The sequence below is a fragment of the Pseudomonas cavernae genome (assembly GCF_003595175.1).
In the GTDB taxonomy this organism is placed as follows: Bacteria; Pseudomonadota; Gammaproteobacteria; order Pseudomonadales; family Pseudomonadaceae; genus Aquipseudomonas; species Aquipseudomonas cavernae.
On record NZ_CP032419.1, the window covers coordinates 3,015,874 to 3,243,514 of the forward strand.

Here is a 227,641-nt window from a genome sequence, read left to right on the forward strand (position 1 = left end):
CCCGGCGGCGAGAAACCCGCCCTCGGCTGCCCATAGGCTTTTGCCTGGCTGACCCACGCCCCGCAGGTCGAAACCTTTGCCAGACCAGGCGAAACGGTAGTCGCCGAGGACAAACTCGCGCGGCAACGCCAAGGCGGGCGGCACCACCAGCGAGCTCCACACCGGGCGCTCGCGCCAGTTCTGCCAGACCTGCCAGCCCGCCACACAGGCAGCCCCCAGCACGGCCAGCGCGACCAGTCCCTTTCCCCAACGCCCCATGCTTTCTCCTTAATCTCGCGAGCTAGAGCCATTTTTAACGCCATATGGCCGACGCGCAGCAGATCGTAAACAGGCTCTTATCTGTTCACAACGCGCCCACTCGTATGCTTGGCGCCCATTGGCAAGCTGCTTAAGCTGCGCGTCTTGCTTTTCTGGAGTTCGTCCATGCCGGTCTGGATACAAACCGCCGTTCTGCTCAGCCTTTCCAACATCTTCATGACCTTCGCCTGGTACGGCCACCTGAAGACCATGAACAGCAAGCCCTGGGTCATCGCCGCGCTGGTCAGCTGGGGCATTGCCCTGTTCGAGTACCTGATCATGGTGCCGGCCAACCGCATCGGCTATTCCGAGCTATCGGTCGGCCAGCTGAAAATCATGCAGGAAGTCATCACCCTCGCCGTGTTCGTGCCCTTCAGCGTGCTGTTCATGCAGCAGCCGCTGCGGCTCGACTACTTGTGGGCGGGCCTGTGCCTGCTCGGCGCGGTGTATTTTATCTTCCGCGCCTGAACCGGCCAGGGACCAGGCGCGTCGGTCGTTGCGACCGAGCGCGCCAGACTCGGCGTGATCATTTAGCCGTATTAAGCCGGGCAATCAGGCTCGAGGTATCCCAACGGCCGCCGCCCATGGCCTGCACGTCGGCATAGAACTGGTCGACCAGCGCCGTCACCGGCAATTGCGCGCCATTGCGCCGCGCTTCTTCGAGGATGATGGCGAAGTCCTTGCGCATCCAGTCGACGGCGAAACCGAAGTCGAACTTACCTTCCAGCATGCTCTGATGGCGGTGGTCCAGCTGCCAGGACTGCGCCGCCCCCTGACTGATCACCGCCATCGCCGTCTGCGCATCCAACCCCGCCGCCTGAGCGAAGTGCAGGGCCTCGGCCAAGGCCTGGAGCAGGCCGCCGACGCAAATCTGGTTGACCATCTTGGTCAGTTGGCCGCTGCCCGCCGGGCCCATCAGGGTGACCTGCTTGGCGTAGCTCTCGATCACCGGCACGGCGCGGTCGAAGAACACCTGCTCACCGCCGACCATCACAGTCAACATGCCGTTCTCGGCCCCGGCCTGACCGCCGGACACCGGCGCGTCGAGAAAACCCACCTCGCGCTCGGCCGCCAGTAGCGCCAGCAGCCGGGCGAGGTCGGCCGAGGCGGTGGTGTGATCGACCAGCACACTGCCGGGCGCCATGCCGGCCAACACGCCCTGCTCGCCGAACACCACGCTGCGCAAGTCGTCATCGTTGCCCACGCAGGTCATCACGAACTCGGCCCCCTGCGCCGCCTCGCGCGGAGTGGCGGCCGCCTCGCCGCCAAACTCATCGCCCCACAGCTCCACCTTGACCGGCGAGCGGTTGTACACGCACACCTCATGCCCTTCGCAGGCCAGATGACCGGCCATGTGGAAGCCCATGGTGCCGAGCCCGATAAATGCCACCTTAGCCATCGCCGTACTCCTTCTCTTCGCTTTGCCGACAGCCTAGCATGCGGTTTGCCGAGTCCAACAAGCGCTTCCATACTGGCCACAGAACCTGTTTCGGATCTCGCGAGCTAGAGCGAGACAAGGCAAAAACAGCCGAGGAAGCGCAGTTTACGAGTTGTAAATGAGCATTCCGAGGCTGTTTTTAACGCCGTATCGCCGACGCGCAGCAGATCCGAGACAGGTTCTCAGCGCCGGGAGGGCCTATGGGACATTGGTTAGTGATCGACCTGGAAGCCACCACCGAAGAGGGTGGCTGGCCGGTGACCGAGATGGAAATCATCGAGATCGGCGCCAGCCTGGTCAGTGCCGAGGGCCGCGAACTGGATCATTTCCAGCGTTTCGTGCGGCCGCTGCGGCGCCCCTGCCTGACCAGCTTCTGCCGCGAGCTCACCCATATCAGCCAGGCCAACGTCGATGCCGCGGCGCCGCTCGCCAGCATCTGGCCGCTGTTCGAGCGCTGGCTGGCCGCACACCTGCCGCGCTTGGCCGGCTGGGCCAGTTGGGGCGAATACGACCGCCGACAACTGGAACAGGAGTGGCAGCGCCATGGTCTGTCCAGCGTGCTGGCGCAGCTGCCGCATCTCAACCTCAAGCAGCGCTTCGCCGAAGTGCGCCAACTCGCCCGCCCGGTGGGTCTGCACAGCGCCCTGCAGTTGGCCGGTTTCAGTTTCCACGGCCAGCAGCACCGCGCCCTCGAAGACGCGCGCAATACCGCCCGGCTGCTGCCGCTGATCCTGCCGGCATAAAGCGGATGACGGGCTGAAACGCCTTGGGCATACTGACCGGCCTTTTTTCAGCCCCTCCCGAGGATTTCCGCATGTTCAAGGTTAACGAGTACTTCGACGGCACCGTCAAATCCATCGCCTTCGACATGGCCGCCGGCCCGGCCACCGTCGGCGTCATGGCTGCTGGCGAATACGAATTCGGCACCAGCCAGCTGGAAGTGATGCACGTGATCGCCGGCGCTCTGACCGTCAAACTGCCAGGCAGCGACAACTGGGCGACCTTCGAAGCGGGCAGCAACTTCACCGTACCGGCCAACAGCAAATTCCAGCTGAAAGTCGCGGTCGATACCGCTTACCTTTGCGAATACCGCTGAGTCGACCAGGCCTAAAAAAACCGGCCTGATGGCCGGTTTTTTTATTGCCGCCGTTTGCCACCCACCCCGGACTACCTCATGTCGCGTTCACCCAACTCCTCCTCCGTCCTGCTGCCGATCGGCCTGCTGCTGGTGGCCATGGCCTCGATCCAGGGTGGGGCTGCCCTGGCCAAGGGCCTGTTCCCGCTGATCGGCGCCGAAGGCACCACGGCGCTGCGACTGGGGCTGGCGGCGATCATCCTGACCCTGATCATGCACCCCTGGCGCGCGCGCCTGAGCGCGAGTTCCGCCCGCTCGCTGCTCGGCTACGGCGCCGCGCTCGGCGGCATGAACCTGATGTTCTATATGTCGCTGCGCAGCGTGCCGCTAGGCATCGCCGTGGCTTTGGAGTTCACCGGCCCGCTGACGCTGGCGCTGCTGTCGTCGCGACGCCTGCTGGACTTCATCTGGATCGCCCTGGCCGTGCTCGGCCTGTGGCTGCTGCTACCGAACGAACAGGCGCATGCGCCGATCGATCCGCTGGGCATGGCCTATGCCCTCGGTGCTGGGGTGTGTTGGGCGCTATACATCGTCTTCGGCCAGAAGGCCGGCGCCGAGCATGGCGGCCAGACCGTGGCGCTGGGCACCATAGTCGCCGCCCTGCTGGTGTTCCCGATCGGCCTGGCGCATGCCGGCAGCGCACTGTTTTCCTGGTCGCTACTGCCGGTCGCGCTGGGGGTCGCGGTGCTTTCTTCGGCTCTGCCCTACAGCCTGGAAATGGGTGCCCTGACCCGCCTGCCGGCGCGCACCTTCAGCACCCTGATGAGCATCGAGCCGGCCATCGCCGCGCTCTCCGGGCTGCTGTTCCTGCACGAACGGCTGAGCCTCCCGCAGTGGCTGGCGATCGGCGCCATCATCCTCGCCTCCACCGGCGCCGCGGCGACGGCCCGGGGCAAGGTGCCGCAGCCGCGGCCCGAGCCTTAGAACCTGTTTATGATCTGCTGCGCGTCGGCCGTACTGCGTTAAAAACCGGGCTCAGATGCTCATTGACAGCTGTAAACTCCGCTCTTCGCCCGCTTTTTGCCTTGTACGGCTCTAGCTCGCGAGATCGTAAACAGGTTCTTAAAACGCCATAGGGCGGATCACAGACCTCTGGTGGAAAACGCTACGCGGTTTTCCACCCTAGGCCTCGACGGCACCGAATTGCAGTTCGGCCAGGCGCCGATACAGCGCATTGCCGGCCACCAGTTGCGCATGGGTGCCGATCGCCACTAACCGGCCGTGGTCGATCACGGCGATGCGGTCGGCATTTTGCACGGTGGCCAGCCGGTGGGCGATCACCAAGGTGGTGCGCCCGGCCATCAGCAGCGGCAACGCCTGCTGGATCAGGTGTTCGCTTTCCGCATCCAGGGCGCTGGTGGCTTCGTCCAGCAGCAGGATCGGTGCGTCGACCAAGAGCGCCCGGGCAATCGCCAGACGCTGGCGTTGTCCGCCGGACAACCCCTGCCCGCTGTCACCGAGGTGGGTGCGATAGCCCTGCGGCATCTGCATGATGAACTCGTGGGCATGCGCCGCCCGCGCCGCGGCCTCGACTTCGGCCTGGGAAGCACTGGCCTTGCCATAGCGGATATTGTCCTCGACGCTGCCGAAGAACAGCGCCGGGTTCTGTGACACCAGAGCGAAGCAGCGGCGCAGGTCGCGCGGATCGAGGCGGGTCAGCGGCAGACCGTCGACCAGGATGCGCCCCGCCTGCGGATCGAAGAAGCGCAGCAGCAGGTCGAACAGCGTCGACTTGCCCGCTCCGGAAGGGCCGACCAGCGCCAGGGTCTCGCCGGGCTCGACGCTCAGGCTGAGGCCGTCGATGGCATAGCGCTCGGGCCGGGTCGGATAGGCGAAACGCAGGTGCTCCAGGACGATGCGGCCACTGACCTGCGCCGGCAGGCGCAGCACATCACCAAGCGGCGCGGTGATTTCATTGCGCGCCTGCAGCAGTTCGGCGATCCGCTCGGCCGCGCCGGCCGCGCGTTGCAATTCGCCGATCACCTCGCTGAGGGTGCCGAAGGCCATGCCGACGATCAGGCTGTAGAACACGAAGGCGGCCAGCTCGCCACCGGAAATCCGCCCACCGATCACATCCATGCCGCCGACCCAGAGCATCACCGCCACCGCGCCGAGCACCAGCACGATCACCACGGTGATCAGCCAGGCGCGCTGGGCGATGCGCCGGCGCGCGGTGTCGAACGCCAGTTCGACCGTGGCGGCGAAGCGCGTCTTGTCCTGTGCCTGGTGGTTGTAGGCCTGCACCGTCTTGATCTGGCCGAGCACTTCGCCGACGTAGCTGCCGACGTCCGCCACCCGGTCCTGGCTCTGCCGCGACAGGCTGCGCACACGGCGGCCGAAAATCAGGATCGGCGCGATCACCAGCGGCAGCGCGGCGATGACGATCGCCGACAGCTTGGGATTGGTGACGAACAACAGCACCACCCCGCCAACCAGCATCACCGCGTTGCGCAGCGCCATCGACAGCGACGAGCCGATCACCGACTGCAGCAGCGTGGTGTCGGCGGTCAGTCGCGACTGGATCTCGCTGCTGCGGTTGCTCTCGTAGAAGCCCGGATGCAGCTCGACCAGGTGATTGAACACGCGCATGCGGATGTCGGCGACGAAGCGCTCACCGAGCCACGACACCAGGTAGAAGCGCGTGAAGGTGCCCAGCGCCAACGCCAGCACCAGCAGCATGAACAGGCCGATCGACTGATTGAGCATGGCCGGCGACTGGGTGGCCAGGCCCTTGTCCACCAGCAACCTGATGCCCTGGCCCATGGACAGGGTGATGGCGGCGGTGAACAGCAGCGCCAACAGCGCGCCGGTCACCTGCCAGCGGTACGGCGCGATAAAGCGCCGGGTCATGTGCAGGGCGTTGCGCTGGCGATTGGAAAGGAAGAAGGGCATGGACGCTCCGCAACGACTTAGTGAGGGACAGTCTGCCCGGCGCGTGGTGCCTCCACCAGCCAGCCGATCAGACAGAGACTCAGACCCAACAGGTTGGTGCTGAGCGGATTGAAGGCCTGTATCAGCAACTCCGGAGCAAACCAGGCCACATCCAGCAACAGGCCAACGAGCAAGCCGGCAGTCAGCAGCAATGGCCAACGCTGCCAACGCACGACGCACAGCACGCCGGCCCAGCCCAGCTCAAGCACGCCGGCCAGTTGCGCGACCCGCTCCACCTCGGTCCAGCCATGGGCGGTGATCATCCGCACCTCGTCCGCACTGAGCCAGAGCAGCTTGGGCACCAGGCCGTGGCAGAGGAACAGTAGCGCGAGCGACAGGCGTACCAGCAGGGCAATCCGTCCAGCCTCCGGTTCACTCATGCAGGAAGCGCCCGGCATGATCGGCAGAGGGAATCAGGCAGGTAGCGTAGCGGCCGAACAAACGGTAACGGTTCAGGGCAATACGGTCGTAGCACCAATCCCTGAGCGGACGCGGGCACAGACGCAAGATCGTCAGAGCACGCCAGGGCCAAGGCAGCTGGGTGAGAATGCTCAGCACCGCATTGGAGCGCACGAACAGGCGGCCGTCCTCGACGTAGGCCATGGTGTCGAAACGGTCGGTGGGCAATCCAACCCACGCAAGGATTGCCTGACCTTCGGCCGACTGCACCGAGGCCAATTTGAAACGCTGCGCCCGGTCATGGCGGATGAGGAACTTCGCCCAGCCACTGCACAGACGGCAGACGCCGTCGAACAGCACCACCCGGTCGCCAGGGCGCAGACAGGCAGGCAGGTTTTCCAGGTTGGCCATCAAAATTCCCCGTCAGCCCATTCGGCTCGCTTCACACATCCCTACCCGCGACATCCCAACCAACGGGATACAGCAGCTCCTCCTTATACCCCGCCCATACCCGCACCGCATCGGGGAAGGCCGCATCCAGCGCCGGGTCGCCGCTGTCCACCAGCAGCGGGCGGCCTTCGAGGGTGCGCAGTTTGCGCTTAGTGGCGATCACCCGTAAGTGCTCGAGGCCGATGGCGCGCAGCACCCGCGGGCTGATCTGCTGGTTGCCACGGCCGAGGATGTGGCCCTGGCCGCCGATGGCGGTGACCAGCAGCCGGCTCGGATGACCGTCGACCAGGGCGAACAGCTGCGCCTCGGTGACGTCCGCTGCGATCAGCCGGCCGTTCTCGATCACGTCGACACCGAGCAGAGTGGTCTCCAGGCCCAGGCTACGGGCCAGACCATGCAGGGTCGAGCCGGGGCCAAGCACATAGCGCACGTCCGCCTCCCAGCTGTCCTCCAGCCAGGCGGCCAGCTCGCCGAGCACCAGCTCCTCGGACTCCATGCCCGCCTGCTTGACCTGCTGAACGAAGCCGCCCTCCTCCGGCACGGTCAGCTCACCGTACCAACGCGCGGCCACCTTACCCTCGCGCAGCGCGGCCTCGTCGAGATCGCGCACCTCACCACTGGCCAGACGCACCAGGCCGCCTTCGACCAGCCGGCGGGTCAGCTCGCCGGCCGCGCGCGGGCTGATGGCGTAGACCCCGGAGTGGATCTTCACCCCAGCCGGAATCCCCAGCACCGGCTGGCCTTCGCGCGCCGCCGCGCAGACATCGCGCGCGGTGCCGTCGCCACCGGCGAACAGGATCAGCGCCACGCCGGCGTCCTGCAGCAGGCCGATGGCGCGCTGGGTGTCCGCGGCGCTGGTCGTCGCGCCCGGCGCAGCACCGAGCAGGCGGTGGGCAAAGCCCATCTCGCCGAGCAAGTCGCCGCCCATCGCGCCGGGCAAGGTGAGGAACTCGATGCGCTCGGCCAATGGCCGCAGACACTCCAAGGCAATCCGCGTGCGCTGCGCGGCGCGCGGTTCGGCGCCGCGCGCCAGCGCCTCGGCAGCCACCCCGTCGCTGCCCTTGAGCGCCGCCGGGCCACCGAGCCCGGCCAATGGGTTAATGATCAGGCCCAGATGAAATCGCGTCATGCCTACCTCGTTGAACACGCCCCGCCCTGGGAGCCCATAATCCATAAGACCAAACAACCAGTCGCTGGCACAGAGCCTGCTTCGCTCTACTTCCGGCTGACCACAACCCGGGATGATGACGGATCTGCGCCATCATCGCTGCCCTCGATCGATGCGAGCCGCACCAATCCTGGGCAAATTCCACTGTCACCGCGCGTTCATCTATGCTTTCTAGACTGCACGCGTTACCGGAGAGAGGAGACTGGCCATGAGCAGAAACAGCAGCACATCCCAGCAACGCGTGATCCCACTCAAGCAGCAGAAGCCGATCGGCGGTGCGGTCATCGATGCCGAGGGGCGCGAAATCCCGATCACCGAGAAGATGATCCAGAAGGCCTGTCGCGAACTGGACAAGGCCTGGGTTTCGGCACCTAAGCACGACTGATGTTGCTCAGCCCTCTCCTGCCGGGAGAGGGCAAACCCCTCATACCAGTACCGCCCCCAGTGCCCGCACCAGTTGCGCCAGTTCCGGTGCCTCGCCGTTCAGGCGCACGCGCAGGCCATCGATTTCCCGGCGCAGCGGATAGTGCTTGCGCAAGGCGTCGAAAGCCGTGCGGCGCGCCGCCACGTCGCCTGTCAGGCTGCGGCGGAAGTCGGCATCGTCGCGGCGCGGGTCGTATACCGCGCGGCACAGCGTAGCCAGCGCCCAGGCCGGCGGCGTGCCGGCAGCCAGGTTCAGCTCGGGAAGCCAGGGCGCCGGCATCAGCTCGTCCAGCTGCACGCTCGCCGGCAAGCCGTTGACCGCACAGAACGCCTGGTAGATCTGCGCCGTGCCGCGCAACTTGCCGTCCAGGCTGTAGCCGGCGATATGCGGGGTCGCCAACCGGCACAACCGCGCCAGCTCGACGTCCACCTGCGGCTCGCCTTCCCAGACATCCAGCACCGCATCGAGATCCGCACGCCGCTCGAGCAGCTCGCGCAGCGCGGCGTTGTCCACCACCGCGCCGCGGCTGGCGTTGATCAGCCAGGTGCCGGGCTTGAGCCGGGCCAGGCGCTCGCCGTCGAGCAGATGGCGGGTGCCGGCATCCAGCGGCGTGTGCAGGCTGATCGCATCGCACTCGGCGAGGATGGTTTCGAGGCTGACGAAGTCGCCGCCCTCGGCGGCCTGGCGCGGCGGATCGCAGACCAGCACGCGCCAGCCGAGGCCACGCAACACCTCGACCAGCCGCCCGCCGACCTGGCCGGCGCCGACCACGCCGTAGCAGCGCCGGGACAGCTCGGCGCCATGCACCTCGGCCAGGGTCAGCAGGCTGCCGAGCACGTAGTCCACCACGCCGCGGGCGTTGCAGCCGGGCGCGCTGGCCCAGGCGATGCCGGCCTGCTGGAAGTAATCGAGGTCGAGATGGTCGGTGCCGATGGTGCAGGTGCCGACGAAGCGCACCGCGCTGCCCTGCAGCAGGGCGCGGTCGACCTGGGTCACCGAGCGCACCAGCAGCACCTCGGTGTCGGCCAGGGCGGTACGGTCGATGCCACGCCCCGGCAGACGGCGGATGTCGCCGAAGCCAGCGAAGAAGGCCTCGACCAGCGGGATATTTTCGTCGGCAAGAATTTGCATCGCAGGCTCCTAAACTCGGGCGGCCATTTTAGGGCAGTCGCGCCGGCCACGTCGCCCACTGCCGGCACACGGACTTTCCTGTCTCCTGCGTCAAGAAGTAGACTAGCCGCTCTTCTGCAAGTCCTGCCTGCCGCGCTTGCCGCGCGCATCTCAAGGCAGCACGAGTGCCCGGAACGCACTGCCGACATAGTGCCGCTCGAACCTGGATCAAACCGTGCCTGTCTCCGAACATCGCTTTATCCGTACCTTGCGCGAGCTGCGCACGCTGATGGCGCTCGCCACCCCGATCATGATCGCCCAGCTGGCGCACTCGGCCATGGGCTTCGTCGATGCCGTCATGGCCGGCCGCGTCAGCCCGCGCGACCTCGCCGCCGTGGCCCTGGGCAACTCGATCTGGGTGCCGGTGTTTCTGTTGATGACCGGCATCCTGCTGGCCACCACCGCCAAAGTCGCGCAACGCGTCGGCGCCGGCAACGTGGAGGAGATCGGCCCGCTGGTGCGCCAGGCCCTGTGGCTGGCGCTGGCGGTCGGCCTCGGCGCGGCGGCGCTGTTGGTGTTCGGCGCCGAGCCGGTGTTGCGGCTGATGGGCATCGATCCGGGGCTGGTCACCCCGAGCATGGGTTACCTGTACGGTATCGCCATGGGCTTTCCGGCAGTGGCGCTGTATCACGTGCTGCGCTGTTTCAGCGACGGCCTGGGCCGTACCCGGCCGAGCATGCTGATCGGCATTGGCGGCCTGCTGCTGAACATTCCCCTCAACTATGTGCTGATCTACGGCCACCTGGGCTTTCCGGCCCTAGGCGGAGTCGGCTGCGGCTGGGCCAGCGGCACGGTGATGTGGTTCATGTTCATCGGCATGCTTGGCTGGGTGCGCTGGGCGCCGGTGTATCAGCCATGCCGGCTGTTCAGCCACTTCGAGTGGCCGCAGTGGCAGCCGATCCAGCGCCTGCTCAGCATCGGCCTGCCGATCGGCATCGCGGTGTTCGCCGAGTCGAGCATCTTCGCGGTGATCGCCCTGCTGGTCGGCGGCCTCGGCGCCAATGTGGTCGCCGGCCACCAGATCGCGCTGAACTTCAGCTCGCTGGTGTTCATGATCCCCTACTCGCTGGGCATGGCCGTGACCGTGCGCATCGGCCAGAGCCTGGGCGCCGGCGAGCCGCGCACGGCGCGCTTCGCCGCCGGCGTGGGGATGGGCGCGGCGCTGGCCTACGCCTGTCTGTCGGCCAGCCTGATGCTGTGGCTGCGGCACGGCATCGCCGGCATCTACACGGCGGACCCGCAGGTGATCGCGGTGGCGGCGACGCTGATCGTGTATGCGGCGCTGTTCCAGTTCTCCGACGCCATCCAGGTCACCGCCGCCGGCGCGCTACGCGGCTATCAGGACACCCGCATCACCATGCTGCTGACCCTGTTCGCCTACTGGGGCATCGGCCTGCCGGTGGGTTATGCGCTCGGCCTGAGCGACTGGTTCGGCGCCCCGAGCGGGCCGAGCGGGCTATGGCAGGGGTTGGTGGTCGGCCTGACCTGCGCGGCGCTGATGCTCGCCATCCGTCTGGCGCGCAGCGCGAAGCGGCGTATCCGCTTGCAGCAGAGCGCCTGAAAGCGTCGGGCGCAGCGGACTCAACCGGACTTCTTGCGAATCCGATACAGCGCGTAGGTTGGGTTGAGGAGCGCAGCGACGAAGCCCAACGGGCGGCGGCACTCCCAACGCCGAAGCCAGGCCCTACCGCGCCGTTGGGCTTCGCTGCTCTCAGCGCCAACCTAGGGATCAGGCGTCGGCTTTCTTGCGAATCCAGTACAGGTAAGTGCCCGCCTGTTCCTGCTGCTCGATCAACTCGTGGCCGAGAAACATGCAGAACTTGGGGATGTCGCGACGGGTCGAGGGGTCGGTGGCGATCACCTTGAGCAGGCCGCCAGCCGCCAGGTCGCGCACCTTGTTGTGCAGCAGCATTACCGGCTCGGGGCAGTTGAGGCCGGTGGCATCGAGCACGGCGTCGGCGGTCAGGCTATCGGATGAGGACATGGGCAGGCTCCGGAAACAGGCGGCCATTGTCGCGCAAACTTGACCTCGAGGTCACCTTTGCCGGATGGGTTGCCGGGCCAGGCTTCCCTCAACTCTTGGTAAAGCGCTCCAGCAAGGGCTCCAAGGCTTGGTCGGCCTTGCCCTCGGCCGCCTGCAAGGCCTGTTGCCAGAGTGGCGCCAGAGCAGCCAGCTCGGCCTCGCGCTCGACACGGGCCAGCCATTGCATCAGGTCATGCCAGTCGCCCAGGGCCGACTGGGCGGCCTTCAGCGCCGCATAATCCGCGCCCGCAACCCCGGTCAGTTGCGGATAAGCGTCGCTGCCATAGCGCATGCGTTTGATCAGCAGGCGCAGACGGTGACGGTCGTGGGCCGGGTCGCGTAGCGCCTCAGCCAGTTGCCGCTGCTGGCGAGCCAGGGTTTTGCCCACGCGTTTGCGCGCGCCTTGCAGCAACTGCTCACGCTGGGCCTGCCGAAACAACTGCGGCCAGGCATCCAGCACCTGAAACAAACGGCGCAGCTCGGCACTGGCCAGCAAGGCGGCATAGCCATGCTCAAGCCCGGCCTGACGACTGGTCAGCAGGTCATGACGCCCCTGTCGCTGCAACTCGCCGAGCAGCACCTCGTCATCGCGCAGCGGCCCGCTCAATTTCCCGACCGCCTTGGCGGCGTTCTCCAAGGGCTCGACCGCCGGCACCTTGCGCAAGGGTCGTAGCAGACTGCGCAGTCTGCGCAAGGCGATGCGCAGGTCATGCAAAGCTTCGCTGTCGGTGCGCGCCGCCAGCCGCTCGCGGCAGGCATGCAGGGTGATGTCCAGGGTCAGCACCTGGGCGATCAGGTCATCGACGAATGCGGACATGCGGCCATCCTGGTTCAAGGTCTATGCAGCTTAGCCAAGCGGGCGCTCGCTTGTCACAGTGCGTGACTGCCGCTCAAGCGCGGGTCAGGCGCCACGGCAAGGCGCGGCGCAAGTGGCGCAGGTGGCGGCGCAGTTCGGCGCTCGGCAGGCTGCGGCCGGCATAGCGCTGCGCCTCGAACGCCTGGCCGAAGGCGCGGATCGCCACAGCCTGCGCCGGCAACAGCCGGCAGGCGCGCTCGGCGAAGTCGCGTGGGCCTTCACCGGCCGCACGTTGCAGGCCGTGGCGGGCGAGTAGCAGTTCGAACTGGCGATACAGGCGCTGCTGTACATCACGCTCGCGGCGCCACGGCTGGAACAGCCAGAGCGCCAGCAAACCGAGCATGGCACCGCCGCCGCCGACCATGACCAGCACCAGGTCGCGGCTGTCGACCCGGCCGAACCAGCCTTGCAGCAGCTGCAACTGTTGCTCGCCCTGATAGCCGAGCACCCAGCGTTGCCAGTCGTAATTGAGGTTATCCCAGCCCAGACGCAAGCGGTTCAGCCAGCCGATATTGCGGTAGCGCAGCGGCGACAGCGGCGAGCCCTCGAGAAAGCTCTGCTCGCCGGCGAGCGCCTGCTCCAGGCCTTGTTCGATACGCTCCGGCGCCACCTGGAAGGTCGGATCGACGCTGACCCAGCCCTGCCCGGCCAGCCAGTATTCGACCCAGGCGTGGGCATCGAACTGGCGCACCTGCAGATAGTTGCCGCTCTCGCTCAGCTCGCCGCCCTGGTAGCCGGCCACCACCCGCGCGGGAATGCCGGCGGCGCGCAGGACGAACACCATGGCCCCGGCGTAGTGGGCGCAGAAGCCGCTGCGGGTGTCGAACAGGAAACCGTCGATGCTGTCGACGCCCACTGGCGGCGGGCGCAGGGTGTAGCGAAACGGCTGGTCGTGGAACTGGCCGAGCAGTGCCTGCACCAGTGCCTGCGGTTGTGGATAGCGCTGGCGCAGCTGCTCGGCCCAGGCGCGGCTGCGTGGGTCGCCGTCGGCCGGCAACTGCAAGGCCCGGCGCAGGGTGGCCGGGCTGGCCTGCGGCTCGCGCAGCGCCTGCGGCCAGGAGCTCACCCGGTATTGCAGGGCGCGCTGCACCGGCTGGTTGCGCTGCAGACGGAAATCGCCCATCAGCCGAGTGTGCGGCAGATCGGTCTCGCCCACGTCGAGGGCGAACAGCCAGCGCTGGGCACTCGGCTGCATGATCACGCTGTAGCCGTAGGCCGGGCCGCGCCTGGCCCAGGCCGGGGCCGGAGCGAACTCGGCGCCGCTTGATTGCGACCAGCGTCGACCGTCGAAACGGTCGAGGGTCAAGGCCCGCCAATACAGCGCCGCGCGCGGCGGCAGCGGGCCGTCGAAACTGACGCGGAAGGCCAGTTCGGCGGACTGGCTGAGCTCGGCGATGTCCGCCGGCGCCATGCTCTCGGCCAGGCCGGTGACGCCCTGGTCCTTCGGCAGCGGCAGCGACCACAGCGGGCCCAGGCGCGGAAAGAACAGGAACAGCAGCAGCATCAGCGGCAACGCCTGCAGCAGCAGACCGGCGGCCAGGCGCAGGGTCGGCCAGGGGCGGCTGGCGAAGGCGCTCTGCTGCAGGCCGATCAATGCGGCGAGCAAGGCGATCACCGGCAGCAGGCTGAACAGCGCGGCGACTATGCCATCGTCGAACAGGTAGGAGGTCACCACGGCGAAGAAGCCGAGCAGGATCAGCACCAGCGCGTCGCGGCGCGTGCGCATCTCCACCAGTTTGAGGATGAAGGCGGCGATCAGCAGCACCACGCCGGCATCGAGGCCGATCAGGCTGCCGCGCGAGAGGAACACGCCGACGCCGGCGCCGAGCATCATCGCCACCTTGGCCCAGGCATTCGGGTAGCGCGCGCGCATGCGGAAGATCTGCACGCGCCAGGCGGCGCAGCCCAGCCACAGCGCGATGATCCACATCGGCAGATGGCCGAGGTGGGGAATGATCACCAGCGCCTGGGCGACCAGCAGCCAGGTCAGGCTGACCCGTGGGATCGGCTGCGCCGTGCTCACGCTTGCGTCCCGTGCAGCGCCAGGGCGCGCAGGCAGGCTTCGCGATGGCTGTCGCCGACTGCCGGGGCCAGGTTCACGCCGGGCAAACTGAGGGCGAACGGCTGCTGGCGCTCGGACAGTTGCAGCACCCAGTGGCACAACAGCGACAGGCGCTGCTCGACATCACCCTCGAGAGCGGCGAAGTCCAGCCACAGATCACGCCCGCTCAAGGCGGCGAAATCCTTGACCAGCAGGCCCTGGCCACGCGAGTAAGCCTTCCAGTGCAGACGCCGCTTGGAGTCGCCGGGCTGGTAGCTTTTCAGGCCCTGGAAGTCATCGGCGCCCTGCCCCAGTGTGCGCACGCCTTCGTCCTCGGGATCGTCAGCAGCACCGGCAGCCAGCGGCAACTCGCCCGCCAACGGCCGTGGATAGACCAGCAGCGCCTGATCCAGATCGACCCAGCTCCAGCTCACCAGAAGGCCCAGCGGAAAGCGGCTCTCCACCCGCAAGCGCCCGGGCCGCAGCCAGCCCCGCCGCAGCGCCGGCTGGCTCAGCTCGCACTCGCTGACGCTGCTCTGCGCCACGTCCAAGGCCTGCAACGGCGTCGGCGGCCAGCCGATGGCGACGGCCTGGTGGGCGCGTCCCGAGCTTTCCAGGCGCACGCGAAAGCGCGCCTGCTCGCCGACGAACACCGCCGCGCCGCCACCGGCGCTGAGGGTCAGGCCGGCCAGGTTGCGGTAGGTGTGCAGGATGGCGACGATGAATACCGCGCCGAGCAGGAAGGTCAGGCCGAAGGCCAGGTTGTTCTGGTAGTTGATCGCCGCCAGCAGCATCAGCAGCAGTGCCAAACCGAAGGCCGCGCCGACCCGGGTGGGGATGATGAAGATGCGTTTCTGCGTCAAACGCACGCTGGCCGAGCGCGGAATGCGCCGCGCCACCCAGCGCTGCCAGCGCGCCTGAATGGCGGCGATCAAAGCGCCGGCACCTCGCGCAGCAGCCACTGCACCAGCGCGCCGCCGCCATGCCCGGCCGGGTCCGCGCGCTCGCGCAGACGGTGGCCGACCACCGAAGGCAGCACCGCCTGCACATCTTCGGGAATCACATAATCGCGCTCGGCGAGAAAGGCCCAGGCCCGCGCCGCCGCCAGCAGCGCCAGGCTGGCGCGCGGCGACAGGCCCCAGGCGAACTGCGGCTGGCTGCGGGTGGCTTCCACCAGGCGCAGTACGTAATCCACCAGCGCATCGCTGGCGCGCACGCTCGGCACTTGCGCCTGCAGGGTGGCCAGTTCCTCGTGGCTGAGGATTGCTTCCAGCCTTGGCAGCAACTCGCGCCGTGCCTCGCCGAGCAGCAGCGCCTTCTCCGCCGCCTTGGCCGGGTAGCCGAGGGACAGGCGCATGAGGAAGCGATCGAGCTGCGACTCCGGCAGGGCGAAGGTGCCGCCCTGGCTCACCGGGTTCTGCGTGGCGATGACGAAGAACGACTCCGGCAGCGGCCGGGTCGCCCCTTCGATGGTCACCTGCCCCTCCTCCATGGCTTCAAGCAGCGCGCTCTGGCTCTTCGGCGTGGCGCGGTTGATCTCGTCGGCCAGCACCAGCTCGGCGAAGATCGGCCCGGGGTGGAAGACGAACTGGCCGCTGTCCTTGTCGAACACCGAAGTGCCGAGGATGTCGCCGGGCAGCAGGTCGGAGGTGAACTGGATGCGCTGGAAACTCAGGCCCAGCACCCGGGCCAGGGCGTGGCTGAGGGTAGTCTTGCCCATCCCCGGCAGGTCTTCGATCAGCAAATGGCCGCGCGCCAGCAGACAGGTCATGGCCAAACGCACCTGCGCCTCCTTGCCGAGCAGCACCTGATTGACCGCGTGCAGACAGGCATCCAGTTTCGTGTGCATGCATCACTCCTTGTTGATCTGAAACCCGATGCTACTGGCCCGCCGGCACGCGGCAAAGCGCCGGCAACCTTTGCTGACGAAAGCGGGACACGGTGCGCAAGACTTGTAAGAGCCTGTTTACGATCTCGCGAGCTAGAGTCAAACAAGGCGAAAACGGCTGAGGAAGCGGAGTTTACGAGTTGTAAATGAGCATTCCGAAGCCGTTTTCAACGCAGTTTGACCGACGCGCAGCAGATCGTAGACAGGCTCTAAGGTGGATGGCGCTTCATCCAGCCACCCTCGGTTCGGTGGAAAACGCTTCGCGGTTTTCCACCCTACGGACGCGTCATCGAAAAGCGATCGCGCGTGGTGCAGTAATTGCTGCCGCCCAGGCGGCCGACCAGATCGAGCTGCTGCGGGTCGATGCGGCCGTTGCCATCCAGCACTCGCTCATCGACATGCGCCAGCAGCACGCGGGCGAAGATCAGGTGGCAGTTGGGCGTCTCGCGCGGATAGGGTTGCACCTCCGCCACCACGCACTCGAAGGCCAGCGGCGCGCCGGCCACCCGCGGCACCTGCACGCGCTCGGCCGGCAGGCTGGCGATACCGCAGTGCGCGAACTCGCTGACGCCATGCGCCAGCAGCGCCGCCGAGGCGTTCATCGCCTCGGCCTGGGCGGCGGACACCAGCTGGATCACCAGCTCGCCGGTGTCTTGCACATTGCGCAGGGTGTCCTTGAGGCTGCCGTCGTCGCGCACGCCGACATTGACCATCAGGGTCGGTGGCTCGTCGCTGATGACCTGGAAGAAGCTGAACGGCGCCAGGTTGGCGATGCCCGTCTGCGAGCGGGTGGAGACCCAGGCGATGGGCCGTGGAGTCACGCTGGCGGCCAGCCAGCGGTAGGCCTCCAGCGGAGAAAGAGTGGTGAAATCGAGCTGCATCGGAACCTCTGTGCAGACGGGTGGGTAATCAACGCGCCGGGCTACACTAGCACCACTGTCCCTCAGGAGTGATTGCATGAAGCGTTTCCCCCTACTTGTCGCCGTCCTCGCCACCCTCGGCGGCTGTATGACCAACGAGCAGTTCATCGCCCAGAACCAGGAAGCAGCGATCAAGGCCACCACGGCGCGGGCTGCCTTCGAGCTCAACTGCCAGAGCGTGACGCCGAGCGTGCTCACCAGCAAGGTGGTTGAAACCCGCTTCGGCTGGGAACGTACCGAATACACCATCGGTGTGCGTGGCTGCGGCAAGCAGGCGGTGTACCTCACCTACTGCCTCAATCCGGACAACTGCAACGCCATCAGCGACAGCGCCCGGATACAGGGCCAGTGAACGATGCACCCCTCTCTTCGAGGGGCGCTTCTCATCAGCGCCCGGCGCGTGATTCACGAATGTAGAAGCGCGCCTTCTCGGATTTCTCCGTGCAGCCTTGGTAGCCCTCGAATTGCTGCTGGGTCTTGGCCGCGGTGAGCAACGACAACGCCTTGGAATAGCTGACGGTGCCGGCGAAACCTTCGGCCTTGGCCAGGTCCAGTTCCTTCCAGGCGCTATCCAGCTGATTGGCGCAACTGTCGCGGTACGCCGTTTTGCCGGCGCAGCCAACCAGCAGCAGAGCCATCACGGACAGGCAGATCAAGGCTTTCATCGATATTGCTCCTTGCAAGGGGAAATCATGGAAGTGGGAGTTTAGAGGACATCAGCGCCCGTCATGAGCACGCCCGGCACCGCCAGTAGGACGACAGATCGGCCGGAAAGTGCCCTCCGCGCCGAACGCATCGCCCATCTCAGGAGCACGCACGACGATTGGCAGGCAATTTTACCCGAGCCCGCCTTGGCGCATTGAGACAGCGCGCGTATGTTCGAACTATAGGCATTTCGGGGGGATTGACGATGAGCAAGCGAGTGGCTCTGGTTCTGGGATCGGGGGGTGCGCGCGGCTATGCGCATATCGGCGTGATCGCCGAACTGGAAGCCCGCGGCTATGACATCGCCTGTATCGCCGGCTGTTCGATGGGCTCGGTGATCGGCGGCATCTATGCCGCCGGCAAGCTGAACGAGTACCGCGCCTGGATCGAGAGCCTGGATTATCTCGACGTGTTGCGCCTGGTCGATGTCAGCTTCCGCCTCGGTGCCATCCGTGGCGAGAAGGTGTTCGGCCGCATCCGCGAGATTGTCGGCGAAATCAATATCGAAGACCTCAACATCCCCTACACCGCCGTCGCCACCGACCTCACCAACCAGCAGGAAATCTGGTTCCAGGAAGGTTGCCTGCATCAGGCCATGCGCGCCTCGGCGGCGATTCCCAGCCTGTTCACCCCTGTGGTGCAAGGCAACCGCATGCTGGTCGACGGCGGCATCCTCAACCCGCTGCCGATCGTGCCGGTGGTGTCCAGCCACTGCGACCTGATCATCGCCGTCAACCTCAACGCCACCAACCATCGGCAGTACCAATTGCCGACGATCGAACGACCGCCGGCCCTCAAGGGACGCTTCGATCAGCTGATGAACTCGTTGACCACGCGGCTGCCATCGTTCCTCGGCAAAAGCAACGGCAGTGAACAGGCGTTGGCGTTGCTGGTGCGTGAGCGCGAGATAAACCCGGCGCAACCCAATCCCTGGATTGACGAACCGGCCTCACCCCAGTCGCAACAACCGGTCGCCGCGCCGGAAAGCGAAGGGGCGCCGAAGTCCGCCGCGGGCTCGGTGGTGGTCAACACCATCGGCCCGGCCTCGCTGCTGGAGCTGATCAACCAGAGCTTCGAAGTGATGCAAACCTCGTTGGCGCAGTACAAGATCGCCGGCTATCCGCCCGATATCCTGATCAACGTACCGAAGCGCGCCTGCCGCTTCTTCGAGTTCTACAAGGCACCGGAACTGATCGAACTGGGTCGACAGATCGCCAGCGATACCCTGGACAAGTACGAGCAGGACGAGCGCTGAGCCATGCCCAGGCTGCCGACACGCAGCTCACCCGCAACCGCCAGACCGTTCTTCAGCATTCGCGCAGTCGATAACCGACCCCCGCCTCGGTGACGATAAAGCGCGGTGCGGCCGGGTCGTCAGCCAGCTTCTGCCGCAGATGGCCGACCACCACTCGCAGGTAGTGGCTGTCCTCGGCATGGGTCGGGCCCCAGATGTCCTTGAGCAACTGCTGCTGGGTCACCACCCGCCCCAGATGCCGCGCCAGTTGCGCCAGCACGGCGTATTCCTTGCGGGTCAGACTGACCTCGACACCATCCAGGCTCACCCGCCGATAGGCGAAATCGAGGCTCAGCGGACCGCTGCTGACCTGCGCCGGCGCCTGTTCGCCATTGCCGGCCTGGCGCAGCAACACGCGCACGCGGGCGAGGAACTCCTGGATGCTGAACGGCTTGGTCACGTAGTCGTTGGCGCCGCCGTCCAGGGCCAGGACCTTCTCGCCTTCGCTGGCGCGCACCGAGAGCACCAGTACCGGCACCGTCGACCATTCGCGCAGCTCGGCGAGCACGGCCTTGCCGTCCAGGTCCGGCAGGCCGAGGTCGAGCACCACCAGATCCGGCTTGGCCAGCGCCGCCTGCGCCAGCCCTTCCGTGCCATTGCCGGCCTCCAGCACCCTGTATTGCTGGGCGCTCAGGCTGATGCGCAGAAACTTGCGGATCTGCGGCTCGTCGTCGATGACCAGGATGGTCGGTTGGTTGCTCGTCATTTCTCTCGTTCGCTTAAGCGATTCCGATGGTTGCCACGCGTCTGGCAACCCTACTGCATGTGACATGGACGCGAAGCGTCCTGGGCTGCATTGAACGATCAAAGACTACGAGCTGCATGAACTGTAGGAGCGAATTCATTCGCGAAAGCAGGCCGACGGCCTGCCCTGCCGCTATCACTGGGCTGCTGCGCAGCCTCATCGCGAATGAATTCGCTCCTACAAGAATGTATGCCTTCAACCGATCACTCCTCTTCCAGTTGCGGCTGCGGGTGCAGCGGCAGGTGCAGGGTCAGGGTGGTGCCCTTGCCGTCCAGGCCGTCGCCGACCGTGACCCGGCCGCCGTGGGCGCCGACCATACCCTGGCAGATCGCCAGGCCCAGGCCGGTGCCCTGCCCGCCGCGGTCACCGCGCGCGGCGGTGTAGAACATGTCGAAGATCTTCGTCCGCTCGGCTTCGGGAATCCCCGGGCCCTGGTCGCTGACGGCGAAGCGCAGCTCGGCAGCGTCGGCCTCGACCGTCACCCGCAGGGTAGCCTGGGGCGGTGAGAAGCGTGCGGCATTCTCCAGCACGTTGATCAGCGCCTGCTCGATCAGCGCGGCATGCACGTAGAGCAGCGGCAACTCGTCCGGCACCCGGGTCTGCACCTGCAGCGGCGCCAGCACCGGGCGCAGGCGTTGCAGGGCGCTGGCGACTATGTCGACCGGCGCCACCCAGTCGCGCGCCAGCTTCAGCTCGCCATGGCCGAGACGGGTCATGTCCAGCAGGTTCTGGATGTAGCGGTCCAGGCGCTCGGCCTCGTCGCGGGTACCCTCCAGCAACTCGCGGCGGTCGGCCAGCGGGATCGCCTCGCCGAGCGCCAGCAGGCTGTCGATCGAGCCGCGCATGGCGGTCAGCGGCGTGCGCAGGTCGTGCGACACCGAGGCCAGCAAGGCGCTGCGCAGCTGTTCAGTCTCGCCGTGCAGGCGCGCGGCCTCCAGGTCCTCGGCCAGTTGCGCGCGGGCCAGCGCCTGGGCCAGCGGCTGGGCCAGCGCGGCCAGCAGACGCCGACGTTCGGCCGGCAACGGACGTTCGTCGCGCGGGCTGACGCCAAGCAGCGCCAGCGACCCTTCCTCACCAGACAGCGGCCACCACCACCAGCGCCCACCCGGCAAGGTGCCGGTGCCCAGCCCAGCCGGCTGGTCATGCTGCCAGGACCAGTCGGCGGCGGCGCGTTCCTGCTCGGCGAGCAGCCGCTGCACCCCGGCCTCGACCTTCCACAGGCCGTCCGCGCTGCGCGCCAGCAGGCACACCTCGACATCGCCCCACAGAGCGAACTGCTGCGCCGCCGCAGCCAGCACCGCCTGACGGTCGGTGGCGGCGGTGAGCTTGCGCGACAATTCGAGCAAGGCGGTGGTCTCGGCCTGGCTCTGGCGCAAGGCCTCCAGCTGGCGGTGCTGGCGCGCGGCCAGGTTGCCGGTGAGGCCGGCCATCAGCAGGAAGAACAACAGGGTCAGCACGTCTTCCTGGCGCTGGATGATCAGGGAAAAAATCGGTGGGATGAACAGGAAGTCGTAGGCCAGGAACGACAGCACCGCGCATACCAGCGCCGGGCCCAGGCTGCTGCGCACCGCCACCAGGAGCACGGCGGCGAGGAACACCAGGGAGATGTTCGGCAGCTCCAGCACGCGCGACACGCCCCAGGCCAGAGCGGTCGCGCCGAGAGCGGCGAGCGCGGCGAGCAGATAGTCCTGCAGCACCAGCGGCTGGCGGACTCCACGCGCCGCCGGCGTGCGGTCGGGGTCGGTGTCCAGCACGCTGATTTCCAGGCCCTCGCCAAAACGCAGCAGGCGTTCCGCCAGGCCGCGACCGAGCCAGCGGCGGCGCAGACGCTGGCGGCTACGGCCGACCAGCAGGACGCTGGCGCGGCGCTCGCCGGCATGTTCAATCAGGGTGCGCGCCACTTCCTCGGCGCGCAGGGTGACCACCTCGCCGCCGAGCCGCTCGGCCAGCTGCTGCGCCGCCTGCAGGCGCGCGCGGGCCTGGTCGTCGCGCGGCCCACCGGTGTCCACATGCACCAGCGACCAGGGCAAGTGCCGGCGCTCGGCGACCCGGCTGGCATGGCGCACCAGACGCTCGGCCTGGGCGTCGCCGTCCACCCCCACCAGCAGGCGCCCACGCACCGCCGGCGCCTCCTGACCGAGTTGGCGATAACGGCGGTTGAGATCGGCATCCACCCGCGCGGCGGCGGTCTGCATGGCCAGCTCGCGCAGCGCGGTGAGGTTGGTCTGCGAAAAGAACGCGTCGATGGCCGCGCGCGCCTGCTCGGGCACGTAGACCTTGCCGTCGCGCAGGCGCTCGAGCAGCTCGCGCGGCGGCAGGTCGATCAGGAGGATCTCGTCGGCCTCCTGCAGCACCCAGTCGGGTAGCGTTTCGCGCACCTGCACGCCGGTGATGTCGCGCACCTGGTCATTGAGTGCTTCGAGGTGCTGGACGTTGACCGTGGTGTAAACGTCGATGCGCGCGTCCAGCAACTCCTCCACATCCTGCCAGCGTTTGGCGTGGCGGCTGCCCGGCGCATTGGTGTGGGCCAATTCGTCGACCAGCACCAGTTTCGGTGGTTTGGCGAGGATGCCGTCGAGATCCATCTCGGTCATCTGCACGCCGCGGTATTCCAACTGGCGCAACGGCTGCTGCGGCAAGCCGGCGAGCAACGCCTCGGTTTCCGCGCGGCCGTGGGTTTCCACCACCCCGGCGCGCAGGTCGACGCCCTGGCGCAACTGCGCCTGCGCCGCCTGCAGCATGGCGAAGGTCTTGCCGACCCCCGGCGCCGCGCCGAGGAAGACTTTCAGCTGGCCACGCCCGGCCTTGGGCATATCGGCCAGCAGGGCATCGGCGCGGACGGCGTCACTCATGCAGTTCACTCATGCACTTTATGGATGGAGGCAATAGCGGGATTGTCGGCGAGGGCCAGGTTGAGCGCCAGCACATTGACCACCGCCGGGCCCACCAGCGGCGTCTCTGTGTTCTGCTGCACCAGGCGCTGCAGGCTGTCCGTGGTCATGCCGCGGGCGGCGGCGATGCGCGGAACCTGGTAGTCGGCCGCGGCCGGCGACAAGTGCGGATCGAGTCCGCTGCCGGAGGTAGTGACCAGCTCCATCGGCACCTTGCCCTGGCCTGCTTCGGCCAGGCGCTCGGCGTCCTTGCCGATGCGCTCGGCCAGCGCCGGGTTACTCGGCGCCAGGTTGCTGGCGCCGCTGGCCACGGTGGCGAAATTCGCCGCCGACGGCCGTGGCTGGAACCACTCCTCACCCTCGAAGTTCTGCGCCAGCAGCGCGCTGCCGCGCACCGTGCCCTGGCTGTCACGCACCAGGCTGCCGTTGGCCTGCGCGGGGAACGCCAGTTGGGCGACAGCGGTGACGGCGAGCGGATAGGCCACACCGGTAATCAGGGTCATCAGCGCCAGTAGGCTGATGGCTGGGCGAAGTTGCTTGAGCATGTTCGTTCTCCAAATTTTCAGGTTTGCACCGAATCAGTCCCCTCTCCCACTTGTGGGAGAGGGTTAGGGAGAGGGGCTTTTGCGTTGCCGATTGCCCTCTCCCCCGGTCCCTCTCCTGCTCTTCATAACAAAGCGTGGGAGAGGGGAGAAAAAAGCGCTACACCAAGCCCACCGCCACCAGCAGCAGGTCGATCAGCTTGATCCCGACAAAGGGCGCGAGGATGCCGCCCAGGCCGTAGATCAGCAGGTTGCGCCGCAGCAGACTGGCGGCATCCAGGGCCTGGATGCGCACCCCGCGCAGCGCCAGGGGGATCAGCGCGACGATGATCAGCGCGTTGAACACGATGGCCGAGAGGATCGCGCTCTGCGGGCTGTGCAGCTGCATGATGTTGAGCGCGCCGAGCTGCGGGTAAATGCTGGCGAACAGCGCCGGGAGGATGGCGAAGTATTTGGCCACGTCGTTGGCCACCGAGAAGGTGGTCAGCGCGCCGCGGGTCACCAGCAGTTCCTTGCCGACCTGCACCACATCGAGCAGCTTGGTCGGGTCGCTATCCAGGTCGACCAGGTTGGCCGCTTCGCGGGCGGCCTGGGTGCCGTCGTTCATCGCCATGCCAACGTCGGCCTGGGCCAGCGCCGGGGCGTCGTTGGCGCCGTCGCCGCACATGGCGACCATCTTGCCTTCGGCCTGCTCACTGCGGATGCGCTGCAGCTTCTTCTCCGGCGTGGCTTCGGCGATGAAGTCGTCGACACCGGCTTCGGCGGCGATGGCGGCAGCGGTCAGCGGGTTGTCGCCGGTGACCATCACGGTGCGGATGCCCATCTGCCGCAACTCGGCGAAACGCTCGCGGATGCCCGGTTTGACCACGTCCTTGAGGTGGATGGCGCCGAGCAGCTGACCATCGCCGGCCACCAGCAGCGGCGTGCCGCCACTCTGGGCGATCTTCTCGACCTCGCGGGCCAGGGTTGCCGGCATGCCGTCACGCGGCAGGCCGAGGAACAGCAGCACAGAGTCCACCGCACCTTTGCGGTAGATATGGCCGTTCCAGTTCACCCCGGACAGGCGGGTCTCGGCGCTGAACGGCACTACCTCAATTTCGCTGCGCGCCGGCTCGGCCATGGGATGCAGGCCACGCAGATATTCGACGATCGACTTGCCTTCTGCAGTGTCGTCGGCCAACGAGGCCAGCAGCGCGGCTTCCGCCAAGGCCTGGCTGGAAACCCCCGGCGCCTTGAACAGCGCGCTGCAACGGCGGTTGCCGAAGGTGATGGTGCCGGTCTTGTCCAGCAGCAGCACATGCACGTCGCCCGCCGCCTCCACCGCGCGGCCGGACTTGGCGATCACGTTGAGGCGCACCAGGCGATCCATGCCGGCGATGCCGATGGCCGACAGCAGGCCGCCGATGGTGGTCGGGATCAGGGTCACCAGCAGCGCCACCAGGTACACCAGCGGCAGTTCACCGCCGGCGAAGCGGGCGAACGGCTGCAGGGTGGCGACCACCAGCAGGAAGATCAGGCTCAGGCCGATCAAGAGGATGTCCAGCGCCACCTCGTTCGGCGTCTTCTGCCGCTTGGCGCCTTCGACCAGGGCGATCATCCGGTCCAGGGTCGATTCGCCGGGGTTGGCGGTGATCCGTACCCGCAGCCAGTCGGACACCACCCGGGTGTTGCCGGTGACTGCCGAACGATCGCCGCCGGACTCGCGGATCACCGGCGCCGATTCGCCGGTGATCGCCGCCTCGTTGACCGCGGCGATGCCTTCGATGACCTCGCCGTCGCCGGGGATCAGCTCGCCGGCCTCGACGCGCACGATATCGCCCTTGCGCAACTGGCTGGCGGCCACCGCCTGGTACTGATCGACACCGAGTTGGCGCCGAGCCATCAGCCCCTGGCCAGTGGCCTTGAGGCTGTCGGCGCGGGCCTTGCCACGGCCCTCGGCGAGTGCCTCGGCGAAGTTGGCGAACAGCACGGTGAACCACAGCCACAGGGCGATTTGCACCGCCAGGCCGGTGCTCACGGCAGGGTTGGGGATGAAGCACAGTACGGTGGTGACTATCGCCGTCAGCTCGACCACCAGCATCACCGGCGCACGCTGCAGTTGGCGCGGGTCGAGCTTGACGAAGGCCTGCAGCAACGCCGGCTGCCATAGCGCGGCGAAGCTGGTACGGGCCTGCGGTTTGGCGCTTTTCAGTTTCCGGGCTTGGGTTTCTACATTCGCGTTCATGGCCATCTCCTTAATGCGCCAGCATGGCTAGGTGTTCGGCAATCGGCCCGAGGGCCAGGGCCGGCAGGAAGGTCAGGCCGCCGACCAGCAGAATGGTCAGGGTCAGCAGGGTGACGAACAGCGGGCCATGAGTCGGGAAGCTGTTGCCGCCGACCGGTGCGCGCTTCTTCGCCGCCAGGCTGCCGGCGATGGCGAGGATCGGCAGGATGTAGCCGAAACGGCCGATCAGCATGGCCAGGCCGATCATCAGGTTGTGGTACGGCGTGTTGGAGCCGAAGCCACCGAAGGCCGAGCCGTTGTTCGCCGCACCCGAGGTGTAGTTGTAGAGAATCTGGCTGAAGCCGTGGGCTCCCGGGTTGCTCACCGAGGCCATCGGCCCAGGCAGGCTGGCCGCCAGAGCGCCGAGCACCAGCACGCCGACCGGCATCACCAGGAGAGTCGCGACCAGCAGGCGCACCTCGCGGGCTTCCAGTTTCTTACCGAGGTATTCCGGGGTACGGCCGATCATCAGGCCGGCGAGGAACACGGCGATGAGGACGAACAGCAGCATGCCGTACATCCCGGCGCCGACGCCGCCGAAGATCACCTCGCCGAGCATCATGTTGAACATCGGCACCAGCCCGCCGAGGGCGCTGAAGCTGTCGTGCATGGCATTGACCGAGCCGTTCGAGGCGGCCGTGGTGGTCACCGCCCAGAGCGCCGAGCCGGTCGTGCCGAAACGGCTCTCCTTGCCTTCCAGCGAGCCCACCTGCTCGATCGGCAACGCGGCCAGGGCCGGGTTCGGTTGGTACTCGGCATACAGGGTCACGCCCAAGCCGATCACGAAGATGATCAGCATGCTGGCCAGCAGTGCGCGGCTCTGGCGCAGGTCCTTGACGTAGTGGCCGAAGGTGAACACCAGCGCCGCCGGGATCAGGATGATCGAGGCCAGCTCGAACAGGTTGCTCCAGGCCGTCGGGTTCTCGAACGGGTGCGCCGAGTTGACGCCGAAGAAGCCGCCACCGTTGGTGCCGAGCTGCTTGATGGCGATCTGGCTGGCCGCCGGGCCGAGCGGAATGCTCTGGTCGGCGCCTTGCACGGTCAGGGCGTGGGCGTAGTCGAGGAAGGTCTGCGGCACGCCCTGCCACACCAGCAGCAGCGCCAGCAACAGGCACAGCGGCAGCAAGCCGTAGAGCGTCGCGCGGGTCAGATCGACCCAGAAGTTACCGAGGTTGTGGGTGGACTTGCGCGCGATGCCGCGGCACAGCACCACCAGCACGGCCAGACCGACCGCCGGACTGACGAAGTTCTGCACGGTGAGGCCGATCATCTGGCTGAAATAGCTGAGCGACGCTTCGCCGCTATAGGCCTGCCAGTTGGTGTTGGTGACGAAGCTCACCGCGGTGTTGAACGCCAGCGTCCACTCCAGCCCCGGCAGGTGCTGCGGATTGAGCGGCAGCTGGCCTTGCAGCAAGAGGATGGCGAACAGCAGCAGCAGGCTGGCAACGGTGAAGGCCAGTAAGGCCAACATGTAGGTTTTCCAGTCCTGCTCGCTTTGCTCATCCACCCCGGACAGGCGATAGCAGAAGCGCTCGACCGGCCCGAGCAGCGGGCTCAGCAGGGTCTTCTGCCCTTCCATGACGCGGAACAAATAGCGCCCGAGGAACGGCGCCGGGGCCAACACCAGGACGAAGAAGGCCAGGATCAGCCAATAGTCTTGAACTTGCATGGCGCCTCCTAGCTACGCTCGGCGCGTAGCAGCGCGACCAGCAAGTAAACGAACAGTCCCAAGGCCAAGGCCAGGGACACCCCATCGAGAATGCTCATGCGTAATGCTCCTTGATGCGGACTCTCCCGCTGTGGAGTCATTCTCGAAAGGAAGGGCGTAAAGGAACGAGTCCAGGGCCGGTGGCAAGGCATAAAGAAAGCGTAAAAAACCGCTTTAGGATGCGGCTACGCCAGCAGGCATACGGGCGCAAAAGAATGACCAGCAGCCGACCTACGCCGGCCTTGTTCAAACAGCTCAAGGGGCGGTCACACCGCGCGTTTGGGTGGTCAGATATTTGCTTGAGAGCGCCACCGGCCACCCCTTGGATGACCGGTCAGGCAGGGAAAGGTCTCAGAACCTGTCTACGATCTGCTGCGCGTCGGTCAAACTGCGTTGAAAACGGCTTCGGAATGCTCATTTACAACTCGTAAACTCCGCTTCCTCAGCCGTTTTCGCCTTGTTTGACTCTAGCTCGCGAGATCGTAAACAGGTTCTCAGGCCGACTTGTCGTGATCGCTCGGCTCAGCAGCCTGGGTCGGCGCCGCTGGCGATACCGGCTCATAGGCGATCCAGTCGCTCACCAGGCTGTAGGCGACCGCCAGCAGGGTCGGGCCGAGGAACAGGCCCATGAAGCCGAAGGCCAACAGGCCGCCGAACACGCCGAGCAGCACCACCACCAGCGGCAGGTTACCGCCGCGGCTGATCAGGTAAGGCTTGAGCACGTTATCCACGCCGCTGATGACGAACATGCCCCAGATGCCGAGGAACACCGCGTAGCCATAGTCGCCGTGCCAGACCAGCCAGGCAGTGGCCGGTACCCAGATCAGCGGCGGCCCCATGGGGATCAGGCTGAGGGCGAAGGTGAGGATGCCCAGCACCAGCGCCGCCGGCACGCCGGCGATCCAGAAGCCGATCAGGGCCAGCACGGCCTGGGCGGCCGCCGTGCCGATCACGCCATTGACCACGCGTTGCACGGTACCGGCCACCAGCTCCAGATAGTGGTCGGCGCGCTCACCGATCAGCCGGTGCAAGCCTTTGCGCACCAGGGTCGCCATGCGCGGACCATCGCGGTAGAAGAAGAACACCAGCACCAGGCTTAGCACCAACTCGACCAAGCCGCCGCCGATCTGTGCGCTGCGTGCCAGCAGCCAGTTGCCGACCTGGCCCATGTACGGTTTGACACTGGCGAAGATCGCCGCGCCCTGCTGGTCGATGGTGTACCACAGCTTGACCAGCCGCTCGCCCAGCAGCGGAATGCCTGCCAGCCATTGCGGCGGCGGCGGCAGGCCTTCGACCTGCAGATCCTTGACCAGATTGGTCGCATCGCGGATATGGTCGGCCAGGTTGACCCCCAGCAACACCAGCGGCACGGCCACCAGCAGCATCCAGCCGAAAGTCAGCAGCGCCGCGGCAGTCGTTGCCCGGCCGTGCAACAGGCGGGTCAGCAACGGCATCAGCGGCCAACTGGCGAACGCTAGCACCGCGGCCCAGAACAGCGCCGACCAGAACGGTGCCAGCACCCAGAGACTGGCGCCGAGTAGCGCCAACAGCAGAATCTGCACCAGCAACCGGTCGTTATTGGGCATGCCCAAGGCTCCATGCAAAGAGAATTCATCAGTGGTGAATCGAGGGCCGGCGGTGCAACTCTGCCGGCGGCCGGCCTCGCAGGCTGCAGCGAACGCGCCCTTCAGGACACTAGCTTAGCCCCGCGAGCCAGCGGAAAGCTCATCATCCCTGCTGCCGGCACTAGCGCAGCACGGTCAGGCGCAGGCCCGGCACCTCGCTCGGTTCCAGCTCCAGCCGCGCGGCACGTACCCGCTGCTGCACCAGGGCCTCGCGCCAGGCTTCGGCATGGGCGCCGGCCAGGCTGACCCGCAGGGTGCTGTCCATGTTCAGGCTACGCGCCAGCAGCTCGCTCCAGGCCGGCGGCGGTTCGCCGGTGAGTTTCGCCAGGCTCAGCTCACCGACGCTGCGCAACTGGCGCAACAGCGTGCCTGCGGTGGGCAGCAGCTCGCCTAGCGGACTGCTGACTTGCAGTTGCTCGACGTGCAGGTAGGCGCGGCGGTTGCCACGGGTGATGCCGTACAGCGCCAGCAGACTGTCCGCTGGCGGCGCGGCCTGGCGCAGCAGCAGGTAGTCCTGCTGGTCGTCCGGGCCATACAGCTTGGCATTGCCGAATACCGCGTTGGCCCACAGGCTGCTGGAGCCGCATTCGCGCCCTTCGCACCAATACAGCAGTTCGGCGCCCTGAGCCTGCAAGGCCTGGCGGGTGGCATTGAATGCCTCGTCGCCGAAGTGCTCGCTGGGCAACTGATAGGTCACCGCAGTCAGCTGCCCTTGCGCGGCGACTTGACCCTCATAGCGCAGCCGATTGCTGATCCGCCCGATCGCGCCTTGCGGATAGATGCGCTCCTGTTGGGCTACCTCACGGTAGTCGACGATTTCCGCCCGCGGAAACCGCGGCACGCCCGGGAGGTCATGGCTGCCGGGCAAATCGGCGGCGAACGCGCCGGCACTGCCAAGGACCAACCACAGCACCTGGCTCAAACGCTTCGCTGGCCTCATCGCATCAGCATCGACTGGGCGGACTGCACTACCTTGTCGCTCTCCTCCTGGCGCTTGGGCACCAGCAGGCCACGCTGCACCGCCGGGCGCGCCTCGATGGCGGCCAGCCAGCGCTGCAGATGCTCGAGGCCGTCGACCGACACCCCAGCCCAATCATACGAGCGTACCCAGGGGAAGGTGGCGATGTCGGCGATGCTGTAGTCGCCGGCCAGGTACTCCGCCTCGCCCAGGCGCCCGTTCAATACCTCGTAGAGGCGGCGGGTCTCGTGCTGGTAGCGGTCGATGGCGCCCTGCAACTTCTCCGGAAAATAGCGGAAGAACACGTTGGCCTGGCCCTGCATGGGGCCGACGCCGCCCATCTGGAACATCAGCCACTGGATCACTCGAGAGCGCCCCTTGACGTCCTGCGGCAGCAACTGCCCGGTCTTTTCCGCCAGGTAGATGAGGATGGCGCCAGATTCGAACACGGTAAAGTCATCGTTGCCACGATCGACGATGGCCGGGATGCGGCCGTTGGGGTTGATCTTGAGAAACGCGGGGCTTTTCTGTTGTTTCTTGTCGAAACTCAGGGCATGCACCTTATAGGGCAGCCCGAGCTCTTCGAGGGCGATGGAGATCTTGTGGCCGTTCGGGGTGGCGGCGGTGTACAGGTCGATCATGAGGCGCTCCGGAAACGATCAGGCTGGATCAATCCGTCCAGCCTTGCCGTTCGGCCGGGGCGCGTCAAGCCGGATGGAAGAAGCGATTGAAACAGTCTGCGACGACCTGGGCGCCCGCCTCGTCTTCCAGGTGCAGGTGATGGCGGCCGGGCAGCTCGGTGAGCTCGACGGGCAAATCCTTGAGCAGATCGATGGAGCCGGGAATCTTCGTCATCACGCCTTGGCTGGCCAGCACCAAGCTGACCGGGCAGGCGATGCGATGGACGAAGGCCAGTGCCTGCGGCAAGGTGAAACGCACCGGCGATGGCAGCATCAGGCGGCTGTCGGTACGCCAGATATAGCCGCCGGGCACCGGCATCACGCCGCGCTGGGCGAGCAGCTCCGAGGCTTCGCGGTTGACCGATACGGCGCCCTTCATGCGCGCCTCGATGGCCTTGTCGAAGCTGTCGTGGACGCGTTTGCGCTTGTTCTTCAGGGCCATCTGCGCCTCGAACGCCGCCGCCAGCTCCTCCGGCGTGGCCTCGGGCTTGGCGGTGTGCGGAATGATCGCGTCGATCAGGGCCAGACGCTCGACCCGGTGCGGCATGGTGCCGGCGATCAGGGTCGAGACGATCGCGCCCATCGAATGGCCGAGCAGCGAGAAGCGCTCCCAGCCGAACTGTTCGGCGACCTGGAGGATGTCGTAGACGTTCTCCCACACCGAATAGTGCGCACCCGGCGGACGGTGCTCGGAATGGCCGTGGCCGGCCAGGTCGACGGCGACGATGCGCAGCCCGTGCAGTTTCGGGACCAACCGGGCGAAGCTCATGAGGTTGTCCATCCAGCCGTGCACGGCGATCACCGGCAGACCGTCTGCCGGGCCGTAAATGTGCGCCGCCAGTTCGATATGCGGCAGGCTCAGGCGGACTTCTTCGACCTGCATGTTCATAGCGTTGCCTGCTTGGCGCCGCGCTGCTCCCAACGGCTGAACAGCTGTTGCAACAGCTCGGCGGTGTCTTGCGGGCGCTCCAGGGGAAACATGTGGCCGCCCGGCAGGCTCAGGTACTCGCCTTGCGGAACCTGGCGCACCAGGCGCGCATCCTGCTGACGCACCACCCGACTGCGATCGCCACGGACCATGGCCAACGGCACCTGCAGCTGTTGCGGGCGGCCCGGGTTGCTATGCGGCACGTTGCGATAGATGCTGATTTCCGTGGCCGGATCGAAGCGCAGGCGCAAGCCCGCCTCGGTCGCCTGCAGGCCATGCTGCACATAGGCATCCAGGCACTCCGGATCGAAGTGGCGGAACAGGGTCTTGTGGGCGAAGTACTCGCGCGCCTCGGCCGGATCGCTGAACAGCTCACGCCGCCCCAGGGTGCGGCCGGCCGGGGTGATGCGGTCGATGAAGCCGAAGCGCTTGGCGGTGCGGATCGCCAGTCGCACAGTCAGCGGCAGCATCGGTGAATCCAGCAGCACCACGCCGCGGTACAGCTCCGGGCGGCGCAAGGCGGCGCGGTAGTGCAGCACGCCGCCGAGCGAATGGCCGACGCCCCAGACCGGCTCGCCCATGGCTTCGAGGTGGTGAAGCAACTCGCTGACCAGCGCCTCCCAGTTATCCCCCACCGGGAAGCGCGGATCGTGGCCGTGCTGTTCCAGGTGCTGAACCCGATAGCGCGGCTCCAGGGCGGCGAACAATTTGCCATAGGTGGCCGAGGGGAAACCGTTGGCGTGAGCGAAGAAAACAGGTTGCGACATAGTCATGGTCTGGCTGGAACATTTCGAGGATTGTCCGGCAGGCGGCGCGCGGACGGCAATGACAAAGCGGTCAATGAATGCTGACACTGCGGCCAAAGATCATGACCGGCGCGATCCCGTTGCGCCGCGCCGGTCGGGCGATCAGGCCTTGGGCGGCTGTTCGCCCAAGGGCACGATGGCCATGGTCAGCCGCGAGATGCAGCTGGGCTTGCCATCCTCGCCGCTCAAGCGGATATCCCAGACGTGGGTGGTGCGCCCCAGATGCACCGGCCGCGCCACTGCTGTGACCCGCCCGCTACGCACACCGCGCAGGTGGTTAGCGTTCACCTCCAGGCCGACGCAGTAGAACTGGCTGCTATCGATGCACAGGAAACTGGCGGTGGAACCGAGGGTTTCCGCCAGCACCACCGAGGCACCACCGTGCAGCAGGCCGTAGGGCTGCTGGGTGCGCGGGTCGACCACCATGCTGGCGGTGAGCGACTCGTCATCGAACGCCTCGAAGCGAATATCCAACAGCTCGCCGATGGTATTGCGCAGGGTGCTCGTGAGCTTTTGCAGATCCGGGGTATTGCGCCACAAACTCATGGCCACTCCTTATTCGTGCCAGAGCACCGTCTCGCGACGGTCCAGCCAGTGTTGGAAATGCGCGCCATAGGCGCTCTCGACCACCGCACGTTTGATCTTCAGGGTCGGGGTGAGGAAGCCGTTTTCCACCGCCCAGGTCTCCTTGACCAGCACCAAGGTGAGCAGACGCTCGTGCTTGTCGAGCGCCTTGTTGACCTCGTCGAGCAGCGATCTGAGGCTGTTCTCCAGCTCGCCTCGCGAACTGCCGGCCGCCTCCTGCCGGCCCGCCTGGGACAACACGCAGAGCGCCATAGGCTGCGGCAGGCCATCACCAACCACGCAGACCTGCTCGATGTGCGGATACACCGCCAGACGATTCTCGATCGGTGCCGGGGCCACGTACTTGCCCTTGCTGGTCTTGAAGATCTCCTTGATCCGCCCGGTCAGGCGCAGATAGCCCTCGGCGTCCTGCTCGCCCTTGTCGCCAGTGTGCAGGTAACCATCCGCGGTGAGGGTTTCGGCGGTTTTTTCCGGGTCCTTGTAGTAGCCCTGCATGGTCGCACCGCTATGCACCAGCACCTCGCCTTCCTCGCTGATGCGCACCTCGACCCCCAGGCTGGGTTGGCCGATCCAGCCGGTTTTGTTCTTGCCTGGGCGGCACAGATGGGAATAGCCGCAGTTCTCGGTCATGCCGTAGACCTCGAGCACATCCAGGCCCATGCGCTGGTACCAGCGCAGCAGCGCCTCCGGCACCGGCGCGGCGCCACACAGGGCCATGCGCACGGCATCCAGGCCGAGGCCGGCGAGCACCTTGCGGCCGACCAGGCGGCCGAGCAGCGGCAGCTTGAGCAGAAAGTCGAGCCTGGCCGCCGGCATTTTCGCGTACACGCCCATCTGGAACTTGGTCCAGATGCGAGGCACACCGAACATCATGGTCGGCCGCGCACGCTTCAGATCTTCGAGGAAGGTGTCCAGGCTCTCGGCGAAGAACACCGCCTGCCCGCCATACAGCGAGCCCAGTTCGACGAACATGCGCTCGGCCACATGACACAGCGGCAGGTAGGAAATCAGGCGATCGTTCTCTTGGGTCTGGAACATCTCCAGACCGTTGCTGCCGGCGAAGCCGAAATTGCCGAAGTTGTGCATCACCCCTTTCGGCGTGCCGGTGGTGCCCGAGGTGTAGATGATGGTGGCGAGTTGCTCGGCATTACCGGTCGGGTTGTCGCGGATCGGCGTGCAGGCTTGCAGGTCGCTCCACTGAAAATCGAATTGGCCTTGCGGATGCAGTGGCAGCGCTACGGTCGGCACGCCAGCCGGCACACCGGGGGCCATCGCCGGCCAGTCGTCCAGCTTGCCAACAAAGGCTATTGCCGACTCGGAATGCTCGAGCACCTGGCGGGCGGAATCGGCGCTGAGGTTGGGATACAGCGGCACCGACACATGCCCGGCCATCCAGATCGCCAGATCGGCGATGATCCAGTGCGCGCAGTTCTTGGAAATGATGGCGATGCGACTGCCGGCCGGCAGTTCGCGGGCGCGCAGCCAGTTGGCCGCACGGCGTGCCTGCTCACCGACGTCGGACCAGCTCAGCTCCTCGAGCCGGCCACCGCCCAGCGGTTGAACCATGTAACGCGTATGCGGGTGTCGAGCCTCACGCTCGTAGAACACTTCCAGGGGCAAACGAACGGCATTAGCCACGACATCCTCCTTGTTCTTGTTTTGGAGACAGTCAACCAAGCACTTGCTCGGTCGAATATTCCATGCACAAACCCAAGGCGCAACCCGATAAATGTTTCGATGTGTAGTCGCAATTGCGTGACTGACGCGCTAGTGCGGATGCACCACGGCGAGCAACTCCATGCTGCCCGCGGCGTACATTTCGCCATCCAGTTCGGCCAGGCTGGCGGTCTGCATCGGCAACGGCTGCTGGCGATGGCCATGCAGCAATAAGCCGGCCAGATCGCCGACGAAGGGGTTGTGGCTGACCAGCAGCAATTCGCCGTCGACGTAGTTATCCAGCTGCCGCAACGCCTCGGCGGGCGAGCTGTCCGGGGTCAGCCAGGGCGCCGTGGTGATCGGCAGGCGCACGCCCAGCGCTTCGCGCACCAGTTCCGCGGTCTGCTGCGCCCGCACATAGGGGCTGGCCAGAATCGCCGTCAGCGGCCGCCCCTCCAGCTGCGCCGCGCTGAGCAGCACGTCCTTGCGCCCGCGCTTGGTCAGATGCCGCTCGGCATCGGTGCGCGCCTGGGGCTCGGCCTCGCCGTGGCGCAACAACCATAGCCTCATAGCTTGGGTTCTTCGTCACGCACCGGATGGGCGGCCGGCGGTACCGCGTGCGGTGCCTCGCCTTCCGGCGCGCGCGCGGCCGGCCAATCGGCGAAGGGCCAGGGCTTCTCTTCGCTGTTGAAGGTGCCGAAGCGACCGATCTGCGCCAGGTACTGGCTGAGGCTGTCGCCCAGGCTCAGCAGGCTGGCGTTCGGTGCGCCATAGAACAGGCGATAACCGAGTTGCAGCAGCACCACCGCGCCGAGCACCACTTCGGCCAACTGCCAGATGATGACGAAAATCAGCATCCACAGAATGCGCAACAGGATGGATTCGCGTTGCAGTTCATTGTCTTCGCTCATGCTGTCGTCCCTCTCCCTTCTATAAAAATGAAATCAAAATCCACTCGGCGAAATGAAGTCCACATCGGTCTTCGGCTCGCCGCGCATCAGCACTTCGACCACCTGGGTCAGCGTACGCCCCTCGAACAAAATGGCATGCAGACCCGCGACCAGCGGCATGTAGATCTGCAGCTCCTCGGCCTTGGCCTTGAGCACCTTGAGGGTGTTCACCCCCTCGGCCACTTCGCCCAGGCGCGTCACCGCCTCGTCCAGGCTCAGGCCCTCGCCGAGGGCGAAGCCGACCTGGTAGTTGCGGCTTTTCGGCGACGAACAGGTGACGATCAGATCGCCGACTCCGGCCAGGCCGAGGAAAGTCATCGGATTGGCGCCAAGCTTGACCGCAAAGCGGGTCATCTCCGCCAGCGCGCGGGTGATCAGCATGCTCTTGGTGTTCTCGCCCATGCCGAGGGCGGCGGCCATGCCGGCGATGATGGCGTAGACGTTCTTCAGCGCGCCGCCCAACTCCACGCCGAAACGGTCGCCGCTGGCGTAGACGCGGAAGGTGCGGCCATGCAGGACCGCCTGCACGCGCTGGCACAGCGCCTCGTCCTCGCTGGCGACTACGGTCGCGGTCAGCGCATGTTCGGCAATCTCCTTGGCTAGGTTAGGCCCGGACAGCACGCCGACATGGGCCTGCGGCGCCACTTCCTCGAGGATCTGGCTCATCAGTTTGAAGCTCTGCGCTTCGATGCCCTTGGTCAGGCTGATCAGCTGCTTGCCCGCCAACTGCGCGGCGTAGGGCTGCAGCGCCGCGCGCAAGGCACTGGAGGGGATGACCACGAAAATCAGCTCGCAGGCCGCCAAGGTCGCGTCCAGGTCGACGACCGCGGTGACCCTCGGGTGAATCTTCACGCCTTTCAGATAGCGGGGATTCTCGCGGTTGACCCGGATCGCTTCGGCCTGTTCGGGATCACGCATCCACTGCAGCACCTGCTGGCCGTTTTCTGCCAGCAGGTTCGCGATCGCGGTGCCGAAGCTGCCGCCGCCAAGGACGGCAATGGGTTGCTGCTCTGTCATAAGAAATCCGTTGTGGGCCATCCAAATGGCGGTTGCCGGCATTATACGGCGCGCCCGCCGGGCAACCAGTATTTGCCACCGCGTTACAGAAGAGCCTGATTGTTCGGCATAATTCGAGCAAAACTGCGCTGTACCTGGGGCAAGCCTAGCCGATACCCTCGACACACCGTCGCAACCTGCTCGCTGTATATCCTGCAGCCTGGAACTAGAGTTTTAGCATGCGTTCACTTCCCAAGGACGAGCCCGCACGAGGCCCATGGCTGCGCCCGCTCCGGCCCTGCGCGCCCATGCGAGCGCCCGCCCCATGAACCTGCGCCGCGGCTGGGACATCCATACCCGTACGCAGCTGATCAGCCTGGGCCCGGCGCTGCTGCTGACCCTGCTACTGACCGGCTTCTTCACCTTCGCGCGCCTGCAAGACCTGCGTCAGGAGCTCAACCACACCGGCCAACTGATCGCCAACCAGCTGGCTCCGGCCACCGAGTACGGGGTGATCAGCGGCAACTTGCTGGTGCTGCGCAACCTGCTCAAAGCCACCCTGGATACGCCTCACGTGCGTTTTCTCGAGGTGCGCGACCGCGACGACCGCATTCTGGTGTACATCGAGCAGCCCAACAGCGGCGGCCAGGCCTCGACTCAGGTGGAAGTGTTCCACGCCCCCATCCGCCTGCAGCGCATCGCGCTGCCCAGCAAGCTGCTGCAGCGCAGCCACGAGCGCCTCAACCGTTTCGGCGACGACTACCTCGGCCGCGTGGTCGTTGGCATGTCCAACGACGCCTTCAGCAGCCGCCAGCAGGAAATCCTGCTGAAAGCCACGGTGCTGGCGGTACTCGCCCTGCTGCTGACCTTTCTGATCGCCAGGCGTCTGGCCCGCGGGCTGTCGCGGCCGCTCAGCGCCATGGGCAAGACCGTGGAAGCGATCCAGGCCGGCCACTACGACAATCGCCTGCCGGCCAGCGGCGAGGGCGAACTGGGTGATCTGGCCCGCCATATCAATAACCTCGCCAGCGCCCTGGGTCACGCCAGCCGCGAGCAGCAGCAAGCCATGGAGCAGCTGATCAACGCCCGCGAGGAAGCCGAGCAGGCCAACAGCGCCAAGTCCGAATTCCTGGCGATGATGAGCCATGAGTTGCGCACCCCGATGAATGGCGTGCTGGGCATGCTGCAACTGTTGGAAACCACCGAAATGACCCAGGAGCAGGCGGAATACGCGGCACTGGCGGCCGAGTCCAGCGAACACCTGCTCAAGGTGATCAATGACATCCTCGACTTTTCACGGATCGAGCGCGGCGCCCTGGAGTTGGAGCAGATTCCCTTCAACCTGCTGGAGCTGCTGCAAAGCTCGGTGCAGGTGTTCCAGCACAGCGCCCAGCAGCGTGGTCTGCAGCTGCAACTGGAGGCCCAGGCCGGCTTGGAACAGCTCGAGGTCCAGGGCGATCCCACGCGGATCCGGCAGATCCTGGTCAACCTGCTCGGCAACGCGCTGAAATTCACCGAAGACGGCGGCATCCGCATCGAAACCCACTGGCAGCCACTGGACCATGAAGTGCTGTGGTTCAGTTGCGCGGTGCATGACAGTGGCATCGGCATCTCGCCCGAGCGTCTGGAACGCATGTTCGACGCCTTCCAGCAAGCCGACAGCTCGATCTCGCGGCGCTACGGCGGCACCGGGCTCGGCCTGCCCATCGCCCGCACCCTGGCCGAGCGCATGGGCGGGCGCCTGAGTGCGGAAAGCCATGAAGGTCAAGGCTCGGTGTTCACCCTGGAAATCCCCCTGCCGTTTCGTACCCAGAGCAGCGCGGAGCTATCCAGCCTGCCCGTCACTCACCCCACCAGCGCCGGCCAGGATGTCCTGCTGGTGGAAGACAACCCGGTCAATCAAACCGTGATCGAGGCCATGCTGCGCAGCCTCGGCTATCGGGTCAGCCTGGTGAGCGACGGCGCCGAAGCCGTACACAGCGCCAGCCGTCAGCAATTCGCCGCGATCCTGATGGACTGCCGCCTGCCGGTCATGGATGGCTACGAGGCAACCCGGCAGATCCGCGAACTGAACGGCCACGCCGACGTGCCGATCATCGCCCTCACCGCCAATGCCCTGCAGGGCGACCGCGAGGCCTGCCTACAGGTGGGGATGAACGACTATCTGGCCAAACCCTTCAAACGCTCCGAGCTGCAGCGCATCCTGCAGCGCTGGCTGCCCCCGACCTAAGATGAGTGGCCGCTCGTCGACAGCCTTGCTAGTTTGCCCCTGCGCTGGCCTGCTACCCTGCCGGGCCCTGCCATGCTGTACAACAGTGGTTGGCGCACTGTGACTTTCACCACAACGCAACAGTCTATGACTAGGCTGCCAGCAGACACTCAATGGTGCGCGGGCGGCCTGGAGGATTTGCCTAACCCTGTCTAGCAGGGAATATCGAGGAGTTCGCATGACCAAACAAAACGCCTTCACCCGGGAAGATCTGTTGCGCTGCAGCCGCGGCGAACTATTCGGCCCAGGAAATGCGCAACTGCCCGCCCCCAATATGCTGATGGTGGATCGCATCACCCATATCAGCGAAGTCGGCGGCAAGTATGGCAAAGGTGAGTTGGTCGCCGAACTGGATATCAACCCCGACCTGTGGTTCTTCGCCTGCCACTTCGAGGGTGACCCGGTGATGCCGGGCTGCCTCGGCCTCGACGCCATGTGGCAACTGGTCGGTTTCTATCTGGGCTGGCAGGGCAACCCCGGCCGCGGCCGCGCGCTGGGCTCCGGCGAAGTGAAGTTCTTCGGCCAGGTGCTGCCAACCGCGAAGAAAATTACCTATAACATCCATATCAAGCGCACCATTAGTCGCTCGCTGATCCTCGGAATCGCCGATGGCAGCGTGAGCGTCGATGGCCGCGAGATCTACAGCGCCGAAGGCCTGCGCGTCGGCCTGTTCACTTCCACTGACAATTTCTAAGGGTTACCCGCATGCGTCGCGTCGTGATTACCGGTCTGGGCATCGTTTCCTGCTTGGGCAATGACAAAGACACCGTCTCCGCCAACCTGCGCGCCGGGCGTGCTGGTATCCGTTTCAATCAGTCTTATGCCGATATGGGCCTGCGCAGCCAAGTGTCCGGCTCGGTCGACCTGAATCTGGAAGAGCTGATCGACCGCAAGGTCTTCCGCTTCATGGGCGACGCTGCGGCCTTCGCCTACCTGTCGATGGAACAAGCGATCAAGGACTCCGGCCTCAGCCCTGAGCAGGTTTCCAACCCGCGTACCGGCCTGATCGCCGGCTCTGGCGGTGCCTCCACCATCAACCAGATGGAAGCCATCGACACCCTGCGCGACAAAGGCGTCAAGCGCATCGGCCCATACCGCGTGACCCGCACCATGGGCAGCACGGTGTCGGCCTGCCTAGCCACGCCGTTCCAGATCAAGGGCGTGAACTTCTCCATCTCCTCCGCCTGCGCCACCAGCGCGCATTGCATCGGCCAGGCCATGGAACAGATCCAGCTGGGCAAGCAGGACGTGGTGTTCGCCGGCGGCGGCGAAGAAGAACATTGGAGCCAAAGCTGCCTGTTCGACGCCATGGGCGCCCTCTCCACCCAGTACAACGAAACCCCGGAAAAGGCCTCGCGCGCCTACGACGCCAAGCGTGACGGCTTCGTCATCGCCGGCGGTGGCGGCATGGTGGTGGTGGAAGAACTGGAGCATGCGCTCAAGCGCGGCGCCAAGATCTACGCGGAAATCGTCGGCTACGGCGCGACTTCCGACGGCTACGACATGGTCGCCCCGAGCGGCGAAGGCGCGATCCGCTGCATGCAGCAGGCGCTGTCGACCGTCAGCGAGCCGATCGACTACCTGAATACCCACGGCACCTCCACCCCGGTCGGCGACGTCGCCGAGATCCGTGGCGTACGTGAAGTGTTCGGCGACAAGGCCCCGGCGATCAGCTCGACCAAGAGCCTGTCCGGTCACTCCCTGGGCGCCGCCGGCGTGCAGGAAGCGATCTACTGCCTGTTGATGATGGAAGGCAAGTTCATCGCCGGCTCGGCCAACATCGACGAGCTGGACCCGGAAGTCGCCGACCTGCCGATTCAGCGCACGACGGTCGAAAACGCCAAGATCGACACCGTGATGAGCAACAGCTTCGGCTTCGGCGGCACCAACGCCACCCTGGTCATGAAGCGCTGGACCGGCAAGTAAGCCGATCCTGAAAACAAAAAGGGCGCCCGAGGCGCCCTTTTTCGTTTCCCGGCCTCAGGCCGCCGGTTCATCTTTCAGCAGCGACTTGCGGCGCCGGCTGAAGCGCGGTACCAGCATCGGCACCTCGCGGCGGTAGTCGGCATATTCCGGATGCTCGGCTTGCAGATCGCCTTCCTCCAGCTGAATGGCGGAGAGGATGTAGGTCGTGAGCAGCAGCGCGAACAGCGCATGGGTCATGGTCATATCCGGCGTCGCCCAGAAGGCGATGAACCAGCCGACGTACAGCGGATGACGCACGATCCGGTAGACCACCGGAGTCTTGAACGCCAGCGACTGATAAGGCCGCCCGCGCAGTTGCAACCACACCTGGCGCAGACCGAACAGATCGAAATGGTTGATCAGGAAAGTGCTGTACAGCACCAGCCCCCAACCGAAGGCGAACACCCCATACAACAGTCCGCGACCAATGGGGTTTTCCACCGTCCAGAACACGCCACCGATCGGCTGCCAGTAGGTGCACAACAGTATCAGCGCCAGGCTGGAAAACAGCACGTAGGTGCTGCGTTCGGCCTCAACAGGCACCCACTGGGTCCACCAGTGCTTGAACGCCGGCCGCGCCATCAGGCTGTGCTGCACGGCGAACACCGCCAACAGCAGGAGGTCGATGGCCAACGCCGTCCCCGACGGCAGCCGCGGCTGGCCATCGATGGTGGTCGGCACGAACGGCAGGTTGCCGACAAAGGCGATGAGATAGAGGAAGGTCGCGAAAAAGATCGCGTAACTGACCACTCCATAGATGAAGATAGAAATGCGCTTGAACATGTTCGGCTCCTCGGCAAGCAGGCGACCGTAAATCCCGGCCCGGCCGGCACCTATGCGATTCAGGCTGAGTAAAGGGGGCAAGAGGCTGAGCTCGGCTCTGGCAGGCCGCGGATCGCGCTCAGCGGCTCGGGGATGAAGCGACCCACCTGCGGGGTTCGGCGTTCGATCAGATAGCGTTTCATGTTCGGTACCTGCCATTGGCTCTGGGTATTCGGCGCAGTGCTCTGCGGTCAGGGGCAGGTTATGGCGGGTCTGTATCGCAGTTATGTCTGGCGGCGCGCAGATTGTTTCGCTTCGGTATCAGCTGCCGCCATTGGCAGGTACTGGCGCAGCAGAAGGTGCAACTGCGCCTGATCCAGCGGCTTGCGCAGCAGTGCCTTGAGCCCTTCCGCCTGGACCTGGCTCTCGCTGAGCTGATCGCTGAAGCCGCTGTAGAGCACGATCGGCAGGTCCGCCCGCAACGCCAGCAGGCGCCGCGCCAACTGCAGGCCGGTCAGCCGCGGCATGCTCTGATCGAGAATCACCAGGTCCCAGGCGTACGGATCGGCGCAGAGCACCGCGCAGGCCTGCTCGGCATCGCTGAAACACCGCACCTGCACACCCCAGTCGCTCAGGCGATCGGCCATGAACTCGGCCACCATCGGCTCGTCGTCGACCACCGCCACCCGTCCCTGCAACTGCCCCTGCTGCACCGTTGGATTCGGCTCGATGGGATTGGCCGGACAGGGCGTGTCCTGCGCCAGCGCCGGCAGGAAGATCTGGAAGGTGCTGCCCTCGCCTGCCCGCGAGTCGACCAGAATGTGTCCGGCATACTCGTGGACGATGCCATGCACCATCGACAGGCCCATGCCGCTGCCCTGGCCGCTGGCCTTGGTCGAGAAGAACGGCTCGAACATGTGTTCGCACACCTGCGGCGCGATGCCGGGGCCGCTGTCGCTCACGCTGAGCGCCAGGTGCAGCCCGGAAAATGGCTGCCGACACGAGGCGCAGACACTCCGCTGCAGCGTTTGCAGACTCAGCCCCACCCGCAGGCGACCGACCCCGGACATGGCATCGCGGGCATTGATGCACAGGTTCATCAGCACCTGCTCCAACTGAACCGGGTCGACCAGCACCGGTGGCAGGTCGGCCGCCAGCCGGGTTTCGATCTCCACACTGGAGGGCAGACTGGCCTCCACCAGCTTGATGAAGTCGTCGATCCGCTCGGCCAGATTCACGGTCCGCGGCTGGCCGCGACTGCCGCGACTGAAGGTGAGCATCTGCTGGATCAGGTCGCGGGCTCTCTCGGCGGAGCGCTGCACGTGAACCAGGTAGCGGCTCAGGCGTGCATCCGGCAACTGTTCGGCCAGCTCCTCGGCCATCACCGTATAACCGAGCATGCCGGTGAGCAGGTTGTTGAAGTCGTGGGCGATGCCGCCGGCGAGATGACCGATCGCCTCCATCCGCTGCGCCTGACGCAGCTGCTGGGCCAGCTCCGCACGCTGCGCCTCGGCCTCCTTGAGTTCGGTAATGTCGCGCAGATAGCCGATGAAGAGCGGCCCCTGCGCGCCCTCCACCACCGTCATCGCCAGCTCGGCGGGAAACTCCTGGCCATCGGCCCGGCGCACCTCGATCTCCACGCGCCGGCCGAACAGCGGCCCGTCCCGGCTCTCCAGATAGCGCTGCAAGCCACGCTGGTAGACGGCCAGATAACGCTCGGGAACGATCAGTTCGGCCAGCAGGCGCCCGACTGCCTGCTCGCGCGCGTAGCCGAAACAGCGCTCGGCCGCCGGGTTGAACGCCAGCACCCGGCCCTCGCCATCGACGCTGATGATGCAGTCCAGCGCCGTACTGAAGATCGCCCGGTATTGCTGCTCGCTGGCCCGCAGCGCCTGCTCCGCCTGCTTGCGCTGGGTGATCTCGCGGGTGATGGCGAGAATCCGCTCGACCCCGCCGATGGTCGCGCGCTTGAGCATCACCTCATCCCAATGCAGGCTGCCGTCGCGGTTGCGCCGGTGCCATTCGAAACGCTGCAACTCGCCATCCCGCGCACGCGCCAACCAGCCGGCGGCATCCTCGCCGGTGTAGGGACGATAGCCGGCGCTGAAATCGTCGATGGTCAGCCCGAGCATCTCCGCGTAGCTGTAGCCATAGGCCTGGCAAGCTTTGGGGTTGGCGTCCACCAGCACGCCACTGTCCAGATCGTGGACGAAGATGGCATCCTCGGAACTGTCGAAGATCGCCCGATAGCTGGCTTCCGCGTCGCAGCTCTGGATTTCCGCCGCCGCACGCACGGAAAACACTTTCAGCAGAGCTTCGGTCAGTTCTGGCGAAGCCAGCGTGCCGCGACTGGAGACCGAGATCAGACCGATCACATGGCCGTCGGTGGCAAACAGTGGATAACCGGCATAGCTCTGCAAGCCGAACTTACGCAGGAAGCCATCCTCCGGGAAACGCTTCTGCGCGTCCTGGCCGACAAAATGGAAGCCCTTGCTGACCACCCACTCACAGGGGGTGCCTTCCAATTCGTAGATGACGTTATCGTGCGGCTGGCCGTTGAAATACAGGCCGACGGTCTCGAGCTGGTGCATATTGGTGTCGCGCAGACGGGCGACCGCGGCGATATCGGCATTCAGTGCGTGGGCCAAATAGCGGACGATCTCGGCGAACACCTCCGCCCCACTGGCGGCGGAAATGCCCAAAGCGATATGCCGCAGTGCCTCCTCCTGGCGCTTGCGCGAGCTGATGTCGGTGGACATGCCGCATACTGCGATGACCCGACCGGCGCTGTCGAACAACGGGAACTTGGTCGACAGATAGGTGCGGATCTCGCCATCCAGCTCCACCTGTTCCTCGAATTCCAGCGCTTGGCCGAGCTCGGCGACGCGCCGATCATTGGCCCGCAGCGTATCGGCCACCGCCGGCGGGAACAGCTCGTGATCGGTATGCCCGAGCACCTGGGCGGCGCGCATGCCAAACAGCGTCTCGAAGGCCTGGTTGACCAGCCGCAGGCGACCGTCGAGATCCTTTACATAGATCACCGCGCTGCTGTTATCGACGATCTGCCGCAGCTGGTGCTCGACCGAGCTGGCAGCAATGGCCTTGGGCATAGGCTGATTCACGCTGAAGCCTCCGCGGGAACGGGGAACCAAAGCTGAGTATAGAGGCGCGCCTCCCGCGCCCGACGGCGCGGCAACCGGGCTGAAACAATTGAAACAAAAGTGCGCTTCAGCCCCGCGAATCGGGCACAAACATATAACCCACCCCGCGCACGGTGCGGATCAGCTGCGGCTTGTCCGGGTCCGTCTCGAGCTTGCGGCGCAGGCGGGCGATGCGGATGTCGATGGAACGGTCGAAGGGGTTCCAGTCGCGCTGCTGGGTGAGATTGAGCAATTGATCGCGCGACAACGGCCGGTTCGGCCGCTGTACGAACACCGACAGCAGCTCGAACTCCATGGCGGTCAGCGGGATTTCCGCGCCGGCGGCATCGAAGAGCAGGTGACGCTGCAGATCGAGACGACAGTCCCCCACCGCCAGCCGAGGTTCGGCCTCGACGCCCGGGTCGGCCGCCACTGGGCTGCGCGAGTAGCGGCGCAACACCGTCTTCAGCCGGGCCAGCAGTTCACGGGGGTCGAAGGGCTTGGCCAAATAATCGTCCGCGCCCACCTCCAGGCCGACGATGCGGTCCAACGGCGTGCCGGCACCGGAAATCATGATCACCGGCAAGTCATGGTGCTCGCGCAGAAAGCGCGCCAGGCTGAGACCATCCTCGCCCGGCAGGCCGACATCCAGCAGCACCACATCCGGCAGTTGCTGCGCCAGATGGGCACGCATCCCCTGGCTGTCAGCCGCCACGGACACCTGATAACCATGGCCGCCCAGATAATCCTGCAGCAACTGCCGCACCTCGACGTCGTCATCGACGGCCAGGACCCTGATCGGCGCAGACATGCCGCCACCCTCTTCATTTCCTCGGTTCAGGGACTATAGCTGGCAGACCCTGCGGCTAGTTTGCAGTTGGTCGGTGGCGAAAAAAGAAACGGCGCCCCAGGGCGCCGTTTCTGTCGTTTGCAGGTTCAGCGCGAGGCCTTGCGCCGCAACGCCGCCGGGCTGAAGTTCGAGTCATCCGGCGCCGGTTTGCTGAAGTCCGCCGTGGTTGGCTCCTGGTTATCCAGCCACTGCACGCTGTAACGTCGCGCCTGCAGGTCGTGGAAGGTGTCCAGCGCGGTCCACACGGTCGGCAGCTCGTAGAAATTCTTCAGGTAGGCCATCGACACCCGCCACAGCTCGCCACGGCCATCGAACTGGTCGACCACCGCCGCGCCCCAACTGTCCTCGTCGAGAAACAGGGTGCGCTTGGAATAGATGTGCCGCGCGCCGGGCTTGAGCTTGCCCTCCACCACCCAGACCCGGTGCAGCTCGTAACGGGTGTACTTGGGGTTGATGTGGCCGGGGGTCAGCAGGTCGTCGTATTTCACCTCGGGGCTGGTGAGCCGGTAGTTGTTGTAGGGGATGTAGAGCTCCTTCTTGCCCTGCAACGTCCAGTCGTAGCGGTCCGGCGCACCGTTGTACATGTCGGTATCGTCGGAGGTGCGCAGGCCGTCGGAATCTTCGATCGGCGTGTCATAGGCCAGCGTCGGCGCACGCCGCACGCGGCGCTGCCCGGGGTTGTAGGCCCAGGCCTGGCGCGGCTCCTGGACCTGATCGAGCATCTCCTGCACCAGCGCGCCATTGCCGGCCAGGCGCGCCGGCGCGGTGGTGAAGGTCAGGTAGTAGAACAGCGTGTTGTTCAGCGTGGCGTAGCTGCCCTTGGGGTCGTAGAAGCGGAACAGCGCCTCGTCCTGCGAGGTCACCAGCGAGTAGGCGCCGTTGCGCTGCACGCCGGCCTGGCCCGAACGCCGCACCACGTAGGTGCCGCGGTAGCGGGTGATGTGGTTCCACACCGCTTCCAGCCCATTCTGCGGGATCGGGAAGGGAATGCCGCCGTAGGCGTCGGCGATGCCGTTGCCTTCGTTGAGCAGCTTGGCCGCGGTGGCATTCTTGAAGGTGTTGTCATACACCCATTGCGGCGCGGAGCCCGAACGATGGCTCTGATACACCGGGATCTGGAAACTTTCAGGATAGGCGTTGAACAACGCGATCTGACCCGCCGTCAGGTTGGCCTTGTACTGCTCCAGGTTGGCCTTGGTGATGGTGAACAGCGGCTGATCGGCGGCGAACGGATCGGGGTGATGCTGTCCCGAGCCTTGGTAGTTCGCCGGTGGCTGGCTGATGCCGCCGTCCCAGGCCGGGATGGTGCCGGCGGCATTGCCGGCCTTCTCGGCACCGAACGGGGTCAGCGTGGTTTTCAGCGTGACGGCCTGCGGCGCCGAAACGGCTGCCAGGCTGTCAGTCGTCCCGGCCGCCAGCAGGAGGGCGGCGACGAGCAGTGAGCTTTTCTTCAACATGCTGCGATTCTCCATGATCGGGTGGAGCCCGGCCTGATGCGCATGGCCGGGCCCTCGGACATCAGAACGAATACTTGGCGGTCAGCGAGGCGTTGTCGCGGTCGCGTGTGCTGTTGTTCTTACCGGCGCCGTAGTACTCGGTGTACTGCAGCCCCACCTCGAAGCTGTTCAGGTAGCTGGCGTCGATGCCCAGGGTGTGCGCCTTGCGGCCTTCGATGAAGTTGCCGGTGCGGTCCGAATTGCCTTGGAAATCGTCCTGAAACACCACGTAGGGCGACAACTTGATCCCGGCAAAGACATCGTTCCAGCTGCCGGACAACAGCAAGGTGTAGCCATAGCTGTCGCGGCTGATCTGGTCGCTGTCGCCGTTCTGCGGATCGGCATAGGCCTTGTCGGCGGCGCTGGCGAACTTGCGCACCGAACCATCGAAGGCGGTGTATTCCAGGCTGCTGCCACGGATGTGCTGGGAAGCGATCTCCGCCACCCCGAACAACGAGTCGAAGCTCAGCAGCGGACCGAAGTTGTAGATGGTCGACAGCGAGACGTTGAAGGTCTCCGCCCGCTCATAGTTCTCGAACAGCCCGGCGCGGCACAGCTGCTTGCCGGCAACCGCGGCACAGGCCTGATCGCCGGGCACGCTGCCGTCGGCGAGATTGGTCAAGCCGAATACGCCCTGGGTCAGCAGGTCGCCAAGCAGGTCGTCGGTGGCGGAAATGCTGATCGGCGCATTCGGCCGGTAGGCGATCTCACCGGACACCGAGGCGTCGCCCAGAGTGGTATTGAAGCTGAAGCCGTACATGCGGATATCTTCGACGTAATCGCGGCGCGCCTGGGCGTTGCTGGCGACGTCGAGAATGGCGACGCCGGGCACGGCTTGCGGCGGCAAGAAGGCGCCCAGCGTTGCCAGGTCCACGCCATCATAGCCTCGCAGGTCGACTGCCACCTGCGGTTCCTTGGCGTGGTAATTGACGAAGTAGGCGCCGAATTCGGTGGAGTTCAACGACTCGGCGACATAGCGGAAGGCCACGCCGAACTGGCCGCTGTCGTCCGCCTCGATATCCGGGCCGATATTGGCCACCTTGAAAGTGCCGGTGGCCGGATCGAGGAAGGCATTCGGACCGAACGGCCCATTGCCGACCAGGCCGAACTGAGCCACCTGGGAATAGGCCGCCAGGATGGGCGCCAGAGTGGGTTCGGTGGTATAGGCCGTATTGCCGCCGTCGGCGAACAGATCGGTTTCGGAGAAATAGGTGCCGACCGGGTCGAGGCGGGTTTCCTGCCACTTCCACTGGTAGAAGGTTTCCATCGACAGGTTGTCGCTCAGGCCGAAGTTGAAGCTCAGCGCCTCCACCGGCACCAGCACTTCCTTCAGTTCCGAACCCGGCAGGTGGAACTTGGCGGCATCCAGCGGGTTGATGGTACTGACCCCGCCGCGATAGAACACCCCTTCGCCCCAGTTGATCACCTGCTTGCCGACCTTGGCGCTCAGCGGCTGCTCACCGACATCCCAATTGCCATACAGGTAAGCATCCAGCAGCTCGGCCTTGCGTCCGGCGATGTGGCGGGTGTCCTCGGTGAAATGGTCGTCCTGCGGGAAGGACTGGCTCGGCCGCACCACACCGTCGGTGGTGTTGTAGTAGTCATTGCGCTTGTCCATGATCTGCGTGTCGTAATACGCCGTGCCACGCATGAACAGGCCGTAATTCTCGTACTTGGCCGACAGGTCGGAGGTGGCCTTGTAGACCTCGGAGACCAGGCCGGTATCGAAGTTGCGATTGCCGTCATCGGTGTTGATGTCGTCGATGTTGTCCTCGTCCCGCCCCTGCACCCGCCACATGGCACCGTAGGACAGGGTGGTATCCAGCGAGCCGCTGATCTGGTTGTCGGCGACACTGAACTCCGCCGCCTGCACCGCGCTGGCGATCAGCAAGGGCAATAAACCCAGCATCGCGCCAGCCTGCCAGGGTCGATACATCAGCTTGGAAAAGCACGCTTGCATCTTCATGACAACGCTCCTTCTACGGCCAAGACTTAGTGACCGGCGTTTGCCACCGGCCTGTTGTTATTGGTCTCTCGGCTGCTGGTCCGAACCGGGCAATATGCCGGCTGGACTCATGCAGAAACTCCCTGCTCCCCCGAGCGTTTGTCGCGCTCTGGCTCACTGAGCTTTTCCAGCTAAATTGGTACGATAGTGCACGGAAGGTAACAAAGTGTTGCCCGCCTGCCAACCTCCGCGCCGGCAAATTTTCGTCGGCCCCGGACACGGAAACGGCGCCCAATGGCGCCGCTTTCCATACCCACGTATTGGATCGAGAAGCGCGCCACCATCAGGCACGCTGGCACATCCGTGATGTCGCCGTTAATGCTGGAAAACAAAAAACCCTGGCACCTTGCGGTGACCAGGGTTTGTATTTGCCGCCTGACTCAGCGGCTGGAGCCGAGCTTGCCTTGCTCGTCGGAGAAGACGATCTCTACCCGGCGGTTCTGCGCACGTCCGCGGTTGGAGGCATTGTCCGCCACCGGGAAATCCTGACCGAAACCTTCGACCTGGATACGCTTGCCTTCCACGCCCAGATCGATCAAGGCATCGGCCACCGCCTGTGCGCGGACGCGCGACAGATCGAGGTTGTCCTGCTTGCTGCCGCTGCTGTCGGTATAGCCCTCGATGCGCACGATCCGCCGCGGATTGAGCTGAAGGAACTGCACCAGCTTGAGCACGGTACGGTTGGCCGAAGGATTCAACTCGGTATGCCCGGCATCGAACAGCACATCGCCCAGGGTCATCACCAGTCCGCGATCGGTCTCGGTGGTGGCCAGGCTGACGATCTGTTCCTCCAGCCATTTGCCCTGCTGCTGCACGCTGAGCATCTTCGCCTCCCGCAGCGCCAGCTGCAGGCGTTCACGCTCCAGCTCGAGCTTGGCCACACGCTCCTGATTCAGCATCAGCTCACTGTGCTGCGCGGCGATCTCGCTGTAACGCTGGCTCAAATAAGCATAGTGAATGACATCATCGGCACTGCCCCAATAACTGGACAAGCGATCGGCCCGCGCCAGCGATTCGCCGGCCCGGATCACATCCTTGGGCGCACTGCGCAAGACATCGGGATCTTCCTTGACCTTCTGGAAGCTGGCCTGCGCCGCTTCCAGAACCTGATCACTGTTCTGCTGACTGGCACAGCCCCCCAGCAAGGCCAGAGCCAAGAGCAAACCGCCACTGCACTTGTTATTCAGTCTCACTGCAGATCCCTCAACTGCTTGCGCAGACGCGTGATCCGCAAGTTCAACTCTGTCAGCTGTTCCTGACTCTTCTGGGTCAGCACCCGCGCCTCGGCCAGGCGGGCATCCAGCTCGGCCTGCTCGGCAAAGACCCGCGCGCGCTTGTAATCCTCTTCATTCATGTTCTTCTGCGCCCGCGCGAGCTTCTGCTCGGCCAGTTGCATTTCTGCAACCTGCTCGGTTGCGCCAATCGCCTTGGCTTGCGCCACTGCCTGCTCGGTCAGGCGCATCTGCTCATTCGGTGCAGGATCATTAGCACAACCCGCCAGCGCCGCGAAGGCCAGGCCGATCGCCGATATGCGTCTATTGCTCACGAAACTCTTCCTACTGATTCGGGGCTGCTGCCGGTTGCAATTGCTGACTCTTCCAGCGCTCAAGATTGCGCTGCAGCAAGGTTTCCGGCACGCCGGCGGCGGTCAATTCTGTCATCTTTTTCGCCAACTGTCCGCGCAGCCAGGCGTCATTGCAGGCCGAATTATGCGACAAGGTCAGGTGCAGACCTTCGCTGGAAAGCGGCGGCTCGAGCGCCTCGATATCGGCCAGCAAGCCCAGGGTGTCGGCCAGTGCCAGGCCTGGGTAACGCTCATAGAGGACATAATCGGTGCGCCCGAGCAATAGCTGCTGGAATGCCTGCGTCAGGCTCGGCGCCGACTCGAGGGTCAGATTGTCTTTAGCGAAGGCATCGAACTGGTGGTCAAGGCTGTTATTCACTAGGGTACCGCCGCTGCGGCCACGCAGATCATCCCGGCCGGCATAGGGAAAACCCTGCCCCTTGCGCACCCAGACCACACTCTGGGTGGTAAAAAAGGCCGGATGCACGTAGTCCATGCTTTCCAAGCGCGGCAAGGTCAGAGAGGCGCCGGCCAGCAGATCAACACGACCTGTGCGCACCTCGTCCTGCGCACGCGACCATGGGCCGGTGTAGATCACCTCGATCTTCAGCCCCAGGTCTTGGCCAATTTGCTCCAGCAAGTCGGCATTGGCACCAATCAGTTGCTTTGGATTTTGTGGATCACGCCAGAGATACGGCGGATATTCTGGATTTCCCGTCGCCACCAAGCGCTCGCACTTGCCAGCCGCCGCAGCCCAGCCTGGCAGCAAAGCCAACCCGAGCCAGACAAGCAAAAACCTCAGGAAGGTGTGATCACGCATCGCCTAGCTCGCTGCTGAGTGGTTGAAGAGTTGAAGGGTTGAAGGGTTGAACGGAATATCCGTTCGCAAGCATGGGCCTTCGTGCTAGTTTTACGGCACCCATAATAACTATTAGCGCTAAGGGCATGACCATGAAAAAACTGCTTCTCAGTTTGGTTTTGATCTTCGCCACAGCTATCGCCGCACTGTACTTCTCCCCTGCCGCCCTGCTCGCCGGCATCCGCTTGGTCGACCGCGAGATGGCCGGTCTTACGGCCCAGCAAAAAGAGGTCGCGGATCTTAGCATTCACTACTACGAAGGTGGCCCGGCGGATGGGCAAACCATCCTGATGCTCCATGGCTTTGGCGCCAACAAAGACAACTGGCCTCGCTTTGCCAAGTATTTCACCGAGCGCTACCACGTCATCGCCGTCGACTTGCCCGGCTTTGGGGATAGCAGCAAACCCAATGCCAGTTACGACGTCGGCACCCAGGTTGAGCGCCTTGCGGCCTTTACCAAAGCCCTGGGCATCGACAAGTTCCATATCATCGGTAACTCCATGGGCGGCCAGATCAGCGCGCTCTATGCCGCACGCCATCCCGAGCAAATCCTGTCTGTCGCCTTGCTCGACAACGCCGGAGTCACCGCCCCAAAACCGAGCGAACTATTCGAGCGCCTGCAACGTGGCGAACCGAACCCACTGGTGGTCAGCAAACCGGAAGACTTCGACAAGTTGCTGAACTTCGTCTTCGTCGACCCGCCGCGACTGACTGAAGGTGTAAAACAGTATCTGGCCAACCTGGCCGTGCGCAGCAGTGGGCATAACGGCAAGATTTTCCAGCAGCTGATAGAGCGCTACATTCCTCTTGAACCCGAACTACCCAAGATCCAGGCCCCGACCCTGCTGTTGTGGGGCGATCAGGATCGCGTGCTGGATGTTTCCAGCATCGACGTAATGAAACCGCTGCTGAAGAAGCCAACGGTGGTGATCATGAAAGATTGCGGACACGCGCCCATGCTTGAGCGCCCGCAGGAAACCGCCGAGCACTATCAGGCCTTCCTCGATAGCGTGCAGAACCAGCCAGCCGGCCAATAACCGGCCCACAAAAAACCCGCTCGATGAGCGGGTTTCTTGTCTTACGCCTGCCGCTGGATCAGATCAGCTTTTCCAGCTCCGGCACGATCTCGAACAGATCGCCTACCAGGCCGTAATCGGCGACCTGGAAGATCGGCGCCTCTTCGTCCTTGTTGATCGCGACGATCACCTTGGAGTCCTTCATGCCCGCCAGGTGCTGGATCGCGCCGGAAATACCGACGGCGATGTACAGCTGCGGCGCGACGATCTTGCCAGTCTGGCCGACCTGCATGTCGTTCGGCACGAAGCCGGCGTCGACCGCGGCGCGCGAGGCACCGACGGCGGCGCCGAGCTTGTCGGCCAGGGCGTACAGGTACTTGAAGTTGTCACCGTTCTGCATGCCACGGCCGCCGGAAACGACGATCTTGGCGGCGGTCAGTTCCGGACGGTCGGACTTGGCCAGCTCTTCACCGACGAAGCTCGACTTGCCGGCATCGCCGCCGACGCTGACGCTTTCGATGGCAGCGCTGCCGCCTTCGGCGGCCACGGCATCGAAGCCGGTGCCGCGCACGGTGATCACTTTCACCGCCGCCGAGGACTGCACGGTGGCGATGGCGTTACCAGCATAGATCGGGCGCTGGAAGGTGTCGGCGCCGAGCACCGCAGTGATCTCGGAGATCTGGTCGACGTCCAGCTGCGCGGCGACGCGCGGCAGGATGTTCTTGCCATTGGCCGTGGCGCAGGCCAGCACGTGGCTGTAACCCTTGCCCAGCTCGGCCACCAGCGGCGCGACGTTTTCCGGCAGCTGGTGGGCGAACGCGGCCTGGTCGGCAACCAGCACCTTGCTGACGCCCGCGACTTTCGCCGCCGCTGCGGCGACCGCACCGACGCTGTGACCGGCCACCAGCACGTGGATCTCTCCGCCGATTTTCTGCGCCGCCGCCACGGTGTTCAGCGTGGCCGGCGCCAGGGCGGCATTCGTGTGTTCTGCAACAACCAAGATAGCCATTTAGATTACCTTCGCCTCGTTCTTCAGTTTGTCGACCAGTTCGGCCACCGACTTGACCTTGACGCCGGCGCTGCGCGCAGCCGGGGCTTCGACCTTGAGGGTCTTGACCGTCGAGGCGGTGGACACGCCGAGGGCGTCCGGGGTGACCACGTCCAGCGGCTTCTTCTTGGCCTTCATGATGTTCGGCAGCGAGGCGTAGCGCGGCTCGTTCAGGCGCAGGTCAGTGGTGACGATGGCCGGCAGAGCCAGGCTCACGGTTTGCAGGCCGCCGTCGATCTCACGGGTGACGTTGACCTTGTCGCCGGCCACTTCGACCTTGGAGGCGAAGGTGCCCTGGGCGTAACCGCTCAGCGCGGCGAGCATCTGCCCGGTCTGGTTGTTGTCGCTGTCGATCGCCTGCTTGCCGAGGATCACCAGCTGCGGCTGCTCTTTATCCACGACGGCTTTGAGCAGCTTGGCCACGGCCAGGGAGTTCAGCTCGTCGTTCGACTCGACCAGGATGGCACGGTCGGCGCCGAGCGCCAGGGCGGTGCGCAGTTGTTCCTGGGCGGCGTTGGGGCCGACGGAAACCACGACGATTTCGCTGGCGACACCCTTCTCTTTCAGGCGCACCGCTTCTTCCACGGCGATTTCGCAGAAGGGGTTCATCGACATTTTGACGTTGGCCAGGTCAACGCCGGAGTTGTCCGCCTTGACGCGGACCTTGACGTTGTAGTCAACCACTCGTTTGACAGCTACAAGAACCTTCATGGATTCCTCGTTACTCTCCGGTGAAATTAGAATGTCGCCAAGGCGAGCCTGGCAGGTGTTGCATGCCGGCCGGAATCGGCGGTCAGCCCATAGTATGGCGAGCGCAAAACCGCCCGTATCTTGACCGCATCCCCCCGCCCGGTCAATACAACCCAATAGCCGCTCATTACGCCGCGGGGCCTGATTCTAACAGGCCTTAACAGAATTCAAACAAACGTTTGTATTGGACCCTGCAAAGGCTGTGGATATAATGCCCTCAGCACCGCTCCAGGAAGGAGCCAAGCCTCCAAACATAAAATATCCAAGCCCTGAGTAGGAGATAGTCTGTGGAACGCGAATTTATGGAATTCGACGTCGTCATCGTCGGCGCCGGCCCTGCTGGCCTGTCCGCCGCCTGCCGACTCAAGCAGAAGGCCGCTGAAGCCGGTCAGGAGATCAGCGTCTGCGTGGTCGAAAAAGGTTCCGAAGTCGGCGCCCACATCCTCTCCGGCGCGGTGTTCGAGCCCCGCGCGCTCAACGAGCTGTTCCCCGACTGGAAAGAGCTCGGTGCGCCGCTGAACACCCCGGTGGTGCGCGACGACATCTACATGCTGAAAAACGCCGACAGCGCGATCAAGGTGCCGAATCTGTTCGTGCCCAAGACCATGCACAACGAAGGCAACTACATCATCTCCCTCGGCAACCTGTGCCGCTGGCTGGCGCAGCAGGCCGAGAACCTCGGCGTCGAGATCTACCCGGGCTTCGCCGCCCAGGAAGCGCTGATCGACGAGCACGGCGTGGTGCGCGGCATCCTCACCGGCGACCTCGGCGTCGACCGCGAAGGCAACCCGAAAGAGGGTTACTACACCCCAGGCATGGAGCTGCGCGGCAAGTACACGCTGTTCGCCGAAGGCTGCCGCGGCCATATCGGCAAGCAGCTGATCAAGCAGTTCAGCCTCGATTCCGAGGCCGACGCCCAGCACTATGGCATCGGCATCAAGGAAATCTGGGACATCGACCCGAGCAAGCACCAGCCGGGCCTGGTGGTGCACACCGCCGGCTGGCCGCTGGATTTCGTCGGCAAGGAAAATACTGGCGGCTCGTTCCTCTATCACCTGGAAAACAACCAGGTGGTGGTCGGTCTGATCGTCGACCTGTCCTACTCCAACCCGTTCCTCTCGCCGTTCGACGAGTTCCAGCGCTACAAGCATCACCCGGTGATCGCCCAGCACCTGGAAGGCGGCAAGCGCGTGGCCTACGGCGCGCGGGCGATCTGCAAGGGCGGCCTGAACTCGCTGCCGAAGATGGTGTTCAAGGGCGGCGCGCTGATCGGCTGCGACCTCGGCACCCTCAACTTCGCCAAGATCAAGGGCAGCCACACGGCGATGAAGTCCGGCATGCTCGCCGCCGAAGCGGTGGCCGACGCGCTGCTCGCCGAGGGTCAGGGCGGCGACGAACTGACGGCCTATGTCGACGGCTTCAAGGCCAGCTGGCTGTACGACGAGCTGTTCCGCAGCCGCAACTTCGGCGCGGCGATCCATAAATTCGGCGTGTTCGCCGGTGCGGCGTTCAACTACGTCGACCAGAACCTGTTCGGCGGCAAGATCCCGCTCACCCTGCACGACAACAAGCCGGACTACGCCTGCCTGAAGACCGCTGCCGAATCCCAGCGCATCGACTATCCGAAGCCGGACGGCAAGCTCAGCTTCGACAAGCTGAGCTCGGTATTCCTCTCCAACACCAACCATGAAGAGGAACAACCCTGCCACCTGAAGCTGACCGACCCGAACATCCCGATCGCCCTGAACCTGCCGCTGTACGACGAACCGGCGCAGCGCTACTGCCCGGCCGGCGTCTATGAAGTGGTCAGCAACGACGACGGCAGCAAGCGCTTCCAGATCAACGCGCAGAATTGCGTGCACTGCAAGACCTGCGACATCAAGGACCCGGCGCAGAACATCACCTGGGTCGCCCCGGAAGGCACCGGCGGGCCGAACTACCCCAACATGTAAGTCGGCCCAACATGTAAGCAAGAATAAAAAAGGCTCCCGAGGGAGCCTTTTTTATTTCAGTCGGGCTGCGGCCCGATGGGGAAGAACTGCCCATCGCTCCAGACTCCCAGCCAATTCTGGCCGTCGATTTCACGCGCTACCGCCAGCTCGACCAATTGGTAGAACACGTTGCGGTGGATCAACGCCTCAAGATTGCTGCGCACAAGCACATAAGGCGCCGGTTCCTGGGTTTGCGGATCCAATGCGACCCGGATCGGAAACGCCGAACCCGCCAGCACCTCATCCTCGACGTTAGTCACGAAGCGCAACAACTGCTCCTCACCCTCGCCTTCCACCTGCACGCTGATAGCAACAAAAGGCGCATCGTCGACCTTGATGCCGACTTTTTCCACCGGCGTGACCAAGAAGTAGTCATCGCCATCGCGACGAATGATGGTGGAGAACAAGCGCACCATCGGCTTGCGGCCAATTGGTGTACCCAGGTAATACCAGGTGCCATCCCGGGCGATACGCATGTCGATATCGCCGCAGAAATCCGGATTCCACAGATGCACGGGCGGCAGGCCTTTCTTCTCGGATTTGGGGATTTGCGCCAACAGATCGCCGGCCTTGCCTGGGTCACTCATCACACTCTCCTATTCGCTCAGCCCCAACAGGCGACGAGCATAATCCTGCAACGGCGGACCGAGCAGATCCTCCGGCTTGGTATCGTAAAACGTCAGAAAGCCGCCGCGATTGCGAATGCGCGCCGTATCCACCAGATAGCGGGTATTGGTTTCGATCAGCATCAACTGAATCACCCCGCGATCGACACCGAGGCGATCCAACGCCTCCTGATCCACCCACTCATCGCCCGTACCAATACGGTCATCGGCGCTGGCAAAGCGGCTGTACAACAAGTAGTGCGCTCCGGCGGCCCGCGCGTGGCTCATAGCCTCTTCCAACCCTAATGGATTACGGGCTCGCCGCACCATGGGAAAGTACTCGACGAAGCCATTGAAGGCCTCCTCAGCCACCACGTTAGGGCGTGGATAGGCACTGCCGGGCGGGACAAAATAACCCTGGCCGATATAGATGAAGGAGTCTGGCTGCAACCGCCAGGGACTGGCGCGTCGGGTATCGCCGTGGTCGAGAACACCTGCGTCACTCAGTTGATAGTGCGCACCATTGGCCAAATCGCTGACCTTCATGCAGCCGCCCAGGGCCAGTAGTGTCAGCAATAGAATCAAGCAGCGCATTGCAATCCTCCCACGCCGGCGACGGAAATCCGGCAGATGGAAGGACACTGCAGCTTCCGCGCCAGCTCTGGATACTCGAGCCAGTCTGTATTCCGCTGCGTTTTAGCCACCAATGATTTTCATCACCGTGACGCCACCGGAAAACGCCACTTCCTGCTTGTCCGCCAGAGCCTTGACCAACAGCCGCTGCAATGCTGGCAGCGCCTGATGCCGGGGTTTATCGAGCAAATCACCGATGTAATGCCGGTTGCTCGACGATAGACAGCCATGCAGCCAACCGGTCGAGGACAAGCGCAGCCGCGAGCAGGTCCGGCAAAATGGCACGCTCTCGTTGGCAATCACCCCGAAGAAACCCTTACCCGGAATCTCGTAGCGCAGGGCCGTGGCATCCAGCGGCGCCTCGGCCTGCACGTAGCTGTAGCGCTCGCCAATCCGCGCCAGCAGTTCCGGCATACCGACGAACTGCTGCAAAAAGGCATTGGGATCGCGAGCTAGATGCCCCATACGCATCAACTCGATGAAACGCAGCTCGAAGCCACGCTCCAGGCAGTATTCCAGCAGCGGCACCGCCTGAACGAGGTTCTGCCCGCGTAGCGGCACCATGTTGATCTTGATCTTCAGCCCGGCGGCCCGCGCCTGCTCCAGACCATCGAGGACGCTGGCCAGATCACCGCCACGAGCAATCTTGCGGAAATCCTCGGCATCGAGCGTATCGAGCGAGATATTCAGGCGCCGAATACCCGCTTCCAGCAGCAGGGGCAGCTTGCGGCTGAGTAACTGACCATTGCTGGTAAGACTGATATCGGCCAAACCCAATTGCCCGACGCCACGCAGCAAGGGTTCCAGTTTGGGACTGACCAATGGCTCGCCGCCGGTGATGCGCAGCCGCTCGATCCCGGCAGCCTCGATCAGATAGGTCACGCCGCGCACCATGGCCTCGGCAGACAGCTCATCCTGTGCCGCCACCAAGCGTTTGCCGTCCGGCACGCAGTAGGTGCAGGCGTAATTACAGGCGGCGGTCAGGCTAATCCGCAGATTGCGAAAACGTCTGCCCTGGCGGTCGACGATCATGGAAAACTCCGGCGGCTATTACTCCAGAGTATATCCCCGCCACCGCCAGCACCGCAGACAATAGAGCGTCTGAATGGCGCTCAAGTAGCCGAAGGATCACCATCGCGCTTACGCTTGTTGCCCATGCGTACGCCGATATCCATGAGGAACTGGAAGAAGCCCTCCTGGTCTTCCAGCACATTGCTCCAGAACGGCGAGTGATAGAGCGCCACAGCGCCATGCACCAAAGCCCAGGCCGCGCAGTAATGGAAGTAGGCTGGCACATCTTCCAGCTTGCCTTCGGCGATGCGCCCCTTGATCAGCAGCGTCAGGCGCTCGAAGTTGGAAGCGCGAATCTTGTGCAGCTCCTCGACCATCTCCGGCACTTGGCTACCCTTCACCACCTTCTCTTCCAGGCGGTCGAACAAGCGGTAGCGCTGCGGGTCGCGCATGCGGAACTCGAAATAGGCACGTGACAGCGCTTCCTTGTCGCGAGCGACATCCTCGGAATGAAACAAGGCGTTCAGGTCGCGCTCATAATCCAGCATCAGGCGCAGATAGATCTCCGCCTTGGACTTGAAATGCTTGTAGATGGTGCCTTTGCCAATACCTACGGCGTCGGCGATCATCTCGACCGTCACGCTGTCTTCCCCCTGCTCGAGGAAAAGCTTCAGCGCCGTATCGAGAATTTCCTGCTCGCGGCGGCGAAATTCACGAATCTTACGAGGTTCTTTCTGCATAAAGAGACTGCGGGGTCAAAAAAACGAAGGCGCGTATTATGCCTATTCAGCGCCAAATTGCACGGATCATCCGACCATGTATGCCTTTCAAGACGAGTTTACTCAGGCCCCTGGTCTGCGTTATTTGAATCACGCCGCCGTCGCCCCCTGGCCACGCCGCGCAGCGACAGCCGTCACACGATTCGCCGAGCAGAACGTGTTGATCGGTGCGCGCGACTATCCTGACTGGCTGATTCTCGAGCGCAATCTGCGCGACCGCCTGAAACGCCTGCTCAACGCGCCGAGCCGCGATGACATCGCCTTGGTGAAGAACACCTCGGAAGCCTTATCCTTCGTCGCCTTCGGCCTTGATTGGCACGCCGGCGACCAAGTCGTCATCAGCGATGAGGAATTCCCCTCCAACCGTATCGTCTGGGAAGCCCTCAAGCCACGGGGTGTCGAAGTCATCCAGGTCAATCTGACCGGCAGTGATCCAGAAGGCGCCCTGCTCGCCGCATGCGGCCCTCGCACCCGGCTGATGTCAATCAGCGCCGTGCAATACGCCAGCGGCCTGCGCCTCGACCTGGAACGTCTGGGTCAAGGCTGCCGCCAGCGCAGCGTATTGTTCTGCGTCGATGCTATCCAACAACTCGGCGCCCTGCCCTTCGACGTGCAGAGTTGCCAATGCGCCTTCGTCATGGCCGACGGCCACAAATGGATGCTCGGTCCCGAAGGATTGGGGGTGTTCTATTGCCGCAGCGACCTCCGCGAACGGTTGCAACTGCACGAATACGGCTGGCACATGATCGAGCACGCAGGTGACTACGACCGCAGCGACTGGCAACCGGCGCGCAGTGCCAAGCGCTTCGAATGCGGTAGCCCGAATATGCTGGGCGCCGTGGCACTGGAAGCCAGCCTGTCGCTGCTGGAAGAAATCGGCATGAGTGCTGTCGGCCAGGCCCTGCATGAACGAGTGCAATGGCTGCAGGATGGACTCGAACAACTGAAAGGCATCACGTTGCACAGCCCACGCAATCCGGCCAGGCGAGCAGGTATTCTGACTTTCAGTCTGGCGGGGTGGGACAATTCTGCGCTGTTTGGCAAGCTAAAAAGCGAGCAGGTGGTGTGTGCTCAGCGCGGTGGCGGTATCCGTTTCTCTCCGCACTTTTACACTGATGTTCGAGTAATCGAAGAAACGCTGGCCCTACTAACCCAGATGGCATCCAGATGAGCACTCAGTAGCGGTTCGGGTATTCCAAATCTGTTTAAAAAACGCACAGAAAGTAGCTGGACGATCGGTAATCTTCGCCAATACTCAAAGTACTGGCGTGTGGCATCTCCCCCCAAGTGCCCCGCCAGGCAAGGTACCGTGGACTGCGTACCTTGATTTACTCCTAATGGTCTTGACCCGGATTCATCCCCCAGAGTCCGGGTTTTTTTTATCCGCGATTTAGGTGGGCGAGCGGAAACAGCCGCTGGAAGTTGTCGGTGGTCTGCTCGGCCAATTCCTCGAAACGCACCCCACGCAACTCGGCCAGAAACTCCGCCACTTCACGCACGTATTGCGGCAGATTGGGCTTACCGCGGTGAGGAATGGGCGCCAGATAAGGCGAGTCGGTTTCCACCAGCAAGCGATCGGCTGGCACCTGACGGGCCACTTCACGCAAGGCATCGGCATTGCGGAAGGTCACGATACCGGACAGGGAGATATAGAAACCTATATCCAGCGCCGCCTTGGCCATCGCCCAGTCTTCGGTGAAACAGTGCAGCACGCCGGCCTGCGGTAACGCCGCTTCACGCAGCAGCGCCAAGGTATCGACACGCGCCTCACGGGTATGCACAACGACCGGCTTGCCGGTGATCCTGGCGGCCTCGAGGTGCAAACGGAAAGCCTCGCGCTGCAGGCCCGCCGCTTCCGGCTCGTAGTGATAGTCCAGGCCCGTCTCGCCGATCGCCACCACGCGCGGGTGCTCCAGCTCGCGCAGCAGCCAGTCCAGCGCCGGAGCAGCCCCCGGCTCAAGATCCAGCGGATGCACACCCACCGAGCAATCCACGTCCGGGTATTGCTCGGCCAGCGCCTTGACCGCGGCGGCATTGCCGGCGCTCACTCCGATGCAGAGGAAATGCCCGACGCCGCGTGCACGCGCGGCCTCCAGTGCAGCATCCAGCGAGCCGCCATGGGCGGCGAGATCGAGACGATCGAGGTGACAGTGGGAATCGACAAGCATAGGGGGCAACAACTATTACATCGTGTGGGTCGGGCGATCGGACGTCAGAGCGCCAGCCAGGTAGGTTTCGATCTTGTTGCGAGCCGTATTGTCGCCATCATTGAACTGCACCCCGACCCCTGCTGCACGGTTGCCCTGCGCACCTTTGGGGGTGATCCAAACCACCTTGCCGGCAACCGGGATCTTCTCCGGCTCATCCATCAGGTTGAGCAGCATGAACACTTCGTCGCCGAGCTTGTAGCTCTTGTTGGTGGGAATGAACAGACCACCATTCTTGATGAACGGCATGTAGGCGGCATAGAGCACGGACTTGTCCTTGATGGTCAGGGACAAGATTCCGTTACGCGGACCAAGATTCGGAGGCAGGCTCATGCGGCATTCCTAACTGACTGATGGGCCGATTCTAGCCTTGTCCAGGCAGGCTTGCCCACTGCACCAGCAAGGCTTCGAGAAGCAACACACGGTTGAGGTTGGCCTTGGCCAGCACTTTCTGCCGTTGTGCCAGCAGCCACTCCTGCAGTGCCAGTACCCTGCCCGGCGCAGCCTTATCGGCCAAGTACTGCACCACCTTGCGCATATCGGCAAGCCCCAGCCCGGCCTCATCACGCGTCATCTGATAGCGCAGGATCAACAGCGCCCAATCGCAGAACCAGTCGAACAGCAGCGGCAATGGCACAGCACTCCAGCTCTCGGCCAGTTGGCTGGGTGCCTGCTGCTGTTTGAGCAGCTTCTTCACCCCGTCCACTACCTGAGCACGCTGTTCACGGACACCCTGCTCGCGCAAGCGCACGGCGGTGAGCGGAGAACCAGCAGCCAGGGTCAGCAGCTCGCGGCATTCATCTTGGCTGCTTTCCGGCAACGCATGCGCCAGCCAGGCCAGACTCATGGCCTCGCCGGGCAGTGGGCAAGTCTGCTGCACACAGCGGCTTTTCACTGTCGGCAACACCCGGCTCGGCTGATGACTAATCAACAGCAACACGGTATCGCCCGAGGGCTCTTCGAGGCTCTTCAGCAAGGCATTGGCGGCATTCAGGTTCATCGCTTCGACTGGCTCGACCAGCACCACCTTGCGCCCGCCGAGTTGCGCGGTCTGTACCACGAAGCTGACTAGTTCGCGCACCTGATCGACCTTGATCGCCTTGTCGGCCTCTTCCGGCTCGAGGATAAAGTTGTCCGGATGGGTGCCGGCGGCCAGCAACAGGCACGCCTTGCATTGCCCGCAAGCCTCCAGACCAGCCGGGCTGCGGCACAACAGGCGGGCCATGAGGCGCTCGGCCAGTGCACGCTTGCCAATCCCTGCCGGCCCGTGCAGCAAATAGGCATGGGCATGCTGACTGCGCCCCGCCAGCTGCTGCCAGAGCGTATCTTGCCAAGGATAGGCTTCAGCCACGGGCCCGCTCCACGATCTGCGGCAACAAAGCGTCCAAGGCCTGCTGCACTTGCGCCAGCGGTTGCGCGGCATCGACCACGCGGTAGCGCTGCGGCACCGCGGCGGCACGGCGTAGATAAGTCTGACGCACTGCCTCAAAGAAGCCGCGACCTTCCTGCTCGAAACGATCCAGCCGCCCACGGGCTGCGGCCCGGGACAGGCCCACCTCTACCGGCAGATCAAAGACCAAGGTCAGGTCGGGGCGCAATGCGCCCTGGACGAAACATTCAAGCTCGGCAATCCGCGCCGCATCCAACCCGCGACCGCCGCCCTGGTAAGCATAAGTGGCATCGGTAAAACGATCGCAGAGCACCACCGCCCCTCGTGCCAATGCTGGCCGGATCACTGCAGCCAGATGTTGGGCACGCGCCGCGAACACCAGCAGCAGTTCGGTATCGGCCGCCATCGCTTCTTCGCTGGGCGTCAGCAAGAGTTCCCGAATCCGCTCGGCCAGGGGCGTGCCACCCGGCTCGCGGCTCAGCACCACTTCGAGGCCCTGCTCGTGCAGACGCTGGGCCAGATATTCGCGATTGGTGCTTTTACCGGCGCCTTCCGGGCCTTCGAGGGTAATAAACAGACCGGTCACTGGCTGTCCTTATTGGTTGCGGTCTCCGGAATCGGAGCCGGACTGGAACGGTAATCAGTGCGCCGCTTGAGCTGGTACTCCCGAACGGCACGATTGTGCGCTTCGAGATCGCCCGAAAAGACATGGCTGCCATCACCGCGGGCAACGAAATACAGACTCGTTCCCGCCTCGGGATGGAGCGCCGCATGAATGGCCTCGCGGCCAACCAGAGCGATGGGCGTTGGCGGCATTCCTGCAATTATGTAGGTGTTATAGGGCGTCGGCTCATGCAAATGTGCACGCGTCAGTTTGCCGTTGTAACGCTCGCCGAGGCCGTAGATCACAGTCGGATCGGTCTGCAGTAGCATGCCAAGCTTGAGGCGACGGACGAACACTCCGGCAATCTGCCCGCGCTCCGCCGGTACGCCGGTTTCCTTCTCGATCATCGAGGCCATGATCAAGGCTTGGTAGGGATTACGGTATGGCAAAGCGTCGGCGCGGGTCCGCCACTCCTCGTCGAGCACCTGCTCGAGTCGGGTGTAAGCTTGCTTGAGCAAGTCGAGATCACTTGTGCCCCGGACATAGCGGTAGGTATCGGGAAAGAAACGCCCTTCTGGATGGATACCCGGCTGACCTAGCCGCGCCATCAACTCGGCATCGCTCAGCGCTTCGAGGGTTTGCTTCAGCTTGCCCTGCTTGGCGAGCGCCGCGCGCACCTGGCGGAAATTCCAGCCCTCGACCAGAGTCAGGCTGTATTGCACCACCTCGCCGCGCCGCCACAGGCGGACCAAATCGATAGCCCGTTGCCCTGGAAGCATGCGGTATTCGCCGCTGTGTAGCGACTGGCCGCTCAGATTGAAACGCCAGTACAGGCGCAACCAGAAAGCATCGTGCAACACCCCCTCGCTCTCCAGGCGATTGAGCACACCTCCGGGTGTGGCTCCCGCCGGGACGTCGAGCAGCTGTTCCGCCTCGAGGTTCAACGGTTGATTGAGCGCGGAATGCTGCTGCCAGGCAACGAAAACCACCAGCAGTCCAAGCAGCAGGACGCAGCCTTCCAGTAACAGCAGTAGTTTGCGTATCACAAATCAGCAGTCCAGTAGATCGCGGGCAATGCTCTGGAGTTTACGGGTGACCGGGCCGACCGGCCAGTCATGATCCTGCAGCGCGCGCACCGGCCAGATGCCATACAGGCTGTTGCAGAGGAACAGCTCATCGGCGCCGGGCAGCTCGGCATAACCGATATCGCGCACGACCGTGACGATGCCTCGCAGCTGGGCTTGAGCCAGCAACTCGGCACGCATCACGCCAGCGACACCACAGCGCGCCAGCTCAGGCGTCAGCAGAACCCCGTCCTTGACCACGAACAGGTTGCTGTAGACGCCTTCAATGACACGTTCCGAGGTATCCAGCATCAGGCCCTCGGCATGCTCGGCATCATGCCATTCGGCACGCGCCAACACCTGTTCCAGCCGGTTCAAATGTTTCAATCCGGCCAGCAAGGGCTGCTCGGCCAAGCGCGTCTGACATGGAAACAGACGCACGCCCTGCTCAGCGTACGCCGCCGGATAGTCTGGCCACGGACTCGCCTGCAGGATACGCCGCGGTTGCGCCGCTACTGGCGGCGCATAGCCGCGCAAACCATCACCACGGGTCAGGATCAGCTTGGCAACGCCATCACCGAGCGCCACGCAAAAACGCAGGAGCTCGGAGCGAACCAGCCCGGGGTCGCACGCAAGCCCCAGACGTGCGCAGCCTTCGGCCAGTCGCTCCAGATGGCGCGCGAATAGCCGCGGCTGGCCATTCTTGACGGCGATGGTCTCGAACAACCCATCGCCGTAAGCGAGGCCACGGTCCTTAACGGAAAGTGCCGCAGCCGGGCTACCGTCGACCCAAACGAGCATCAGCCGGCAAACCGACTGAACACCAGCGAGCCGTTGGTGCCGCCAAAACCGAAGGAGTTGGAAAGCACGACGTCGATCGGCAGCTCTTTGGCCTGATGCGGCACGAAGTCCAGGTCGCAGCCTTCGTCTGGCTCATCCAGATTGATGGTCGGCGGCGCGACTTGGTCGCGAATCGCCAACACACTGAAGATCGCCTCCACCGCGCCAGCCGCGCCCAGCAGATGGCCAGTCATCGACTTGGTCGAACTGACCGCCAGCTTGTAGGCATGATCACCGAATACCGACTTGATCGCCGCCGCCTCAGCCAAATCGCCGGCCGGGGTCGAGGTGCCATGGGCATTGATGTACTGCACCTGTTCGACATTCAGCCCGGCATCGCGGATGGCATTGGCCATGCAGCGGGCAGCACCGGCACCATCTTCCGGTGGCGAAGTCATGTGATAGGCATCGCCACTCATACCGAAGCCAATCAGTTCGGCGTAGATGGTCGCACCGCGCGCTTTGGCGTGCTCGAGTTCCTCAAGCACCAAAGCACCGGCGCCATCGGAAAGAACGAAGCCGTCACGGCCCTTGTCCCACGGCCGGCTCGCCCGGGTCGGTTCGTCATTGCGCGTCGACAGCGCCCGCGCCGCCGCAAAACCGCCAATACCCAACCCGCAAGCCGCCATCTCGGCACCGCCTGCGATCATCACATCGGCTTCGCCATAAGCGATATTGCGCGCCGCCATGCCGATGCAATGCGTACCCGTCGTGCAGGCCGTGGCAATTGCGTAGTTGGGCCCCTGCAATCCCAGATGGATGGACATAAACCCGGAAATCATATTGATAATCGAGCCGGGCACAAAAAATGGCGAAAGGCGCCGCGGCCCTTGCTCGTGCAGCACTTTGCAGTTGTTCTCGATATTGGTCAGGCCGCCGATACCGGAGCCCATCGCCACACCAATTCGCTCGCGGTTAGCGTCGGTCACTTCCAGGCCCGAGTTACGTACAGCCTGGAAACTCGCCGCCATCCCATACTGGATGAACAGGTCGAGTTTGCGTGCTTCTTTGACCGACAAGTATTGCTCGACGTTGAAATCCTTTACCGAGCCGCCAAAACGGGTGGAATAGGCAGAAAGGTCCATATGTTCGATCAGACCAATGCCACTTCGGCCTGCCAGAATGCCCTGCCAGCTACTCGGCACATCGGTACCCAGCGGCGACAACATGCCCAGGCCGGTGACCACAACGCGTCTACGCGACACAGTAATCTCCTTTGTTCTATCTACTACCAATTGATTGCGCTTAAAGAAAAGCCGCACGCCCGGTGGGGGCAGTGCGGCTTTTCCGAGTCGGGAACCGACGATTACATGTTCTTACGCGTGCGCAGTAACGTAATCGATGGCTTCCTGAACAGTGGTGATCTTCTCAGCTTGCTCGTCCGGGATTTCGGTCTCGAACTCTTCTTCGAGAGCCATCACCAGCTCAACGGTGTCAAGAGAGTCGGCACCCAGGTCTTCGACGAAGGAAGCGCTGTTGGTTACTTCCTCTTCTTTGACGCCAAGTTGCTCAGCAACGATTTTCTTGACGCGTTCTTCGATGGTGCTCATACCTTGTTTTCACTCCTAATGGACAAATCCAGGCAGCTGGTCTGTGGGTAAGTGTATAGAAAGGGTTTTCCGCATTTCAAGCCAAATGCCTCGGACCTTCACCAACAGCCCAACCATCTGTCTATAAACCTGTTGCAGCTTTATAACGGATTTTAGACAGCAGCTATGACAGTTTTCTGAAGGCCGTGGTCACATTTAACTCATGTACATCCCGCCATTCACCGGAATAGTAGCTCCGGTTACATAAGCCGCGCCATCAGAGGCCAGGAAAGCAACCACCTTGGCGATCTCCTCGGCCTGCCCCAAGCGTCCGAGGGGGATCTGCGCCGCCAACGCTTCGCGCTGCGCTTCTGGCAATTCGCGGGTCATGTCGGTATCAATAAAACCTGGCGCCACCGAGTTCACGGTAATCGCACGCGAGCCGACCTCACGGGCCAAGGCCCGGCCGAAGCCTTCCAGACCGGCCTTGGCGGCAGCATAGTTGACCTGACCGGCATTGCCCATGGCACCGACCACCGAGCCGATATTGATGATTCGCCCCCAGCGCGCCTTGGTCATGCCGCGCAGCACGGCCTTAGACAGACGATAAAGACTGTTCAAATTGGTGTTGATGACATCATGCCATTCGTCATCCTTCATCCGCAGCATCAGATTGTCGCGGGTGATACCAGCATTGTTCACCAGAATCAGCGGCTGGCCGAGATGCTGCTGGATGTGCTCGAGAGTACTAGCCACCGACTCGTCACTGCTGACATCCAGAACCAGCCCAGCGCCCTCGAAGCCATTCGCTTTCAGTGTTTCGGCAATACGCTCAGCACCAGAGGCAGAGGTAGCGGTGCCGATCACCACAGCACCTTGACGCCCCAACTCCAGAGCAATGGCTTGACCAATACCGCGACTCGCACCGGTGACCAGTGCAACCTTACCTTGCAGGCTCATGCAGCTTCTCCTTGATTCAGGCCAGAGCCGCGCGAGCCGCGGCAAAAGCATCTGGGGTATCCAGGTTATAGGTATCGATGCCCTTCACGCAGCGCTTGTTCAGCCCTGACAGCACTTTACCCGGACCACACTCGACCAAACCGGTTACACCCTGCATCGACAGCTGGACCATCGACTCGACCCAGCGCACAGGGTTGTAGAGTTGCGCCAATAGATCGCGCTTAAGCACCTCAAGATCGGCCACCACTGTGGCGCTGACATTTTGCACCAACGGAATCTGCGGAGCCTGCCAGGCGATGGCAGCTACCGACTCGGCGAAACGCTCAGCGGCCGGACGCATCAGGTCACAATGGGATGGCACACTGACCGGCAACGGCATGGCACGTTTGGCGCCACGCGCCTTGCATGCCTCGATGGCGCGCTCGACGGCCGCCGCCGCCCCGGCGATCACCACCTGTCCCGGAGCATTGAAGTTGACCGCGCTGACTACTTCACCTTGCGCCGCTTCGGCGCAAGCAGCCCGCACATCATCATCTTCCAGACCGAGGATAGCCGCCATACCACCCTGACCAGCCGGTACCGCCTGCTGCATCAACTGACCACGACGCTCAACCAGCTTCACCGCATCGGCAAAACTGAAGCTACCAGCCGCGACCAAAGCCGAGTACTCACCGAGGCTATGCCCGACTACAAAAGCTGGCTGCGCGCCCCCCTCGGCCAACCACGCACGCCACAAGGCAATGGATGCCGCGAGAATCGCCGGCTGGGTTTTGTCGGTTTGATTGAGCTGCTCTTCGGGACCTTGTTGGGTCATCGCCCAAAGGTCATAGCCGAGCGCTTCAGAAGCCTCGGCGAAGGTATCCAGGATCAGCTTCCGCTGAGCACCATGCTCGGCGAGCATGCCCAGGGATTGCGAACCCTGGCCTGGGAAAACAAATGCGAAAGATGCAGACATTTAATGGAGTCCTTAAGGCCTGATCATCGGGAGAGAAATGCGCCCAGCCATGCCAAGCGCGGCAAAACTGAGAGTTGGATGATAAGCCGCCGAAGTCGGTCACATCTTACAGCAACAGATGCTCCAGCCGGTCATGCAGGCGCTGCGGCAAATCCTCACGCACCTCGCTCAGCGCTCGTCGGATAGCACTTTGAAACCCATCCGGCCCGGCGGAACCGTGGCTTTTCACCACAATGCCCTGCAAGCCAAGGAAACTAGCCCCATTATGCCGAGCGGGAGCTAGATCACCTTGCAACCGACGCAGCAAAGGCAATGCCAGCGAACCGACCAAGCGTGAACCCAGACTCTGCTTGAACAAAGCCTCCATGCGAGCAGAGATCATGGACGCCAACCCCTCGCTGGATTTCAGCAAGATATTGCCAACAAAGCCATCGCAGACAACGACATCGGCCTCACCACGATAAAGGCCGTCACCCTCGATATAACCGATGTAGTTCAGTCCTTTGGCTTGCTGCAACAGGCTAGCCGCCAACTTGACCTGCTGATTGCCCTTGATGTCTTCGGTGCCGACATTCAGCAAGGCTAGCCGCGGACTGCTGATACCCAGCGCTTCGGCAGCCACCACCCCCATCACCGCAAACTGATAGAGATGCTCGGCGCTGCAATCGACGTTAGCCCCCAGATCGAGCAAATGGCAGTGGCCACGAGAAGTCGGGATGGCCGCCACCATCGCCGGACGATCAATCCCTGGGAGAGTCTTCAGCACATAGCGCGACAGCGCCATCAACGCTCCAGTATTACCAGCGCTGACGCAAGCCTGGGCATTGCCACTGCGCAGCACTTCAAGAGCAACACGCATGGAGGAATCCGGCTTGCCGCGCAACACCTGAGCAGGACGCTCATCCATGGCCACCACTTCGCCGGCATGCTCAACACGCAGGCGCGAGCGATCCACGCCGGAATGACGGGCAATAAGACCTTCGAGGAGGGGGGCCTGACCAACCAGGACCAGATTTAACGAGGGGAACTCCACCAGCGAGGCGATGCTGGCCGGAACAATGCAGCGGGGACCGAAGTCCCCACCCATTGCATCAATCGCGATGATCGGAGCGGACAAGGATTACTCGTCAGCGCCCTTGTCGATCACTTTGCGACCACGGTAAACACCTTCCGGAGAAACGTGGTGACGCAGGTGTACTTCACCGGTGCTCTTCTCAACGGACAGAGCGCTGGCCTCGAGCGCATCGTGAGAACGACGCATGTCACGGGCAGAGCGGGATTTTTTGTTCTGCTGAACAGCCATAATCAATTAACTCCTAAACGTTTGGGTCACGCTTTAACTGTGCCAATACACTGAACGGGTTGGACCGCGATACCTCGTCCTCGCTCGACTGCGGCTCTTCAAGGCCCGCCGGCTGCTGGCAATCTTCCGGATCATGCGCTGGCACAATGGGCAAGGCGAGTAACAACTCATCCTCAACCAGCTCCAGCAAATCCAAGGGACCTTCGCCCAACTCCAGCACGTCATAGCCTTTCGGCACAGACTGGGTATTCGCACCTTCCTTCACCACGGCATAACTGCATTCGCTGTGGATCGGCAGAGCGACCAGTTCCAGACAACGCTGGCAAACCATCTTGACTTCGACGTCGATCGCGCTGTGGATAACCACTGCTTTTCGCTCGTCGCGCTCGAAGACGAACTTCGCACGCACGATACCGGCATCCCCGGCAAGCGGATCGCAGAGTCGCACAAAATCAGCCAATGGCATTTCACCCTCAAGGGTGGCGCCACGATCGGCTAACTTACGCGGATCAACGTGAGGTGGAATCGGCCCATTCAACATAGGCGCAGCATTTTAGGGAGGCACCCTGCCCCTGTCAAAGGAAATTCGGACCCGCTGACCACTTGCTCCATCCGCTAGAATCGCGTCTTTGACCATAAGGAGAACGCCATGCTGCCTTTGGTGCTCGCATCCAGCTCACCCTATCGCCGCGAACTGCTCGCGCGCCTGCGCCTGCCTTTCACCTGGAGCACTCCAGCCATCGATGAATCGCGCAAACCCGAGGAAGACGCCAGCGAACTGGTGCAGCGCCTCGCACGAGAGAAAGCCCAGACCCTGGCCACAACTTACAACCAGCACCTAATTATCGGTTCCGACCAAGTGGCGGTACTAGCCGGACAGATCCTTGGCAAACCGCACGACATAATGCGCGCCACCGCCCAACTACAAGCCGCCAGCGGCTCCAGCGTCCACTTCCTCACCGGCCTGGCACTACTCAACAGCACAAGCGGACGCTGCCAGGTCGACTGCGTATCGTTCACCGTACACTTTCGTGAGCTAGACGAGAACAGCATCAAGCGCTATCTGGAGGCCGAGCAACCCTTCGACTGCGCCGGCAGCTTTAAGGCAGAAGGACTGGGCGTCAGCCTGTTTCGCCGCACAGAAGGCACCGACGCCACCAGCCTCATAGGCCTGCCACTGATCCGCCTGGTCGACATGCTCCGGCAAGAAGGCGTGCAAATTCCCTGACACACCTATAAATGAAAGAGCCCAGCCGAAGCTGGGCTCATCAGAGACACAGCAGCCCTAACGCAGAACCGGGCCCTGCAAGCCCGCCCGCAGCGCCACCTGCTCGGCGACACTGGCGCCAATTTTTTTCGCGAATCGGTCAAACGGTGATTCCTGCACCGTAAAGTCGACCAGCTCCTTCTCACCGATCACGTCACGCGCCACCAAACTGGCGCTACCAAGGCCATCGATCAAGCCCAACTGCAGGGCCTGCTCGCCAGACCAAATCAACCCGGAGAACAGTTCTGGGTGTGTGGCATCCTTCAGACGATCCCCGCGCCCCTTCTTGACGCTGGCAATAAACTGCCGATGCGTCGTATCCAAGACCCCCTGCCAGAAACGAGTCTCTTCCTCCTTCTGCGGCTGGAACGGATCCAGAAAGGCCTTGTGCTCACCCGAGGTATAGACACGGCGATCCACCCCAAGCTTTTCCATGACCCCGACAAAACCGAAACTCGCAGCCGTCACTCCGATAGATCCGACCAAGCTCGCCTTGTCCGCGTAGATGGCATCGGCGGCACTGGCAATGTAATAGGCACCGGAAGCACCGAGATCGGCAATGACTGCGTACAGCTTGATATCTGGATGCTCGCCCCGTAGACGACGAATTTCGTCGTAGATATAACCGGACTGCACCGGACTGCCACCCGGACTGTTGATACGCAGAATCACACCCTTGGTACTCGGATCCTCGAACGCCTTACGCAAGCTGCCGACGACATTATCCGCACTAGCCGCCTCCTTATCGGCAATCATGCCGCGAACCTCGATCAAGGCCGTATGCTTACCGCTGCGCACCGCACCGCTCTCCAGATCAAACATCGGGGAGAACAGCGCCATAGCGCCGAACAGATAAATAAAAGTCAGTAGCTTGAAGAAAATCCCCCAGCGCCGCGAACGCCGCTGCTCCTCCACGCTCGCCAGCAAGGTTTTCTCCAGCAACTGCCAGCTTTTGCCATCGTCGCCGACAGCCTCTGGCGCCTTCCATTCATCCGACATAATTACTCACCCTAAGCAATGACTCACCCCTCGGGCGACGCCCGAGCCAAGCCTGCAACTCAGCAAACGCATCGATCGCCAAGCGCGGCCCCTCCTCGCGTAGCAGTGCCAGCGGCTGCGCACCATAGCCGACCGCCACCGCATCCATGCCCGCATTTCTGGCCATGCGCAAATCGAAAGCAGAATCCCCCACCATCAGCGCCTGCTCCGGCGCCACTCGACAATGCTCGAGAATCTCACGAAGCATCCGCGGATCCGGCTTACTGGCAGTTTCGTCAGCGCAGCGGGTCACATCGAAATAATCCAGCCAGCCCCGCCCCGCCAGCACCGCGTCCAAGCCACGACGACTCTTACCGGTCGCCACCGCCAGACGGTAACCCTCGGACCGGAACGCTTCGAGCGCCTCACCCACTCCAGCAAACAGTCGCGAAGGCTCCGCCTCGAACGCCAGATAATGTTCACTGTAGAGGCGACGGAAGCGCTCAGCACAGGCTGAGTCCCGCAACTCCGGGTAGAGACTGCGAATCGCCTCAGGCAAGCCCAGCCCAATGATGCCCTTGATCGCCACATCATCGCGCCAGGGCAACCCACAGCCATCGGCCGCAAGACGCATGGAGTCGACGATGCGCTGAATCGAGTCGACTAAAGTGCCGTCCCAATCAAAAATCAGCAGTTGGTAATCACGCACCGAGCCGCTCCAGAGTCCTGGCCCAGACCTCATCCACCGGCGCTTCGAGCTGCAGCTCGCCACCATCCGGCAAGGGCACCTTCAACATATAGGCATGCAGGAACAGGCGCTTGCCGCCCAAATCACGGATTTCACGGGTGAACTCATCATCGCCGTACTTGCTATCACCGGCGATGCAGTGCCCGGCATGCTTGGCATGCACGCGGATCTGATGGGTTCGCCCCGTAACCGGCTTTGCCTCGACCAAGGTGGCGAACTCGCCGAAACGCCGCAGGACTCGGAATAGCGTCAACGCCTCCTTGCCTTCAGCACTCACCTCGACCATGCGCTCGCCCGAGCGCAAATTGCTTTTCTGCAACGGCGCACCCACCTGCTTCTTCGACGTCGCCCAGTGGCCGCGCACCAACGCCATATAGCGCTTGTCCACACCATCCTTGCGCAAAGCCTCGTGCAGATGACGAAGCATGCTGCGTTTCTTGGCAATCATCAGCAGTCCGGACGTATCGCGATCTAGGCGATGAACCAACTCAAGATCCTTGGCATCCGGGCGCAACTGGCGAAAGGCCTCGATCACGCCGTAACTCAGACCGCTACCACCATGCACGGCCACGCCAGCGGGCTTGTTGAGGACGATCAATGCCTTGTCCTCATACACCACGGCCGCCTCCAAGCGCTCCAGCAAGCCTTGCGCCAGTGGGGCCGGCTCATCGCGCTCAGCAAGCCGCAATGGCGGCACGCGGACGATATCCCCCGCCTGCAGCTTGTACTCAGGCTTGATGCGCCCTTTGTTTACCCGCACCTCGCCCTTACGCAAGATGCGATAGATCAAAGTTCTGGGCACGCCCTTGAGACGGGCAAGGAGGTAATTATCGATACGTTGGCCGGCAAGTTCCGGCTCGACCTCGAGCAGCTGAACGCCGGAGGTCGGGAGGGCAGGTTCTGTCATCCGGCAATGATAACAATTTTTTATTGAATTGAAGCACTTAATCATAGCTGCTATAGTCGCGAACGCCGCCAAAAACGGTCCGGTTCACGGATGATCGCCAAAACTGCGACTCCTGACCAATTGCAACGACATTCAGGACGTAAGGCCGTCCGAAGGGTTACTCGGCGCACAGGTCGCGAACAACCCGGAATATAGCCTTTTAGTTATGACGCGCGGTCACCCTCGGGGATCGCGATAAATGCCAACCCGCTGCAGATTCTGCGAGCGGCACCCGATTTTCAGTGATGCGTGTAGGGTGGAGATGCACAACCGTCGGACTGCGTAGCACCTGGCTTTATGAAGACGCTCAACGCGTCCGCTACCGACGGCTGATTCCTCCTCCTGACTGAGTGCTTCAGCTAGCACAATCAACAGGAGACGTCCGTCGCGACCCCGGCCCCACTGGCCGACGTCGTTTGACAGAGGAACGACTGACAACCGTTTCTGACGCACACCTGACACCGACCCTGAAAGTCGTGTGTGCCGAACGCCGTTTCCGGCAGCCCGGAAACCGACGGTACTACATGAAAAGAATGCTCATTAACGCAACTCAGCCCGAAGAGTTGCGTGTTGCCCTGGTAGACGGCCAACGCCTCTACGATCTGGACATCGAATCGGGCGCCCGCGAGCAGAAAAAGGCCAACATCTACAAAGGCCGCATCACTCGCGTCGAACCCAGCCTCGAAGCCGCCTTCGTCGACTTTGGTTCCGAACGCCACGGCTTCCTCCCCCTCAAAGAAATTTCTCGCGAATACTTCAAGAAGAGCCCTGAAGGCCGCATCAATATCAAAGACGTGTTGAGCGAAGGCCAGGAAGTCATCGTTCAGGTTGAGAAAGAAGAGCGCGGCAACAAGGGTGCGGCGCTGACCACCTTTATCAGCCTGGCCGGCCGTTACCTCGTGCTGATGCCGAACAACCCGCGCGCCGGCGGCATTTCCCGCCGCATCGAAGGCGAAGAACGCAACGAACTGCGCGAAGCGCTGAACGGCCTGGTCGCCCCGGCCGACATGGGCCTGATCGTGCGTACCGCCGGTCTTGGCCGCTCCAGCGAAGAAATGCAGTGGGACCTCGATTACCTGCTGCAGCTGTGGAGCGCCATCAAAGAAGCCTCGCAGGATCGCGCCGCGCCCTTCCTGATCTATCAGGAAAGCAACGTGATCATCCGCGCCATCCGCGACTATCTGCGCCAGGACATTGGCGAAGTACTGGTCGACAGCGTCGAAGCCCAGGAAGAGGCCCTCAGCTTCATCCGCCAGGTGATGCCGCAGTACGCCAGCAAGATCAAGCTGTATGAAGACAGCGTGCCGCTGTTCAATCGCTTCCAGATCGAAAGCCAGATCGAGACCGCCTTCCAGCGCGAAGTGAAACTGCCGTCCGGCGGCTCCATCGTCATCGATCCGACCGAAGCCCTGGTGTCCATCGACATCAACTCAGCGCGCGCGACCAAAGGCAGCGACATCGAAGAAACCGCTCTGCAGACCAACCTGGAAGCGGCAGAAGAAATCGCCCGCCAGCTGCGCCTGCGCGACATCGGCGGTCTAATCGTCATCGACTTCATCGACATGACGCCGGCGAAAAACCAGCGCGCCGTGGAAGAGAAAGTCCGCGAAGCCCTGGAAGCCGATCGTGCCCGCGTGCAAGTCGGGCGCATCTCGCGCTTCGGCCTGCTGGAAATGTCCCGCCAGCGCCTGCGTCCGTCCCTCGGCGAGACCAGCGGCATCGTCTGCCCGCGCTGCAACGGCCAAGGCATCATCCGTGACGTCGAATCGCTGTCGCTGGCAATCCTGCGCCTGATCGAAGAAGAGGCGCTGAAAGATCGTACCGCCGAAGTTCGCGCCCAGGTACCGATCCCGGTGGCGGCCTTCCTGCTCAACGAGAAGCGCAACTCGATCACCAAGATCGAACTGCGCAGCCGTGCGCGCATCGTCATCCTACCGAACGATCACCTGGAAACCCCGCACTTTGAAGTCCAGCGTCTGCGCGACGACAGCCCGGAAGCCATCAGTGGCCAATCCAGCTACGAAATGACGGCCGCCGAAGTCGAAGAAGCCCAACCGGCTAGCGCCACCCGCACCCTGGTCCGCCAGGAAGCGGCGATCAAGGCCGCGCCGCGCACCACCCCGGTACAAGCCGCTCCGGTCGCTGAAGAAGTCGCCCAACCGGCTACCCAGCCCAGCCTGTTCAAAGGCCTGGTCAAGTCGCTGGTCAGCCTGTTCGCCGGCAAGGAAGAACAGCCGCCAGTAGTCGCCGAGAAGCAGCCGGCCGCCGAGCGCCAGCCGCGTAGTGATGAGCGCCGCAGCGGTCGCCAGCAGACCCGCAGCCGCAGTGGTCGTCGCGACGAAGAACGCAAGCCACGCGAAGAACGCCAGCCGCGTGAAGAGCGCCAACCGCGCGAAGCCCGTGAGCGTGATGACAGCCAGGCTCGCGAGCCGCAGGAAAATCGCCGCGAGCGGCCGCCACGCGAAGAGCGTAAGCCGCGTGAGGAGCGCAAGCCGCGCGAAGAGCGCGTGCGCGAATTGCGTGAGCCGCTGGACGGCCAAGGCCAAGCCCAAGCACTTGCCGAGGAGCGCGCCGAGCGCAAACCTCGCGAGGAGCGCCAGCCCCGCCCGCCGCGCGAAGAGCGTCAACCACGTGCCGCCGAACAGGCCGGCACCGAGGCCGAGGAACTGCCGAACGAAGAGCTGCTAAACGACGAGGAGCAGGATGCCGGCGAAGGCGGTGATCGTCCGCGCCGCCGCTCCCGTGGTCAGCGCCGTCGCAGCAATCGCCGCGAGCGCCAACGCGATGCCAACGGCAACCTGATTGAAGGCAGCGAAGAAGCCGGTGAAGTCGAAGTCGAAGCTGAAGGCGAAACCGTAGCTGCAGCCGCACTGGCTAGCGGTGCCGTGCTGGCCAGCCAACTGCCTAGTGAAGCGAGCAGCGAGCAACCGGCACAGGCGGAAGAAACCAGCAGCCCCGCAGTCGAAGCTGTAGCAGTGGAAAGCGAAACCTCGATGGTGGCAGCCCCTGAAGCACCGGCGATCGAGGTCAGTGCTCCAGTCGTGGTGGACACATCTGCGGTAGAAAGCCCGGTCGAAGCCGCACCGTCTGAGAGCACTCCAGCAGTGATCGCAGCAGAGCCGGTAGAACCGCTGGCAAGCCCGGTAGAGCAAGCCCCCGAGCCGGCCAGCGAGCCCGTAGCTGTAGCTGTCGTCAGCGAAGCGCCGCCAGCACCCGCCGTAACTGCCAGCGGGCGTGCCGCCAACGACCCGCGTGAAGTACGTCGCCGTCAGCGGGAAGCCGAGCGCCTGGCCAAGGAGACCGAGGAGCAGGCCGCCGCAGCCAGCGAGCCCGAGCCAGTGGCCCAGCCTGCCGAAGCAGGAAGCGACAGCCCGGCTGAGCAAGTAGCCGTTAGCGATGAGGAAAGCCGCGAAGGGGCCGCGCCAGCCGAGGCCGACGAGCGCAATGAAGCCACGGACGAGTCCAAACCTCTAGTTTAAGACTCCAATCCGCACAAAAAAGGGATGCTCAGGCATCCCTTTTTTGTTGGCCGGTATTTCATCGGAACGACTTTGCCGCCGGGTTCAACTCCGCTACGGCCAAGCGACTAAAGAACGTTCGGCTCGATCTCCAGAGCGACGCCGAAGCGCTCCGCGACATCCGCCTGAATGCGCTGGGCCAATGCCAACAGCTGGCGGCCAGTAGCGCGGCCATAGTTGACCAACACCAGGGCCTGCAAGCGATGCACGCCGGCATCGCCTTCGCGAAAGCCCTTCCAGCCCGCCCGCTCGATCAACCAGCCAGCTGCCAGCTTGACCTGGCCGTCAGACTGCGGATAGGCCACCAGATCGGCATGCTGCCGGCGCAAGCCCGCAGCCAGCGCGGCGGAAACCAGCGGATTCTTGAAGAAACTGCCGGCATTGCCAAGTTCGGCGGGATCCGGCAGCTTTTCGCTGCGAACGGCGCAGATCGCCCGGCTAACATCGCTGGCCGTCGGCGCACTGATGCCCTGCTCTGCCAGGCGCTGGCGCACCGGACCGTAGTCCAGATGCAACGCCGCCGTGCGACTCAGGGCCAGGCGCACCCGGAGGATCAGCCAGCGCCCGGCCTGCCGCTTGAACAGGCTGTCACGGTAGGCGAACTCGCACTCCGTCAGGGAAAACTCGCGTAGCGCGCCAGTCTCCCGGTCCAAGGCGGTGAGACCAACGAACACATCCTTCAGCTCGACGCCGTAGGCACCGATGTTCTGCATCGGCGCCGCGCCCACTGTGCCTGGGATCAGGCTGAGATTCTCCAGACCGGCCAACCCTTGCTGCAGGGTCCAGAGCACGAAGGGGTGCCAGGGTTCGCCCGCCTCCGCTTCGACGATCACCCGCTGGCCATCATCGCTGAGAGTGCGCAGCCCGCGGCTGGCCATGCGCAACACCAGAGCCTCGACATCGCGGGTCAGCAGCAGGTTGCTGCCGCCGCCAATCACCAGCAGCGACAGTTGCTGATGCGTCGCATAGGCCAGCGCCTCGCGCACCTGTTGGTCGTCATGGGCCTCGGTGAAAAGGCGCGCCTGCGCCTCGACGCCGAAGCTGTTGAGCGCTTTGAGCGAAACGCGCTCATACACCTGCAGACTCATAAGCGCTGCCGCACTTCGTCGAGCAAAGCCGCGCTGGCCTGCTCGATCAGCTCCAGCACCTGATCGAAGCCTTCGGCGCCACCGTAATACGGATCGGGCACCTCGCTCACCGCCAGTTCGTAACGGTGCAGGAACAGGTCCAGTTCGGCCTTGGCAGCAGGCGGACGCATGCGTTCGAGATCACGCAGGTTATTGTGATCCATGGCCAGGATCAGATCGAAACGGGAAAAATCCGCCAGTTCGACTTGACGCGCCCGCAGCGTCGAGAGGTCATAGCCACGCTGCTGAGCGGCCAGACGGGTGCGCGCATCGGCCGGCTTACCGACATGCCAGTCGCCGGTCCCCGCCGAATCCACCTCGACCCGTTCAACCAAGCCGGCTTCGCTCAGTTTGTGACGGAACACGCCTTCGGCGGTGGGCGATCGGCAGATGTTGCCGAGACAGACGAAGAGAATGCGCATCAAGCCCCCAGCAGGCGGCGGACGCGTTCGAGGTCTTCCGCGGTATCGACCCCCGCCGGCGGCGCCTGCAGGGCATCGGCGACGTGAATGCGCACGCCGTGCCAGAGCGCCCGCAGTTGCTCCAGACATTCGCCATCTTCCAGCCAGCACGGGCCCCAGGCGACGAAGTTATGGAGAAACTGCGCACGGTAGGCATAGATGCCGATATGCCGGCGATAGGGCACGCCGGCCGGCAACTGCTCGCGGCTGACGGCGAAGGCATCGCGCGCCCAAGGCAGCGGCGCGCGGCTGAAGGTCAGAGCTAGACCATTACGATCGGTGACGACCTTGACCACATTCGGATTGAACAGCGCGGCCGCCTCTGCGATCGGCTCGGCCAGGGTGGCGATCGCCGCTTCCGGGTGGGCGGCCAGATTGGCCGCCACCTGATCGATGAGCGCCGGCGGAATCAATGGTTCGTCACCCTGCACATTGACCACGATGGCATCGCCGGCCAACCCCAGTTGGCCAGCCACTTCGGCCAGGCGATCGGTACCGGAATTATGATCTTCACGGGTCAACAGCACTTCGGCGCCGAAACCCTGGCAGGCGGCGACGATGCGCGCGTCATCGGTGGCGACCACCACGCGCTGGGCCTGACTCTTACACGCTTGCTCCCAGACATGCTGGACCATCGGCTTGCCGGCGATGTCCTGCAGCGGCTTGCCGGGCAGGCGGGTGGAGGCGTAACGGGCGGGAATGACGACGGTGAAGGCCTGGCTCATTTCTCCAGACGCTCTTCGGCGCTGAGGGTGCGCGCCTCACTTTCCAGCATCACCGGAATGCCGTCGCGGATCGGGAACGCCAGACCGGCGCCCTTGCTGATCAGCTCGGTCTTGTCCTCGCTGAGCTTGAGCGGGCCTTTGGTAATCGGGCAGGCAAGAATATCGAGCAGTTTCGGGTCCATCGGTAATCCTTTGAGGTCAGAGGCGACCTGGCAGCAGGCGGGCCAATTGGGCGTCGAACCAGGTGACGAAAGCGACCGAGGGTGCGGCATCAACCGCCAGATACCACCAGTCGGCCGCGGCGAAGGTTCGGCATTTCACGGCATCCTTCTCGGTCATCAGCAATGGCAGCGACGGACTGAAAGCCAGTGCCTGCGCGCTGTACTGCGCATGGTCGGCGAAGGGATGCGGGATTGGCCGCCAGTTTAGCGCTTCGAGCGTATTGAAGAAACGCTGCGGGTTGCCGATGCCGGCCACCGCATGCAGTTGCTGACCAGGAGCGAAATAGCTAAGCGGCTGGCGCTGAGCGCTGGCCAGATTGACCAGCGCCGTCGGCCGCAGCTGGAAACCATAACCCAGCGTGACATCGTCGTCGGCACCGTTGTATAGCAGTGCGTCGACGCTGCGCAGGCGCTCGACCGGCTCGCGCAGCGGTCCGGCCGGCAGGCAGCGGCCGTTGCCCAGGCCGCGGGCGGCATCGATCAGCACCAGCTCAAGGTCACGGGCCAGACGGTAATGCTGCAGGCCGTCGTCACAGAGGATCAGGTCAAGCGTTTCGGCCGCGAGCAAGGCACGCACGGCTTGGGAACGGTCGGGATCGATCATCAGCGGCACGCCGGTGCGCTGGACGATCAGCAATGGCTCGTCGCCGGCGATGGCGGCACTCTGGTCAGCGCCAACTCGCCAGGGCAACTGCGGCGGCGTGGCCCCGTAGCCGCGGCTGACCACGCCGACCCTGAGGCCGCGCTGGCGGCAATGCTCGATCAGCCAGAGGATCAGTGGCGTCTTGCCGGTGCCGCCAACGGTGATATTGCCGACCACCACCACCGGCGCCGGGGCACGGTAGATAGCGCCCTCGCCGGCGAGGAAACGCCGGCGCTTGCGTTGCACCACGCCGCGGTAGAGCCACGCCAGCGGCCGCAGCAGATGCAACGCCGGATGCCCGGCATACCAGGCTGTGAGCAGACGATCGGCCAGGGCCATCAGGGCGCTGCCTGCGCCTCGATGGTGGTGATGCGCAGATGGCTGAAACCGAGCTTGCCGGCCACATCCATGGCGGTGACCACCGCCTGATGCGGAGTTTTGCCATCGGCGCTGATGGTCAGCGGCAGGCTGCTATCGCCGGCCGATTCTTTCTGCACCGCCGCCATCAGGGTAGTCAGATCGCTTTTCGCCAGCACCTGGCCATTCAGCGAATAACTGCCATCGGCGCTGATCGCCACTTCCAGTTGCTTCAGCTCGGTGGCTTCGGGCGGTGTGCCGCTCGCGGCCTCGGGCAGATCGACTTTCAGCTGGGTGGGGCGGCTGAAGGTGGTGGTGACCACGAAGAACAGCAGCAACACGAAGATCACGTCGATCAGCGAGGTTAGGTTGAGAAACACCTCTTCCCGGGCGACATTGCCCGCTCTGCGGCGGAACTTCACGCTTTGGGCACCTCAGCGAAATCGACTTCGCGATTACCCTGCACCACTTCCACCAGCTTGATCGCCTCCTGTTCCATGGCCACCACCAGTTCGTCGACTCGGCGCAGCAGGAAGCGGTGGAAGAACACGGCCGGAATCGCCACGATCAGGCCGGCCGCGGTGGTCACCAGGGCCTTGCCGATCCCGCCGGCGAGCATTGGCGCATTAGCCGTGCCGGTACCCATGAAGCCGGTGAAAATATCGATCATGCCGAACACCGTGCCGAGCAGACCGAGCAGCGGCGCCATGGCAGCGATGGTGCCGAGGGCGTTGAGGTAGCGCTCGAGCTCGTGGATGACACGGCTGGCCGCCTCTTCGATGCACTCTTTCATGATCTCGCGACCATGCTTGGAATTGGCCAGGCCGGCCGCCAGCACTTCACCGAGCGGCGAGGAGGCACGAATTTCCTTGAGTTTCTGCGCATTCAGCTGCTTGTTCTTGATCAACAACCAGACCTGACCGAGCAATTGCGGCGGCGAAACCCGGTTGGCGCGCAAGGTCCATAGTCTTTCGACGATGATGCCCATGGCGGCGATAGAACAGAGAATGATCGGCAGCATCATCCAGCCACCCGCTTTTACCAGTTCCCACACGGCATTGATTCCCCTTGGAAAAGTCGCGCCACTCTAGCATAGGGAGCGGATGCCGCCGACCGCCGCTGTTCTCATTTTTCCCGCCAGAACCGGCCCTGTTCGCGCAAACCGTGAGCGTCGCGATGGGCGCCTAATTCGATGCGCAGGGCGCCATTTTCCACGGTGTCGTAGGCCCGCACCTGCAGCGCCCGATAGCGCGCCACGACCTGAGGATGCGGATGACCGAAAGCGTTGTGCGCACCCCGGGAGAACAGCACCGCGCGCGGCTGCACCGCCTTGATAAAGGCCGCCGTCGAAGAGCTGCGACTGCCGTGATGTGGCGCCAGCAGCCAATCGGCCCGCACCTCGCGACCGGCATCGAGCAATGCCCGCTCGACGCGCGCATCGATATCGCCGGTCAATAGCAGAGCTTCGCCATTGGCTTCGACCCGCAACACGCAACTGGCCGGATTGCCCTCCTGCGCTACGGCCGAGCGCCAGGTGGTGAATCGCACCCCATCCCAGCTCCAACTGGCACCGTCGACACATGGCTCGGCCCCTAACACGGGTGGCAACGCCGCGGCCTCGCCGCTGAGCACTTGGTCTATTGGTAGTCCGCGCTGCACGGCTGGGGCGCCGCCGGCATGGTCGCTATCGGCATGGCTGAGCAGCAGCAAATCCAAGCGCCGCACATCCAGCCCGCGCAACGAGGGCAACACCACCCGCTCGCCGATGTCGAAGTCGCCATAGCGCGGCCCGGCGTCATACAGCAGCGCATGTTCATGGGTGCGCAGCAGCACCGCCAGGCCCTGACCGACATCCAATAACCAGACCTCCGCACGCCCCGGCGCCGGCGAGTTCGGTGGCGGAAAGAAGCACGGCAGCAGCATGGCCAGCCCCAACGCACGCATGGGGATACCGGTCGGCAGGAGCAGCAACAACGCCCCGCAGGCACTCAGCAGCCAAGCCCAAAATGGCAATGCCGTGGCCTGCCAGGCCGGAGCCCCGGCGGCGATCATGCCGAGTACACGGAACAACAGCTCCAGCAATCCACCCGCCAGCCACAGCACGGCCTCACCCAGCCCGGGCAATGGCAGCAGCACTGTGCCGAGCAAGGCCAGCGGCACCACGGCCAGACTGACCCAAGGCTCCGCGATCAGATTGGCCAGCGGTCCGCTGGCGCTGAGCGGCAGCCCAAGGGCTAGCAGCGCCGGCAATAACCCGATGGCCATGGTCCACTGCACCCGACCCCAACTGTGCCACCAGGACCAGGCACCCAGACGCCCGCTGAACACCAGGGCAAGCACCGCCACGGCGGCGAACGACAACCAAAAACCCGGCTGCAAGCTGGCCAGCGGCTCCGCCAGCAGTACGCCATTGAGCGCCAACAGCCAGGGCAGCCATACCCCCAGATGGCGAAAACGCAGGCGCCAGAGCAACACCATCGCCACCATCAGGCAAGCGCGCCGCACCGGCACCTCGAAGCCGGCGAGCAGGCCATAGCCGAGCGCCGCGGCGAATGCCAGCGCACAGGCCCAAGGCAGCCAGGGCCAGCGACTTGGCCACAGGCCCAAACGTGCCAGCCCGGCCACCAGGCCATAAACCAGCGCCGCCAGCAACGCCACATGCTGGCCGGAGATCACCAGTAAATGCACGGTGCCGGTGTCCTGCAGCACGCGCCAGTCGGCGACCGAAAGTCCCGAGCCGTCCCCCAGTACCAGGGCCGCCAGCGCGCCCTGGCGACCGAAGGCATCGACTGCGAGCAGGCGCTGGCGCAACTCATCGCGCCAGGCCGACGCGCCCTGCGCCGGGCTCAGGCGCTCGCCGCGCTTGACTGTGCCAACGGCGCCAATGCGCTGCGCCAGCAACCAGGCCTCGTAGTCGAACGACTGCGGATTGACCAGCCCATGGCCCCGCTTGAGCTTGACGGCCAGTTGCCAGCGCTCGCCGGCCTGCACTGGGGGGCCGTCATACCAGGCCAGGCGTAGACGCTGCGGCAGCTTGGCGCGCCGCGCAACGACCTGTTCGAGCTGAAAGCGCACTACCCCGGTATCGTGCTCCGGCAGCCCGGTCACCAGACCCTGCAAGATCAGGGTGCGACCATCCAACTCGGGAACCAGGCGATCGCTCAGCGCCCAGTGCGCCGAAGCGCAGGCCCAGCTGAAGCCGAAGAGAAAGAACGCCAGCGGATAGCTGCGAAACGGCAGCGCCATCAGGCCGACCAGCGGCAGAACCAGCAGCAACCACACCGGCGGCAACGCCGGGAGAAAACGCAGGGCCAATAGCCCCACGGCGAGCGCCAGCATCCCTGTGCGCATACGAGCGAGCTCCAGAAAACCTCGTCCATGAGTCTGCAGCGAACATAGGTACGGTCACTAAATCGCTGTCACAATCTGCGAAAGTGGCGTCCCTGCAATTCCGTGCATAATACCCCGGCATCACGTCCTGCCCGAGAAGCTTATGCCGCGACGCCTGTTCAAGCGCTACATGCCCAATCCGCAAAGCATCCGCGAGCACAAATCGCTGCGTTTTCTCGGCACTCTGATGCACGACCCCAACCTCTGGCACCTCAACCGCCACTCGGTGGCGCGGGCCATGGCCGTGGGCCTGTTCGCCGCCTTCATTCCCATTCCCATGCAGATGCTGCTGGCCGCCAGCCTGGCGGTGCCGGTGCGCAGCAATCTGCCGATTGCGGTGGGCCTGGTGTGGCTGACCAACCCGATCACCATGCCGCCGGTGTTCTACTGCACCTATAAGCTGGGTGCCTGGATCATGCAGGTACCGGCCGGTCAGGTCGGCGAACAGGTGTGGCCACGAATCGGCCGCTTCTTCGACGAGCCGTCGTGGGAGCTGATCCAGTTGATGTGGAAACCCATCCTGCAACCCTTTCTGCTCGGCTCGGTGGTCTGTGGCATTCTCGCCGCTCTTGGCGGCTATGTGTTGACCAGGCTGTACTGGCGCTGGTGGGTGCAGCGCAACTGGAACAAGCGCCGCGAAGCGCGACGAGAACGCACCCCATGAAAAACGCCGCTCGTAAGCGGCGTTTTTCATGGGCGTGAATCACTCGTAACGCAAGGCTTCCGCTGGCTGGATCTGCGCCGCGCGCCAGGACGGATAGAGGGTCGCGAGGAAACTCAGGGACAGCGCCGCAACGGCGATCAGCAACACGTCCGCTCCCTGCAACTCGGAGGGCAAGTTGCTGATGAAATACACATCCGAGCTGAAGATATGCTGGCCGCTGATCCGCTCCAGCCAGCCGACCAGGCTGCTGACATTCAGCGCGGCGATCACCCCGAGCACGACGCCGATAGAGGTGCCGATCACGCCGATGATCGAACCCTGGACCACGAAGGTGGCCATGATCTGCCCCGGCGTGGCACCGAGGGTACGCAGGATGGCAATGTCGCCGCCCTTGTCGGCCACCACCATGATCAGCGTGGCGATGATGTTGAAGGCCGCCACCGCGACGATCAGCAGCAACAGCAGGCCGATCATGGTCTTCTCCATCTTCATCGCGCTGAACAGGCTGCCCTGGGTCTGGGTCCAGTCGCTGGCGCGGTAGCCCTGCCCCAGCTGGCCGGCAAGCGCCGCCGCCACCTGGGGCGCCTGATACAGATCCTTCAGAGCCAGGCGCACGCTCTGTACCTGCCCCGGCTGCATGCGCTGCATGGCCGCAGCATCGGCAACATGGATCAGCGCCAGGTTGCCGTCCAACTCGGCGCCGACCTTGAACACGCCCACCACGTTGAGACGCTGCATGCGCGGGGTGATGCCGCCGGGCGCCGAACTGGCCTCGGGAATGATCAGGGTCAGCTTGTCGCCGACGTTGATACGGAAGCGCCGCGCGGTGATTTCACCGATGACCACGCCGAACCCACCCGGCTTGAGGTCATCGAGACGGCCCTGGACGATATGCTCGCCGATGATCGACACCTTGGGCTCTTCCTGCGGATCGACGCCGTTGATTTGCACCGACTGCATGGCGCCCTTGTACGACAGCATGCCCTCCAGCTCGCTGAACGGTGCCGCCGCCAGCACCTGCGGATTGGCTTCGGCCTTGCTCGCTACTGCACGCCAATCGTCCAGCGGCTGCACGCCAACGAGAGTGGCGTGCGGCACCATGCCGAGGATGCGCGCACTCATTTCCTTCTGGAAACCATTCATCACCGACAGCACCACGATCATCGCCAGCACACCGAGCGCCAGGCCGATCATCGAGGTCAGCGAGATGAACGAGATGTAGTGGTTGCGCCGCTTGGCTCGGGTATAGCGGCTGCCGATGAAGATCGAAAGAGGCCGGAACATCAGGCAGCCACCAGCCGGCCATCTTCCAGGCGCAGGATGCGATCCATCTGCCCGGCCAGCTCGGGGTCGTGGGTCACCACCAGGAAGGCGGTGTTCGACGAGCTGCTCAGTTCACGCATCAGCTCCTGGATGCCCTGGGCGGTGTGATGGTCGAGGTTGCCGGTGGGCTCGTCGAGCAGCACCAGACCGGGCTGGTTGACCAGCGCCCGGGCGATGGCCACGCGCTGACGCTCGCCACCGGACAGCTCGGCCGGCTTGTGCGTCAGGCGATGACCGAGACCGACCCGCTGCAGCAAGGCCGTGGCCCGCTCACGCGCCGCGGGAATCGCAGTCTTGCCGATCAACAGCGGCATGCACACGTTCTCCAGCGCGGTGAACTCCGGCAGCAGGTGGTGGAACTGGTAGACGAAGCCCAGCTCACGATTGCGCAACAGACCGCGGGCCTTCTCGTTAAGCGCCGACAGCTCTTCGCCGGCCAGCCAGACGCTGCCCTGACTGGGGGTATCCAGGCCGCCGAGCATGTTCAGCAAGGTGCTCTTGCCCGAACCGGAGCTGCCGACGATCGCCACTCGCTCGCCCGCCTGCAATTCCAGTTCGAGGCCAGCCAGCACTTCCACCGACTGCGGGCCCTCGTCATAGCTCTTGCCCAGGTTGCGGCAACTCAGAACAACTTGCTTACTCATAACGTAACGCCTCCGCAGGCTCGGTACGTGCGGCACGCCAGGCCGGATAAAGAGTGGCGAGGAAACTCAGGACCAGCGCCGCGCCGCACACCAGGACGACGTCTTCGCGCATCAGCTGCGACGGCAGGTAATCGATGAAATACACATCGGCATTGAGGAATTTCAGCCCCAGTAGGCGCTCCAGCGCGGCGATCCAGCTGCTGATGTTGAGCGCCGAGACCATCCCCAGCACCGCGCCGATCAGGGTACCGACCACGCCGATCACCGTGCCCTGGACCATGAAGATGCGCATGATCTGCTGCGGCGTCGCGCCCAGGGTGCGGAGGATGGCGATATCGCCCTTCTTGTCGGTGACCACCATGACCAGGGTGGAAATGATGTTGAACGCCGCCACCGCCACGATCAGCAACAGCAACAGGCCGATCATCGCCTTCTCCATGCGGATCGCCTGATACAGATTGCCGTGCGAGCGCGTCCAGTCACGGGCATAGTAGTCCTCGCCGAGGCGCTGGGCGATGTCCCAGGAAATCCGCGGTGCCTGGAACAGATCGGCGAACTTGAGGCGCACGCCCTGCACCTGCCCGGGCTTCCAGCGATGCAGACGGGCGATGTCGTCCAGGTTGGCCATGGCCACATGGCCGTCGATCTCGCCAGCGCCGACATGGAAGATACCGACCACGGTGAAACGCTTGATCCGCGGGAACATGCCGGCCGGGGTCACCGTCACTTCCGGGGCGACGAAGGTGAGCTTGTCGCCGACACCGACGCCGAGCTTGGTCGCCGCCTTGTCGCCGATGACGATGCCGAAGCTGCCGGCCTTGAGGTCATCCAGACTGCCCTGGCGGAAGAAATCGCCGATGATCGACACCTTGCGCTCTTCCTGCGGGTCGACGGCGTTGATCAGCACCTTCTCGACCTGGCCGTTATTGGTCAACAGCCCCTGCATCTGGGTAAAAGGCGCGGCGGCCACGACCTGCGGGCGTTTCAGCACCTTGGCCGCCATGCCGCGCCAGTCGCTGATCGGCTCCGGCGATTCGATGGTGGCGTGCGGCACCATGCCCAGCACGCGGGTGCGCATCTCGTAATCGAAGCCGTTCATCACCGACAACACCACGATCATCACCAGCACGCCGAGGGCGAGGCCGATCATCGAAGTCAGGGAGATGAAGGAAACGAAATGGCTACGACGCTTGGCACGCGTGTAGCGGGCGCCGATGAACACGGACAGCGGTCTGAACATAGAAAGAGTTGGTTCGCTGGCGAAAGAGGAAACGTCCTTGTGGCGGGGCCTGGCGAGCAGCTTTACACTCAGACCACTGCTAATTCCATGGGTTCGCCATGTCGACACAAGATGAAGATGAGCGCCGCGAATACTATCGTATCGACGACACGATCGCACTGGAATTCACCCTCCTGGACGGTGCCGAAGCCACCGCCAGCGAAGCGCTCCACGACAGCTCGCCACTGTTCAACCTGCTCAGCGAACTGCACCTGCTGGACTACGAGTCACAGCACCTGCTGCGGCATATCAGCGAGCGCGACCGCACCCTGGCCAACTACCTGAAAGTCATCAACAAGCGCACCGACCTGCTCGGCCAGGCACTGGCGCAAAACCTGCTGCGCGAGATCGGCCCGTTGCGCCAGGTCAGCATGTCCGAAGGCGGGCTGGGCTTCGACCACCCGCAGCCCATTGCGCTGGGTAGCCATCTGGCCATGAAGATGGTGCTGATGCCGCAGGCCCTCGGTCTATTGGTACGCGCCGTGGTGATCCATTGCCAGCCGCAGGACAACGGCTCGTATGACATCGGCACCGAATTCGAGGCCATGAGCGACGCGCAGCGTCAGTTGCTGGCCCGGCATATCCTGCAAAAACAGGCGCTGGAGCGGCGGCAGGCGCGCGAGCAACTCTGACCTTCCGACCGCCTGCTGAGGGAGACCGGCCATGTTGCGCCTGCTGTTGATCTTCGCCCTCCTCTGCCCGCTCACTGGCTGGGCGGAGACCATCGAAATCCCCCTCGGCCAGCAAGGCGCAGCGAATATCCGCCTGCCTGCTCGCGGCGAATCGCAGCAAGCGGTACTGCTGCGCTTCGGCCTCGCCGATCAGGAACATGCGCCGGTCGGCCAGCCGCCGATCACCCGCTGGGACTACCGTGAATTCAGTCTGTACTTCGAAAGCGGCCGGGTAATCGACAGAGTCATCCACCACCACCCGCGCTACCCCGCGCAATTGCCGGATGCACAGCAGCAACCTAAGGAGTCCCCGTGACACAGATCTACGGCCACCGCGGCGCCAAAGGCGAAGCCCCGGAAAACACCCTGAGCAGCTTCCAGAAATGCCTCGAGCACGGGGTTCGCCGCTGCGAACTGGACCTGCACCTGTCGCGTGACGGCGAGTTGATGGTGATTCACGACTCGAGCCTGAAGCGCACCACCGGCCATCGCGGCAAAGTCGTCGAACACGATGCTGCCGAACTGGCGCAATACGATGCCCGCCTAGGCGGCCCAGGCTGGCCGCAACCCTGCCCCATTCCACGCCTGGCCGAACTGTTCGAGCAATGTCCGTTCGAGCACTGGCAGCTGGAGGTCAAAAGCGCTTCGCGCGAGCGCGCGGCGCGCACCGTGCTGGCGATCCAAGAATTGGTCAGGGAATACGGGATAACCGATAGGGTCACCGTCACTTCCAGCTCGCGGGAGGTGTTGCGCGCCCTCAACGAGCTGACCCCGCAGCTGGCACGCGGCCTGGTGGCCGAATACGCTTGGCTCGACCCGATCAAGGTGGCGCAGAGCTATGGCTGCCACCTGCTGGCGCTGAACTGGACGCTGTGCACCCCCGAGCGCTTGCTCAGGGCACAAAAGCAGGGTTTGCACGTGTCAGTGTGGACGGTCAACGAGCCGGCGCTGATGCGCCGGCTCGCCGATTTCGGCGCGGATAGCCTGATTACAGACTTTCCCGGTTTGGCCAGCGCCACGCTCGGGAATCGCTGAAGAAATCCCCTCCGACCGGCTCAGGCCACCGGTCGGAGCCGCTCAAAAAAGCCGGTTGAGACCATCGAACGCCGCCACCCGATAGGCTTCGGCCATGGTCGGGTAGTTGAAGGTGGTATTGACGAAGTACTTGATGGTATTCGCCTCGCCCTTCTGGTTCATGATCGCCTGACCGATGTGCACGATCTCCGAGGCCTGGTAGCCGAAGCAGTGCACACCCAGCACTTCCAGGGTTTCGCGGTGGAACAGAATCTTCAGCATGCCCACCGGCTCGTTGGAAATCTGCGCCCGTGCCATGCCCTTGAAGAATGCCTTGCCCACTTCATAGGGGATCTTCGCCTGGGTCAGCTCCTTCTCGTTTTTGCCGATCGAGCTGATCTCCGGAATGGTGTAGATGCCGGTCGGCACGTCATCGACGAAGCGCCAGCTGTCATTCTCGACAATATTGCCGGCAGCCGAACGGCCCTGGTCATAGGCGGCACTAGCCAGGCTCGGCCAGCCGATCACATCGCCAACCGCGAAGATGTTGGAGATCGAGGTGCGGTAGCTGTGGTCCACCTCGATCTGCCCGCGGCTGTTGACCTTGATCCCGATGTTCTCCAGGCCCAGCTTGTCGGTGTTGCCGGTGCGCCCGTTGCACCACAACAGCGCGTCGGCCTTGATCTTCTTGCCGGACTTCAGGTGCAGAATCACGCCGTCGTCCACGCCCTCGATGCGCTCGTATTCCTCGTTGTGGCGGATCAGCACGTTCTGGTTGCGCAGGTGATAGCTGAGCGCATCGGAGATTTCGTCGTCGAGGAAGCTCAGGAGCTGGTCGCGGTTGTCGATCAGGTCGACCAGCACGCCGAGGCCGCTGAAGATCGAGGCGTATTCACTGCCGATCACCCCGGCTCCGTAGATGATCAACCGGCGCGGCGTGTGGGTCAGGCTGAGGATGGTGTCGCTGTCGTAGACCCGCGGGTGGTTGAAGTCGACATCGGCCGGGCGATAGGGCCGCGAGCCGGTGGCGATGATGACCTGCTTGGCCACCAGCTTCTCCACCACGCCGTTCGGGCAGACCACCTCGATGGTCTGCTCGTCGGCGAAGCTGCCGGTGCCGAAGAACATGTCGATGCGGTTGTGCGCGTAGTAGCCGGTACGCGAGCTGACCTGCTTGGCAATCACCTTCTCGGCGCTCTTCAGCACGTCCGGGAAGGAGAACCAGCGCGGCTCGCCGATCTGGCGGAACAGCGGGTTGGTGTTGTACTGCATGATCTGCCGCACCGAGTGACGCAGCGCCTTGGACGGGATGGTGCCGAGGTGCGTGCAGTTGCCGCCCACTTCGCGGCGGCTGTCGACAACCGCCACCTTAAGACCGCTCTTCGCCGCGCTCATCGCCGCACCTTCACCCGCGGGACCCGAACCGAGCACCACTACGTCGTAGTTGTAGACCGCCATGCTTACTCCTTTTCAACAGGCCGCGGCGCTTTGGTGCTCCGCGGCTGCACCACAGCTCATGGCTGTGGCGAACACAATTATTGCCCGTCCCGCCAGGAACTGCCCTGCAGCTTAAACCCGGCGACTGGCGCTGCACATTAGCGCTTGGTCGTGGGGTAGGCGAATTTTGTCGCCACTACAAAGCCCCCGCCTCCGCCGCAGGCAACAAGCGGCGAAACGCGCTGCTGGCGCGACTGCGAAAACCGCTGCCATCACGACTGACGAACAACGCCGCAATACCCTTTTCCTCCGCAAAAGCCAGACCGCGCTCAGTCCCCAGCACCATCAGTAGAGTCGACAAGCCATCGGCACGCAGGGCCGAACGCGCCACCACAGTGACGGCCGCCAGCGGGTGAGTCACCGGCGCGCCAGTGTGGGGATCGATGGTATGCGAATAGCGCTGCCCGCCGACTTCGAAATAATTGCGGTAATCACCGGAGGTGGACACACCATAACCCTCCAGCGCCAAGGTCAGCTGGGCCACCTGGCGATCATCGCGCGGCGCTTCGATGGCGATGCGCCAGGGCGAGCCATCCGGCTTGCGGCCGCGTACCTTGAGCTCACCGGTGATATCCAGCAGGTAACTGCGCAGCCCCAGCTCGTCCAGCCGCCGAGCGACACGATCGACCGTGTAACCCGCGGCAATGCTGTTGAAATCCACCTGCACGGCGGCATCTTTACACAGCTGCTGGCCGTCGATGCGCAGGTGCTGATGGCCAACATTGGCGCGCACCTGGGCGATTTCTTCTGCACTCGGCACCCGCTCACTGCGCGACTGTGGACCGAAGCCCCAGAGGTCGAGCAATGGCTCGATCGTCAGGTCGAAGGCCCCATCGCTGTCGCGGGCCAACGTCTCGCCCACACGCACCAGTTCCAGCACCGGCGCCGGCATCGCCTGGCAACTGCCGGCCGGCAGGGCATTGAAACGGGAAATCAGCGAGTCGCTGCGGTAGGTGGACATCTGCGCATCCACCTCGGCGAGAATCGCCTCGACCTCGGCGCGCAGGCGCTGCTGCCCGGGCGCCCGGGCCTGCGCCACATACTTGAGCGAATAATGGCTGCCCATGGTCGGCCCGGAAAACTCTTCGATCCTGTCGCCGCAGCCAGCCAGCAGCAGGCTAGCCAGCACCACTAACACTCGCGTATCAAGCCGCACAAACACTCCCCCGCAGAGCCCTTGGCTTCGCTCAAGTGAGCCCAATACACCGCCGGTCAAACGCAAAACGGGAGCCGAAGCTCCCGTTTTGTCATACATAACCGACGCTTAGCGCGGGAAGGCTGGCGGGTTGACCCCGGCCATCTCTTCCATCACGCGCACCACCTGGCAGCTGTAACCGAACTCGTTGTCGTACCACACGTAGAGGACCACGCGGTTGTCGTTGCAGATGGTCGCTTCGGCATCGACCACACCGGCGTGGCGCGAGCCGACGAAGTCGGTGGACACCACTTCCTGCGAGGCGACGTAATCGATCTGCTTCTGCAGTTCCGAATGCATGGCCATCTGGCGCAGGTACTCGTTGACCTCATCGCGCGTGGTGGACTTCTCAAGGTTCAGGTTGAGAATGGCCATCGACACGTTCGGCGTCGGTACGCGAATGGCGTTGCCGGTCAGCTTGCCTTTCAGGATCGGCAGCGCCTTGGCCGCAGCGGTGGCCGCACCGGTTTCGGTGATGACCATGTTCAGCGGTGCGCTACGACCACGGCGATCGCCTTTGTGGAAGTTGTCGATCAGATTCTGGTCGTTAGTGTAGCTGTGTACGGTTTCCACATGACCATTGACGATGCCGTACTGGTCATTGATCGCTTTCAGCACCGGTACGATGGCATTGGTGGTGCAGGACGCCGCGGAGATGATCTTGTCGTCTGCGGTGATTTCGCTGTGGTTGATGCCGTGCACGATGTTCTTCAGCGCGCCCTTGCCAGGAGCGGTGAGCACCACGCGAGCAACACCCGGGCAGGCCAGGTGCTGGCCGAGGCCGTCGGCATCACGCCATACGCCGGTGTTATCGACCAGCAGGGCGTTCTTGATGCCGTACTGGGTGTAATCGACTTCCTTCGGGTCTTTGGCGTAGATCACTTGGATCAGGTTGCCGTTGGCGGTCAGGGTGTTGTTGGCCTCATCGATGGTGATGGTGCCGTCGAACTTGCCATGTACCGAGTCGCGGCGCAGCAGGCTGGCACGTTTGACCAGATCATTGCTCGCCCCTTTGCGCACGACGATGGCGCGCAGACGCAGGCCGTCGCCACCACCGGTCTTCTCGATCAGGATACGCGCCAGCAGGCGGCCGATGCGACCGAAGCCGTAGAGCACCACGTCGGTGCCTTCACGGCCGGAGCCGTTCTGCTTGCCGACCACATCAGCCAGCTCGTCCTTGACGAACTGCTCGAGGCTGCGAGCGCGGCCTTCGGCCTTGAACTTGGCAGCCATCTTGCCCAGGTCGACCGAGGCGGCGCCCAGCTTGAGCTCGCTCATGGCCTTGAGGATCGGGAAGGTATCGTGCACCGACAGTTCGCTGTCGTTGGCCAGACGATGGCGGGCGAAGCGGTGGGCTTTCAGAATGTCGATCACCGAACGGTTGATCAGACCACGGCCGTAGATCGAGGTCACTACGCTGTTATTGCGGTAGAGCTGGCCAATCAGCGGAATCATCGCTTCCGCGAGGGCTTCACGGTCAATCCACTCACCGAGACACTGGTCGGGCTTCTGAGTCACGGGCAGTACCTTCCACATGTAGGGGCTGAAAAAAGGGGCTACATTATGACGGCGCCAGATGGCGACGGCAATCGGCAGCCGCGCTGACACTGACAGCAGGTCATCAGGATAGTTACAATCCGCCGGTCCATTTCCCGACCGGAGCGACGACCGCCCGTGCCCGTATTGCGCCTTCCCCCCCTGCCCGCTGCGGCGGGCAAACAGCACTGGGGCAACCTGCCGGGTGCCGCGCTGTCTCTCGCCATCGCCGAGGCCGCGAGCGCCGCCAAGCGCTTCACCCTGCTGCTGACCGCCGATAGCCAGGCCGCCGAGCGTCTGGAGCAGGAACTCGGCTTCTTTGCTCCGGAGCTGCCGGTGCTGCATTTCCCCGACTGGGAAACCCTGCCCTACGACCTGTTCTCGCCGCACCAGGACATCATTTCCCAGCGCATCGCCAGCCTCTACCGTTTGCCGGAGCTGAGCCACGGCGTGCTGGTAGTGCCGATCACCACCGCCCTACACCGCCTGGCGCCGACACGCTTCCTGCTCGGCTCCAGCCTGGTGCTGGACGTTGGCCAGAAGCTGGATGTCGAGCAGATGCGCCTGCGCCTGGAAGCGGCCGGCTATCGCTGCGTGGATACCGTCTACGAGCATGGCGAGTTCGCCGTGCGCGGCGCGCTGATCGATCTATTTCCGATGGGCAGCGAGCAGCCCTTCCGCATCGACCTGTTCGACGACGAGATCGAGACGCTGCGCACCTTCGACCCGGAGACCCAGCGCTCAATCGACAAGGTCGCATCGATCCGCCTGCTGCCGGCCCGCGAGTTCCCGCTGGACAAGAAGGCCGTCACCGACTTCCGCGGGCGCTTCCGCGAACGCTTCGACGTCGATTTCCGCCGCTGCCCGATCTATCAAGACCTGACCAGCGGCATCACCCCGGCCGGCATCGAGTACTACCTGCCGCTGTTCTTCGAAGAAAGCGCCACCCTGTTCGACTACCTGCCGCAGGACACCCAGGTGTTCTCCCTGCCGGGCATCGAGCAGGCCGCCGAGCAGTTCTGGCACGACGTGCGTAACCGCTACGAGGAGCGCCGCGTCGATCCGGAACGACCACTTTTGCCGCCAGGTGAATTGTTCCTGCCGGTCGAGGACTGCTTCGCCCGCCTGAAGAACTGGCCGCGGGTGATCGCCAGCCAGGAGGATGTCGAGCCTGGCGTCGGTCGCGAACGCTTCCATGCCCGCCCGCTGCCCGAACTGGCGATCCAGGCCAAGGCCCACGAGCCACTCGCCGCGCTGCGCCGCTTTATCGAGGAATATCCGGGCCGCGTGCTGTTCGGCGCCGAATCCGCCGGCCGTCGCGAGGTGCTGCTCGAGCTGCTCGCCCGCCTCAAGCTGAAGCCACTGGAAGTCCGCGGCTGGCCGGAGTTTGCCGCCAGCGGTGAGCGTCTGGCAATCTGCATCGCGCCGCTGGACGAGGGTCTGCTGCTCGACGAGCTGGCCCTGATCGCCGAGAGCCCGCTGTTCGGCCAGCGCGTCATGCAGCGCCGGCGCCGCGAGAAAGGCCGCGACGCCGGCGACAACGTGATCAAGAACCTCGCCGAGCTGCGCGAAGGCGCGCCGGTGGTGCATATCGACCACGGCGTCGGCCGCTATCTGGGGCTGATCACCCTGGAAATCGACGGCCAGGCCGCCGAATTCCTCGCCCTGATGTACGCCGAGGAAGCCAAGCTCTACGTGCCGGTCGCCAGCCTGCACCTGATCGCCCGCTACACCGGCAGCGACGACGCCCTCGCCCCGCTGCACCGGCTCGGCTCGGAAACCTGGCAGAAGGCCAAGCGCAAGGCCGCCGAGCAGGTGCGCGACGTCGCCGCCGAGCTGCTCGACATCTATGCCCGCCGCGCCGCCCGCGAGGGCTTCGCCTTCCGCGACCCGGGCGCCGACTACGCCACCTTCAGCGCCGGCTTCCCCTTCGAGGAAACCCCGGACCAGCAGACCGCCATCGACGCCGTACGTGAGGACATGCTCGCGGCCAAGCCGATGGACCGCCTGGTCTGCGGCGACGTCGGCTTCGGCAAGACCGAAGTGGCCATGCGCGCCGCCTTCCTCGCCGTGCACAGCGGCAAGCAGGTGGCCGTACTGGTGCCCACCACCCTGCTCGCCCAGCAGCACTACAACAGCTTCCGCGACCGCTTCGCCGACTGGCCGGTGACGGTCGAGGTGATGAGCCGCTTCAAGTCGGCCAAGGAAGTCGAAGGCGCGGTGCGGCAGCTGGCCGAAGGCAAGCTGGATATCGTCATCGGCACCCACAAGCTGCTGCAGGGCGATGTGAAGTTCCACAACCTCGGCCTGGTGATCATCGACGAAGAGCACCGCTTCGGCGTGCGTCAGAAGGAACAGCTCAAGGCGCTGCGCAGCGAGGTGGACATCCTCACCCTCACCGCGACTCCCATTCCGAGAACGCTGAATATGGCGGTGTCGGGCATGCGCGACCTGTCGATCATCGCCACCCCGCCGGCGCGCCGGCTGTCGGTGCGCACCTTCGTGATGGAGTCCAACAAGCCCACCATCAAGGAGGCCTTGCTGCGCGAGCTGCTGCGCGGCGGCCAGGTCTACTACCTACACAACGATGTGAAAACCATCGAGAAGTGCGCCGCCGACCTCGCCGAACTGGTGCCGGAAGCGCGCATCGGCATCGGCCACGGACAGATGCGCGAGCGCGACCTCGAACAGGTGATGAGCGACTTCTACCATAAGCGTTTCAACGTGCTGATCGCCTCGACCATCATCGAGACCGGCATCGACGTGCCGAGCGCCAACACCATTCTCATCGAGCGCGCCGACAAGTTCGGCCTGGCCCAGCTGCACCAATTGCGCGGCCGGGTCGGCCGCAGCCACCACCAGGCCTATGCCTACCTGCTGACGCCGCCACGTCAGCAGACCACCGACGACGCACAGAAGCGCCTGGAAGCCATCGCCAATGCTCAGGACCTCGGTGCCGGCTTCGTCCTCGCCACCCACGATCTGGAGATCCGCGGCGCCGGCGAGCTGCTTGGCGATGGCCAGAGCGGGCAGATCCAGGCGGTCGGCTTCACGCTTTATATGGAAATGCTCGAACGCGCGGTGAAAGCCATTCGCAAGGGCGAGCAGCCGAACCTCGAACAGCCGCTCGGCGGCGGCCCGGAGATCAACCTGCGCCTGCCGGCGCTGATCCCCGAGGACTACCTGCCGGATGTGCATGCGCGACTGATCCTCTACAAGCGCATCGCCTCGGCCGCAGACGAGGATGGCCTGAAAGAACTGCAGGTGGAGATGATCGACCGCTTCGGCCTGCTGCCGGAGCCGACCAAGCACCTGGTGCGCCTGACCCTGCTCAAGCTGCAGGCGGAAAAGCTCGGCATCAACAAGGTCGACGCCGGCCCGCAGGGCGGGCGCATCGAGTTCGCCGGCAATACCTGCGTCGATCCGCTGACCCTGATCAAGCTGATCCAGAGTCAGCCGAACCGTTACAAGTTCGAAGGCGCCACCCTGTTCAAATTCCAGGTGCCGATGGAGCGCCCGGAAGAACGCTTCAATACACTGGAGGCGCTGTTCGAGCGCCTCGCACCGCAATCTGCTTAAAGGACTGACTTCATGCGTATCTTCCGCCATCTGGCCCTGCTACTCGCTTTGTTCGCCCCGCTGGCCATGGCCGATGGGCAGTATCAGGTCGAACTGATCGTCTTCCGCCAGGCCGGCGACCCGCTGCCGGCCAGCCAGCCGGCGCCGGACGACTGGGCCGCAGGCGCGCAGGCGATCGCCGGCAGCGAGCGCGGCACCGCCCTGGATGACGCCGCCGCCAAGCTGAGCCCGGACAACGGCTATCAGGTGCTGCTGCACAAGGCCTGGGCGCAGAACCTGTCTGCCACGCCGAGCAAGGTCGCGGTCGCGGAAGGCAACCAGCAGTTCGGCCATCACCCGGTTGAAGGCACCGTCACGCTTACCCAGGTGCGCTTCACCGATGTCGCCCTGGACTTCTGGATCAACCGCTTCGATGCCGACGGCTTGCTCACCGGCAGCGAGCGCCTGAAGCAGAACGCGCGCCTGAAGAATGGCGAGCTGACCTATCTGGATCACTCCAACCTCGGCGTACTGATCAAGATCGTGCCGCTGTAACCGGCATGGACAGCATCTCGGCATTCGTCGCACGGCTGCGCAGCCTGCCCTGGACCAATGCCTTCGATGCCGCCACCCTGCGTCGCGGCGAGGGTTATGCCCGCGAGCAGCGCGTCCACGCCGTCGAGCTCAGCGGCCAGCAGCTCACCGCCCATTGCCGCGGCTCGGGCAAGCACAACTACCGCCAGCTGATCCGTCTCGACCCCGCCTTCGCGGCGGTCGCCGGCCGCTGCAGCTGCCCGGTCGGCTACAACTGCAAGCATGTGGTCGCGGTGCTCCTGCACCTGCTGGAGCAGCCGCCGCAAGCCGAGATACCAACGGCACGGCTGGAACGTCGCATCGACGACCTGCAGCCCACCCCCCTGCTCAGCCTCGGCAGCCTCACTCACGCCTACTACGATCCGCGCAACGCACGCACCCTCAGCAGCTACCAGCACCGTGCCGGGCTGGCCTTTCTTTATGAAGGCGAAAAAACCCATGGCCGCCTGGGCAAAACTGGACGGTTCCGCGCCGTCCGCGACCACGAGATACTCTCCATCGCCCGCCAACCGCAGGCCGAGCAGGCCTTGCGCAAGATCCTGCAGCAGTGCGGCTTCAGCCCCTCCCTGCGACAAAGCCAGGCGCTGCCCCCGGACTCGGCGGAAATGTTCGAACTGCCCAGCGAGGAGGCTTGGCTGAATTTCGTCCAACAGCAGTTGCCCGCACTACAGGCACAGGGCTGGCAAATCGAGATCACGCCTGGCTTCGCTTTCGACCTCACCCCGGTGGACAGCTGGTACGCCGAGCTCGACGAAGCGCCCGAGCACGATTGGTTCGAGCTGGAACTGGGCATCGTCGTCGACGGCCGGCGCATCAGCCTGTTGCCGGTGCTGCTGCGTTTGATCCAGCGCACCCCGGAACTGCTCAGTGCCCAGAGCCTGGCCAAGCGCGCGGATTCAGAAATGCTGCGCCTACAGCTCGACGCCCAGCGCTCGACGGACGGCCAGCCACTGCAAGTGCTGCTGCCCTTCGGCCGCCTCAAGCCAGTGTTGAGCACCCTCGGCGAACTCTATCTACCCGATCAGCCAGCCAGCGCCAGCCTGCGTCTGGCCGCCCCCGACGCCGCGCGCCTGCAGGGCCTGGACGGCCTGGAGCTGCACTGGCAAGGCGGCGAGCGCCTGCGCGAATTCGCCCACAAGCTACGCGACTGCCAGCATACCGTCGTCGCGCCGCCCCTTGGCCTGAATGCCGAATTACGCCCCTACCAGCTCGACGGCCTGAGCTGGATGCAGACGCTGCGCGAACTGGAAACCGGCGGCGTGCTGGGCGATGACATGGGCCTGGGCAAGACCTTGCAAAGCCTGGCCCACCTGCTCACGGAAAAGCGCGCCGGACGCCTCGACCGCCCGGCTCTGGCGGTGATGCCCACCAGCCTGATTCCCAACTGGCAGGACGAAGCCGCACGCTTTACTCCCGCGCTGCGTGTGCTGGCCCTGCACGGCCCGCAGCGCCAGCAGAATTTCCCGCATCTGGCCGACTACGATCTGCTGCTGACCACTTACGCCTTGCTGCCCCGCGACCTCGAGCGGCTACGCCAGCAACCCTTGCACGTGCTGATCCTCGACGAAGCGCAGTACATCAAGAACCCGACCAGCAAGGCGGCCCAGGCCGCCCGACAGCTCGAGGCGCGACAACGCCTGTGCTTGACCGGCACGCCGCTGGAAAATCACCTGGGCGAACTCTGGTCGCTATTCCACTTCCTCATGCCCGGCTGGCTCGGCGACAACAAACAGTTCAACCGCGACTACCGCACGCCGATCGAAAAGCATGGCGATCCCGCCCGCCTGGCTCACCTCAATGCGCGACTCAAGCCGTTCCTGCTGCGGCGCAAGAAGGAAGAGGTGGCCAAGGAACTGCCGGCCAAGAGCGAAATCGTTCACTGGGTCGAACTCAACGAGGCGCAACGCGACCTCTACGAGACGGTACGCCTAGCGATGGACCGCAAGGTGCGCGAGGAAATCGAGCGTAAGGGCCTGGGCCGCAGCCAGATCGTCATCCTTGAGGCGCTGCTGAAGCTGCGCCAGGTCTGTTGCGACCTGCGCCTGGTGAAGAGCGAAATGCCCGGGCGCAAGATCGGCAGCCATTCGAGCAAGCTCGACAGCCTGCTGGAGATGCTCGCCGAACTGCTCGAAGAGGGCCGCCGCGTGCTGCTGTTCTCGCAATTCACCTCGATGCTCGCGCTGATCGAAGAAGAACTGCAGCACCGCGAACTGCCCTATGTGCAGATCACCGGCGCCACCCGCGATCGGCGTACGCCGGTGCGGCGCTTTCAGAACGGTGAAGTGCCGCTGTTTCTGATCAGCCTTAAGGCCGGTGGCACCGGCCTCAATCTGACCGCCGCCGATACCGTGATCCACTTCGATCCCTGGTGGAATCCGGCGGCGGAAAACCAGGCCACCGACCGCGCCTATCGCATCGGCCAGGACAAGCCGGTATTCGTCTACAAGTTGATCGCCCGCGGCACCGTCGAGGAAAAGATCCAGCAGTTGCAGCAACGCAAAGCCGCCCTCGCCGCTGGCGTACTGGAAGGCGACGAGAAGGCCGATTGGCAGATTCAGCCGGAGGACATCGATGCCCTATTCGCCCCGCTGCCGGGCGCGTCCGGCAAGCGCACAGGACGTTGAGCAGCTCGCAGGCTCTTAGAGTCTGTTTACGATCTCGCGTGCTAGAGCCAGACAAGGCGAAATCGGGCGAAGAAGCGCAGTTTACGCGTTGTAAATGAGCATTCTGAGCCCGATTTCAACGCCGTATGGCCGACGCGCAGCAGATCGTAAACAGGCTCTTACGCGCCCAGCACCCGCGCCAGCACCGCCTTGACCTGGTTCATGCCATCGGCCAGTGCCCGCTCGATCTCGGCCATGGTGATCACTCCAGACGACTTGCCCGCTGCCGGGTTCACCACCAGCGCCAGACAGGCATAGGGCAGCTCCAGCTCGCGTGCCAGCACGGCTTCCGGCATCCCGGTCATGCCGACAATGTCGCAGCCGTCGCGCTCCAGTCGAGCGATCTCTGCTACGGACTCCAGCCGCGGGCCTTGGGTGCAGGCGTACACGCCGTGGCCACTATAAGCACAGCTTTCTGCCATCAGCGCAGCGGTCAGCTGCCGGCGCAGGCGCTCGTCGTAGGGGTAGCTGAAGTCGACATGGGTGACATGATCCAGCTCACCGGCGAAGAAGGTGTGTTCGCGCCCCCAGCTGTAATCGATGATCTGATGCGGCACGCAGAAGTGACCGGTGCCCATGGCCGGGTGGATGCCTCCGACCGCATTGACCGCGAGGATTGCCTCGGCGCCGGCCTGCTTGAGCGCCCACAGATTGGCGCGGTAATTCACCTGATGCGGTGGAATCCGGTGCGGATGACCGTGGCGGGCGAGGAACAGCACCTCGCGCCCGGCGTAGTTACCACGCAACACAGGGGCCGAGGGCGCGCCATAGGGTGTGTCGATATTCAGCGCGGCGCTCAGGGTCAAGCCCTCCAGCTGGGTCAGGCCAGTACCGCCGATGATGGCGTAAACGGTCATGTCGCTTTCCTCAATCAATCAACTGGGCGGTGCGCAGATCGGCCACGGCCGCCAGCCAGCGCGGCTGCTGGCGGTATTCGGTGGTCGCGAAACCCTGGCCGCGCATGCGCGCCAGACGTGCCGGCACCTGCACCCTGAGGCGCTGCAAGGCACTCAGGGCCAGCTCGGCGGCGCCGCGGTCATTGCACACCAGGCCCATGTCACAGCCGGCAGCGAGTGCCGCCTCGATGCGGCTGGCGGCATCGCCGACCACATGGGCGCCGGCCATGGACAGGTCATCGCTAAAGATCACTCCGTCGAAGCCCAACTCGCCGCGCAGGATGTCCTGCAGCCAGCGGCGGGAGAAACCGGCCGGCTGTGCGTCCACCTGCGGGTAAATGACATGCGCCGGCATCACCGCCGCCAGCTTTTTGCTGAGCTGGGCAAAAGGCCGCAGGTCATTGGCGCGGATCTGCTCCAGAGTGCGTTCGTCAATCGGGATGGCCACATGGGAATCCGCCTCAGCCCAGCCGTGACCGGGGAAATGCTTGCCGGTCGCCGCCATGCCCGCGGCATTCATGCCGCGGGTAAAGGCCCCGGCCAGCAGCGTCGCGCGTTGTGGGTCGCCCTCGAAGGCACGGCTGCCGACCACGGCGCTGCGCTGGTAGTCGAGGTCGAGCACCGGGGCGAAGCTGAGATCCAGACCGACCGCCAGCACCTCGGTGGCCATCAGCCAACCGCATTGTTCAGCCAACCACTCGGCATTGGCGTTGTCGGCTATGGCACGCATCGCCGGCAGGCGTACGAAGCCCTGGCGCAGGCGCTGCACCCGCCCGCCCTCCTGATCCACCGCCAGCAGCAGATCCGGGCGCACCGCGCGAATGGCCGCGCTCAACTCGCGCACCTGACGGGGATGCTCGATATTGCGCGCAAACAGGATCAAACCACCCACTTGCGGTTGCCGAAGAATCAGCCGGTCTTCAGCGGTCAGCCAGGTGCCGCCGATATCCAGCATCAAAGAGCCTTGCAGGCTTGAAGTCATAACGAATCCTTACACGAGTTCGGCCGCGGCCCAGTCCGGGCACGGCGCTTCATCGATTAGCACCGCACAGTGGATGGGAACACGCGGGAAGAGTTCCAGCAGATCGGCATTGCGCAAACGAATGCAGCCGTGGGAGAGCGGCACACCCATGGGCTCGCTATCGGGCGTACCGTGCAGGTAGATGTAGCGGCGGAAGGTATCGACGCCGCCGAGACGGTTGCGGCCTGGCTCGCAGCCACTCAGCCAGAGGATACGGGTGAGAATCCAGTCGCGCCCGGGAAATTGCGCATTCAGTTCAGTGGACCAGACTTCGCCGGTCCAACGTCGCCCACGCAGCACTGCCCCTGCTGGCAAGCTTTCGCCGATTTTTGCCCGCACCTGATGCAGGCCACGCGGAGTACAACCCGAGCCATGGCGCTCGCCGGCCCCCTTCAACGCCGTAGAAACCGGCAGGCGCAGCACCAGCCGCCCGGCGGCGAAGCCATAAAGGCACTGGTCGGCGAGAGAAATGTGCAGAAGATCGAGAGTGCGCATGGGCGGCTAGCTTAGCCGATCAGGCCAGCCGCGCCCACCGCCAGGCGGGTCAGACCTTGGCCGCAGCCGGGGTCGCCGTCTTGCTGCGCGGTTTCAGTTGCGCGGCAGCCAGAGCCTCATCGGTCACCCCGCTGTCGGCCCGCATGGCCGCCGCCAGAAACGGCACCATCAGGCGCATCACCTGCTCAATGGAGGTGTTGACGCCGAAGTCATTTTCGGCAATTGCCCGCAATGCCTTGATCCCGGACATGCTGAACGCCGCCGCGCCGAGCATGAAGTGGATGCGCCAGAACAGTTCGAGCGGCGGAATGCGCGGAGCCCCCTCATGCAACAACATCATGTAACGGCGAAACACCTTGCCATAGGCGTCTTCCAGATAGCGCCGCAGATGCCCCTGGCTCTGGCTGAAGGCCAGACCGAGCAAGCGCATGAAAATCGACAGATCGTTGCCGCTGCGCGGCTTTACCGCCAGCGCTTGCTCGACCAGGATCTCCAGCAACTCCTCGAGACTGGCCTTATGCTCGGCCCTAGCCTGCCGACGATCCAGTTCGCGCTCGAGACTGTTGCAGAAAGGTCCGAGAAAGCGCGAGAACACCGCCTGAATCAGCGCTTTCTTCGAACCGAAGTGATAGTTCACCGCCGCCAGGTTGACCCCGGCCTTGCTGGTAATCGAACGCAACGAGGTCTCAGCGAAACCTTTTTCGGCGAACAACTGTTCTGCTGCGTCGAGAATACGTTCGACGGTTTCCGACTGGGCCATTACAAATATACCTAACAAACACTTGTTTGAAACATACGTACCACCCTGCTCGCTTGTCAAGCAACGCATGCAGGCTCCAGCCAGCTTGCTTGCGAGCCCGCTAATCATAAGCCTAAACCAGACGCTGATTGGGACGCGTAAGTTACAGCGGCCTGACAATCCAAGCAGGGATTGCCAAGGCCGAATCACTGTATATAATTCCAGTCACTGTATAAAAAAACAGAGTACAGCCATGCTGAAGCTAACGCCGCGCCAAACCGAGATTCTGGAGTTCATCAAGCGTTGCCTGGAAGATAACGGCTACCCTCCGACGCGCGCGGAAATCGCCCAGGAACTCGGCTTCAAGTCACCCAATGCCGCCGAAGAACATCTCAAGGCGCTGGCCCGCAAAGGCGCCATCGAGATGACCCCCGGGGCCTCCCGTGGTATCCGCATCCCCGGTTTCGAACCGAGCAGTGAGGAAGAAGGTCTGCCCATCATCGGCCGAGTCGCGGCCGGCGCGCCGATCTTGGCGCAACAGAATGTCGAAGAGGCCTGCCGGATCAACCCAGCCTTTTTCCAGCCTGCCGCCGATTATCTGTTACGCGTACGCGGCATGAGCATGAAGGACGTCGGCATCCTTGATGGCGACCTACTGGCAGTGCATACCACCCGCGAAGCACGCAATGGCCAGATCGTCGTGGCCCGGCTGGATGATGAGGTCACAGTGAAACGCTTCAAACGCGAAGGCAACAAGGTCTGGCTGATTGCCGAAAACCCCGAATTCGCCCCCATCGAAGTAGATCTGGAAACCCAGGATCTGATCATTGAAGGTTTGAGTGTCGGCGTAATCCGCCGCTAGAGGAGGCTTTATGCAGTTCCCGCAGTCGCTCAGTCGTACTCAGCTTCCACTGTTCGAGGCCTTTCTGGCTCAACCCGTGGCGCCGTCGATACCCGAAATTGCAGATACCGCCGCCTGGTTCGATGAACCTGAAACGTTCAGTGAACTGTCGCTGCGGGGTGCCGTAGGCAACCGCCTGCATCTGCTGGCGCCGATCCTCCGGGAATTAAGCGAGAACCTCGATGCCCGTTGGCTGACCTTAATCGCTCCACCCGCCAGCCTGACCCAAGCTTGGCTGCGCGACACCGGCCTGAACCGCGAGCGCATCCTGATTCTGCAACCAAGTCAGGGCCAAAGTGCTCTGCAACTGGCTTGCGAGGCCCTGCGCCTCGGCCGCAGTCACACAGTTGTCAGCTGGCTACACCCGCTACATAGCCCAGCGCGCCAGGAACTGGCCGCCGCCGCCCGCCAGGGTGGTGCTCAGAGCCTGAATATCAGCCTGGGTTGACAGAAAAGCCGAGAGCTCGACTCCCCTCGGCACAAGGATGTGCCACTCTCACCATGCGAGCACGGCCTACAGCAGCGCTCAATCGATTTATCGCCTTACCCCACCGCACTCGACTCAGTGCAGCACTCGCGGCTCTTCATCGCGGTCGAAATCGCCTTCCGCCAGGCGCCCTGCCATCTGCACCCCGACATTCAGCATGGCTTTGGCCACCTCAATATGGTGGCCCTGCAGAAAAGTCTTGGCATCGGCGGAAAAGTCCAGAGTCACCAATGCCTCTTGATCCTCGGCGCGTCGCAAGGCAATACGCCCGTCGGGCAATTCCACGATTTCAAGAAAGGATGTAGACATCAGAACCTCCAGAAAAGGGCCGCGAGTGTACCAGTCGGCTGGGGTTCTGCCCTAGCCCAGGCGCCAAGCGACTCAGCACTCACTGAGCGACTCACGAAAACGCAGCGCCAGCCCTTTCAGCTGTTGCCGCCAGTCCTCAAGCTCCTGGCGCGCCAGTGGCACTTCTTCATCCAGGCTGACCGACTCGATCAACGGCAAGGCCGGATCGACTTTGGCCTTCTTGGGTGCCTGCGGTGGCTGAAATAACGCCGCATACGCGGCCAATAGCTGCGCCAGCCAGGTTTCCGACTGCTGCGCCAGCTCGACCAACTCGGCCAGCTCCGGACAGGGTGCCTGACTTAACACCTCAGGCAGCAGGAACAGCTCGACGCGCGGCACATGGCTTTGCGGCAGGCGGTAATAGCCCGCGATCTCATGACACAGTCCGAGCAAGGCGCCATAGAGATGGAACAGCACCGCCTCGCGTTCGGACTGGATCAGCGCCTGGGCATTCATCGCCCGCCCTTCTTCCGCCTGCTGCCAGGCAGTGAGGGCCAGGCCGGCGAAATACAGTTTCTGGTTCGTGCGGGTATAGAGTTCGTGGGCCATTGCAGCGCCCTCCACGGCAAGTACGTTCACTATACGCGCGCCAGCTGGAGACCGGCGCGCGCTTATCCGATTGGGTGTTTAGCGCTTGTCTTCGACCTTCCAGGCGCCACCGCTGTAGAAGGCGCGCCAGCCGGTCGGCTTGCCCTCCACCTCGGACTGCACGTATTGCTCCTTGGTCTTGCGGCTGAAACGGATCACCGCTGGACGCCCTTCCGGATCCTTCTTCGGCGCCTCAAGCAGGAAGTGATATTTCGCATCCAGCTCATCCTTGTGTGGAATCAGCTCGAGCACCAGCGGCGCACGGGTCTCGCGGTTCTTCGGGAACTGGCTGGCGGCCAGGAACAGGCCGGAAGCGCCGTCACGCAGCACATAAGTGTCGTTGACCTTCTCGCACTTGAGCTCTGGCATCTTGATCGGGTCGATCTTCGGCGGCGCGGCCTCGCCGCTCTTCAGCAGCTTGCGAGTGTTCTTGCAGGACGCATTGGTGCAACCGAAGAACTTGCCGAAGCGACCAGTCTTCAACTGCATCTCGCTGCCGCACTTGTCGCACTCCAGGCTCGGGCCTTCGTAGCCCTTGATGCGGTACTGCCCTTCCTCGATTTCATAGCCGGAACAATCCGGGTTGTTGCCGCAGATATGCAGCTTGCGCTTCTCGTCGAGCAGATAAGCATCCATTGCCGTGCTGCAGACCGGGCAACGATGCTTGCCGAGCAACACGCGCGACTCCGATTCGCCCTCGTCATCGGCGGCGATCTCGTCGCCCGGAATCAGGTTGACGGTCGCCTTGCAGCGTTCTTTCGGCGGCAGCGCGTAACCGGAGCAGCCGAGGAACACGCCGGTGGAAGCGGTACGAATCATCATCGGCCGGCCGCATTCGCGGCAGTGAATATCGGTCAGGGTCGGCTGGTTGGCGCGCATGCCGCTGTCGCTAGTTTCGGCCAGCTCGAGCTTTTTCTTGAAGTCGCCATAGAACTCGTCGAGCAGGTGCTTCCAGTCACGCTCGCCCTGGGCGACATCATCGAGATGCTCTTCCATACCGGCGGTGAAACCGTAATCCATCAGATGAGAAAAACTCTCGCTCAGGCGCTCGGTGACGATGTCGCCCATCTTCTCCGAGTAGAAACGGCGGTTATGCACGGTCACATAGCCGCGCTCTTGGATGGTCGAGATGATCGCCGCATAGGTCGACGGCCGGCCGATGCCACGCTTCTCCAATTCCTTGACCAGGCTGGCTTCGGAATAGCGCGCCGGCGGCTTGGTGAAGTGCTGACTGGGGTCGAGCTTGAGCAGCTTGAGCACTTCGCCTTCGTTCATCTCCGGCAGCACGTCGTCATCGCCGGGCTTGCTCTGTTGCGGCAGCACGCGGGTGTAACCGTCGAACTTGAGGATGCGACCCTTGGCGCGCAGTTCAAACTCGCTCGCCTTGACGCTGACGCTGGTGGACAGATATTCCGCCGGCGGCATCTGGCAGGCGACGAATTGGCGCCAGATCAGGTCATACAGGCGCTCGGCATCGCGCTCCATGCCGGACAGCTGAGTCGGCTTGAGGTTGACGTCGGACGGGCGAATCGCCTCGTGCGCCTCCTGGGCGCCCTCTTTGCTCGAATAGACAATTGGCTTGGCCGGCAGATATTTCTTACCAAACTCACCCTCGATAAAGCCACGCGCCATCTCTACGGCATCCTGCGAGAGGTTGGTCGAGTCGGTACGCATATAGGTGATATAGCCGGCCTCGTAGAGACGCTGGGCCATCATCATGGTCTTCTTCACGCCGAAGCCGAGGCGGTTACTCGCCGCTTGCTGCAACGTGGAGGTAATAAAAGGTGCGGAAGGCTTGCTGCTGGTCGGCTTGTCTTCGCGCTTGATCACGCTATAGCTGGACGCCTTGAGCTTCTCCAGCGCGGCGGTGGCCTGGGATTCATTCAGCGGCTTGAATGCTTCGCCATTTTGCCGAGCGACTTCGAAGCGCACGTTGGCGCCCTTGGCCGTGCCCAGATCTGCATGGATCTCCCAGTATTCTTCAGGCACGAACGCGCGAATTTCTTTCTCGCGCTCGACGACCAGCTTCACGGCTACCGACTGCACGCGGCCGGCGGAAAGGCCCCGGGCGATCTTCTGCCACAGCAGAGGGGAAACCATGTAACCCACCACGCGATCGAGGAAACGTCGCGCCTGCTGGGCGTTGACTCGGTTGATATCCAGCTCGCCCGGTTGCGAGAACGCTTCCTGGATCGCCTTCTTGGTGATTTCATTGAACACCACGCGCTTGTAGCGGCTGTCATCGCCACCAATGGCTTCGCGCAGGTGCCAAGCGATGGCCTCCCCTTCGCGATCCAAGTCGGTTGCGAGATAGATGGTGTCGGCATCCTTGGCCAGGCGGCGCAATTCGTCGATCACCTTTTCCTTGCCAGGCAGGATCTCGTACTTGGCTTTCCAGCCATGCTCGGGATCGACGCCCATGCGCGTGAACAACTGGCGCTTGGCTTTTTCCTTGGGCGACAGCACCGGTGCCTCGCCTGCAGCAGCCTTGCCGCGCTTGGCTGGCTCTTTGCTGGCACTGGCCGAACCGCTGGTAGGCAGGTCACGGATATGGCCGATGCTCGACTTCACCACGTACTGGTTGCCCAGATACTTGTTGATGGTCTTGGCCTTGGCCGGGGATTCCACGATGACCAGCGATTTGCCCATGGATCGGAAAGTTCCTGAATTTAAGAAATTAAAGGCGGGGTGTCTGAAGCGGCACCGCTATATATAGTGGCGACTGAGGCAAGGTCAAGCGCAGGGCTTGCCCGGTCGACTCTCAGGGCCGCGCGAACAAGTCAGGTTCGGCTTGTACCAGAGCAAAGCGCTGAATGGTGCAACCGTCCACTTCCAGGGTCCCGCAGAACATACTCAGCGGCCGCACCCACAAGCCGTACTCGCCATATAACGCCTGGTAAACCACCAACTCTTCCTCGGTTTCGGAATGGCGTGCGGTACCGATGACGCGGTATTCGGGGCCCTTGTAATGACGATAAAGACCGGGCTGCAATGACATGCTGGGCTTCCAACAGCGGATTATTAAAAACGACCAGAAATGAAAACCGGGGCACTCGGCCCCGGCTTTCACACCTCGTTGCGCGTTAGATGCGCTCGAAGATGGTGGTGATTCCCTGGCCGAGGCCCACACACATGGTGGACACGCCAAAAGTACCACCGTTCTGCTTCATCACGTTCAGCAGGGTACCGGAGATACGCGCACCGGAACAACCGAACGGGTGACCCAGGGCAATGGCGCCGCCATGCAGGTTGACCTTCTGCTCCATCTTGTCGAGCAGCTTCAGGTCCTTCAGAACTGGCAGAGCCTGGGCCGCAAAGGCTTCGTTGAGCTCGACGAAGTCGATGTTGTCCATGGTCAGACCGGCGCGCTTGAGCGCCTTCTGGGTCGACGGTACCGGACCGTAGCCCATGATCGCCGGATCGACGCCGGCCACCGCCATGGCCCGCACCACGGCCAGCGGCTGGATGCCGAGATCCTTGGCGCGCTGGGCGGACATCACGATCATGCAGGAAGCGCCGTCGGTGATCTGCGAGGACGTACCCGCAGTCACGGTGCCGCCTTTCGGGTTGAACGCCGGCTTCAGGGCCGCCAGGCTTTCCAGGGTGGTCTCCGGACGAATGGTTTCGTCGTAGTCGAACACCTTGAGGAAGCCGTTCTCGTCGTAGCCTTGCATCGGGATGATTTCATCCTTGAACTTGCCTTCGACGGTGGCCTTGTGTGCCAGACGGTGCGAACGCTCACCGAACGCGTCCTGCTGCTCGCGGCTGATGCCATGCATCTTGCCGAGCATCTCTGCAGTCAGACCCATCATGCCCGAAGCCTTGGCGGCGTACAGGGACAGGTGCGGGTTCGGATCGACGCCATGCATCATGCCGACGTGGCCCATGTGCTCCACGCCGCCGACGACGAACACGTCGCCATTGCCGGTCTGGATCGCTTGCACGGCAGTGTGCAGCGCGCTCATCGACGAACCGCACAGACGGCTGACGGTCTGGCCGGCGCTGGTGTGCGGGATCTGGGTCATCAGCGACGCCATGCGCGCGATGTTCCAGCCCTGCTCCAGGGTCTGGTTGACGCAGCCCCAGATCACGTCTTCGACTTCAGCCGGGTCCAGCTTGGTGTTGCGTGCCAGGACGCCGCTGATCAGGTGTGCCGACATGGTCTCGGCACGGGTGTTGCGGTGCATGCCACCTTTGGAACGACCCATCGGGGTACGACCGAAGTCGACAATGACTGCATCTCTAGGATTCAGGCTCATAAATTCACTCTCGCTCTGTTCGTTCCGCGATTAACCGAAAAACTTCTGGCCGTTTTTGGCCATTTCGCGAAGCTTGGCGGTCGGGTAGTACAGCGCACCCAGCTCGGCATATTGGTCGGCCAGGGCTACGAATTCGGCTACACCGATGGAGTCGATGTAACGCAGTGCACCACCGCGGAAGAGCGGGAAGCCGATACCGTAGATCAGACCCATATCGGCCTCGGCAGCGGTTTCGACGATGCCGTCTTCCAGGCAACGAACAGTTTCCAGGCACAGCGGGATCATCATGTAGTTGATGATGTCTTCGTCGCTCAGCTCGCGCTGCTCGACAACGATCGATTTCAGCAGATCGTAGGCAACCGGATCGGAGACTTTCTTCGGCTTGCCGCGCTTGTCTACTTCATAGGAGTAGAAGCCTTTGCCGTTCTTCTGGCCCAGGCGATTGGCTTCGTACATCACGTCGACGGCCGTCTTGCCTTCCACGGCCATACGATCCGGGAAACCTTCCGCCATTACGTCGCGACCATGGTGGCCGGTGTCGATGCCGACCACGTCAGACAGATAGGCCGGGCCCATGGGCCAGCCGAACTTCTCCATCACCTTGTCGATGCGCATGAAGTCGACACCGAAGGACAGCAACTTGGAGAAACCGCCGAAGTACGGGAACAGTACGCGGTTGACCAGGAAGCCCGGGCAGTCGTTGACCACGATCGGGTTCTTGCCCATTTTCTTGGCGTAGGCAACGGTGGTGGCCACGGCCACATCGCTGGACTTCTCGCCGCGAATAACTTCAACCAGCGGCATCATGTGCACCGGGTTGAAGAAGTGCATGCCGACGAAGTTTTCCGGACGCTTGAGGGCTTTGGCCAGCAGGCTGATGGAAATGGTCGAAGTGTTGGATGCGAGGATGGTGTTCTCACCCACCACGCCTTCCACTTCAGCCAGCACTGCTTGCTTGACCTTCGGATTCTCGACCACGGCTTCGACGACGAGGTCGACGTTGCCGAAATCACCGTAGGACATGGTCGGGCGAATGGCGTTGAGGGCTTCGGCCATCTTCGCCGGGGTCATGCGGCCTTTCTCGACGCGCTTGCCGAGCAGCTTGGAGGCTTCGTTCAGGCCCATCTGGATACCCTCTTCGCGGATATCCTTCATCAGGATCGGCGTGCCTTTGGAGGCGGACTGGTAGGCGATACCGCCACCCATGATGCCGGCGCCCAGTACGGCGGCCAGTGTCACGTCACGGGCGATTTCGTCGTGGTGCTTGGCCTTCTTCTTCAGCTCCTGGTCGTTGAGGAACAGACCGATCAGGCTTTCGGCAACCGAGGTCTTGGCCAGTTTGACGAAGCCAGTGGCCTCCACTTCCAGGGCCTTGTCGCGGCCGAAATTGGCGGCTTTCTGGATGGTCTTGATAGCTTCGACCGGGGCCGGATAGTTCGGACCGGCCTGGCCCGCGACGAAACCCTTGGCGGTTTCGAAGGCCATCATCTGCTCGATGGCGTTGAGCTTGATCTTCTCCAGTTTCGGCTGACGCTTGGCCCTGTAGTCCAGCTCGCCGGAGATGGCACGCTTGACCAGGTCCAGCGCGGCTTCTTTGAGCTTGTCGGCAGTAACCACGGCATCCACGGCGCCGAGTTTCAACGCGTCGGCAGCCTTGTTTTCCTTGCCGGAGGCGATCCACTCGATGGCGTTGTCGGTACCGATCACGCGCGGCAGGCGCACGGTGCCGCCGAAACCGGGATAGATGCCCAGTTTGACTTCAGGCAGACCGATCACAGCGCGCTCGGCCATGACGCGGTAATCCGCAGCCAGACACATCTCGAAACCGCCACCGAGGGCGATGCCGTTGATGGCGACTACGGTCGGAACATTGAGGTCTTCGAAGTCGCTGAAGATCTTGTTGGCTTCGAGGTTACCCGCCACCAGCTCTTCATCCGACAGCTTGAAATTTTCAGTGAATTCACTGATATCGGCGCCGACGATGAACACGTCTTTGCCACTGGTGACAATCACGCCCTTGATCGAACCGTCGGCCTTGATGGCGTCTACCGACTGGCGCAGATCGGCCAGGGTCAGACGGTTGAATTTGTTGACGGACTCACCCTTGAGGTCGAAATTCAATTCGACGATGCCACTCTCAAGAGCCTTAACCGTGATGGCTTTACCTTCGTAAATCATCAACTGATCTCCACGGTATGGAAGCTGAACAGTACACGTCAGACGCCTGAAGCAACGGGGCATCCCCATTGCAGAGCCTTCGAGGATAGCCCCGATGAGCCCGGCACACCCGCCGACGCGATAATCGGGTTACCGCTGAAAAGGCGTCGTATTCTGACAAACGCTCATTTCATACGCCCGTTTGACTTGGGTGCGCACACATTCGTGGAAAAGCAGGTAATTGTCAATTGGGGCCACCCGTTAGCATGAGAAGCCCGGGTTTGGTGCCGGCGCATGGGCAGGCATCGCGGCTAATAGCCCGACATAAAGGGCATAAATGATACCGACCACTTCAACCAGGCTCAGTAAAAATGCGGTATGCGGGCATGCCTAGCTAAACCGGGTGACCGCAGGTACATTCGTTCCAAACGCTTGGGCCACCCGGCGCGATAACAACAAGAAGCCTCAAGGGCATCACGGAGTCGTACCCATGACGAGACGCTGGCTTGCCATCTCGCTGACCGCCCTGCTTTGTGCCGGTCTTTCCACCGCTTTTGCCGCTCCCGCCGACGATCTATTGAAACTGCACCAGGTGCGCCTGGCGGCGCAGAAGACCCTGGGCGACTTTTATATGTACAACGGCATGGAAGGCGATCAGCGTTACGCGCGCATGATCGACGAGTCGCTGCAGCAAACCGACGCCCATCTCAAGGAGCTCGGCGCGATGCCGGGAGAGTCCTCTCGGGCGTTGCGTACCCAGTTCGACACGCAATGGCAAAGTTATGAAAGCGAACTCAAGACCCTGATCAGTGCGCTGAAAGACCAGGGCGTCACCGACCTGCAAGCGATTGCCGAGCTGACTACCCGCAACCAGCAGCTGCTGGCCCTGAGCAATGAGCTGTACAACAAAATCCAGCAGGAAGGCGCAGTTCAGGTGCCGCCACTGACCCAGCAAAGCCGCGACCAGAGCCTGCTGATGCAGACCATCGCCGTGGATTACGCCTCACGCAGCGCCTCGGTTGGCGGTTCGTTCTTTGGCGGCGCCGACGAAGCACGGCCGATCGAAGAACTGGTCAAGGAGTTCGCCGGCAAGCTAAGCAGCATGGAGAATGCGCCGCAGAACACGGCGCAGATCAAGCAGGAGCTGGAAAACGTCAGCACCAAATGGCGCTACATCGAGAAATCTCTGCAAAACTACAACGAGAACAGTGTGCCGTTCCTTGTCAACAAGTACGCGGATCGCATCATCGAAGGATTGGAGACGGTCTCCGCGCAGTACGCGGGAGCCAAGCTGTAAGCAGCGACCTCATCGATTCCGGCCTGCCTGGCCATGTTTGAAGCCCGGTGCTTGCGCCGGGCTTTTCTTTGCCCTCAAGCCAGGGCCTGCAGCGCTGCGGCAATGCGCTGCAACACTTCCGGCTCGCCCCGCTCGCCCCAATACAGGGCGATCATCTGCTTGCTCGCCTCGACCTTGTAGACATCCGCCGGCAAGCCTGCCAAGCGCTCGAGCAGCGCCGCGTCGGCACAAGGCTCGCGCCACTGATTGACCCACTGCCCCGGCGCCAGCTGCCAATAGCTCCAGCTATCAGCATGCCCAGAGCGCCGTGGGCTATGGTACTGGGCACAGGGGCTCGGCGGCTCCTGCGGCAACCAGTGCGGCCAGTCCTGGCGAGCCAACTGCATGGCCAGGCCCATCCGCCGGGCAGCCAGGCGCATAGCCATCTGCCGGCCTTGGTGCTGCGAGGGGCGCAGCCAGACCAGCGGGCTGAGCCCCGCCAGCAGGAGCAAAATCACTATCCACCAGGTCATAAACTATATCTCGCAGGGGAAATTCGGTGTTCAACGGCCAAGACAGCCATACTTATGCTCTATCGCCCTCAGGAGGAGTCCCATGCCCTACCAGCACATTCTGATCGCCATCGATCTATCCGAAGAATGTCATCCGGTCATGCTGCGTGCGCAGGAACTCGCGATCAGCAGCCAGGCCAAGCTGTCCTTGGTGCATATCGTCGAGCCCATGGCCATGGCCTTTGGTGGCGATGTGCCGATGGACCTGTCGATGCTCCAGCAGCAGCAATTCGACCAGGCCCGCGAGCGTATGCACGGCTTCGCCAGTCGCTATCCGCAGCTCAGCGTCGACAACCGCCACCTGGTATACGGCCAGCCGCGCCAGGAAATCCACCGCCTGGCCCAGGAACAGGGCTGCGACCTGATCGTCGTCGGCAGCCATGGCCGCCACGGCTTGGCCCTGCTGCTCGGTTCCACCGCCAATGACGTCCTGCACGGCGCCCCCTGCGACGTACTGGCCGTACGCCTGAAAAAACCGGAGTAACAATCCGCGGCGAACCGCGCCAGCGCGGTTCGCCTTACTCCAGCGAATCGCCCGCGCTCATCACCAGCGGGCGAATCTTTTGTAACTGCGTCTCCAGCGAGTAGGTCATGCTCGACGACATGGAGAAGAAGCTCAGGAACGCCTTGAGGTTGGAATCGCCTTCGCAGGTATCGTGAATCCGCTGCCAGAAGGCCTGATTGACCAACTGCAGCTGCTGGAACACCCGCACCAGCCCATTCAGCGCCCAATCCGCGCGTCGACCCTCACGCTGATTGAAATACTGCCGCGCCAGATAGAGCGAAACCGCACGCAGGATGAACTCTTGATTGCTGGCGAACGGCAGGTGGTTGTGCGCCATCGGCTTGAGCTTGGCCAACGTCGGGCAGGCGCTGGTGGCCATGATCAGCCCGAGCAGCGCACGCAGACCCTCCTCCAGGCCGACCTGCTTGCTGTATTCGCGCTCAGGGGTGCGCACCCAGAAGCCGGCCTTCTTGAAGGCCGGCAGGCCGTGGAAATCCTCGATCACCCGATGCAGGTCGACCGCCGCCGGGCAATGGCTGTAATCCTCACGCTTGAGCGGGCAGTTGCTGCACTGTTGATGCTCCAGACGCGTCCACGCCGGTGCCCGCTCAGCCCGCTCGCGGTCATAGCCGCGCTCCAGCTCGATGCGGTAATTCAGCTCATGCCCAGTATCGAGATTGATGCGGTACTCAATCGCCATCCCTGTCTCCTGTCATTCGTCCAATTCAGCCCAGCGTTCCAAGAGGGCATCCAACTCATACTGCAAGGTTTCCAGACGTTGCAGCGCGGCACCGGTCTCGCTCGCCGGGCGCTGGTAAAAGGCCGGATCGGCGACCTCGGCGTTCAACACCGCGATCTTTTCTTCCTGCGCCTCGATCAATCCCGGCAAGGCTTCCAGCTCACGCTGCAACTTATAGCTGAGCTTCTTCTTCGCCACCGGAGCAGCCTCGGCCACCGCAGGGGCGGACGTGGCCGCTTCCGGGGTCGGGGCGACCATCTCGGCCTTACCCGACTTGCTCTCGCCGACACCCAGCAGACGTGGCGAACCACCCTGGCGCAGCCAGTCCTGGTAACCGCCGACGTACTCGCGCACCAGCCCTTCGCCCTCGAACACCAGGGTGCTGGTCACCACGTTGTCGAGGAAGGCCCGGTCGTGGCTGACCATCAGCACGGTGCCGGGGAAGCTCAGCAGCACTTCCTCCAGCAGTTCGAGGGTTTCCACGTCGAGGTCGTTGGTCGGCTCGTCGAGCACCAGCAGGTTGGCCGGCTTGCTGAACAGCTTGGCGAGCAATAGGCGTGCCCGTTCGCCGCCGGACAGCGCCTTGACCGGTGTGCGGGCACGTTGCGGGCTGAACAGGAAATCACCCAGATAGCTGAGCACATGGCGGTTCTGGCCATCGATGGTGATGAAGTCGCGACCTTCGGCGACGTTGTCGATGACGGTCTTCTCCAGCTCCAACTGGTGACGCAACTGGTCGAAATACGCCACTTCCAGGCGTGTGCCGACCTCGATGACGCCTTCGGTCGGTTGCAGGTCGCCGAGCAGCAGCTTGAGCAGCGTGGTCTTGCCGGTGCCGTTGGCGCCGAGCAGACCGATGCGGTCGGAGCGCTGCAAGACCAGGGAGAAGTCATCGATCAGCTTCGGTCCGCCCGGATGAGCGAAGCTGATGTGCTCGGCAACCATCACCTGTTTGCCGGACTTGTCCGCGGTATCCAGCTGGATATTGGCCTTGCCCTGGCGCTCGCGGCGTTCGGCACGCTCGGCGCGCATCGCCTTGAGCGCCCGCACGCGGCCTTCGTTGCGGGTTCGGCGGGCCTTGATGCCCTGGCGAATCCACACTTCCTCCTGGGCCAGGCGCTTGTCGAACAGCGCATTGGCGGTTTCTTCCGCCGCCAGCTGCTGCTCCTTGTGCACCAGGAAGCTGGCGTAGTCGCCGTTCCAGTCGATCAGGCCGCCGCGATCCAGCTCGAGGATGCGCGTCGCCAGGTTCTGCAGGAAGGAACGGTCGTGGGTGATGAACAGCACGGCACCCTGGAAACCCAGCAGCGCCTCTTCCAGCCAGGCGATGGCGCCGATGTCGAGGTGGTTGGTCGGCTCGTCGAGCAGCAGCAGATCCGGCTCGGAGACCAGCGCCTGGGCCAGCAGCACGCGACGACGCCAGCCACCGGACAGTTCGGCGAGGGTCTTGTCGGCCGGCAACTGCAGGCGGCTGAGGGTGCTGTCCACCAGCTGTTGCAGGCGCCAGCCATCGCGCGCTTCGAGGTCGTGCTGGACATGCATGAGCTTGTCCAGATCGGCGTCGGAATGGATGTTCTGGCTGAGGTGGTGATATTCGGCGAGCAAGGCGCCGACGCCGGACAGGCCCTCGGCCACCACGTCGAACACCGTCCGCTCGTCGGCGCGCGGCAGTTCTTGCGGCAGTTCGCCGATCTTCAGCCCCGGCGCGCGCCAGATCTCGCCGTCGTCGGCGTGCTGGTCACCCTTGACCAGGCGCAGCAGGCTAGACTTGCCGGTACCATTGCGGCCGATGATGCACACCCGCTCGCCCCGGGCGATTTGCCAGGACACCCGGTCCAACAGCGGCATCGCGCCGTAGGCCAGGGACACATCGCTGAACTTGAGCAGGGTCATGAGCACCTCCGAAAACTGGGGGCGCATTCTACCCGACTTACATCGGCGCCAGCCGGGCATTTTTGCAGCATGTGTCCACCCCGGCGCGGTGCTTTCGCCCGCCTATGGCAAAAGGCTAAGCTAAATGCATTCGATGCCGGCCAACCGCGCATCCCCCTGTATCCGTTATCCCCGGAAGTGTCATGCGCGGTCGTCTGCTCAGCCTGTTGTCCTGCTTCATTTTCTCAACCGTAACCTTCAGTGCCGCCGAGGCCGCCAGCCTGGCCCAGCAGCGCCAGTATTACGACACGGCCAAACGCGCCCTGGCCAAGGGCGATGCCGGTCCTTACCGGATGTATGCCAGTGCCCTGCGCGACTATCCGCTGGAACCCTATCTGGCCTATGACGAGCTGACCGCCCGTCTGAAAAGCGCGAGCAACACCGAAATCGAGAAATTTCTCACCGAGCACGGCGACCTGCCGCAGGCCAACTGGATGAAGCTGCGCTGGCTGCGCTGGCTGGCCGAACGTGGCGAGTGGCAGACGTTCGTCAACTATTACGACCCGAAGATGAACTTCACCGAGCTGGACTGTCTCTACGGCCAGTACCAGCTCAGCCACGGCCTGAAGGCCGAAGGCAACACCACCGCCGAGAAGCTCTGGCTGGTGGGCAAGTCGCAGCCGGAAGCCTGTGATGTGCTGTTCAGCATGTGGAGCAGTCGCGGCCAACTGACCGAGGAGAAGCGCTGGAAGCGCGCCAAGCTGGCCGCCGAGGCGCGCAACTATGGCCTGGCCAGTCACCTGGTGAAAACCCTGCCGACGCTCTCCAGCCAGGGCCAATTAATGCTCGATGTGGCGCAGAAGCCGCTGATGCTCAACCAGACCGCGCGCTTCACCCCCACCAGCCAGACCATGGCCGATGTGGTCGGTCTCGGTTTGCGCCGCCTGGCCCGCGAATACCCGGACAAGGCCATCGACCTGCTCGACAGCTACAGCAAGCGCCTGCCCTTCTCCACCGAGGAGAAGGTCGCCATCGCCCGCGAGATCGGCCTGAGCCTGGCCAAGCGCTTCGATTCCCGTGCCCTGGCGGTGATGACCAAGTACGACCCCGGCTTGCGCGACAACACCGTGTCGGAATGGCGCATGCGCCTGCTGCTGCGCCTCGGGCGCTGGGACGCTGCCTATCAGCTCAGCCGCCAACTGCCCGCCGACTTGGCGAAAACCAACCGCTGGCGCTACTGGCAGGCCCGCAGCCTGCAACTCGCGCAACCGAACAGCAAGGAGCCGCTCGCCCTCTACCAGCCGGTGGCGCGCGAGCGGGACTTCTACGGCTTCATGGCCGCCGACCAGATCAAATCGCCTTATCAGCTGAACAACAAGCCGCTGGCGCTCGACCCGAAAGTCATCCAGAAGGTGCGTAACACCGCCGGCATCCGCCGCGCCCTGGAGTTCCATGCGCGCGGCCAGATCGTCGACGGGCGCCGCGAGTGGTATCACGTCAGTCGCCTGTTCAGCCGCGATGAACTGGTCGCCCAGGCGCGCCTGGCCTACGACATGCAGTGGTATTTCCCGGCCATCCGCACCATCAGCCAGGCACAGTACTGGGACGATCTAGATGTGCGTTTCCCGATGGCCTACCGGCCGACCCTGGTCCGCGAGGCCCGCAACCGTGGCCTGCATTCCAGCTGGGTGTTCGCCGTCACCCGCCAGGAAAGCGCGTTCATGGCCGACGCCCGCTCCGGCGTCGGCGCTACCGGCCTGATGCAGTTGATGCCAGCGACCGCCAAGGAAACCGCGCGCAAGTTCGGCATTCCGCTGGGCTCGCCGCAACAGGTGCTGATCCCGGAGAAGAACATCCAGCTCGGTGCCGCCTATCTGAGCCAGATCCATGGCCAGTTCAACGGCAACCGTGTGCTCGCCTCCGCTGCTTACAACGCCGGCCCCGGGCGCGTGCGCCAGTGGCTCAGGGGCACCAACCACTTGGCCTACGACGTCTGGGTGGAAAGCATCCCGTTCGACGAAACCCGGCAGTACGTGCAGAACGTGCTGTCTTATTCGGTGATCTATGGCCACAAGCTCAACGCCCCGCAGCCGCTGGTCGAGTGGCACGAACGTTTCTTCGACGATCAGTGATACGAATTGGCACGAGGCTGATGCGTAGGTTGGCGCTGAGCACAGCGAAGCCCAACGGCGGGGGGCAGGGTTTAGTCCTGGGCGTGGAATCACCCTCGCCCGTTGGGCTTCGTCGCTGCGCTCCTCAGCACCAACCTACGCCAGCACTTCGACTTCCATGCCCAGCGCCAGACTGCCGGTACCGCGATTGATCAGGTTCTGGCCGAAATACACCTCGCCATCGCGTTCGCGGTAGGTTTCCAGGGTAGTCAGCGGTTCACGGTCGGTGCTGCGCTCGCCACTTTGCGGATCGACTGTGGTCAGCACACAACGGCTGCAGCCCTTGGCCACGTCGAACTCCAGCGTGCCGATGCGGATGCGCTGCCACTCGTCCTCGGCATAGGGCGCGCTGCCCTGCACCACCAGGTTGGGGCGGAAGCGCAGTATCTCCAGCGACCGCCCGACCCGCGCCGAAAGGTCGTCCAGCGAGGCCTGGCCGATCAGCAACAACGGGAAACCATCGGCGAAGCCGACCTTGTCGCCGGGCTGGGCGTAGCCGGTGTCGACTTGGCGTGCCCGGCTGTCCGGCACCTGCACCAGGCGACAGGCGCGGCCGAGGAAATCGCTCAGCCAAGCCGCCGCCGCATCGCCGGCATCCGGCACCCGCAGGGTGTCGCGCCACACGCTCACGCCGCGCAGCTCGGCATCCGGGTCGGGCAGCGCCACCTCAAGACTGGTGCGCCCGGGGGCGCTGAGGGTCAGCCCGCCGGCCGCGTTCCACAGCGCCGACAACTGGCTCATCTGCGGCAGCAGGCGCTGGGTGAGGAAGCGCCCGGTGGCCGCCTCCACCAGCATCCAGCGGCGATCTCCCTGCAGGCCGAGGGCATCCAGGCGGGCGCTGGCCAGGCTTTCGCCACGGCCAGATTTCAGCGGGTAACGGTAGAGGGCGGAGAGGTACATGGCCGGCATCCTTGGGGCAGAAATGCCGGTTATACGAGCAGCCGGGCGACCGCTCAAGTCCGTTGTGACAGATAAGGCATCACTGATCGCGCAGCAGGCGCTCGCGAATCACCTCGACCAGCTTGTCCGGCTGGAACTTGGAGAGGAAGTTGTCGCAGCCGACCTTCTGCACCATGGCCTGGTTGAAACTGCCGGACAGCGAGGTGTGCAGCACCACGTAGAGGTCGCGCAGGCGCGGGTCATTGCGAATCTCGGTGGTCAGGCGGTAGCCATCCATCTCCGGCATTTCCGCATCGGTGAAGACCATCAGCAGCTTGTCGGTCATCCGCTCGCCGCTGTCGGCCCAGGCTTTCAGCATGTTCAGGCCTTTCAGGCCGTCGCTCGCCACGTGCATCTTCAGGCCCAGCTGGCTCAAGGTCTCGCGCAGCTGCGCCAGCGCCACGCTGGAGTCGTCGACCAGCAGCACCTCGCGGCCGCGCGCCTTGGCCAGCACCGGATCGTCGAGGCGCTCGCCGGAAATCTTGGCGTTGTAGGGCACGATCTCGGCCAGCACCTTTTCCACGTCGATGATTTCCACCAGTTGCTCGTCGACCTTGGTGATCGCCGTCAGGTAATGCTGACGTCCCGCTCCGCCCGGCGGCGGCAGGATGGCTTCCCAGTTGAGGTTGAGGATGCGGTCGACGCCGCTGACCAGGAAGGCCTGCACCGAGCGGTTGTATTCGGTGACGATGATGGTGCTGCGCTCATCCGCCAGCTGCGGGCGCATGCCAATGGCGCGCGACAGATCGATCACCGGCAGGGTCTGCCCGCGCAGGGTGACCACCCCGCAGACGAACGGATGGCGGTGCGGCATCAGGGTCAGCTTCGGCATGTGCAGGACTTCCTGCACCTTGAATACGTTGATCGCGAACAGCTGGCGGCCGGCCAGGCGGAACATGAGAATCTCCAGCCGGTTCTCGCCCACCAGTTGGGTGCGTTGATCCACCGTGTCGAGAATGCCGGCCATCGTCTACTCCTGAGCTGTGCGGAAAATTGCCTACGCCCGGGTTATCGGCAGGCCCGGGCGAAGCTGAAGCCGCCGCGACAATGGCACACAGGCATCACGCCTGAGTAGCAGGCATGGCGCCGAGCAGCGGCGAGCCCGCCGGCAAGTGCACGCGCAGCGCCGCCGGGCGCGCGGCGAAGCGCAGGTGCGGACTTTCCATTGGCTCGCCGTCGAGATTGACGTCCAGTCCTTCCGGGGCATCGATTTCCAGCCACGGCAGGCGCGCGCTGATCGATACCGACTCGAGGCCGAGAATGCCGCCGGACAACAGCGTCCCCAGCGTGCCGACCAGATCCTGCGCCGCCGGCACTATGCACAGGTCGAGCAGGCCATCGTCGACCAACGCCTGCGGGCACATCAGATGGCCGCCGCCGGCCTGACGGCCATTGCCGATGCCGAGGGCGAGAAACTCGCCTTCCCAGGCGAAGCCCGGGCCGCTGAAGCGGCCGAAAGCCGAATGCACTTCGGAGAAGCGCGTCAGCCCGGTGAGGAAATAGGCCGCGCCGCCGAGCACCTTCTTCAACTCTTCCGAGGTGCTGGCGGTGACCTTGGAGCCGAAGCCGCCGGTGGCCATATTGAGGAATAGATGACCGCCGACCTCGCCCAGGTCGATCGGCCGCGGCGCCACCTCCAGCAGCTCGAGGGCCTCGCCCGGCAGCAGCGGCACCCCGGCGGCGCGGGCAAAATCGTTGGCCGTGCCCAGCGGCAGCAGCGCCAGACTGGCTCCGCCGCCGGCCTGCACCAGCGCCTCGGCGACCTCGCGCAAGGTGCCGTCGCCGCCACCGGCGATTAGGATCGGAAAGCCCGCCGCCAGTGCCTCGTCGACCAGCCGGCGGGCGTCGCCGGCTTCCCAGGTCAGGCGCACCGCCAGCTCCCAGCCTTCATCGCGCCTAGCCTGCACCGCCGCCCGCACTTCCTCGTTGAGCGCCTGTTTGCCATGCAGGATCAATAACGCCTTGCGCTCGTTCATCACCTCGCCTCATCCAGTCATTGCACTTCAGCGATAGACCGCGCAGCCCTGCGAAAAATGCTACCGCCAACGGCATGGGTATTACTGCGCTCAACCCATCCTACCCTCGCCTGCAGATTGGGTTGAGCGTAGCGAAACGCAAGCATCCCGGCCGTTCACTGCGGATAACCGGTGATCGCGCGGATGCTCTCGTACATCGGCTTGAGCTGTTTGTACATGCGCTGGTAGACCTCACGATACAGGCGCTCATAGGTGCGCTGCGCCTGCGGATCGGGCTGGAACACCCTGCCGATACGCGTCATCGCGGCGATGGCGGTGGGGAAATCGGCATGCAGGCCGAGCCCCACCGCACAGGCGATGGCTGCACCGAGGCCAGAGGTCTCATAAGTGTGCGGGCGCTCGGCCGGCAGGCCGAAGATGTCGGCGGTGAGCTGCATCGCCGCGTCGCTTTGCGAGCCACCGCCGGACACGCGCAAACGGCTGATCTTGCTCCCCGAGCGCTTTTCGATGCGTTCCTTGCCCTGGCGCAGGGCATAGGCCAGGCCCTCGAGGATCGCCCGATAAAGATGCGCGCGGGTGTGCACGTCGCCGAAGCCGATGATCGAGCCCTTGGCCTCCAGCCCCGGCTCGCGGATGCCCGGCGACCAGTAGGGCTGCAGCATCAGGCCCATCGAGCCGGGCGGTACGCCGTTGACCAGTTCGTCGAACAGTGCTTCGGGCTCGACGCCCAACTCCTGGGCGCGCTGCATCTCGCGCAGACCGAACTCCTGCTTGAACCAGCTGACCATCCAGAAGCCACGGTAGATCATCACCTCAGTGTTGAAATGATTGGGGATCGCCGCCGGATAGGGCGGGATCAGCGGGATGGTTTCCAGGTAGGTCTTGCGCGTGGTGTTGATGGTCGCCGTGGTGCCGTAGGACAGGCACGCCGTGCTCGGCTCCACGCCGCCGGCGCCGAGTACCTCGCAGGCCTTGTCGGCGCCGGCGGCGATCAGCGGCAGGCCCGCGGGAATGCCGGTATGACGGCTGGCCTCGGCACTGATCACGCCAAGTCGCTCGCCCGGCTTGACCAGTTCCGGTAATTGCTCGCGGCGCACCGGCATGGCCTGCCACTTCCAGTCGCGTGGTGCCGCCCACTTCAGGCGCTTGTAGTCGAACGGCAGATAAGCCACGCAACTGGTCAGCGAATCGACGAAACGCCCGGTCAGGCGGTGGGTGAGAAAGCCCGAGAGCAGCAACAGCTTGTCGGTCTTGGCCCAGATCTCCGGTTGCTGCTGGGCAATCCAGTTGACCTCGGCCTGGGCACGGAAATAGTCGACTGTCGCTTCCTCGCCGATCAGCTTGAACAGCCAGCCCCAGGGTCCCTTGATCCGCCCGCGCACCTCGGCACGGCGCTGGTCGAGCCAGAGCATGGCCGGGCGCAGCGGCTGGCCGGCGGCATCTAGGTTGATGAGGGTGCCGCGCTGGGTGGTCAGCGCCACGCCCTTGATCAAACGCTTGTCGATGTCGACCTGCTGCCAGAGCCGCCGACAGGCTTCGCCCAAGCTCTGCCAGTAATACTCCGGGTCCTGCTCGGCCCAGCCCGGCTGCTGCGAGTAATAGGCCTGCAACTCGACCTTGCCCTTGCCCACCAGGTTGCCGGCGAGGTCGAAGAGCAGCGCGCGGACGCTCTGGGTGCCGTTGTCGATGGCCAGCAGGTAGCTTGGTTCGCTCAAGATGCGGTCCTTGTTGTTATTGGTTTCGGTCCGGTCCGTAGGGTGGAAAACCGCGAAGCGTTTTCCACCACCTCAGCGGTGGATGTGAAAAGCGGCATCCACCCTACGCCTTGCCCCTACCCATCAATCGGCAGGCTGTAACAGCTACGCCACAGCGCCAGATAGCGCCGCACTTCCTCTTCCCAGCGCGCATCGCTCCAGCCCAGCCGCGCCTGGCACAGCGCACGGATGCGCGGCAATTCGGCGGCAGCGCCCTGCGCCAACAGCAGGCCGAGGCGAGTGCGGCGCAGCAGCAGGTCATCCAGATGCAGCACCAGCTCCTGCTCGGCGGCCAGGCCCAATTCGGCCCACAGCGTGTCGCTGGCGCCGACGCGCTCGCCGCCCAGCTCCTCCAGCAACTCGGCCAGACGCGGCAAGGCACGGCCATACCGACCAGCCAAACGGCGCTGCTGGGCCGGCGCAAGTTGCGGCAGTGGCACGGTGGGCTGCGGACGGAACACTTCAGTACCGTAATCGTCCACCGCGCGCCCCAGCTCGGGCGCGCAGGCGTGCAGTACTTCCAGGGCCAGCAAACGGAAAGTGGTCAGCTTGCCGCCGGCCAGGGTCACGCAGCCAGGCTCGCGCCACAGCGCATGCTCGCGCTTTTCGTCCGAAGGCTTCTTGCCTGCGATACCGTCGCTGACCACCGGGCGCACGCCGGCCCAGGTCGATAGCACATCCGCGCGAGCGATACCCACGGTGGGAAACTGCTGGGCACAGGCGGCCAGCAGGTAATCGACTTCGGCGGCGCTGATGCGCGCGTCCTGATCGAGGTCGTCGCTGTGATCGAGGTCGGTGGTGCCGATCACCGTCGCGCCCTCCCAGGGAAAGACGAACACCGGCCGCCCGCCCTGCTCGTGCATGAAACTGAAGGCATGAGCCAGCGGCAGGCGCCAGCCCGGCAGCAGCAGGTGGCTGCCGCGCAGCGGGCGGATCTGCTCGTGGCCGCCGGCCTGGCGCAGGCGATTGGCCCAGGCGCCGGTGGCCTGGGCGACCATCCGGCTGCGGAAGGTGAAGCGCGCACCGCTGTCGGCATCCTCGGCGAGCAGGCCGGTCACCCGCCCGTTCTCGCGCCGCAACTCCAGCACCTTGAGGCCATTGAGCGCCTCGCCGCCGTCGCCGCGCGCCTCGTCGAGCACGCGTAGCACCAGACGCGCATCGTCGGTCACCGCATCGAAGAAGCGCGTGCCGCCGAGCAACCGCTCTTCCTTCAATCCCGGCGCCAGGTAGCGCAGCTCCTGCAGCGGGTAATACAAATGGTTGCGCTTGCCGGCCATGGCGTCATACAGCGCCAGCAGACCGCCGAACACCCTGGGGCCGGGGAAGCCGCCGCGGTAATGGGCCATCACGAAACTCAGCGGATCGACCAACCCCGGCGCCTCGCCGAGCAGGCGCTGGCGCTCGTGCACCGAATCGCGGGTCAGCCGCCACTGGCCCTTGGCGATGTAGCGCAGGCCGCCGTGGACCATCTTCGACGAGCGGCTGGAGGTGCCCCAGGCGAAGTCGCGCTGCTCGATCAGCAGGCACTTCCAGCCGCGCCGTGCGGCTTCGCGGAGGATGCCGGCGCCGCTGATGCCGCCGCCGACGACGATCAGGTCCCACTCGCGCGCCGCCAGTTCCGGCAGCGCGCGCTCACGCCAGGCGGCGTTCCAGGCGCTCATTCCTGCAGCAGCACGCCGGGATTCAGCCGGCGCTCGGTGTCGAAGTGCTCGGCCAGGGTCTGGAGCACCGCCATGCCCCGCTCGCCCTTCTCCGCCGGCAGATAGGGCGCGTGATCGCGACCGACGCCGTGCTGATGGCTGATGGTGCCGCGGTTGTCGGCGATCACCCGGCTGGCCGCGTGCTTGAGCCGGCGCCAGCGTTCCAGCGTCGCGCCATAGCCGGCCGCCGGGCGGAACACGTAGGTGGTATAGATGCTCGAACCCTCGCCATAGACGTGGGACAGGTGAGTGAACACGTGCACGCGCTCGCCCTCGTCCACCAGGCCGTCGCGCAGGCTGGCTTCGATGCGGTCGAGCAGCGGGTCGACGTTGCACCAGTCGGTGGCGGTTTCCAGGGTGTCGACCACGTAGCCGGCCTGCCACAGCGTCTCGCGCAGGTAGGGGAAGCGGAAGCGCCCTGCCGCCCACTTCTTGCCCAGCAAGGTGCCGGTGAACACCCCGCCGTGCCCCTTGAGCAGGCGCTTGGCCTGCTTCAGCGAGGCGGCGTTCTGCACGCGGTTGCCGGTGACGCCGAAGGTCAGCATGCATTTGCCGGCCGACGCGCCGCGCAGGGCCAGGTATTTCTCCAACAGGGCGATCTGTCCGGGGTGGCCGGCCAGTGCCAGCTGGGTTTCGGTCTCGATGGCATTGGAAAGACGCAGCATCGACAGCGGCACGCGTGCCTGCGCCAGCTCGCGGATTGCCTCCAAAGCACGTGGCCAACTCGGCAGGAACACCGCGTAGAAGCGCTCGTCCTCGGCCAACTGACTGACCCGCACCTTGACCGCGGAAATCACCCCGAAGCGCCCTTCCGAACCGAGCACCACTTCGCGCAGGTCGGGACCGGCGGCGGAGGCCGGGAAGGTCGGCAGTTCCAGCGGGCCGGCGAAGGTTTCCAGCGTACCGCCGGCGAACAGCTGTTCGATGCGCCCGTAGCGCAGCGACTGCTGGCCGCTGGAACGGCTGGCGACCCAGCCGCCGAGGGTCGACAGCTCCCAGGACTGCGGGAAGTGGCCGAGGGTGTAGCCATGCGCGCGCAGCTGGCTTTCCACCTGCGGGCCGTTGGCGCCGGGGCCGAAAGTGGCCAGGCGGCTCTGCTCGTCCAGATCCAACAGGCGGTTCATGCGCGCCAGCGACAGGGTCAGCACCGGCTTTCCGCCGGCCTGCGGGTTGATGTGCCCGGCCACCGAAGTGCCGCCGCCGTAGGCAATGACGATGACGTCCTGGGCGGCGGCCCAGGCCAGCAGCTCGCGGATCTGCGCCACGGTCTCGGGAAAGGCGACACCATCGGGAAACACGCCGAAGTTGCCTTCGCGCATCGCCAGCCAGTCCGCCAGACTTTGCCCACGGGCGTGGCGCACGCGGGTCTCGGCATCGGTGCTGAGCAGCGGATGAGCCGGCAGGCGCGAAGCCGGCACCTGCGCCAGTACGCTGTCCAGGCTGGCGTCGGCCAGCGCCCGGCCGGCGCCGATGCGCCCCGCCAGAAACGCCGCACCCTGCGCCGGCAGTTCCATCACCGTGGCCTCCTCTCCCCAACCGTTCCAGCGCCGCATGGCATTCTCCTGTGCATTTTTAGCTGCTTATACTAGCCAGCCACCTTGCGCGGTCACTGTCGGATCAAGACAACCCGAGTCGCCAATCAAGACATCGAACAATAAGAAGCACGCCATGCACGCACTGGGTTACACCGCCGTTCCCGCCCTGCTGAAATACCTGCGCCTGGCCGAGCGCCAGGGCCTCGATCAGGATGCCGCCCTGAGCGCCGCCGGCCTGCACCGCGCCGATCTGGACGACAACGGCAAACGCCTGCCGAGCGAAGCCCACGAGAAACTGCTCGCGCACCTCCTGGCAGCCTCCGGCGACCCGCTGTTCGGCCTGCACGCCGCCCATTTCGTCCAGCCCGGCTCGTGGAGCGTGCTCGGCTACATCACCATGAACTGCGCGACCCTCGGCGAAGCGATGAGCCGCATCGTGCCCTACGAGAAGCTGGTCGGCGACATGGGCACCAGCCGCGTCGAAGCGGGCGACGGCCATGTGCGGCTGATCTGGAGCTGTCGCCATCAATTGGCGGAGATTCGCCGACATATGGTGGAGAACGTGCTGGCATCCTGGCTGCTGTATGCCCGCTGGATTGCCGACATGCAGCGTTCGCCGCAGGCGGTCTGGTTCGAACATGCGCAGCCGGCCGACACCGAGCTCGCCGAGTACGAGGCGGTATTCGGCTGCCCGGTACGCTTCGGGCAAAGTGTCAATGCCCTGCTGGTGCCGCTGGAATACCTGAACGTGCCGCTGCGCCAGGCCGACGCCAACCTGCTGCGCACCCTGGAGGATCATGCCCTGGCGCTGATGGCCGGACTGGACGCTGACGAGCCGCTGCCGCAGCGGGTGAAGAACGCCCTGCGCCTGCTGCTCAAGGAAGGCCTGCCGCGCAAGGAACGGGTCGCCGAGCGCTTCAACATGACGGTGCGCACCCTGCAACGCCACCTGCAACTGGCCGGCACCAGCTATCAGGAAATTCTCGACCAGCTGCGCCAGGAACTGGCCGAGCACTACCTGATCCGCAGCGACCTGGCGGTGCAGGACATCGCCCAGTACCTGGGCTTCACCGAGTCGCGCTCGTTCCATCGCAGCTTCAAGGGCTGGACCGGGATGACCCCGGGGGAATTCCGCGAAAGCCGCAAGGCATCGCTGTAGGAGCGAATTCATTCGCGCTGCAGGCAGCCCGGAGCCGCCCAGACTCGCGAATGAATTCGCTCCTACACCAGCAACTCGCTCAGCGGAATGAAGTTGACCGGCTCGCCCTCGGCCAGAGTGCTGCCTTCACGCACTTCGACCAGGCCATCGGCCCAGGCCACGCTACGCAGCACCCCGGAACTCTGGTTGGCATAGAGCACCGCACGGCCGTCTTCGAGGCGCGCGCGCAAGTATTCGCGGCGGCTGCCCGGCTTGCGCCAGACGAAACCGGCCGGCACCGGGAAGTGCAGCGGCGCGACCTTGTCCACGCCCAGCCGGCGCAGCAGGTAGGGGCGCGCCAGCAAGGCGAAGGTCACCAGGGTCGAGGCCGGATTACCCGGCAGGCCGAGCACCGGCACGCCCTGGTAGTGGCCGAAAGTCAGCGGCTTGCCGGGCTTGATCGCCAGCTTCCACAGCGCCAACTCGCCGCCCTCGCGTAGCGCCTCACCGAGGAAGTCCGCCTCGCCCACCGACACACCGCCGGTGGAAAGAATCAAATCGACCGCGCTCAGCTGGCCGAGCTTGGCACGGGTCAGCGCCAAGTCGTCGGGCAGGATGCCGGCATCCACCACTGCGCAGCCCAGTTGTTCGAGCCAGCTGCACAGCAGGCGACGATTGCTGTTGTAAATCTGTCCCGGGCCGAGCGGCTGGCCTGGCTCGACCAACTCGTCACCGGTGGACAGCACCGCCACTCGCGGCTGGCGACGCACCGCCAACTCGGCGGCGCCGAGCGTCGCGCACAGGCCCAGCTGTACCGGCCCCAGGCGCGTGCCGGCGGCCAGCACGGTTTCGCCCTGGCGCGTCTCCTGACCCTGCGGGCGTACATGCTGGCCGGGCTTGATCGGCTCGCGAAAGCGCACTCGGCCGTCGGCCAACACCTCGGCGTTTTCCTGCATTTCCACGCAGTCGGCACCGGCCGGCAGCGGTGCGCCGGTGAAGATCCGTGCGCAGGTGCCGGGCTCAAGCGGCCCCGGCGCCTGGCCGGCGAAGATGCGCTGGCTGACCGCCAGCGGCTCGCCCTGCCAGTCGGCCTGGCACAGCGCGTAACCATCCATGGCACTGTTCGGCCAGGGCGGCAGATCGAGACTCGCCAGCAACGGCTCGGCCAATACCCGGCCGCGCGCCTCGGCCAGCGGCAAGCGTTCGCACTCACAAATCGGCGTCGCTTCCGCCAGTTCGAGCAGGCGCGCGAGCGCGGTCTCGACCGGCATCAAGCCGGGATGGTCGTCGCCACTCATCCGCGCGACTCGCAGGGCGCCACCGGTTTGAGGTGGGTGACGAAGTTGCATGGGCGGTGACGGGCGTCCAGTTGCTCGGCGAGGATGCCGTCCCAGCCGGTGCGGCAGGCGTTGGTCGAGCCCGGCAGGCAGCACACCAGGGTGCCGTTGGCCAGCCCGGCGAGGGCGCGCGACTGCACGGTGGACGTGCCGATGTCGGCCACCGAGATCTGCCGGAACAACTCGCCGAAGCCCTCGACCTGCTTGTCCAGCAGACAGGCCACGGCTTCCGGGGTGCTGTCGCGGCCGGTGAAGCCGGTGCCGCCGGTGATCAGTACCACCTGCACGCTGTCATCGGCGATCCAGGCAGCGACCTGGGCGCGGATCTTGTACAGGTCGTCTTTCAGCAGCACACGTGCGGCGAGGTTGTGGCCGGCGGCGGTGAGTCGGTCGACGAACAGCTGGCCGGAGGTGTCGGTGTCCAGAGTACGGGTGTCGCTGACAGTCAGCACGGCGATATTGAGCGGCACGAACACCGCATCAGCCTTGTGGCTCATGGCTCTATTCCGGTTGTGAGAGGGGACAGGCGGGTGTTATATCACAGCCCCCGCACGCTCAGTTCAGGAGCCCCGCATGACCGCCGCGCCCACCCTGCCCACCTGCTCCGTACTGCTGCTTGCCGGCGGTCGCGGCCAGCGTATGGGCGGCGCCGACAAGGGCCTGCTGGAGTGGCGCGGGCAGCCGCTGATCGCCCATCTGCACGCCCTGGTGCGACCGCTGACAGACGATCTGATCATCTCCTGCAACCGCAATGCCGAGCGCTACGCGGCCTATGCCGACCGCCTGGTGCAGGACGACAGTGCCGACTTCCCCGGCCCGCTGGCCGGCATTCGCGCCGGGCTCGCCGTCGCCCGCCACGACCACCTGCTGATATTGCCCTGCGATGCGCCCTTGCTCGACCGTGCGTTGCTGGAGCAGTTGCGCCGGGCCGCCAGCCGCCAGCCGAAGCAGGCCGCGATGGTGCGTCAGGGCGAATACTGGCAGCCGCTGGTCTGCCTGCTGCCGAAAAGCCTGGCTGGCGCGTTGGAGCAGGCCTGGCAGCAAGGCGAACGCAGCCCGCAGCGGGCGCTATTGCGGCTTGGCGTGACTGCGCTGGACTGCCCGCTGGATGACCCGCGCCTGGCCAATCTGAATAGCCCGGAACTGTTGCGCGACCCGCTCGGCAGGGGCTGACCGGCAAGATTTTCGGGAACCTGAGCCGCAGATTTACGTCAGATGAACGGCAATCACCGCTTAATCTGGAGACAAACGATGACTCAACGGACTCTTCTCGCACTCATGCTGACGCTCGGCCTCGGCACCCTGGCCGGCTGCGCCTCACCTACGGTGATCACCCTGAACGATGGTCGCGAGATCCAGGCGGTCGACACGCCGGAGTATGACGACGAGGCTGGTTTCTACGAGTTTGAACAGCTGGACGGCAAACGCACCCGGGTCAACAAGGACCAGGTACGCACAGTCAAAGAGCTGTAAGAACCTGTTTACGATCTGCTGCGCGTCGGCCATCCGGCGTTAAAAACAGCCTCGGAAAGCTCATTTACAGCTTGTAAACTCCGCTTCCTCGGTTGTTTTTGCCTTGTCTGGCTCTAGCTCGCGCGATCGTAAACAAGTTCTAAGGCAACAGGCCAGCGGTCACGGTTTGCGCACCTGCCGACCAGCAGGTGCGTGACCGCCTCGAGGCCTCGCCAAGTCCGGCCTTAGCATGATTTTTTTTAAAACCACCGCGCCTTACCGAACAAAAAATCTACATAACCTCTTGTGCTGCAAAAGTTTTTCAGTATTATTGTCGCCACTTCGGAGTGTAGCGCAGCTTGGTAGCGCGTCTCGTTCGGGACGAGAAGGTCGCAGGTTCGAATCCTGTCTCTCCGACCAAACCCGAAAAAACCCGCCTTCATGGCGGGTTTTTTATTGCCTGGCGTTTTTCGGTGCAGAACGCTTCAACGCAGAAAGGTCACCACCTGCTCGGCATCGAACGGCCAGTTGAGTTCGGCGCCGGTATCGCAACGACGCAACACCGGAATCAACAAGCCGTACTGCTCGACCCACTCCTCACGTTCGGCGATGTCGACCAGTTCGACCAACAGGCCGTTCTCGACGAAAGGCATCAGCAGCGCTTCGGCCACTTCGCAAAGATGACAGCCAAGGGTGCCGAACAGTTGGCATTCGGGAAGCATGGACAGGCCTCGAGGGAAATTCAGATGCGCAGTTTAACACTTGCTCCCGCGGCCGCTGGCGCCGAACCTGCCGCCTCGCCCCTGCTGTGCTTTGCTGAGTAACAAGGCGGTATACGGGCGCACAAAACTTTCGCCACGCTTGATTCGGATCAAACCATAGGGCGACGCCGAGCGGGATGCTAGCCGCTGTAGCGGTGGAAGCTGAAGTCATGGGAGACGCTATTTGTTCGCCAATCTGCTGATCATCTTTTCTTTCTCGCTGGTGGTCATCGCCCTGTTCCGGCGCCTGAATTTGCCGCCGCTGCTGGGCTATCTGTTCGTCGGCGTGCTGATCAACCCGGCGGCCCTCGGCTGGGTCGGCCAAGGTGAAGACCTGCCGAAGCTGGCCGAGTTCGGCGTGGTGTTCCTGCTGTTTACCCTCGGCCTGGAATTCTCCCTGCCACGCATGCTGGCGCTGCGCAGCGTGGTGTTCGGCCTCGGCAGCCTGCAGGTGCTGGCCTGCGGCGTGCCGCTGGTGGCGCTGCTGCACTATGGCTTCGACTTGCCGGCGAATGCCGCGCTGCTGCTCGGCGCCGGCCTGGCGTTGTCGTCGACCGCCATCGTCACCAAGGAACTGAGCAGCCTCGGCGAGGTGTTCAGCAGCCACGGTCAGAATGCGATCGGCGTGCTGCTACTGCAGGATCTGGTCGCAGTGCTGTTGCTGACGCTATTGCCGGCGCTGGCCGGCGACGGTGGCGCCAGCTGGCATCTGGCGCTGGGCCTGACGCTGGGCAAAGCCTTGCTGCTGTTCGCCGGCATGTTCCTCGTCAGCCGCTGGGTATTGCCCCGCTTGTTCCACGAGGTCGCCGCCGCGCGCTCGCCCGAACTGTTCGTCCTGCTGGCGCTGGTGCTTGTGCTGCTGGCCGCCTGGCTGACCCACTTGCTCGGCCTGTCGCCGGCCCTTGGCGCCTTCCTCGCCGGCATGCTGCTGGGCGAGAGTCATTACCGTCATCAGATCGAGGCGGACCTCCGCCCGTTCCGCGACATCTTGCTCGGCCTGTTCTTCGTCAGCGTCGGCATGCTGATCGACTTCCACCTGTTCCTCAGCCATGGCTTGCAGATCGCCACCCTCACCTTGCTGCTGATGCTGATCAAGGGCGCCGTGATCGCCCTGCTAGTCAGGCTGCGCGGCGGCGACGGCACCAGCGCCTGGCGCACCGGCCTGGCGCTGGCCCAGGGCGGCGAGTTCTGCTTTGCCCTGGTCACCCTGGCGACCCAGGCCCACCTGCTGCCGCCAGGGTTCGACGGCCTGCTGCTGGCCGCGACCTTCTGCTCGATGGCGCTGACGCCGCTGCTGCTGCGCGCCGCTCCGCGGCTGGCCGAGCGACTGGCGCGGCAGCGGCAGCCGCACAGTTCGGTGGCGGACATCAACGCGGCCAGCCAGGACCTGGACCAGCACGTGGTGATCTGCGGTTACGGTCGGGTCGGCCAGTCGATCGGCCGCTTCCTGCGCCGCGAGAACATCGCCTACATCGCCCTCGACGACGACCCGGTGCGCGTGCAGGAAGCCGCCGCCGGCGAAGCCTGCGTGCACTATGGCGACTCGCGCCGCCCCGACTTGCTGGAAGCAGTCGGCCTGACACGGGCGCGCCTGCTGGTGGTGGCGGTCAACGATAGCGAGGCGACGCTGGGCATTGTCCAGCTGGCCCACCGGCTCAATCCGCAGCTGGTGATCCTGGTCCGCACGCGGGATGACACTTATCTGCACCAGCTGCAGGAGGCCGGCGCCACCGAGGTGGTGCCGGAAGTGCTGGAGTCGAGCCTGATGCTCGCCTCAACCGCCCTGCTGCTGCTGGGCCTGCCGCACCAACAGGTACAGGCCCAGATCGCCGAGGTGCGCCGCAGCCGCTATCGCCTGCTGCATGGCTATTACCACGGCGCGCAGACTGAACTGCTGGATAACCGTGGCCAGCAGCGGGTCCTGCTGCATGCGGTGAACCTCAACGAGAACGCCTATGCCTGCGGGCGGCCGCTGGGTGAACTGGCGCTGGAGCAGCTAGGCGCCGAAGTGCAGGCCGTGCGCCGGAACGGCGAGGAACTGGCGCTCGGCCAGCAAACCCAGCTGCGCAAAGGCGATGCGGTGGTGCTGTCCGGTTCCCTAGAGGCCATCGAGAGCTGCGAGGCGCGCCTGCTCGGCGGGCTGGACTGAGTCAGACGCCCGCCGCGGCGAGCAGTTGCTCCGCCGCCTCGCGGGCCTCCCGCCCCTGACTGGCCGGCCCCTGGATGTGCGCCATGGTCATCGCGCCCTCCAGCAGGAATTGCAGCTGCCGTGCCAGCCGCTCCGCATCGGCCACCTTCAGCGCCGCCAGGTTGCGCTGGAAATACTCGCGCACCACCGCCTTGTAGGCCGCTGCCTGCCGGTGGATGGGATGGCCACGGTCGTGGAACTCGGCCGCCGCATTGATGAACAGACAGCCGCAGAACCGCTCGCCTTCGGTGAGCGTCTGCACGAAGTCGAACACGCCAAGCACCCTCTCCCGCGCGCCCAGGCCCTGCTGCGCCTCGCTCAGGTCTTCGGCTATCTGCCGCTGACGGGACTCCAGGGCGGCGACGATCAGCTCGTCCTTGGACTTGAAGTGCTTGTACAGCGTCATCTTCGCCACCCCTGACTCGGCCAGGATGCGGTCGATGCCGGTGGCGTGGTAGCCCTCGCGGGCGAACAGGTCGAGGGCTGTGTCGAGCAGTTGCTCGCGTTTACTGGATGCCATGGGGTACCTCCTGGCCCGCCATTATGCGCGAGCCGCCAGCGCGAATCTTCCGGAAGGCTGCGAAGAGCGATTTCACGCTTGAACTATACAGACCTGTCTGTCTATTATCCAGGCACCACCCACCACCACTCAATGCCCACTCAAGGAATCCAGCCCATGAAACTGCATGACTTCGCCCTCTCCGGAAACGCCTACAAAGTCCGCCTGTTCCTCGGCCTCATCGGCCAGGAAGTCGAATTGGCCAGCGTCGACCTGCTCCACGGCGCGCACAAGCACCCGGACTTCCTGGCCATCAACCCGCGCGGCCAGGTCCCGGTGCTGGAGGATGACGACTTCCGCCTGGGCGACTCGCAGGCGATACTGGTCTATCTGGCCAGCCGCTATGCTGAGGCCGCCTGGTACCCACTCGACGCCATCAGCCAGGGCCGCATCGCCCACTGGTTGAGCTTCGCCGCCAACGAGGTGCAGCACGGGGTGGCTCAGGCGCGGCTTCTGCGCCTGTTCAATCGTCCGGGAGACCTGGAAGCCGTCCAGGCCAAGGGACGGGCCGCCTTGGAGCTGCTCGAGGCACACCTGGTCCGGCACGCCTGGCTGGCCCAGACAGAAACGCCGACCATCGCCGATATCGCCGTCTATCCCTATGTCGCCATGGCCGTGGAAGGTGGTCTGGAACTGGACAGCTACCGCAATCTGCAGGCCTGGTTTGCACGCCTGCGCGCCCTGCCCGGCTACCAGCCGCTGCCCAGCCGCTAGGGAGATGAGCCATGACCATTCCCTTCCACCCCGGCGAGTTGGACATCCAGGCCCGCGCCGGCGTGCTCGAACAGGTAGCCGCCTTCGGCCAGCGGGCGATCCGCACCTACATGCCGGACCAGCACCGTGAGTTCTTCGCCCAACTGCCCTGGCTGCTGGCCGCCGGCCTGGACGTCAACGGGCAGCCCCAGGCGTCGGTGCTGTGGGGTGAACCGGGCTTCGCGCACACGCCCGAGGCCACCCTGCTGCGGGTGAATGCCCTGCCGCAGGCGGACGACCCGCTCGCCGGCTGCCTGCACAAGGGCTGGCGCCTGGGCCTGCTCGGCCTGGAGTTGCCGACCCGCCGACGCAATCGGCTGAACGGCCGGATCGTCGCCCGGGACAGCACAGGCTTCACCGTGCTGGCCGAACAGTCCTTCGGCAACTGCCCGAGATACATCCAGGCGCGCACCTGCTCGCCGCACCAGCGCCAGGCCGGCCCTAGCCTGCAGGGGCATGGACTGGCCGAGGACTGGCTGAGCCTGGTGCGGCGCAGCGACACGCTGTTCATCGCCAGCCAGCACAGCGGCGAGCACAACGGCGGCGTCGACGTTTCCCACCGTGGCGGGCCGCTCGGTTTCGTCGAGCTGGGACAGGACGGGCGCCTGTGGCTGCCGGACTATTCGGGCAACAACCTCTTCAACACCCTCGGCAACCTGCTGCTGGAGCCGCGCTGCGCCCTGCTGTTCATCGATTTCGCCAGCGGCGACCTGCTGCACCTCGAGGCCCGGGCGGAAATCCTCTGGCCCGCGAACGCCGGCCATCCTCTGCCACCCGGCGCACTGCGCATGGTGGCGCTGGAACCGGGGCGCTGGACTCTGCGCCGCAGCCGCCTGCCGCTGCAGTTCGGCGACGCCGAACCCTCCCCCCACCTCCCAGGAGCCTGATTCATGCGCCTCTACAGCCTCGTTGCACTGACCCTGTTCAGCCTCGCCAGCCAAGCCGCCGAGCTGCGTTTCAGCCTAGTGAAGACCGCGGAAACCGAGGCCCGTGAGGCCCTCACCGTCGAAGGCGGCGAATGGACGCGCAAGGTCAAGGTCAACCACGTCGCCGTGCTGATCCAGCACCATGCCGCGACCCTGCTGTTCGATACCGGACTGGGCCGCCAGGTCGACAGCCAGTTCGCCGAGATGCCCGCCTGGCTGCGGCCGCTGCTGGAGTACGGCCCGGTGCTGCCGGTACGCGAGCAACTGGATAAGGACGGCATCCGCATCGACCGCATCCTCCTGTCGCACGCCCACTGGGATCACGCCTCGGGGCTGGCCGACTATCCGGAGGTACCGGTCTGGGCGCCGTACGAGGAGATCGAGTTCGCCGAAATCTCCACCCCGCCGGCGATCCTGCCCAGCCAGTTCCAGCATGCGGTCAAGTGGCGCCCCCTGGTCTTCCAGCCCTGGCCGTTCCTCGGCTTCGAGGACAGCCTGGATCTGTTCGGCGATCGCAGTGTGGTGCTGGTTCCCCTGAGCGGCCACACCCCCGGCTCGGTCGGCTTGTTCCTGACGCTCGCGGATGGCCGCCGGTTCTTCTTCACCGGCGATGCCAGTTGGCGCCTCGCCGGCTTCACCGGCCCGCACGAGAAGTTCTGGTTCAGTCGCCGCCAGGTCGACAACGATCGCGAGGCGACCCGCAACATCCTGCAGCGCGTGCACAACCTGCTGGCCAAAGAACCGGAACTGACGGTGATTCCGGCCCACGACGGCGAGGCCCAGGAATCCCTGGGGTTCTACCCGCGCTGGGTGGAATGAGCGACCCACAAAACCCAGCCGACTAAGGTCTAAAAGCCGTCGTGGCTGTCTCGTGTTTTATTACAACTCGTAACAGTACGGTCATAAATCCGCCTGTCTGCATCCACGAGGAGATAACAATAATGCACGCGACCCCTCTCGCCCGTGCCGTGGCCCTCGCCACGCTCGGCGCCAGCTTGACTCTACCCAGCCTGGCCCAGGCGGAGTTCATCAAGGACAGCAAAGGCAGTCTCGAACTGCGCAACTTCTACTTCAACCGTGACCTTCGTCAGGACAGCTCTCCGGCTCCGACTCAGGCCAAACAGGAAGAATGGGCCCAAGGCTTCCTGCTGCGCCTGGAGTCCGGCTATACCGAAGGTAGCGTCGGTGTCGGCGTCGATGCGCTCGGCCTGCTCGGCGTCAAACTGGACTCCAGCGCCGACCGCAGCGGCACCGGCCTGCTCAAGCGTGATCGCGAAACCGGCGAGGCTCAGGACGAATACGGTGAACTGGGCCTGACTGCCAAGCTGCGCGCCTCGAAGAGCACCCTGAAGGTCGGCACCCTGCTGCCGAAACTGCCGGTCGTGCAGTACAACGACACCCGCCTGCTACCACAGACCTTCAGCGGTGGCGCGCTGAACTCCATGGAAATCGACGGCCTGACCTTCGATGCCGGCCGCCTGCGGCAATACAACCAGCGTGACTCCTCGGACTACGAGGACATGGTCATAAACGGTGGCGGCAAGCGCAATATCACTGTAGCCAAGGGCACCACGGCGGATCATTTCGACTTCGCCGGCGGCAGCTACAAGTGGACCGACAGCCTGAGCACCAGCTACCACTACGGCCAGCTCGACGGGTTCTACCAGCAGCACTACCTGAACCTTATCCACGTGTGGCCGATTGCCGACAAGCAATCGCTGAAGTCCGACATCCGCTGGGCACGCTCCACCGATGACGGCACCAGCAACGTCGACAACAAGGCGCTCAACGCCATGTTCACCTACACCTTGGGTTTCCAGTCCTTCGGTCTTGGCTATCAGAAGATGAGCGGCGACACCGGCTTCGCCTATATCAACGGCACCGACCCCTACCTGGTGAACTACATCCAGATCAGTGACTTTGCCAACAAGGACGAGAAATCCTGGCAGGCACGCTACGACTACAACTTCGCTGGTTTGGGCATTCCCGGCCTGACCTTCATGACCCGCTATGTCACCGGCGACAACGTCGATCAACTGACCACCAGTGGCGAAGGCACGGAATGGGAACGCAACATGGACATCGCTTACGTGTTCCAGGACGGCCCGCTGAAGAACCTCGGGCTGAAATGGCGTAACGCGACCGTGCGCAGCAACTTCGCCAACGACCTGGACGAGAATCGCCTGATCGTCAGCTACACCATGCCGCTGTGGTAACAGCCCAAGCATGAAAAAGGCTATGTCCCGGTTACGCGGTGCATGAGGCAGTGCTTTTTGTAGGAGTGGATTTATCCGCGAGCCAGGGATAAAGGTGGTGCCAACCCTTTCGCGAATGAAATCGCTCCTACCGGTTCGGCATGTGCTGACGGCCCACAGGGCAAGGGATGCTGCACTCCGGATTGCATCCGGGCTACGACATCTCCAACACCTAACAGGGACAGAGCCATGAAAAAGCCCGCCGATTGGCGGGCTTTTTCATGCAGCGCGGCGAACCGCCGATCACTCCTGATTGATCGAGCCGATCTTATGCACCGTCAGGTCGGCGCCGTAATACTCGTCTTCCTGGCTCAAGCGGATCCCGACCGCCGCCTTCAGCAAGCCATACACCAGGAAGCCGCCGACCAGCGCCACCAGCACGCCGAGGCCGGTGCCGATCAGCTGGCTGCTCAGGCTGACGCCGCCCAGGCCGCCCAACGCCTGCTGGCCGAAGATGCCGCAAGCGATGCCGCCCCAGACCCCGCACAAGCCATGCAGCGGCCAGACGCCGAGCACATCATCGACCTTCCACTTCACCTGAGTCGCAGTGAAGGCCCAGACGAACAGGGCACCGGCGACCAGCCCAGTCGCCAGCGCACCGACCGGATGCATCAGGTCAGAACCGGCGCAGACCGCCACCAGCCCGGCGAGCGGGCCGTTGTGCAGGAAACCGGGGTCGTTGCGCCCGACGAACAGCGCCGCCACCGTGCCGCCAACCATCGCCATCAGCGAGTTGACCGCCACCAGGCCACTGATACCGACCAGCGTCTGCGCACTCATCACGTTGAAGCCGAACCAGCCGACGATCAGGATCCACGAGCCCAGGGCCAGGAACGGGATGTTCGACGGCGCGAACGCCACCAACTTGCCGTCGCGATAGCGGCCGTTGCGCTTGCCGAGCAGGACCACCGCGCCGAAGGCCAGCCAGCCGCCCATGGCATGCACCACCACCGAGCCGGCGAAGTCGTGGAAGCTGGCGCCGAAACGCGCGCTCAGCCAGGCTTGCAGCCCGAAGTTGCCGTTCCAGATCATCCCCTCGAAGAAGGGATAGACGAAGGCGACGATCAGCAACGTGGCACACAGTTGCGGGCCGAACTTGGCACGCTCGGCGATGCCGCCGGAAATGATCGCCGGGATCGCTGCCGCGAAGGTCAGCAGGAAGAAAAACTTCACAAGCGCATAGCCGTGGTCGGCGGTCAGCGCCGCCGCCGGTTCGAGGAAGGTCACCCCGTAGGCCACCCAGTAACCGATGAAGAAATACGCCAGGGTGGAAATGGCAAAGTCGGAGATGATCTTCGACAGGGCATTGACCTGGTTTTTCAACCGTACCGTGCCCACTTCGAGAAAGGCGAAACCGGCATGCATAGCCAGCACCATCACGGCGCCCAGCAGAATGAACAAGGTGTTGGATCCGTGAAGCAGGGCTTGCACGGCGTTATCGAGGTTTTCCATCGGCGCTGACGACTCCGGCGTTGAGGGAAAAAGCACCAAATAAGCTCACGCCCCGCCAGAAGCGCACCATCCTGAGACCTTCATGCACCAGAACGAACGCCGTTAACGACCCGACTTGGTACATAAGCATTTGGCAGAAAACCGTGAACTTGGACTTTTTCTTTATTTTTCATTTATTTGAAGCGGATTTATGGCGACAATCCCAGCGACCATTACGCCCAAACACAGGGCACACCGCTCCAACTTCGCACCACCGCAATGCAATAGCTATACCAGTTACCTCGCTGAGCAATAGCGCAGAAACCTTCGCCAAGCAGCCAATGTCGTGAATCGGCGTTCGCTCACGCCCCCGCGCGGTGCGCCGGGTCAGTTGGCAATGCCGCCTGCCCCCAACAGAAACCGTCAAAAACAACCCACTTCGACTTCAGGACACTAGACTCATAGCCCTGAAGCCATTTTTCATGGAGAGTCCGCATGACCACGACGAACAAATCGGATGCGCTAGTGGCTGAGTTTCAGGCCCTGGTCGGTGACACCGAGAAGCTGCTCAACGAGACCGCCAACCTCGCCGGAGCGGAGGCCGAGCAACTGCGCACCCAGGTGCATGAAAGCCTGAAACGCGCGCGTGAAACCCTGCAGGGTGTCGAAGAAACGCTTCGCGAACACAGCAAGGCCGCCGTCGATGCCACCGAAACCTATGTCGCCGATCACCCTTGGCAGTCCCTCGGCCTGGCCGCCGCGCTAGGCTTTCTCCTCGGGCTACTGGCCGGGCGTCGTTAAGCATGTCCGACGGAAGGGAATCCACCCCGCACCACGCCTCACCGCGCCGCCTGGGCGCCGCCCTGCTCGGCTTGCTGCATGGCCATGTCGAGCTGTTCGGCATCGAACTGCAGGAACAGAAATCCCGCACGCTGAGCTTGCTGCTGTTCGCCGGTTTCGCCCTGATCTTCGGCCTGCTGCTGCTCGTGGGCTTGTCGACGCTGCTGCTGATCCTGTTCTGGGATAGCTATCGGCTGGCGGCCATCATCGGCCTGTGCCTGCTCTACGTCGTCGCCACGGCGTATTGCGCCGTGCGCCTGCGGGCGGCGGTTGCCGATGAATCTTCCCCTTTCAGCGCCACGCTCGAAGAGCTGGCGCGCGACCGCGAGCGCCTGTTGCCATGAATCTGCCCACCCTGCCGCCCAACGCCAGCCGCCAGGAGCTGCGCAAGGCCTTGATCCGTCTGCGCCTGGAAATGCATCGTCAAGAGATCCGCCATGAATCGCAGCTGATCCTGAAGCCCCTGCACAAGGTCCGCGGCATAGCGACGAACTGGCAGCAGACCCTTGGCCTCAGCCACGCACCACTCTGGGGCATCGCCGGTGTGACCGCGCTGGCTTTTTTCGCCGGCAAAGGCCGCGGACTGCGCCGCTGGCTGCGGATTGGCGCGCTCCTCTATCCAGCATTGATGACGGCCTTGCGCCGACCATCCGGTACTGCTGCGCAAGAGCCGGCAGGAAAAACCTGACACTGTCCCGCCGCTGGCCACACTCTTGCTAAACGTTTGAGTTGCCGGTGTTTTCATCGGCAATCAGGCCTGCTCCATGGTGGGTAGGCCGGAAGAAAGATTAAGGACTTCATCGTGATCGATGGGTAGCCGCTTGTCTGCTCTCAGCCGCTCATCGATACCGCCGCCAGCCTGATCGCCGGCACCGAAGCGCTTGGCCAACTGCTCGCCGAAGGCTGGAATGAACGCCGGCCGATCCTCTCCAGCGCCTACCGTGACACCACCTGCAACCAGTACTGCCTGAACGCCGGGCAATTCATCGACAACGGCAAACGCCTGCCGCGGATGGATATCGACGCGGCGAGCTCTAGGCCTTCACCGCCCGCCACAAGCGGCCGGCCAGGCTGACCACGGCCAGCACCAGGCCGCCGGCGACGATGCCGAGCCCGGCATCCAGTAGGGTCGGGGTGATCGCCTGCAGCAGCGGGCCGACCGCGGCGATGCCGCCCAGCCCCTGCGCCAGTTCGTCGATCCCGTGGTGCAGCACTGGCAGGCCATGGCTGAGGATGCCGCCGCCGACCATGAACATCGCCGCCGTGCCGATCACCGACAGGCTCTTCATCAGATAAGGCGCAGCCCGCAGGATACCGAGGCCGAGCCCGCGCAGCAGGCCCTGCTTCTGACTGAGGTAGAGGCCGCCGTCGTCGAGCTTGACGATACCCGCCACCAGGCCGTAGACGCCGATGGTCATGGCGATGGCGATCCCCGCCAGTACCAGAACCTGCTGGGTGAACGGTGCATCGGCGACGATGCCGAGGGTGATGGCGATGATTTCCGCCGAGAGAATGAAGTCGGTACGCACCGCGCCGCTGATCTTGGCCTTCTCCAAGGCCACCAGGTCGACCTGTGGGTCGCTCAACGCATCGCGCAGTTCGCCCCGTTCGGCCGCCTCCTCTTCGCGGCTGTGGAGAAAGCGATGCGCCAGCTTCTCGAAACCCTCGTAACAGAGAAAGGCGCCACCGAGCATCAACAGGGGCGTCACCGCCCAAGGCGCGAACGCACTGATGGCCAGCGCCGCCGGCACCAGGATCAGCTTGTTGCGAAACGAGCCCTTGGCCACCGCCCACACCACCGGCAACTCGCGCTCGGCCTTGACGCCCGCCACCTGCTGGGCATTCAACGCGAGGTCGTCGCCCAGCACCCCGCTGGTTTTTTTCGCCGCCACCTTGGTCATCAGCGAGACATCGTCGAGCACGCTGGCGATGTCATCGAGCAACGCGAGAAGACTGGTTCCTGCCATGAAGCTGTTCCTTGTGCTGAGAATTCGCCGGAGCTGGCGGCGAACTTAACAGCCGCAAGCGCGACTCGCCACCGTCTCCCCCAGGGTGCGTTCTCAATTATTTCCTTCGTTGCGCCTGCAAGCGGGCCATGCGGTGTTGCAGCCCTTGGCAAGGGAACGACCATTGCCTGCGGGCTGCGCCTTGCCTGGCCCGCTTGCAGGCAGCAACGCAATCGGGGGACATAACTGAGAACGCACCATAGCAATAGCTTGCAGGCGGGAAGCCGAACTACGAAGCTAAGACGATTAGCCACTGACTGGCGAGGATCAGCCTTGGACTGGCATACCCTGCTCACCCGCGAACGGCTCGGCAAACCGGTGCACAGCACCGAGGAACTCGGCCGCAGCCCCTTTCACAAAGATCACGACCGCATCATCTTCTCCGGCGCCTTCCGCCGCCTGGGGCGCAAGACCCAGGTCCATCCGGTGACCAGCAACGATCATATCCACACGCGTCTGACCCATTCGCTGGAAGTCAGCTGCGTCGGTCGTTCGCTGGGCATGCGCGTCGGCGAGATGATCCGCGACAGCCTGCCGGACTGGTGCGAGCCGAGCGATCTGGGCATGGTCGTGCAATCCGCCTGTCTGGCCCACGACATCGGCAACCCGCCGTTCGGCCACTCCGGCGAGGATGCCATCCGCCACTGGTTCCAGCAGGCCGCCGGGCGCGGCTGGCTGGATGCGATGAGTGCGGAAGAACGCGCCGACTTCCTCAATTTCGAGGGCAACGCCCAGGGCTTCCGCGTGCTGACCCAACTGGAATACCACCAGTTCGACGGCGGCACGCGGCTGACCTACGCCACCCTTGGCACCTACCTGAAATACCCCTGGACCGCCCGCCACGCCGAGGCACTGGGCTACAAGAAGCACAAGTTCGGCTGCTACCAGAGCGAACTGCCGCTGCTTGAGCAGATCGCCGCCAAGCTCGGCCTCCCGCAGATCGAGGAGCAGCGCTGGGCGCGCCACCCGCTGGTGTACCTGATGGAGGCGGCGGACGACATCTGCTACGGCCTGATCGACCTGGAAGACGGCCTGGAGATGGAGCTGCTCGATTACGCCGAAGTCGAGGCCCTGTTGCTCGGCCTGGTCGGCGACGACCTGCCGGAAACCTACCGCCAGCTCGGCCCGCAGGACTCGCGCCGGCGCCGCTTGGCGATCCTGCGCGGCAAGGCCATCGAACACCTGACCAACGCCGCCGCCCGTGCCTTCGTCGAACAGCAGCCCGCGCTGCTGGCCGGCACCCTGCAAGGCGATCTGGTCGAGCACATGCACGGCCCGGCCAAGCGCTGCGTGCTCAGCGCCAAGGCCATGGCTCGGGAGAAGATCTTCCAGGACAAGCGCAAGACATTGCACGAGATCGGCGCCTACACCACCCTGGAAATTTTGCTTAATGCCTTTTGTGGTGCTGCACTGGAACAACAGGGCGGGCGCACGCCGTCGTTCAAGCACCAGCGGATTCTCGATCTGCTCGGCAATAACGCGCCGCAACCGGAGTGGCCGCTGCACCGCTCGTTCCTGCGCGTGATCGATTTCATCGCCGGTATGACCGACAGCTATGCCACCGAAATGGCCCGTGAAATGACCGGCCGCTCGAGCCCGATGTGACGCCATGAGACAAGCCATACGCGAAGCCCTCAGTTGGCATGCCGGCCCGCCCGCCTGGGGCTCGGGAGCGGTTGCGGCCCTCGGTTGCGCCTTGCCGCTGCTGCTCGGCCTGTTCTCCAGCCATTCCGGCTTCCTGTGGGCCGCCACCGGCGCCTTCCAGGCCGCCCAGGCTTCCGCCCTGCACCGCTTCGGCATGCTGCGCATGTTGCTGCTCACCGGTCTCGGTGCCTGCAGCGCCGGCCTGGGTTTCTGGAGCGGCAGCCATCCGTTGTTGAGCCTGGGGTTGTTCGCCGTCTTCGGCCTGCTGCTGGCCTGGCTGCAGCGCTTCGGCAAGGAGGCCGGCAAGCTCGGGGTCGGCCTGGCTGTGTGCCTGTCCCTCGGTCAGGGTCAGTACGGCATCGGCAACCTGCATAACCCTTATGCGGTGGCCATGCTGTTCATTCTCGGTGGCCTGTGGGTGATGCTGCTGGCCTTCGGCTTGCGCGGCGTGCATGGCCTGCGCATGTGGCCGCAGATGCCGCGCCTGTTGAGTCTGCTCAAGGTGCTGCGCCGCCACGCCCGACGCTTGCCCGAGCAGCAGTGGCGTCTGCATGCCCTCGGCTGCACCCTGGCTTTCGCCCTCGCCGGCCTGGTCGTACAACTGGCCGAACTGCCACGCGGCTACTGGCTGACCCTGACGGTGATCTGCACCCTGCAACTGGAATTCCGCGGCAGCCTGGTGCGCGCCCTGCAGTCGGGCGCAGCCAGCCTGTGTGCGGCCGCCCTGCTGATCCTCTTCGCCCACAGCCTGCAGAGCCCACCCTTGATGGTGGCGACCATGCTGCCGCTGATCTTTCTCAGCCGCACCTTCCAGGCCAACCATTACGGCCTCTACGTGATGCAGAACACCCTGTGTTTCGTGCTGCTCTCGGAAAGCCTGTCGCAGGACTGGCACCTGGCGCAGGTGCGCTTGGTGAACACTTTGCTGGGGGTCACGCTGGCAATACTGGTCGCCGTGCTGATGCATGGGCTGCAGCAGTATCTGAGCAGGCATCTGAAGCCGGTGTCGACGGATTGAACGCGAGGGGAAGAGGGGAATATTGCAGAGAGGGAACGATGGGCGCGCCGTGCGCGCGCCCATCGGTGTCACGTCAGAACCTGTTTCGGATCTCGCGAGCTAGAGTCAAACAAGGCAAAAACGGCTGAGGAAGCGGAGTTTACGAGTTGTAAATGAGCATTCCGAAGCCGTTTTTAACGCCGGTTGGCCGACGCGCAGCAGATCCGAGACAGGTTCTTAGGCCGGATTGATCGGGGTTTCCGGATACCAGACGTCGATCAGCGGGCTGACGGAGAAGTCCACCAGTTCGTTGCGGCCCTTCAGCCAGGCTTCGACCTGGACGCGCTGCTCCTCGCTCACCGAGCCGCGCGTAGCCAGGCACACCAGGCCGAAATCTTCGCCGCCGACATAGTCCAGGCCATTGCCGGCCATGGCTTCACGCAGGAACTGGGCGAGGAAGGCGTCGACGGCTTCATCGCTCAGACCGTCTTTCAAGTTCACGTTCAGCTCGAACCCCAACTCCTGGAACTCGTCGACACACAGTTTTTTGCGCAGACGGCGGGAACGGTTAGTCGCCATGGAAGAATCCTCAAGAGTGAATAAGCCCGGCACTTTACCAGCTTCGACCCCATCCCAGTAGGAGAAGCGCCCGATGCGGCCAGGCGTTCCGTCCGATCCCTGTACCGAACCGGCCAGGCAGCGAAATTTTATCCAATCGTCAGCGCCTGGGCGGCACAGCGCGAAAGCCTTCGGGCATAATGCCAGCCACTTCCCAAGCCACTCGTGGAAGCCATTGCCTTGTCATTTTCTTTTTTGCCCTTGCCTGAAGGGTTTTGCCCAATGATCAAAATACTTCGTCACCTGGCCATCGCCAGTTTGCTCTTGCCTATTGCCCTGCCCGCCTCCGCCACCAATTCCAGCCTGCCGCCGCAAGTGCAGCAGCTCCTGAAGAAGAGCAAGATCAGCAACAACTCGCTGTCCCTGGTGACCCTACCGCTCACCGGCCCTGGCACTGCGACCGCGGTCAATGCCGATGTGTCGGTGAACCCGGCCTCGACCATGAAGCTGATCACCACCTTCGCCGCCCTGGAACTGCTCGGCCCGACCTACCAATGGAAGACCGAGTTCTACACCGACGGCCAGCTGAAGAATGGCGTGCTGAATGGCAACCTCTACCTCAAAGGTGGCGGCGACCCCAAGCTGAACATGGAGAAGCTCTGGCTAATGATGCGCGACCTGCGCGCCAATGGCGTGCAGCAGGTGAGCGGCGATCTGGTGCTGGATCGCAGCCACTTCATCCAGCCGCAGCTGCCGACCTTCAACGATGATGGCGGCGACAAGAACAAGCCGTTCCTGGTCGGCCCGGATTCGCTGCTGGTCAACCTCAAGGCCGTGCGCATGATCACCCGCACCGAGGGCGGCAAGGTCAGCGTGGCCATGGACCCGCCACTGACCAATGTGCGCATCGACAACAAGGTCAAGGCCCTGCCGGCGGCCAAATGCCCCGGCTGGCCGGACGTACGCTTCAACCCGGTGACCCAGTACGACGGCACCACCCTGGTGGTCACCGGCAAGCTGGCCGAGGGCTGCAGCGCGCAATCCTACCTGTCGCTGCTCGATCACCCCGGCTATGCCGCCGGCGCCGTGCGGGCGATCTGGCAGGAATTGGGCGGAAGCATCGCCGGCAAGGACCGCATCGACCAGGTACCGAAGAGCGCCCGCCTGCTGGCCCGTGCCTATTCGCCGGATCTGGTGGAGATCATCCGCGACATCAACAAGTACAGTAACAACACCATGGCCCGCCAACTGTTCCTCAGCCTCGGCGCGCAGTTCCGCACCTCGGCCGACGGCGACGACGCCAAGGCCGCGCAGCGGGTGATCCGCCAGTGGCTGGCGAAGAAGGGCATCACCGCGCCGCACCTGGTGATGGAGAACGGCTCCGGCCTGTCGCGGGCCGAGCGGGTCAGCGCGCGGGAATTGGCGACCATGCTGCAGGCCGCCTGGAATAGCCCCTACGCCGCCGAGTACATCAGTTCGCTGCCGCTGGTGGCGATGGACGGCACCATGCGCAAGCGCCTGAAGCGTACCGCGCTGGCCGGCGAGGCACATATCAAGACCGGTACCCTCAACACCGTGCGCGCCATCGCCGGCTTCAGCCGCGATAGCAACGGCAACACCTGGGCGGTGGTGGCCATCCTCAACGACCAGAAGCCCTGGGGCGCCTCGTCGATTCTCGATCAGGTGCTGGTCGACCTGTATCGCCAGCCGAAGCTCGCCGGCAATACGGCGCAGCGCTGAAACCGTGTAATGAAAACGCCGCCCCATGGGGCGGCGTTTTCATTTTCGGACCGTAGGATGGGTTGAGCGCAGCGATACCCATCAATCAGCCCGTTGGGTATCGCTGCGCTCAACACCAACCTACAACAGCATGGTGCATGCCTATCCCTAGAGGCTGAACCTCCAAGCGCGGTGGATCTTCGGGTTACGGGCGAAGTCCGGATCGAGGGTCGTCGGACTGATTTCCTCGACCGCATAGCGCGCCGCCAGGCCCTCGTCGAGCTGGAACTTGCGGAAGTTGTTGGAGAAATACAGCACCCCACCCTTGGCCAGCCGGGCCATCGCCAGGTCGAGCAACTGGACGTGGTCGCGCTGCACGTCGAACACCCCTTCCATGCGCTTGGAGTTGGAGAAGGTCGGCGGGTCGATGAAGATCAGGTCGTATTCCCCGCGGTCGGCCGCCAGCCAGTTCATCACGTCGCCCTGCTCCAGGCGCTGCTTGTCGGAGAAGCCGTTCAGCGCCAGGTTGCGCCGCGCCCAGTCCAGATAGGTCTTCGATAGGTCGACACTGGTGGTGCTGCGCGCCCCACCCTTGGCCGCATGCACAGTGGCGGTAGCGGTGTAGCAGTACAGGTTGAGGAAGCGCTTGCCCGCCGCCTCACGCTGGATGCGCAGGCGCAGCGGGCGGTGATCGAGGAACAGGCCGGTGTCGAGGTAGTCGGTGAGGTTGACCAGCAGCTGCACGCCGCCTTCGCTGACCTCCATGAAGTGGCCCTGGGTGCTCTGGCGTTCGTACTGCTTGCTGCCGGTCTGCCGCTCGCGACGCTTGACGATCACCTTGCTGGTGTCCACCCCGAGCGCCTGGGGAATCGCCGCCAGCGCATCGAGCAGACGCGCCTGAGCTTTTTCCGGGTCGATCGAGCGCGGCGGCGCGTATTCCTGCACGTGCACCCAGTCACGGTAGAGGTCGATCGCCAGGGCGTACTCGGGCATGTCGGCATCGTACAGGCGGTAGCATTCCACGCCCTCGCGGCGCGCCCACTTGCCCAGGCTCTTCAGGTTCTTCTGCAGACGGTTGGCGAACATCTGCCCGCCTTCGCTCAGCCGTGCCTGCTCCGTGACGACCGGCTCGCGGCCCAGTTCGACTTGCTCGCGCTCACGTTCGCGCTGCTCCGGCGTGCGCCGTTCGCCGGTGACGAACTGTTCGGGCTGCACCTTGATCAGCAGCAGCTTGCACGGCAGCGCGCCGTTCCAGAATGCGTACTGCTTGTGACTGCGGATGCCCATGCGCTTGCCCAGCTCCGGCGCGCCGGTGAACACCGCCGCTTCCCAGTTCAGGCAGGCCTGGCGCAGACGCTCGCCGAGGTTCTGGTAGAGGTACAGCAGGCTGGCCTCATCGCCGAGGCGCTCGCCGTAGGGCGGGTTGCTGATCACCAGGCCGGTCTGGTTCTGGTCCGGGCGGGGCGAAAACGTCGCCAACTCGCCCTGATAGATCTTGATCCAATCGGTCAGACCGGCGCGCTCGATGTTGTTGCGCCCCGGCTGGATCAGCCGCGGGTCAGCCTCGTAGCCACGAATCCACAGTGGCGGTTTGGCCAGACCGGCCGCGGCGCGCGCCTCGGCCTCGGCATGCAGTTTCTTCCACAGCGCCGGCACATGTCCGAGCCAGCTGGAGAAGCCCCAGCGCTCGCGCTTGAGGTTGGGGGCGATGTCCGCGGCGATCATCGCCGCCTCGACCAGGAAGGTGCCGACCCCACACATCGGGTCGGCCAACGCCCCGCCAGCGGCGGCGATACGCGGCCAGCCGGCACGGATCAGGATCGCCGCGGCGAGGTTCTCCTTCAGCGGCGCGGCGCCCTGCTGCAGGCGATAGCCGCGCTGGTGCAGGCTATGCCCAGAGAGATCGAGAGAGAGGATCGCCTCGCCGCGATCCAGACGCAGATGCACGCGCAGATCGGGGTTGATCTTGTCGATCGATGGCCGCTCGCCGCTGTCGCGGCGCAGTTTGTCGACGATGGCGTCCTTGACCTTCAGCGCCCCGAAGTGGGTGTTGTCGATGCCGGAACCGTTACCGCTGAACTCCACAGCCAGGCTGCCGTCGCTCTGCAGATGCTCCTGCCAGTCCACGCTCAGGACGTTTTGATACAGCTCCTCGGCGTTGGCCATGGTAAAGCGCTTGAGCACCAGCAGCACGCGGTTGGCCAGCCGCGACCACAGGCACAGGCGGTAGGCCGTCTCCATGCTGGCGAAGCCGCGAATGGCCGCGGTGTGCTCGCGCACCTCTTCCAGCCCCAGGCCGGCGGCTTCCTCGGCGAGTAGGCTTTCCAGCCCTTTGGGGCAGGTGAGAAACAGTTCGAAACGGTCCGACATGCAGATATCCAGTGCCTTGCGGCCAGCTACGGCGCGCCTGTTTTCCGGCAGCGCCTGGGTTGAACAATCGCGGTCCACCCGCGACTGCGCGACACAAGGGTGTCGCTCGCCCGTCAGGGAAAATCTCCCTCCGGACGTGGGCCAGACCCGCGGCAACCGGATCTAGCATTCTCAAATCACCGACTCAAATCACTAGCGCCTGAGCTGAGCTTAGGGCGGGTTGCCGGCAATGGGCGAACCGTCACGGCACGAAATTGCGCCGAAACCGGTGACAAAAGGTCGCAGCTCAACCCTTCGTCGGAATGATTGGCAGGCCCAGACGAGATCCATTCGCACTGCCAAAGCCAGCCAGAAGCCGCCTACAACGCCCCCATACGGGGCTCTCGACAAAATTCTTCTGACCGTGCCCCTTGTCCTTATGGCCTACCCCACAAAAAGGTTACGCCCTTATGACAAATTGATCGTTCCCACAGGAGGTGGCATTGGTTAGAAATCAACTCAGGTTGCAGCCGCAATGGCCGCAACAGGAGGCCCGTGACGCCGGCAACGGGCCGCTCTGGTAGAGGCTATCTACCAGGCCTCAACTCGGGGCTAACAGGACATAACAGTCAACAAGTGAGGGCAACACCCTATGAGAAGACTTAAGCGTGATCCTTTAGAACGAGCTTTTCTGCGTGGTTATCAATACGGCGTTCATGGTAAATCCCGCGATCTTTGTCCTTTCACCCTTCCGTCCGTCCGCCAAGCCTGGATCAACGGCTGGCGCGAAGGTCGCGGCGACCAATGGGACGGTATGACCGGCACCGCCGGTATCCATCGACTTAACGAACTCAACGCTGTCGGCTGATAAAGGGTCCCGACTTCCAGGTTTACCAAGCACGCCCCATCCGGGCGGCGGGCGAGAGCCCAGGGCTCCTTCGGGAGCCCTTTTTATTGCCTGCGTTTGGGCCTACGCGCGCCTTAACGCGGCAGCGCGCCGATGGCATCCACCGCCTCACGGATCAGCGCCGGGCCCTTGTAGATGAAGCCGGAATAGATCTGCACCAGACTGGCTCCGGCGGCGATCTTCTCGGCCGCATGCGCGCCTTCGGTGATGCCGCCGACGGCGATGATCGGCAAACGCCCACCCAACTCACCCGCCAGCACCTTGACGGTATGCGTGCTCTTGTCGCGTACCGGCGCGCCGGACAGGCCACCCGCCTCGTCGCCATAGGGCAAGCCTGCGACGCCTTCGCGGCCGAGGGTGGTGTTGGTGGCGATCACCGCGTCCATCCCCGCTTCCACCAGCGCCGCCGCCACCTCGGCGATTTCCTCGTCGCTCATGTCCGGGGCGATCTTGATCGCCAGCGGTACGCGCTTGCCATGCTGGACGGCCAGGTCTTCCTGGCGCTGGCGCAAGGCCTCGAGCAGCTGCTTGAGCGAGTCGCCGAACTGCAAGCTGCGCAGCCCCGGGGTGTTCGGCGAGCTGACGTTGACGGTGACGTAGCTGGCGTGGGCATAGACCTTGTCCAGGCCGAGCAGGTAGTCATCCACCGCGCGCTCGACCGGGGTGTCGAAGTTCTTGCCGATATTGATGCCGAGCACACCCTTGAACTTGGCGGCCTTGACCCGCGCCAGCAGATGGTCGATACCCTGGTTGTTGAAGCCCATGCGGTTGATGATCGCCTCGGCCTCGGGCAGACGGAACAGCCGCGGTTTGGGGTTGCCCGGCTGCGGCCGCGGGGTCACGGTGCCGATCTCGACGAAGCCGAAACCGAGCTGGGCGAAGCCGTCGATGGCATCGCCGTTCTTGTCCAGGCCAGCGGCCAGACCGACCGGGTTGGGGAAGTCCAAGCCCATCACGTTCACCGGCAGCGGGCGCGGCGCCTTGCTCAGCAGGCCATTGAGGCCGAGGCGGCCACCGGCGCCGATCAGGTCGATGGACAGCTCGTGGGAGGTTTCCGGGGACAGGGTGAACAGCAGCTGGCGGGCCAGGTTATACATGGGCGGCTTAGCTCGATAAGGGCGGGATGTCAGGGCGGCGATTATAGCCGCGCGCGCCGGCCGCAAGCGAGGCGCCGGCGGCGATCAGTCCAGGCGGCGCAGGCTCAGCAGCTCACCGGCGGGCGAAACCTCGAGGGCAAAACAGCCATAGACGCCGGCATGACTGAGGAACGCTCGCAGATGATGGGCCGGCAGGCTGACCCGGCGACCATCACGACTGTGTAACAGCACACGATTAGCCTGGCCCCGATAAACCGCCTGCAAACGCGCCGCGGGTAAGGCGATATCCAGCACCAGGCTGGCCATGGAAGAACCCTCGCAATGATTGCCGCCATACTGCCACAGAGGCACTACCTTAGCCCCGCCCAGTCGGGTCACGACCGTGCAGCCGCGGCATTCCTCTGCCACACTGGCACGCGTAGTCTTGGAGTTTTCCGCCGATCATGAGCACGCCCGAGCCGCCGCCGAACCTGTCCGCGCGCCTGAACACGCTTGCCCAGCGTCTGGGCCTGAGCGGCCGCGGCACGCGCTTACTGCGCGAGCGAGCCGCCGCCTTGCGTTTGCCCTTTCAGCCGCTGCCGGCAATTCAGTCGAGTATCTGGTGGCAGGCCGGACCGCCGCTGCAGCGCCTGGTCAAGCTGCCCCGTAGCGCCCTCTCCGGGCCGGTCCAGGACGACAAGGCCGATGCCCATGCCCTGCTGGTCGGCGTGGTGGCGCAGGAGCGGCAGCAGCTGGACAACTTCGACCTGCGCTTGATCGATGGCCTCGACCACGCCGGCGCGACAGACCACCACATCAGCCTGGAGCAGTTCTGCGCCACCCCGGCGTGCCGCAACGTGCGCATCATCAGCTACAAGGACTTCGTCAAAACCATCAGCCAGGCCCTGCCGCGCTACCTGGCCGGCGAGCGCATCCACCTGCGCGCGGCCAGTTGGCTCGGGCAACGCTGGTTCTGGGCCGGCGAACGGCAGATCGAGGCGCTCGCCGGCGCCATCGTCTATGCCCGTCGGCGCGGCCTGGAAATAAGCCTGCCGGCGGACATCACCCGCTACCGTCTCAGCGCCAGCGGGCTCGATGCCTTGCAGGCGCGCTATCACGTGCTGGCCATGCCGGTGCAGGCTTGGAGCGCCCCGGACTTCATGAGCCTGCTGCTCGACAATGGCCTACCCTATGCGCGCCTGTCGCTGCTGCACACCCCCGGCGCTCCGGAAATCCTCCTGCTGCCGCGCCAGAACGCGGAAGCCATGGCCCTCGGCGAAGGGCTGAGCCGAGCCGGCGCCGCCGATGTGGTGGCTTACCTGCGCGGGTTGATGCAAACCACTGACAGCTGATCCACACAGCAGAACGGCGCCCGTAGGCGCCGTTCTGCTGGTGCGTTGAGCCCCTGCCCCGCTATGGGACCCCATGCTGGGCACTCTGCGCCAGATCCATCAGCTCGCGGTTGGCCACCGCGTACATGGCGTAGTCGGTGCTGGTCGAGGCGCGCAGCTCGGTGAGCATGACCCGCCAGCGCTCCACCAGCAGCCGATGCTGCTTCAGCCAGAGCACCACCCGCGCCTCGATGTCCGCCGAACCGTCGACCATCTGCAACACCGACACCGTGATGGCGCGCTGCTGCCAGTCCTGATCATCGCGGAACGCCTCGCGCGCCAGCGCCTGCCAGTTGTTCTCCACCGGCAGGCTGGTGATCTGCTGCAGGTACCAGCTGAGGTCGAGGGCGCTGCCGACGGCGAAGTAGGCCTTGGCCACCGCGGCCGGGTCCTGGCCGGTGACATCGGCCGCCTCGATGATCGGCAGCAGGGTGTACAGATGGCTGACCCCGGCCACCATGCGCGCCAGCAATTCCGGCACCCCGGCGTCGACGAAGGCCTGGTAGCGCGCCTGCCACTGCTCCAGGGTCGGGCCTTCGAGCAGGTCGTTGAGCTTCAGCCCCAGCGCCGCCACCTGCGGGCCGAAATGCGCCACATCGCGCCCGGCATCGAGGTTGTCGCGGCGGCTGCGCAGGAACCAGCGAGTCGCGCGGCGGCCCAGGCGCATCAATTCTTCCATCAGCTGCAGCTGCACATCGGCGGCGACCTTGTAGTCCAGCGCCTCGATCTGGCGGAACCAGTGCGGCAGATGGAACACATCGCGGACGATCACATAGGCGCCGGCGACGTTGGCCGCGCTCTGGCCGGTGGACTCCTTGAGGCGCTGCACGAAGGTGATGCCCATGTGGTTGACCAGATCGTTGGCGATCTGGGTGCTGACGATTTCGCGCTTCAGCCGGTGGCGGCGCATCGGTTCGCCGAACTTCTCCGCCAGCAGCGGCGGGAAGGCGGTTTCCATGTCGCGAATCAGGTAGGCGTCATCCGGCACCAGGGATTTCAGCAGGGATTCCTTGAGGTCGATCTTGCTGTAGGAGATCAGCACCGACAGCTCTGGCCGGGTCAGGCCCAGGCCGTTGGCGGCGCGTTCGGTTAGCTCGTCGTCGCTGGGCAGGAACTCCAGCGCGCGATCGAGCTTGCCGGCGGCCTCCAGCGCGGCGATCAGCCGCTTGTACTCGCCGATGCGCTCGCGTGCGCGGCGCTGAGCCAGGGACAGCGCCTGGGTTTGCTTGTAGTTGTTGCCCAGCACCAGGCTGCCGACCGCATCGGTCATCTCCGCCAGTAGGCTGTTGCGCTGTTTGCCGGTCATGTCGCCGGCGGCGACTATCTCGTTGAGCAGGATCTTGATGTTGACCTCGTGGTCGGAGCAGTCCACCCCACCGGCGTTGTCGATGAAGTCGGTGTTGCTCGCCCCGCCGTTGAGGCCGTACTCGACGCGACCGAGCTGGGTCATGCCGAGGTTGCCGCCCTCGCCCATCACCTTGGCGCGCAGCTCGCGGCCGTCAACCCGCAGCGCATCGTTGGCCTTGTCGCCGACGTCGGCGTGGCTCTCCCGGCTGGATTTCACATAGGTGCCGATGCCGCCGTTCCAGATCAGGTCGACCGGCGCCTTGAGCAGTGCATTGAGCAGCTCGTTGGGCGCCAGCTTGTCGGCACTGATATCGAAGCGCTCCTGCATTTCCGCGCTGATGGCGATGCTTTTGGCGCTGCGCGGGAAGATGCCGCCGCCGGGGGAAATCAGCCCGGCGTCGTAATCGGCCCAACTCGAGCGCGGCAGGTTGAACAGACGCTGGCGTTCGACGAAGCTCGCGGCCGGGTCGGGATTGGGGTCGATGAAGATGTGCAGATGGTTGAAGGCGGCCACCATCTGCAGCCGGTCCGACAGCAGCAGGCCGTTGCCGAACACGTCGCCGGCCATGTCGCCGATGCCGATCACGGTGAAGTTGTCCTTCTGCACATCGATGCCGCGCTCGCGGAAATGCCGCTGCACCGAGACCCAGCCACCCTTGGCGGTGATGCCCATGCCCTTGTGGTCGTAGCCGGCCGAGCCGCCGGAGGCGAAGGCGTCGCCGAGCCAGAAGCCATACTCGCCGGCGATGCCGTTGGCGATGTCGGAGAAGGTCGCCGTGCCCTTGTCGGCAGCCACCACCAGGTAGGGGTCGTCCGGGTCATGCCGGACCACATTGGCCGGCGGCACCACGGCGCCCTCTTTCAGGTTGTCGGTGATATCCAGCAGGCCGGAGATGAAGATGCGGTAGCAGGCGATGCCTTCGGCCAGCACCTCGTCGCGGTTGCCGCCGACCGGCAGGCGTCGAGGGATGAAGCCGCCCTTGGCGCCGACCGGGACGATCACCGCGTTCTTCACCTGTTGAGCCTTGACCAGGCCGAGCACCTCGGTGCGGTAGTCCTCCTCGCGGTCCGACCAGCGCAGGCCGCCGCGGGCGACCTTGCCGCCGCGCAGGTGCACGCCTTCGACCCGTGGCGAATAGACGAAGATCTCGAACATCGGCACCGGCTTGGGCAGCTCCGGAATCGCCCGCGAATTGAGCTTGAAGCTGAAGTAGCCCTTGGCCTGCCCGGCCACGTCGGCCTGGTAGAAGTTGGTGCGCAGGGTGGCCTTGATCAGGTCCAGGTAGCGCCGCAGGATGCGGTCTTCGTTGAGCACCGCGACATCGTCCAGCGCCGTGAGGATCGCCTGCTCGAGCTTATGCTGCTTGTCGGCCAAATCCTCGGCGCTGAGTTTGCGTGCCAGATAGAAGCGGGTCCTGAACAGGCGCACCAGTTCCTTGGCGATGTCGACATGGTTGACCAGGGTGCTGGCGATATAGCCGAGGTCAAAGCCCAGGCGGATCTGCTTGAGGTAGCGCGCATAGGCGCGCAGCAGCGCGACATCGCGCCAGGGCATCGCCGCGGTCAGCACCAGGCGGTTGAAGCCGTCGTTCTCGGCGGCACCGCCGACGATCTGCACGAAGGCCTCCTGGAAGGTGTCGTTGAGCTGTTGCAGATCGACATCCAGGCCCTCGGCATAGGTGAAGGCGAAGTCGTGAATCCAGAACTCGCGCCCGTTCTGATGCTGCAGGCGATAGGGAAACTCACCGAGCACGCGCAGGCCGAGGTTCTCCAGGATCGGCAGCACATCCGACAGCGCCAGCGGCGCATCGGCGTGGTACAGCTTGCAGTGCAGCTGCTGCTCGTCGACCGTCAGCGGCTGGTAGAAGCTCATCACCAGCGGGCGGCTGTCCGACAGGCTGAGCACGTGCTGCATGTCGACCACCGCCGAGTGCGGGGCGAAACGCTCGCGGTAGCCGGCCGGGAAGCTCTTCGGGAAGTCGCCCAGCACCTTGGTGCCCTTGGCTTCGCCGAAGCTTTCGATGATCAGTCCGGTGAAATCGTCCTTCCACGAACGGCAGGCCTGGATCACCTCGCGTTCGATCTGCTGCGGGTCGATGTCCAGCTTGGTCTTCGGATCGACACGCAGGATGAACTGCACGCGCGCCAGCACCGATTCGGAGAAGTAGGTCCAGAACTCGCAGTCGCTGGCGTGCAGGCGCTCCACCAGCACCTGCTGGATGCGCAGGCGGGTCTCGGTGGAATAGACGTCGCGCGGCACATAGGCCAGGGCGTAGACGAAGCGGCCATAGGGGTCGAGGCGCAGGAACAGGCGAATCTTGTTGCGCTCCTGGATCTGCACGATGGCCAGGGCGGTGTTGAACAGCTCGTCGATGGGGGTCTGGAACAGGTCGTCGCGCGGCAGCACTTCGAGGACCTTGACCAGCTCCTTGCCCAGATGGCCCTCGGCGGCGAAGCCGGAGCGCTGCTCGACGGCGGCCACCTTGCGGCGGATGAAGGGAATCTCGCGCACGCTCTCGCTGTAGACGATCGAGGTGTAGATGCCAATGAAGCGGCATTCCTTGATCACCTTGCCCTTGGCATCCAGCGCGCGGATGGAGACGAAGTCCGGGTAGGCCGGCCGATGCACCCGGCTGGGCATCGCCGCCTTGGCGAACGACAGCAGCAGCGGCTCGCGCAGGTAGTTCAGGACATAGGGTTCGATGTGCAGCTCGCCGGCACTCAGGCCGCTGCGCAGGCGCTTGGACAGTCCCAGTAGCGAGCCTTCGTCGTACTCGATATGGCCGCCGTCGGCTTCCTCATGGACTGTGAATTCCTCGTAACCGAGGAAGGTGAAATGGTTGTCCAGCAGCCATTCGAGGAACACCTTGATCTCGGCCAGCTCGGCTTTGTCGACCTTGAGCTTGGCCTTGCCCAGCCAGCTCAGCAGCTCCTCGGCCTTGGCGCGCATCGGCTGGAAGTCGGCGACCGTCATGCGCACGTCGCCGAGCACTTCCAGCAGGCCGCTTTCCAGCGCACGCATCTCGCCAACATTGGCGCAGCGGTCGATCTCCAGGAACATCAGCGATTCCTGCAGCACATCCTTGCCGGTCGTGCCCTTGGGCAGGATCTCGAGCAACTCGCCCTTCTTGTTGCGGCGCACGCTGAGCACACTGTTCTGCAGGGTATGGATGCTGTGGCCGCGGCGGTTGACCTCCATGCGCACCGAGTCGACCAGGAACGGGATATCCGGGTGCAGCACCTGAATGCCGGTATGGGTGGATTGCCAGCCGTGCTTCTCGTAATCCGGGTTGAGCACCTGCACCTGCGGTTGGGCCGGATCGAAGCGCTCCAGCAGACGCCAGGCCGACAGGGTGCAGCCGACCAGGTCGGAGAGGCGGCGCTGGGTGAGTTCATCGAGGGCGACGATGCCGAAGAATTGCTCGGCGAACAGCGCCACTTGTGGCGACGCCTGTTCGCTGACGTGCTGCGCCAGGGCCGCTTGCAGCTGTTGCTGGAAGTCGACTCGGTTGGCCGCGGTGAAAAACGACATGCTGGTACTCCGCTGGACTTGTTGTACGGGAGGTGCCGATGGCGTGTCTGGCATCCGGGCTCTAAGAGTCTATTCAGGCTCTACGCAGTCTAGGTGACGGCGAACCCATCAGTGCGCAGGCCGACCAAACGGTCACACACAGCTTAGCGAGGCCGGTGCAGCGCGGGCTTGTCAGGCTGCGACATATTCGTTCATCACTATGCCCGGCGCAGGCTGGCACAGGCATAGCGACAGGCCATCGCTGTTGTTATGGTGCTGCTTGCCCAGCGCCCAGCGCCCGGCGGGCCAGCCTGCCCACCTGCCGGTCACCTCCGACCACCAACAGGAACCCCATGACTCGAGCCTCAGTGCAACGCCCGCTGCTCTGCCATCACAAGAACCTGCTGGTGACCCTGCTGGGCGCCTTGCTGCTGGGGGCTGCCTGGTTGTGCCAGCCCGAGTTGCTGCCCGCGCTGCTGTTGGGCGGTGTGCTGGTCTATGCCGGCGTGGCCCTGCCCCTGTGGGTCGGCCGCAGGGAGCGTTTGCGCCGCGCTGCGGCGGCACGTGCGCAGGGCATGCGTGACTGGGGCTTCGCCAACCGCGATCGGGATGGCCCCTGGCTCAACTACATCGACTATGCGCTGGTGTACGACGACGCTGAGTTCCGTGGCCAGTATTTCTACAGCGAGTGGCTGATCGTTCACGACGGCCGCCTGATCATCAACCCAGGCCAGGCCATTCCGCCTCGTGGCGGGCGCGACGTGCACTACGACTTCCTGCGCCCACGCACCTACGCCTGGGATGGCTGCTCACCGAAGGTGGCGATCTACTGGCTGGCCCTGGTCGGCTCGCCGGACTGGTGGGAGCGCAAGACGCCCATTACCCGCATCCACCAGGGCCAGTTGCAACGCTGCGAGGTCTATTGGCCGCTGGCGCACCACGCCAGCCTGGTGCACGACGCCCTCTATCAATATCTGCATGTCGCGCCGGTGAGCAAACGCAGCGCCGACCGCCTGTTCCAGCGCATGCTTCGTCAGGCCGGGCTGCCTGTCTGGCTGACATGGCTCTACTACGCGGCAGTCAGCCTGTTTGGCGCCCCCCGCCTGCGCAACCAGCGCAACGACAACAGTCAGTTGCAGTGCCTGACGCCCTTGCCCGGCGCACACACGGACGCCGGCACGCGGGTGCAAGCGACCTGCTGCGACTGACTGCCAGGCTCGGTGCGGCACTACGCCACGGTTAGGCGGCGCGGCGCCAATCGATTAGAGTAATGGCCCCCGATGGGGTGTGTTCGGCGACCCGTCAGTCCCTTTTCAGGAAGCATTTCGATGGAACACCGTGAAGCGCTCATGACGCTGCGAAATTTCCTTGCCACCCAGATCCTCGGCCAGGAGAGACTCATCGAGCGGCTGCTGATCTCCCTGCTCGCCGATGGCCACCTGCTGGTCGAAGGCGCCCCCGGGCTGGCCAAGACCAAGGCGATCAAGGAGCTGGCCGAAGGCATCGAAGCCGAATTCCATCGCATCCAGTTCACCCCCGACCTGCTGCCGGCGGACATCACCGGCACCGAAATCTACCGCCCGGAAACCGGCAGCTTCGTGTTCCAGCAGGGGCCGATCTTCCACAATCTGGTGCTGGCCGACGAAATCAACCGCGCCCCGGCCAAGGTGCAGTCGGCCCTGCTCGAAGCCATGGCCGAGCGCCAGGTATCGATTGGCCGCTCCACCTATAATCTGTCGCCGCTGTTCCTGGTGATGGCCACGCAGAACCCGATCGAGCAGGAAGGCACCTACCCGCTGCCGGAAGCGCAGCTCGACCGCTTCCTCATGCATGTGCGGATCGGCTTTCCGGACGCCTCGGTGGAGCGCAAGATCCTCCTGCAGGCGCGCGGCGAGGCCCTCAACGGCGAAAGCAAGCCGGAGCACCTGGTCAGCCAGCAGGCGATCTTCGCCGCGCGCAAGGAAATCCTCGGCCTGTACATGGCCGATGCGGTGGAGGAGTACCTGGTGCAGTTGGTGATGGCCACCCGCACGCCGGGCAAGTTCGACCCGGAGATGAGCGAGTGGATCGCCTACGGCGCCAGCCCGCGCGGCTCCATCGCCCTCGATCGCTGCGCGCGCGCGCACGCCTGGCTGGCCGGGCGCGACTTCGTCAGCCCGGAGGACATCCAGGCGGTGCTCTTCGACGTGCTGCGCCACCGCATCATCCTGTCGTTCGAGGCGGAAGCCGCCGGCATCGACCAGGACCGGGTGATCCAGCGCATTCTCGATGTGGTCGCGGTGGCCTGATGCGGCCAGGCGCAGGGCATGATCGCTCCCCTCTCCCATGTATGGGAGAGGGGCCGGGGGAGAGGGAAATTGCCCACACTGCCCTCTCCCCAACCCTCTCCCGTAAACGGGAGAGGGGGCCATTACGCACAGCTCTCTGAGGCACCAGCAGCAACCCATGCAGATCCTGCCCAGCCAACCCGGAGTCCGCGTCAATCTCGCCGAGCTGATCGAGATGCGTCACCGCGTGCGCGAGGTGCAGCTGTTCTCCACCCCCAGCCGGCGCAGCCCGCTGATCGGTCTGCACCATTCCAAGCTGCGCGGGCGCGGCGTCGACTTCGATCAGGTACGCGTCTACCAGGCCGGCGATGACGTGCGCACCATCGATTGGCGCGTCACCGCGCGCACCCAGGAGCCCCACACCAAGCTGTTCCACGAGGAGCGCGAGCGGCCGATCTACATCATGGTCGAGCAGAGCCAGCGGCTGTTCTTCGGCAGCGGCCAGGTGTTCAAGTCGGTGCTCGCCGCTCAGGCGGCGGCGCTGATCGGCTGGGCCGCGCTCGGCCACAACGACCGCATCGGCGGCCTGGTGTTCGGCGATGTCGAGCAGCACGAAGTCAAGCCGAGGCGCAGCAAGCAGAGCCTGCTGCAATTGCTCAACCGTCTGGCGCGCACCAATCAGGCACTGCATAGCGAGCTCCAGGCCAACCGCGAGGCCTTCAGTCTGGCGCTGCGCCGCGCCCGCGAAGTGTTGCGCCCCGGCAGCCTGGTGATCGTCCTCTGCGACGAGCGCGCGCTGACCGACAGCACCGAGCAGCAGTTGACCCTGCTGGCCCAGCGTACCGACCTGCTGCTGCTGCCGCTGTCCGATCCGCTCGACCATGCCCTGCCGGCCGCCGGCCTGCTCAGCTTCAGCGAACGCGGCGCCGAGCTGGAACTGGACACCCACAACAGCGAGCTGCGCCAGGCCTATCGCAGCCTCGGTGAAGCCCGCGAAGCACGCTGGCAGCGATTGGCGCAAAAACTCGGAGTGCCGCTGCTGGCGCTGAGCACGCAAGTCGAGATGGTCGAACAGCTGCGTGATTACCTGAATGCCCAGCGCCCGAGGAAGCCACAATGAATCCCCTCGAGCAACTGGAACCGCTGATCGCCCCGCCGCCCGCACCCTGGTGGCCGCCGGCCCCAGGCTGGTGGTTGCTGGCGGCCCTGCTGCCGCTGCTGCTGTGGGGGCTCTGGCGCTGGCGGCGCCGTCTGCAGCCGCGCCGCCAGCCAGCCGTCGAACAGCCGCTCGACCCGCAACGCCAGGCGGCGCTGGCCGAACTGGCGCTGCTGCGCAAACCCTATTACGGCGAGCCCGCCGGGCCCTGGCTGCAGCAGCTCAACGTGCTGCTCAAGCGTGTGTGCCGCAGCCATTACCCGGAGAACCACTGCCACACCCTCAGCGGTCGCGCCTGGCTGGCGTTCCTCGACAGCCGCTGCCCGGCTGCCGGCCTGACCCGCTGGATGGTCCTGGTCGAGGGCGGCTATAAGCCGCACTGCAGCCTCGACGACAAGGCCGTGGACGGCCTGTACCACGCCATCGACACCTGGATTCGCAAGCATGTTTGAGTTCGCCTGGCCCTGGGTCTTCCTGCTCGCGCCGCTGCCTTGGCTGCTGCGTCTGCTGCTGCCGCAGGCCGCCAGCGGCGAGGCTGCGCTCAGGGTCAGCTTCCTCAACGAGCTGGAAGGCCTGGCCGGGCGCCGCGCCCGCGCCCACCTGCCGGCCTGGCGCCAGCAAGCACCCTTCATCCTGCTCTGGTTGCTGCTGCTCGGCGCCACCGCCCGCCCCGAATGGGTCGGCGAACCCTTGCCGATTCCGGCCACGGGCCGCGACCTGCTGCTAGCCGTGGATGTCTCCGGCTCCATGGATTACGTCGACATGCACTGGGAAGGCGCCGACGTCAGCCGCCTGAGCCTGGTCAAGCACCTGCTCGGCGACTTCATCGAAGGCCGCCAGGGCGACCGCGTCGGCCTCATCCTGTTCGGCAGCCAGGCCTACCTGCAAGCGCCGCTGACCTTCGACCGCCGCACCGTGCGCACCTGGCTGGACGAGGCACAGATCGGTATCGCCGGCAAGAACACCGCCATCGGCGATGCCATCGGCCTGGCGGTCAAGCGCCTGCGCCAGCGTCCGGCAAAGAGCCGCGTGTTGGTACTGGTCACCGACGGCGCCAACAACGGCGGCGAGATCGAGCCACTGACCGCCGCACGCCTGGCCGCCGAGGAAGGGGTGACGATCTATCCGATTGGCATCGGCGCCGATCCGGAACAGAGCGTCGTACTCGGCATGTTCGGCCTCAATCCCAGCCTCGATCTGGATGAGCCGACCCTCCAGGCCATTGCCGAACAGACCGGCGGCGCCTACTTCCGCGCCCGCGACCGCGACGAACTGCAGAGCATCGAGGCGACCCTCGACCGCCTCGAACCGGTGGAGCAGACGCCGACCCAGGCCCGCCCTGCCCTGGCCCTGTATTGCTGGCCGCTGGCCGCCGCCCTGCTGCTCAGCCTGATCTTGGTGGCGCGGGAGTTCTGGCCGCACTGGCAACAGCAGCTGCTCGGCTGGCGCCCGCAGTGGCTGCAGAGGCGTTCATGAGCGCACTCTGGCCGCACTGGCAACGACCGCTCTGGCTGCTGCTCCTGCCCCTGCTGGGCTGGCTGCTGTGGCAGCTCTGGCATCGCCAGCGGCGCATCGGCCGCTGGCAGATGCTGCTGCCGCCGGCGTTCCATGCCGCCCTGCTCAGCGGCGGCCATGAGCGTGGCAGCCGGTTGCCGTGGATCGCCCTCGGTCTGGCCTGGCTGCTAGTCCTGCTGGCCCTGCTCGGCCCCAGCTGGCAACGGGCCGAAACCGCCAGCCAGAAACGCGCCGATCCCCTGGTTGTGCTGCTCGAACTGACCCCGGAGATGCTCGCCGGCGACGCGCCGCCAACCCGCCTGGAGCAGGCCCGGCGCAAGCTGCTGGACCTGCTCGAAGCGCGCCGCGACGGGCAAACCGCCATAGTCGTCTACGCCGGTAGCGCGCACACCCTGGTGCCGCTATCGGACGACCTGGCCACCAGCCGCAACCTGCTGGAAGCGCTGAAGCCGTCGATCATGCCGGTACCCGGTCACCGCGCCGACCTGGCCGTGGCCAAGGCCATCAAGCTGCTCGAACAAGGCGCCCAGGGCGAGGGCCAGTTGCTGCTGATCGGCTCGTCACTCGACGAGGCGGAACGCCAGGGCATCCGCCAGGCCCTGAAACGTCATTCTCTGCCTCTGCATATCCTCGGCATCGGAACCGCCCAGGGCGCCCCGATTGCCGAGGATGACGGCGGCTTTCTCAAGGACGCCCAAGGCGCGATCCTGCTGCCGCGCTTGGACAGCGCCAGCCTCAAGCGTTTCGCCACCAAGCTGGATGGCCATTACGCCAGCGCCCGCCTGGATGACAGCGACTTGCGCAGCCTCGGCCTGCTCGCCGATGCCCAGAGCCTGCGCAACGGCGAGGAGACTCGGCTCGCCGCCTGGGCCGACCAGGGCCACTGGCTGCTGCTGCCGCTGTTGTTGCTGGCAGCCTGCGCCGGCCGCCGTGGCTGGCTGTTCGGCCTGCCGTTACTGCTGCTGGTGCACACACAGCCCAGCTATGCCTTAGAATTCGACGACCTCTGGCTGCGCGCCGATCAGCAGGGCCAGCGCCTGCTTGCCGCACAGCGGCCGGCCGAAGCCGCGCAGCAGTTCCAGAGCCCGCAGTGGCAGGGCCTGGCGCTCTACCAGGCCGGCGACTATGCCGGTGCCGCCAGCCGTTTCGCCCAGGGCGATAGCGCCAACGACCACTACAACCGCGGCAATGCCCTGGCCAAGAGCGGCGAACTGGAGGCGGCATTGGATGCCTATGAGCAGGCTCTGCAGCGGCAACCCGAGCTGCAACCGGCGCTGAAGAACAAGGCCCTGGTCGAGCAGTTGCTGCGCCAGCAGCAGGAGCGGCAGTCAGAGCAGCCCACGCCGCCAGCCGGCGAGGATGCCAGCGAGCAAGCGCAGCAAGGTCAGGACGGCGAGAACCAGGAACCTGCCCCCGAGTCCGCCTCATCCCAGCAGCAGCCAGGCGACAGCCCGGAGCAGCAAGTTTCAGGACCAGCCGGGCAAGTGACCGAGGCCGGCCAGGCGCAATCAGGCCAGGCCGAGGCGCAGGACAACAGCCTGCCCGCCCAGGCCAACGCCGAGGAAGCCCTGGACGGCGAGAAGCGCCAAGCCATGGAACAATGGCTGCGGCAGATCCCGGACGAGCCGGGCGAGCTGCTGCGCCGCAAATTTTTGTACGAACAGCAACAGCGCCAGGAAAGCCATCGATGATCCGCCTGCTTTGCGCCATATTTCTCAGCCTTCTGGCCCTGTCGGCCAACGCCGCAAGCCTGACCGCCAGCGTCGACCGGGCACGCCTCAGCGCCGGCGAGACAGTCGAACTCACCCTCGAGTCGGATGACCCCACCCTGTTCGGCAAACCCGATCTGACCCCGCTTGACGAGCAGTTCGAGGTACTCGGTACGCGCCAGATCAACAACCTCAATACCTACGAAGGTCAGACCCGCGCCACCACCCGCTGGTTCATCACCCTGCAACCCAAGGAAAGCGGCCGCGTGGTGATTCCGGCGCTACAGGTGGCCGACCTGCAGAGTCAACCGATCCCCCTGCTGGTGCTCAAGGCCGGCACCGAGAGCGACGATAAGCAGGTCGCGCCGGTATTCATCGACGCCAGCCTGGATCAGGACGACGTTTATGTGCAGGCCCAGGCGATACTCACCCTGCGCATCTACCACTCGGTTTCGTTGTACGACGACAGCAGCCTAGACCCGCTGCAAATGCCCAATGCGCGGGTCGAACAGCTCGGCGAAGTGCGCACCTACGAGAAGGACATCAATGGCGTGCGTCATGGGGTGATCGAACTGCGTTACGCCATCTTTCCCCAGCAGAGCGGCGCACTGCAGATTCCCGCGCTGATGTTCAACGCCACCCCCGTGGATCGTAACCAGGGCGACGATTTCCAGCCATTCGGCCCACGGCCGGGCAAATCGGTGCAGGTCAAGTCGCCGAGCATCCCCCTCACGGTCAAGGCCAAACCCAGCAGTTATCCCGCAGCCGCTCCCTGGCTGCCGGCCCGCGCGCTGAGTCTGAACGAGGCCTGGAGTCCGGAACCGAACGAGGTCCGGGTCGGCGACTCGCTGACCCGCAGCCTGACGCTCAAAGTCGAAGGTCTCTCCAGCGCCCAGTTGCCGCCTTTACCGATCACCACAGCCAGCGACCTGCGCCGTTATCCCGATCAACCGCAGTTGGCCAATCAGATCAGCGAACGCGGCCTGATCGGCAGCCGCGAAGAGCGCGAAGCGCTGGTGCCCAACCGCAGCGGACGCATCGAACTGCCGGCGGTGGAGTTGGTGTGGTGGAACACTCGTGAAGATCGCCTGGAGCGCACCAGCCTGCCTGCGCGCACCCTCGAAATCGCCAGCAATCCGGCCCTGGAAGCCGAACCTACGGCCAACGTAGCGGCATCGGTGCTGAGCGCGGACGGCCCACGACTCTGGCCCTGGCAGCTGGCCTGCGCCCTGCTGAGCTGTACCACCCTGCTCGGCTTCGGCCTGTGGTGGCGTGCGCGTCGGCAGCCGGCGATTCTGCCCAGCGCGCAGAGCGGCCCCAGCCCGCGCACCCTGCTGGATGACCTCAAGCGCGCCTGTCAGGCCAATGATCCGCAGGCAACCCGCCAGGCCCTGGATGCCTGGGCCCGCCAGCAGCCGGAAACCCTGGCCGATATGGTCGCGCGGTTCGTGCCGCTGTCCGATACGCTGGATAGTTTGAACGGCGTGCTCTACAGCGAAACCGAGCAGCAATGGCAGGGCGAGGAACTCTGGCAAGCCATCCGCAGCCTGCCGGCCGCCCCACACTCGCAACCGCTCAGCAGCGACAGCGGCAGTCTGCCGCCGCTGTATCCACGCTAGAGCAAGGCAGGTACAAGCCCTGCCCTGCTCATTCGGTGCGTTTCTGTGCTGCCCACCTTTTACTGACAGCAGCGCACGAGAACGGGGGGCAAGCCTGAGCGACCCAAGCGGCAGACACCGGGATCACTTGCCGCCCTCCGAACTAATCAAACCAACTTGCTGACGAGCGCCACTGGCTACCAGCAGGCCATAGCCGCCACCAGTTCGACCCGCAATAGAGTTGCGAAAGTTCGCGATGGAGGTTTCTCACCCCCGCAATCATGCAGGGTATATCCGCCCGAGTCGGCAGCAGCTCCACACCACTTTCTCTGAAGCATAAAAAAACCGCGGCCTGGCCGCGGTTTTTTACGTGCTGACTGGCTTAGTGGGCCAGCAGCGAACCACCCTTCTTACCGGCCAGCTTCTCCGGTTTGATCAGGAAGCGCGCCAGTGCCGGCAGCAGCCACAGCGCACCGAACATGTTGAGCAGGAACATGAAGGTCAGCATCAGACCCATGTCGGCCTGGAACTTGATCGCCGAGAAGATCCAGGTCGCCACACCGATGGCCAAGCACAGACCGGTGAACAGTACCGCCTTACCGGTGGACTTCAGCGTCTCGTAGTAGGCCTCCTGCAGCGACAGACCGGCACGCAAGAAGGTTTCCAGACGGCTGTAGATATAGATGCCGTAGTCGACGCCAATACCCACACCCAGAGCGATCACCGGCAGGGTCGCCACCTTCACACCGATACCGAGGAACGCCATCAGCGCATTACCCAGGATCGAGGTGAGGATTAGCGGCAGCACGATGCAGATGGTCGCAGCCAGGGAGCGGAAGGTGATCATGCACATGCCGGCCACGCACAGGTAGACCAGAACCAGGATGGTCAGCTCAGTCTTGGCGATCACCTCGTTGGTGGCCGCTTCGATACCGGCGTTACCCGCTGCCAGCATGAATTGCAGCCCTTCCTTGTTGTTCTCCGCTGCGAACTCTTGCACCGTCTTCACCGCACTCTTCAGGGTGGCGGCCTTGTGGTCGTTGAGGAACACCAGCACCGGCGCCAGCGAACAGTCGGTATTGAACAGCCCTTCGGCACGCGCGATGGAGTTGTTCAGCACGTCCTTGTTACGCGACAGCGCTTCCCACTTCAGGTTGCCTTCGTTCATGCCCTTGATCATCTGCTTCGACACAGTGACCAGGGAGATGGCCGATTGCACACCCGCGGTATTGTCCAGTTTCCACATCAGCTGATCGATCGGCGCCATCGCCTCGTGGGTCGAGCAGCCTTCCGGACCGGTTTTCACCATCACCACCAACACGTCCGAACTGGTCGAGTAGTTCTTGATGATGAAGTTGTTGTCCAGGTTGTAGCGCGAGTCCGGGCGCAGCTCAGGCGCGCCCTGATCGAGGTCGCCGACCTGCAGGTGCTGCTTCTGATACCAGAAACCGCTCACCGCAACCGCCAGCGCGATCACCACGGAGATCGGCGCAACCGTCGGATGGGCGAAGTTCGACAGCAGACGCCAGAACGGATGCTCACGCACCGCGTCCCTCTTGCTGCGCTCGATCGCCTTCTTGCTGATGCCGACATAGGAAATGGCCACCGGCAGCAGGATCAGGTTGGTGAACACGATGACCGCCACACCGATGGACGCACCGATGGCCAGTTCGCGGATCACGCCGATGTCGATGATCAGCAGGGTGATGAAACCTACGGCGTCCGCGAGGATCGCGATCATCCCCGGCAGGAACAGCTGACGGAAGGTCCGGCGGGCAGCGGTCAGGGCACTGTCCGCATCGCTCGACTGCAGGGCGATACCGTTGATCTTCTGCACGCCATGGGAAATACCGATGGCGAAGATCAGGAAGGGTACCAGCATCGAGTACGGGTCCAGACCAAAACCAACGCTATGCATCATGCCCAACTGCCAGATCACCGCCACCAGGGTGGTGACGAGCACGGCGATGGTGCTGCGGATGCAACGGGTGAACCAGTACAACAGCACCAAGGTGATCAGGAAGGCGGCGCCGAAGAACACCACCACCATGAGCAGACCGTCGATCAAGTCGCCGACCTTCTTGGCGAAACCGACGACGTGGATCTCTACATTGGGGTTTTGCAGTTCGTACTTGTCGCGGATCTTCTGCTCCAGTTCATGGGAGAACTGGCGATAGTCCAGCTTAAGCAGACGGCTCTGGTCCTCAGGATCCGGATAGGCCTCCTGCAGCGGCACGTCGACGATGCTCGACTTGAAGTTGTTCGCCACCAGACGGCCGATCTGGCCGGACTTGAGGATGTTGTTGCGCAGGTCGTTGAGGCTGGCCTCGGAACCGTCATAGGTCTGCGGAATCACCTCGCCACCGGAGAAACCTTCCTCGGTCACTTCGGTCCAGCGCACGCTGGGACTCCACAGGGATTTCAAGCCGGAGCGGTCGACACCGGGAATGTAGAAGACCTCGTCATGCACCTGACGCAGGGTCTCCATGTATTCCTTGCTGAAAATGTCGCCGTTCTTCGCCTCGACCGAGATGCGTACGGTGTTACCGAGGTTGGCCAGGTCGTTGCGGTGCTCCATCATCTTTTCAATAAAGGGATGGTGCAGCGGGATCATCTTCTCGAAGCTGGTCGAGGGCCGAACATGCATCGCCTGGTAGAACAGGAAAATACTGACCAGCAAGCAGATCAGGATCACTGCCGGGCGGTTGTTGAAGATCAGGCGCTCTAGGAAGGTCGCCTTGTCCTGGTGATGGTTAGTCATCGCTGTCATATCTCAAAAGACCCGGCTTTATTATTGTTGGCCTAGCTCGGCGCCAGTCGGCGAGGCAACTTGCACCCCCGCCTGCCCCACCAGGATCAGATTCCCATTGTCGCCGGCCGTCACGGCCGACAGGGACAACCGGTCGGCTCGATTGACCAGGCCAAAGCTGCGGCCATCGTCGGTGCTTTTCAGCACGCTGCCGCCATGCCCGACCAGAACGATGCTGCCGTCTTTCAACAGGCTGCCGCCGGACAGACCGAATTCCAGGGCACCGCTTGCAGCGGTCAACGCGATCTGCTGCCAGGTGCTGCCGAAGTCGGTGGAACGGTACAGATTGCCACGCAAGCCGAAGGCCAGCACGGTGTTTGCCTGGCTGGTGCCCAGTACCCCAAACAGCGAACCCTCGTAAGGCCCCTTCAGGGTTTCCCAGGTCTGCCCGCCATCGCTGGAACGGAACATGCTGCCCGCTTCGCCGACGATGAACAGGCCACTGCCCTTGATGTTGGCGATGGCATTCAGATGATAGCCGTCTGGGTTGTCCAGACGGTCGGAAACGTCTTCCCAATGCTGACCGCCGTCGGTGGTGGCGTACAACGCACCATAGGAACCGACGACGAAACCGTTGTTTTCATCGGTGAACATAACGTCGAGGAAGGGGGCACCCTCTTCGCGTTCGATATCGACGAATTGCTGGGTCCAGGTGGCGCCGCCATCCTGGGTGGCGAGGATCTGCGCATCATGACCGACAGCCCAGCCTTTCTTGTCATCGACAAAATTGACCGCCGTCAGCATCTGCCGAGTCGGCACCTTGGCTTGGGACCAGGTCTTGCCGTCATCGTCGGAGTACAGGATATGACCACGGTCGCCTACGGCCACCAGGCGTTTGCCCGCGTGGGTGACCCCAAGCAGCAAGCTGTTTACCGCCCTGGGCGATTCGATGGCAAAGGTAGCAGTGGAATCCGTGCTTTGGGCATGCACTGGAGCGGCTGCAAAAGTCAGAACGGACAACACACTACACAGCGTAAGCACTTTAGCCAGCGGCGAGTGGAAGCGGAGCGCCGGTACATCAGAAGCATGACCGATCCGGGTGCGCCACATGACGGGCTCACTCATATACCTTTCCCCCTTATTGTTATGGGCATCTGTCTCATAGAGGACCGCCTATCCTAGCCAGCTTTCGAAAGGCCTGACAACGTAGCTGACGTTATGTTTTGTTACGCAAGGCACCGGCAAGCATGGCAACACAAAAAGGCCGCTATGAATAGCGGCCTGCTTGTGGGGCGAACGAGGCCTAGCGAGTGCCGCGACGACGCAGCGCGGCCGGCTTGAAGTAGCCGTCATCCGGAATCGCCTGACTGAAGTCGATGGTGTTCGGCTCTTCGTTGTCGAGGTTCTGCACGTAGTAGCGACGCGATTGCAGATCGTGGAACACATCCAGCGCGGACCAGATGGTCGGCAGCTCGTAGTAGTTCTTCAGGTAGGCAAGCGACACACGCCACAGCTCGCCACGACCGTCGTACTGGTCGATCGCCGCGACTTGCCAGCTGTCCTCGTCCAGGTACATGGTGCGCTTGGAGTAAATGTGGCGAGCGTCCGACTTCAGCGTGCCCTCCACCACCCAGACGCGGTGCAGTTCGTTGCGGGTGAACGCCGGATTCAGGTGCCCGACCTTCAGCAGGTCCTTGTACTTCACCTCGGCACTGGAAACCTTGTAGTTATTGTAAGGAATGTAGATTTCCTTCTTGCCGACCAGTTTCCAGTCGTAGCGATCCGGCGCACCGTTGTACATGTCGGTGTCGTCGGCGGTACGCAGACCGTCGGCGGCGGCGATCGGCGTGTCATAGGCCAGGTTCGGCGCACGACGCACGCGGCGCTGGCCGGCGTTGTAACCCCAGGCCTGACGCGGCTCCTTGACCTGATCCATGGTCTCATGCAGCAGCGTCGCACCGCCGGCCAGACGGGCCGGGCTCTTGGTGAAGGACAGGTAGTAGAACATGATGTTGTTCAGGTCAGCGAAGCTGCCCTTCGGCAGGTAGTACTTGAACAGCGCTTCCTGCTGCGAGGTCACCAGGCTGAAATCGCCGTTGCGCTGCACCGCCACCTCGGAGGCACGGCGAACGATATAGGTACCGCGATAACGGGCGATGTGGTTCCACACCACTTCGACGCCGTTCTGCGGAATCGGGAACGGAATGCCGCCATAGGCATCGGCGAAACCGTTGCCGCCATCTAGCAGCTTGGCGCTGGTGGCATTCTTGAGGGTGTTGTCATACACCCACTGCGGCGCCGAACCCGAACGACGGCTCTGGTACACCGGCATCTGATAGCTGTCCGGATAGGCCTCGAACAGGGCGATCTGACCCGCCGTCAGGTTGGCCTTGTACTGATTCAGGTTGGCCTTGGTGATAGTGAACAGCGGCTTGTCGCCGGCGAACGGATCCGGGTGGTGCTGACCCGGGGTCTTGTATTCGGCTGGGGCCTTGGTGATACCACCGGTCCATTCGGGGATGGTACCGGCCGCGTTAGCCGCCTTTTCCGCGCCGAAGGGGGTCAGGCTAGCGCCCAGCTTGGCCGCTTCCGCCGACGAAACCGCCGCCAGCGCGTTACCTGCAGTCAGTGCCAGCGCAATCGCCGCACCAACCAGCGTGTGCTTTTTCAGCATTGTATTTCTCCGTGAGGATTCATCGACCAGGCGCCCGTGGCGCCCGGCATTTTTCTAATAGTTATGGACTTAGAAGGAGTACTTGACGTTGACCCCGACGTTGTCGCGGTCACGCGCACCGTTGTTCTCGCCGGCGCCGTAGAACTCGGTGTATTGCAGTTCGGCCTCGAGGCTGTTCAGGTAGCTGGCCTTCACACCCAGGGTGTAAGCCTTGCGGCCTTCGATGAAGTTGCCGAGCTGGTAGGAGTTGCCCGAGAAGTCGTCCTTGTAGACGGCATAGGGAGACAGGTTCACGCCGGCAAACACGTCGTTCCAGGTACCAGACAGCACCAGGGTATAGCCATAGGCGTTCTTGTTGACCTGATCGTTGCGATTGTTGCGATCGGCATTACCCACATAGGAGTTGTTACCGCGCCCGGAGTAGTAGCGGTTGGTGCCATCGAACGCGGTGTACTGCAGGCTGCTGCCACGCAGATGCTCCGAGGCTAGCTCCGCCACACCGAACAGCGAATCGAAGCTCAGCCCCGGACCAAAGTTATAAATGGTGCCCAGCGAGGTGTTGAACATCTCGACGCGTTCGAAGTTATGAATCTCATCGCCCAGCCGAACATTCTGGCCACCGATGTTGACCACGCGACGCGAGGCCAGGGCCGGGGCCTGCTGCAGCAGGTCGCCCAGCAGGTCGTTGGTGGTGGCGATACCGATCGGCATGTTCGGACGATAAGCCAGCTCGCCGAATAGCGAAGCATTGCCTACGGTGGTGTTGAAGCTGAAGCCGTACATGCGGATGTCTTCGACATATTCGCGCTGAGCCTCTACCTGGTTGGCCACGTCCATGGTTGCTAAGCCACCGGCCGCAGTTGTCGCCGCCGAGGTCAATGCGTTGGAATAGGCCGCAGCCAGCCGCGGGTTCAGCTGCGGGTTGGCAATGACCGCCTGCAACTGCGCCAAGGGGATACCTGCCTGGGTGGCAACGGCCCGCTGAACTTGCGGAGCAATTGCAGTGGCTGCCTGGGCGGCGATTTGCGCCAGGTTCAACCCGGCATAATCACCCAGGTTCGCCGCGATGGTCGGCTCCTTCGCGTGATAGTTCACGAAGTAGACGCCGAACTCGGTCGAGTTGAGCTCTTCTGCGATGTACTTGAAGTTCACGCCGAACTGGCCGTCGTTCTTGGCGTTGATATCCTGACCGACGGAGGCAACCTTGATGTTGCCGTTGGCATCGACATTACGACCGCCCTGCAAGCCCCCCACATTGAACGCACTCAAACCCGGGTAGAGCGCGCCCACCGGAATCAAGGCACGCTGGGTCGAGTAGGCAGTATTGCCTCCATCAGCGAACAGGTCGGTTTCGGAGAAGTAAGTACCCACCGGGTCGACTGCAGTTTCTTTCCAGTTCCACTGGTAGAAGGCTTCCATCGACAGGCTGTCGGTGAGACCGATGTTGGTGCTGAACGCCTCCACCGGCACCAGCACTTCTTTCAGCTCGGAGCCCGGCAGGCGGAACTTGGCGGCGTCGATCGGGTTGGTGGTGTTGATGCCACCGCGATAGAACAGGCCTTCACCCCAGTTGAACACCTGATTGCCGACCCGCGCGGTCACCGGCATTTCGGCGACGTCCCAGTTGCCATACAGGTAGGCGTCGAGGATTTGCGCGTCGCGACCGGCCTTGTGACGGGTCTCGTGAGTGAAGCTGTCGTCGTTCGGCGAGTTCTGGCTCGGCTGCACCGGGTTGTTGTTGTCCAGGTAATCGTTGCGCTTGTCCATGATCTGGGTGTCATAGAACGCAGTACCACGGACGAACATGCCGTAATTCTGATAGGTCGCCTCCAGGTCGGAAGTGATCTTGTAGACCTCGGAAACCAGGCCGGTATCGAAGTTGCGATTACCGTCGTTGGTGTTGATGTCGTCGTTGTTCTTGTCTTGCCCCTGAACGCGCCACAACTGGCCGTAGGACACAGTAGTGTCGATCGAACCACTGACTTCGTTATCGGCGAAACTGAATTCCACGGCCTGTGCCTGGGCGGCAACCAGCAGCGGCAAGAGACCAGCCAGGGCAAAGCCGGCCTTGGACGGTGCGAAACGCATAGGACTACGGGACTTGAATTCCATCGAGGCTTTACTCCGCGGACAGATCATTCTTCTTATTGCTAGCCCGATCACGGACTTGCAGTGCAGCCGCACTTGATGGCGGCCTCTCGTTGATCGAAAGAAAACTCCCCCGACACGCTAAACGCGTACCCCTTGGCGCTATGACTGCACCATTACGGGGCCAAATCGGCGCATTTCATTGCAACCCAAATGCCAAATTGCCACTTCTTCGACAAAAATTAGGCGCCACAAAATCGGCCATTGCGGCCATTTAGTGACTGATCATCCACTGACCAAATATTTAGCAAGCCCCCTATCGATTGCGTGCTTTGTCCTACAGGTTGGCGCGAATTGTCACCCCACGACACACCAGAGAGTTACCCGCACTCACAGATTGAGCAGGCAGTCAAACGCCAAAGCCCTAACCTAATGACGGGAAAGAATTTTCAGAGAAGTTTTAATTTCTGCAGGTAACAAAAAAGTGTTACCGACATGGATCGGTAACACTTTTTTGAGAGCGCTAACCCGCCTTAGAACCTATTTACGATCTCGCGAGCTAGAGCCAGACAAGGCGCAACGACCAACGGAAGTAACAGCCGAAGGCTGGCCCGAAGGGCGAGCGGAGCGAGTCAAATGGCCGAGGGAGCGGAGTTTACGAGCTGTAAATGAGCATGACTCGTTTCACTCGCCCTTCGGGTCGCGCTGAAGCGCGTTAGCGGCAAGCCGCTTTCCGAGGCCATTTTTAACGCCGCATGGCCGACGCGCAGCAGATCGTAAACAGGTTCTTAGGCGAGGCTCTTGCTCACCACCTCATAGACGTCGCTGGACAGCTCGCCAGACGCGAGAATCCGCTCTAGCTCAGCCTTCATCAGCGCCTGACGAGCGCTGTCGTATTTGCGCCAGCGGGTCAGCGGCGCCAGCTGGCGCGCGGCGATCTGCGGGTTGAGGGCGTTGAGGGTGATGACCATATCCGCCAGGAAGCGGTAGCCGGAGCCGTCGGCGCTATGGAAGTTGACCAGGTTCTGCCCGGCGAAGGCGCCGATCAAGGCGCGCACCTTGTTGGGGTTCTTCAGGGTGAAGGCCGGATGCTCCATCAGCTCCCGCACGCGCTGCAGGCCACCCGGCAACGCGCTGGCGGCCTGCACGCTGAACCACTGATCCATCACCAACGGGTTGCCCTTGAAGTGCTCGGCGAACACCGCCAGCGCCTTGGCCCTCTCCTGCTCATGCGCCGAGTTGACCAGCACCGCCAGGGCCGCCAGACGCTCGGTCATGTTGTCGCAGCTGTCGTACTGCTCCAGGCAGGCTGCCAATACTTCCGGGCGAGCCGTCAACAGCAGGTAGGACAAGGCGATGTTCTGCAGACTGCGCCGCGCGAAATGGCCGGCTTCAGCGACATAGGCACTCTGCCGCGACACTTCGCGATTGGCCTGGTAACGCTGCCACAGCGGCTGGAACAACGACTCGGCCAATTGCTGGCGGGCGAATTCGCGGGCGGTGTGAATAGCCTCGACATCGGCCACCTCGCTGATCTCGGTGAGATAGGCCTCACTCGGCAGCGACAGCATCTCGGCGACCATCGCCTGATCGAGCGACGGATTCTCCAGCACCGTACGCAGGGCCACGACCAGACGCTGATCGAGCACCAGCGCTGCGCCGCGCTGATGCTGGCCGATCAACTCCTGCAACACCTGCACGGCCAGCTGCTGGCCCGCCTCCCAACGGTTGAAGCCGTCGGAATCGTGCTGCATGAGGAACATCAGCTGGTCGCGGTCATAGGCGAAGTTCAGCTTGACCGGCGCCGACAGCCCGCGCAGCAGCGACGGCAGCGGTTTTTCCGCCACATCGACGAAGGTGAAGACCTGCTCGGCCTCGGTGACCGACAGCACCCGAGTGGTGCCCTGTGCCGCCGGCTCGCCGGCCAGACGCAGTGGCAGATCCGCGCCCTGCCCGTTCAGCAAGCCCAGTTCGACCGGAATCACGAACGGCAGCTTCTCGCTCTGCCCCGGGGTGGCCGGGCAGCTCTGGCGGAAAGTCAGGCTATAGCTCTGGTTCGCCGCATCGTAGCTTTCGCTGACCGCCAGCCGCGGCGTGCCACCCTGGCTGTACCAGCGCTTGAACTGGGTCAGCTCGACGCCATTGGCGTCTTCCATGGCCTTGACGAAATCGTCACAGGTCACCGCCTGGCCGTCATGGCGCTGGAAGTACAGGTCGGTGCCCTTGCGGAAGCCCTCGGCGCCGAGCAGGGTGTGGATCATCCGCACCACTTCCGAGCCCTTCTCGTAGACGGTCAGGGTGTAGAAGTTGGAGATTTCGATGAACGAGTCCGGGCGCACCGGGTGGGCCATGGGCCCCGCATCCTCGGCGAACTGGTTGGTGCGCAGGAAGGCCACGTCCTCGATGCGCTTGACCGTGCGCGAGTTCATGTCGGCGCTGAATTCGGCGTCGCGGAACACGGTGAAGCCTTCCTTCAGCGACAGCTGGAACCAGTCGCGACAGGTCACGCGGTTGCCCGACCAGTTATGGAAGTATTCGTGCGCGACCACGCCCTCGACCCGCTGGTGCGCGGCATCGGTGGCGGTTTCCGCACGGGCCAGCACGCAGCTGGAGTTGAAGATGTTGAGGCCCTTGTTCTCCATGGCGCCCATGTTGAAGTCGTTGACCGCGACGATCATGAAGATGTCCAGGTCGTACTCGCGGCCGTAGACCTCCTCGTCCCAGCGCATGGACTTCTTCAGGCTGTCCATGGCGTGCTGGCACTTGTCGATGTTTTCCGGCTCGACGTAGATGCGCAGCGTCACCTCACGCTGGCTCATGGTGGTGAAGCTGTCCTCCACGCACCAGAGGTCACCGGCGACCAAGGCGAACAGGTAGGCCGGCTTCATGAACGGGTCTTCCCAAGTCGCCCAGTGCCGGCCGTTGTCGTCCGGACCGCTGGCGATCAGGTTGCCGTTGGACAGCAGCACCGGGTACTTGTGCTGCTCGCCGCTCAGGGTAGTGGTGAACTTGCTCATCACGTCCGGGCGGTCGAGGTAGTAGGTAATCTTGCGGAAGCCCTCGGCCTCGCACTGGGTGCAGAACATGCTGCCGGACTTGTACAGGCCTTCCAGTGCGGTGTTGCTTTCCGGGTGGATGCGCACTGAGCTATCGACCACGAAGCTGACTGCCTTGGGCTGCAGGGTCAGCTGGCTGTCGCTCAGCTGATAGTCGGCAGCCGTCAGTTCGACGCCATCCAGCGCCAGCGCCAGCAGCTCCAGTTGCTGGCCGTCGAGCACCAGCGGCGGCAAGCCGGCGCCGCGCGCGGGGTTGCGGCGCATCACCAGTTGCGCATGCACCAGGGTGTGATCCTCGAACAACTCGAAGGTCAGATGCGTCTCGTCGATCAGGTACTCGGGCGCCTGATAGTCCTTCAGGTAAATCATCTTCGGTTGTTCGTTGCGCATGGCTTGTGGCCCTTCTACGGATGCGGCACGGCGAGCTGGTCAGTGGTGGATGGCGAGCTGGTAGGCCGTGTACTTGCGGATATTGATGACGCCGGTATCGAACAGCAGATACTGGCCCTTGATGCCGAGCAGTGTGCCCTCGACAAGCGGGTCCTTGTCTAGATTGAAGCTGGTGAGCTTGGCCGGATAGGCCTCGACCGGGTAGCGGATCTCCACCGGCTGCTGGTCGGACAGCGGCTGGATCGCCTGCAAACCGAAACGCTGCTGCAGTTCGCGCAGGCCGTCGGCACAGTGGTCGAACAGCTGCTCGCGGATGGCCACCAGGTCGACCGGCGCGGCATCGCCCTTGAGCAACGCGCGCCAGTTGGTGCGGTCGGGCACCTGGCTGCGCAGCAGGTCCTCGACCAGACCGGACTGCTGACGGGTCGCCACGCGCAGGATCGGCAGCGCCTGACTGGCGCCCTGGTCCAGCCAACGGGTGGGAATCTGGGTGGCGCGGGTGATGCCGACTTTGATTCCCGAGGAGTTGGCCAGATAGACCACATGATCGGTCATGCAGAACCGCTCGCCCCAGGCCGGCTCGCGGCAGGTGCCCTGGTCGTAGTGGCACTTCTCCGGGCTCATGATGCAGATATCGCACTGCGCCAACTTGGTCATGCACGGGTAGCAGTAGCCCTGACTGAAGCTCTTGTTGGTCTTGCGCCCGCAATGCGTGCAATGGATGGCGCCGAGGTATTCGAGGCGGATGCTTTGGCCGATCAGCGGATTGACCGGCAGCTCCTCGTCGCCCAAGCGGAAGGCGTACTGCACGGGCGCTTCCAGGCGCGCCGCCATCTTGCTCAGCGCGCCGCGTGCCAGCTCGGCCATCAGTGCACGGCATCCGACTTGAACAGGATATTGGCGATCGGCGCGGCCTTCGAGCTGCACTCCTGCGGCCCCATGTAGCCGATGCGCTGGTCTTCCGGCAGGTTCCGCAGCTCCCAGGCGATCAACGCCTGCAGCGACAGCTCCTTCTGCTCCCGGCTCAGCTTGCGGCCATCGGCCCACTTGCCGATCTCCACCGCCAGCTTGAGGCTCGCGTAGATCTCGGGAGTGATGTTGTTGATCATTTCAGCAAAGGACGACATTCGAGCCTCCAAAAACAAAGCGGCATTTTACAAGCTGGGGGGAAAGCTCGCGAGCGCAGCGGCAGACAGCCGGACTACCGGCGCAGCCGGGCCAGCCCACCGCCCAGCAGCCCGGTCAAGCAACCAATGACCAAGCCGCCAACATGCGCACCGTTGGCAATGGCACCGAAGCCGAGGGCACCGATGAGGCCCGACAGGCACACCAGCAGCCAGATCAGCATCATCACCACCACCCCTTTGGGCAGGCGATAGGCCGAACTGGGCGCCAGCCACTGGAAAACCCAACAATGGCCGAGCAACCCGTAGAGCACCCCGGACAGCCCGCCGAACAACGAGGGCCCGGTGACCGCGTACTGCACGCCGTTGGATATCAGGCTGAACAGCAGGGTCAGACCGAGCAGCATCAGGCCACCCTGACGCGCTTCGATGCGCCGCCCCAGCTCCCAGTACCACAGCGCGTTCATGGCTAGATGCAGCACGCCGAAGTGGATCAGCATCGGCGTCACCAGTCGCCACCACTGCCCCGCCGCCAAGCTGTCGACCAGCGGCGTGAAGTGCACGTACTCGCCCTGGATGCGGAAGTCCTGGAAGCTCAGCCAGCGGATCGCCTCGAAGTTCGAGCCGAGCATAGTCACGGCCGCCACCAGCAAGGTCAGCAGCAGCAAGGCGCTGGTCAATGGACTATGGCGCAACTGCTGGACAAACCCGGGACGCGCCTGCGGCTGCTCCACGCTCAACTGGAAATGCGGATCGCCTTCGGGAAAGCGCGCATACAGACTGCGCACCTCCTCGGCCAGACGCTGGTCCGGCACCCAAAGCACCTGTTCGCCACGTTCCTCGCTGACCCGATGCGGCACATTGAGGCGATGCAGCAGGCTGATGAAACCACTTAGATTGACCTGCGCCGGCAGGCGCAGCACTTCCACGACACTCATTGCAACGCCTCCGGGCGCTCGACTTCGACCCAGGCGAATTTGCGCGGATCGATACGGGTTTCCTGATCCAGGCGATAAGCCACCAACTTGCCGTACAGCACTGCGCTGTAATCCAGACAGGCCAGGTTGGGGCGAATCGGCGCGGGCCGGCCGCTGCGCCAGTAATGGCCGACGAACAGCATCGGCTCCTTGGCGCCATAGCGCAGCAGCATGCTCTTTTCCGACTCACTTAGCGGCATGCGCGCCACCTCATCGGGCAAGGCGTCGGGTTGGAAGACGATGTCGCCATAGGTCTGCGGGTCCTCCTCCCAGAACTTGGTGCGGAAGAAGGCGCGGGTGATACCGTCGTCGCCGGTCAGGGTTTGGCCGTCCGGCAAGCGCATGTCGGTACCGCGCAACAGGCGATTGAACACCCGCGAGGCGAAACTGCCCGGCAGCGCCGAGCCCTGCAGGAACGCCTCGTCGATGCGGCCGTCCGGATAGGCGCCGCGCAACGAGTCGATCAGCTCGGCATCCCAGCAGGCATGCACGAGGCGGAAACGCCCGGCATCGAGGAACATCGGCAAGCGGTAGAACCAGGTCAGGAAGGCCTGCCAGTCGCCCGGATGCTCCTCGAACTGCTCCAGGGTCTGGCGGATCATGCGCGCATGCCGCGGCGTGTGCTCACGGACGAATTGCCGGCCGCTGCCCGGTGGTGCCGGCGTGCTCCAGCCCAAGGCATTGAATTCATGGTTACCCATGATGCACAGCGCCTGTCCGGCCTCGACCATGGCATGCACGATGTGCAACGCCTCGCGGATACGCGGGCCGCGGTCGACGATATCGCCAAGAAACAGCGCCATACGTTGCGGATGACGCCAGACGCCACTCTGCTGCCGATAGCCAAGGGCCTCGAGCAGACGCACCAGCGCCTGCGCGCAGCCATGCACGTCGCCGATGAGGTCGTAGCCCCGGGCCGGATCGACGAGCATTAGTCGCCTCCGTTACCCAGACGGCTGCCCCAGCCCAGCTTGGTCCGACAGACTTCGTAGTAGTTGTGATCCAACGGATGGATCAGGCTGAGTTTCTGCGCCTTCTTGTTGACCGTGATGGTGTCGCCCGGCGCACAGGTGAAGTGGTTTTGGCCGTCACAGGACACCAGCGGGTAGATTTGCATGTCCTTGGCCACCACGATTTTCAGCTCGCTGTTGCCATCCACCACAATCGGCCGGCTGGACAGGGTGTGCGGGTACATCGGCACGACGACGATGGCGTCCAGTTTGGGATGCATGATCGGCCCGCCGGCGGACAGCGAATAAGCGGTGGAACCGGTCGGCGTCGCCACGATCAGGCCGTCGGCCTTCTGGCTGCAGACGAACTGGCCGTCGATGAACAGCTCGAACTCGATCATCTTGGTCGACTTGCCCGGGTGCAGCACCACATCGTTGAGCGCATCGCCCTGGCCAATCGCCTCGCCATGGCGACGTACTTCGGCTTCGAGGAGGAAGCGACTCTCAACCAGGTACTGGCCATCGAGCACCTCGGCGACCTTCACTTCCAACTCGTCCGGTAAAATATCGGTGAGAAAACCCAGGCTGCCGCGGTTGATCCCCAATACCGGTACCTTGTGCCGGGCCAGTGCACGCGCGGCGCCGAGCAGGCTGCCATCACCGCCGACGACTATCACCAGATCGCAAACCTCGCCGAGATTGCGCCGCGAGGATGTCTGCAGGCCATGGCCCGGCAGAACCTCGGCGATGGTGTCCTCGAGGATCACATGCAGATGCCGCTCGAGCAGGAACTTCTTCAGGCGGCGGATGGTATCCAGGGCCTGGGAGCTGCCCAGGCGACCAATGATGCCGATATTGCGAAATTGCTCCATATGGCTCCTGCACAGCTCTAGGATGGAGAGAATGGGCGGATTATGGGCGAAAGCCGACAACAGCGGCAAACCAGAGTCCAGACGCTATGCTCGCAGCATGAATGCCTTCGCCTCGCTTGCCGATTTACCCCGCCAGTTGCGTCAGCCACACGTGCGCGACCTCGCCTGGGTGCTGCTCGCCCCGCCGCTGCTCGACAGCAGCCCCTGGCCACAACGCCACCCGCTCAGCGCCAGCGTCTGGGCGCAGGCCCCCGGCCTGCTGGGCGACTGGCTGCTGCGGCTCGATAGCGACAGCCAGGCCCTAGATGACTGGCTGGCTCAGCACCCGATTCGTCGCCTGGGGCTGTACTACGAACGCCTCTGGCAATTCGCCCTGCTAGCCGCGCCGGACATCCAGCTGCTGACCACCAACCTGCCGATCCGCCAGGCTGATGGTCACACCCTGGGCGAGCTGGACTTGCTGCTGCGCGATGCCGAGGGTGTGCATCATCTGGAACTGGCGATCAAGCTCTACCTGGGCCCGCAGCACGGCGATGGCCGCGATCCGGCCCACTGGCTCGGCCCCGGCAGCCATGATCGCCTGGATCTCAAGATCGATCATCTCAAGCGCCATCAACTGCCGCTCTCCTCGCATCCGCAGGCACGGGTGGCCCTGGCCGAGTTCGAGCTGAGCGAGGTCAAGGCCGAGCTATGGATGGCCGGCTACCTGTTCTTCCCCTGGCCCGGCACTTGCCAAGCGCCGCGCAATATCAATCCGCGGCATTTGCACGGCCGCTGGCTGCATCGCCGCGACTGGCCGGCGTTCCACGCCAGCGAGGGCCGCGGCCAGTGGCAGCCGCTCGCCCGCCATGCCTGGCTGGCCCCGGCCCAGGCAGCTCCGGAGGATCTCTGGGACAACCCGCGCCTCGACGAATGGCTGCTGAACCTGGCCCCGAAAGCCCCGGCGCAACTGTTGGTGCGTTTCGTCGAGACAGCCAAAGGCGATTGGCAGGAAGGCGAGCGGCTGTTTCTGGTCGGCGATGACTGGCCGCAGCGGCTGGCAGACTAGTAGCTACGCTCGACCCGCCCGCCCGAACGCGTCAGATAGCCGCGGATCAGGACAGCGAATCTCGGCCGCTTAGCTCCAGCAGGCGCGCCAGCAACGCTCTTCGTCCCTGCAGGCCGCCGGTGTGCACGAAGAGCAGGCGCGTGCCGGAGGGGAAATACCCGGCCTCGACACAATGACGCAGCGCCATCAAGGCCTTGGCGGTATACACCGGCTCTAGCGGCAGCCCGCACTCCGCCTCGAGGTCGAGGATGAAGTCAGCCAACTCGCGGTCGACCTTGGCGAACCCGCCGCGACTGGCATCGAACAGTTGATAGCCTGCATCGGCGTTACCGGCCTGCGCCAACAGCACCCCTACCAGCTCGGCCACACCATGATCGTCTGGCACTGCCATGGCGCCATACACCGGATGCACAGCCGCCTCTGCCAGCACCAAACCAGCCAAGGTGGTGCCAGTACCCGCGGCCAGCCACCAGCCGTGATAGTCAGTCCAGCCCAGCGCCGGCAGTTGCTCACGCACCATGTCCAGCAGCAATCCACAGCCCCGAGCGCCCGGCAAACCACCGCCACCTTCCGGCACCGGCTGCAGCTCTGGGTAGCGCTCGCGCCAGGGCTTCCAGAAATCGGCGTGGTGACGGGCGCGATAACCGCCATAGCCGAGCCAATGCAACTGCATGCCGAATTCGTGCAGATCTGCCACGGTCGGCGTGCCCTGGGGTTCGCCGCGCAGCAGGCCAACGGTGGCGAAGCCGAAACGCTTGCCCGCTGCGGCCAGCGCGTGCAGATGGTTGGAGTGCGGGCCGCCCAGGCTGATCAAACCCTGCGCGCCTAGCGAGGCGGCCTGCTGTAGGTACGGCGCGAGCTTGAACCATTTGTTACCGGCGATCAGTGGATCGATCAGATCGAGACGCAACACCGCGACCTCGACCCCGGCGCGCGCCAGCCAATCGAGGCGCAACGGCTCGAGCGGCGCGTGGGGCGCCCAGTGGGGAACGACGACAGGCAAGTCCAGTGTCCTGAGGTGGGGATTCGCTTAAGTATGGGGCCACAAGCGCTGCTGGTAGGCCACACGCTGTGTCGAGCCATCGCCGACTACAGCAGAGCAATGGCAGCGCTGTATGGCAGCAAAAGACTGCCACCAAAATTATGCCGCCAACCTCTGACTCAGGACACTAGTGTCCTGAGTCAGAGGTTGGTTTAAGAGCTGGCGAGTGGATTTTGTTGTCAGGCAAGGCGCCGCGATGAGTCGTAGCAGGGCTATGGCGAAGAGCGGCAACGCCGCATGGCCGCAAAAAACGCCGCCAGAATTAAACAGCTAACTTCTGATTCAGGACACTAGCTGACGGTGCGCAGACGGCTGGCGGTCTTGTGCCGCGCGCAGCAGTTGGAGTCACCGGCAACGAAACGGCTCGGCGCGTCCACCCGTTCGATCGGCAGGGCGCAGCGCTCGCCGCTGGGCAATGTCGCCTCGCAGCTCGGTTGCTGGTAATGGGTGAGCCACTGGCGGTATTGCGTCTCAGAAACGAAGCACTTGGCCGAGACATAAGCCATGGGGTTGTCCTGATAGCGGGCGACGTCCTGCAGCGGGATGGTCAGGTGCCCGGCGCCCGGGTGATAGACCACGAACACCACGCCCAATTTGGCCAGGCGCTCGAGCACCTGATCGCCGCCCTGACTGGCAAACTCGTCGCGTTCACGCCTGAGTCGGCCGACTTCCTGCTGCAACTGGCTATCCAGCTCGCTGCGATAGGCCAGTTCGACATCGCGGATGGCGATTTGCTCTTTGTACCCGGCGACTGCGGCGACCACTTTGGCTTGCAACTCGCCATCGAACTGGGCGCGCAGGATATCCGCCTCGGTGCGGCTGTGCTGCTCCAGGGCACGCAGTTGCTGAGTCATTTCCTCGCGACTGGTCTGGAAGCTTTGCGCTTGCGCGCTCAGCTGCGCCTTGAGGCTGGCGTTCAGCTGCTCCTGCTGGCGCAAGGCCTGCTGCAAAGCCTGGATCTCGGCCTGCTGTGCCTGGCCCTGCTCTTCGCCGGCCAGTTTGAACTTGGCCAGCGCTTCTTCATGCTGCTGGGCGAGGCTGCTGATGCGCAGGCGCTGCTGCCTGATCAGTTGTGCGGTTTTCAGACGGTGTTCCTGATCCACCTTGGCCGCCAGCTTGTCCGCCTCCTCGCTGGAAGGATTTGGCGCATACCACTTGTCCTCGGAGACCACTTGCAGGCGTTCGGGCGCCACTGCCGGCCGACTCTCGTCCTCTACCAGCAGGCCGAGCTGATTGCGCTTGACCGTGTTGCGCAGCAGCACCAAATCGTTCTGGCCCGGCGCCAGGCTGGGGTCCCACAGGTGCATCTGATGCCAGGACACCGGGCACTGACTGCGGCAGGCCAGACGAATCGGTCCGGCGCCCATGTCCGGGCCGCGCCCGGAGCGCTCAGCCAGGTGACGCAAGGGAATGTTCCAGCCGCTGTCAGGGCAGCCTTTCTCGTCGAAATCCAGATAGAAGAACACCGCCGCCCGCACCAGCAGGCGCGGGTTGATCAGCACGAAAGCGGCGCGCATTTGCTGATCGGCGAATTCGGGCATGTTGACGATACCGTCGAGCAGGGCTTCGAACTCGGGAAAGAGCATTTCCTTACAGATGCCGCGCTCATTGAAGAACATCACGGCTTCAACCATTTGCGGCTTTTTCTGCATGCTCATCGAATTCTCCCTGGGCCCGCACGGTGATGGTTCGCTCGCACGGTGGCGTTACTGCCAAGCGAATAACCCCCGTCAGATTGGGGGCTATTCCGTGGTTGGGCCAAGTCTAGGGGAAAATGTGGCGCCGGCAATGTGACTGGGTTGGCAGTCGCCCGCCGTTGCGAGCGGGCAGACCGGCGGCGGGACGAAATTGTGACCGGCTTGGTGCAACCACTCAGGCTTTGGCAAGGTACGGCGCCAGGCGCCGGCCCATCTCCTCGCTGAGCGCCTGCAGGCCGCTCATGGAGCGAATCATCACTTCGAACTCGACGACCTTGCCGTCCTCGTTGAAGCGGATCATGTCGATCCCTTTGAGCTCGCGGTCGCCGACCCTGGCGCTGAACTCCAGCACCACATTGAGACCATCGGCACTCGCCAGCTCGCGGTGATAGACGAAGTCCTCGAAGACCTTGCTCACCGTGCTGAGGATCAGCGCCACCACAGGCGCACCGACATAGGGTTTGAACGCCGCCGGTGAGCGGAATACCGCCTGCGGCTCGAGCAACTCAGGCAGCGCTCGCAGATCATTACTGACAATCATGGCGTGCCATTGGGCCAGGGCTTGCACCACGGCCGGCTTCACAGCGAGTGCTGCTGACATGTTCGACTCCTCTCGAATTAGAGTTCGGCGGCCAGGCGCGAACCCTGGTTGATCGCCCGTTTGGCGTCCAGCTCGGCGGCCACATCGGCGCCACCGATCAGGTGCACGCTCTGGCCGGCGGCGACCAGGCCGTCATGCAGCTCACGCAGCGGGTCCTGACCGGCGCAGATGATCACGGTGTCCACCGGCAGCACCTGCGGCTCGCCCTCGGCGATACGGATGTGCAGGCCGGTGTCGTCGATCTTCAGGTACTCGACCGCGTTGAGCATCTGCACGTTCTTGTTCTTCAGCCCGGTGCGGTGGATCCAGCCGGTGGTCTTGCCCAGGCCGTCGCCGACCTTGGACTTCTTGCGTTGCAGCAGGGATACCTGACGTGCCGGCGGATGCGGTGCGGCCTGGATACCGGCCACACCGCCGCGCGCCTCCAGGGCGGTGTCGATGCCCCACTCCTTCCAGAACGCCTCGCGGTTGAGGCTGCTGGCCTCGCCCTGATGGGCGATGAACTCGGAAACGTCGAAGCCGATGCCGCCGGCGCCGATCACCGCGACCTTCTGGCCGACCGGTTTGCGCTCGAGAATGGCATCCAGGTAGCTGATCACCTTCGCGTGCTCCACACCCGGAATTTCTGGGGTGCGCGGCGCAATGCCGGTGGCGAGGATGACGTCATCGTAACCGCCCTTGGCCAGCTCGTCGGCACTGACGCGGGTATTCAGGCGTAGGTCGACACCGGTGGTCTCCAGCTTGCGCTTGAAGTAGCGCAGGGTCTCGTAGAACTCTTCCTTGCCCGGCACGCGCTTGGCCACGTTGAACTGGCCACCGATCTCGCTGGCCAAGTCGAACAGGGTCACACTGTGGCCCCGCTCGGCTGCCACAGTCGCGGCGGACAGGCCGGCCGGCCCGGCGCCGACTACGGCGATCTTCTTCACCTGAGTCGTGGGGATGTAATTCAGCTCGGTCTCGTGGCAGGCGCGTGGATTGACCAGACAACTGGTCAGCTTGCCGCCGAAGGTGTGATCCAGGCAGGCCTGGTTGCAGCCGATGCAGGTGTTGATCTCGTCGGCGCGGCCTGCCGCGGCTTTATTCACGAAGTCAGGGTCGGCGAGGAACGGCCGGGCCATGGACACCATGTCGGCGTCGCCCTCGGCCAGCACCTGTTCGGCCACCTCCGGGGTGTTGATGCGGTTGGTGGTGATCAGCGGAATGCCGATCTCGCCGCGCAGCTTGGCGGTGACCTTGGTGAAAGCCGCTCGCGGCACCTTGGTGGCAATGGTCGGGATGCGCGCTTCGTGCCAACCGATGCCGGTGTTGATGATGGTCGCGCCAGCTTTCTCGATGGCCTTGGCCAGCAGGACGATTTCGTCCCAGGTACTGCCGCCCTCGACCAGATCGAGCATCGACAGGCGGTAGATGATGATGAAGTTCGGGCCGACCGCCTCACGCACGCGACGGACGATCTCCACCGGCAGGCGCATGCGGTTCTCGTAACTGCCGCCCCAGCGGTCGGTGCGCTGGTTGGTGTGGGCGGCGAGGAACTGATTGATGAAGTAGCCCTCGGACCCCATGATCTCGACGCCGTCGTACTCGGCCTGCTGGGCCAGCACGGAGCAGGTGACGAAGTCCTGGATCTGCTTCTCGATGCCCTCCTCGTCCAGCTCCTTGGGCTTGAACGGGTTGATCGGCGCCTGGATGGCGCTCGGCGCCACTTGTTTCGGGCTGTAGGCATAACGGCCGGCATGGAGGATCTGCATGCAGATCTTGCCACCCGCCTCGTGCACCGCCTGAGTGACGATCTTGTGCTTCTCCGCCTCTTCCGGGGTGCTCAGTTTGGCCGCACCGGAATACACGCCGCCCTCGACGTTCGGGCCGATGCCGCCGGTGACCATCAGACCAACGCCGCCGCGGGCCCGCTCGGCGAAGTAGGCGGCCATGCGCTCGAAGCCGTTCGGCTTCTCTTCCAGGCCAGTGTGCATGGAGCCCATCAGAGTGCGGTTTTTCAGGGTGGTGAAGCCCAGGTCGAGCGGGGCCAACAGATGCGGGTAACGAGCAGTCATAGGAACTCCACAACAAGCCATGGATCACGGGACGCTGCGGCCTCGAGACGGGTCGCAGTCGGTTATGGGGCAAACGATAAAGAGCGCCCCCAACCCACTCAATGATCCAAAATGACAAGTTATTGATCCAAATGAGCAGCATGACTTGGCAATGGCACAGCCGGCCCCTAACCTAGAGCCTCGACTCCACGGCCACCACCCATGCGCAAATTACTCAAAGTTCTGGTCATCACCCTATTGCTCGCCACGCTCGGCAGTTACGCGCTGTGGACGGAAATGCGTCCGGTCGGCCATTACCTGTCCGACCTGCGCAGTCAGGTCGTGCTCAACCAGGGGCAGCCGGGCGATAGGGGCAATCTGCTGGGGATCCAGCCGGAACTGTTTGCTGGCGATTACCAGAGCGCCGAGCGCCTGCGGCTGAAACTGCACGCCTATCTGGACAAGGCCCGCAGCGAGGGCCTGCTCAACGCCAAGACCGTGGTGGTGCTGCCCGAGCATATCGGCACCTGGCTGGTGGCAGTCGGCGAGAAACCTGAGGTCTATCAGGCCGCCACGGTGAGCGAGGCGATGACCTGGATGGCCGTCAGCAACCCCCTGCGCCTGACGCGCGCGCTGCTCGCCGCGAAGGGCGATGATCGCCTGGCCGACGCCCTGTTCCGCATGAAGGCGAAACGCATGGCGCAGGATTACCAGCAGCTGTTCGGCGGCCTGGCCAAACGCTTCGCGGTCACCCTGGTTGCCGGCTCCATCGTGCTGCCTGAACCGCGGGTGGAAAGCGGCCAGCTGCGCATCGGCAGCGGCCCGCTGTACAACATCAGCCTGGTATTCGGCGCGGATGGCGCACCGCTCGGCCAACCGCAAGGCAAAGTCTTCCCGATCCGCGACGAGCAGGGCTTCACCGCCGCCGCCCGCGCCGATGCTCTCAGCGTGGTGGAAACCCCCGCCGGCCGCCTCGGCGTGCTGATCTGCGCCGACAGCTGGTACCCGGCCGGTTATGCCGAGCTGGCGCGCGGCGGGGTCGAGCTGCTCGCCGTCCCGGCCTTCCTCACCGGCAACGGCAACTGGAGCAAACCCTGGGGCGGCTACAACGGTGCGCCGCCCCCGGCGGACGTCAACCTCCGCCCCGGCGAGCTGAGCGAGGGCGAAGCCTGGCAGCGCCTGGCCATGGCCGGTCGCCTGCCAAGCAGCGGCGCCCAGGCCGGGATCACCGTGTTCCTGCGCGGCCAGCTGTGGGACATGGGCAGCGATGGCCAAAGCCTGGTCGCCACCCCGCAACAGCACCAGCTGGCCGGCGACGGTCCCGGCGCCCGCCTGATCAACCTCTGGTTGTAAACCGATGAAACCCGTCCGCGTGCGCCTCGGCGACCTCAGCGTCGGCTTCGTCGACAGCCTGGCCGACGCAGTGCGCAGCCATGCCCAGGACCCTGTCCCGCTGCTGGAGCAATACGGTCTGGATGCCGCGCGCCTGGCCGAACCGCGGGCGCGCCTGTCGATTCCGCGCTACATGCGCCTGGGACATGCGGCGATCCACCTGACCGGCGACCCTGCCCTCGGCCTGTGCCTGGGCCAGCTGGGCAGTCTCAACCGCCTCGGCCTGGCCGGCGTTACCGCGGCGCAGGCACCCACAGTGCGTGAAGCCGCACGGGCGCTGATCCACTTCGAGCCGCTCTACGCACAGAACTACCGCGGTCAGTCGAGTCTGCACGAGGACGCCCGAGGCGCCTGGCTGCGCTTCTATTCGATCAGCCCGTACAACGCTTACAACCGCTTCGTGGTGGACAGCGTGCTGGCGGCCTGGGCCTGCCAACTCGGGCATCTGTGCGGTGACCGTTTGAGTCTCGAGCGGGTGATGATCGAGTTTCCCGCGCCCAGCTACGCCGAACGCTACGGCGAACTGTTCGGCTGCCCTGTGGAGTTCGGCGCGACCACCAACCAGTTGCGCCTCGACCAGACCAATTTGGCCCTGCGCAATCCCGCGCATTGCCCGAGCACCTGGCGCCATCTGCTGGAAATCTGCGAGCGCGAACTGGAGCAGCTGACCCGTACCCGCAGCCTACGCGAACGCATCGTTCACCTGCTCGGCCCGCTGCTGCACGGCCGCGAACCCGACCTGGAAGAAGTCGCCGCCCGCCTGCAAATGCCGACCTGGACCTTGCGCCGCAAGCTGGCCGAAGAAGGCACACAGTTCCGCGCGATTCTCAACGACACCCGCCGCGACCTGGCGATGGCCTATATCCGCGACACCGAATTGAGCTTCGGCGAGATTGCCTTCCTGCTCGGCTTCGCCTCGGCTGAAGCTTTTCAGCGCGCCTTCAAGCGCTGGAGCGGCGGCACTCCGGGGGAATTCCGCCGCGCCCAGCGCCAGGCGGGCTGATCACATTTCGGTCGCGTCTTCCGCAGGCTCGGCTGGGTCCTGCTCGCTGGCGTGAAATTCGAGCAGTTCTTCTTGGTATTCGTCCACTGGATAATCCTCCTGGCCTGACGACTTTATTAAAAACAAAGACCATGCCAGACAGGCTAAAGATCCCAGATGAACGAAAAATTACGGCAAAGAAAAAGCCCCCAGGTATCGCTACCTGAGGGCTTTCTAAGATGGCGCAGCGGACGGGACTCGAACCCGCGACCCCCGGCGTGACAGGCCGGTATTCTAACCGACTGAACTACCGCTGCGCGTCGGTTGGACTTGCGTCCGGTGGAACTCTTGCTTCGTCTGGCGCAAAGCCCTGGGCTTCTTGCCTCATGCCCGGCGGACCGAACATGGAAATATGGCGCAGCGGACGGGACTCGAACCCGCGACCCCCGGCGTGACAGGCCGGTATTCTAACCGACTGAACTACCGCTGCGCGTCGGCCGGACTTACGTCCGAAATCTCACAAGAGTGGTGGGTGATGACGGGATCGAACCGCCGACCCTCTGCTTGTAAGGCAGATGCTCTCCCGGCTGAGCTAATCACCCCTCGTCTTGCGAGGCGCGCAATTTACGCAGGCACCAGCGCTAAGTCAACACCCTGCTTAGAGTTTTTCTTCGCTCACAATACCACTGCCCAGCCTACGACAGCACCCAGGCCCGGCCAAAAGGCACCGCGCAGGTGCCCAGGCACGCAGAATTGCATAGTTTTGGCGCACAGATTCAGGGCCCGGCGTGCAAGGTCAGCCGCGCCGCCACCCGGCCATCGGCATTGCGATCAAGCCCAGCCTCGCCGATGCGCACCCCCTGGCTTTCCAGCACGCCAAACCAGCGCAGCAGCTGAGCGAAGGGCGCCGGCTGCAGGCTGACCTGGAGGCCACCGTCACCCTCGCTGTCCAGCCGCTCGACCGTCAGCCCCTGCTGCACTGCTGCAGCGGTCACCAACCCTTGCAGGCGAGCCGGATCGACGCTGACCTTGGGCTTGCCCTGCAGACCACGCGCCAGGGGGGCTTGCGCCTCCAGATAGGCATGCAGCTCACGCTGCTGCTCGAAATAGCTGCGCGCAACGGCACGGCTCTGCTCGGCCGGCCGCCACAGGCCCAGATACAGCAACGCCGCGAGCAGGAACAGCGCCAGCACACTCAGAGCGAGGCGCTCACGCGGCGCCAGAGCACGCCAGCGCTGCAGCAACGGGGACTTTTCCAAGCGCAATGCAAGCGGCTGGCTCAAACCTGTCAAAGTGTTCATTTAGCCTCCAATCACCAAACGCGCGCTCACGCCACTCTCCTCGCGGCTGGCGGAGCCCAGCTGCACCGTCAAACCGGCGGCGATCAGCCGTTCGCGCAACCGCTCCAGCGCCTCGAATCCCGGCGCCTGCACCTGCAGGGCGAGATCGCCGCGACTGTCACTGAAATCCAGCTGCTGCACCCGGACCTGCGCCCCCTCGGCCAACATGGCGGCGATGGCCTGGCCAAGCAGGCCGAGTAGCCGGCTCTGCCCCGCCCCGCTCGCTTCGGCCACATGCTGATCGAACTGGCGGCGCAGGTTGATCAGCTTGCTGTCCTCGGGAAACAGCTCGCGATAGAGACGCTCGCTGGCCGCCGCATAGGTGTCGCCCTGATGCCGCAATTGCCAGCTCTGGACCAGGTTGAAGCCCCACTGCAGCACCAGCCACAGCCCGACCAGCCCGAGCAGTGGCCGCCAACGTCGCCACTCGGTGCGCGCCTCACGCACGGCGAACTCGGCCTGGGCCAGATTGCAGCCCGCCGTCTGGCTCGCCAGCCAGGCATGCGCATCGTCCACCAGCTGTGCGTCCTCGATACCCTCCGGCAGCGGCTGCTCCGCCGGCGCATGGACAACCACCGGTGGCGGGCATATCGCTGCCAGCGCCGGCCAGTCTTCTGCAGTCACGGCCATGCGCGCGCTGGCGATGCCGCCGAGCAACCAGCGCCCATCCAGCCAGCACAGTTGCGTACCCTCACCCGGCAGCAAGTCGGCGTCCACCTGGATCAAGCTGGGCCGCTTGTCACCACACAGCTCGAGCCATGCGGCCAGCCAGCTGCGGCGCACGGCGAAGACCCGGTGGCGTCCATCAGCCAGCTGCTCGCCCAGCGCCAGATGCATCAGCTCGACATCTTCGGCCAGCAGTTCCTCGACCGCGAACGGCAGCGCCTGGCGCAGCCAGCGACTCTTCTGGGTCGGCAATTGCACCGCGCAGGCGGTGATGACCTCGACCGGCAGAATCAGGCGCCAAGGCAACGTCAGTTGCGGCAGCACCTCGGCGAAACTTTGGCTGCTGCGAATGCCGTCATGCAGGTATTGCACCATCAGCTCCGCATCCGACCCGGCGCAGGCCGCCGGTGGCAAAAACACACAGGCCAGGGTCATTGCTTACTCTCCTCCATTGGTTTGAGCGGTAATCCTGACTGACCCAGATCACGAGCCAATACCCGTACCCGGCCATCGTTGCTGCGTTGCAGCGTACTCACCAGCACCTGGCGATGCTCATCCATGCTGACCTCGCTGATCACCTGAAAATACTGACTGCCCACCGCGAGCCCCTGACCGTTCAAACCGAGCCCGGCCAGCGCCGGCTGGCCGAGAAACTCCTCGACGGAGCGATAGCCCTGCGCACCGCGGGCCGCCACCAAGCTCTCCGCCACCCCCGGCGAGAGGTTGTCGGCCATACAGGCAAGCACCACCGCACTGGCGGTGTTGACGTTCAATTTAGCGTCCTCCGGCAAGACGCTGACGTAGGGCAGCAGACGGCGGTAATCCACCTCGTTCATCTCCAGCATCAGGCGCAGCTCGGAAACATCGGCAAGCTGGCGATTGGCCGCCCGATATGGTGGCTGTGCCAGCAGGTATTGGTTGTCCTCGGCGCCATTCTCGCCACTGATCTCCTGATCGGCGTCCAGCCAATCCTGCAGACGCTCGGCATAGGGTTTCTCGATGCCCAGATGCAGCAGCAGGCGACGAAATTGAGCGACCGCCTGGAGGTTGGCCTGCTGCTGCCGCACCAGGCTGTTGAGGTTGAAACGCCCGCTTGGATCCTCGATGCGCACCCGCAATTCGCCGCCCTCGTCCAGCGGGAAGGCCGCCAGCGGCCGCGCCCAGGGCTCGCCGAGATGATCCACCGGGGTGCGCGGATCGCCCTGACGCAGATCGCGCAGCAGCATGGCCTTGGCCAGCAGTTCGCCGCCCTGAGCGTAGTGCCAGGCCTGACGCACGCCGAGCAGATTGGCGCTGCTGCGGATGGCCAGCTGCTGGCGGGCGATCAGACCGGCGCAGACCACGGTGACGACCGCCACCACCAGCAGTACGGTAATCAGGGCGACGCCCTGCTGGCGCCTCATGACCCGGCCTCCCCCTCTGCGTCGGGCTCAGGCTGCTCGCCGTCGGCGGGCACCTCCTCGTTTTTCTTGGCGCTATCCGGTAAGCGCAGCAGGCGACGCAACTGGCCATAACGGCGGTGCTCGATCACCATTTCGACGGCTTTGGGCAGTTGCTGCAGCCCCTCATCACTGCTGGTTTCGCCCGGTGGCCAGGCATCCGACCATTGCCCCTCGTGGTCGAGATAGCGCAGGGAAAAGCGGGTAACACCGTTGAGCGCTTGCTGCACTTGCGGCTGACTGTCCTGCGCCTGATCGAGCACCAGCCAATAGCGGCGCAACCACTGTTCGCCGCTCAATTGCCAGCGCACCCGCTGCAAACGCGAACGCGGCGTGCCGACGGGATTGCGCCAGCCGGTGCGGGTGAACTCCAGGGCCGGGCTATCACCGCCTTCGCCGATCAGCGCCGGGCGCGGATCGCCGTAAGGCTCGCGCACCGGGCGCGCCACCACTTGCAGCAGATCACGCTCGAAGGCAGCCATGCCGCGGATCAGCTCGCGCAGTTGCTGCTCCTGCTCGCGCGTCGCCGTGTCGGTGCGCAGCACGCTGTGGAGCATGCGATAAGTGCCGAGGCCGAGCAGGGCAAAAATGGCGATGGCGATCAACAGTTCCAGCAAGGTGAAACCACGCGCTCGCTTCATGGCTGGCTCCCGAGAAAACCGGTCAGCCGCAGCACCGCGCGCGCTTCCAGATCACTGCGGTCGTCGCCTGGCGCGACCCACAGCGTCACCCGGCGCATGGTCGGCTCGCTGCTCGGCTCGATCAGTCGCAGCCATTGCCATCGCCGGCCGGCATAGTCCACCTGCCCCTGGGTGCGACCACCGGACGGCGGGGTTTCGGCCAGTTGCGCTTCATTGAGCTGGTTGTCGGCGATCCACATTGCTAGCGTTTTGTCTTCCAGCCGGGCGGCGGTCTGCAGGCTGCGCGAGCTGGCGGCCAGCACGCTGGCAGCGACTGCGGCGAAAATCGCCAGGGCCACCAGCACCTCCAGCAGAGTAAAGCCGCGCCCGCGCCTCACCCGGCCCGCCCCGAGGCAGTCACGGCCTCGACCTTGGGAAGACGGAATCCATCGCTGGACATCTGCAGGCGCAGGCCATCCTTGCGCCGCTCGCCCAGGCGCAGACGGAACGGACTGAGCTCACCGCTGGACAGGATTAGCAGTTGCGGCACGCTGTCGGCGGCGGCCTTCTGCTCTTTGTCCTCCTTCGCCGGGCCTGGCAACGTGATGGCTTGGCCCTCCAGCTCGAAACTCAGTTCGGCCCAGTCCGGCAATTGATGATCCTTGCCGGCCAGCGGCAGCCATTTGCCGCTGCTCTCCTCGTAACGCAGCACCTGATAGGCCGCCGGGCTCAGGCGCAGACCATATTCACGGTTGTCCAGCACCGCTTCCTCGGCCAGCACCCCGATCAAGCCGACCAGTCGGTCGGCCTCGTTATTCAGGGCGCGCGCCGGTCCGGCAATGCCGGTGCTGAGCACCGCCAGTCCGACCATGCCACCGATGATCACCAGGACCACCAGCAGTTCGATGAGGGTAAAACCCCGCGCGCGCCGCATGATGGTTCACTGATCCCAGTTGCTGATATCCGCATCCATATCGCCGCCACCTTCTTTGCCGTCGGCACCGAGCGAATACAGGTCGAACGCCCCCTTGGTACCCGGCGCCAGGTACTGATAGGGGTTGCCCCAGGGGTCGATGGGCAGGCGCTTGAGGTAGCCGTCCTGGCTCCAGTTCTTCGCCGGCGGGTTGCCGGAGGGCTTGCTCACCAGCGCCTCGAGGCCCTGCTGGGTGGACGGATAGTTGTGATTGTCCAGTTTGTACATGTCCAGGGCCGCCGCGATGGCTTTGACATCACCCTTGGCCACGGTCACCTTGGCCTGATCCGGGCGGCTCATGACCTGCGGCACCACCAAGGCGGCGAGGATGCCGAGAATCACCACCACCACCATGATCTCGATCAGCGTAAAGCCGCTCTGACGTTGTTTCACACGCTTACCCCACCAGTTGATTGAGAGACAGAATCGGCAGCAGGATGGCCAATACGATGACCAACACCACTGCGCCCATGAAGACCAGCATGAAGGGCTCGAACAAGCCGACCAGCAGGGCCACCTGCGCACCGAGATCGTTTTCCTGATTGCGTGCGGTGCGCGCCAGCATCTGATCCAGCTCGCCGGAGCGCTCGCCGCTGGCGATCATGTGCAGCATCATCGGCGGGAACTGGCCGCTGGCCTCCAGGGCCCGGGTCAGGCTGCCGCCCTCGCGCACCTTCTGCGCCACCTCCACCACTTCCGCGCGAATCACCCGATTGCCGATCACTTCGGCGGCAATGCCGAGCGCATCGACCAGGGGCACGCCGCTTTGGGTGAGGATCGCCAGGGTCGAGGCGAAACGCGCGCAGTCGGTGGCGCGCATCAGGCGGCCGAGGAGTGGTACGCGCAACAGGAAGGCATGCCAGCGCTGGCGCAGATGCTCCTCTCGCAACGCCTGGCGCAGACCGAGCACGCCGCCGATGAGTGCCAGCACCAGCAGCCAGCCCCAGCTCTTCACCAGATCGCTGACGGCGATCAGGCCGCGGGTCAGCAGCGGCAGCGTCTGCCCGGAATCGACGAACACCCGCACCACATCTGGCACCACGTAACCGAGCAAGAAGCCGACGATGATCAGCGAGGTCACCATCAGAATCAGCGGATAAAGCAGCGCCAATTGGATCTTCTGCCGCGACTGCTGGCGCTGCTCGGTGTAATCGGCCAGCTGCTCCAAAACCGGCCCCAGGTGCCCGGCGTGCTCGCCAGCGGCGACGGTGGCGCGATACAGCTCGGGGAAGGCCGTCGGGAATTCCTTCAAGCTGGCAGCCAGGCTGTTGCCCTCCAGCACCCGGGCGCGCACGGCCAGGAGCATCGCCTGGATACGCGGCGCACTGGCTTGCGCTGCCGCGGCGCCGAGCGCCTCCTCGATCGGCAGGGCGGCCTGCACCAGGGTCGCCAACTGCCGGGTCAAGAGCGCCAGATCACGTGCCGACAAGCCGCGGGCGAAATGAAAGCCGCCACCACTGGCCGCCTGGTCGCGGGTGCGAGTGGTCTTGACCTCCAGCGGTGCCAGTTGCCGTTCGCGCAGCAACTGCCGCACCTGGCGGGGACTGTCGGCCTCGAGGACGCCTTTCTGCTGGCGCCCCTTGGGATCGAGGGCGAGGTATTCGAAGGCAGCCATGGGGTTTCCTCACTCACTCTTCGCGGGTCACGCGCAACACTTCTTCCAGCGTCGTCACCCCATCCAGCACCTTGCGCCGGCCGTCCTCGCGAATGCTCGGTCCGAGCGTGCGGGCGTGGCGGGTCATGTCCTGCTCGGAAACGGCGTTGTGCACCAGCGTGCGCATGTGGTCATCGAACACCACCAATTCGTATATGCCGGTACGCCCGCGATAGCCTTGCTGGTTGCACTGCCCGCAGCCGCGGGCGTGATAGAGCTGGGGCGCCCGGCTGAGCTCGACGCCGAGCAGGGCACACTGCGCCTCGTCGGCCTGATAAACCTCCTTGCAATGCGGGCAGAGCACGCGCACCAGGCGCTGAGCCAGCACGCCGAGCAGAGACGAGGACAGCAGAAACGGCTCGACCCCCATATCCACCAGGCGGGTGATCGCGCCGATGGCACTGTTGGTGTGCAGGGTGGACAGCACCAGGTGCCCGGTCAGCGAGGCCTGCACGGCGATCTCGGCAGTCTCCTTGTCACGGATCTCGCCGACCATCACCACGTCCGGATCCTGACGCAGGATGGCGCGCAGGCCACGGGCGAAGGTCATGTCGACCTTGGGATTGACCTGGGTTTGGCCGATGCCCTCCAAGTGGTACTCGATCGGATCCTCTACGGTGAGGATATTGCGCGTGCGGTCATTGAGACTGACCAGGCTGGCGTACAGGGTGGTGGTCTTGCCCGAACCGGTCGGGCCGGTGACCAGCAGGATGCCATGCGGCTTGCGCACGGTTTCCTCCATCAGTTGGCGATCCCGCGGATTCATGCCCAGATGCTGCAAGGTCAGGCGCCCGGCTTGCTTGTCCAGCAGGCGCAGTACCACCCGCTCGCCATTGGCCGACGGCAAGGTGGAGACGCGGATATCCACCTCACGGCCGCCCACCCGCAGGGAAATGCGGCCATCCTGGGGGATGCGCTTCTCGGCGATGTCCAGCCGTGCCATGACCTTGATCCGCGAGACCAGCAGCGCCGCCAGTTCACGCTTGGGCTCCAGCACTTCACGGAGGATGCCGTCGACGCGAAAGCGCACCACCAGGCGTTTCTCGAAGGTTTCCAAATGGATGTCGGAAGCGTTTTCCTTGATCGCCTCGCCGAGGATGGCGTTGATCAAGCGGATGATCGGCGCATCATCTTCCTGCTCCAGCAGATCCTCGGTTTCCGGCACCTGCTCGGCCAGGGCGGCGAGATCGAGGCTGCCACCGATATCCTCGGCCAGCTGCATGGAGGCGGAGTCATGCTGGTAGGCGTTGGCCATCGCCTGCTCGAAGGCTTCACCCGACAATTGACGTAGCGGCAAGCGCACGCCAGCAAAGCGCTGAGCTTCGGCCAGGGCAGTCAAATCGACCGCCGCACGATGGCCCAGACAGGGCTGACCGGACTCGGTCAACAAAACCACACCGTGACGTTTGGCGAAGCTGAAAGGCAAGCGCCGCAGGGGCGCCTCGGCGAGCGAGAGATTCATCTAGATCGGGCCTTTTGACGGTAACCATGGGCAGGCTGCACAGCCAATATGGACAAGTGTGTGCCAAGGTTCCGCATTTTTCTTGTTATTAATTTCCACAGCTGCAGCGGCAGGGCGGTGGGCTATCTTTAACACATCGACCTGCGCCGTACACGCGCAAATTGACTTGCGAGGGGTCGCCTGCCAACTGCTATGATCGGCTCGCACCCCGCACCACCCGAATAATAAGAAAGCTCATGGAGTGACGCCCTTGCCCAACCCCAGTATCCCGCGCTGGCTGCAATTGCACGCCCCGACTGTGGTCGGTGCCGCGCTGATACTCGCCATGAGCATCAGTCTGGCCTGGCAAACAGCCGACTGGATACGCCTACTGCGCGCGCCCGTGCAGGTTTCCAGCAACGCCCCGCAGACAGCCCTTACGCCCCCCGCGCTCGAACGCCTGGCGCCGCTGTTCGGCCCCAGCCCGACCAGCGACACAAGCGCAACGCCGCCGGCCACTAATCTGCGCCTGACCCTGCTCGGCAGCTTCGTCAATGCCGACCCCAAGCGCTCCAGCGCCATCATCCAACGCGATGGCAGCAAGCCACAGCGTTACAACGTAGGTATCGAGGTCGATCAAGGCGTACGCCTGCACGCGGTCTACCGCGATCGGGTTGAACTGGAGCGCAACGGCCGCCTGGAGACCCTGCCCTTCCCCACTCGCACACTCAGCGGCAGCAACCCTAGCGCTGTCGTCCCGGCTCCGGCTCCGGCTCCGGCTCCGGCAGAAGATTCGGCCGACCAACTCTCCGAATTGCAGGACGAAGACCTCCAGCAACTGCGTGAACGCATGAACGCATTGCGTCAACAGATGGAAGCAGCCGGGACCTTACCGCCTGACCAAGAATCTGCCCCCACCGAACAGCCTACGGAAAGCGAGTGAACGATGCTCACCCCTCTATCGCGTCTGACTTTCGCCTTGCTCGCCGCCGGCCTGCTGGCCACGCCGCTGGCCAGCAGCGCCGCCATCACACCGGCCACGCCGACCGCCAACGCCAACGCCAACGCCAGCCAGCAGGAAGAGCGCTGGACCATCAACCTCAAGAATGCCGATATCCGCGAATTCATCGATCAGGTCGCCGAAATTACCGGTGAAACCTTCATCGTCGACCCGCGCGTCAAGGGCCAGGTCAGCGTGGTATCCAAGGCACCGCTGTCCCTCACCGAGGTCTATCAGCTCTTCCTCTCGGTCATGGCTACTCACGGGTTCAGCGTGCTGACCCAGGGCGGTCAGGCGCGCATCGTGCCGAATGCCGAGGCCAAGGCCGAAGCCGGGGGGGGCCGGCCCGGCGCAGGCGCCATGGAAACCCGCCTGATCCAGGTACAGCATACCCCGGTGACTGAGCTCATCCCGCTGATCCGCCCGTTGGTACCGCAATACGGTCACCTCGCCGCGGTAACGACCGCGAACGCACTGATCATCAGCGACCGCAGTGCCAATATCGCCCGTATCGAAACACTGATCCGGCAACTGGATCAGAAGAGCGATCACGACTACAGCGTGGTCAACCTGCAGTACGCCTGGGTGATGGACGCCGCCGAAACCCTCAACAGCTCCATCGCCAGGGGCCAGACCAAAGGCACCAGTGGCACCCAGGTGATCGCCGATGTCCGCACCAACCGCCTGATCCTGATCGGCCCACCCGCGGCGCGGCAGAAGCTCGCGGCGCTGGCGCAGTCGCTCGACACTCCGACCACCCGCTCGACCAATACCCGGGTCATCCGCCTGCGGCATAACGATGCGAAGACCCTGGCCGCCACCCTCGGCGAAATCTCCGAGGGGCTCAAGGCGCCGGAAGGCGCCGAGGGCGGCGGCGGCGGCGGCGGCAAGCCGCAGAACCTGCTGATCCGCGCCGATGAAAGCCTCAATGCCCTGGTGCTGCTGGCCGAGCCGGATACTGTGGCGACCCTCGAGGACATCGTGCGCCAGCTCGACGTGCCGCGCGCCCAGGTGATGGTCGAGGCGGCCATCGTCGAGGTTTCCGGCGATATCTCCGATGCCCTCGGCGTGCAGTGGGCAGTGGATGCCCGCGGCAATACCGGCGGCCTCGGCGGGGTGAATTTCGCCAATACCGGACTGTCGATCGGCTCCGTGCTGCAAGCCATCCAGGACGACCGCAACGGCGTCGACAACCCTATCCTGAACAACCTGCCCGACGGCGCCATCATCGGCATCGGCACCGACAGTTTCGCCGCGCTGATCACCGCGCTGTCGGCCAACAGCAAGAGCAATCTGCTGTCCACCCCGAGCCTGCTGACCCTGGACAACCAGAAAGCGGAAATCCTCGTCGGCCAGAACGTGCCGTTCCAGACCGGCTCCTACACCACCACCGCCGATGGCGCAAACAACCCCTTCACCACCATCGAGCGCCAGGACATCGGCGTCACCCTGAAGGTCACCCCACACATCAACGAGGGCGCCACCTTGCGCCTGGAGATCGAACAGGAAATCTCCTCCATCGCGCCCAGTGCCACCCTCACCGCCCAGGCGGTGGACCTGATCACCAACAAGCGCTCGATCAAGAGCACCATCCTCGCCGAGGACGGCCAGGTGGTGGTGCTCGGCGGCCTGATCCAGGACGACGTCACGCAGACCGACTCGAAGATCCCCCTGCTCGGCGATATTCCCCTGCTCGGCCGCCTGTTCCGCTCGACCAAGGACACCCACGTCAAGCGCAACCTGATGGTGTTCCTGCGCCCCAGCGTGATCCGCGATGGCGCCGGCCTGGCCGCGCTGTCGGGCAAGAAGTACAGCGATATCCGCGTGCTCGGCGGGCAAGACGACAAGCGTCCGAGCATCCTGCCGGCCAATCCGGTACAGCTGTTCGATGGCCAGGGCACGCCGGCGGTCGACCTGCGCCGCCCGGCGCCGAACACGCCCTGACCGGCGCCCGCCGCCTTTCGCAACGTCAGGCACAGCGACCAGGCCCCGCCCCTGACGCGGACACCACGCCCAACAAAAAGCCCCGGCAGATACCGGGGCTTTTTGTCACTGCGGGTTGGTTACTTGTCTTCGTGACGCTGGTGCTTGAAGAACACCCCGGAGTCGCCAAACTGCGAGGCGATGAAGTTGGAGGTCAGCTCGATCTCGCCGATCTTCTTCGCATTGCTGCGGCGCTGATTGGCATAACTCGTGTTGAGCGAGGGGATGATCGAGGTCTTGATCTCCATCGAGGTGGCGTACACATCGTAGACCTTGGTGCCGGTCTTCAGGGTCAGCAGATCCTGACGGAAGTCGTGCGGCGTGGAGACAAAACGCGAACGCAGTTCGGCACGCGGCACGAAGTAAACCTGGGTCGGCGCCTTCGCGCTGGCCACCGCGGCGCCGTTCTGCGTGACCTGGGCCATGTCGTCCAGGCGCAGCAGGGTCGGCTTGCTGCTCACCGCGGAGAACAGCACGGTGGTGCCCAGGGTCTCGTTGGCTTCCGGCGACACATAGCTGGACAGCTCATTGGTGAAGAAGTCGTAGTTCGTGCCCTGCCCCGACAGGGTGTACAACGCGGACACGTTCTGCGATGGCTTGCCATCGACGAAGGCCTTCCAGGCCAGGCCCGGCGCGAAACCGCGATCGGCCGGGTCGCCGGTGACCGACAGGCGCAGCAAGCCGCTGTCGGCGCCGGTAAACAGCCCAGTGTAGCCGTTGTTGGCCACCGGCACGAACTTGGCCTTGGCCATCACGCCATGGGCATGGATCGGCTTCTCGTAGCCCACCGGCGCCACGTCGGTGCGCTCCTCCACCTTCTTCCAGAGGATCGAGCCGATCAGGCCGCCCACGTCCACCGGCACCAGCGGCGGCAGTTGCTCCAGGCTGAACTGGGTGCGCATGGCGCCGTTGATCCAGAGGTTGTCCAGCTTGCCGACGCGCGGCCAGCTCTCGTAGTCGGCGGGAATGTTCAGGCCCCAGGGCTTGAAGGCGTTCTCCACGCCGACCAGGCTGGAACTCAGCTCCGGGTTATGCCGTTGGAGCACGTCGACCATGGTGGTGTGCTCGACCCAGTCGATACCTTCCTGGGTGTACACCTCCGGACGGTAGTCCTTGGTATAGAAGCGGTCGGCCATCAGGCGCCGCGAGGCGTTCATGATGAAGATCTGGAACGCCGTCTCGCCGAAGGCGAAGCCTTCCGGGCGCACGGTTTCGGCCAGTTGCCCGACCAGGGTGTCGATCTGCTCGATGTCGTTGCCATACAGGCGCTTGAGCTGCGCCAGGGTGGCGGCGTCCGTGGTCAGATCCTCGAACTTGGTGATCGGGTTGAGGCCGATCTGCCGGCGGAACTCGTTGTAGCGCGGCACGCCGCGCTCGCGATCGCGCAGCACGTCGATCGCTGCCAGGTCGATGTTGCCGAGCAGCGGCATGGACAGGTTGCGCAGGAAGTTCGGGTAGTTGTTGAGGGTCAGCGAGCCCGGGTTGGTGATCCCGAAGGAGTACCACAAGCGCTCCGGATGCTCGTCGGCCAGCAGGTTCTCGGCGTCACGGTCACGGGTGTCCTGCATCGGCACCGAGCGCGACACGATGTTCGAGCCGATGTCGTAGATGTCGATCTTGTCGCGCAGCAGCGAGTGCATGCGGTACACCGCGACGAACTCCTCGGTGAGACTGAAGGGCACTCCATAGTTGTTCGGCGCGGTGGTGCCGACGATGCCGCCCAGCGCATGGTCGAGGGCGGTGTTGCCGAACCCATCGGCCATGCTCGGGTCGAAGCCGAGGATGCGCTTGACGAAGGAGTCAGACTTGGCCAGATCCTCTTGCAGCATGCGCACTTCGGCCTGGTAGTCGTCACGCGGGCCGCCTTGGCCCAGCAGGCCCCACCAGTTGGCATACATCGCCCGCTCGGTGACCGGGTTGGCGATCACCGCCGGGGTCCACTCCACGGTGTGAATCTTGGCCATCAGCGCCGAGTTGACCAGCCGGGCGTGGTCGTACAGCCACTGATCGTCCTTTTCCGGGTACTTCGCCTTGAGCTTGGTGGCGATGGCGTTGTGCTCGAGGGTGAACAGCTGGTGCAGCATGCTCAGGCCCACCCACCAGTTCTCGTTGACGCCGGTGATCGACTTGCCGCTGAGCAGTTCGGTCGGCAGGCGGTTGTCGCTGCCCACCTTGAGCTTGCCGTCGACGAAGGAACGCACCTTGTCGCTGACCTCCCTGCTGCTGCCGTAGATCTGCGAGCCATCCCACCAGTGGGTGTTGTGGTTGCGGTAGGTCTGCGGCATGCCGGTATCGGCGCCGGTGCGGGTAGGGTCAGGCTGGGTGCGCTTGACCGACATGGTGCCCGAGCCCAGGGCATCGCCCGGCGGCAGCGGGAACTGGATCGGGTCGGCATCGGCATTCGGACCGTGATCGAACCAGTCATGGGTCATGAACTGGATCCAGGACGCGGCGATGAAGTTGAGACTCGGCGCCGGCTTGAACTCGCCCCGCGCCATCACGCTGTTACTGACATCCCGCGGGTTGGGAGTGAGCAGCGTGGCGGTCTCGCCGTGGGTCACCGCCGTATCGACGTTACGCCCGAAGCGTCGTAGCGCCGAGCCTTCGGCCGGATTCTCGAGAATGTTGCAGGTGCCGTCCTCGGTGCGTGCGGTGTGGCTGCGCGCGTCGCAGGTGATGTTGGCGTTGTAGCGGGCGTAGTCCTCGACATCGAAGAGGTTGTTCTCGAACAACGACTGGCGTTCGACAGCCAGTACCAGCAGCCCTGAGACGACGCCCAGCGTTCCCAGCTTGGTCAAAGCTGGCCAGGTTACCCAAACAGACATGGCTTTATCTCCCACTTGTTCTTGTTGTGCGCACGAATCGCGCGCCGGATGAAGCCGGCACCGTCGAGCTTAGGGAGATAGGCCGGCCCCTCCCCCCTTCCCAGGGAGGGGGTGGGGTCAATCAGCGGTAAACAAACGTGATGCAGCTGGCAATCGCCTAGTTCTGCGGACGCACGCGAAGAATCGCCTCGGTGCGGTTGGTCACCTCCAGCTTCGCGTAGATGTTCTTCAGGTGCCACTTGGTGGTCGACAGCGCCGTGCCACTTCTGGCGCTGATCTGGGTATTCGACAGGCCCTGCAGCAGGTAGTCGAGAATCTGCGCCTCCTTGCCCGTCAGCAGGCCGGAGAGGTCGGCCGTCTCGGACCGGGGGGCCGCCTCGGGCGCGCAGAACTCGGCGTAGAACTGCCGGTAGCGCTCCGGCAACGCCAGCCGTCCCGACTGCACCAGAGCGGCGACCAGGACACCGAATCCTGGCGCCTCGTCGAACACCGAACAGGTGATGTTGAGCAGCCCGTATTCCTCGACCAACTGCGCCAGCTCGGCCAGTTGCGCCTGCCGGTCCTGCCCCTGGCTACCGAGCACCAGCAGATTGGCATCGACGATCATGGCCCGCGCGCGCATCTCGCTCTGCCGCAAGGACGCCGCCAGCACCTTGAGGATGCGCCCAGCGCGCACCTGGGCGCCGCGTGCCAGCAGCCAGTACACCACCGCCAGACCGTAGCGCTCCCAGCACTCGTCATGCTCGCGCAGCCGGTCCCAGTGCCCCTCCTCCAGACGCCGGTCGAGTTGGTAGTGGCGGGCCAGGCTCTCCAGCTGGCGGTGGTTCCCGCTGACATACGCCTGGCGCAGCCGCTCCTGCACCAGTTGGCTGGCGAAACGCTCGTAATTGCCCAACTGCAGGATGCCGGCCAGCTGCTCGAGCAGGCGCTCGGCGCGCATCTGCAGCTTCCGGCGGTGCAGCAGGCGCGCCAGGGTGAGATAGACCGTGGCGATGGCCTCGGTTGCCGAGGAAGAGTTGACCCGGGCGATCAGGTCTTCGCACAGCTGCTGCGCCGCGGCGAACTGGCTCTGCTCGTAGAGCACCACCACCATACCGGTGGCGCGGTTGACCCAGGCCGGACTGGAACTCTCGGTGCGCTCGTAATCGCTGCGCACATCCTTGCGCGCCACGGTCGCCCGGCAGGCATTGTTGTTGCACAGCGCGATGATCAGGTCCGCGTAGCTCTCCAAGAACACATGCCCGGTCTGCACCAACAGCACCTTGGCCCGCACGGCGAAGCGGATCGACTGGTCGAGGCGACCGCCCAGCAGGTGGTGATAGGCGATAACGGTCAACACCCGCGCCCGCGTGCCCGGCGCTACGCCGGGCTCGAGCAGTTGCTCCCAGTCCGGGGCGAGGCGGAAATCCTTGTCGTGCTGAAACAACTCCAGGTTCAGCACCAGGTACTGCAGGCTCGCCGGCTCGATGGCCGCCGACGCGAGACCGGCGTCGAGGAGTTCGAGGTAATAGCGGGCCTGGTGGAAGCGCCGCGACAGGATCAGGGCCGCGATCAACGCCTGCAACATGCGCCCGCTACCCAGCAATTGCGTCTCAGGCAGCGGCGCCACCCATTTGAGCACTTCGCCGAACTGCCCGTTGCGCACCCACTGCTCGCAGCAACATTCCAGCATGTCCTGCCACAAGGCCGGCTCGCCACTGCGCCGCGCATGCTGCAAGGCCTGCTCGTGATCACCCTGCTCCTGGTAGTAGCCCGCTGCGCGGCAGTGCAGTTCGGCGAGGCGTTGCCGACCTTCGATCGCCAGACGGCTGCCGAGGAAGTCATGGAGCAAGGCGTGATAGCGGAACCAGCCGGGCTGGCCGTCCACCGGCAGCATGAACAGTTGCCGGGCCGCCAGATCCTCCAGCAGCAAGGCCGAGCCCTGGCGCTGGAACACCCGATCGCAAAGCTCGCCATTGAATTTCTCGAAGATCGCGCTGCCCAGGAAAAAATCACGTAGCACCGGCGTCAGCTGCTCGAGCACCACATGACCGAAGTAATCAACGATCTCCGGCTGAGTGCCATCGAAGCGCTCCAAGGCGCCCGTGCCGAAGCGCGCATAGGCCAGCAGTGCGACCTTGCCCCCGGCCACCCAACCTTCGGTCATCGCCAGCAGATCGGCGACATAGCCCTCGCTCAGCGCGGGGCCGCCCAGATCGGCGTTCAGCGCCTGGATCTGCGCCGCCGACAGACGCAGGTCGTGCTGCTCGATGCACAGCAAGGCGTTGTCCAACTTGAAACGGCTCAGCGAAAACCCCGGATGATTGCGACTGGAGATCACCACCCGCACCGAAGGCGGCAAGCCCCGCAGCGCCGCGGCGAGAACCTCGAGGATGAGCGGCGCGTCGAGGTGCTGGAAGTCATCGAACACCAGGCACAAGCCACCGTCGACCCGCCCCAGGGCTTCGGCCAGGTACTCGCCCATGACGACCGGGGAATGGGCGATCTCGGCCCCCAGGGGATTGAACCAGGAGAGGTCGAAATCTGCGACCTGTGTGCGAATAGCCTCGAGCAGCCGGCGAAAGAAACGCAGCGGCTCGTTGTCGCGGGCCTGCAGCGGGTAGTACAGGGTCCGGCGACGCCTTGGGCGACTCAGCCAGTGGGCCAGCAAGGTGGACTTGCCGGAACCGGCCGGGGCCAGGAGCAGGGTCAGGGGAAAATCTTCGCTGCGGTCCAGTAACTCGAGCAGGTCATCGCGGATGACGCCCGTAGGAAGCACCGCACACCGAGGCTGGCGGTCCATGCATGAGCACCTGCCAGGCTTTTTATTGTTGTTGTGTACTAACAGGCCGTTTCAATGCCGATCGGCACTACAAGTAGACTGCTCCGGGCCTGTTCACGGTTGACAGCGGAATAGTAATGCCGGGTATCCAGGGCTTCTAACGCCCCGTGTCACGCTTTACAGTCGAAACTCGAAAGGTAGCGCTCAACCACCCGAAAGTTCGGGAACAGGCAGCGAGCGGCATGGAGTGGGTGGCCTACTGGTAGATCATCTTGCGGGTCATCCCGCCATCCACCAGGAACTCCTGCCCCGTGACAAAGCCGGCATTGCCCGACAGTAGCCAGCCGACCAGCGCGGCGACATCCTCAACCGTACCCACCCGCCCGGCGGGATGCTGGGCATGATCCTGATCGCCGAGCGGATCAGCACGACGCTCGGCAGGGTCGCGGGTATCGATCCAGCCAGGGCTGACGGCGTTGACCCGGATATCCGGCCCCAGGCTGAGCGCCAACGCATGGGTCAACGCCAGTAGGCCACCCTTGCTCGCCGCATAGGCCTCGCTATTCGGCTCAGATTGATGCGCGCGAGTCGAGCAGAGATTGATGATCGCCCCGGCATGCGCACGCAGATAAGGTGCGCAATATTTGGCCAGCAACATGGGGCCGGTCAGGTTGACCGCCAATACACGTTGCCAGCGGTTGAGCTCGAGGCTTTCCAGCGGCGGATTATGCGCATCAGCAATGGCTGCGTTATTGATCAACGCATCGAGACGACCGAACTGGCCGAGCACCTCGGCGATGCCGACCACCACCTGGCTTTCCTGGGCGACATCCATAGCGATAAACCAGGCATTGTCGCCCAGCACCTTTGCCACCTTGGAGCCGCGCTCCCGATCATTATCGGCAATGACAACTTGCCAGCCCTCGACGATCAACCAGGCGGCGATGCCCAGACCGATCCCGCGCGCCGCTCCGGTGACCAAGGCCACCTTGCCATTGTTCGGGGCGGAGTCTTCCGTCGACCAGTCGATCACAACGCCGCCAAGCCTCGTGCCAGGTCGGCCTTGATATCAGCGACTTCTTCCAACCCCACAGCGACACGCACCAGATTATCGGCAATACCGGCCTGCGCCCGCTCTGCCGGAGTCAGGCGCCCATGGGACGTGGTAGCCGGATGGGCAATGGTGGTCTTGGTATCACCGAGATTGGTAGTGATGGAAATCATCCGGGTCGCATCAATGAAGCGCCAAGCGCCCTGCTTACCGCCCTTGACCTCGAAGCTGACCACCGCACCGAAACCAGTCTGCTGCCGTTTGGCCAACTCATGCTGGGGATGGCTAGGCAGACCTGCGTAGTAAACCTTCTCGATGCCCGGCTGCTGCTCCAACCACTCGGCCAATGCCTGTGCACCGGCACTGTGAGCCTGCATACGGATACGCAGCGTTTCCAACCCTTTGAGGAACACCCAGGCATTGAAGGGGCTCAATGTCGGCCCGGCGGTACGCAGAAAACCGACCACTTCTTGCATCTGCGCTTTACGCCCCGCCACTACGCCACCCAAGCAACGACCTTGACCGTCGATGTATTTGGTCGCCGAGTGAATGATGATGTCCGCTCCCAGCTTGAGCGGCTGCTGCAATGCCGGGGTGCAGAAGCAGTTGTCGACGGCCAGCAGCGCACCGTTGGCATGGGCGACTTCGGCCAGGGCGGCGATATCGACCAGCTCGGCCAGCGGGTTGGACGGTGACTCGACAAAAAACAGCTTGGTGTTTGGCTTGCAGGCCGCCTGCCAACCTGCGACATCGGCCAGCGGGGGGTAATCCACCTGGATGCCGAAGCGCTTGAGGTACTTCTCGAACAAGCTGATGGTCGAGCCGAACACGCTGCGCGACACCAACACATGGTCGCCGGCACTGCACAGCGCCATCACCATGGCGAGAATGGCAGACATGCCGGAAGCGGTCGCTACCGCCTGCTCGGCCCCTTCGAGGGCGGCGATGCGCTCCTCGAAGGCACGCACGGTCGGGTTGGTGTAGCGCGAATAGACGTTGCCCGGCACTTCGCCGGCAAACCGCGCCGCAGCATCGGCGGCGGTGCGGAACACGTAGCTGGAGGTGAAGAACAGCGGCTCACCATGCTCGCCCTCCGGCGTGCGCAGCTGTCCGGCGCGTACCGCCAAGGTGTCGAAAGCCGCGCCTTCGAGGTCGCTGTCCAGCCGTCCGGCATCCCAATCCTGACTCATGTCGCGCCCTCCTCAGTCGTTGTACAGATCAATGATCGCGCTGACCGCATGGCTCTTCGTCTTGCTCATGTCGTTACGCGCCTGCTCGATCTTGTCCAGGTAAGCCTCGTTGACATCGCCAGTGACATACTGGCCGTCGAACACTGCACAGTCGAAATGCTCGATCTTGATCTTGCCGCCACCAACCGCATCGATCAGATCCGGCAGATCCTGGTAAACCAGCCAATCGGCACCAATCAGCTCGGCCACTTCATCGGTCGTGCGGCCATGGGCGATCAGCTCATGAGCGCTGGGCATGTCGATGCCATAGACGTTGGGGTAGCGCACTGCCGGCGCCGCCGAGCAGAAGTAGACATTCTTCGCCCCGGCTTCGCGGGCCATCTGAATGATCTGCTTGCAGGTGGTGCCGCGCACGATGGAGTCGTCCACCAGCATCACGTTTTTGCCGCGGAACTCCAGTTCGATGGCGTTGAGTTTCTGCCGCACGGATTTCTTCCGCGCCGCCTGTCCCGGCATGATGAAGGTGCGACCGATGTAGCGGTTTTTGACGAAGCCTTCGCGGAACTTCACGCCCAGACGGTTGGCCAACTCCAGCGCTGAGGTGCGGCTGGTATCGGGAATCGGGATGATCACGTCAATGTCGTGATCCGGCCGCTCGCGGAGGATCTTGTCGGCCAGCTTCTCGCCCATGCGCAGGCGCGCCTTGTACACCGACACGCCGTCCATGATCGAATCAGGACGCGCCAGGTAGACGTGTTCGAAGATGCACGGCGAGTACTGCGGATTCTTCGCGCATTGGCGGGTATGCAGCTTGCCGTCCTCGGTGATGTAGACCGCCTCGCCTGGCGCTAGATCGCGGATCAGGGTGAAGCCAAGCACATCCAGCGCCACGCTTTCCGAGGCGATCATGTATTCCACGCCCTCGTCGGTGTGGCGCTGACCATAGACGATCGGCCGAATCCCGTAGGGGTCGCGGAAGCCGACCACTCCGTAACCGGTAACCATCGCCACCACGGCATAGCCGCCGCGGCAGCGCTCGTGGACGCCGGATACCGCAGCAAACACATCTTCCTCGGTCGGCTGCAACTTGCCGCGCACCGCCAACTCGTGGGCGAACACATTGAGCAGCACTTCCGAGTCAGAATTGGTGTTTACATGGCGCAGGTCGGATTCGTAGATCTCCCGCGACAGTTGCTCGACATTGGTCAGATTGCCGTTATGCGCCAGGGTGATACCGTAGGGCGAGTTCACGTAGAACGGTTGCGCCTCCGCCGAGCTGGAACTGCCGGCGGTCGGGTAACGCACGTGGCCGATGCCGACGTGTCCGACCAAGCGCTGCATGTGCCGCTGCTGGAACACATCGCGCACCAGACCATTGTCCTTGCGCAAGAACAGCCGACCGTTATAGCTGGTCACGATACCGGCAGCATCCTGGCCGCGATGCTGGAGGACGGTGAGCGCGTCATACAGCGCCTGATTGACGTTCGACTTACCGACGATACCGACGATGCCACACATGTGACGCTACCCCTGCTATGAGTTCAGGCTAATTCCGAGCACGCGTCTCGACGATCAAGGCGAGAAGCATGCCCCTAAAACGACAGTTCAGCTGGGTGAGCCGAAACTACCCGCGAGCCACTGACCGACGAACCCCAGAATCAGGTTCTTCGACCAATCAGCGACCATTAAGAAATGCGGCAGCAGACTCGACTGCTGCCACCAAGGATCTTGCTGTACCGGCGCCAGGCTGAGCAGCCCAACCACGACCACCACCAAGAGCGCGCCACGGGCGGCACCAAACACCATGCCCAGCACACGATCGGTACCATCCAGGCCGGTGACGCGGATCAGTTCGCCGATGAGAAAGTTGACCAAGGCGCCGACCAGCAAGGTCACCACGAATAGCAGCGCACAGGCCGCGATCACACGTGCTGACGGGGTATCGATGAATTCGGTGAGATGTTGCGCGAGCGCGCCGCCGAACATCCAGGCGACGACCCCGGCGATGATCCAGGTGACCAGCGACAGCGCTTCTTTAACGAAGCCCCGTTTCAAACTGATCAAACTGGAAACCACGATGACGGCGATAATCGCCCAATCGACCCAGGTAAATGCCACGGCGCAGTCTACAAACGGAAAAGGCGCTGCATTTTAGCAGACCCCTCCCCCCGGGGTAAGCCGCGGATTAGCCAGCCCCTGATTAATTGCGCCTATCGTGGGTTTTAGCTGTTTTCCGGCTGGAAGCGGACGATGAAACCGTTGAGCTTCTGCTGCCGATTGAGCTGATCACGCAGGCGATCGGCCTCGGCACGCTCGATCAGCGGCCCGACAAACACCCGGTTCATGCCATCCACGCTGCGGATGTAGGCGTTGTAGCCCTGGCTGCGCAGGGTTTTCTGCAAACTTTCAGCACTGGCGCGACTGGACAGGCTGGCCAGTTGGATCGACCAGCTGACCGGCAGGCTATTGGCGTCCAAGCGGCTCGCCGGGGCTTGCGCTGGCTGTGCGGCCGGTTTTTTTGCGACTGCCGGAGGGCTAGGCGCGGTGACCGGCGCAGGCGCTTGGCTAACGGTCGGAGCGGGCGGCGCTTCGAGCAATGCACCGCCGGCTTCGGCGGTAGCGTCGCCTGCGGGATCGGCGGGCACCGGCTCATCCGGCAGCGGCTGCGGCACGGCAACCGGCTCCACCTTGACCTGCGGCATCGCGGGGGCTTGCGGCATGCTGGGGGCATCCACCGCCAAGCGCCGCGATTCGTCTTCGCGCGACAGCAGCATCGGCAGGAAGATCACCGCCAAGGCCACCAGCACCAGCGCGCCGACTATGCGTTGCTTGAGCCTTTTATCCAGCAAAGCCATCCTGCACTTCTCCTATGGAATGGCGGGCCAGCCACTCCAAGGCCTCGGCCACGCAATAAAAAGAACCGAACAGCATAATCTCATCGCCTGCCGAGGCGCGCGCACATTGCCCCTCGAGCGCCGCAGCCACATCGCTATACGCGGTGACACTGGCACCCAGGTTGAGTAATGCGGCCTCCAACTCGGCTGCCGGACGGGTGCGCGGCGTCGGCAGCGGCGCCACCGCCCAATCCTGCACCAGACCCAGCAAGGGTGCCAGCACCCCGTCCAAGTCCTTATCCGCCAATAAACCAAATACTGCCAGACGCTTGCCTGACATTGGCCGGCTTGCCAAGCGACCCGCCAGATAAGCAGCTGCATGGGGATTATGCCCAACATCCAGCCATAACGTCAGGGGCTTGCCGTGCCAATTCAATGCCCGGCGCTCCAAGCGCCCGCTCACTCGCGTGCTCGCTAGCGCGGCAGTAATTTGTTCGGCCTGCCAGGGAAGCTCTAGCAAGGCGTAAGCCTGCAAGGCCAGCGCGGCGTTTTCCATAGGCAGATCCAGCAACGGCAACCCATGCAGCTCCAACAACTCGCCATGCCGAGAATGACCGTACCAGTGCCAGGCCTGATCAGTAATCGCCAGGTCGTAATCGCGCCCACGCAGGAAGAACGGAGCCGACAAGGCCTTCACCTGCTCAAGCAAGGGCTGCGGAGGATCGAGATCGCCGCACAGCGCCGGGCGGCCGGCCCGCAAAATGCCAGCCTTTTCGGCAGCCACGGACTCGCGGGTATCCCCCAGCCACTCCGCATGATCCAGGCCGATAGTGGTAATTAGCGCCAAATCCGCATCGATCAGATTGACTGCATCCAAGCGCCCACCAAGGCCGACCTCCAGCACAACAGCATCTAGACCCGCGCGCTCGAACAGCCAGAACGCCGCCAGGGTGCCCATCTCGAAATAGGTCAAGGTGATGTCGCCACGCACGGCTTCGACTGCGGCGAATGCTTCGCAGAGTGCACCATCGCTGGCCTCTTGCCCCTCAATCAACACGCGCTCGTTGTAACGCAGCAGATGGGGAGAGCTATACACGCCAACCTTGAGTCCTTGCTGACGCAGCAGGCTGGCGAGAAAGGCGCAAGTGGAACCCTTGCCGTTGGTGCCGGTAACCGTGACTACCCGTTCAGCAGGCTTGCCGAGGCCGAGACGCTGCGCCACTTCACGCGAGCGCTCCAGCCCCATGTCGATGGCAGACGGATGGAGCCGCTCAAGGTAAGCAAGCCAATCGGCGAGGGTCTTCCCGGTCATGCGCTGGCGGTTGCCGCAGCGACCGGGGCGGGCAGATTCATCAATTGCGCAAGCAGCTTAGCCAGACGCGGGCGCAGCTCATTGCGGTGAATGATCAGATCGATCGCGCCATGCTCCAGCAGGAATTCACTGCGCTGGAAGCCCTCGGGCAGCTTCTCCCGCACGGTTTGCTCGATCACCCGCGGACCGGCAAAGCCCACCAACGCCTTAGGCTCAGCGACGATCACATCGCCGAGCATGGCCAAGCTGGCGGAAACGCCGCCATACACCGGATCGGTCAACACGGAAATAAAGGGCACCCCCTCCTCGCGCAAGCGTGCGAGGACCGCCGAGGTCTTCGCCATTTGCATCAGGGAGATCAATGCTTCCTGCATGCGCGCACCGCCGGAAGCGGAAAAACAAACCAGCGGGCAACGCCGTTCCAAGGCCGCATTCGCGGCGCGAACGAAACGTTCACCGACGATCGCCCCCATGGATCCGCCCATGAACTCGAACGCAAAGGCGCAAGCCACCACCGGCATGCCTTCCAAGGCTCCACGCATGGCTACCAGCGCATCCTTCTCGCCGGTCTGCTTCTGAGCTGCAGTCAGGCGGTCCTTGTACTTCTTGCTATCACGGAATTTCAGCCTATCGACAGGCTCCAATTCAGCACCAAGCTCTTCACGCCCCTCGCCATCGAGGAAGAGATTCAAGCGCGCACGTGCGCCGATACGCATGTGGTAATTGCACTTCGGACAAACGTCTAGCGTCTTTTCGAGTTCCGGCTTATAGAGCACCGCATCGCAGGATGGGCATTTATGCCAGAGCCCTTCGGGTACCGAGCTTTTCTTTACCTCAGAACGCATGATCGAGGGGATCAGCTTGTCTACCAGCCAGTTACTCATGCTCTTAGTTCTCCAAAGCTGTTGGCCCGGACGTACTGACGGCCTCTTGCCGCACACATTCTCGAGCGAATTCACGATTGTCGCAGGGCTAAAACCAGCCGCTCGCCCTCTAGCGAACTAGCGCCGCCCAGATCCGTGAGCACCGTAGCGGGTGCCACCGACGCGCTCGCTATCTTTCAATTCTGAGTCAACCGGGCGCCTGACGAACGTGCTCTTACAACAGTCCACAGCGCCCGGGCTTTCTACCGCTATAGCTGCACGCTAATGGACGGCCACGGCTCGCTGCCCGTCACAAAGAGCAGCGCTAAACCTCAGTGCTATCTCAACTCACGGAGGAAGGCGCGAATCTTTTCGGCATCCTTAATGCCCTTGCTCGCCTCGACCCCACCACTGACATCTACCGCATAGGGTCGCACCTGCGCGACTGCGGCACGGACATTCGCGGGATTCAAGCCACCAGCAAGAATGATCGGCCGGCCCAGATCATGGGGCACCAATGACCAGTCGAAAGCCTCGCCCGTGCCGCCTGGCACCCCCAGCACGTAGGTATCGAGCAAGATGCCAGAGGCTTGGGGGTATAAGGCCGCCTGGGCGGCAATCTCGTCACCAGCCTTGACACGCAGCGCCTTGATATAGGGGCGGTGATAGCCGTCGCAGTCTGCAGCTGTTTCGTCGCCGTGAAACTGCAGCAGATCCAGTGGCACCGCTTCGAGAATCTCATTCAGCTCACAGCGGCTGGCGTTAACGAAAAGGCCGACCGTGGTCACGAAGGGCGGTAACGCGGCAATGATTGCCCGTGCCTGCTGAACAGTTACTGCCCGCGGGCTTTTATCGTAGAACACCAGACCAATGGCATCAGCGCCCGCATCAGCGGCGGCCAAAGCATCCTCAACGCGGGTAATTCCACAGATTTTGCAGCGAACGACGGACAAGTTGCGGCACCTTTGAAGGAATAGCTGTGGATGTTAGCAAACACCTATTTAGCCGTCAGCCACGCACTCCGGCAAGGCCGATAGGAAGTGCGGGCCGATATAGCGCTGCGGCAGCATGAACTCATCCGGATACTCGACCTGCACCAGATACAATCCATACGGGTGTGCTGTGACCCCACCCTCGCGCCGATCACGCCCATCCAGCACCTCCTTGGCCCAGGTGGCAGGCTGCTCGCCTGCACCAATCGTCATCAGCACTCCGGCGATATTGCGCACCATGTGGTGAAGAAAGGCAGTGGCACGGATGTCCAGCACAATCATCTTCCCGTACTGAATCACCTGCAAATGATGGACATGCTTGATCGGCGATTTCGCCTGGCACTGCGTAGCACGGAAAGCACTGAAATCATGGGTACCCACTAGCCACTGGCTCGCCTCACGCATGCGCTCGACATCCAGCGACCGATGATTCCAAGTGACCTCCTCACTCAGATGCGCCGGGCGGATCTGATCGTTATAAATCACATAACGATAACGACGCGCGACAGCCTTGAAGCGGGCGTGGAAGTGCGCCGGCATGACCTGCGCCCAGGTGACGCTAATATCTCGCGGCAAGTTGGCATTCGCCCCCATCACCCAGGCATTGAGTGGGCGCTGCGCCTGAGTGTCGAAATGCACCACCTGACCACTGGCATGCACACCGGCATCGGTCCGTCCCGCACATACCACTGCGACCGGCGCAGCCGCCACAGTCGAAAGCGCCTCTTCCAAGGTTTGCTGCACCGAGCGCACATCAAACGCCTGACGCTGCCAGCCGCGATAGCGCGAACCTTTGTATTCAACGCCGAGGGCAATTCTGGAAAAGCCAACGGCAGCCATTTCGGCTGCCGCTGTTGGTATTACTGGATCAGACATAGATCTATGCGAGACGAGCGATCAACTCGCGCGCTTCCTGTTGCTGGCCATCGTTACCCTCCTTGATTACCTCATCAAGGATATCTCGCGCCCCCTCGGCATCGCCCATGTCGATATAGGCGCGCGCCAGATCCAGCTTGGTAGCCGTCTCATCTGTGCCGGAGAGGAAATCAAAGTCGTCCTCGGCGCCCAAATCGGCGGTGGGGGCAGTAGCGACAAGCGGCCCAGCAAGTTCATCAAACTCTACTGACGACTGCACCGCCTCCGCTTCAGAGTTTAACTGATCAAGCTCGGCACTCACTTCTTCAAGTTGGGCGGCAAAGCTGTTGCTGTCGGCAGCAGGCGCCGGCAGAGTTTCAGCATCCAGGGACAGGTCAAAGTCTGCCAGCAACTCAAGATCGACAGCCGATACTTCTTCTGGCAAATCTAGGCGCAGCTCGGCCACCCCTTCAGCAGTCGTGCCAGAGGACAATTCATCCTCCAATCCCAGCAGGAAATCGTCTTCTGCCGCAGCGGACTTAGTCTCTTCATCGAGATCCAGGTTGAAATCGACCAGATCACCGGTCAACTCCCCGCCAGCGACAGGAGCATCACCATCCAGGCTCAGATCGAACTCTAGCTCGCCAATACCCTCTGCCAGCTCAGGTGAAGACAGGTTAAGTTCGCTCTCCAGATCGAAATCGACCAGCGATTCCTCATTCGCTGCAGGGGACGCCTCGCGATCAAACTCAGCTTCCAGATCATCCAGACTGAGATCGAAGCCGTCATCCTGCCCCTGCGGTTGTTCCTCGAGTTCATCATCCAGGGCCAAATCGTCCAGACTGAAGCTATCTACCTCATCGGCTGGCGCTGCGCTGACCGCACCCAGCATGCTCGCGGCAGCGATAGCGGCCATGGCCGGATACCTGGATTTAAGCTGATCGACCTCGGCGCTCACGCCACCGATTTCTCGCAGCTCGCTCTCCTGACGGGCGAACCCTTCACGATCACCCAACTCGGCCTGAACCTCCATCAGCTTCAAACGCAGATCACTGCGCTGCGGCTCATCATTGATGGCATTTTGCAGCAGCTCGGCAGCCTGGTTGAACCGGCCATAGGCAATATAGATATCCGCCTCGCCGAGCACATCGCTGGTCTGCGCTGTCACACGCTCTTCCACAGGGTGTGCTGCAGCCACTTCGGCCGATTCGAGCCCCTCGAAACTCGAGTCTGGCAAGTCGTTTTCAGCACCAAAGGGGTCATCCCCCTCCTGAGCCGCCAGGCTGCTATGCAGCTCGCTCTCCTTCAGGGCGTTCCGCCGCGACAGCACCATCAAACCGACAAGCAACGCCAGCAAGGCACCGCCACCCACCAGCCCAAGCAGCATGGGGTTAGCCAGCAAATCTTCAAGCAAACCGGTCGCCTGCGCTTGCTCTACCGGCGCATCTGCCGAGGTCTTCTCGGCGGGGATCGGTGTAGCCACCTTCTCGGCAGGCGCGGCCGGCTCGGCCGGAGTGGCGGACTGATCGGCCGGCACCTGAGCGTCTACCTGAGGTGCAGCCTCGGGCTTGGCAGCAGGCTCTTCGCTGTAATTGTAGTCCGGGGCGGCGGCCGCATCGACGGCCGGGGCGGTCGCTTGTGGTGCAGCGGGAGCAGGCGCCGGGGCTGCATCAGCGGCTCCAGCAGGCGCAGTGGTGACTGCAGCAGTCTGCTCGGCAGCGGTCACCGGGGCAGCGGCAACTGCGGCTGCAGTTTCTTTCGTAGCCTTGTTCTTCTCAGCCAGATCAGCCTGCAACTTGGCCAACTGGTCGTCTTTCAGCTGAATCAAACGCTGCAGCTTGTCCAACTGGCTCTGCAGATCAGTCATGCGCCCTTTCAGCTCATCGTTTTCACGGCGAGTGGAATCGAGGCTTTCCTTGGTCACAGCCAGTTTGTCGCTCAACACCTTGCTGTCAGCGCCAGCGCCTTTGTCGCTGCCGGCGGCGGCTTTACCTGCCTCAGCAGAAACCAACTTCAGGCTATCCGTGGTCTCGGCCTTGGCCGGAGCTGCACCCGCGGCGGTGCGCTTGGTGGCATCCAGCTGGCGGGCACCCGCAGCCAGACTGCGCCCCTCTCGCCAAGCCGTATTTTGCTCGGCCACTTGAGCGATGGCCTCACTTTGCGAGCGACTCTTGATCTGCTGTTCATTTGGCAGGCGCAGAACCTGACCGCTCTTCAGACGGTTGATGTTGCCGCCGACGAAAGCGTCCGGATTGAGCTCCTGAATCGCCAACATAGTCTGGTGTACCGAGCCAGCGACGCGGGACCGCTCGGCAATCTCCCAGAGCGTATCGCTGCCGGTTGTCTTGTATTGGTTACCATCCAGTTTGCTGGCACTTGCCGGTACTGGAGCAGGTGCTGCGGGACGAACTACCGGCGCACTAACAACCGGCGTAATCGGACTAGGGGCAGGGACGGCCGAAGGACGAGGTGTTGGAGCAGCCACCGGCAGTTGCGGCGCTGCTGCGGCGGCAGTTTGCGGCGAATAAAGCGGTGGATCCAGCAGCAAGGTGTATTCGCGCAGCAGGCGACCGTTGGGCCATAGCACTTCCACCAAGAAGTTCAGATAGGGTTCGCGTACCGGCTTACTGGAGGTCACGCGAATAACGCTTCTGCCGTTGGGCTTCAGGACAGGCGTGAACTTGAGATCGGTGAGGAAGTACTGGCGATCGACACCAGCTTTATTGAACTCTTCAGGAGAAGCCAGGGTTGGGATCACCTCGTTGGAGGCTAGATCGCGTACCTCGAGCAAATCAATCTCTGCCACCAATGGTTGATTCAGCGCAGACTTGAGAGTCACCTCCCCTAGCCCCAACGCATGCGCCATCCCGGAGGTCAGCGCCGAAGCAGCCGCGATTGCCAGTACCAGTTTGCGTACCCGAACCATAGCGTTATCCCTTGTTTTATCTTTTTTTCTCGACGGGCGAGATGGTCTTAGTTGCTGCCTGCTTCCGCCTTGCGACGGCTCCCCACCAGCAATCCGCTCGGCCAGTATTGCCAAGCTAGAATATTTCTTCAAATCTCTTGGTAAGTATCTTTTACAGATAGTGTTTTATCAATAACTCGCCCAATTGTGCAGCATTCAGCGCAGCGCCTTTGCGCACATTATCAGACGCAATCCACAAATTGAGTTCGGCGGCATCGTCGAGCCCTGCACGCACCCGGCCTACATATACAACATCCTGCCCGACTGCATCACCCACAGCCGTCGGATAGTCGTCCGCCTCAACCAACTCGACGCCAGGCGCGCCCTCTAGCGCTGCTCGAACCGCTGCCAGATCGACCTCGGCCGCACATTCCAGCGAGACACTCAGGCTGTCGCCAAAAAACACCGGGGCCTGCACACAGGTCGCAGCCACTTTAAGTTCTGGCAACGCCAGAACCTGTTTGAGCTCGGTCGATAAGCGCCTTTCTACGACCGTGTAGCCACTTTCATCTGCCTGACCGACTTGGGCGAGCAGATTGAAGGCGATCTGCCGATCGAAAAAACGCGTTTCCAGCGGACGCATATTGAGCAGCTCGGTAGTCTGCCGCGCCAGGTCGGCCACCCCCTCCCGGCCCTGGCTGGAGACCGCCAGACAGGCAGTAACACCTACACGCCGCAGGGTCAGCAACGCCTGCAATGGCGCCAGCACCACCGCCAGCGCCGCCGCCGAGGCACTGGGGCTAGTTAATTGATAAGGAGCTTGCAGAGTTTTCAGTATCTGCGCATTGGCTTCAGGGACCACCCGCGGCGCCTGCGATACGGGCAAAGCTCCAGACAAATCGATTAGCGAACAACCGGCCGCCTGGGCACGTGGCGCATGGACACGGGTTACCTGCTCGCTCGCGGCAAAAAACGCCAAACGCACCTGGGAAAAATCGAACTCCTCGACTGTCCGCACCCGCACGTTCTTCCCGCGGAATGGCAGAGATTGGCCAGCCGACTCGCTGCTGGCCAGCAGATGCAGGTTGGCAAGAGGGAAATCGCGTTCTTCAAGCAGCTGGACGAGGGTTGCGCCGACGGTGCCGGTGGCGCCGATCACGGCGATATCGAAGGACTTGGACATCGGGGGAGCCTTACACAGTCAGCGGAAAGAGCGGCACTGTAGCGCCGCCCCACTGCGCAGGCAATTTGGCGCCGACCAGAACGGCCGGCGCCGACAAAACGCCTTAGACGATCAACGCTCCAGAAGGATGCGCAGCATGCGCCGCAGCGGCTCGGCAGCGCCCCACAACAGTTGGTCGCCGACGGTGAAGGCACCGAGGTACTGCGAGCCCATGTTGAGCTTGCGCAGACGACCGACCGGAACGCTCAGAGTGCCGGTCACGGCAGTCGGGGTCAGCTCGCGCATGCTGGCCTCGCGCTGGTTTGGCACCAGCTTGACCCAGGGGTTGTGCTGGCTGATCAGCCCTTCGATGTCGGAAATCGGCACGTCCTTGTTCAGCTTGATGGTCAGCGCCTGGCTGTGGCAACGCATGGCACCGATGCGCACGCACAGGCCATCCACCGGAATCGGGCTCTTGAAGCGACCGAGGATCTTGTTGGTCTCGGCCTGGCCCTTCCACTCTTCGCGGCTCTGGCCGTTGGGCAGTTCCTTGTCGATGTAGGGAATCAGGCTGCCGGCCAGCGGCACGCCGAATTGGTCCACCGGGAAGCTGTCACCGCGCATGGCTTCGGCCACTTTGCGGTCGATGTCGAGGATGGCGCTGGCCGGGTTGGCCAGGTCGTCGGCCACGGAAGCATTGATCGCGCCCATCTGCTTGATCAGTTCGCGCATGTTCTGCGCGCCGGCGCCGGAAGCGGCCTGATAGGTCATGGCGCTCATCCACTCGACCAAACCGGCTTCGTACAGGCCGCCGAGGGCCATCAGCATCAGGCTGACGGTGCAGTTGCCGCCGATGTAATTCTTGGTGCCGTTGTCGAGCGACTGGTCGATGACCTTGCGGTTGACCGGATCGAGGACGATGACCGCGCTGTCATCCATACGCAGGGTGGACGCTGCGTCGATCCAGTAGCCCTGCCAGCCGGCTTCGCGCAGCTTGGGGAAGACTTCGCTGGTGTAGTCGCCGCCTTGGCAGGTGAGGATCACATCGAGGCTTTTCAGCTCATCGATGCTGTAGGCGTCCTTCAGCGGAGCGATGTCCTTACCTACCGCAGGGCCTTGACCACCGACGTTGGAGGTGGTGAAGAACACCGGCTCGATCAGATCGAAGTCCCGCTCTTCCAGCATCCGCTGCATGAGTACGGAACCGACCATACCGCGCCAACCGATCAGACCTACACGTTTCATCGCAACTACACCTTTATGGGAATACCGACCCACCGTCACGACGGTGGGCCTGAAAGATTACAGATTACGCAAAGCGGCGACTACCGCATCGCCCATTGCCCGGGTCCCGACCTTGGTGGTGCCCGCCGACCAGATATCGCCGGTACGCAGGCCCTGATCCAGCACCAGGCTCACGGCTTGCTCGATGGCGTCCGCCGCCTGAGTCAGGCTGAAGCTGTAACGCAGCATCATCGACACCGAGAGGATGGTCGCCAACGGGTTGGCGATGCCCTGCCCGGCAATGTCCGGCGCCGAACCATGGCACGGCTCGTACATGCCCTTGTTGTTGGCATCCAGCGACGCTGAAGGCAGCATGCCGATGGAACCGGTGAGCATGGAAGCCTCATCCGACAGAATGTCGCCGAACATGTTGTCGGTGACCATCACATCGAACTGTTTGGGCGCGCGCACCAGTTGCATGGCGGCGTTGTCGACGTACATATGGCTGAGTTCGATGTCCGGGTAATCCTTGGCCACTTCCTCGACCACTGCCCGCCACAACTGACTGGAAGCCAGCACGTTGGCCTTATCCACCGAGCACAGCTTCTTGCCGCGCACGCGGGCCATGTCGAAGCCGACCCGGGCGATGCGGCGGATTTCGCTCTCACTGTACGGCAGGGTGTCGTACGCCTGGCGCTCGCCGTTTTCCAGCACGCGCGACTCGCGCGGCGAGCCGAAATAGATGCCGCCGGTCAGCTCGCGAACGATGAGGATGTTCAGCCCCGCAACCACTTCCGGCTTGAGGGTGGACGCCTCGGCCAGCTGCGGATAAAGGATGGCCGGCCGCAGGTTTCCGAACAGGCCCAACTGCGAACGGATCTTCAGCAGGCCGCGCTCCGGGCGCAGCGCCGGATCGATGCTGTCCCACTTGGGGCCACCGACCGCACCGAGCAGGATGGCGTCGGCAGCGCGAGCGCGCTCCAGGGTCTCATCGGCCAGAGGCACGCCGTACTTGTCATAGGCCGCACCGCCCAACTCGTCGAAGGACAGCTCGAAACCCAGGTCGTACTTGTCGTTGGCCAGTTCCAGCACCTTGACCGCCTCGGCCATGATTTCCGGGCCGATCCCGTCGCCGGGAAGAATCAGAATCTGTTTGCTCATGTATCCCTCTCGTTAGACGCCCAAAGCGCCGCCATCATGCTTAACGCTTGGCCCACAGCACCAGCACGTCGGTGCTGAAGGAGCCGTCAGCGGCAATTTCAAAATACTCGCGAACCTCTTCGCCCACTGCTTGCTGCAGCGCGCGGATGGCCGCACGAAAAACTTCGGGCGTGCGCATCCGCTCGACCCAGGAGGCGAATTCCAGGCGCAGGCGCTGGCGCGCATGGCTGCGTACCTGCAGACCGGCCTCACCGACCAGACGCAGCCACTCGGCCGCCGCATAGTCGCGCACGTGGCTGGTATCGCGCAGCAACTCGACCGCCTGCAGGTGGGTGTCGAGCAACGGCGTGCCCGGCGCGATCACGTCGATGAACGCCGCCACCCCGCCCGGCTTGAGCACCCGGCGCACCTCGCGCAGGGCCTGGCCGACATCGATCCAATGGTGCACCGAATAGCGACTGAAGACGAAGTCGAAGCTGCCATCGGCGAACGGCAGGCGCTCCGCCGGCCCCTGCTCGGTACGGATATTGCCCAGTCCGCGCTCCTGCGCGGCGGCCGCTACTACGTCGAGCATCTGCGCCGACAGGTCATAGGCCACCACCTCGCCCACCAGTGGGGCGACATGAAAGCTGACGTGCCCGGCACCGCAACCGAGATCCAGCAGCCGCGCCTCGCCACGACCCGCGACCTCGGCCTGCAGCAGCGCGAACTCGGCGCCCTGGGCATGTACGGCGCTGCTCAGATAGGCACTGGCCTGCTCGCCGAACTGGCGCTGGACCACTTGCACATGGGCCTTGTCGCTCATCACATCCTCCGGGTGGCGCACTCAGGCATCGCGGAACAACCAGGGCTGGTTCTGCCGGTAGCCGGCCTCGAACGTGCGAACCGCCTCGGCGTCCTGCAAGGTCAGACCGATGTCGTCCAAGCCGTTGAGCAGGCAATGCTTACGGAAGGCATCGACTTCGAAGCCGTACTGCTTGCCGTCAGGACGGGTCACGGTCTGCGCCGCCAGATCGACGGTCAGCTGATAGCCCTCGGTGGCCTCGGCCTGCTGGAACAGCTCATCGACTTCCGCTTCCGTCAAGATGATCGGCAACAGGCCGTTCTTGAAGCTGTTGTTGAAGAAGATGTCGGCGTAGCTCGGCGCGATGATGGCGCGGAAACCGTATTCCTCCAGCGCCCACGGCGCGTGCTCACGACTGGAACCGCAGCCGAAATTCTCGCGCGCCAAGAGCACGCTGGCGCCCTGGTAACGTGGGAAGTTCAGCACGAAGTCCTTATTGATCGGGCGCTGGGAGTTGTCCTGGTTCGGCTGGCCGACATCCAGGTAGCGCCACTCGTCGAACAGGTTGGGGCCGAAACCGGTGCGCTTGATCGACTTCAAAAACTGCTTGGGAATGATCTGGTCGGTGTCGACGTTGGCGCGGTCGAGCGGCGCGACGAGACCGGTATGCTGGGTAAAGGCTTTCATCTGGGGTCTCCTCAGGCCTGGGTCAGTTCACGCACATCGATGAAACGGCCGGTCACCGCGGCTGCCGCGGCCATCGCCGGGCTGACCAGGTGGGTACGGCCGCCGGCGCCCTGACGGCCCTCGAAGTTGCGGTTGGAGGTCGAGGCGCAATGCTCACCGCTGCCGAGTTTGTCCGGGTTCATCGCCAGGCACATAGAGCAACCCGGCTCACGCCATTCGAAGCCGGCTTCGATAAAGATCTTATCGAGACCCTCTTTCTCAGCCTGCGCCTTGACCAGGCCGGAGCCCGGCACCACCAGCGCCTGCTTGATGGTCGGGGCGACCTTGCGGCCCTTGGCGACGGCCGCCGCAGCACGCAGATCCTCGATCCGCGAGTTGGTGCAGGAACCGATGAACACACGATCCAGCTGGATATCGGTGATCGCCTGATTGGCGGCCAAGCCCATGTACTTGAGCGCACGGACGATGGAGTCACGCTTGACCGGGTCGGTCTCGGCGGCCGGATCCGGCACGCGCTGGTCGACGGCCAGGACCATTTCCGGCGAGGTGCCCCAGCTGACCTGCGGCTTGATGTCTTCGGCCTTCAGTTCGACCACGGTGTCGAAATGCGCATCGGCATCGGACACCAGGTCGGCCCAGGCGGCGACCGCCTTGTCCCAATCCGCACCTTGCGGGGCGAACGGACGGCCCTTGACGTAGGCGATGGTCTTCTCGTCGGTGGCGACCAGACCGACCCGCGCACCGGCCTCGATGGCCATGTTGCAGATGGTCATGCGCCCCTCGATCGACAAGTCGCGGATCGCGCTGCCGGCGAACTCCAGGGCATGGCCGTTGCCGCCGGCGGTGCCGATCTTGCCGATGATGGCGAGGACGATGTCCTTGGCGGTGACGCCCTGGGGCAACTGGCCCTCGACGCGCACCTGCATGTTCTTCATCTTCTTGGCCACCAGGCACTGGGTGGCGAGCACGTGCTCGACCTCGGAGGTGCCGATGCCATGGGCCAGCGCGCCGAAGGCGCCATGGGTCGAGGTGTGCGAGTCACCGCAGACCACGGTCATGCCCGGCAAGGTGGCGCCCTGCTCCGGGCCAACCACGTGGACGATGCCCTGACGCACATCGTTCATCTTGAACTCGAGGATGCCGAAATCGTCGCAGTTCTCGTCCAGAGTCTGTACCTGAATGCGCGACACCTCGTCGGCGATGGCTTCCAGGCCGCCTTTACGCTCGGCCTGGGTGGTCGGCACGTTGTGGTCCGGGGTGGCGATGTTGGCGTCGATGCGCCACGGCTTGCGCCCGGCCAGACGCAGGCCCTCGAAGGCCTGCGGCGAGGTCACTTCGTGGAGGATATGGCGGTCGATGTAGATCAGCGACGAACCATCGTCGCGACGCTTGACCTCGTGCATGTCCCAGAGCTTGTCATACAGCGTCTTGCCGGCCATCGGAGAACCCTCATCAGCGTGTTTCTATGCCCTTAAGGCTTGTGGGGATGATGCTATGTGCTTGCATTGAATAACTCAAATTCATATTTTTCATCCATTGGATAACCGATAGGAATTCGACATGGATCTGGCCAGCCTCAACGCCTTTATCGCCATCGCCGAAACCGGCAGCTTCTCGGAAGCCGGCGAGCGCCTGCATCTGACCCAGCCGGCGGTGAGCAAGCGCATCGCCGGGCTGGAGCAGCAACTCAAGGTGCGCCTGTTCGACCGCCTGGGGCGCGAGGTGAGCCTCACCGAAGCCGGCCGCGCGCTGCTGCCGCGGGCCTACCAGATCCTCAATGTACTGGACGACACGCGGCGCGCATTGACCAACCTCAATGGCGAGGTGACCGGCCGTCTGACCCTGGCGACCAGCCACCACATCGGTCTGCACCGCCTGCCGCCGCTGCTGCGCGCCTTCACCCGCGCTTATCCGCAGGTCGCGCTGGATATCCAGTTCCTCGATTCGGAAGTGGCCTACGAGGAGATTCTCCATGGCCGCGCCGAGCTGGCGGTGATCACCCTGGCGCCGGAGACCCATGCGCCGGTCAAGGCGGTGCCAGTGTGGGATGACCCCCTGGATTTCGTCGCCGCTCCCGAGCATCCGCTGGCCCGCAACAAGGCGGTCAGCCTGGCCGAGGTGGCGCACCATGCCGCCGTGTTCCCGGGCGACAACACCTTCACCCATCACATCGTGCAGGGTCTTTTCGAAGCGCAGGGACTGACGCCGAACATCGCCATGAGCACCAACTATCTGGAAACCATCAAGATGATGGTGTCCATCGGACTGGCCTGGAGTGTGCTGCCGCGCACCATGCTCGATGACCAGGTGGTGCGCCTACCTATATCGGGGGTCCAGTTAAACCGCCAACTGGGCTACATCCTGCATACCGAACGCACGCTGTCGAATGCCGCCAAAGCGTTCATGCAACTGCTCGACCAGCAACGCGACGATCCGGCCTAACAGGTTGTTGAAAAACTACCTGCGTTGCCGATACGGCGTTAAAACCGGCCTCAAAATGCTCATTTACCGCACGTAAACTGCGCTTTTTCGGCCGTTTTTGCCTTGTCTCGGCTGCCTCGCCTACGCTTTTCAACAGCCTGCTAAGTCTTGCCTAAGCCACCAGGCAACGGCTAACGTGCCGCCCCATAACAACAAGAAAAGACTCCTGCGTGTCCCAGCGCCGCCCCACGCCGGCTGCTGCGCCTCACGCATAGTCACAGGAATGGCCGCCCCATGACCGAAACTGTTGACCGCTCCCCGCCACTCCCTCACGTCGCAGCCGTCGACCCCGCCGAATCCGAACTCGCCTGGCGAGATACACCACGCCTACTCGCGGCGCTGGATGGCGCGCACCTGGGC

General features: G+C 64.0%; 204 protein-coding genes, 4 tRNA genes and 1 pseudogene (2 of these 209 running past the window's edge). 60 read left to right on the top strand and 149 right to left on the bottom strand.

From position 1 onward, the window contains the following. Positions 1-258, bottom strand: the beginning of a protein-coding gene (locus tag D3880_RS13705) for an alpha-glucosidase (RefSeq protein WP_119894001.1). 2,001 nt of this gene lie to the left of the window's left edge; the window shows 258 of its 2,259 coding nt (coding positions 1-258); its start codon is at positions 256-258; its stop codon lies beyond the left edge, outside the window. 165 nt (positions 259-423) lie between these two features. Between D3880_RS13705 and D3880_RS13710 the strand changes: the two genes are divergently transcribed. After that, a complete protein-coding gene (locus tag D3880_RS13710; RefSeq protein WP_119894002.1) occupies positions 424-765 on the top strand; it encodes a DMT family protein in 342 nt (113 codons plus the stop codon). A gap of 58 nt (positions 766-823) precedes the next feature. On the opposite strand, the gene D3880_RS13715 is transcribed toward D3880_RS13710, so the two are convergent. Further along, positions 824-1,696 (bottom strand): NAD(P)-dependent oxidoreductase, encoded by an 873-nt coding sequence (locus D3880_RS13715; protein WP_119894003.1) that lies wholly within the window; start codon positions 1,694-1,696, stop codon positions 824-826. Between the two features lie 239 nt (positions 1,697-1,935). Here D3880_RS13715 and D3880_RS13720 point away from each other — a divergent pair, with 239 nt between their 5' ends. The 3 genes from D3880_RS13720 to rhtA all read left to right on the top strand — a co-directional run bounded on the left by D3880_RS13720 (position 1,936) and on the right by rhtA (position 3,794). Then, positions 1,936-2,478: a 3'-5' exonuclease gene (locus tag D3880_RS13720; protein WP_119894004.1), complete on the top strand. Its 543-nt coding sequence runs from the start codon at positions 1,936-1,938 to the stop codon at positions 2,476-2,478. 71 nt (positions 2,479-2,549) lie between these two features. Further along, positions 2,550-2,831 carry a pyrimidine/purine nucleoside phosphorylase gene (gene ppnP, locus D3880_RS13725; protein WP_119894005.1) on the top strand — a complete coding sequence of 94 codons (282 nt, stop codon included), beginning with the start codon at positions 2,550-2,552 and terminating at the stop codon, positions 2,829-2,831. A 78-nt stretch (positions 2,832-2,909) separates the two neighbouring features. Next, positions 2,910-3,794: a threonine/homoserine exporter RhtA gene (rhtA, locus tag D3880_RS13730; RefSeq protein WP_119894006.1), complete on the top strand. Its 885-nt coding sequence runs from the start codon at positions 2,910-2,912 to the stop codon at positions 3,792-3,794. 198 nt (positions 3,795-3,992) lie between these two features. On the opposite strand, the gene D3880_RS13735 is transcribed toward rhtA, so the two are convergent. From D3880_RS13735 to D3880_RS13750, 4 genes are read right to left on the bottom strand one after another with little or no spacing between them, the layout of a single operon-like run. Beyond that, complete coding sequence (locus D3880_RS13735; protein WP_119894007.1) at positions 3,993-5,762, bottom strand: ABC transporter transmembrane domain-containing protein; 1,770 nt, start codon at positions 5,760-5,762, stop codon at positions 3,993-3,995. Between the two features lie 17 nt (positions 5,763-5,779). Further along, positions 5,780-6,181 carry a DoxX-like family protein gene (locus D3880_RS13740; RefSeq protein ID WP_119894008.1) on the bottom strand — a complete coding sequence of 134 codons (402 nt, stop codon included), beginning with the start codon at positions 6,179-6,181 and terminating at the stop codon, positions 5,780-5,782. Next, complete coding sequence (locus D3880_RS13745; protein WP_119894009.1) at positions 6,174-6,611, bottom strand: thiol-disulfide oxidoreductase DCC family protein; 438 nt, start codon at positions 6,609-6,611, stop codon at positions 6,174-6,176. The genes D3880_RS13740 and D3880_RS13745 overlap by 8 nt, the downstream gene beginning before the upstream one ends. Positions 6,612-6,642: 31 nt before the next feature. Then, positions 6,643-7,779, bottom strand: a complete 1,137-nt coding sequence (locus tag D3880_RS13750) for an ATP-NAD kinase family protein (RefSeq protein ID WP_119894010.1) — start codon at positions 7,777-7,779, stop codon at positions 6,643-6,645. A 247-nt stretch (positions 7,780-8,026) separates the two neighbouring features. On the opposite strand from D3880_RS13750, the gene D3880_RS22780 reads away from it, so the two are divergent. Beyond that, complete coding sequence (locus D3880_RS22780; RefSeq protein WP_162935004.1) at positions 8,027-8,203, top strand: PA1571 family protein; 177 nt, start codon at positions 8,027-8,029, stop codon at positions 8,201-8,203. A 39-nt stretch (positions 8,204-8,242) separates the two neighbouring features. On the opposite strand, the gene pdxB is transcribed toward D3880_RS22780, so the two are convergent. Then, positions 8,243-9,373 (bottom strand): 4-phosphoerythronate dehydrogenase PdxB, encoded by a 1,131-nt coding sequence (gene pdxB / locus D3880_RS13755; RefSeq protein WP_119894011.1) that lies wholly within the window; start codon positions 9,371-9,373, stop codon positions 8,243-8,245. 268 nt (positions 9,374-9,641) lie between these two features. Between pdxB and D3880_RS13760 the strand changes: the two genes are divergently transcribed. Then, positions 9,642-10,973 (top strand): MATE family efflux transporter, encoded by a 1,332-nt coding sequence (locus tag D3880_RS13760; RefSeq protein ID WP_119895743.1) that lies wholly within the window; start codon positions 9,642-9,644, stop codon positions 10,971-10,973. A gap of 168 nt (positions 10,974-11,141) precedes the next feature. Here D3880_RS13760 and tusA read toward each other — a convergent pair whose 3' ends face one another. The 6 genes from tusA to D3880_RS13790 all read right to left on the bottom strand — a co-directional run bounded on the left by tusA (position 11,142) and on the right by D3880_RS13790 (position 17,101). After that, positions 11,142-11,396, bottom strand: coding sequence for a sulfurtransferase TusA (gene tusA / locus D3880_RS13765; protein ID WP_119894012.1), 255 nt, complete (start codon positions 11,394-11,396; stop codon positions 11,142-11,144). Between the two features lie 88 nt (positions 11,397-11,484). Beyond that, complete coding sequence (locus D3880_RS13770) at positions 11,485-12,252, bottom strand: CHAD domain-containing protein (protein WP_119894013.1); 768 nt, start codon at positions 12,250-12,252, stop codon at positions 11,485-11,487. Positions 12,253-12,325: 73 nt separating this feature from the next. Further along, positions 12,326-14,314, bottom strand: coding sequence for a transglutaminase TgpA family protein (locus tag D3880_RS13775; RefSeq protein WP_119894014.1), 1,989 nt, complete (start codon positions 14,312-14,314; stop codon positions 12,326-12,328). Then, positions 14,311-15,267 carry a DUF58 domain-containing protein gene (locus D3880_RS13780; RefSeq protein ID WP_119894015.1) on the bottom strand — a complete coding sequence of 319 codons (957 nt, stop codon included), beginning with the start codon at positions 15,265-15,267 and terminating at the stop codon, positions 14,311-14,313. The genes D3880_RS13775 and D3880_RS13780 overlap by 4 nt, the downstream gene beginning before the upstream one ends. Then, a complete protein-coding gene (locus D3880_RS13785; protein ID WP_119894016.1) occupies positions 15,264-16,181 on the bottom strand; it encodes an AAA family ATPase in 918 nt (305 codons plus the stop codon). Before D3880_RS13785 ends, D3880_RS13780 begins: the two co-directional genes overlap by 4 nt. A gap of 314 nt (positions 16,182-16,495) precedes the next feature. Continuing rightward, positions 16,496-17,101 carry a flavin reductase family protein gene (locus D3880_RS13790; RefSeq protein WP_119894017.1) on the bottom strand — a complete coding sequence of 202 codons (606 nt, stop codon included), beginning with the start codon at positions 17,099-17,101 and terminating at the stop codon, positions 16,496-16,498. Positions 17,102-17,177: 76 nt separating this feature from the next. Here D3880_RS13790 and D3880_RS13795 point away from each other — a divergent pair, with 76 nt between their 5' ends. Beyond that, positions 17,178-17,492: a hypothetical protein gene (locus D3880_RS13795; RefSeq protein WP_119894018.1), complete on the top strand. Its 315-nt coding sequence runs from the start codon at positions 17,178-17,180 to the stop codon at positions 17,490-17,492. 34 nt (positions 17,493-17,526) lie between these two features. On the opposite strand, the gene D3880_RS13800 is transcribed toward D3880_RS13795, so the two are convergent. Then, positions 17,527-17,805, bottom strand: coding sequence for an Interleukin family protein (locus D3880_RS13800; protein ID WP_119894019.1), 279 nt, complete (start codon positions 17,803-17,805; stop codon positions 17,527-17,529). 245 nt (positions 17,806-18,050) lie between these two features. Here D3880_RS13800 and D3880_RS13805 point away from each other — a divergent pair, with 245 nt between their 5' ends. Beyond that, entirely contained in the window at positions 18,051-19,100 is a 1,050-nt protein-coding gene (locus D3880_RS13805; protein WP_119894020.1) for a patatin-like phospholipase family protein, read from the top strand. 52 nt (positions 19,101-19,152) lie between these two features. On the opposite strand, the gene D3880_RS13810 is transcribed toward D3880_RS13805, so the two are convergent. The 16 genes from D3880_RS13810 to D3880_RS13885 all read right to left on the bottom strand — a co-directional run bounded on the left by D3880_RS13810 (position 19,153) and on the right by D3880_RS13885 (position 36,493). Next, positions 19,153-19,845 (bottom strand): response regulator, encoded by a 693-nt coding sequence (locus D3880_RS13810; RefSeq protein WP_119894021.1) that lies wholly within the window; start codon positions 19,843-19,845, stop codon positions 19,153-19,155. A 242-nt stretch (positions 19,846-20,087) separates the two neighbouring features. Next, positions 20,088-22,736 carry a sensor histidine kinase gene (locus tag D3880_RS13815; protein ID WP_119894022.1) on the bottom strand — a complete coding sequence of 883 codons (2,649 nt, stop codon included), beginning with the start codon at positions 22,734-22,736 and terminating at the stop codon, positions 20,088-20,090. Between the two features lie 5 nt (positions 22,737-22,741). Continuing rightward, positions 22,742-23,320: a potassium-transporting ATPase subunit KdpC gene (gene kdpC, locus D3880_RS13820; RefSeq protein ID WP_119894023.1), complete on the bottom strand. Its 579-nt coding sequence runs from the start codon at positions 23,318-23,320 to the stop codon at positions 22,742-22,744. A 157-nt stretch (positions 23,321-23,477) separates the two neighbouring features. After that, positions 23,478-25,541 (bottom strand): potassium-transporting ATPase subunit KdpB, encoded by a 2,064-nt coding sequence (gene kdpB / locus D3880_RS13825; RefSeq protein ID WP_119894024.1) that lies wholly within the window; start codon positions 25,539-25,541, stop codon positions 23,478-23,480. 10 nt (positions 25,542-25,551) lie between these two features. After that, entirely contained in the window at positions 25,552-27,249 is a 1,698-nt protein-coding gene (kdpA, locus tag D3880_RS13830) for a potassium-transporting ATPase subunit KdpA (protein WP_119894025.1), read from the bottom strand. A gap of 8 nt (positions 27,250-27,257) precedes the next feature. After that, positions 27,258-27,347, bottom strand: a complete 90-nt coding sequence (gene kdpF, locus D3880_RS13835) for a K(+)-transporting ATPase subunit F (RefSeq protein ID WP_119894026.1) — start codon at positions 27,345-27,347, stop codon at positions 27,258-27,260. 435 nt (positions 27,348-27,782) lie between these two features. Then, positions 27,783-28,874 carry an AI-2E family transporter gene (locus D3880_RS13840; RefSeq protein WP_119894027.1) on the bottom strand — a complete coding sequence of 364 codons (1,092 nt, stop codon included), beginning with the start codon at positions 28,872-28,874 and terminating at the stop codon, positions 27,783-27,785. Positions 28,875-29,034: 160 nt separating this feature from the next. Continuing rightward, positions 29,035-29,853: a DUF4892 domain-containing protein gene (locus tag D3880_RS13845; RefSeq protein ID WP_119894028.1), complete on the bottom strand. Its 819-nt coding sequence runs from the start codon at positions 29,851-29,853 to the stop codon at positions 29,035-29,037. Further along, positions 29,850-30,512 (bottom strand): glutathione S-transferase family protein, encoded by a 663-nt coding sequence (locus tag D3880_RS13850; protein ID WP_119894029.1) that lies wholly within the window; start codon positions 30,510-30,512, stop codon positions 29,850-29,852. Before D3880_RS13850 ends, D3880_RS13845 begins: the two co-directional genes overlap by 4 nt. A 64-nt stretch (positions 30,513-30,576) precedes the next feature. Next, complete coding sequence (locus D3880_RS13855; RefSeq protein ID WP_119894030.1) at positions 30,577-31,440, bottom strand: alpha/beta fold hydrolase; 864 nt, start codon at positions 31,438-31,440, stop codon at positions 30,577-30,579. Continuing rightward, positions 31,437-32,246, bottom strand: a complete 810-nt coding sequence (locus D3880_RS13860; RefSeq protein WP_119894031.1) for an alpha/beta fold hydrolase — start codon at positions 32,244-32,246, stop codon at positions 31,437-31,439. Before D3880_RS13860 ends, D3880_RS13855 begins: the two co-directional genes overlap by 4 nt. A 141-nt stretch (positions 32,247-32,387) precedes the next feature. Continuing rightward, the gene (locus tag D3880_RS13865) at positions 32,388-32,831 is read right to left on the bottom strand and encodes a hotdog fold thioesterase (protein ID WP_119894032.1); all 444 of its coding nucleotides are present in this window, start codon (positions 32,829-32,831) and stop codon (positions 32,388-32,390) included. 9 nt (positions 32,832-32,840) lie between these two features. Further along, a complete protein-coding gene (locus D3880_RS13870; protein WP_119894033.1) occupies positions 32,841-34,508 on the bottom strand; it encodes an AMP-binding protein in 1,668 nt (555 codons plus the stop codon). A 129-nt stretch (positions 34,509-34,637) separates the two neighbouring features. After that, positions 34,638-35,096, bottom strand: a complete 459-nt coding sequence (gene sixA / locus D3880_RS13875) for a phosphohistidine phosphatase SixA (RefSeq protein WP_119894034.1) — start codon at positions 35,094-35,096, stop codon at positions 34,638-34,640. After that, positions 35,093-35,437: a DUF4389 domain-containing protein gene (locus tag D3880_RS13880; RefSeq protein WP_119894035.1), complete on the bottom strand. Its 345-nt coding sequence runs from the start codon at positions 35,435-35,437 to the stop codon at positions 35,093-35,095. The genes sixA and D3880_RS13880 overlap by 4 nt, the downstream gene beginning before the upstream one ends. Before the next feature lie 33 nt (positions 35,438-35,470). After that, a complete protein-coding gene (locus D3880_RS13885; RefSeq protein ID WP_119894036.1) occupies positions 35,471-36,493 on the bottom strand; it encodes an NAD(P)H-dependent glycerol-3-phosphate dehydrogenase in 1,023 nt (340 codons plus the stop codon). A gap of 304 nt (positions 36,494-36,797) precedes the next feature. Here D3880_RS13885 and D3880_RS13890 point away from each other — a divergent pair, with 304 nt between their 5' ends. The 3 genes from D3880_RS13890 to fabB all read left to right on the top strand — a co-directional run bounded on the left by D3880_RS13890 (position 36,798) and on the right by fabB (position 40,667). After that, positions 36,798-38,702 (top strand): ATP-binding protein, encoded by a 1,905-nt coding sequence (locus tag D3880_RS13890; RefSeq protein ID WP_119895744.1) that lies wholly within the window; start codon positions 36,798-36,800, stop codon positions 38,700-38,702. A 217-nt stretch (positions 38,703-38,919) separates the two neighbouring features. Next, on the top strand, positions 38,920-39,435 hold the full coding sequence (fabA, locus tag D3880_RS13895; RefSeq protein WP_119894037.1) for a 3-hydroxyacyl-[acyl-carrier-protein] dehydratase FabA: 516 nt from the start codon (positions 38,920-38,922) through the stop codon (positions 39,433-39,435). A gap of 11 nt (positions 39,436-39,446) precedes the next feature. Further along, complete coding sequence (fabB, locus tag D3880_RS13900) at positions 39,447-40,667, top strand: beta-ketoacyl-ACP synthase I (RefSeq protein WP_119894038.1); 1,221 nt, start codon at positions 39,447-39,449, stop codon at positions 40,665-40,667. A 54-nt stretch (positions 40,668-40,721) separates the two neighbouring features. Here the strand turns inward: fabB and mddA are convergent, their stop codons facing one another. The 8 genes from mddA to D3880_RS13940 form a co-directional block, all read right to left on the bottom strand. Continuing rightward, positions 40,722-41,489 carry a methanethiol S-methyltransferase gene (mddA, locus tag D3880_RS13905; RefSeq protein ID WP_119894039.1) on the bottom strand — a complete coding sequence of 256 codons (768 nt, stop codon included), beginning with the start codon at positions 41,487-41,489 and terminating at the stop codon, positions 40,722-40,724. Between the two features lie 263 nt (positions 41,490-41,752). Beyond that, the gene (locus D3880_RS13910) at positions 41,753-44,590 is read right to left on the bottom strand and encodes a hybrid sensor histidine kinase/response regulator (protein ID WP_238474355.1); all 2,838 of its coding nucleotides are present in this window, start codon (positions 44,588-44,590) and stop codon (positions 41,753-41,755) included. 106 nt (positions 44,591-44,696) lie between these two features. After that, positions 44,697-45,419: a response regulator gene (locus D3880_RS13915; protein ID WP_119894041.1), complete on the bottom strand. Its 723-nt coding sequence runs from the start codon at positions 45,417-45,419 to the stop codon at positions 44,697-44,699. A 125-nt stretch (positions 45,420-45,544) separates the two neighbouring features. Further along, a complete protein-coding gene (locus tag D3880_RS13920) occupies positions 45,545-46,915 on the bottom strand; it encodes a DUF1329 domain-containing protein (RefSeq protein ID WP_119894042.1) in 1,371 nt (456 codons plus the stop codon). A gap of 61 nt (positions 46,916-46,976) precedes the next feature. Further along, entirely contained in the window at positions 46,977-48,920 is a 1,944-nt protein-coding gene (locus D3880_RS13925) for a DUF1302 domain-containing protein (protein ID WP_119894043.1), read from the bottom strand. 419 nt (positions 48,921-49,339) lie between these two features. Beyond that, entirely contained in the window at positions 49,340-50,152 is an 813-nt protein-coding gene (locus D3880_RS13930; protein WP_119894044.1) for an OmpA family protein, read from the bottom strand. Continuing rightward, positions 50,149-50,475 carry a DUF4398 domain-containing protein gene (locus tag D3880_RS13935; protein ID WP_119895745.1) on the bottom strand — a complete coding sequence of 109 codons (327 nt, stop codon included), beginning with the start codon at positions 50,473-50,475 and terminating at the stop codon, positions 50,149-50,151. The genes D3880_RS13930 and D3880_RS13935 overlap by 4 nt, the downstream gene beginning before the upstream one ends. Positions 50,476-50,515: 40 nt before the next feature. Then, positions 50,516-51,343 carry a substrate-binding periplasmic protein gene (locus D3880_RS13940; RefSeq protein WP_119894045.1) on the bottom strand — a complete coding sequence of 276 codons (828 nt, stop codon included), beginning with the start codon at positions 51,341-51,343 and terminating at the stop codon, positions 50,516-50,518. A 131-nt stretch (positions 51,344-51,474) separates the two neighbouring features. Here D3880_RS13940 and D3880_RS13945 point away from each other — a divergent pair, with 131 nt between their 5' ends. Continuing rightward, a complete protein-coding gene (locus D3880_RS13945) occupies positions 51,475-52,419 on the top strand; it encodes an alpha/beta fold hydrolase (protein ID WP_119895746.1) in 945 nt (314 codons plus the stop codon). A gap of 58 nt (positions 52,420-52,477) precedes the next feature. Here D3880_RS13945 and D3880_RS13950 read toward each other — a convergent pair whose 3' ends face one another. Together D3880_RS13950 and D3880_RS13955 are read right to left on the bottom strand one after the other, a co-directional pair. Beyond that, positions 52,478-53,407 carry an electron transfer flavoprotein subunit alpha/FixB family protein gene (locus D3880_RS13950; protein ID WP_119894046.1) on the bottom strand — a complete coding sequence of 310 codons (930 nt, stop codon included), beginning with the start codon at positions 53,405-53,407 and terminating at the stop codon, positions 52,478-52,480. After that, positions 53,408-54,157 carry an electron transfer flavoprotein subunit beta/FixA family protein gene (locus D3880_RS13955; protein ID WP_119894047.1) on the bottom strand — a complete coding sequence of 250 codons (750 nt, stop codon included), beginning with the start codon at positions 54,155-54,157 and terminating at the stop codon, positions 53,408-53,410. Between the two features lie 326 nt (positions 54,158-54,483). Between D3880_RS13955 and D3880_RS13960 the strand changes: the two genes are divergently transcribed. Further along, complete coding sequence (locus D3880_RS13960; RefSeq protein WP_119894048.1) at positions 54,484-56,148, top strand: electron transfer flavoprotein-ubiquinone oxidoreductase; 1,665 nt, start codon at positions 54,484-54,486, stop codon at positions 56,146-56,148. Positions 56,149-56,204: 56 nt separating this feature from the next. On the opposite strand, the gene D3880_RS13965 is transcribed toward D3880_RS13960, so the two are convergent. From D3880_RS13965 to D3880_RS13980, 4 genes are all read right to left on the bottom strand, one after another. Continuing rightward, the gene (locus D3880_RS13965) at positions 56,205-56,774 is read right to left on the bottom strand and encodes a DUF1285 domain-containing protein (protein ID WP_119894049.1); all 570 of its coding nucleotides are present in this window, start codon (positions 56,772-56,774) and stop codon (positions 56,205-56,207) included. 9 nt (positions 56,775-56,783) lie between these two features. Continuing rightward, the gene (locus D3880_RS13970; protein WP_119894050.1) at positions 56,784-57,386 is read right to left on the bottom strand and encodes a DUF4823 domain-containing protein; all 603 of its coding nucleotides are present in this window, start codon (positions 57,384-57,386) and stop codon (positions 56,784-56,786) included. Between the two features lie 102 nt (positions 57,387-57,488). After that, positions 57,489-58,457: a GTP 3',8-cyclase MoaA gene (locus D3880_RS13975; RefSeq protein ID WP_119894051.1), complete on the bottom strand. Its 969-nt coding sequence runs from the start codon at positions 58,455-58,457 to the stop codon at positions 57,489-57,491. A gap of 80 nt (positions 58,458-58,537) precedes the next feature. Then, the gene (locus D3880_RS13980) at positions 58,538-59,176 is read right to left on the bottom strand and encodes a TetR/AcrR family transcriptional regulator (RefSeq protein ID WP_119894052.1); all 639 of its coding nucleotides are present in this window, start codon (positions 59,174-59,176) and stop codon (positions 58,538-58,540) included. 76 nt (positions 59,177-59,252) lie between these two features. On the opposite strand from D3880_RS13980, the gene D3880_RS13985 reads away from it, so the two are divergent. Further along, positions 59,253-60,386: an aminotransferase class V-fold PLP-dependent enzyme gene (locus D3880_RS13985; protein ID WP_119894053.1), complete on the top strand. Its 1,134-nt coding sequence runs from the start codon at positions 59,253-59,255 to the stop codon at positions 60,384-60,386. 208 nt (positions 60,387-60,594) lie between these two features. On the opposite strand, the gene D3880_RS13990 is transcribed toward D3880_RS13985, so the two are convergent. From D3880_RS13990 to D3880_RS14050, 13 genes are all read right to left on the bottom strand, one after another. Beyond that, positions 60,595-61,383, bottom strand: coding sequence for a TatD family hydrolase (locus tag D3880_RS13990; RefSeq protein WP_119894054.1), 789 nt, complete (start codon positions 61,381-61,383; stop codon positions 60,595-60,597). 15 nt (positions 61,384-61,398) lie between these two features. Continuing rightward, a complete protein-coding gene (locus D3880_RS13995) occupies positions 61,399-61,755 on the bottom strand; it encodes a PilZ domain-containing protein (protein WP_090238100.1) in 357 nt (118 codons plus the stop codon). Positions 61,756-61,786: 31 nt separating this feature from the next. Continuing rightward, complete coding sequence (locus tag D3880_RS14000; protein WP_119894055.1) at positions 61,787-62,773, bottom strand: DNA polymerase III subunit delta'; 987 nt, start codon at positions 62,771-62,773, stop codon at positions 61,787-61,789. Then, the gene (tmk, locus tag D3880_RS14005) at positions 62,766-63,398 is read right to left on the bottom strand and encodes a dTMP kinase (protein ID WP_119894056.1); all 633 of its coding nucleotides are present in this window, start codon (positions 63,396-63,398) and stop codon (positions 62,766-62,768) included. Before tmk ends, D3880_RS14000 begins: the two co-directional genes overlap by 8 nt. Then, positions 63,395-64,462 (bottom strand): endolytic transglycosylase MltG, encoded by a 1,068-nt coding sequence (gene mltG, locus D3880_RS14010; RefSeq protein ID WP_119894057.1) that lies wholly within the window; start codon positions 64,460-64,462, stop codon positions 63,395-63,397. Before mltG ends, tmk begins: the two co-directional genes overlap by 4 nt. Positions 64,463-64,465: 3 nt before the next feature. Then, positions 64,466-65,281 carry an aminodeoxychorismate lyase gene (gene pabC, locus D3880_RS14015; RefSeq protein WP_119894058.1) on the bottom strand — a complete coding sequence of 272 codons (816 nt, stop codon included), beginning with the start codon at positions 65,279-65,281 and terminating at the stop codon, positions 64,466-64,468. Beyond that, positions 65,281-66,525 carry a beta-ketoacyl-ACP synthase II gene (gene fabF, locus D3880_RS14020; RefSeq protein ID WP_119894059.1) on the bottom strand — a complete coding sequence of 415 codons (1,245 nt, stop codon included), beginning with the start codon at positions 66,523-66,525 and terminating at the stop codon, positions 65,281-65,283. The genes pabC and fabF overlap by 1 nt, the downstream gene beginning before the upstream one ends. A 111-nt stretch (positions 66,526-66,636) precedes the next feature. After that, complete coding sequence (gene acpP / locus D3880_RS14025) at positions 66,637-66,870, bottom strand: acyl carrier protein (RefSeq protein WP_058066290.1); 234 nt, start codon at positions 66,868-66,870, stop codon at positions 66,637-66,639. Positions 66,871-67,065: 195 nt separating this feature from the next. Beyond that, on the bottom strand, positions 67,066-67,809 hold the full coding sequence (gene fabG / locus D3880_RS14030) for a 3-oxoacyl-ACP reductase FabG (protein WP_119894060.1): 744 nt from the start codon (positions 67,807-67,809) through the stop codon (positions 67,066-67,068). Positions 67,810-67,825: 16 nt separating this feature from the next. Further along, positions 67,826-68,764 carry an ACP S-malonyltransferase gene (fabD, locus tag D3880_RS14035; RefSeq protein WP_119894061.1) on the bottom strand — a complete coding sequence of 313 codons (939 nt, stop codon included), beginning with the start codon at positions 68,762-68,764 and terminating at the stop codon, positions 67,826-67,828. 106 nt (positions 68,765-68,870) lie between these two features. Beyond that, a complete protein-coding gene (plsX, locus tag D3880_RS14040; protein WP_119894062.1) occupies positions 68,871-69,881 on the bottom strand; it encodes a phosphate acyltransferase PlsX in 1,011 nt (336 codons plus the stop codon). Positions 69,882-69,884: 3 nt separating this feature from the next. Further along, complete coding sequence (gene rpmF / locus D3880_RS14045) at positions 69,885-70,067, bottom strand: 50S ribosomal protein L32 (RefSeq protein WP_037048542.1); 183 nt, start codon at positions 70,065-70,067, stop codon at positions 69,885-69,887. A gap of 13 nt (positions 70,068-70,080) precedes the next feature. Further along, positions 70,081-70,608 (bottom strand): YceD family protein, encoded by a 528-nt coding sequence (locus D3880_RS14050; RefSeq protein ID WP_119894063.1) that lies wholly within the window; start codon positions 70,606-70,608, stop codon positions 70,081-70,083. Between the two features lie 108 nt (positions 70,609-70,716). On the opposite strand from D3880_RS14050, the gene D3880_RS14055 reads away from it, so the two are divergent. Continuing rightward, positions 70,717-71,295, top strand: a complete 579-nt coding sequence (locus tag D3880_RS14055) for a Maf family protein (protein WP_119894064.1) — start codon at positions 70,717-70,719, stop codon at positions 71,293-71,295. 57 nt (positions 71,296-71,352) lie between these two features. Here D3880_RS14055 and D3880_RS14060 read toward each other — a convergent pair whose 3' ends face one another. From D3880_RS14060 to rluC, 3 genes are read right to left on the bottom strand one after another with little or no spacing between them, the layout of a single operon-like run. Beyond that, the gene (locus tag D3880_RS14060; protein WP_119894065.1) at positions 71,353-72,333 is read right to left on the bottom strand and encodes a S49 family peptidase; all 981 of its coding nucleotides are present in this window, start codon (positions 72,331-72,333) and stop codon (positions 71,353-71,355) included. Further along, positions 72,323-73,021: an HAD-IA family hydrolase gene (locus tag D3880_RS14065; protein ID WP_119894066.1), complete on the bottom strand. Its 699-nt coding sequence runs from the start codon at positions 73,019-73,021 to the stop codon at positions 72,323-72,325. Before D3880_RS14065 ends, D3880_RS14060 begins: the two co-directional genes overlap by 11 nt. Then, entirely contained in the window at positions 73,014-73,967 is a 954-nt protein-coding gene (rluC, locus tag D3880_RS14070; protein ID WP_119894067.1) for a 23S rRNA pseudouridine(955/2504/2580) synthase RluC, read from the bottom strand. The genes D3880_RS14065 and rluC overlap by 8 nt, the downstream gene beginning before the upstream one ends. 563 nt (positions 73,968-74,530) lie before the next feature. On the opposite strand from rluC, the gene rne reads away from it, so the two are divergent. After that, entirely contained in the window at positions 74,531-77,485 is a 2,955-nt protein-coding gene (gene rne, locus D3880_RS14075) for a ribonuclease E (RefSeq protein WP_119894068.1), read from the top strand. A 107-nt stretch (positions 77,486-77,592) separates the two neighbouring features. Here the strand turns inward: rne and murB are convergent, their stop codons facing one another. From murB to D3880_RS14115, 8 genes are all read right to left on the bottom strand, one after another. Then, positions 77,593-78,612 carry a UDP-N-acetylmuramate dehydrogenase gene (gene murB / locus D3880_RS14080; RefSeq protein WP_119894069.1) on the bottom strand — a complete coding sequence of 340 codons (1,020 nt, stop codon included), beginning with the start codon at positions 78,610-78,612 and terminating at the stop codon, positions 77,593-77,595. Next, entirely contained in the window at positions 78,609-79,073 is a 465-nt protein-coding gene (locus tag D3880_RS14085) for a low molecular weight protein-tyrosine-phosphatase (RefSeq protein WP_119894070.1), read from the bottom strand. The genes murB and D3880_RS14085 overlap by 4 nt, the downstream gene beginning before the upstream one ends. After that, a complete protein-coding gene (gene kdsB, locus D3880_RS14090; protein WP_119894071.1) occupies positions 79,073-79,837 on the bottom strand; it encodes a 3-deoxy-manno-octulosonate cytidylyltransferase in 765 nt (254 codons plus the stop codon). The genes D3880_RS14085 and kdsB overlap by 1 nt, the downstream gene beginning before the upstream one ends. Further along, positions 79,834-80,019 carry a Trm112 family protein gene (locus tag D3880_RS14095; protein WP_119894072.1) on the bottom strand — a complete coding sequence of 62 codons (186 nt, stop codon included), beginning with the start codon at positions 80,017-80,019 and terminating at the stop codon, positions 79,834-79,836. The genes kdsB and D3880_RS14095 overlap by 4 nt, the downstream gene beginning before the upstream one ends. Before the next feature lie 16 nt (positions 80,020-80,035). Then, entirely contained in the window at positions 80,036-81,040 is a 1,005-nt protein-coding gene (gene lpxK, locus D3880_RS14100) for a tetraacyldisaccharide 4'-kinase (protein WP_119894073.1), read from the bottom strand. After that, a complete protein-coding gene (locus tag D3880_RS14105) occupies positions 81,040-81,480 on the bottom strand; it encodes an ExbD/TolR family protein (RefSeq protein ID WP_119894074.1) in 441 nt (146 codons plus the stop codon). Before D3880_RS14105 ends, lpxK begins: the two co-directional genes overlap by 1 nt. Next, positions 81,477-82,112: a MotA/TolQ/ExbB proton channel family protein gene (locus D3880_RS14110; protein WP_119894075.1), complete on the bottom strand. Its 636-nt coding sequence runs from the start codon at positions 82,110-82,112 to the stop codon at positions 81,477-81,479. Before D3880_RS14110 ends, D3880_RS14105 begins: the two co-directional genes overlap by 4 nt. 71 nt (positions 82,113-82,183) lie before the next feature. Beyond that, positions 82,184-84,409, bottom strand: a complete 2,226-nt coding sequence (locus tag D3880_RS14115) for a DNA internalization-related competence protein ComEC/Rec2 (RefSeq protein WP_119894076.1) — start codon at positions 84,407-84,409, stop codon at positions 82,184-82,186. 142 nt (positions 84,410-84,551) lie between these two features. Between D3880_RS14115 and D3880_RS14120 the strand changes: the two genes are divergently transcribed. Then, a complete protein-coding gene (locus tag D3880_RS14120; protein WP_119894077.1) occupies positions 84,552-85,112 on the top strand; it encodes a DUF2062 domain-containing protein in 561 nt (186 codons plus the stop codon). 39 nt (positions 85,113-85,151) lie between these two features. Here the strand turns inward: D3880_RS14120 and D3880_RS14125 are convergent, their stop codons facing one another. The 3 genes from D3880_RS14125 to D3880_RS14135 are packed head-to-tail and all read right to left on the bottom strand — an operon-like array spanning position 85,152 to position 88,319. Continuing rightward, positions 85,152-86,396 (bottom strand): lipoprotein-releasing ABC transporter permease subunit, encoded by a 1,245-nt coding sequence (locus D3880_RS14125; protein ID WP_119894078.1) that lies wholly within the window; start codon positions 86,394-86,396, stop codon positions 85,152-85,154. Next, positions 86,396-87,079 (bottom strand): lipoprotein-releasing ABC transporter ATP-binding protein LolD, encoded by a 684-nt coding sequence (gene lolD / locus D3880_RS14130; protein WP_119894079.1) that lies wholly within the window; start codon positions 87,077-87,079, stop codon positions 86,396-86,398. The genes D3880_RS14125 and lolD overlap by 1 nt, the downstream gene beginning before the upstream one ends. After that, positions 87,072-88,319 (bottom strand): lipoprotein-releasing ABC transporter permease subunit, encoded by a 1,248-nt coding sequence (locus tag D3880_RS14135; RefSeq protein ID WP_119894080.1) that lies wholly within the window; start codon positions 88,317-88,319, stop codon positions 87,072-87,074. Before D3880_RS14135 ends, lolD begins: the two co-directional genes overlap by 8 nt. A 98-nt stretch (positions 88,320-88,417) precedes the next feature. Here D3880_RS14135 and D3880_RS14140 point away from each other — a divergent pair, with 98 nt between their 5' ends. Genes D3880_RS14140 through D3880_RS14150 form a run of 3 tightly spaced genes read left to right on the top strand, consistent with a single transcriptional unit; the run spans position 88,418 to position 90,064 of the window. Further along, positions 88,418-88,990 (top strand): PilZ domain-containing protein, encoded by a 573-nt coding sequence (locus D3880_RS14140; protein ID WP_119894081.1) that lies wholly within the window; start codon positions 88,418-88,420, stop codon positions 88,988-88,990. Between the two features lie 31 nt (positions 88,991-89,021). Beyond that, positions 89,022-89,345 (top strand): phosphodiesterase, encoded by a 324-nt coding sequence (locus D3880_RS14145; RefSeq protein ID WP_119894082.1) that lies wholly within the window; start codon positions 89,022-89,024, stop codon positions 89,343-89,345. Beyond that, positions 89,342-90,064 carry a glycerophosphodiester phosphodiesterase gene (locus tag D3880_RS14150; RefSeq protein WP_119894083.1) on the top strand — a complete coding sequence of 241 codons (723 nt, stop codon included), beginning with the start codon at positions 89,342-89,344 and terminating at the stop codon, positions 90,062-90,064. The genes D3880_RS14145 and D3880_RS14150 overlap by 4 nt, the downstream gene beginning before the upstream one ends. 42 nt (positions 90,065-90,106) lie before the next feature. Here the strand turns inward: D3880_RS14150 and sthA are convergent, their stop codons facing one another. From sthA to D3880_RS14165, 3 genes are all read right to left on the bottom strand, one after another. Next, positions 90,107-91,501, bottom strand: a complete 1,395-nt coding sequence (sthA, locus tag D3880_RS14155) for a Si-specific NAD(P)(+) transhydrogenase (protein WP_119894084.1) — start codon at positions 91,499-91,501, stop codon at positions 90,107-90,109. Positions 91,502-91,676: 175 nt separating this feature from the next. After that, positions 91,677-92,606, bottom strand: coding sequence for an FAD:protein FMN transferase (locus tag D3880_RS14160; protein ID WP_238474454.1), 930 nt, complete (start codon positions 92,604-92,606; stop codon positions 91,677-91,679). A 198-nt stretch (positions 92,607-92,804) separates the two neighbouring features. After that, positions 92,805-94,271, bottom strand: a complete 1,467-nt coding sequence (locus D3880_RS14165) for a glyceraldehyde-3-phosphate dehydrogenase (RefSeq protein ID WP_119894086.1) — start codon at positions 94,269-94,271, stop codon at positions 92,805-92,807. A 138-nt stretch (positions 94,272-94,409) separates the two neighbouring features. On the opposite strand from D3880_RS14165, the gene mfd reads away from it, so the two are divergent. Genes mfd through D3880_RS14180 form a run of 3 tightly spaced genes read left to right on the top strand, consistent with a single transcriptional unit; the run spans position 94,410 to position 101,047 of the window. Beyond that, a complete protein-coding gene (gene mfd / locus D3880_RS14170; protein ID WP_119894087.1) occupies positions 94,410-97,850 on the top strand; it encodes a transcription-repair coupling factor in 3,441 nt (1,146 codons plus the stop codon). 12 nt (positions 97,851-97,862) lie between these two features. Continuing rightward, complete coding sequence (locus D3880_RS14175; protein ID WP_119894088.1) at positions 97,863-98,384, top strand: CsiV family protein; 522 nt, start codon at positions 97,863-97,865, stop codon at positions 98,382-98,384. 5 nt (positions 98,385-98,389) lie between these two features. Further along, positions 98,390-101,047 carry a DEAD/DEAH box helicase gene (locus D3880_RS14180; protein WP_119894089.1) on the top strand — a complete coding sequence of 886 codons (2,658 nt, stop codon included), beginning with the start codon at positions 98,390-98,392 and terminating at the stop codon, positions 101,045-101,047. Between the two features lie 158 nt (positions 101,048-101,205). Here D3880_RS14180 and D3880_RS14185 read toward each other — a convergent pair whose 3' ends face one another. The 4 genes from D3880_RS14185 to D3880_RS14200 are packed head-to-tail and all read right to left on the bottom strand — an operon-like array spanning position 101,206 to position 104,258. Then, the gene (locus tag D3880_RS14185; protein WP_119894090.1) at positions 101,206-101,943 is read right to left on the bottom strand and encodes an S-methyl-5'-thioinosine phosphorylase; all 738 of its coding nucleotides are present in this window, start codon (positions 101,941-101,943) and stop codon (positions 101,206-101,208) included. A 10-nt stretch (positions 101,944-101,953) separates the two neighbouring features. Continuing rightward, on the bottom strand, positions 101,954-102,952 hold the full coding sequence (gene nagZ / locus D3880_RS14190; protein WP_177412200.1) for a beta-N-acetylhexosaminidase: 999 nt from the start codon (positions 102,950-102,952) through the stop codon (positions 101,954-101,956). 21 nt (positions 102,953-102,973) lie between these two features. Next, the gene (locus D3880_RS14195; RefSeq protein WP_119894092.1) at positions 102,974-103,498 is read right to left on the bottom strand and encodes a L,D-transpeptidase; all 525 of its coding nucleotides are present in this window, start codon (positions 103,496-103,498) and stop codon (positions 102,974-102,976) included. Positions 103,499-103,547: 49 nt separating this feature from the next. Next, the gene (locus tag D3880_RS14200) at positions 103,548-104,258 is read right to left on the bottom strand and encodes a TetR/AcrR family transcriptional regulator (RefSeq protein ID WP_119894093.1); all 711 of its coding nucleotides are present in this window, start codon (positions 104,256-104,258) and stop codon (positions 103,548-103,550) included. 232 nt (positions 104,259-104,490) lie between these two features. On the opposite strand from D3880_RS14200, the gene lexA reads away from it, so the two are divergent. Continuing rightward, on the top strand, positions 104,491-105,099 hold the full coding sequence (gene lexA, locus D3880_RS14205; RefSeq protein ID WP_119894094.1) for a transcriptional repressor LexA: 609 nt from the start codon (positions 104,491-104,493) through the stop codon (positions 105,097-105,099). A 10-nt stretch (positions 105,100-105,109) separates the two neighbouring features. After that, a complete protein-coding gene (gene sulA, locus D3880_RS14210) occupies positions 105,110-105,586 on the top strand; it encodes an SOS-induced cell division inhibitor SulA (RefSeq protein ID WP_119894095.1) in 477 nt (158 codons plus the stop codon). Positions 105,587-105,700: 114 nt separating this feature from the next. Here the strand turns inward: sulA and D3880_RS14215 are convergent, their stop codons facing one another. The 6 genes from D3880_RS14215 to fadB form a co-directional block, all read right to left on the bottom strand. Beyond that, positions 105,701-105,934: a hypothetical protein gene (locus tag D3880_RS14215; RefSeq protein ID WP_119894096.1), complete on the bottom strand. Its 234-nt coding sequence runs from the start codon at positions 105,932-105,934 to the stop codon at positions 105,701-105,703. 72 nt (positions 105,935-106,006) lie between these two features. Further along, positions 106,007-106,522 (bottom strand): DUF6586 family protein, encoded by a 516-nt coding sequence (locus D3880_RS14220; protein ID WP_119894097.1) that lies wholly within the window; start codon positions 106,520-106,522, stop codon positions 106,007-106,009. 78 nt (positions 106,523-106,600) lie between these two features. Further along, positions 106,601-109,210 (bottom strand): type I DNA topoisomerase, encoded by a 2,610-nt coding sequence (gene topA, locus D3880_RS14225; RefSeq protein WP_119894098.1) that lies wholly within the window; start codon positions 109,208-109,210, stop codon positions 106,601-106,603. Positions 109,211-109,322: 112 nt separating this feature from the next. Beyond that, positions 109,323-109,559 (bottom strand): DUF1653 domain-containing protein, encoded by a 237-nt coding sequence (locus D3880_RS14230; protein WP_119894099.1) that lies wholly within the window; start codon positions 109,557-109,559, stop codon positions 109,323-109,325. A gap of 85 nt (positions 109,560-109,644) precedes the next feature. Continuing rightward, on the bottom strand, positions 109,645-110,820 hold the full coding sequence (gene fadA / locus D3880_RS14235) for an acetyl-CoA C-acyltransferase FadA (RefSeq protein ID WP_119894100.1): 1,176 nt from the start codon (positions 110,818-110,820) through the stop codon (positions 109,645-109,647). Positions 110,821-110,850: 30 nt separating this feature from the next. Continuing rightward, positions 110,851-112,998: a fatty acid oxidation complex subunit alpha FadB gene (gene fadB / locus D3880_RS14240; RefSeq protein WP_119894101.1), complete on the bottom strand. Its 2,148-nt coding sequence runs from the start codon at positions 112,996-112,998 to the stop codon at positions 110,851-110,853. Positions 112,999-113,467: 469 nt separating this feature from the next. On the opposite strand from fadB, the gene D3880_RS14245 reads away from it, so the two are divergent. Continuing rightward, positions 113,468-114,274, top strand: coding sequence for a hypothetical protein (locus tag D3880_RS14245; protein ID WP_119894102.1), 807 nt, complete (start codon positions 113,468-113,470; stop codon positions 114,272-114,274). Positions 114,275-114,348: 74 nt separating this feature from the next. On the opposite strand, the gene D3880_RS14250 is transcribed toward D3880_RS14245, so the two are convergent. Beyond that, positions 114,349-114,786, bottom strand: coding sequence for a hypothetical protein (locus D3880_RS14250; protein ID WP_119894103.1), 438 nt, complete (start codon positions 114,784-114,786; stop codon positions 114,349-114,351). An 82-nt stretch (positions 114,787-114,868) separates the two neighbouring features. Between D3880_RS14250 and D3880_RS14255 the strand changes: the two genes are divergently transcribed. Further along, complete coding sequence (locus tag D3880_RS14255; RefSeq protein WP_119894104.1) at positions 114,869-115,309, top strand: universal stress protein; 441 nt, start codon at positions 114,869-114,871, stop codon at positions 115,307-115,309. Between the two features lie 34 nt (positions 115,310-115,343). On the opposite strand, the gene D3880_RS14260 is transcribed toward D3880_RS14255, so the two are convergent. Together D3880_RS14260 and D3880_RS14265 are read right to left on the bottom strand one after the other, a co-directional pair. Further along, a complete protein-coding gene (locus tag D3880_RS14260) occupies positions 115,344-116,030 on the bottom strand; it encodes a DUF6901 family protein (protein ID WP_119894105.1) in 687 nt (228 codons plus the stop codon). 12 nt (positions 116,031-116,042) lie between these two features. Beyond that, positions 116,043-117,962, bottom strand: coding sequence for an ATP-binding cassette domain-containing protein (locus D3880_RS14265; RefSeq protein WP_119894106.1), 1,920 nt, complete (start codon positions 117,960-117,962; stop codon positions 116,043-116,045). A 182-nt stretch (positions 117,963-118,144) separates the two neighbouring features. On the opposite strand from D3880_RS14265, the gene D3880_RS14270 reads away from it, so the two are divergent. Then, complete coding sequence (locus D3880_RS14270; protein ID WP_119894107.1) at positions 118,145-120,073, top strand: transglycosylase SLT domain-containing protein; 1,929 nt, start codon at positions 118,145-118,147, stop codon at positions 120,071-120,073. A gap of 135 nt (positions 120,074-120,208) precedes the next feature. Here D3880_RS14270 and D3880_RS14275 read toward each other — a convergent pair whose 3' ends face one another. The 6 genes from D3880_RS14275 to D3880_RS14300 all read right to left on the bottom strand — a co-directional run bounded on the left by D3880_RS14275 (position 120,209) and on the right by D3880_RS14300 (position 128,034). Beyond that, on the bottom strand, positions 120,209-121,012 hold the full coding sequence (locus D3880_RS14275) for an MOSC domain-containing protein (protein WP_420800831.1): 804 nt from the start codon (positions 121,010-121,012) through the stop codon (positions 120,209-120,211). 79 nt (positions 121,013-121,091) lie between these two features. Next, complete coding sequence (locus D3880_RS14280) at positions 121,092-122,018, bottom strand: chemotaxis protein CheV (RefSeq protein WP_119894109.1); 927 nt, start codon at positions 122,016-122,018, stop codon at positions 121,092-121,094. A gap of 94 nt (positions 122,019-122,112) precedes the next feature. Further along, a complete protein-coding gene (yegS, locus tag D3880_RS14285) occupies positions 122,113-123,027 on the bottom strand; it encodes a lipid kinase YegS (protein ID WP_119894110.1) in 915 nt (304 codons plus the stop codon). 155 nt (positions 123,028-123,182) lie between these two features. Then, complete coding sequence (locus D3880_RS14290) at positions 123,183-124,742, bottom strand: FGGY-family carbohydrate kinase (RefSeq protein WP_119894111.1); 1,560 nt, start codon at positions 124,740-124,742, stop codon at positions 123,183-123,185. Positions 124,743-124,858: 116 nt separating this feature from the next. Continuing rightward, positions 124,859-126,442: a glycerol-3-phosphate dehydrogenase/oxidase gene (locus D3880_RS14295; protein ID WP_119894112.1), complete on the bottom strand. Its 1,584-nt coding sequence runs from the start codon at positions 126,440-126,442 to the stop codon at positions 124,859-124,861. After that, positions 126,439-128,034, bottom strand: coding sequence for an FAD-binding oxidoreductase (locus D3880_RS14300; RefSeq protein ID WP_119894113.1), 1,596 nt, complete (start codon positions 128,032-128,034; stop codon positions 126,439-126,441). The genes D3880_RS14295 and D3880_RS14300 overlap by 4 nt, the downstream gene beginning before the upstream one ends. Positions 128,035-128,149: 115 nt before the next feature. On the opposite strand from D3880_RS14300, the gene gliR reads away from it, so the two are divergent. After that, on the top strand, positions 128,150-129,175 hold the full coding sequence (gliR, locus tag D3880_RS14305; RefSeq protein ID WP_119894114.1) for an AraC family transcriptional regulator GliR: 1,026 nt from the start codon (positions 128,150-128,152) through the stop codon (positions 129,173-129,175). A 62-nt stretch (positions 129,176-129,237) separates the two neighbouring features. Here gliR and D3880_RS14310 read toward each other — a convergent pair whose 3' ends face one another. Beyond that, positions 129,238-130,452: a molybdopterin molybdotransferase MoeA gene (locus tag D3880_RS14310; RefSeq protein WP_119894115.1), complete on the bottom strand. Its 1,215-nt coding sequence runs from the start codon at positions 130,450-130,452 to the stop codon at positions 129,238-129,240. Beyond that, positions 130,449-130,988, bottom strand: coding sequence for a molybdenum cofactor biosynthesis protein B (moaB, locus tag D3880_RS14315; protein WP_119894116.1), 540 nt, complete (start codon positions 130,986-130,988; stop codon positions 130,449-130,451). The genes D3880_RS14310 and moaB overlap by 4 nt, the downstream gene beginning before the upstream one ends. Positions 130,989-131,064: 76 nt before the next feature. Here moaB and mobA point away from each other — a divergent pair, with 76 nt between their 5' ends. The 3 genes from mobA to D3880_RS14330 all read left to right on the top strand — a co-directional run bounded on the left by mobA (position 131,065) and on the right by D3880_RS14330 (position 132,363). Then, positions 131,065-131,664, top strand: a complete 600-nt coding sequence (gene mobA, locus D3880_RS14320) for a molybdenum cofactor guanylyltransferase MobA (RefSeq protein WP_119894117.1) — start codon at positions 131,065-131,067, stop codon at positions 131,662-131,664. Between the two features lie 78 nt (positions 131,665-131,742). Beyond that, a complete protein-coding gene (locus D3880_RS14325) occupies positions 131,743-131,964 on the top strand; it encodes a YgdI/YgdR family lipoprotein (RefSeq protein WP_119894118.1) in 222 nt (73 codons plus the stop codon). A gap of 322 nt (positions 131,965-132,286) precedes the next feature. Beyond that, positions 132,287-132,363: transfer RNA gene (locus D3880_RS14330), tRNA-Pro, on the top strand. Between the two features lie 65 nt (positions 132,364-132,428). Here D3880_RS14330 and D3880_RS14335 read toward each other — a convergent pair. Next, positions 132,429-132,665, bottom strand: coding sequence for a glutaredoxin family protein (locus tag D3880_RS14335; RefSeq protein WP_119894119.1), 237 nt, complete (start codon positions 132,663-132,665; stop codon positions 132,429-132,431). Positions 132,666-132,888: 223 nt separating this feature from the next. On the opposite strand from D3880_RS14335, the gene D3880_RS14340 reads away from it, so the two are divergent. Further along, positions 132,889-134,853, top strand: a complete 1,965-nt coding sequence (locus D3880_RS14340) for a monovalent cation:proton antiporter family protein (RefSeq protein WP_119894120.1) — start codon at positions 132,889-132,891, stop codon at positions 134,851-134,853. A gap of 1 nt (position 134,854) precedes the next feature. Here the strand turns inward: D3880_RS14340 and D3880_RS14345 are convergent, their stop codons facing one another. Continuing rightward, positions 134,855-135,412, bottom strand: coding sequence for a TetR/AcrR family transcriptional regulator (locus D3880_RS14345; RefSeq protein ID WP_119894121.1), 558 nt, complete (start codon positions 135,410-135,412; stop codon positions 134,855-134,857). A 156-nt stretch (positions 135,413-135,568) separates the two neighbouring features. On the opposite strand from D3880_RS14345, the gene D3880_RS14350 reads away from it, so the two are divergent. From D3880_RS14350 to D3880_RS14365, 4 genes are all read left to right on the top strand, one after another. Next, complete coding sequence (locus D3880_RS14350; protein WP_119894122.1) at positions 135,569-136,165, top strand: glutathione S-transferase family protein; 597 nt, start codon at positions 135,569-135,571, stop codon at positions 136,163-136,165. A gap of 11 nt (positions 136,166-136,176) precedes the next feature. Next, a complete protein-coding gene (locus D3880_RS14355) occupies positions 136,177-137,091 on the top strand; it encodes a pyridoxamine 5'-phosphate oxidase family protein (protein WP_119894123.1) in 915 nt (304 codons plus the stop codon). Between the two features lie 3 nt (positions 137,092-137,094). Then, positions 137,095-137,949: an MBL fold metallo-hydrolase gene (locus tag D3880_RS14360; RefSeq protein WP_119894124.1), complete on the top strand. Its 855-nt coding sequence runs from the start codon at positions 137,095-137,097 to the stop codon at positions 137,947-137,949. A 122-nt stretch (positions 137,950-138,071) separates the two neighbouring features. After that, positions 138,072-139,346: an OprD family porin gene (locus D3880_RS14365; RefSeq protein WP_119894125.1), complete on the top strand. Its 1,275-nt coding sequence runs from the start codon at positions 138,072-138,074 to the stop codon at positions 139,344-139,346. Positions 139,347-139,628: 282 nt separating this feature from the next. Here D3880_RS14365 and D3880_RS14370 read toward each other — a convergent pair whose 3' ends face one another. Beyond that, entirely contained in the window at positions 139,629-140,837 is a 1,209-nt protein-coding gene (locus D3880_RS14370; RefSeq protein WP_119894126.1) for an ammonium transporter, read from the bottom strand. A 474-nt stretch (positions 140,838-141,311) separates the two neighbouring features. On the opposite strand from D3880_RS14370, the gene D3880_RS14375 reads away from it, so the two are divergent. Genes D3880_RS14375 through D3880_RS14385 form a run of 3 tightly spaced genes read left to right on the top strand, consistent with a single transcriptional unit; the run spans position 141,312 to position 142,344 of the window. Beyond that, a complete protein-coding gene (locus D3880_RS14375) occupies positions 141,312-141,617 on the top strand; it encodes an ElaB/YgaM/YqjD family protein (RefSeq protein ID WP_119894127.1) in 306 nt (101 codons plus the stop codon). Between the two features lie 2 nt (positions 141,618-141,619). Further along, positions 141,620-142,000 (top strand): phage holin family protein, encoded by a 381-nt coding sequence (locus D3880_RS14380; RefSeq protein ID WP_119894128.1) that lies wholly within the window; start codon positions 141,620-141,622, stop codon positions 141,998-142,000. Beyond that, positions 141,997-142,344: a hypothetical protein gene (locus tag D3880_RS14385; protein WP_119894129.1), complete on the top strand. Its 348-nt coding sequence runs from the start codon at positions 141,997-141,999 to the stop codon at positions 142,342-142,344. Before D3880_RS14380 ends, D3880_RS14385 begins: the two co-directional genes overlap by 4 nt. A 63-nt stretch (positions 142,345-142,407) precedes the next feature. Here the strand turns inward: D3880_RS14385 and D3880_RS22950 are convergent, their stop codons facing one another. Further along, on the bottom strand, positions 142,408-142,545 hold the full coding sequence (locus D3880_RS22950) for a hypothetical protein (protein ID WP_218567576.1): 138 nt from the start codon (positions 142,543-142,545) through the stop codon (positions 142,408-142,410). On the opposite strand from D3880_RS22950, the pseudogene D3880_RS14390 reads away from it, so the two are divergent. Beyond that, positions 142,546-142,731, top strand: a pseudogene (locus tag D3880_RS14390) (hypothetical protein); the annotation flags it as partial. Here the strand turns inward: D3880_RS14390 and D3880_RS14395 are convergent. After that, a complete protein-coding gene (locus D3880_RS14395) occupies positions 142,691-143,623 on the bottom strand; it encodes a DUF808 domain-containing protein (RefSeq protein ID WP_119894130.1) in 933 nt (310 codons plus the stop codon). The pseudogene D3880_RS14390 and the gene D3880_RS14395 sit on opposite strands and share 41 nt — an antisense overlap. 312 nt (positions 143,624-143,935) lie before the next feature. Between D3880_RS14395 and D3880_RS14400 the strand changes: the two genes are divergently transcribed. Beyond that, a complete protein-coding gene (locus tag D3880_RS14400; RefSeq protein WP_119894131.1) occupies positions 143,936-145,267 on the top strand; it encodes a deoxyguanosinetriphosphate triphosphohydrolase in 1,332 nt (443 codons plus the stop codon). A 4-nt stretch (positions 145,268-145,271) separates the two neighbouring features. Next, positions 145,272-146,324, top strand: a complete 1,053-nt coding sequence (locus D3880_RS14405) for an FUSC family protein (protein ID WP_119894132.1) — start codon at positions 145,272-145,274, stop codon at positions 146,322-146,324. Between the two features lie 216 nt (positions 146,325-146,540). Here the strand turns inward: D3880_RS14405 and D3880_RS14410 are convergent, their stop codons facing one another. Continuing rightward, on the bottom strand, positions 146,541-146,882 hold the full coding sequence (locus D3880_RS14410; protein WP_119894133.1) for a 50S ribosome-binding protein YggL: 342 nt from the start codon (positions 146,880-146,882) through the stop codon (positions 146,541-146,543). A 261-nt stretch (positions 146,883-147,143) separates the two neighbouring features. On the opposite strand from D3880_RS14410, the gene dacB reads away from it, so the two are divergent. Continuing rightward, on the top strand, positions 147,144-148,601 hold the full coding sequence (gene dacB, locus D3880_RS14415; protein ID WP_119894134.1) for a D-alanyl-D-alanine carboxypeptidase/D-alanyl-D-alanine endopeptidase: 1,458 nt from the start codon (positions 147,144-147,146) through the stop codon (positions 148,599-148,601). A 147-nt stretch (positions 148,602-148,748) separates the two neighbouring features. On the opposite strand, the gene rlmKL is transcribed toward dacB, so the two are convergent. Continuing rightward, positions 148,749-150,950: a bifunctional 23S rRNA (guanine(2069)-N(7))-methyltransferase RlmK/23S rRNA (guanine(2445)-N(2))-methyltransferase RlmL gene (gene rlmKL, locus D3880_RS14420; protein WP_119894135.1), complete on the bottom strand. Its 2,202-nt coding sequence runs from the start codon at positions 150,948-150,950 to the stop codon at positions 148,749-148,751. Between the two features lie 631 nt (positions 150,951-151,581). Between rlmKL and rmf the strand changes: the two genes are divergently transcribed. Next, on the top strand, positions 151,582-151,797 hold the full coding sequence (rmf, locus tag D3880_RS14425; protein ID WP_119894136.1) for a ribosome modulation factor: 216 nt from the start codon (positions 151,582-151,584) through the stop codon (positions 151,795-151,797). 113 nt (positions 151,798-151,910) lie between these two features. Here rmf and D3880_RS14430 read toward each other — a convergent pair whose 3' ends face one another. Further along, complete coding sequence (locus D3880_RS14430) at positions 151,911-152,933, bottom strand: quinone-dependent dihydroorotate dehydrogenase (protein ID WP_119894137.1); 1,023 nt, start codon at positions 152,931-152,933, stop codon at positions 151,911-151,913. A gap of 84 nt (positions 152,934-153,017) precedes the next feature. After that, positions 153,018-153,239 carry a DUF2835 domain-containing protein gene (locus D3880_RS14435; protein WP_119894138.1) on the bottom strand — a complete coding sequence of 74 codons (222 nt, stop codon included), beginning with the start codon at positions 153,237-153,239 and terminating at the stop codon, positions 153,018-153,020. A 134-nt stretch (positions 153,240-153,373) separates the two neighbouring features. On the opposite strand from D3880_RS14435, the gene D3880_RS14440 reads away from it, so the two are divergent. Further along, on the top strand, positions 153,374-154,264 hold the full coding sequence (locus tag D3880_RS14440) for a DUF6685 family protein (protein WP_420800873.1): 891 nt from the start codon (positions 153,374-153,376) through the stop codon (positions 154,262-154,264). A 61-nt stretch (positions 154,265-154,325) separates the two neighbouring features. Here the strand turns inward: D3880_RS14440 and D3880_RS14445 are convergent, their stop codons facing one another. After that, a complete protein-coding gene (locus tag D3880_RS14445) occupies positions 154,326-159,182 on the bottom strand; it encodes an NAD-glutamate dehydrogenase (protein WP_119894140.1) in 4,857 nt (1,618 codons plus the stop codon). A gap of 332 nt (positions 159,183-159,514) precedes the next feature. On the opposite strand from D3880_RS14445, the gene D3880_RS14450 reads away from it, so the two are divergent. The 7 genes from D3880_RS14450 to D3880_RS14480 all read left to right on the top strand — a co-directional run bounded on the left by D3880_RS14450 (position 159,515) and on the right by D3880_RS14480 (position 167,427). Then, entirely contained in the window at positions 159,515-160,369 is an 855-nt protein-coding gene (locus D3880_RS14450; protein WP_119894141.1) for a DUF1353 domain-containing protein, read from the top strand. Positions 160,370-160,489: 120 nt separating this feature from the next. After that, positions 160,490-161,449: an AAA family ATPase gene (locus D3880_RS14455; RefSeq protein WP_119894142.1), complete on the top strand. Its 960-nt coding sequence runs from the start codon at positions 160,490-160,492 to the stop codon at positions 161,447-161,449. Between the two features lie 157 nt (positions 161,450-161,606). Then, positions 161,607-162,548, top strand: coding sequence for a DUF58 domain-containing protein (locus D3880_RS14460; RefSeq protein WP_119894143.1), 942 nt, complete (start codon positions 161,607-161,609; stop codon positions 162,546-162,548). After that, the gene (locus D3880_RS14465) at positions 162,545-163,036 is read left to right on the top strand and encodes a DUF4381 domain-containing protein (protein ID WP_119894144.1); all 492 of its coding nucleotides are present in this window, start codon (positions 162,545-162,547) and stop codon (positions 163,034-163,036) included. Before D3880_RS14460 ends, D3880_RS14465 begins: the two co-directional genes overlap by 4 nt. Further along, a complete protein-coding gene (locus D3880_RS14470; protein ID WP_119894145.1) occupies positions 163,029-164,060 on the top strand; it encodes a vWA domain-containing protein in 1,032 nt (343 codons plus the stop codon). The genes D3880_RS14465 and D3880_RS14470 overlap by 8 nt, the downstream gene beginning before the upstream one ends. Continuing rightward, the gene (locus tag D3880_RS14475; RefSeq protein ID WP_119894146.1) at positions 164,057-165,790 is read left to right on the top strand and encodes a VWA domain-containing protein; all 1,734 of its coding nucleotides are present in this window, start codon (positions 164,057-164,059) and stop codon (positions 165,788-165,790) included. The genes D3880_RS14470 and D3880_RS14475 overlap by 4 nt, the downstream gene beginning before the upstream one ends. Then, a complete protein-coding gene (locus D3880_RS14480; RefSeq protein WP_119894147.1) occupies positions 165,787-167,427 on the top strand; it encodes a BatD family protein in 1,641 nt (546 codons plus the stop codon). Before D3880_RS14475 ends, D3880_RS14480 begins: the two co-directional genes overlap by 4 nt. A gap of 361 nt (positions 167,428-167,788) precedes the next feature. Here D3880_RS14480 and D3880_RS14485 read toward each other — a convergent pair whose 3' ends face one another. From D3880_RS14485 to D3880_RS14530, 10 genes are all read right to left on the bottom strand, one after another. Then, positions 167,789-170,176 carry an efflux RND transporter permease subunit gene (locus D3880_RS14485; protein WP_162935005.1) on the bottom strand — a complete coding sequence of 796 codons (2,388 nt, stop codon included), beginning with the start codon at positions 170,174-170,176 and terminating at the stop codon, positions 167,789-167,791. A 21-nt stretch (positions 170,177-170,197) separates the two neighbouring features. After that, positions 170,198-171,280, bottom strand: coding sequence for a WD40/YVTN/BNR-like repeat-containing protein (locus D3880_RS14490; protein WP_119894149.1), 1,083 nt, complete (start codon positions 171,278-171,280; stop codon positions 170,198-170,200). Between the two features lie 178 nt (positions 171,281-171,458). Continuing rightward, positions 171,459-172,829, bottom strand: a complete 1,371-nt coding sequence (locus D3880_RS14495; protein ID WP_119894150.1) for a DUF1329 domain-containing protein — start codon at positions 172,827-172,829, stop codon at positions 171,459-171,461. A gap of 69 nt (positions 172,830-172,898) precedes the next feature. Then, positions 172,899-174,941 (bottom strand): DUF1302 domain-containing protein, encoded by a 2,043-nt coding sequence (locus D3880_RS14500; protein ID WP_119894151.1) that lies wholly within the window; start codon positions 174,939-174,941, stop codon positions 172,899-172,901. A 764-nt stretch (positions 174,942-175,705) separates the two neighbouring features. Next, the gene (pepN, locus tag D3880_RS14505) at positions 175,706-178,363 is read right to left on the bottom strand and encodes an aminopeptidase N (protein WP_119894152.1); all 2,658 of its coding nucleotides are present in this window, start codon (positions 178,361-178,363) and stop codon (positions 175,706-175,708) included. Between the two features lie 39 nt (positions 178,364-178,402). Then, positions 178,403-179,230 (bottom strand): DUF2797 domain-containing protein, encoded by an 828-nt coding sequence (locus D3880_RS14510; RefSeq protein WP_119894153.1) that lies wholly within the window; start codon positions 179,228-179,230, stop codon positions 178,403-178,405. Continuing rightward, positions 179,230-179,490 carry a YeaC family protein gene (locus tag D3880_RS14515; protein WP_119894154.1) on the bottom strand — a complete coding sequence of 87 codons (261 nt, stop codon included), beginning with the start codon at positions 179,488-179,490 and terminating at the stop codon, positions 179,230-179,232. The genes D3880_RS14510 and D3880_RS14515 overlap by 1 nt, the downstream gene beginning before the upstream one ends. A 74-nt stretch (positions 179,491-179,564) precedes the next feature. Further along, the gene (locus tag D3880_RS14520) at positions 179,565-180,425 is read right to left on the bottom strand and encodes a rhomboid family intramembrane serine protease (RefSeq protein WP_119894155.1); all 861 of its coding nucleotides are present in this window, start codon (positions 180,423-180,425) and stop codon (positions 179,565-179,567) included. Beyond that, positions 180,422-181,396 (bottom strand): metallophosphoesterase, encoded by a 975-nt coding sequence (locus D3880_RS14525; protein WP_119894156.1) that lies wholly within the window; start codon positions 181,394-181,396, stop codon positions 180,422-180,424. Before D3880_RS14525 ends, D3880_RS14520 begins: the two co-directional genes overlap by 4 nt. Continuing rightward, entirely contained in the window at positions 181,396-182,286 is an 891-nt protein-coding gene (locus D3880_RS14530; protein WP_119894157.1) for an NAD(+) kinase, read from the bottom strand. Before D3880_RS14530 ends, D3880_RS14525 begins: the two co-directional genes overlap by 1 nt. 97 nt (positions 182,287-182,383) lie before the next feature. Here D3880_RS14530 and D3880_RS14535 point away from each other — a divergent pair, with 97 nt between their 5' ends. After that, positions 182,384-183,334: a DUF1853 family protein gene (locus D3880_RS14535; protein WP_119895747.1), complete on the top strand. Its 951-nt coding sequence runs from the start codon at positions 182,384-182,386 to the stop codon at positions 183,332-183,334. Between the two features lie 46 nt (positions 183,335-183,380). On the opposite strand, the gene D3880_RS14540 is transcribed toward D3880_RS14535, so the two are convergent. From D3880_RS14540 to D3880_RS14555, 4 genes are all read right to left on the bottom strand, one after another. After that, positions 183,381-184,337 (bottom strand): 1-aminocyclopropane-1-carboxylate deaminase/D-cysteine desulfhydrase, encoded by a 957-nt coding sequence (locus tag D3880_RS14540; RefSeq protein WP_119894158.1) that lies wholly within the window; start codon positions 184,335-184,337, stop codon positions 183,381-183,383. 329 nt (positions 184,338-184,666) lie between these two features. Further along, positions 184,667-186,034, bottom strand: coding sequence for a chromosome partitioning protein ParA (locus D3880_RS14545; protein WP_119894159.1), 1,368 nt, complete (start codon positions 186,032-186,034; stop codon positions 184,667-184,669). A gap of 214 nt (positions 186,035-186,248) precedes the next feature. Continuing rightward, positions 186,249-186,674, bottom strand: a complete 426-nt coding sequence (locus D3880_RS14550) for a nuclear transport factor 2 family protein (RefSeq protein ID WP_119894160.1) — start codon at positions 186,672-186,674, stop codon at positions 186,249-186,251. A gap of 17 nt (positions 186,675-186,691) precedes the next feature. Continuing rightward, on the bottom strand, positions 186,692-188,725 hold the full coding sequence (locus tag D3880_RS14555) for an NADPH-dependent 2,4-dienoyl-CoA reductase (protein ID WP_119894161.1): 2,034 nt from the start codon (positions 188,723-188,725) through the stop codon (positions 186,692-186,694). 201 nt (positions 188,726-188,926) lie between these two features. Between D3880_RS14555 and D3880_RS14560 the strand changes: the two genes are divergently transcribed. Together D3880_RS14560 and D3880_RS14565 are read left to right on the top strand one after the other, a co-directional pair. After that, positions 188,927-190,057: a carbon-nitrogen hydrolase family protein gene (locus tag D3880_RS14560; protein ID WP_119894162.1), complete on the top strand. Its 1,131-nt coding sequence runs from the start codon at positions 188,927-188,929 to the stop codon at positions 190,055-190,057. Positions 190,058-190,061: 4 nt separating this feature from the next. Further along, positions 190,062-191,099, top strand: a complete 1,038-nt coding sequence (locus D3880_RS14565) for an AraC family transcriptional regulator (protein WP_119894163.1) — start codon at positions 190,062-190,064, stop codon at positions 191,097-191,099. Between the two features lie 219 nt (positions 191,100-191,318). On the opposite strand, the gene D3880_RS14570 is transcribed toward D3880_RS14565, so the two are convergent. From D3880_RS14570 to gspE, 12 genes are all read right to left on the bottom strand, one after another. Next, positions 191,319-191,395 (bottom strand) — tRNA-Asp (locus D3880_RS14570). A gap of 96 nt (positions 191,396-191,491) precedes the next feature. Continuing rightward, a tRNA-Asp gene (locus D3880_RS14575) sits at positions 191,492-191,568 on the bottom strand. 36 nt (positions 191,569-191,604) lie between these two features. Beyond that, positions 191,605-191,680: transfer RNA gene (locus tag D3880_RS14580), tRNA-Val, on the bottom strand. A gap of 174 nt (positions 191,681-191,854) precedes the next feature. After that, positions 191,855-192,379 (bottom strand): type II secretion system protein M, encoded by a 525-nt coding sequence (locus tag D3880_RS14585; protein ID WP_119894164.1) that lies wholly within the window; start codon positions 192,377-192,379, stop codon positions 191,855-191,857. Beyond that, positions 192,380-193,519: a type II secretion system protein GspL gene (gene gspL, locus D3880_RS14590; protein ID WP_119894165.1), complete on the bottom strand. Its 1,140-nt coding sequence runs from the start codon at positions 193,517-193,519 to the stop codon at positions 192,380-192,382. Then, the gene (gene gspK, locus D3880_RS14595) at positions 193,516-194,487 is read right to left on the bottom strand and encodes a type II secretion system minor pseudopilin GspK (protein WP_119894166.1); all 972 of its coding nucleotides are present in this window, start codon (positions 194,485-194,487) and stop codon (positions 193,516-193,518) included. Before gspK ends, gspL begins: the two co-directional genes overlap by 4 nt. After that, complete coding sequence (gene gspJ, locus D3880_RS14600; protein ID WP_119894167.1) at positions 194,484-195,164, bottom strand: type II secretion system minor pseudopilin GspJ; 681 nt, start codon at positions 195,162-195,164, stop codon at positions 194,484-194,486. Before gspJ ends, gspK begins: the two co-directional genes overlap by 4 nt. Further along, positions 195,161-195,541, bottom strand: coding sequence for a type II secretion system minor pseudopilin GspI (gene gspI / locus D3880_RS14605; RefSeq protein WP_119894168.1), 381 nt, complete (start codon positions 195,539-195,541; stop codon positions 195,161-195,163). Before gspI ends, gspJ begins: the two co-directional genes overlap by 4 nt. Continuing rightward, positions 195,538-196,077, bottom strand: a complete 540-nt coding sequence (gene gspH, locus D3880_RS14610) for a type II secretion system minor pseudopilin GspH (RefSeq protein ID WP_119894169.1) — start codon at positions 196,075-196,077, stop codon at positions 195,538-195,540. Before gspH ends, gspI begins: the two co-directional genes overlap by 4 nt. A gap of 6 nt (positions 196,078-196,083) precedes the next feature. Beyond that, positions 196,084-196,470, bottom strand: coding sequence for a type II secretion system major pseudopilin GspG (gspG, locus tag D3880_RS14615; protein WP_238474455.1), 387 nt, complete (start codon positions 196,468-196,470; stop codon positions 196,084-196,086). 43 nt (positions 196,471-196,513) lie between these two features. Further along, positions 196,514-197,731: a GspF family T2SS innner membrane protein variant XcpS gene (gene xcpS / locus D3880_RS14620; RefSeq protein WP_119894171.1), complete on the bottom strand. Its 1,218-nt coding sequence runs from the start codon at positions 197,729-197,731 to the stop codon at positions 196,514-196,516. Between the two features lie 13 nt (positions 197,732-197,744). Then, positions 197,745-199,232 carry a type II secretion system ATPase GspE gene (gene gspE / locus D3880_RS14625; RefSeq protein WP_119894172.1) on the bottom strand — a complete coding sequence of 496 codons (1,488 nt, stop codon included), beginning with the start codon at positions 199,230-199,232 and terminating at the stop codon, positions 197,745-197,747. A gap of 241 nt (positions 199,233-199,473) precedes the next feature. Between gspE and D3880_RS14630 the strand changes: the two genes are divergently transcribed. After that, positions 199,474-200,154, top strand: a complete 681-nt coding sequence (locus D3880_RS14630; RefSeq protein WP_238474356.1) for a type II secretion system protein N — start codon at positions 199,474-199,476, stop codon at positions 200,152-200,154. Between the two features lie 3 nt (positions 200,155-200,157). Then, positions 200,158-202,155, top strand: a complete 1,998-nt coding sequence (gene gspD / locus D3880_RS14635; RefSeq protein WP_119894174.1) for a type II secretion system secretin GspD — start codon at positions 200,158-200,160, stop codon at positions 202,153-202,155. 119 nt (positions 202,156-202,274) lie between these two features. Here gspD and D3880_RS14640 read toward each other — a convergent pair whose 3' ends face one another. The 18 genes from D3880_RS14640 to leuC all read right to left on the bottom strand — a co-directional run bounded on the left by D3880_RS14640 (position 202,275) and on the right by leuC (position 226,239). Continuing rightward, entirely contained in the window at positions 202,275-205,019 is a 2,745-nt protein-coding gene (locus D3880_RS14640) for a peroxidase family protein (protein WP_119894175.1), read from the bottom strand. Between the two features lie 157 nt (positions 205,020-205,176). After that, positions 205,177-207,801 carry a winged helix-turn-helix domain-containing protein gene (locus D3880_RS14645; protein WP_119894176.1) on the bottom strand — a complete coding sequence of 875 codons (2,625 nt, stop codon included), beginning with the start codon at positions 207,799-207,801 and terminating at the stop codon, positions 205,177-205,179. Positions 207,802-208,036: 235 nt separating this feature from the next. Then, the gene (locus tag D3880_RS14650; protein ID WP_119894177.1) at positions 208,037-208,813 is read right to left on the bottom strand and encodes an SDR family oxidoreductase; all 777 of its coding nucleotides are present in this window, start codon (positions 208,811-208,813) and stop codon (positions 208,037-208,039) included. Continuing rightward, positions 208,810-210,021, bottom strand: a complete 1,212-nt coding sequence (locus tag D3880_RS14655; protein WP_119894178.1) for an O-succinylhomoserine sulfhydrylase — start codon at positions 210,019-210,021, stop codon at positions 208,810-208,812. The genes D3880_RS14650 and D3880_RS14655 overlap by 4 nt, the downstream gene beginning before the upstream one ends. A 12-nt stretch (positions 210,022-210,033) precedes the next feature. Then, entirely contained in the window at positions 210,034-211,539 is a 1,506-nt protein-coding gene (gene purF, locus D3880_RS14660) for an amidophosphoribosyltransferase (protein WP_119894179.1), read from the bottom strand. 87 nt (positions 211,540-211,626) lie between these two features. Then, entirely contained in the window at positions 211,627-212,139 is a 513-nt protein-coding gene (locus D3880_RS14665; RefSeq protein WP_119894180.1) for a CvpA family protein, read from the bottom strand. Positions 212,140-212,243: 104 nt separating this feature from the next. Beyond that, positions 212,244-212,876, bottom strand: coding sequence for an SPOR domain-containing protein (locus tag D3880_RS14670; protein WP_119894181.1), 633 nt, complete (start codon positions 212,874-212,876; stop codon positions 212,244-212,246). Next, positions 212,860-214,167 (bottom strand): bifunctional tetrahydrofolate synthase/dihydrofolate synthase, encoded by a 1,308-nt coding sequence (folC, locus tag D3880_RS14675; RefSeq protein ID WP_119894182.1) that lies wholly within the window; start codon positions 214,165-214,167, stop codon positions 212,860-212,862. The genes D3880_RS14670 and folC overlap by 17 nt, the downstream gene beginning before the upstream one ends. Further along, positions 214,164-215,051: an acetyl-CoA carboxylase, carboxyltransferase subunit beta gene (accD, locus tag D3880_RS14680; RefSeq protein ID WP_119894183.1), complete on the bottom strand. Its 888-nt coding sequence runs from the start codon at positions 215,049-215,051 to the stop codon at positions 214,164-214,166. The genes folC and accD overlap by 4 nt, the downstream gene beginning before the upstream one ends. A gap of 317 nt (positions 215,052-215,368) precedes the next feature. After that, positions 215,369-215,983 (bottom strand): phosphoribosylanthranilate isomerase, encoded by a 615-nt coding sequence (locus D3880_RS14685; RefSeq protein ID WP_119894184.1) that lies wholly within the window; start codon positions 215,981-215,983, stop codon positions 215,369-215,371. A 48-nt stretch (positions 215,984-216,031) separates the two neighbouring features. Next, positions 216,032-216,898 carry a tRNA pseudouridine(38-40) synthase TruA gene (gene truA / locus D3880_RS14690; protein WP_119894185.1) on the bottom strand — a complete coding sequence of 289 codons (867 nt, stop codon included), beginning with the start codon at positions 216,896-216,898 and terminating at the stop codon, positions 216,032-216,034. A gap of 4 nt (positions 216,899-216,902) precedes the next feature. Continuing rightward, positions 216,903-219,803 (bottom strand): motility hub landmark protein FimV, encoded by a 2,901-nt coding sequence (locus tag D3880_RS14695; protein WP_119894186.1) that lies wholly within the window; start codon positions 219,801-219,803, stop codon positions 216,903-216,905. 151 nt (positions 219,804-219,954) lie between these two features. Continuing rightward, the gene (locus D3880_RS14700; protein ID WP_119894187.1) at positions 219,955-220,965 is read right to left on the bottom strand and encodes an aspartate-semialdehyde dehydrogenase; all 1,011 of its coding nucleotides are present in this window, start codon (positions 220,963-220,965) and stop codon (positions 219,955-219,957) included. Between the two features lie 111 nt (positions 220,966-221,076). Further along, entirely contained in the window at positions 221,077-222,189 is a 1,113-nt protein-coding gene (gene asd, locus D3880_RS14705; RefSeq protein WP_119894188.1) for an aspartate-semialdehyde dehydrogenase, read from the bottom strand. Positions 222,190-222,246: 57 nt separating this feature from the next. After that, complete coding sequence (gene leuB, locus D3880_RS14710; protein WP_119894189.1) at positions 222,247-223,329, bottom strand: 3-isopropylmalate dehydrogenase; 1,083 nt, start codon at positions 223,327-223,329, stop codon at positions 222,247-222,249. Positions 223,330-223,369: 40 nt separating this feature from the next. Next, on the bottom strand, positions 223,370-224,134 hold the full coding sequence (locus D3880_RS14715) for a class I SAM-dependent methyltransferase (protein ID WP_119894190.1): 765 nt from the start codon (positions 224,132-224,134) through the stop codon (positions 223,370-223,372). Between the two features lie 21 nt (positions 224,135-224,155). Next, positions 224,156-224,800: a 3-isopropylmalate dehydratase small subunit gene (leuD, locus tag D3880_RS14720; protein WP_119894191.1), complete on the bottom strand. Its 645-nt coding sequence runs from the start codon at positions 224,798-224,800 to the stop codon at positions 224,156-224,158. Positions 224,801-224,811: 11 nt separating this feature from the next. After that, positions 224,812-226,239, bottom strand: a complete 1,428-nt coding sequence (gene leuC / locus D3880_RS14725; RefSeq protein WP_119894192.1) for a 3-isopropylmalate dehydratase large subunit — start codon at positions 226,237-226,239, stop codon at positions 224,812-224,814. Positions 226,240-226,360: 121 nt separating this feature from the next. Here leuC and D3880_RS14730 point away from each other — a divergent pair, with 121 nt between their 5' ends. Together D3880_RS14730 and D3880_RS14740 are read left to right on the top strand one after the other, a co-directional pair. Next, positions 226,361-227,242, top strand: a complete 882-nt coding sequence (locus D3880_RS14730) for a LysR family transcriptional regulator (protein ID WP_119894193.1) — start codon at positions 226,361-226,363, stop codon at positions 227,240-227,242. Between the two features lie 273 nt (positions 227,243-227,515). Continuing rightward, positions 227,516-227,641: the 5' portion of a sensor domain-containing protein gene (locus tag D3880_RS14740; protein ID WP_119894194.1), read on the top strand. It continues 3,174 nt past the right edge of the window; the window shows 126 of its 3,300 coding nt (coding positions 1-126); its start codon is at positions 227,516-227,518; its stop codon lies off the right edge, out of view.

What these genes read in the sequence shown, in the direction of transcription:
- D3880_RS13710 (WP_119894002.1), top strand. Translation starts at nt 424, where the DNA reads ATGCCGGTCTGGATACAAACCGCCGTTCTGCTCAGCCTTTCCAACATC.
- D3880_RS13715 (WP_119894003.1), bottom strand. Translation starts at nt 1,696, where the DNA reads ATGGCTAAGGTGGCATTTATCGGGCTCGGCACCATGGGCTTCCACATG.
- D3880_RS13720 (WP_119894004.1), top strand. Translation starts at nt 1,936, where the DNA reads ATGGGACATTGGTTAGTGATCGACCTGGAAGCCACCACCGAAGAGGGT.
- ppnP (WP_119894005.1), top strand. Translation starts at nt 2,550, where the DNA reads ATGTTCAAGGTTAACGAGTACTTCGACGGCACCGTCAAATCCATCGCC.
- rhtA (WP_119894006.1), top strand. Translation starts at nt 2,910, where the DNA reads ATGTCGCGTTCACCCAACTCCTCCTCCGTCCTGCTGCCGATCGGCCTG.
- D3880_RS13735 (WP_119894007.1), bottom strand. Translation starts at nt 5,762, where the DNA reads ATGCCCTTCTTCCTTTCCAATCGCCAGCGCAACGCCCTGCACATGACC.
- D3880_RS13740 (WP_119894008.1), bottom strand. Translation starts at nt 6,181, where the DNA reads ATGAGTGAACCGGAGGCTGGACGGATTGCCCTGCTGGTACGCCTGTCG.
- D3880_RS13745 (WP_119894009.1), bottom strand. Translation starts at nt 6,611, where the DNA reads ATGGCCAACCTGGAAAACCTGCCTGCCTGTCTGCGCCCTGGCGACCGG.
- D3880_RS13750 (WP_119894010.1), bottom strand. Translation starts at nt 7,779, where the DNA reads ATGACGCGATTTCATCTGGGCCTGATCATTAACCCATTGGCCGGGCTC.
- D3880_RS22780 (WP_162935004.1), top strand. Translation starts at nt 8,027, where the DNA reads ATGAGCAGAAACAGCAGCACATCCCAGCAACGCGTGATCCCACTCAAG.
- pdxB (WP_119894011.1), bottom strand. Translation starts at nt 9,373, where the DNA reads ATGCAAATTCTTGCCGACGAAAATATCCCGCTGGTCGAGGCCTTCTTC.
- D3880_RS13760 (WP_119895743.1), top strand. Translation starts at nt 9,642, where the DNA reads ATGGCGCTCGCCACCCCGATCATGATCGCCCAGCTGGCGCACTCGGCC.
- tusA (WP_119894012.1), bottom strand. Translation starts at nt 11,396, where the DNA reads ATGTCCTCATCCGATAGCCTGACCGCCGACGCCGTGCTCGATGCCACC.
- D3880_RS13770 (WP_119894013.1), bottom strand. Translation starts at nt 12,252, where the DNA reads ATGTCCGCATTCGTCGATGACCTGATCGCCCAGGTGCTGACCCTGGAC.
- D3880_RS13785 (WP_119894016.1), bottom strand. Translation starts at nt 16,181, where the DNA reads ATGCACACGAAACTGGATGCCTGTCTGCACGCGGTCAATCAGGTGCTG.
- D3880_RS13790 (WP_119894017.1), bottom strand. Translation starts at nt 17,101, where the DNA reads ATGCAGCTCGATTTCACCACTCTTTCTCCGCTGGAGGCCTACCGCTGG.
- D3880_RS13795 (WP_119894018.1), top strand. Translation starts at nt 17,178, where the DNA reads ATGAAGCGTTTCCCCCTACTTGTCGCCGTCCTCGCCACCCTCGGCGGC.
- D3880_RS13800 (WP_119894019.1), bottom strand. Translation starts at nt 17,805, where the DNA reads ATGAAAGCCTTGATCTGCCTGTCCGTGATGGCTCTGCTGCTGGTTGGC.
- D3880_RS13805 (WP_119894020.1), top strand. Translation starts at nt 18,051, where the DNA reads ATGAGCAAGCGAGTGGCTCTGGTTCTGGGATCGGGGGGTGCGCGCGGC.
- D3880_RS13810 (WP_119894021.1), bottom strand. Translation starts at nt 19,845, where the DNA reads ATGACGAGCAACCAACCGACCATCCTGGTCATCGACGACGAGCCGCAG.
- D3880_RS13815 (WP_119894022.1), bottom strand. Translation starts at nt 22,736, where the DNA reads ATGAGTGACGCCGTCCGCGCCGATGCCCTGCTGGCCGATATGCCCAAG.
- kdpC (WP_119894023.1), bottom strand. Translation starts at nt 23,320, where the DNA reads ATGCTCAAGCAACTTCGCCCAGCCATCAGCCTACTGGCGCTGATGACC.
- kdpB (WP_119894024.1), bottom strand. Translation starts at nt 25,541, where the DNA reads ATGAACGCGAATGTAGAAACCCAAGCCCGGAAACTGAAAAGCGCCAAA.
- kdpA (WP_119894025.1), bottom strand. Translation starts at nt 27,249, where the DNA reads ATGCAAGTTCAAGACTATTGGCTGATCCTGGCCTTCTTCGTCCTGGTG.
- kdpF (WP_119894026.1), bottom strand. Translation starts at nt 27,347, where the DNA reads ATGAGCATTCTCGATGGGGTGTCCCTGGCCTTGGCCTTGGGACTGTTC.
- D3880_RS13840 (WP_119894027.1), bottom strand. Translation starts at nt 28,874, where the DNA reads ATGCCCAATAACGACCGGTTGCTGGTGCAGATTCTGCTGTTGGCGCTA.
- D3880_RS13845 (WP_119894028.1), bottom strand. Translation starts at nt 29,853, where the DNA reads ATGAGGCCAGCGAAGCGTTTGAGCCAGGTGCTGTGGTTGGTCCTTGGC.
- D3880_RS13850 (WP_119894029.1), bottom strand. Translation starts at nt 30,512, where the DNA reads ATGATCGACCTGTACACCGCCGCCACCCCGAACGGCCACAAGATCTCC.
- D3880_RS13855 (WP_119894030.1), bottom strand. Translation starts at nt 31,440, where the DNA reads ATGAACATGCAGGTCGAAGAAGTCCGCCTGAGCCTGCCGCATATCGAA.
- D3880_RS13860 (WP_119894031.1), bottom strand. Translation starts at nt 32,246, where the DNA reads ATGTCGCAACCTGTTTTCTTCGCTCACGCCAACGGTTTCCCCTCGGCC.
- D3880_RS13865 (WP_119894032.1), bottom strand. Translation starts at nt 32,831, where the DNA reads ATGAGTTTGTGGCGCAATACCCCGGATCTGCAAAAGCTCACGAGCACC.
- sixA (WP_119894034.1), bottom strand. Translation starts at nt 35,096, where the DNA reads ATGAGGCTATGGTTGTTGCGCCACGGCGAGGCCGAGCCCCAGGCGCGC.
- D3880_RS13880 (WP_119894035.1), bottom strand. Translation starts at nt 35,437, where the DNA reads ATGAGCGAAGACAATGAACTGCAACGCGAATCCATCCTGTTGCGCATT.
- D3880_RS13885 (WP_119894036.1), bottom strand. Translation starts at nt 36,493, where the DNA reads ATGACAGAGCAGCAACCCATTGCCGTCCTTGGCGGCGGCAGCTTCGGC.
- D3880_RS13890 (WP_119895744.1), top strand. Translation starts at nt 36,798, where the DNA reads ATGAACCTGCGCCGCGGCTGGGACATCCATACCCGTACGCAGCTGATC.
- fabA (WP_119894037.1), top strand. Translation starts at nt 38,920, where the DNA reads ATGACCAAACAAAACGCCTTCACCCGGGAAGATCTGTTGCGCTGCAGC.
- fabB (WP_119894038.1), top strand. Translation starts at nt 39,447, where the DNA reads ATGCGTCGCGTCGTGATTACCGGTCTGGGCATCGTTTCCTGCTTGGGC.
- mddA (WP_119894039.1), bottom strand. Translation starts at nt 41,489, where the DNA reads ATGTTCAAGCGCATTTCTATCTTCATCTATGGAGTGGTCAGTTACGCG.
- D3880_RS13915 (WP_119894041.1), bottom strand. Translation starts at nt 45,419, where the DNA reads ATGTCTGCGCCGATCAGGGTCCTGGCCGTCGATGACGACGTCGAGGTG.
- D3880_RS13920 (WP_119894042.1), bottom strand. Translation starts at nt 46,915, where the DNA reads ATGTTGAAGAAAAGCTCACTGCTCGTCGCCGCCCTCCTGCTGGCGGCC.
- D3880_RS13925 (WP_119894043.1), bottom strand. Translation starts at nt 48,920, where the DNA reads ATGAAGATGCAAGCGTGCTTTTCCAAGCTGATGTATCGACCCTGGCAG.
- D3880_RS13940 (WP_119894045.1), bottom strand. Translation starts at nt 51,343, where the DNA reads ATGCGTGATCACACCTTCCTGAGGTTTTTGCTTGTCTGGCTCGGGTTG.
- D3880_RS13945 (WP_119895746.1), top strand. Translation starts at nt 51,475, where the DNA reads ATGAAAAAACTGCTTCTCAGTTTGGTTTTGATCTTCGCCACAGCTATC.
- D3880_RS13950 (WP_119894046.1), bottom strand. Translation starts at nt 53,407, where the DNA reads ATGGCTATCTTGGTTGTTGCAGAACACACGAATGCCGCCCTGGCGCCG.
- D3880_RS13955 (WP_119894047.1), bottom strand. Translation starts at nt 54,157, where the DNA reads ATGAAGGTTCTTGTAGCTGTCAAACGAGTGGTTGACTACAACGTCAAG.
- D3880_RS13965 (WP_119894049.1), bottom strand. Translation starts at nt 56,774, where the DNA reads ATGAGTGACCCAGGCAAGGCCGGCGATCTGTTGGCGCAAATCCCCAAA.
- D3880_RS13970 (WP_119894050.1), bottom strand. Translation starts at nt 57,386, where the DNA reads ATGCGCTGCTTGATTCTATTGCTGACACTACTGGCCCTGGGCGGCTGC.
- D3880_RS13975 (WP_119894051.1), bottom strand. Translation starts at nt 58,457, where the DNA reads ATGATCGTCGACCGCCAGGGCAGACGTTTTCGCAATCTGCGGATTAGC.
- D3880_RS13980 (WP_119894052.1), bottom strand. Translation starts at nt 59,176, where the DNA reads ATGCAGAAAGAACCTCGTAAGATTCGTGAATTTCGCCGCCGCGAGCAG.
- D3880_RS13985 (WP_119894053.1), top strand. Translation starts at nt 59,253, where the DNA reads ATGTATGCCTTTCAAGACGAGTTTACTCAGGCCCCTGGTCTGCGTTAT.
- D3880_RS13990 (WP_119894054.1), bottom strand. Translation starts at nt 61,383, where the DNA reads ATGCTTGTCGATTCCCACTGTCACCTCGATCGTCTCGATCTCGCCGCC.
- D3880_RS13995 (WP_090238100.1), bottom strand. Translation starts at nt 61,755, where the DNA reads ATGAGCCTGCCTCCGAATCTTGGTCCGCGTAACGGAATCTTGTCCCTG.
- pabC (WP_119894058.1), bottom strand. Translation starts at nt 65,281, where the DNA reads ATGCTCGTTTGGGTCGACGGTAGCCCGGCTGCGGCACTTTCCGTTAAG.
- acpP (WP_058066290.1), bottom strand. Translation starts at nt 66,870, where the DNA reads ATGAGCACCATCGAAGAACGCGTCAAGAAAATCGTTGCTGAGCAACTT.
- fabG (WP_119894060.1), bottom strand. Translation starts at nt 67,809, where the DNA reads ATGAGCCTGCAAGGTAAGGTTGCACTGGTCACCGGTGCGAGTCGCGGT.
- fabD (WP_119894061.1), bottom strand. Translation starts at nt 68,764, where the DNA reads ATGTCTGCATCTTTCGCATTTGTTTTCCCAGGCCAGGGTTCGCAATCC.
- rpmF (WP_037048542.1), bottom strand. Translation starts at nt 70,067, where the DNA reads ATGGCTGTTCAGCAGAACAAAAAATCCCGCTCTGCCCGTGACATGCGT.
- D3880_RS14050 (WP_119894063.1), bottom strand. Translation starts at nt 70,608, where the DNA reads ATGTTGAATGGGCCGATTCCACCTCACGTTGATCCGCGTAAGTTAGCC.
- D3880_RS14055 (WP_119894064.1), top strand. Translation starts at nt 70,717, where the DNA reads ATGCTGCCTTTGGTGCTCGCATCCAGCTCACCCTATCGCCGCGAACTG.
- D3880_RS14060 (WP_119894065.1), bottom strand. Translation starts at nt 72,333, where the DNA reads ATGTCGGATGAATGGAAGGCGCCAGAGGCTGTCGGCGACGATGGCAAA.
- rluC (WP_119894067.1), bottom strand. Translation starts at nt 73,967, where the DNA reads ATGACAGAACCTGCCCTCCCGACCTCCGGCGTTCAGCTGCTCGAGGTC.
- rne (WP_119894068.1), top strand. Translation starts at nt 74,531, where the DNA reads ATGAAAAGAATGCTCATTAACGCAACTCAGCCCGAAGAGTTGCGTGTT.
- murB (WP_119894069.1), bottom strand. Translation starts at nt 78,612, where the DNA reads ATGAGTCTGCAGGTGTATGAGCGCGTTTCGCTCAAAGCGCTCAACAGC.
- D3880_RS14085 (WP_119894070.1), bottom strand. Translation starts at nt 79,073, where the DNA reads ATGCGCATTCTCTTCGTCTGTCTCGGCAACATCTGCCGATCGCCCACC.
- kdsB (WP_119894071.1), bottom strand. Translation starts at nt 79,837, where the DNA reads ATGAGCCAGGCCTTCACCGTCGTCATTCCCGCCCGTTACGCCTCCACC.
- D3880_RS14095 (WP_119894072.1), bottom strand. Translation starts at nt 80,019, where the DNA reads ATGGACCCGAAACTGCTCGATATTCTTGCCTGCCCGATTACCAAAGGC.
- lpxK (WP_119894073.1), bottom strand. Translation starts at nt 81,040, where the DNA reads ATGGCCCTGGCCGATCGTCTGCTCACAGCCTGGTATGCCGGGCATCCG.
- D3880_RS14115 (WP_119894076.1), bottom strand. Translation starts at nt 84,409, where the DNA reads ATGCGCACAGGGATGCTGGCGCTCGCCGTGGGGCTATTGGCCCTGCGT.
- D3880_RS14120 (WP_119894077.1), top strand. Translation starts at nt 84,552, where the DNA reads ATGCCGCGACGCCTGTTCAAGCGCTACATGCCCAATCCGCAAAGCATC.
- D3880_RS14125 (WP_119894078.1), bottom strand. Translation starts at nt 86,396, where the DNA reads ATGTTCCGGCCTCTTTCGATCTTCATCGGCAGCCGCTATACCCGAGCC.
- lolD (WP_119894079.1), bottom strand. Translation starts at nt 87,079, where the DNA reads ATGAGTAAGCAAGTTGTTCTGAGTTGCCGCAACCTGGGCAAGAGCTAT.
- D3880_RS14135 (WP_119894080.1), bottom strand. Translation starts at nt 88,319, where the DNA reads ATGTTCAGACCGCTGTCCGTGTTCATCGGCGCCCGCTACACGCGTGCC.
- D3880_RS14140 (WP_119894081.1), top strand. Translation starts at nt 88,418, where the DNA reads ATGTCGACACAAGATGAAGATGAGCGCCGCGAATACTATCGTATCGAC.
- D3880_RS14145 (WP_119894082.1), top strand. Translation starts at nt 89,022, where the DNA reads ATGTTGCGCCTGCTGTTGATCTTCGCCCTCCTCTGCCCGCTCACTGGC.
- sthA (WP_119894084.1), bottom strand. Translation starts at nt 91,501, where the DNA reads ATGGCGGTCTACAACTACGACGTAGTGGTGCTCGGTTCGGGTCCCGCG.
- D3880_RS14160 (WP_238474454.1), bottom strand. Translation starts at nt 92,606, where the DNA reads ATGGGCAGCCATTATTCGCTCAAGTATGTGGCGCAGGCCCGGGCGCCC.
- D3880_RS14165 (WP_119894086.1), bottom strand. Translation starts at nt 94,271, where the DNA reads ATGTGGAAGGTACTGCCCGTGACTCAGAAGCCCGACCAGTGTCTCGGT.
- D3880_RS14175 (WP_119894088.1), top strand. Translation starts at nt 97,863, where the DNA reads ATGCGTATCTTCCGCCATCTGGCCCTGCTACTCGCTTTGTTCGCCCCG.
- D3880_RS14180 (WP_119894089.1), top strand. Translation starts at nt 98,390, where the DNA reads ATGGACAGCATCTCGGCATTCGTCGCACGGCTGCGCAGCCTGCCCTGG.
- D3880_RS14185 (WP_119894090.1), bottom strand. Translation starts at nt 101,943, where the DNA reads ATGACCGTTTACGCCATCATCGGCGGTACTGGCCTGACCCAGCTGGAG.
- D3880_RS14195 (WP_119894092.1), bottom strand. Translation starts at nt 103,498, where the DNA reads ATGCGCACTCTCGATCTTCTGCACATTTCTCTCGCCGACCAGTGCCTT.
- D3880_RS14200 (WP_119894093.1), bottom strand. Translation starts at nt 104,258, where the DNA reads ATGGCCCAGTCGGAAACCGTCGAACGTATTCTCGACGCAGCAGAACAG.
- lexA (WP_119894094.1), top strand. Translation starts at nt 104,491, where the DNA reads ATGCTGAAGCTAACGCCGCGCCAAACCGAGATTCTGGAGTTCATCAAG.
- sulA (WP_119894095.1), top strand. Translation starts at nt 105,110, where the DNA reads ATGCAGTTCCCGCAGTCGCTCAGTCGTACTCAGCTTCCACTGTTCGAG.
- D3880_RS14215 (WP_119894096.1), bottom strand. Translation starts at nt 105,934, where the DNA reads ATGTCTACATCCTTTCTTGAAATCGTGGAATTGCCCGACGGGCGTATT.
- D3880_RS14220 (WP_119894097.1), bottom strand. Translation starts at nt 106,522, where the DNA reads ATGGCCCACGAACTCTATACCCGCACGAACCAGAAACTGTATTTCGCC.
- topA (WP_119894098.1), bottom strand. Translation starts at nt 109,210, where the DNA reads ATGGGCAAATCGCTGGTCATCGTGGAATCCCCGGCCAAGGCCAAGACC.
- D3880_RS14230 (WP_119894099.1), bottom strand. Translation starts at nt 109,559, where the DNA reads ATGTCATTGCAGCCCGGTCTTTATCGTCATTACAAGGGCCCCGAATAC.
- fadA (WP_119894100.1), bottom strand. Translation starts at nt 110,820, where the DNA reads ATGAGCCTGAATCCTAGAGATGCAGTCATTGTCGACTTCGGTCGTACC.
- fadB (WP_119894101.1), bottom strand. Translation starts at nt 112,998, where the DNA reads ATGATTTACGAAGGTAAAGCCATCACGGTTAAGGCTCTTGAGAGTGGC.
- D3880_RS14245 (WP_119894102.1), top strand. Translation starts at nt 113,468, where the DNA reads ATGACGAGACGCTGGCTTGCCATCTCGCTGACCGCCCTGCTTTGTGCC.
- D3880_RS14250 (WP_119894103.1), bottom strand. Translation starts at nt 114,786, where the DNA reads ATGACCTGGTGGATAGTGATTTTGCTCCTGCTGGCGGGGCTCAGCCCG.
- D3880_RS14255 (WP_119894104.1), top strand. Translation starts at nt 114,869, where the DNA reads ATGCCCTACCAGCACATTCTGATCGCCATCGATCTATCCGAAGAATGT.
- D3880_RS14260 (WP_119894105.1), bottom strand. Translation starts at nt 116,030, where the DNA reads ATGGCGATTGAGTACCGCATCAATCTCGATACTGGGCATGAGCTGAAT.
- D3880_RS14265 (WP_119894106.1), bottom strand. Translation starts at nt 117,962, where the DNA reads ATGACCCTGCTCAAGTTCAGCGATGTGTCCCTGGCCTACGGCGCGATG.
- D3880_RS14270 (WP_119894107.1), top strand. Translation starts at nt 118,145, where the DNA reads ATGCGCGGTCGTCTGCTCAGCCTGTTGTCCTGCTTCATTTTCTCAACC.
- D3880_RS14275 (WP_420800831.1), bottom strand. Translation starts at nt 121,012, where the DNA reads ATGTACCTCTCCGCCCTCTACCGTTACCCGCTGAAATCTGGCCGTGGC.
- D3880_RS14280 (WP_119894109.1), bottom strand. Translation starts at nt 122,018, where the DNA reads ATGGCCGGCATTCTCGACACGGTGGATCAACGCACCCAACTGGTGGGC.
- yegS (WP_119894110.1), bottom strand. Translation starts at nt 123,027, where the DNA reads ATGAACGAGCGCAAGGCGTTATTGATCCTGCATGGCAAACAGGCGCTC.
- D3880_RS14295 (WP_119894112.1), bottom strand. Translation starts at nt 126,442, where the DNA reads ATGAGCGCCTGGAACGCCGCCTGGCGTGAGCGCGCGCTGCCGGAACTG.
- D3880_RS14300 (WP_119894113.1), bottom strand. Translation starts at nt 128,034, where the DNA reads ATGCGGCGCTGGAACGGTTGGGGAGAGGAGGCCACGGTGATGGAACTG.
- gliR (WP_119894114.1), top strand. Translation starts at nt 128,150, where the DNA reads ATGCACGCACTGGGTTACACCGCCGTTCCCGCCCTGCTGAAATACCTG.
- D3880_RS14310 (WP_119894115.1), bottom strand. Translation starts at nt 130,452, where the DNA reads ATGAGTGGCGACGACCATCCCGGCTTGATGCCGGTCGAGACCGCGCTC.
- moaB (WP_119894116.1), bottom strand. Translation starts at nt 130,988, where the DNA reads ATGAGCCACAAGGCTGATGCGGTGTTCGTGCCGCTCAATATCGCCGTG.
- mobA (WP_119894117.1), top strand. Translation starts at nt 131,065, where the DNA reads ATGACCGCCGCGCCCACCCTGCCCACCTGCTCCGTACTGCTGCTTGCC.
- D3880_RS14325 (WP_119894118.1), top strand. Translation starts at nt 131,743, where the DNA reads ATGACTCAACGGACTCTTCTCGCACTCATGCTGACGCTCGGCCTCGGC.
- D3880_RS14335 (WP_119894119.1), bottom strand. Translation starts at nt 132,665, where the DNA reads ATGCTTCCCGAATGCCAACTGTTCGGCACCCTTGGCTGTCATCTTTGC.
- D3880_RS14345 (WP_119894121.1), bottom strand. Translation starts at nt 135,412, where the DNA reads ATGGCATCCAGTAAACGCGAGCAACTGCTCGACACAGCCCTCGACCTG.
- D3880_RS14350 (WP_119894122.1), top strand. Translation starts at nt 135,569, where the DNA reads ATGAAACTGCATGACTTCGCCCTCTCCGGAAACGCCTACAAAGTCCGC.
- D3880_RS14355 (WP_119894123.1), top strand. Translation starts at nt 136,177, where the DNA reads ATGACCATTCCCTTCCACCCCGGCGAGTTGGACATCCAGGCCCGCGCC.
- D3880_RS14360 (WP_119894124.1), top strand. Translation starts at nt 137,095, where the DNA reads ATGCGCCTCTACAGCCTCGTTGCACTGACCCTGTTCAGCCTCGCCAGC.
- D3880_RS14365 (WP_119894125.1), top strand. Translation starts at nt 138,072, where the DNA reads ATGCACGCGACCCCTCTCGCCCGTGCCGTGGCCCTCGCCACGCTCGGC.
- D3880_RS14370 (WP_119894126.1), bottom strand. Translation starts at nt 140,837, where the DNA reads ATGGAAAACCTCGATAACGCCGTGCAAGCCCTGCTTCACGGATCCAAC.
- D3880_RS14375 (WP_119894127.1), top strand. Translation starts at nt 141,312, where the DNA reads ATGACCACGACGAACAAATCGGATGCGCTAGTGGCTGAGTTTCAGGCC.
- D3880_RS14380 (WP_119894128.1), top strand. Translation starts at nt 141,620, where the DNA reads ATGTCCGACGGAAGGGAATCCACCCCGCACCACGCCTCACCGCGCCGC.
- D3880_RS14385 (WP_119894129.1), top strand. Translation starts at nt 141,997, where the DNA reads ATGAATCTGCCCACCCTGCCGCCCAACGCCAGCCGCCAGGAGCTGCGC.
- D3880_RS14395 (WP_119894130.1), bottom strand. Translation starts at nt 143,623, where the DNA reads ATGGCAGGAACCAGTCTTCTCGCGTTGCTCGATGACATCGCCAGCGTG.
- D3880_RS14405 (WP_119894132.1), top strand. Translation starts at nt 145,272, where the DNA reads ATGAGACAAGCCATACGCGAAGCCCTCAGTTGGCATGCCGGCCCGCCC.
- D3880_RS14410 (WP_119894133.1), bottom strand. Translation starts at nt 146,882, where the DNA reads ATGGCGACTAACCGTTCCCGCCGTCTGCGCAAAAAACTGTGTGTCGAC.
- dacB (WP_119894134.1), top strand. Translation starts at nt 147,144, where the DNA reads ATGATCAAAATACTTCGTCACCTGGCCATCGCCAGTTTGCTCTTGCCT.
- rlmKL (WP_119894135.1), bottom strand. Translation starts at nt 150,950, where the DNA reads ATGTCGGACCGTTTCGAACTGTTTCTCACCTGCCCCAAAGGGCTGGAA.
- rmf (WP_119894136.1), top strand. Translation starts at nt 151,582, where the DNA reads ATGAGAAGACTTAAGCGTGATCCTTTAGAACGAGCTTTTCTGCGTGGT.
- D3880_RS14430 (WP_119894137.1), bottom strand. Translation starts at nt 152,933, where the DNA reads ATGTATAACCTGGCCCGCCAGCTGCTGTTCACCCTGTCCCCGGAAACC.
- D3880_RS14435 (WP_119894138.1), bottom strand. Translation starts at nt 153,239, where the DNA reads ATGGCCAGCCTGGTGCTGGATATCGCCTTACCCGCGGCGCGTTTGCAG.
- D3880_RS14445 (WP_119894140.1), bottom strand. Translation starts at nt 159,182, where the DNA reads ATGTCGTTTTTCACCGCGGCCAACCGAGTCGACTTCCAGCAACAGCTG.
- D3880_RS14450 (WP_119894141.1), top strand. Translation starts at nt 159,515, where the DNA reads ATGACTCGAGCCTCAGTGCAACGCCCGCTGCTCTGCCATCACAAGAAC.
- D3880_RS14455 (WP_119894142.1), top strand. Translation starts at nt 160,490, where the DNA reads ATGGAACACCGTGAAGCGCTCATGACGCTGCGAAATTTCCTTGCCACC.
- D3880_RS14460 (WP_119894143.1), top strand. Translation starts at nt 161,607, where the DNA reads ATGCAGATCCTGCCCAGCCAACCCGGAGTCCGCGTCAATCTCGCCGAG.
- D3880_RS14465 (WP_119894144.1), top strand. Translation starts at nt 162,545, where the DNA reads ATGAATCCCCTCGAGCAACTGGAACCGCTGATCGCCCCGCCGCCCGCA.
- D3880_RS14470 (WP_119894145.1), top strand. Translation starts at nt 163,029, where the DNA reads ATGTTTGAGTTCGCCTGGCCCTGGGTCTTCCTGCTCGCGCCGCTGCCT.
- D3880_RS14475 (WP_119894146.1), top strand. Translation starts at nt 164,057, where the DNA reads ATGAGCGCACTCTGGCCGCACTGGCAACGACCGCTCTGGCTGCTGCTC.
- D3880_RS14480 (WP_119894147.1), top strand. Translation starts at nt 165,787, where the DNA reads ATGATCCGCCTGCTTTGCGCCATATTTCTCAGCCTTCTGGCCCTGTCG.
- D3880_RS14485 (WP_162935005.1), bottom strand. Translation starts at nt 170,176, where the DNA reads ATGACAGCGATGACTAACCATCACCAGGACAAGGCGACCTTCCTAGAG.
- D3880_RS14490 (WP_119894149.1), bottom strand. Translation starts at nt 171,280, where the DNA reads ATGAGTGAGCCCGTCATGTGGCGCACCCGGATCGGTCATGCTTCTGAT.
- D3880_RS14495 (WP_119894150.1), bottom strand. Translation starts at nt 172,829, where the DNA reads ATGCTGAAAAAGCACACGCTGGTTGGTGCGGCGATTGCGCTGGCACTG.
- D3880_RS14500 (WP_119894151.1), bottom strand. Translation starts at nt 174,941, where the DNA reads ATGGAATTCAAGTCCCGTAGTCCTATGCGTTTCGCACCGTCCAAGGCC.
- pepN (WP_119894152.1), bottom strand. Translation starts at nt 178,363, where the DNA reads ATGCGCAACGAACAACCGAAGATGATTTACCTGAAGGACTATCAGGCG.
- D3880_RS14510 (WP_119894153.1), bottom strand. Translation starts at nt 179,230, where the DNA reads ATGGCCGAGCTGGCACGCGGCGCGCTGAGCAAGATGGCGGCGCGCCTG.
- D3880_RS14515 (WP_119894154.1), bottom strand. Translation starts at nt 179,490, where the DNA reads ATGTCGTCCTTTGCTGAAATGATCAACAACATCACTCCCGAGATCTAC.
- D3880_RS14520 (WP_119894155.1), bottom strand. Translation starts at nt 180,425, where the DNA reads ATGAGTGTCGTGGAAGTGCTGCGCCTGCCGGCGCAGGTCAATCTAAGT.
- D3880_RS14525 (WP_119894156.1), bottom strand. Translation starts at nt 181,396, where the DNA reads ATGCTCGTCGATCCGGCCCGGGGCTACGACCTCATCGGCGACGTGCAT.
- D3880_RS14530 (WP_119894157.1), bottom strand. Translation starts at nt 182,286, where the DNA reads ATGGAGCAATTTCGCAATATCGGCATCATTGGTCGCCTGGGCAGCTCC.
- D3880_RS14535 (WP_119895747.1), top strand. Translation starts at nt 182,384, where the DNA reads ATGAATGCCTTCGCCTCGCTTGCCGATTTACCCCGCCAGTTGCGTCAG.
- D3880_RS14545 (WP_119894159.1), bottom strand. Translation starts at nt 186,034, where the DNA reads ATGAGCATGCAGAAAAAGCCGCAAATGGTTGAAGCCGTGATGTTCTTC.
- D3880_RS14550 (WP_119894160.1), bottom strand. Translation starts at nt 186,674, where the DNA reads ATGTCAGCAGCACTCGCTGTGAAGCCGGCCGTGGTGCAAGCCCTGGCC.
- D3880_RS14555 (WP_119894161.1), bottom strand. Translation starts at nt 188,725, where the DNA reads ATGACTGCTCGTTACCCGCATCTGTTGGCCCCGCTCGACCTGGGCTTC.
- D3880_RS14560 (WP_119894162.1), top strand. Translation starts at nt 188,927, where the DNA reads ATGCGCAAATTACTCAAAGTTCTGGTCATCACCCTATTGCTCGCCACG.
- D3880_RS14565 (WP_119894163.1), top strand. Translation starts at nt 190,062, where the DNA reads ATGAAACCCGTCCGCGTGCGCCTCGGCGACCTCAGCGTCGGCTTCGTC.
- D3880_RS14585 (WP_119894164.1), bottom strand. Translation starts at nt 192,379, where the DNA reads ATGAACACTTTGACAGGTTTGAGCCAGCCGCTTGCATTGCGCTTGGAA.
- gspL (WP_119894165.1), bottom strand. Translation starts at nt 193,519, where the DNA reads ATGACCCTGGCCTGTGTGTTTTTGCCACCGGCGGCCTGCGCCGGGTCG.
- gspK (WP_119894166.1), bottom strand. Translation starts at nt 194,487, where the DNA reads ATGAGGCGCCAGCAGGGCGTCGCCCTGATTACCGTACTGCTGGTGGTG.
- gspJ (WP_119894167.1), bottom strand. Translation starts at nt 195,164, where the DNA reads ATGAAGCGAGCGCGTGGTTTCACCTTGCTGGAACTGTTGATCGCCATC.
- gspH (WP_119894169.1), bottom strand. Translation starts at nt 196,077, where the DNA reads ATGCGGCGCGCGCGGGGTTTTACCCTCATCGAACTGCTGGTGGTCCTG.
- gspG (WP_238474455.1), bottom strand. Translation starts at nt 196,470, where the DNA reads ATGGTGGTGGTGGTGATTCTCGGCATCCTCGCCGCCTTGGTGGTGCCG.
- xcpS (WP_119894171.1), bottom strand. Translation starts at nt 197,731, where the DNA reads ATGGCTGCCTTCGAATACCTCGCCCTCGATCCCAAGGGGCGCCAGCAG.
- gspE (WP_119894172.1), bottom strand. Translation starts at nt 199,232, where the DNA reads ATGAATCTCTCGCTCGCCGAGGCGCCCCTGCGGCGCTTGCCTTTCAGC.
- gspD (WP_119894174.1), top strand. Translation starts at nt 200,158, where the DNA reads ATGCTCACCCCTCTATCGCGTCTGACTTTCGCCTTGCTCGCCGCCGGC.
- D3880_RS14640 (WP_119894175.1), bottom strand. Translation starts at nt 205,019, where the DNA reads ATGTCTGTTTGGGTAACCTGGCCAGCTTTGACCAAGCTGGGAACGCTG.
- D3880_RS14645 (WP_119894176.1), bottom strand. Translation starts at nt 207,801, where the DNA reads ATGGACCGCCAGCCTCGGTGTGCGGTGCTTCCTACGGGCGTCATCCGC.
- D3880_RS14655 (WP_119894178.1), bottom strand. Translation starts at nt 210,021, where the DNA reads ATGAGTCAGGATTGGGATGCCGGACGGCTGGACAGCGACCTCGAAGGC.
- purF (WP_119894179.1), bottom strand. Translation starts at nt 211,539, where the DNA reads ATGTGTGGCATCGTCGGTATCGTCGGTAAGTCGAACGTCAATCAGGCG.
- D3880_RS14670 (WP_119894181.1), bottom strand. Translation starts at nt 212,876, where the DNA reads ATGGCTTTGCTGGATAAAAGGCTCAAGCAACGCATAGTCGGCGCGCTG.
- folC (WP_119894182.1), bottom strand. Translation starts at nt 214,167, where the DNA reads ATGACCGGGAAGACCCTCGCCGATTGGCTTGCTTACCTTGAGCGGCTC.
- accD (WP_119894183.1), bottom strand. Translation starts at nt 215,051, where the DNA reads ATGAGTAACTGGCTGGTAGACAAGCTGATCCCCTCGATCATGCGTTCT.
- truA (WP_119894185.1), bottom strand. Translation starts at nt 216,898, where the DNA reads ATGTCTGATCCAGTAATACCAACAGCGGCAGCCGAAATGGCTGCCGTT.
- D3880_RS14695 (WP_119894186.1), bottom strand. Translation starts at nt 219,803, where the DNA reads ATGGTTCGGGTACGCAAACTGGTACTGGCAATCGCGGCTGCTTCGGCG.
- D3880_RS14700 (WP_119894187.1), bottom strand. Translation starts at nt 220,965, where the DNA reads ATGTCCAAGTCCTTCGATATCGCCGTGATCGGCGCCACCGGCACCGTC.
- asd (WP_119894188.1), bottom strand. Translation starts at nt 222,189, where the DNA reads ATGAAACGTGTAGGTCTGATCGGTTGGCGCGGTATGGTCGGTTCCGTA.
- leuB (WP_119894189.1), bottom strand. Translation starts at nt 223,329, where the DNA reads ATGAGCAAACAGATTCTGATTCTTCCCGGCGACGGGATCGGCCCGGAA.
- D3880_RS14715 (WP_119894190.1), bottom strand. Translation starts at nt 224,134, where the DNA reads ATGAGCGACAAGGCCCATGTGCAAGTGGTCCAGCGCCAGTTCGGCGAG.
- leuD (WP_119894191.1), bottom strand. Translation starts at nt 224,800, where the DNA reads ATGAAAGCCTTTACCCAGCATACCGGTCTCGTCGCGCCGCTCGACCGC.
- leuC (WP_119894192.1), bottom strand. Translation starts at nt 226,239, where the DNA reads ATGGCCGGCAAGACGCTGTATGACAAGCTCTGGGACATGCACGAGGTC.
- D3880_RS14730 (WP_119894193.1), top strand. Translation starts at nt 226,361, where the DNA reads ATGGATCTGGCCAGCCTCAACGCCTTTATCGCCATCGCCGAAACCGGC.